This window comes from Lentzea sp. DG1S-22 (genome assembly GCF_036321065.1).
GTDB classification, from domain to species: domain Bacteria; phylum Actinomycetota; class Actinomycetes; order Mycobacteriales; family Pseudonocardiaceae; genus Lentzea; species Lentzea jiangxiensis.
On record NZ_CP143276.1, the window covers coordinates 6,596,692 to 6,826,780 of the forward strand.

Genomic DNA, 230,089 nt, shown 5'->3' on the forward strand with positions numbered 1-230,089 from the left:
CTGCGACAAGTGCAAGGTGATCCGCCGTCACGGCCGGGTCATGGTGATCTGCGAGAACCTGCGCCACAAGCAGCGCCAGGGCTGAGCAGTTCCACTCGCGCTCGTCGAGATCTTTCGATGACGCAGTAACGAGAAACTCCTCGCACCTACCGCACGCAGGGCTTCGAGCGTGCGGACACCCCCGGATTCCAGGCCGGGGCCGGGACACCGGCTGTGAGAGCAGCCGGACACGACAGACAGCGAGTCAGTCACCGGAACCGGGCGAGGAGCAGACCTGGAAGTAAACGACAGGAGTTAACCGCCACATGGCACGACTCGCTGGCGTCGACCTCCCCCGCGAGAAGCGGATGGAGATCGCGCTCACCTACATCTTCGGCATCGGTCGTACGCGCTCCAAGGAGCTGCTCGCCGCCACGGAGATCTCCCCGGACCTCCGGGTGAAGGATCTGACGGACGACGACCTCGCCAAGCTGCGGGACCACATCGAGACGAACTACAAGGTCGAGGGTGACCTTCGCCGTGAGGTCGCGGCCGACATCCGTCGCAAGATGGAGATCGGTTGCTACGCGGGTCTTCGGCACCGTCGCGGCCTGCCCGTTCGCGGACAGCGCACCAAGACGAACGCCCGTACCCGCAAGGGTCCGAAGAAGACCGTGGCCGGCAAGAAGAAGGCCGGCAAGAAGTAAGACCTCGCGTCTACTGCCCTCAACTTAGGAGCTCGTTTTGCCACCGAAGTCCCGCACGGGCGCCGGGGTCAAGAAGATCCGGCGCAAGGAAAAGAAGAACGTCTCGCACGGCCAGGCGCACATCAAGAGCACGTTCAACAACACCATCGTGTCCATCACGGACCCGATGGGCAACGTGATCAGCTGGGCGTCCGCCGGCCACGTGGGTTTCAAGGGCTCGCGCAAGTCCACGCCGTTCGCGGCGCAGATGGCTGCCGAGAACGCCGCCCGCAAGGCCGCCGAGCACGGCATGCGCAAGGTGGACGTGTTCGTGAAGGGTCCCGGCTCCGGCCGGGAGACCGCGATCCGTTCGCTGCAGGCCGCCGGTCTCGAGGTCGGCACCATCCAGGACGTGACCCCGCAGCCCCACAACGGCTGCCGCCCGCCCAAGCGGCGCCGGGTCTGAGGCACGGGGAGGAGTAAGAACTAATGGCTCGTTACACGGGACCCGCGACGCGCATCTCGCGCCGCCTGAAGGTCGACCTCGTTGGTGGGGACCAGGCGTTCGAGCGCCGTCCGTACCCGCCCGGCCAGCACGGCCGCGGCCGGGTGAAGGAGTCCGAGTACCTGCTGCAGCTCCAGGAGAAGCAGAAGGCTCGGTACACCTACGGCGTGCTCGAGAAGCAGTTCGTCCGTTACTACAAGGAAGCGGTTCGTCGCCCGGGCAAGACCGGTGAGAACCTGCTCCAGATCCTCGAGGCCCGCCTCGACAACGTGGTGTACCGCGCGGGCCTCGCCCGCACGCGTCGCCAGGCTCGTCAGCTGGTCAGCCACGGTCACTTCCTGGTCAACGGCCACAAGGTGAACATCCCGAGCTACCAGGTGTCGAAGTTCGACATCATCGACGTGAAGCCGAAGTCCATGCCGACGCTGCCCTTCGAGGCTGCTCGCGCGTCCTTCGGTGACCGCCCGATTCCCGCTTGGCTGCAGGTCGTCCCGTCGAACCTGCGCATCCTCGTGCACCAGCTGCCCGAGCGCGCGCAGATCGACACGCCTGTCACCGAGCAGCTCATCGTCGAGCTCTACTCGAAGTGATCCTCTCCGAGCCGCTGTCCTCTCCGGACGGTGGCTCGGGTCGGGTCCCGCATCGGCGCGAAGGGTGTGCCGAGTGCGTACGCCGGTCTCCGCGACTGGCTGTTGTTGACGGCGTCAAATAGCGGGCGTCGTTGTAGAAAGGTTGAACCCAGTGCTGATTTCCCAGCGCCCCTCGCTCGGCGAGGAAGCGGTCTCCGAGACCCGTTCCCGGTTCGTCATCGAACCGCTGGAGCCGGGCTTCGGTTACACGCTCGGCAACTCGATCCGCCGCACGCTGCTCTCGTCGATCCCCGGTGCTGCTGTCACGAGCATCCGCATCGACGGCGTGCTGCACGAGTTCACCACGGTTCCCGGGGTGAAGGAGGACGTCACCGACGTCATCCTGAACCTCAAGGAGCTCGTCGTCTCGTCCGAGGAGGACGAGCCGGTGACCATGTACCTGCGCAAGCAGGGCCCCGGTGTGGTGACCGCGGGCGACATCGTGCCTCCGGCCGGTGTAACCGTGCACAACCCCGACCTGCACATCGCGACCCTGAACGGCAAGGGGAAGCTGGAGATCGAGCTCGTCGTCGAGCGCGGTCGCGGCTACGTCCCGGCTGTCCAGAACAAGCAGGCGGGCGCCGAGATCGGCCGCATCCCCGTCGACTCGATCTACTCGCCGGTTCTCAAGGTGACGTACAAGGTCGAGGCGACTCGTGTCGAGCAGCGCACGGACTTCGACAAGCTGATCCTCGACGTGGAGACCAAGCCCTCGATCACCCCGAGGGACGCGGTCGCTTCCGCGGGCAAGACCCTGGTGGAGCTGTTCGGCCTCGCTCGCGAGCTGAACATCGACGCCGAGGGCATCGAGATCGGCCCGTCGCCGGCCGAAGCCGACACCATCGCCGCGTTCGCGATGCCGATCGAGGACCTCGACCTCACGGTCCGGTCCTACAACTGCTTGAAGCGGGAAGGCATCCACACCGTCGGCGAGCTCGTGTCGCGCAGCGAGGCGGACCTGCTGGACATCCGCAACTTCGGTGCGAAGTCGATCGACGAGGTCAAGATGAAGCTCGTCGGCCTCGGCCTCGCCCTGAAGGACTCGCCTCCTGGGTTCGACCCGTCCGCGGCTGCCGCCGACTACCACCCCGGTGACACGGGCTGGGGCACCGGTGCCGGCCTGGACCCGCACGACGACGGCCAGGACTACGCGGAGACCGAGCAGCTCTGACGCTCTGATTCAGAGCTAGAGGATCTCTTTCAGTTACAGGAGTAAGCGATGCCCACCCCTACCAAGGGCCCACGGCTCGGTGGGTCTCCGGCGCACGAGCGGCTGCTGCTCGCCAACCTGGCGACGGCGCTGTTCCAGCACGGCCGGATCAAGACCACTGAGGCCAAGGCGAAGCGGCTGCGTCCGTACGCCGAGAAGATCATCTCGAAGGCCAAGGCCGGCGACCTGCACAACCGTCGCGAGATCATGAAGCTGATCCGCGACAAGGACGTCGTCCACAAGCTGATCGCCGAGATCGGTCCGTTCTTCAGCGACCGTTCCGGTGGTTACACCCGCATCACCAAGACGCTGGCGCGCAAGGGCGACAACGCCCCCATGGCCATCATCGAGCTGGTGCAGCAGAAGCTCGTCTCCACCGAGGCCGAGGCTGCGCGCAAGACCAAGTTCGCCAAGGACGAGAAGCCGGCCGAGACCGCCGTCGTCGACCAGGACGCTGACGCGCCCGAGTCCGCGACGAAGGACGCTGCCGACGAGCCCGCCGAGGGTGCTGTCGAGGTCGACGGCGAGCCGTCGGCCGAGGACGTCAAGGCGGAAGAGGCCAAGGACGAGTCCAAGGACAAGTCCTGAGTCGTCTGATCGCTGACGAGCCCGTCGTTCCCGTTTCCGGGGGCGGCGGGCTCGTTCGTGTGCGGCTTGATCTCGGGTACGACGGGACGGAGTTCTCCGGCTGGGCCCGCCAGCCTTCCCGTCGGACCGTGTGCGGGGTGCTCGAGGACACCATGTCGATGGTGCTGCGGGAGGACGTGGTCCTGACCGTGGCCGGGCGCACGGACGCCGGCGTGCACGCGTCCGGACAGGTGGCTCACGTCGACCTGCCCTCGACCGTGGACGTCGCCGGCCTGCCGAAGCGGCTTGCTCGCGTGCTGCCCGCCGATGTGCGGGTCTTCTCGGCCCGTGTGGTGCCGTTCGCCTTCGACGCCCGGTTCTCGGCGTTGCGGCGGCACTACGAGTACCGGGTCGCGGATGCCGACTTCGGAGCGCATCCGCTGCGCCGGCTGGACACGCTGGCCTGGCCACGTCCGCTGGACGTCGAGGCCATGAACCGTGCGGCCGCGTTGTTGTTGGGGGAGCACGACTTCTGCGCCTTCTGCAAGCGGCGTGAAGGGGCCACGACGATTCGTGAGCTCCAGCGGTTGGAGTTGGTGCGGTCGTCGGCTGACGGGGTCGTGACGGCGTTCGTGTCCGCTGACGCGTTCTGCCACTCGATGGTCCGGTCGCTCATCGGGGCGTTGCTGGCTGTCGGGGAGGGGCGGAAGGCCGTCGAATGGCCTTCGTCCTTGCTGTCGCTGAGCGGGCGGGCCAGTGGGGTGGCTGTGGCTCCTGCTCACGGGTTGAGCCTGGTCCGGGTGGATTTTCCGGCGGATTCGGAGTTGGCGGCTCGGGCTGAGGTGACTCGGCGGGTTCGGACGTTGTCCTGACGCTTCATCGCGGCGAGCCTGCCTCGCTTCGCTCAGCCGCCTCCCCGCCCCCTGCATCGGCTGCAGCCGTCCTCCCAACCGTCCCGGAAAGGGAGGAGCCCCCGGCGGGGGGACCGGGGGCTCCTGGGAAGTGCCGGGTGGGGATCAGATGTCGAGCGTCCACGAGTCGATGTGGCCCGTGTCCTGGCTGTAGAGGTCGCGGACCCGCAGCTGCCAGGTGCCGTTGGCGTCCTCGGTCGAGACGTTCACGGCGTAGGTGGCGTTGACGTCGTCCGCGCTGTCGTTGCCGTTGTTGACCTTCAGCAGCTTCACGGCGCCGCTGGGCGCGATCAGGGCCAGTTCCAGGTCGCCCCGGTAGGTGTGCTTGATGGCCACCTTCACGGAGCCGGTGGCGCTGGCCTTGCCGTTGCAGTCGGCGATGGTGATGGAGGACGTCACGCTTGCGGCGTCCGGGATGGCCGTGTCGGTGTCGTTGGTGACCGCGGGGCACTGGCCGGGCGGGTTGCCGGGGGCCGTGCCGGTGATGTGCAGCAGCTTGTTCGGCGAGCCGGTGCCCGGGTTGGTGACCACGTCGGAGGTGGCGTTCTCGACGAGGGCGTCTCGGACCTGCTGCGGGGTCGCCGCGGGGGACGAGCTCAGGTAGACGGCTGCCGCGCCGACGACGTGCGGGGTGGCCATCGAGGTGCCGCTGATGGTGTTCGTGGCCTCGTCGCCGGTGTGCCAGGACGAGGTGATGTCGCGGCCCGGCGCGAAGATGTCGAGGCAGGTGCCGATGTTCGAGAACGACGAGCGGGCGTCGGTGCGGTCCGTGGAGCCGACGGTGATGGCTTCCGGCGTGCGGGCCGGGGAGGTGTTGCAGGCGTTGCCACCGTTGTCATTGCCCGCTGCGAGGCCGTAGGTGACGCCTGCCGCGATGGAGCGCTTCACGGCGTCGTCGACGGTCTGGTTGGCGCCGCCGCCGAGGGACATGTTGGCCACGGCCGGCTTGCGGGACGGGGTGGCCTGGACGTCGGCGGTGACCCAGTCGATGCCGGCGATGACGCCCGCGAAGGTGCCGGAGCCGGAGCAGTTGAGCACTCGGACCGCCACGAGGGTGACGTCCTTGGCGACGCCGTGCTTCGTGCCGCCCACGGTGCCCGCGACGTGGGTTCCGTGGCCGTTGCAGTCGGTGGCATCGTTGTCGTTGTCCACGGTGTCGCGGCCGTGGACGGCGCGGCCGCCGAAGTCGGCGTGCGAGGTGCGGATGCCGGTGTCGATGATGTACGCGGTGACGCCCGCGCCCCGGTTCGGGTAGGTGTAGCTGTTGTCCAGCGGGAGCGTGCGCTGGTCGATGCGGTCCAGGCCCCACGACGGGGTCGGGGTCTGCGTGTCCGAGAGGCGGACCTCGCCGTCCTGTTCGACGTAGGCGACCGACGGGTCAGCCGCGAGGCGTTTGGCCTGGGTCTCGGACATCTGCGCGGAGAAACCGCGCAAAGCGGACTTGTAAGTGTGCTTGACCTTCGCGCTGTACTTGGCGCTGAGGTTCTCGACGCTCGTCGTGCTGAAGTCCTTCAGCACCACGATGTAGTTGTCCTTGACCGAGTCGGGCGCACCGAGGTTGCGAATCTCCCCCTCGGGCGCAGCGGTGGCGGAGACGGACGACAGGACGAGCGCAGTGCCCGCCACCAGCCCGATTCCGGCCGCTCGTCTGGCCCACGATTCTCCCATAGCAGCAAGCTCCCTCGTCGCAGGGTTGTGCAGTGAGAGTTTTCTTAGTGGCGGGGACTGATTTGGCACAAGACGGTCCACGGATTTGCCTTCGAATGGCGAATCCACAGATTTGGCCGGTGATGTGAACCGGTTGGTGCGGCTGATCTCTTTACAAAACAATTGCGCCCCGAACGATGAACCGTTCGGGACGCATGTTTCGCCTATTCGTCCAGCACCTCAATCGCCGCGGCGGACCGCTCCGAGGATCTGCTGCTCGGCGGGCGTGGTGTACAGGCGCAGGTGCGCCCACATGTCCTGGCCCAGGGCGATCACCTGGTCGTCCTTGAGCTGCGTGAGCTGCTGGAACATCTGCGGGCGCAGGCGCCACATCTGGCCCGCCAGCTGCGCCTGGCCCATCGGGAGGCGCTGCAGCAGCACGAGGTCCGCGTTGTTCGCCGTGGACGACGCCTGCGGGTGCAGGTACGGCAGGACGTACATCGTGGTCTGCCACGGGGCGCGCGGCGGGAACAGCTCCTGCGGGACGTGGCCGCCGTCGTGGATCACCAGCAGCGGCATGTCCTCGGTCGGGCGCGGGAGGTCCGCCGGGGACAGCCGGCGCAGCTGCACCAGTTGAGACGGGCGGCCGTCCGGGCCCTGGCCCGCGGCGCGCACGACCGGTTGCCACGCCTGGGGGCGGCCGGTCGCGATGATGATCCACGCTCCGGTCGCCATGGCGCGCAACGCGATCTGGCGGGCCAGGTACAGGCCGCCGACGACCACCATGCGGGTCGGGGTCGGGCGCAGGACGGACACGCTCAGCGGTTCGCCCTTGGTGCCCTGGCCGAGCATCATGCCGCCGCGGTCGCCGCTCGGGCTGACCAGGTCGAGCATGGTCGGCGACACCAGGAACTCCGGTGCCACCGCGCCACGGCCGCGCGCGTCGAGCAAACGGGACGAGCTGCTCATGCCACACCTCCCAGCGGCAGCGTCGCGGCGAGGCCCGCGAGCTGCATGCCCCGCAACGGGGTCAGCGTGATGTCGAGCTTGTCGCCCAGCTTCGACAGCTGGTCCTCGGCGCGGTCGAGCTCGCTCGGCGTGCGGGCGCTCACCCGGACCAGGCCGCGCAGCGAGACCTGACCGTCCTCACGTGACGGTGAGATCGACATCGCGAGCGTCGACGAGAGCGCGCGCACACCGGTCAGCGCGTTCAGGTTGCCCTTGAGGCCCTTCGCGGGCCAGCCGGTGATCGCGTAGCTGGCGTGACCGACGCCACCCGCGGTGACGCCCTTCCACTTCTCCCGCAACGACACGGGGTTCGTGCCGCCGACGACGGCGGTCAGCTCGGCGGACGAGATCGCCGCGCGCAGCAGCTCGTCCGAGTCGAGCGGGCGGATCGTCACGCCGGCGGACTCCAGGGCGTTGCGGACGCGGGACAGCGCGCCGATCAGCGCGCGGTGGGCGCCGACGACGCCGCCGCCGCGCTCCCTGATCGCCTCGCCGCAGCGGCGCGGGTCGAGCCGCACCGTGATCCACGTGGTGCGCCGGGCCGCCGCGGGCAGCGGGCCGAGCACCTCCATGTACGAGCTGATGGCCGGCGAGTTCGGCGGGAGAGCCGCGCTGCCGGGGTAGCAGTGCCAGATCACGGTGATCGCGTCCAGCACGACACCGCGGTCCTCGAGGCACGGCGTGAGCGCTCCCAGGGGCAGCGAGGGGGCCGAGCCGACCGCGGAGATCAGCGGCGGCGTCGGGTCGACGAGCAGCACCGCCGTCCACACGCCGTCGTGCCAGGACAGCGCGAGCGGGCGGCGTTCGTGGTCGACGCCCTTGGCGATCACCAGGTCCGGGATCGCGAGGCGCAGCAACGCGACGCGGGGGTCCTCCGGGCCGAGCACCTGCATCTCGTCGTCACCGGGCTTGGACTCCTGCGGGTCCTGGCGCTTCGCGGTCCTGCTGTGCGACCGGAAGCTGTAGCGGAGCCGGACACCGATCCACTGGGTCAGCCAGCGGCCGCGCGAACGCGTGAAGGCGAGGACCAGTGCGACGAGGAGCACACCACCGGCGATCGAGGCGGAGACGACGTTCAGCGCGTCGCCGTCCTTCACGCCCATGATCGCGAGCACGAGGAGGGCGATGGCGAGACCGACCTCGATCGTGACTACGTTCGAGACGGGCAAAGAGCCGAGGCTGACGCCCGCGGCCCTGCGACGGACACGCCCGACCGGACGCGGAGGCGCGGGTGCCTGCTGGCCAGGACCCCCAGGTCCCTGCGGCCGTGCCATCCCTGGGTTGGGCCGGGGCGGATGTGGAGTGGTCACGGACATCCGTTGTGGTCTCTTTCCCCTCGACGGTCGGTGGGCTTGGCGAACCGGCCCACGAAGCAACCTGCGTCCGGCTATCCTGCCGAACCGTACCGCGACTGGGAGAGCAGCGAGCCGAGAATGGCATCAACACCCACCACCAAGTCACAGGTCCAGGCCTACCAATTCGTCCTGCGGCGGATGCAGTCCGCCCTGGTCCGCAGAGACGCAGTGATGTTGCACGACCCCATGCGCAACCACTCGCGTGCGACAGCGGTGGGTGTCGTCCTGGGCGTTGTCGGTCTGCTCGGCTTCCTCATCGTCGGGCTCTTCAGCCCCGCGCCGCGGTTGGACGACCAGACGCAGATCGCCATCAGCAAGGAGACCGGCCAGGTCTACGTCGTCGACAACGCCCCGCGGCGGTTGATCCCGATGACGAACCTCGCGTCGGCGCGGCTGCTCTGGTACTCCCGCAGCAACCCGGACCAGCAGCAGGGCCAGGGCGGCGGTGACGCGCCGGCCGGCACGACGGGAGCCCCGGTGGAGGCCGCGGGCGGCACCCCGAAGCTGGTGAGCGAGAAGGCGCTGGCGAACCTGCCGCGCGGCCGCCTCACCGGTCTGCCGGACGCGCCGGACGTGCTGCCGAAGCAGGACCTCCGCATCGACGCGCAGTGGTCGGTCTGCGACACCCTCGACCTGGACGAGTTCCGCGAGAACCAGGCGGCGGAGAACCAGATCAAGACCTCCGTCATCGGTGGTGTGAGCGGCGGCAACCCCGAGCTCGGCGACGAGGCCGTGCTGGTGCAGCAGCGCACCGGTGCCAAGAAGGCGTACCTGATCTACAAGAAGCCCGACCCGCTGAACGACATCTCGTCGTCGACGGTGCGCGCCGAGGTGGACCTCAGGAACGACAAGGTGCTCAACGCCCTCAACCTGAACGGCAAGCAGGCGCGCTCGATCAGCACGGCGCTGCTCAACACGATCCCCGAGGTGGCCCCGCTGGCCGCGCCGGTGATGAACAACCAGGGCAAGAAGGCCGCGTACGTCACCGAGACCACGGTCAACATCGGCGAGGTCGTCCAGGTCGAGCGGACCGGCGCCCCGGAGTTCCTGGTGGCGCTCGAGGACGGCTTCCAGACCGTCGGCGAGACGGTCGGCGACCTGCTGCGCTGGGCGTACTCGAACAACAAGCAGGCGATCAGGCTCTCGCCGAGCGCCGTCGCGGACCACAAGAACCCGAAGAACCCGCTGAAGCTCGACTCCTACCCGGCGAACATCCCGACCACGCTCGAGGCCAACCCGAACAACACGGTGCTGTGCCTGGGCTGGAAGGCCGAGAACTACACGGACACGACCAAGGCCGAGCACACCTCGGTCACGATCGGGTCCAAGCTCCCCGGCCCCAAGGAGATGACCCCGGTCGAGATGAACGCGGCCGGCGCGACGGGTGAGATCGTCGAGGAGTTCCTGATGCTGCCGGGCAAGGCCGCCGTCGTGCGGGCGAGCCAGGGCAAGGGCGACTTCGGCACCGGGCCGGTGCAGGTCGTCACGGGCCGCGGTGTCCGCTACGGCGTCCCGGACGCCGCCACGGCGGGCGCGCTGGGTCTCGACGGGACGTTCCCGCCGGCACCGAACCAGATCCTGAGCCTGCTGCCGATGGGGCCGCAGCTCAACAAGAACGAGGCCAACCGCAGCTACGACTCGATCCCGGCGCCGGGCGGCACCATCAAGGATCCGCAGGCCGTCCAGAAGTAGCGGAACCGCTCCGGGTGCAGGACCGTCGAACCGGACGAAAGCACCCGGAGCTGGTTTGGGGGAAGAGTCGTGGCCGGTCGCATCAGCGTCGATCCGCGGTGGCTGGAGTCCTACGCGGACAGGATCGACGGCACGACCGACGACCTGAGGCGGGTGCGGGACGCCATGAAGGCCTCACCGCTGCGCCCGCAGTCGTTCGGCGAGATCGGCAGGACCGCCGGCACCGACCGCGCCTACGCGCGGGCGGCCGACCTGCTCAACTCCCAGCTCGCCCGCGCCTGCGACACGCTCGACGCCGCCGCCAGGGGCCTGCACGCCGTCGCCCGGCAGCACGGGGCGGGCGAGGAGGAGAGCCTGCGGGCGATCAAGAAGGTCGACCGGCGGTAGGGGGAGCAGTGGTGGCCAAGGACGGCAGGCAGATCGCGGCCGAGGTCGGTCCCGAGCTCGACTACCTCTCGCGGGTCAGTCGCAAGCTCGGTGTCGTGGACCTCGTGCACGACTTCTTCGACCCGCTCGTGGGCGACTGGAACGACCTGCGCGACGAAGCCGAACGCTGGCGCAAGGCCGCGAAGGTGACCGAGGCGGCGAACGAGCACGTGGCGGCACCGCTGGGCGGTGTCGACGCGCGGTGGGAGGGCAGGGACGCCGACGCTTTCCTCGACCACATGCGCAAGGTGGGCCTCGCGGGAGGCGACCTCGCCGACGCGATGACCGCCATGGCGGACGCGCTGGAGGAGACCGCGGACGGCGTCCGGGACATCGTCCAGGACATGGCCCACGTGCTCGCGGACGCGGCGGACTCGGTGTCCGGCACGGCGTCGCTGCCGCAGGAGGGCGACCAGCGGGCCGTCAAGCACATCGAGGAGCTCGAGCACCCGGTCCGGGAGATGCACGAGTCCGCGCGGCAGGTGCTGGAGGCGTTCCTGCGGCTCTGCGACGGGGTGTCCGGTGAGGCGGGTGGCTTCGACTCGGTGCGGATGGAGCACACGTACCCGGACGAGGACTGGACCTACAGCGCGCCCGCCGAGCAGGAGAGCAAGGCGCCCGAGCCCGCCAAGGCCTCGGGCACGGCTCCCACGGGCACCGGCACCTCGCCGGGAGGCGGTGGCGGTGGTGTCGGTGGCGGTGTCGGCGCGGGCGTGGGAGGCGGTTCCCCTGCCACCGCGGCGCCGCAGCCGATGCAGTTCGGAGGCGCCACGGGCGTCGCTGAGCAGGTTCCGCCGGCGGAGGCGGGTTCCGGTGCCGCTCCGGCCGCGGCGGCCGCGAGCGGCCGCTCCGGGGGCGTTCCCGGTGGCGGCGCGATGATGGGCGGCATGGCGCCGATGATGGGTGCCATGGGTGGCCAGCAGGGCGGCGACAAGGAGCACAAGGCGAAGCAGCGCCTCACCGGCTCGATCGACGACCTGCTGGGCAAGCCCAAGAAGGCCGCGCCGAAGACGATCGGCGAGGACTAGCGGCTCCGGCTCACAACGCGAAAAGGCCCCCTCGGGCGAATTCGAGGGGTCGTTGCAACACAGGTGATCAACTGGCTTGGGCCAGGAGCTTGGTCAAGCGCTCGGCTGGGGTGTCCCAGCCGAGCGTTTTGCGTGGGCGGCGGTTGAGTTGTGCGGCGACGGCGGCGAGGTCCTCGGCGGTGTGAACCGAGAGGTCGCTGCCTTTGGGGAAGTACTGGCGCAGCAGGCCGTTGGTGTTCTCGTTGGAACCACGCTGCCAAGGCGAATGCGGATCGCAGAAGTAGACGGGCGTGCCAGTGGCGATGCTGAACTCGTGGTGACGGCCCATTTCCGAGCCTTGGTCCCAGGTCAATGACTGCCGCAGGTGTGCGGGCAGGGTGGAGATGGTGCGGATGAGGCCGTCGCGGACGGTTTCGGCGTCGTGGCGTTCGGGCAGGTGCACGAGCATGACGTAGCGGGTGGCGCGTTCGACCAGGGTGCCGATCGCGGAGGTGCCGCCGCCGCCGATGATCAGATCGCCTTCCCAGTGGCCTGGGACGGCGCGGTCCTCGGCCTCGGCGGGCCGCTCACTGATCATGATCATCGGATGGGTGAACCGGGGCTGGCGCCGCTCCGGTGCGCGGTGAGGCTTGCGGACGGTGCGGCCGGTGCGCAGCGCGCGGGCCAGCTCGCGACGTAGTTCGCCGCGGCCTTGCAGGTAGAGCGTCTGGTAGATCGTCTCGTGGGTCACGTGCAGCTCCGGCCGGTCGGGATGGTCGCGGCGCAGCCGGCGGCTGATCTGCTCGGGGCTGAACCGGTCGTCCAGCATGCCCTGCACCCGCTCCCGCAACTCGGGGCAGGCCGCGATCTTGCGCGTCTTCGGACGCGGCCGGCGCCGGTCGGCCCGGTCCTGGGCCGCGTGCGGCCGATAGTCACCCGAGCCGGGATGACGGTTACGCGTGATCTCCCGGCTGACCGTGGACGGCGGCCGTCCCAGCTCGGCCGCGATCGACCGCACCCCTCGCCCCGCCCGCAGCAGATCGGCGATCACGATCCGCTCATCGAGCGACAGGAACCGGCCCGAAGACGGCACAGGCCGGACGGCGGGCGGCTGGTCCGCCTTCCGTCCGGCCTGGCTCTTGCGTCCATACCGCCACCGATGCCCCGTCCGCCGGTTGATCCCGACCATCCGGCACGCCTGCGCGGTACCCACACCCTTCGCCACAAAATCAAGATATCGGCGGCGCTCAGCCACCAACTTCCTACGTCCCTGCGGCGACCGGTCCTCACGGATCTCGAACACTGCAACCCCTGAACAACTCAGGTGTTGCAACGACCCTTAGAACCCAAGCGAGGGGGCCTTTTCGCGCCGTTTTCCGAGGGAAACGGGTCAGACCGGCTGGCCGCGCCTGCGGTTCAGCGAGTTGCGCACGAACAGCGTCAGCAACAGCAGCCCGACGCCGATGCCGATGCCCGACAGCGCCACGATGATCGGCGGCCAGTCGAGACCCGGCGGCGGGGTGACGGCGGTGTTCATCTCCTTGGGCTGGGGCTTCTGGAACCCCTTGGCCTCGGCGGGCAGGACCGCGGTCAGCGCCGCGACCGGGTTGATCATGCCGAACCCGATCTTGTTGTCCTTTCCGGACACGTTGCCGGGGTGCAGCGCCGTCGCCTTGAGGCGGTTCATCACCTGGCGCGCGGTGAGGTCCGGGAACCTCTCGCGCACCAACGCCGTGATGCCCGCCACGTACGGGGACGCGAAGCTCGTGCCCTTGATGTCCTGCACGCCCTGCGCCGTCACGTTCGCGTTCGTCAGGCCGGTGCCCTTGGGGTCGACGGAGATGATCTCCTCGCCCGGTGCGGCGATGCTGACCCACGGGCCCCAGACGCTGAACGACGAGACCTCGCCGTTGCGGGCCAGCGACGCCACCGACAGCACGTCGTTGGCGAACCACGCGGGCGACGAGACCGAGTTGACCGTGTTCGGGTCGAGGTTGTTGTTCTGCGCGGCGCACCCCGTGCCCTGGTCGCTCAGGTTGCCGGCGGCCGTGACGATCACGACGTTCTTGACGTCGACGGCGTACCGGATCGCGGCCTGGAGCTTCTGGTCGTCCGCGCTGAAGCCCTTGGGGGCGCCGCAGTTCGTCAGCGAGATGTTGATGACCTTGGCGTCGGCGTTGGCCGCGCGCACGATGGCCTGCGCCAGCGTGCCGACCTTGCCGGCGGAGCCGCGCTTCTCGTTGTTCGCGTCGCCCTTGAACTCGAAGCGGTCGCTGGTCTGGCGGATGGCGAGGATCGTCGCCTCCGGTGCGGCGCCGACGAAGTCGCCCTCGGTCTTGGCCGCCGCGGCGACGCCCGCGACCTCGGTGCCGTGGCCGTCGCAGTCGTCCAGGCCGTTCTTGTTGCCGTCGACGTACTCGCCGGCACCGACGACCCTGTTGCCGAAGCGCGGGTTGCGCGGGTCGACGCCGGTGTCGATGATCGCGATCTTGACGCCCTTGCCCTTGGCGAACCGGTGCGCCTGCTCCAGGTTCAGCTGGACCTGGCCCCAGGGCATCGTCTTGATCAGTTCGCTCTTGGTGTCGGACTCGACGCAGCCCTTGTTGGTGCGCTCGTACTTCACGTCCGGCTTGCCCTCGTCCGCCGGGGGCGGCGTGTTCGGCGGCAGGTCCGGCGGCACCGAGTTCGGCCGTGCGGTCGCCGACGTCGACGACGGCTGAGCGGAGGCCTGCGGAAGGGTCCCCGTCAGCAGAAGCAGTCCGGCGGTCGCTGCCGCCGTGGTGCGCCTGATGCCGGTCCTCATAGCGTGATCAGACCCCGGAAGACGGCGTACATGTCCATGACGGCCAGCGCCAGCGGCAGCACGGAGGCGATGAGGATCGCCTCGATGATGTCGACGGTGCGGCGCAGCGGCGGCGAGAACTTCTGGCCGGGGAAGATCACGCCGAGCACCAGCGCGAGCGCGCCCAGCACGAGCAGCGTGCCGAAGACGAACGCGATGCGGTTGAACGAGCTGGTGGAGACCAGCCAGCCGAGCAGGATGCCCGCGCTCGCGAACATGCCGGTGGACAGCAGTGCCACGGCCTGCGCGCCGTTCGCGTACGCCCGGCCGCGCATCATCAGCACGATCGCGACGACGACGCCGTAGATCGGTCCCCACACCGAGTCGCCCGCGTTGCCCGCGGCGACGATGGCGGCCAGCGCGGCGACCGTGCCGGTGCCGATGATCATGCCGGTGAGGTACTCGTGGGCCACGGCCGTGCGGCGCTCGATGACCGCGTACTCCGGGAAGCCGCTGTCCTCCTTGAGGTCCTCGGCGTTCGTCGGCACGACGGGCGGCGGGATCTTGGCGAGCTGCAGCGTGAGCCTCGGCAGCATCGACAGCGCGGCGAGCGCCACGGCACCGGTCGCGGCGGCGACGCCGGCCAGCGGGTGCTCGACGAACGTCGCGACGAGGAACGCCAGCGCCACGAGCGTGCCGCCGGTGGCCGCGGCGATGAACACCGTGATGCCCTGGCCGATCAGCAGGATGCCGCCCCACGCGAAGATCATCATCAGCGCGGAGGCCAGCAGCATCTTCGGGTTGAACCCGACACCGGGCACGGCGTGGTAGCCCGCGACGAACGCCATCGGCAGCGATCCGCACGCGGCGATCAGCACACCGGTCGAGACGGCGCCGTAGGCCCGCGCGATGGTCGCGCCCGCCGCCAGCGCGGCGACCGCGGCGACACCGCCGGCGATGGCGGCCGCGAGACCGCTGCCGCTGCCGCCCGCCGTCACCGGGCCGGACAGGAACAGCGCCACCGCGGCGGCGATCAGCGCGAGCGCGCCGGCGATGTGGCCGAACCGCTGGGCGGTCTCCCTGGTCCACGGCCGGAAGGAGTCCGGGTCGGACTCGGCGATCGCGTCGACGACGTCGTCGTACAGCGGAGGAGGCGGGTTCTCGTTGCGGCGCCGCAACTGCAGCAGCTCGCCGTCGACCACGCCGAGCGAGGCCAGCGTGCGCGCGGGGTCGAGCGGGCTGTCGCCGAGCTTGGCGAGGCACCAGCCACCGTGTCGCACGCCACCGTCCGGGGTGGCCTCTCTCGCCATGTCGAGCAGCATCGGCAGGAGATCGGCCACCGCCACGTCGGCAGGCAGCGCGACGTCGATACGCGTTCGAGGTGCCACCACCGTGACACGGCTGAACACCGTCGTACCGGTCGCCACCAGGGCCCCCTAAAGTCATTCAGTCAGATCAGCGCTTGCACATCCGTCAACGGACCGACCTTATTGGTCCACCTGGGCCGTTGTCGGGCGGCCCTAGTATGGCCGCACCGGCGACTCTCGCACGTGTGGTTCGCAGAACACGTCCGACTGGGTTTTTTCCCGACCCACCTTCGTGACGCGCACGGATGCGCAATAGTGTCGGTTGCTACTGGTGGTGTGACGAGTCGAAGAGGTGCCTGTCAGTTGAGCACGCTGCAGTTCAAGCGAACGGCACGCCTTGCTGCTCCCCGGCCTCCTGGCGGTGAGGTCCACCTCGAACCGCCACCCGAGGTCCCCCGCATCATCCCCGGCAACATCATGATGAAGGCGATGCCCGTCGTCATGATCGTCGCGTCCGTGGGCATGATGGGCATGATGCTCGTCTTCATGCCGCGGCAGCCCGCGGCGATGATCATGCCGGGCATGATGATGATCTCGACCATCGGCATGATGGCGAGCGGCATGGGCTCGGGCAAGGGCCAGAAGAAAGCCGAGATGAACGAGGACCGCAAGGACTACCTGCGGTACCTCGGCCAGATGCGCGACCGCGCCCGCGAAGCCGCCGACGAGCAGCGCGCCGAACGCGAGTGGGTGCACCCGGACCCGCAGATGCTGTGGTCGCTCGCCACCACCAGGCGCATGTGGGAACGCCGCCAGAACGACCCGGACTTCTGCCACCTGCGCGCGGGCCGGGGTTCGCAGCGCCTCGCGACCCGTCTGGTGCCGCCGCAGACCGGTCCCGTCGAGGAGCTCGAACCGATCGCGACGCTGGCGCTGCGCCGCTTCGTGCGCGCCCACTCGCTCGTGCCCGACCTCCCGATCTCCATCGCGCTGCGCGGGTTCGCCGCCGTCGGCCTCCTCGGCGACATCGAGGACCGCCGCGACCTGGCGCGCGCCCTCATCGCCCAGCTCGTCACCTTCCACGCCCCGGACGACCTGCTGATCGCGGTCGTCAGCGCGGGCCGCACGAAGCAGCTGTGGGAGTGGGCGAAGTGGCTGCCGCACGTGCAGCACCCCACCGACATCGACGGCATCGGCCAGCGCCGCATGATGGCGAACTCGCTCGCCGAGGTCGAGGCGATGCTGGACGAGAACCTGCGCGACCGCCAGCGGTTCACCCGCAACGCCCCGCCGCCGCCCGACCAGCCGCACATCGTGATCGTCATCGACGACGGCGACATCAGCCGCGAAGAGATGATCATCCTCGAGGAGGGCCTGGTCGGCGTCACGCTGCTCGACCTGTCCGAGTGCCTGGGCAACCTGACGGCCCGGCGCGGTCTGCGCCTCGTCGTCGAGAACAACCAGCTGGGCGCCCGTTCCGCGAGCGGTGTCGAGTGGTTCGGTGCCCCGGACCGGCTGTCCGTCGTGGAGGCCGAGGCCCTCGCCCGCCGCCTCTCGCCCTACCGCATGGGCGCCGCCGGCGAGGCCGGTGGCGACTCGGGCGAGGACCCGCTGGCGATGAGCAACAACCCGCCGCTGCTCGAGTTCATGGGCATCCCCGGCGACCCGATCACGTTCGACGTGCAGCAGGCGTGGCGGCCCCGGCCCAAGCGCGACCGCTACCGCATCCCGTTCGGCATCGGCGAGCACGGCCAGCAGGTCGAGCTCGACATCAAGGAAGCGGCGGAAGACGGCATGGGCCCGCACGGCCTGTGCATCGGCGCCACCGGTTCCGGCAAGTCGGAGTTCCTCCGCACCCTGGTGCTGGGCCTGCTGGCCTCGCACTCGTCGACGGCGCTCAACATGATCCTCGTCGACTTCAAGGGTGGTGCGACGTTCCTCGGCCTGGACAAGGCGCCGCACGTCGCCGCGACGATCACCAACCTCGCGGGCGACCTCAGCCTGGTCGACCGCATGAAGGACGCCATCGCCGGTGAGGTGTCGCGTCGCCAGGAGGTCCTGGCGAAGGGCAACTACAAGAACGTCTGGGACTACGAGAAGGCCCGGGAGAACGGCGCCCAGCTCGACCCGCTGCCCGCGCTGTTCATCTGCATCGACGAGTTCTCCGAGATGCTGACGGCGAAGCCGGACTTCATCGACATCTTCCTCCAGATCGGTCGTGTCGGCCGGTCGCTGCAGATGCACATGCTCCTCGCGTCGCAGCGGCTCGAGGAGGGCAAGCTGCGCGGTCTGGACACGTTCCTCTCGTACCGGATCGGTCTGAAGACCTTCAACGCGGCCGAGTCCCGCGCGGCGATCGGTGTGCCGGACGCCTACGAGCTGCCGCCGATCCCGGGTTCGGGCTACCTCAGCGTGCAGGGCATGCCGCTCACGAGGTTCAAGGCGCTCTACGTCTCGGGCACCTACCGCCCGTCGGGCATGCAGTCCGCCGGCGAGTCGGTGGCGGTGCGCAGCGACAAGCGCCCGCGGTTCTTCGTGCCGGACTTCATCGAGATCCCGAAGGAGCCGGAGCGCCCCGCCGAGGCTGTGCCGGTCGCGGCCGCGCCGGTCAAGGAGGACGCGAACGAGCCGACGCAGCTCGAGCTCATCGTCGACCGCCTCGTCGGCCAGGGCCCGCCCGCGCACGAGGTGTGGCTGCCGCCGCTCAACGAGCCGCCGACGATGGACACGATGCTGCCGCCGCTCGACGTGACGCCGGACCGCGGTCTGACGTCGCCGGGCTACGGCGCCAACGGCACGCTGCAGATCCCGGTCGGCGTGGTCGACAAGCCGTTCGAGCAGCGCCGCGACCTGCTGTGGGCGGACTTCTCCGGTGCGGCCGGCCACGGCGCGGTCGTCGGTGGTCCGCAGTCGGGCAAGTCGACGCTGCTCAGGACGATCATCGCGTCGATGGCGCTCACGCACACGCCGCAGGAGGCGCAGTTCTACTGCATCGACCTCGGTGGTGGCACGCTCGCCTCGATGGAGGACCTGCCGCACGTCGGTGGCTTCGCGGGTCGTCTGGACGTCGACAAGGTCCGCCGCATGGTGGCCGAGCTCCAGACGCTCATCACCGAGCGCGAACTGCGGTGGCGCGACCAGCGCATCGACTCGATGGCCGAGTTCCGCAACCGCCGGCGCCGCGGTGAGATCAACGACGACGCCTTCGGCGACGCGTTCCTGATCGTCGACGGCTGGATGAACTTCCGCCAGGAGTTCGAGATGGTCGAGCCGCAGATCCAGGCGCTGGCGGCGCAGGGCCTGTCCTACGGCGTGCACGTGATCGTCGCCGCGAACCGGTGGGCGGAGATCCGGCCCGCGATGAAGGACCTCCTGGGCACGCGCTTCGAGCTGCGGCTCGGTGACCCGAGCGAGTCCGAGGTCGACCGCAAGGTCGCCGTCAACGTGCCGCCCGGCCGTCCCGGCCGCGGTCTCACCGGCGACAAGCTGCACTGCCTCACCGGTCTGCCGCGCATCGACACCCTGCAGGACCCGACCACGATCTCGCAGGGCGTGCAGGACCTCAGCAACAAGCTCAACCAGGCGTGGCAGGGCCCGCGGGCCCCCCAGGTCCGGATGCTGCCCGACCTGCTCGACCACGCGCAGTTCATGGCGCAGGTCCAGCAGATCAACCCGAACCGCGGCCACCTGGTCCCGGTCGGCGTCAACGAGGACGAGCTCGCGCCGGTCTACATGGACTTCGACGCGGAACCGCACTTCCTCGCGCTGGCCGACGGCGAGTCCGGCAAGACGAACATCCTGCGCACGATCGTCCGCGGCATCATGCAGAGCTACACCTCGACCGAGGCGCTGATCCTGCTCGCGGACTACCGCCGCACGATGCTCGGCTTCATCGACACCGACCACCTGCTCAGCTACGCCGTGTCGGGTCAGCAGTTCACGCAGAACATCCAGGAGGTGCGCGGTTCGCTCGCGAAGCGCATGCCCGGCCCGGACGTGACGCAGGAACAGCTCAAGAACCGGTCGTGGTGGACGGGTCCCGAGGTCTTCATCGTCGTCGACGACTACGACCTGGTGGCCCCGCAGGGCGGCGCGAACCCGATGCAGCCGCTGGCGGAGTTCATCCCGCAGGCGAAGGACGTCGGTCTGCACGTCGTCGTCGTCCGCCGCATGGGTGGTGCGTCCCGCGCGCTGTACGACCCGATCATCGGCAAGCTCAAGGAGATCGCGGCGCCGATCTTCATCGGGTCCGGTTCGAAGGAGGAGGGCAGCATCGTCGGCAACCTGAAGCCGTCGCCGCAGCCTCCCGGCCGGGGCACGCTGGTGACCCGCAAGCACGGTCAGCAGCGCATGCAGTTCGCCTGGATCCCGCCGGACTAGAGCCGGGTGCAACGTCCTCGTGGGTGGTCTCGCCGTTCGGCGGGGCCACCCACGAGTCGTTCCGGGCAACGGAAAAAGGCCCGCGACCGGAGCCGCGGGCCGTGAACGGACAGCAGGGGACTGTCCGGTTCCCCCATGACCGGTGTCCCGCCGGGCCGTCCTCACAGGGGAGACCGGCCGGGCAGGAGTTCGGCGGAGGCAGCCCCCCAGGTCTGCCTCCGCCGAACCGGCTGGTCAGAACTCTGCCGCAGACCGCTCTCGCGACGCTCACGCTTCGATGACACCGGTTTTCGGGCGAAGCAAAAGGGCCCGCAGCGCAAGCCGCGGGCCCTGACCGGACAGCAGGGGGCTGACCGGTTCCCCCATGACCGGACTCCCTCCGGGCCGCCCCACCGGGAGGGAAGGCCCGGCAGGAGATCGGCGAGCGTGACACCCCCCGAACTCGTTGTCACTCTCGTCGTTCCGGCTGAGCACCACTTTGCCCGGTGGCGCTCACACTTCGGTCACACCGGGTCCGCACCCCGGCACCGCGGGTCGGGTGGCCGGCCCCACCGCGGCGAAGAGGGAGGTGACCGCGGCGGGACCGGCCGGTCATCGGCGCCGCCGGGAGCGCTCACACCCGGTCACGTGCCGGTGGGCGGGTCACGGGGCCCTGGAAGTGATGAGCGGTGCTGGTGGCCCCCCAGGAACTTCGCCACCAGCACCGCTGAGGAGAACTCTGCCGGAGGCCGGTCACACTTCGCTCACACGGCGCTCACGCACCTCGTCACCCGCTCCGGAGGTCCACTGTGGAGGGGGAGCGGAGCCGCCACCGGACGACCGCTCGGCACCACCGGTTCCGATCCTGTGAGGTGTTCCATCACCCGGTCGAGCAGTCCCATGGACTGGTATCGCGCGCACCGCACGTGGGAGGGTTCCCACGCCGTTGTCGCAGATCCGCGGTCGTGCAGCTGCGCCGCGACCACCTGGACATCGGCACACCGATGAGCGATGGTCGGGGACGCGAGTCCGCCGGCTGGGGGTGGTGGTGATGAACGTCGAGTTCCGGGTGCTGGGCCCGCTGGAAGTCCTGCTCGACGGCGAACCCGTGTCCGTGCCCGCCGGTCGCGGGCGGGTGCTGCTGGCGACGTTGTTGTTGCGCCCCAACCAGTTCGTTTCGGTCGACGAGCTCGTGGACCGCCTGTGGGACGGCGACCCGCCCACCGCCGACCGTGCACACAAGACGTTGCAGACGACGGTGCTGCGGCTGCGCCAGGCGCTCGGGGCGGCCAACCGCGTGCGGACCACGTCCGGTGGCTACCTGGCCGAGGTGACGCCGGAGGAGCTCGACCTGCTGAGGTTCCGCGAGTTCGTGCGGGCCGGGGACTTCGCCTCGGCGACGGCGCTGTGGCGCGGTCCCGCGCTGGCCAACGTCGCCTCGGACGCGTTGCACCGCGACGAGGTGCCGCACCTCGAGGACGAGCACCTGGCCGCGGTCGAGCGCAGGATCGACGCCGACCTGGAGCGCGGTCTCGCCGGCGAGCTCGTCGCCGAGCTGGGCGCGCTCGTCGGGCAGCACCCGTTGCGGGAGCGGTTCTGGGGGCAGCGGATGACGGCGCTCGCCCGGTCGGGACGGCAGGCGGAGGCGCTCGAGAGCTACCGCGAGCTCACCGCGCTGCTGGCCGGCGAACTGGGCGTCGACCCGTCACCGGAGCTGAGCCGGCTGCACCTCGCCCTGCTCAACGGCGACGCGGAGCTCCCCGAGCGCAAGGTGATCTGCCAGCTGCCGCCGGACACGTCCGCGTTCGTCGGCCGCGAACAGCTGCTGCGCCAGGTCGAGGCCGAGCTGGCGCCGGACGCCGGTGTGCCGGTCGTCGTGCTGAGCGGAGCTCCCGGGGTGGGCAAGAGCGCGTTCACGACCAGGGCGGCGCACCGGCTGCGCGACCGCTTTCCCGACGGGCAGCTGTTCGTCCGGCTGAACGGTGCCGGCTCCGCACCGCGCGACCCCGCCGAGGTGCTCGGCGAGCTGCTGGTGGCGCTGGGCGTGTCGGTGACCGGCATGCCGGACGGCCTGGAGGCCCGCGCCGCCGCCTTCCGCGCCCAGCTCGCGGACCGGGCGGTGCTCGTGGTGCTCGACGACGCGGCGGGACCGGAGCAGGTCAGGCCGCTGCTGCCGGGCACGGCCGGGTGCGCGGTGCTGGTCAGCAGCAGGCAGCGGCTGGTCCAGATCGAGGGCGCGCAGAGCGTGCGGCTGCCGCCGCTGGGCGACGAGGACGCGGTGGCGCTGCTGGCGGACGTCATCGGCGAGGCCCGCGTGGCCACGGATCCGGCCGCCGCCCGTGCGATCACCGACGCGTGCGGGGGCCTGCCGCTCGCGCTGCGGGTCGTCGGTGCCCGGCTCGCCGCCCGCGAGTCGTTGCCGCTGAACGCGCTGGCCCCCAGGCTCTCCGACGAACGGCGCCGGCTCGACGAGCTCAGCACCGGTGACCTGGAGGTCCGCGCGACGTTCGGGCCGAGCTACGAGGCGCTGCCCGCCGACGCGGCGACGGCGTTCCGCAGGCTCGGGCTGCTCGGCGCCACCGACGTCGCCGCGTGGGCGGTGGGGGTGCTGGCGGGCGGGGACGGCGAGAGGCTGGTCGAACGGCTGGTGGAGGCGAACCTCGTCGACGAGGTCGGGCTCGACGTGACCGGCGAACCCCGCTACCGCATGCACGACCTGCTCGCCGTCTACGCCGCCGAGCTGGTCCGCGGCGAGGACCCCGCGACCGTGTCCGCGGCCCTGCGCGACTACGTCGAGGTGATGCTGACGCTCGTCGACCAGGCGGCGAGCGAGTGGTACACCCCGGACGACGCGCCGAAGCGCCCCGTCACGCGCTCGACGGCGCTGGAGGAGTCCGAGATCGAGCGGCTGACCGGCAGCAGGGAGAAGCTGCTGCTCGCCGAGATGCTCAACATCGACCGGGCGATTACGGTGTGCGTGGAACAGCGGTGGGTCGAGCTGGCCGAGAACCTCATGCACCGCGCGTTCGTCTTCCTCGACATCTACTACCCGCACGAGCGGTTCATGCAGCTGTGCGCGCTCGTCCGGGACGCGGCGGCCGCGGAGGGCAACGAGCTGACCGTCTGGCGGGTGCACTTCTCGATGACGAGCCACCAGGTGATGAAGGGCGTCACCGACGAGACGCTCGCCGAGTACTCCCGGTGCGTGGCCGGGTTCGAGGCCGTCGGCGCGCAGACCGAGCTCGCCGTGGCGCTGGGATCGCTGGCCTACTTCACGATGCTCCACACCGGACAGCCGCAGCTCGAGCTGGCCGAGCGCGCCGTGGCCGCCGCGAAGGCGGGCGGCGACGAGCGGACGTACGTGAGCGTCCTGCGCGAGCTGGGCACGATGCTCGCGAACGAGGGGCGTTACGACGAGTCGGTGCGCGCGCTGGACGAAGCCCTGGAGATCAGCCGCCGGCACGGCGAGCCCAGTGACATCGCCCAGCAGCTGAACCGGGTCGGGCAGGCCGCGCTGGCGCACGGCGACCTGGAACGGGCGAGCGCCGCGGCCGTCGAGGCCCTCGACCTGATGACCGGACTCGGCGAGGACAGGGGCGTCGCCTACTGCACGGTGCTCGTGTCCCAGATCGCCCTCGCGCAGGGCGACCCCGCCGCCGCCCTGACGGGGGCCGAGAAAGCCGTGAGCGTCTTCGAGTCGATGGGCGAACGGCGCGGGAGTGTGCGCGCCCTCGCCCTGATCGCGGAGGCGAACCTCGCGCTCGGCCTCGCGGGCAGGGCGGCCGAGGTGGCGAGCGCCGCGCTGGAGAGCCACGCCGACGCCGGTGACGCGAGCGCGGAGAGCCGGTTGCGGGCCGCGCTCGAGCAGGCGCGCCGGGAGGGCGGCCGGTGAGCGTCGAGTTCCGGGTGCTGGGACCGCTGGAGGTGCTGCTCGACGGCGAGCCGGTCCCGGTGCCCGCCGGGCGCGGCCGGGTGCTGCTGGCGGCGTTGTTGTTGCGCCCCAACCAGTTCGTCCCGGTCGACGAGCTGGTGCACCGGCTGTGGGACGGTGCGCCGCCCAGCGCGGGTCGAGCGCACAAGACGTTGCAGACAACGGTGCTGCGGCTGCGCCAGGCCCTCGGCGCGGCCAACCGGATCCGCACGGCCGCCGGCGGGTACGTCGCCGAGGTGCGGCCGGAGGAACTGGACCTGCTGCGCTTCCGGGACCTGGTACCGGCCGGCGACTTCGCCACGGCCCTGCGGCTGTGGCGCGGCCCCGCGCTGACCGACGTGCGGTCGGACTCGCTGCACCGCGACGAGGTCCCGCGCCTGGAGGAGGAACGGCTCTCCGCCCTGGAACGCCGGATCGACGCCGACCTGGACCGCGGGCTGGCCGCCGAGCTCGTCGCCGAACTGGACGTGCTCGTCGGGCAACACCCGCTGCGGGAACGCTTCCGGGCCCAGAAGATGACGGCGCTGGCCCGTTGCGGGCGCCAGGCCGAGGCGGTGGAGAGCTACCGGGAGATCGCCGCGCTGCTCGCCGACGAACTGGGCGTGGACCCGTCACCGGAGCTGCGGCGGCTGCACGCCGCCCTGCTCGGCGGTGCGACCGGGGTGCCCCGGCGCGAGGTCGTCCGCCAGCTGCCACCCGACACCACCGGCCTGGTCGGCAGGGCGCGGCTGCTCGACCGGATCAGCGCCGAGCTCACCGCCCCCGGAGTCCCGGTCGTCGTCCTGACCGGTGCTCCCGGCGTCGGCAAGAGCGCGCTCGCGGTCAAGGCGGCGCACCGGCTGAGCGGCCGGTTCCCCGACGGGCAGCTCTTCGTGCGGCTCAACGGCGCCGGCGGGGTTCCGCGGTCGCCGTCGGAGGTGCTCGCCGAGTTCCTCGTCGCCCTGGGCGTGCCCCGCGGCGGCATCCCGGACGGTGCCGAGGCGCGCGGCGCGACCTTCCGCGCCCGGCTCGCCGACCGCGCGGTGCTGGTGGTGCTGGACGACGCCGCCGGGCCGGAGCAGGTCAGGCCGCTGCTGCCGGGAACCGCCGGCTGCGCCGTGCTGATCAGCAGCAGGCACCAGCTCGTCCAGGTCGAGGGAGCGCGGAGCGTGCGGGTGCCCCCGCTCGACGCCGGGGACGGGGAGGAGCTGCTGGCGACCCTCCTCGGGCCCGGTGCGGACCCCTCGGCGGTCAGGGCGATCGCCGGGGCGTGCGGCGGTCTCCCGCTCGCGCTGAAGGTCGCCGGTGCCCGGCTCACCGCCCTCGGGTCGTCGCCCGCCTCGCTGGCCCGCCGGCTGTCCGACGAACGCCACCGCCTCGACGAGCTCACCAGCGGTGAGCTGGAGGTGCGCGCCACGTTCGGGCCGAGCTACGAGGCGTTGCCCGCCGACGCCGCCAGGGCGTTCCGCAGGCTCGGGCTGCTCGGCGCGACGGACGTGGCCTCGTGGACCGCCGGGGTCCTCGCGGGAGGGGACGGCGAGCGGCTGGTCGAACGGCTGGTGGAGGCGAACCTGCTCGACGAGGTCGGCCTGGACGCGGCCGGCGAGCCCCGGTACCGCCTGCACGACCTGCTCGCGGTGTACGCCGCCGAACTGGCCGCGGACGAGGGCGGCGAGGTCGTCACCGCGGCCCTGCGCGACTACGTCGGGCTCCTGCTCACGCTCGTCGACCTGGCTTCCGAGCGCTGGTCCGCCGGGGACGCGATGCCGCCGCGGCCGTTCGAGGCGTCCACCGCGCTCGAGCGCTCCGAGGTCGAACGGCTGGCCGGGGACGGCGAGCGCTTCCTGCTGGCGGAGAAGGTCAACATCGAGCGCGTGATCACGCTCTGCCTGCGGGAGAACTGGGTCGGCGAGGCCTCCGGTCTCATGGACCGCGCGTTCCACTACCTCGACGTCCACTACTCCCACGACCGCGTCGTGCAGCTGCGTGAGCTGGTGAGGGACGCGGCGTCCGCCGCCGGCGACGAGCTGGTCGCGTGGCGTTCGCAGGCGGACCTGCTGCACCACCGGATCACCCGCGGCATCACCGGGGAACTGCTGGCGGGGCTCTCGCGGTGCGCCGACGCCTTCGCGGAGATCAACGCCCACGCCGAGCTCGCCCAGGTGCTGGGGGCGTTGACCTACTTCACGACCGTGCGCACCGGGGAACCGCAGGTGGAGCTCGCGGAACGAGCGGTGGAGGCGGCGCGCGCGAGCGGTGTGCGCAACCTCTTCGTGAGCAACCTGCGCGAGCTGGGCAGCGCGCTGTCCGACGCGGGACGCCACGCGGAGTCGGTGCGGGTGCTGGACGAGGCGCTGGCGATCAGCCGCGAGACCGGGACGCGCAGCGAGATCGCGCTGGTGCTGAGCCGCATCGGGACGAGCGCGCTGGCGGGTGGTGATCTCGGACGGGCCCACGCGGCGATCGAGGAGGCGCTGGCCTTCGCGGTCGAGAGCGACGAGGTCCGGGGCGTCGCCTACTGCACGGCCCACCTGGCCCAGGTCGACCTCGCCCTCGGTGACGCGGACACCGCGCTCGCCAGGGCGGGGGAGGCGCTGGAGCTCTTCGATCAGCTCGGTGAGAGCCGCGGGGCGGTGCGCGCGCTGGCCGTCGCCGCCGAGGCGTCGCTGGTGCTCGGGCGCCACGCCGAGGTGATCGACTTGGCGACCGCCGCCCTGGAGAATCACGCCGACGCGGGGGACGCGGGCGCGGAGGAACGGTTGCGGGCCGCGCTGGAGGAGGCTCGGGGGAGGGCGTGACGGGGTGAGCGTCGAGTTCCGGGTGCTGGGACCGCTGGAGGTGCTGCTCGACGGCGAGCCGGTCGCGGTGCCGACCGGTCGCGGACAGGTCCTGCTGGCCACGTTGTTGTTGCGCCCCAACGAGTTCGTGCCGGTCGACGCGCTGATCGAGCGCATCTGGGACGGTGAACCGCCGACAGCCGACCGTGCGCGCAAGACGTTGCACATGGTGGTGGCACGGCTGAGGTCCGCGCTGGGCCCCGCGGACTGCGTGCGCACCCGGCCCGGCGGCTACCTCGCCGAGGTCGAGCCCGACCAGCTCGACCTGCTGCGGTTCCGCGCGCTGGCGGCGTCCGGCGACCACGGTGCCGCGTCGGCGTTGTGGCGCGGCCCGGTGCTCGGCAACGTCAGCTCCGACTCGCTGCACCGCGAGGACGTGCCGCGGCTCGCGGGCGAACGGCTCGACGCGCTGGAGTCGCGCCTCGAGGCCGACCTCGACCGCGGCCTCGGCCGCGAGCTCGTCGCCGAGCTGAAGTCGCTGGTCGCCGACCACCCGCTGCGGGAGTCGTTCTGGCGGTACCTGATGCTCGCGCTGTACCGGTCGGGACTGCAGGCCGAGGCGCTCGCCACCTACCAGAAGGTGCGCCGGACACTCGCGGACGAGCTCGGCGTCGACCCGGGACCGGCGCTGCGGGCACTGCACCAGCAGGTCCTGCGCGGCGAGGTGCCCGCCGGCGGGCGTCAGGTGCCGCGGCAGCTGCCCGCGGGCGTGCGGAACTTCGTCGGGCGCGACCACGAGCTGCGCCTGCTCGACAAGACGACCGGGGTCACCGTCGTGCACGGCGTCGGCGGCGTCGGGAAGACCGCGCTGGTGCTGCACTGGGCACGGCAGGCGCGCGAGGAGTTCCCGGACGGCGACCTCCACCTCGACCTGCGCGGGTTCGACCCGGAGGCGCAGCCCGTCGACCCGGTGGCCGCGGCGGAGACGCTGCTGGTGGGGCTGGGCGTGCAGAACGTCCCGGCGGCCGCGGACGCGCGGTTCGCGTTGCTGCGCACCACGCTCGTCGACCGGCGCCTGCTGCTGGTGCTCGACAACGCCGCCTCACCCCGCCAGGTGCTCCCGCTGCTGCCCGGTGCGGCCGGCGTGCGCGTGGTGATCACCAGCCGCAACCAGCTCCGCGCGCTGGTCCTGCAGCACGACGCCACCGCGATCGCCCTGGACGAACTGGACCTGGAGGCGGGGCGGACGCTGCTCGGTGCCGTCCTCGGCGAGGAGCGGATCGCCGCCGAACCCGAGGCCGCACGGGAGATCGTCGAGCGCTGCACCGGGCTGCCGCTGGCGCTGCGGGTGTTCGCCGAGCGGGTCTCCCGGTTCCCGGACGTGCCGCTGCGGGAGTTCGTCGCCGAGCTGGACGACGCGCGGCTCGACGCGCTGACCGACTTCGACGACGTCGACGTGCGCGCGGTGTTCTCGTGGTCGTACCGGGCGCTGGACGCGGAGTCGGCACGGATGTTCCGGCTGCTGTCGGTGCACCCCGGCGTGGACTTCGACGCCGGCGCCGCGGCAGCGCTCGCCGGCGTCCCCGTGGTCCGGGCCCGCCGTCTGCTGGAGCGGCTGGTCGCGGACCACCTCGTGCAGTCGTGCACGCCGGGGCGGTACAGCCTGCACGACCTGTTGCGGGCGTACTCGGCGGAGCTGTGCGGCGACGACGGGGAAGCGGCGCTGCGGCTGACCGAGTGGTACCTCCACACCCTGGAGAACGCGACCGCCCTCGACCCGTCGACGATTATGCTGCGTGCCGGCGCCGTGACGTCCGGCGTGACGCCCCAGGAATTCTCGTCGTGGTCAGAGGCGCTCAGGTGGCGGCGTCAGGAGTGGCCGAACCTGAAGGCGGTCACCTTCGCCGCGATCGCGAGGGGCTGGCAGCGGCAAGCCCTGATGATCCCGATCCACCTGCACAGCTACTTCGTCATCGATCAGACCCACCGGCACGACTCGATCGAGCTGTACGAGGCGGTGCGCGGATTCGGGTCTGTGGGAGAGCAGGGAGTCCTGCACTGCAAGCTCGCCTCGACCTACAAGGCCGAAGGTCGTTGGGACGACTCGCTGCGCAGTTTCGAAACCGGGCTGTCGCTCCTGCGGGCCGGGGGCGACCGCGCCTCCGTCGGGGGAGCGCTGGGCAACCTGTCCACGCTCTACAGCACCTTGGGCCGTCGGGAAGAAGCCGACGCCACCCTTCGTGAGGCCCTGGCCATCGCGGAGGAGTCGGGGAACGTCTACCAGGAGATCATCCAGCGAGGCAACCTGACCAGCCGGTTCAACCGCGACGGGCGCTGGGAGGAGGCGTTGCGGGAGATCGACGTCGTCGCTCCTCTCGCCGCCCGGCACGGGGACGAGTTCCTCATCACCCGTGTGCGCGGGTGGCGTGCCCAAGCGCTTGCGGGGCTCGGCCGGTTCGACGAGGCCGAGCCGGAGCTGCGCGCGGTCGTCGAGGTGCTGGAGAACGCCGGCGACTTCACGGGAGTTGCCGAGGGGTTGGTGCTCATCGGCGAGGTGCTGGTGGGGCAGGGCAGGTCCGGCGAAGCCTCCGTGGTGTGGCAGCAGGCGGTGGAGAGCTTCCGCGTGCTGAGGGACGCGCGGGCGGACGCACTGGCCGCGCGCGTGGAGGCCCTGCGCTGAACTCGTGGTGACGACCTTCGTCATCCGTGTCGTCCAGCTCAGTCCCATCGGGTAAGCATGTGCGCGGAAGAGGGGAAGGTGCATGAGCCTGCACGTCGCGGTCGACTTCGGCACGTCGAGCACCTGCGTGGCGATCTCCGCGCACGGCCGGGAGCCGCAGGTCGTCGTGTTCGACGGCCAGCCGCTGGTGCCGTCCGCGGTGTTCGCCGCGGCCGACGGGACGCTGTTCGTCGGGCAGGAGGCCGAGCGCCAGGCCGCGGTCGACCCCGCCCGGTACGAGCCGCACCCGAAGCGCCGGGTCGACGAGGGGGAGTTGCTGCTCGGCAGCACCGTGCTGCCCGTTGTGGACGTTGTGCGCGCGGTGCTGACACGGGCCGTCAACGAAGCACGGCGCGTTGGCGGTGGTGCGCCGGTCGACCTCCTCGTGCTGACGCATCCCGCCGACTGGGGCACGGTGCGCACGCGCGTCCTGCTGCAGGCGGCGCGCGGGCTCGGTCGCGAGGTCGTGCTGGTCCCCGAACCCGTCGCCGCCGCCGTCTTCCACTCCGCGAGCCACTCCATTCCGGACGGTGCCGCCCTCGCCGTGCTCGACCTCGGCGGTGGCACGGTCGACGCGAGCGTGGTGGCGCGTGCGGGCGGGAGCTTCCGGGTGCTGTCCGCCAAGGGCGACCCCGGCTTCGGTGGCGCCGACGTCGACCAGGCACTGCTGGACCACGTCGGCGGCCTGGTCTCGGCCAAGGACCCCGAGGCGTGGCGGCAGCTCGTCGAGGGCCGCGAGATGGCCGACCGGCGCAAGCGGCGGGTGCTGCGGCAGGACGTGCGGGGGGCCAAGGAGACGCTGTCCCGGCACGCCTACACCGACGTGCCGATGCCGCCGCCGTTCCCCGACGCGCACGTGACGAGGTCGGACCTGGAGCAGCTGATCACCGCACCGCTGAGCCGGGCGGCCGCGCTGGCCGGTGCCGCCGTGCGCGACGCGGGCCTCGCGCCGCAGCAGCTCGCCGGGGTGTTCCTGGTCGGCGGGTCCAGCCGGATCCCGCTCGTCGCGCGGCTGGTGCACGACCACCTCCGCGTCGTGCCGACGAGCATCGACCAGCCGGAGACCGTCGTGGCCCGCGGCGCGCTGCGGGCGGTGAGCCTCGACCCGGAGCGGACCGGGGGCGTGGCGCGGCAGAAGAAGCCGGTGCCGAGCGGTCCGTCCGGTGAGGTCACCCACAACCTCCGGGTCCGCGACGACACCACCCGCAAGATCACCCGCCGGATCACACCACCGCCCGCCGGGCAGTTCCCGCTGCCGTTCCCCGCCGCCGCACCGCAGCCGCCGCCGAAGAAGAGCAGGGCGCCGCTCTTCATCGCGATCGGCGTCGTGGTCGTGCTCGCGGCAGCCGGTGCCGGCGCCTACTACTGGTTCAAGCCCGAGAAGCCGCAGCCGACCCCGACCGGCGACCAGATCGCCGTGTACGACTACAGCTTCACGCGCCCGGACGGCTGGGAGCAGACCGGTGGCGCCGCCGCCGACCGGCAGGTGCTTTTGCAACCGGTCGAGCGCGAGAATTCCACTGGCAAACAGCCTCAGGCGCGCATTGCTGTGCAGGAGCAAACTCTCGAGTACAACAGCGATCAAGACAGAGTTCGCGCGTTGACGGAGTTGCGGCGCATGTTCGAAGAACGCGACCGCAAAGGTGACGAGGTTCTCAACTTCACCGAGAGCACCTCATTCGCCGGGAAGCCGGTTGTTCACTATCGCGAAGTCGTCGGCTCGACCGGTGTCGACTGGTACATCCAGTTCGCGGGCGACGTCCAGGTGAGCGTGGGCTGCCAGGCCGCCCCGAGCGCGCAGACCCAGGTCCGCACCGCCTGCGAGCAGGTCGTCCGCTCGCTCGTCATCAAGTCCTAGGGAGTTGCCGATGTCCTCCAGCGAGGTCCTCGCCCGGTTCCGGTCCGAGGTCTCGGCCGCCGTCACGCGTTCCCGCCGGGCCTCCGGTGAGATCGGTGAACGCAATGCCAAGCTGCGGGAACGCACCCGTGAACTGGCCTCGCGGGCCCGTGAGGGCAGGGTCGGGAGCGGTGCCGCGGCCACCCCGGCCGACGTCCGGGAGGCCGCCACGGGGTTCCGCGCGGACCGGGGTCTGGCCGTCGAACGGGTTCCGGAAGCCGCCGAACCGGTCGTCGCGGGTCCAGTTGAGACGGAGCCGGTGGCCACGCTGGGTTCCTCGGCCGTCGCCGGTCCGAGTGGTCAACTTCCCCGTGCGAGTGATGATGACGAGGACTTTTCGCAGTCGCGAATCCTCTACTGAGACGCGGTTTCCCCCTGAGCCGTTTACTAGCGCAACTACTTCGAAAGAAGTCGCGACAGGGCGGAACCGGCATGGCAAGGTTCCCGTCGTAAGAGGCGTACGAACCAAGAAGTGCGACCTGAAGTTCTCTGAAGGGGGATTCTCCCAATGGCCGGTTACCAGGCGTCCGCCGAAGAGCTCGCGACTCTGGCGAAGGACATCGTCAACGTCGACAACGACACCCAGGCCACCCTGCGCGGTGTCCGCAGCACCGTCGAGGGTCTGCAGGGCATGTGGAAGGGCGCTGCGGCGACCGCCTTCACGGCCCTGATGTCCCGTTTCGACGAGGACGCGCAGAAGCTGCAGGAGGCCCTGCGGGCGATCGCCGACCAGGTCGACGGCAGCGCCGCGGCCTACGCCCGCCAGGAAGAGGAAGCGACCCAGCTCTCCACGAGCATCTCGCAGCGCCTCTGATCCTGTTCGCTCCGCTCGACTTTCGTTCCGCAAACACAAACTTGCATCTAAGGGGAGATCACAATGGGTGACCAGGTCAAGGTCAGCTTCGGCGAGCTCGAGCACGCCTCCGGTTCCATCACCAGCGCCGCCGGCCAGATCCAGGGTCAGCTCGACGACCTGAAGGGCCGCGTTCAGAAGGTCATGGCCGCTTACGAGGGTGAAGCCGCCGCCGCGTACAACGAGGCGCAGGCCAAGTGGGACCGCAGCGCTGCCGACCTGCAGTCCGTCCTCTCGTCCATCGGTATCGCCGTCCGCGACGCCGCTTCCGCGTACGCCGCCGCCGAAGGCGCGAACGCCCGCCGCTGGTAAGCACCGCGGTACCGCAACACCTCTCGCGAGCCCCGGAACCACGTGGTCCGGGGCTCGCGTACGTCCGGAGGTGGTCGCTTCGGAGGGGCCGTTTTGGTCCCCGCAGCACCCATCCGGTATCTTCTTACGTTGTTGTGCGGTAGCTGGCGCCCGTGTGTGCCGCGCCTGTCTCGGAACCACCGCTTGGCCAGTCCAAGATCGGTCTGGGGCAACCGCCGCAGTGACCCCAGACGCAAGTGACGACGAGGTAGATCCGTGCGCACGTACAGCCCGAAGCCCGGTGAGGTGACCCGCACCTGGCACGTGATCGACGCCCAGGACGTGGTGCTCGGCCGGCTCGCCACCCAGGCCGCGACGCTGCTGCGCGGCAAGCACAAGCCGACCTATGCGCCTCACGTTGACACCGGTGACTTCGTGGTCATCATCAACGCTGACAAGGTCGCCCTGACCGGCTCGAAGCGGGACCAGGAGTTCCAGTACCGCCACTCCGGCTTCCCCGGTGGTCTGCGCAAGCAGTCCTTCGGCGAGGTCCTGGACACCCGTCCGGACCGCCTGGTGGAGAAGGCGATCAAGGGCATGCTGCCCAAGAACCGCCTGGGCCGTCAGATCGCGAACAAGCTGAAGGTCTACAGCGGACCGAACCACCCGCACGCCGCGCAGCAGCCGCAGGCGTTCGAGATCAAGAAGATCGCCCAGTGAGCGACGAGTACACCGAGGAAGTTCCTGTGACCACCCCTGAGAACGAGACCCCTGAGGTCGAGACCCCCGAGGTCGAGGCTGAGGTTGTCGAGGCCGAGGTCGTCGAGGCTCCTGAGGCCGAGGCCGACGAGGCCGAGGTCGAGGAGACCTCCGCACCGGTGGTCGCGCCCTCGCTGAACGGCGCCGCGCACCTCGCGCAGACCGTCGGTCGCCGCAAGGAGGCCGTCGTCCGCGTCCGCCTCGTGCCCGGCACCGGCAAGTTCACGCTGAACGGCAAGACCCTCGAGGCCTACTTCCCGAACAAGGTGCACCAGCAGCTCATCCGTGAGCCGCTCGTCACCACGGAGAAGCCCGAGACCTTCGACGTCATCGCGAACCTGCGTGGCGGCGGCATCACCGGCCAGGCCGGTGCGCTGCGCCTCGCCATCGCGCGTGCGCTGATCGCCGTCGACTCCGAGGACCGCCCGGTGCTGAAGAAGGCCGGCTTCCTCACCCGTGACCCGAGGGTCAAGGAGCGCAAGAAGTACGGTCTGAAGAAGGCCCGCAAGGCGCCTCAGTACTCCAAGCGTTGATGCTCCGTCACCGCGGGAGCTGTGTCTGCGTTCGTCAGACCACGGCTCCTCCGCGGTGACAGCGGGGACTCCCCGCACCCCGAGCGTCACCCAGCTGTACCTGCGGGAGCAGCAGTTCACTCCGAACTGCTGCTCCCGCAGTGTTTTCCGGGTCTTTTCCCACTGCCTCGAAGTGTCCAATCCGGAGGATTCATGGCCCGCCTGTTCGGCACCGACGGAGTGCGTGGTCTCGCCAACGCCGACCTCACCCCCGAGCTCGCGATGTCCGTCGCCGCCGCGGCGGCACGCGTGCTCGCCGAGCACGACCGCTCCCACCGCCCGGTCGCCGTCGTCGGTCGCGACCCCAGGGCGAGCAGCGAGATGCTCGACGCCGCCGTCACCGCAGGCCTCACCTCGGCAGGCGCGGACGTGCTGCGCGTCGGCGCCCTGCCCACCCCCGCCGTCGCCCACCTGGTCTCGGCCCTCGGCGCCGACATCGGTGTGATGATCTCCGCTTCGCACAACGCGATGCCGGACAACGGGATCAAGCTCTTCGCCGCCGGCGGCCACAAGCTGCCCGACGCGGTCGAGGACGAGATCGAGCAGCACATGGGCCAGGCGTTCGAGCGCCCGACCGGCGCCGCCATCGGCCGGGTGCGCGACGTCCCCGACGCCGAGACCCAGTACGTCGAGCACCTGATCAAGGTGACACCGCACCGCCTCGACGGCCTCAAGGTCGTGGTGGACTGCGCGAACGGTGCCGCGTCGGTGGCCGCACCGGACGCGTACCGCCGCGCCGGGGCCGAGGTGATCGCGATCAACGCGACCCCGGACGGCCTGAACATCAACGACGGCTGTGGTTCCACCCACATCGACGTCGTCGCCGCCGCGGTCCGCGAGCACGGCGCCGACCTCGGCATCGCGCACGACGGTGACGCCGACCGCTGCCTCGCCGTGGACGCCGACGGCAACGTGGTGGACGGCGACCAGATCCTCGTGGTCCTCGCGCTCGCCATGCGCGACGCGGGTGAGCTGTTCGAGGACACGCTCGTCGCGACCGTGATGAGCAACCTCGGCCTGCACATCGCCATGCGGGAGGCCGGCATCCGGCTGCGCACCACCGCCGTCGGCGACCGCTACGTGCTGCAGGAGCTCAAGGCGGGCGGCTACTCGCTCGGCGGCGAGCAGTCCGGCCACGTCGTGCTGCCCGCGCACGCCACCACCGGCGACGGCCTGCTCACCGCGCTGCGCCTGATGGCCCGCATGGCCGAGACCGGCAAGTCGCTCGCCGACCTCGCCTCGGTGATGCGCCGCCTGCCGCAGGTCCTGATCAACGTGAAGGTCTCCGACAAGGCGGCCGTGGCCAAGGCCGCGTCGGTCAGCGAGGCCGTCGCCGCCGTCGAGGCCGAGCTCGGCGAGACCGGCCGCGTGCTGCTGCGCCCGTCCGGCACCGAGCAGCTCGTGCGGGTGATGGTCGAGGCCACGAGCCACGAACAGGCCGAGTCGGCCGCGCAGCGCCTGGCGGGTGTGGTTTCCTCGGTGCACTGAGGACGGATGGGGGCTGGAGATGACCGTGCTGATGTTGCTCGTACTCCTGGTGCTGCTGGGAGGTGTGACAGCGGTCGTCGTCGCGGTCGTCGTGGCGTCGAAGCGCAAGACCGCCCAGCCCCCGTACCCGCCCGGCCACGGCCACCCGCAGCAGCCGTACCCGTCACAGGAAGTCCCGCAGCAGGGGTTCCCGCAGCAGGCCCACCCGCAGCCCGCGCCCGGCCGGCAGCCGCCCGCGCCGAACGGCTGGTGAGCCGTGTTCCACATCGGTCCTGTCCAGATCCTCGTGGCCCTGTTCCTGATCGCCGTCATCGTGACCGTGCTGCTCGTCGTGGCCGTCGCGGTGAACCGCAAGAAGAAGGTCCAGCACCCGCCCGCCCAGCACTGGCAGCAGGCTCCGCCGCCCGGCCAGTACGGCCCGCCGCCCGGCCACCAGGCGGGGCCCGGTCAACACGGCCCGCCGCCCGGTCAGTACGGCCCGCCACCCGGCCACCAAGCTCCTCCGCCCGGCGGGCAGTGGCCGCAGCAGCCCCCTGGCCCCCATCAGCCGCCACCCGGTCAGTGGTGATCGTCGGCGGCTTCGGCCGAACGGCTGTTTACTAAGGCAACCGACCTCGTGGAGCTCCGGTCACCGCATGACCCGAGCTGGCACTGTATGGCGGAACCCGATGAGGCCGAATTGCGTCGGATCGGGGACAAGGGGAGGCGGAGAATGGCTGGGTTCGGCGTACAGTCCGGCGATTTGACCAAGACGGCGGGGGTGTACGACGCCGAGGGGTCGCAACTGGTCCAGATGAAGGCTTCGGTCGTGCCGGGCGTGGGGGCCGGTCAGGTCGGGCGCAAGTTCCAGGGCGTCGCCGCCCAGTACAAGACCTTCTTCGACCAGTTCGGCACGAGTCTCGAGAAGTTCGGCAAAGAGGCGACCGGCATCGCCACGCGCCTGAAGGACGTCGCCAAGACGTACGAGTCGAACGAGGCGCAGACCTCGAGCCAGTTCAAGGGGTAACCAGCCGTGGCGGATCAGAACGAGATCAAGAAGCTCCTCGACGACCCGAACGTCACGCCGGAGACCAAGAAGCAGCTCGTCCGCGCCCTCGCCGGCGCCGGCGCTCCCCAGGAAGAGGTCGAGCGCTACGGCAAGGCGAACGGTGTCGACGTCCCCGACGACCCGAGCGTCGGCGACCACGTGGTGGGCGTGGTCCTCGCCCCGCTGACGCTGGGTATCAGCGAGGCCAACAACATCCGCAAAGAAGGCCAGCACGCCGCCTTCACGGTGGAGGGCTCCGAGGCGGACGCCCTCGTCAAGAAGGCGGGCGAGGAACGCGAGCTCGGCGCCACCCAGAAGGTGCTGAACGAGCAGGGTGACGTCCCGAACAGCAACACGCTGCTCGACGCCGGCGCTCCCGGCCTGCGGTTCTTCGAGAAGTTCATCCCGGTCTACGCCAAGGCCGCGCCGGCCTGCGGGCACCAGGGTGCCGCCCCGAACCTCCAGGGCGACATCTACCGCAAGTACGACGAGGTGCGCGACATCGACTTCGCGAAGTTCCGCGAGGACGCGCACAAGCTGACCGAGAACGTCAAGAAGGCGCAGGAGCACGACAACCAGCTCGGCGCCGCGTGGAACGGCCTCGGTTCGTGGGAGGGCTCGGCGGCCGATGCCGCGCGCGGCTACCACGACAAGTTCGCGTCGACCGCCAAGACGTTCGTGCAGCAGGCGGGCACGGGCCCCGGTGCGATCACCGGTGGCGTGACCAACATGCAGAAGCACGTCAAGGAGTTCGCGCAGCAGATCCACGACCAGTACTCGGAGACCTGCGGCGGCCTGACCGTCGAGAAGGCCGAGGAGGCCATCCGGCACGCGAACGGCGACGTCTTCCCGAACGACGGCGGCGTCCTCGACTGGGTCTACGGCGTCCAGAGCGACCTGAAGAACTCGGTGATCGGCGCGATCTGCGGCGGCCCGCTCGGCATCCTGTCCGGCCTCGGCTGGGGCGGCTGGATCGCCGACGTGCGCGACCGGATCATCAGCGACGCCAAGGAGAAGCTGAAGGCGCTCTGCGAGGAGTTCGACAACAAGAAGAAGGCCTTCGACGGCTACTGCGACGCCGTGCAGGCCGGTGTCGACGCCGACTACAGGACGATGTTCCAGGGCCTCACCACGGCGTTCGGCGGCGACCCGTTCCAGCAGGTCGGCGACCCGCCGTCGTTCACCGAGTCGAACCAGGGCCGCCAGAACGTCAACAACAACGGCGGCGGCACCCCGCCCGGCGGTGGCGGCACTCCGCCCGGCGGTGGCGGCACTCCGCCCGGCGGTGGCGGCACTCCGCCCGGCGGCGGTGGGGGCGGCACGCCCGAGATCCCGAAGCCGGAGAACCCGCTCGACAAGGACGGCGACGGCAAGCCGGACGTCCCCGGTGACACCGACGGTGACGGCAAGCCCGACGACCTGGACGGCGACGGCAAGCCCGACCAGCCGAAGCCCGAGGAGGAGCTCGAGACCGTCACGGTCACGGCGGGCGACAACACGATCAAGGTCACGGAGCCCGACGCCAACGGGCACGTGAAGATGACGATCGACACGCCCAAGGGCGAGCCGAAGACCTACGACCTCGACTTCAGCAAGAACCCCGAGGCCGCCAAGGCCCTCATGGGCCAGAACGGCGCCCAGGCCATCACCGCCATGGCCGGCACGCTCACCGGCTCGGCCCCGGCCCAGGCGGGGCAGGCGCCCGGTGCCGGCGCGACGGCCGGTGCCACCCCGGCACCCGGTGGCGCCGCCGCGCCCGGCGGCGGTCCGCTGGGCTCGGAGTCGAACCCGATCCCGGTCGAGGTCGGCGCCGACGGCAAGATCCACATCGAGCAGGACGGCGTGAACTTCACCGCCGAGGTCGACACCGAGACCGGTCAGATCAACCTGACCGCGGACAACGGCGACGGCACGCCGGACAAGATCGGCGTGGGCTTCGGCGAGGACGAGAACCCCGCCGCGCAGACGCCGGGCCCGGACTCGGGCTCGGGTGCCGGTGGCGGAGTGATGGACGGCGTGCGGCTCGAGGACGGTCTCCGCACGCCGGAGGCCGACTTCCCGCAGGTCGTGCCGGCCGAGGGCGGCGTCACCACGGTGCCCGCCGAGGCCGGGTTCCAGCCCGTGCCCGCACCGGCCGCCGAGGGCGGGTTCCAGACGATGCCCGCGCCGGCCGCGGAGCAGGTCTGGAGCGCGCCGGGCGAGCGCTTCGGGGAAGCCGTGGCCCGCGACCACGTCCAGGACAACGGCTTCATGCCGAGCGTCGGCGAGCCCAGGGTTCCCGCCGACGGTCCGGTCCTCGGCCGGGCCGCGGACAGCACCACGACCTCCGGCGTCTCGTTCACCGGCGGCGGTGGCGGCAGCGGCGAGTCGGTGCTCGGCGGCACGTCCGCCGACACCGCGTGGACCAGCCCGAACGCGGGCGACGGCAACGGCGGCTCGTTCAACACGAACACCTCCGAAGCCGGTCAGCCGGGTTCCGCGGCCCTGCCGTCCCTGCAGGACGCCCACGGCCAGCCGCCGTCGGGTGCCTCGTCCGGCGGCATGATGGGTGGCGGGATGATGGGCGGCGGCATGGCCGGCGCCGGAGCGGGCGGTCAGCAGGGCGGCGACTCCGAGCGGGGAGCCAGCCAGTGGCGCACCACGGGCACGTTGTTCGACGACGACAACAGCAACCCGTTGAGCGCCATGCAGACCGTGCTGGGCGATGAGCGAGGGGAGGCCGCGAGCCCGTGGCGATGATCGGTGACGTGGACCCGCGCCTGCAGGCGCAGTTCGACGACAACCTCGCCAAGACCCGACGCAGCACCACCGAGGTCTCGGCGGAGCTCAGGGCGGCCCAGGCCAAGCTCGCCGCGGACATCGCGGCCCGCGAGGACAAGCACAGGCGCGAGGTCTCCGAGGCTCGCGAGAGCGCGGAGAACATCAGCAAGCAGGGGGAGAAGCCGCAGCAGCGCAAGCCGCAGTGGGAGCGTCCCGAACGGGGCGCCGGCGAGATGGCGTTCGGCCCGGAGGACGACGACGGCGGCTTCGCGCCCCGCGCGACCACCCCGCCTCCTCCTCCGCCGCTCCCGCCCGTGCAGCCGGTGGCACCGCCGCCTCCGGTGCGCCCGCGTCGCCCGGCACCGGTGGACGATGACGACGACCTGAGCGGCCAGACCTGGCTGAGCTGATCGTGCACAGAAGGGACGCCCCGCGGGGCGTCCCTTTCGCGTGTCAGGTCAGCGCTGTGCGGCGCGTTGCGGCAGGGCTTCGCGCTGGAACACGAGGTTCGCGTTCTTGAGGTCGGCGTCCAGCAGTTCGTCGTAGGCGCGGTCGCCGGTGAGCACGCGCAGCAGGAACGCCGTGACGAACGCGCGCCCGAGCTTCTGCGAGCGGCGCTCGGCGTGGCCGTCCAGCACCAGCTCGCTCCAGTGCCTGCCCTCGGTGAACCCGAGGTGCGAGGACTTGGGCAGCAACCGCAGCTGCACGGGACCGCCCCACGCGGACGCGATGGCCTCGGCGTGGCCGACCGGCGGTGCGATGCGGTCCTCGCCCGCCGCGAGGTGCAGGCCGGGCACGCGGACCTCGCGCGCGGCGTCCAGTGCGGAGGGACGCGTCTCCGTTGCGGCCAAAGTCACAACGGCCCGGACGCGCTCGGCCTCCGCGGCGGCGAGCACCGCCGCGCCCCCGCCCATCGAGTGCCCTGCCAGGGCCACGCGGGACGGGTCGACGCTGATCTCGCCGGTGCCCAGGCGCACGCCGGTGCAGATGTCCAAAGTGGTCAGGAGGTTCGCCGCCAGCACCCGCGACGACAGCAAAGGGCCGCGTTCGACGGCGGGGGCCGCGGCGACCACTCCCCAGGAGGCCAGGTGCCGCAAAAGGCCGTGGTAACGGCGCACGGGCTGCATCCAGCCGTGTCCGAGCGCGAGGGCGGGCAGGCCGAGGCCCGACCGGGGCGTGAAGATCACGCCGGGAAGCCCCACGAGCGCGAGGTCGCCGCGCAGCACCGGGTGCGGACCGGGCCTGCTGAGCTGCTCGAGGGCCTGTTTCGCGGTCAGCGTGATCACGCGGCGAGCCATGGGAGAACCGTAGTCGATCCTGTCGCGCGGACCACACCTGAGATTGGTCTACACCACTCAGGCCTGTGACCTGCGCAAACGGAGCGCTCTCACTCATTAGGGTTAGCGGCGTGGTCTAGCTAGTCTGTTTCCCGTGTGCGGAATCGTGGGATACGTGGGTCACCAGTCGGCGCTCGACGTCGTGCTGGACGGGCTGAGGCGCCTCGAGTACCGGGGTTACGACTCGGCGGGCGTCGCGGTCGTGACGGGCGACGACCTCGCCGTCGAACGCAAGGCCGGACGGCTGCAGAACCTGGAGGGCAGGCTCGACGAGGTGGGCCGCGACAGCTTCGCGGGCACCGTCGGCATGGGCCACACCCGGTGGGCGACGCACGGCGCGCCGATCGACCGGAACTCGCACCCGCACCGCGACTCGACGAACCGGGTCGCCGTGGTGCACAACGGCATCATCGAGAACTTCCTCGCGCTGCGCGCCGAGCTCGAGGGCCTCGGCGTCGAGATGGCGTCCGACACGGACACCGAGACGGTCGCGCACCTCGTGGCGTTCGCCTACTCCGAGGGCGACACGAAGGGTGACCTGCCCGCCAGCGTGCGCAAGATCGCCCGCCGGCTCGAGGGCGCGTTCACCATCGTGGTCACGCACGCCGACGAGCCCGACCAGGTCGTCGCCGCGCGCCGCAACTCCCCGCTGGTCGTGGGCGTCGGCGAGGACGAGTACTTCGTCGCGAGCGACGTGGCCGCGTTCATCGCGCACACCAAGGAAGCCGTCGAGCTGGGCCAGGACCAGATGGTCGTGCTCACCCGCTCCGGCTACGAGGTCACCGACTTCGACGGTCAGCCCGCCGAGGCCAAGCCGTTCACGGTCAACTGGGACCTCAGCGCCGCCGAGAAGGGCGGCCACGAGTACTTCATGCTCAAGGAGATCGAGGAGCAGCCGGAGGCGCTGGCGAACACGCTGCGCGGCCACTTCGCGAACGGCCGGATCGTCCTCGACGAGCAGCGACTGTCCGACCAGGACCTCCGCGACGTCGACAAGGTCTTCGTCGTCGCCTGCGGCTCGGCCTACCACTCCGGCCTCGTCGCGAAGTACGCGATCGAGCACTGGACCCGCCTGCCCGTCGAGGTCGAGCTGGCCTCCGAGTTCCGCTACCGCGACCCGGTCCTCGACCGCGACACGCTCGTCGTCGCCGTGTCGCAGTCCGGCGAGACCGCGGACACGCTGGAGGCCGTGCGCCACGCCCGTGCGCAGAAGGCCCGCGTCCTGGCCGTCTGCAACACCAACGGCGCGCAGATCCCGCGCGAGTCCGACGCCGTGCTCTACACGCACGCCGGCCCGGAGATCGGTGTCGCGTCGACGAAGGCGTTCCTCGCCCAGATCGCCGCGAACTACCTCGTCGGCCTGGCCCTGGCGCAGGCCCGCGGCACCAAGTACCCGGACGAGGTCGCCCGCGAGTTCCACGAGCTGGAGGCCATGCCCGAGGCCGTGCGGCGCGTGCTCGGCACCATCGACCAGGTCAAGGCGCTCGGCCGGGAGCTCGCCGACTCGAAGGCGGTGCTGTTCCTCGGCCGCCACGTCGGCTACCCGGTCGCCCTGGAGGGCGCGCTCAAGCTCAAGGAGCTCGCCTACATGCACGCCGAGGGCTTCGCGGCGGGCGAGCTCAAGCACGGCCCGATCGCGCTGATCGAGGAGAACCTCCCGGTCGTCGTGGTGATGCCGTCGCCGAAGGGCCGCGCCGTCCTGCACTCGAAGCTGGTGTCGAACATCAGCGAGATCCAGGCCCGCGGCGCCCGCACGATCGTGATCGCGGAGGAGGGCGACGAGACGGTGCGCCCGTTCGCCGACCACCTGATCGAGATCCCGGCCGTCCCGACGCTGCTGCAGCCGCTGATCTCGACGATCCCGCTGCAGGTGCTCGCGGCCGAGATCGCGACGGCCCGCGGCTACGACGTCGACAAGCCTCGCAACCTCGCGAAGTCCGTTACCGTCGAATAGGTGAGAGGCGTCTGGCACACCGAACGCGTCAAGTCCGCTGAAGAGGAGCTCATGGCGGTCGTCCCGCCGGGGTCCCTGATGCGCAAGGCCGCGTTCGGTGTGGCCACCCACGCCCTGCGTCTGCTCGCCGGCCGTCGCCGCGTCACGCTGCTCGTCGGTGCGGGCAACAACGGTGGCGACGCCCTGTGGGCGGGCTACTTCCTGCGCCGCCGCGGTGTCGCGGTGTCCGCCGTGCTGCTGTCGCCGGAGAAGGCCCACGCCGAGGGGCTGGCCGCGTTCCGCCGCGCGGGCGGGCGGATCGTCGCGGAGGTCGGCGAGCCCGACCTCGTGGTCGACGGCATCGTCGGCCTGTCCGCACGGGGCCCGTTGCGCCCGGCCGCGGCCGAACTGGTCTCCTCGGTGCGCGCCCCGGTCCTGGCCGTGGACCTGCCGTCCGGCATCGACCCGGACACCGGCGAGATCTCCGGACCGCACGTGCGCGCCCACACGACCGTCACGTTCGGCTGCCTGAAGCCGGTGCACGCGCTGGCGGACTGCGGCGAGGTGCACCTGGTCGACATCGGCCTGCGGCCGGAGGACCCCGACTTCGTGCTGCTCGACCGGCAGGACATCAGCTGGCCGGTGCCGGGCCCGTCCGACGACAAGTACACCCAGGGCGTCACGGGCGTCGCCGCCGGCAGCGCGACCTACCCCGGCGCCGCGGTGCTGTCGACGGGTGCCGCGGTGCTGGCCACCTCGGGCATGGTCCGCTACGCCGGTCCCGCCGCCGACGCCATCCGCGCCCGCTGGCCCGAGGCGGTCTGCACGGGCTCGATCACCGACGCGGGCCGCGTGCAGGCCTGGGTCGTCGGCCCCGGCACGGGCACCGGCAGCTCGTCCGCCGACGTGCTGCGCTTCGTGCTGGACGCCGGCGTGCCGGTGATCGCCGACGCGGACGCCATCACGCTGCTCGCCTCGAACCCGTCGCTGTGGGACGCCCGCGACCCCGATGCGCCGCTGGTGCTGACCCCGCACGACCGCGAGTTCGAACGCCTGGCCGGTCCGGTCGGCCCTGACCGCGTCGCCGCCGCCCGCAAGGCCGCGCGGCGCTTCAACTCCGTGGTGCTGCTCAAGGGGCACCGGACCGTCGTCGCCGCACCGGACGGGCGGGCGCTGGTCAACTCGGCGACGTCGTCCTGGCCCGCCACGGCCGGATCGGGCGACGTGCTGTCGGGGATCATCGGCGCGCTGCTGGCGAGCGGCCTGGACCCGTTCCTGGCGGCGGGGTACGCGGCGTACGCGCACGTGCTGGCGGCGGAACTGGCCGCGGACGGGGCACCGGTGCCCGCGTCGGGGCTGATGAGCGCGATCCCGGACGCGATCAAGAGCCTCTGAGCGCTCGCTCACACCTGGTGAGCTGCGCTCCTGTGGAACGATGACCAGGTTATGGCCCGTTCAGAAGTTGTCGTCGACCTAGGCGCGCTGCGGCACAACGTCGCCCTGCTCGCAGGTCTCGCGCCGTCCTCCGAGACCATGGCCGTCGTCAAGGCGGACGGCTACGGCCACGGCGCGGCCGAGGTCGCCAGGGCCGCGCTCGAAGCGGGCGCCACCTGGCTCGGTTCGTGCAGCACGCAGGAAGCCCTCGCTCTGCGCGCGGCCGGCATCCAGGCGCCGATCCTCGCCTGGCTCGACGCGCCGGACGAGGACCTGGCCGCCGGGCTCGCCGCGGACGTCGACATGGGCGTCTCCTCGCTGTCGGACCTGCGCCGGATCGAGCAGGCCGCCGAGGAGGCCGACGCGCGGCCGCGGCTGCACCTGAAGATCGACACCGGCCTGAGCCGCAACGGCTGCCAGCCGCGGGACTGGCCCGCGCTCGTCGACGCCGCGAAGAAGCACGAGGTCGTGGCCATCTGGTCGCACCTCGCGTCCGCCGACGTGATCGGCGACCCGTCCATCGACCTGCAGGCCAAGCGGTTCGACGACGCCTACGAGGTGGCGAAGGCGGCGGGGCTCGACCCGTTGCGGCACATCGCGAACTCCGCGGCCCTGCTGACGAGGCCCGACCTGCACTTCGACCTGGTCAGGCCGGGTATCGCGATCTACGGGCTGAACCCCGTGCCGACGGACCACGACCTCCGGCCGGTCATGAGCTTCCGGTCGTACGTGGCGCTCACGAAACGTATCCCCGCGGGTGAGTCCGTGTCCTACGGGATGACGTGGACCGCGCGGAAGGACACGACGCTGGCACTGGTGCCCGCCGGGTACGCGGACGGTGTCCCGAGGGCGCTCTCCGGCCGGATGGAGGTGCTCCTGAACGGGAGGCGCCGTCCGGTGGTCGGCCGCGTCTGCATGGACCAGATCGTCGTGAGCTGCGAGGACGACGAGGTGCGGGAGGGTGCCGAGGTCGTCCTGTTCGGCGACGGGAGCCGGGGGGAACCGACGGCGACGGAGTGGGCGGAGCTGACCGGGACGATCGACTACGAGATCGTCTGCGGGATGTACCGGCCGCGGGTGCGGAGGACCTACACGTGAAGCCGGTGTGGAAGGTCGTCGGGTGGGTCGGTGGCGCGCTCGGCGCCGCCGTCGCCGGTGCGGCCGTGGCGCAGACGGCGAAGGTCTCGCACGAGCGCAAGACGGCGTCCGACAGCTACGCCGAGGAGCCGCTCGGGCAACTGCGGCCCGACCGCGAGTCGACCGTGGCCGCCGAGGACGGCGTGCCGATCTCCGTCGAGGAGGTCGACCCCGCGGACGGCGGCGAGCCGGACATCACCGTCGTGCTGGTGCACGGGTTCGCGCTGGACCGCCGCTGCTGGCACTTCCAGCGCCGCGACCTCGCCGAACTGCTCGACCCGCGGGTCCACCAGGTGCTCTACGACCAGCGCAGCCACGGCCGGTCCGGGCGGTCGTCGACCGAGAACAGCACGATCGACCAGCTCGCGCTCGACCTCGACTCGGTGATCAGGGCCATCGCGCCGGAGGGCCCGCTGGTGCTCGTCGGCCACTCCATGGGCGGCATGACGATCATGGCGCTGGCCGAGAAGCACCCGGAGCTCTTCGAGGAACGGGTGCGCGGCGTCGCGCTGGTCGGCACGGCCGCCGGTGCCGTCGGCGGCGTGGGGCTGCCGAAGTCCGTGCTGTCGCGGTACAACCCGGTGACGCTCGGCGTCGGCCGGCTCGCGAGCGTGCAGCCCGGACTCGTCGAGTGGGTGCGCAAGAGCGCGAAGAGCCTCACGTGGAGCGGCATCCGCCTGGGGGCGTTCGGCGACCGCGGGGTAGCACCGTCCCTGGTGGACCTGATGGAGCAGATGATCGGCGGGACCCCGGTGAAGGTGCTCACCGAGTTCCTCGAGACCCTCGGCACGCACGACCGCTACAAGGCGCTGGCGGGTCTGCGGCACTGCGAGGTGCTGATCCTGAGCGGCGACGCGGACAGGCTCACGCCGTTCTCGCACGCCGAGCGGATGGCCGAGGAGATGCCGCACGCCACGCTCGTCCGGGCCCCCGGTGCCGGGCACATGGTGATGATGGAGCAGGCTGACCTCGTCAACGACCACCTGGTCGCGCTCGTCGAACGCTGCGCGGCCGATCGCGGAGAGAGTCGGAAGAAGTGGTGGCGCCGAGCGTGAAGACCGTCGAACTGCCCTTGGTGGAGGACACCGAGGAGTTCGGCCGCAAGCTGGGTGAAGTCGTCCGCGCGGGCGACCTGTTGCTCCTCGCGGGGCCCTTGGGCGCGGGGAAGACGGCGTTCGTGCGCGGTCTGGCGCGCGGCATGGGCGTGCGGGGCCGGGTGTCCTCGCCGACGTTCGTCGTCGCCCGCGTGCACGAGCCGGAGCGGGAGGGCGGCGTGCGGCTGGTGCACGTCGACGCGTACCGGCTCGGGGGTCACCTGGACGAGCTGGACGACCTCGACCTCGACACCGAGCTGGTCGACGCCGTCGTCGCCGTCGAGTGGGGAGAGGGCGTCGCGGAACGCCTGAACGAAGATCATCTCCTGATCCGCCTCGAACGCGGGATCGACGACGTTCGCACAGCTCAGCTGGTGCCGCACGGCGAATGGGCGGACCGTACCCTTCCGGTGTGAAGCCGGTCGGCGGATGGGGTGAAGTCCGTTGAGGACGGAGCACTCCGAGCCGATGCGATCCGCATGACCAAGAAGACCCTCTTCGCGACCGCGGTCATCGGTGGCGCCCTGCTCGTGGTCGCCCCTGCTTCCGCCGGCGAGCACCACCGCGACGGTGGCGTCAGGGTTGCCGACGACTTCTGCGCCGCGCCGTGGCAGTGGAACGGCCCGCTCTCGCTGCTGCACGAGGGTCACGCGCCCGGCTACGCCGCGTGCGCCGACAACCGCGCCACCGGTGGTGCCGGCGTCGGCGTGCCGGACGACGCCTGCGTCACGCCGTGGCAGTGGAACGGCCCGCTGGAGATCTTCACGGTCGACCGCTCGCGGTCGTCCGCCGCCTGCGACGGGAACCTCTCCGGCCGATGAGCCCGGAGGGTCGCGGGGATGGCCGAACGAGCCCGTCGGCCATCCCCGGTGACGGGCTCGTTCGGCTGAGCGACGTGGCCGGCTGACGGTTCCGGCGTTTCACCCGGTCCGGTGAACCTGGAGCCGGGGTCGCACGCCTGCCTCGCGGACGCACGGCAAGTGCGGTTCGGCACACGTACTACCCTGGACAATCGTGCTAGTGCTCGCCGTCGACACGGCCACCCCCGCAGTCACCGCCGGTGTGGTCGAACTCGCGCCCGATTCGCCGCCGCGCCTGCTCGCGAAGCGGGTGACGCTCAACGCCAAGGCCCACGGCGAACTGCTCACCCCGCACATCAGCGACGCGCTCGCGGAAGCCGGCAAGAGCTACGCCGACCTCGACGCGATCGTCGTCGGCGCCGGTCCCGGCCCGTTCACCGGCCTGCGGGTGGGGCTCGCCACCGCCGCCGCGCTCGGCCAGGCGCTCAACCGCCCGGTCTACCCGGTCGCCACCCCCGACGCCATCGCGAGGGACGCCGCCAGCGGTCACCCGCTGCTCGTCGCGACCGACGCGCGGCGCAAGGAGGTCTACTGGGCCGCGTACGACGCCGCCGGCCGCCGCACGGACGGCCCGCACGTCGAGCGCCCGCAGGACCTGGCCGAGAAGCTGCCCGCGATGGGCGTGCGCCAGGCCACCGGTGAGGGTGCGGAGATCTACGCCGAGGTCCTCGGCCTGGAGCTGCTCCAGGCGAAGCACCCGAGCCCCGAGGGCCTGGTCGCGGCCGCGGCCGCCGAGGTGCTCGCGAAGGCCCGCCCGGCCGCGCTCACCCCGCTCTACCTGCGCCGCCCCGACGCCGTGGAGCCCACCGGGCGCAAGCGGGTGACCAGGGCATGACCACCGGCACCGTCACGCTCGCGCCGCTGCAGCACGCCGACGTGCCCGCGTGCCACGAGATCGAGCTGGCGTTGTTCCCCGGCGAGGACCCGTGGAGCGAGGACGCGTTCCACAGCGAGCTGAACAACGGCAACTACTACCGCGGTGCGTACGCGGGCGACGAGCTGATCGGCTACGCCGGGCTCGCCGCCGGCGCGTACGAGGCCAGCATCCACACGATCGCCGTGGCCGGGCACTGGCAGGGCAGGGGCGTCGGCAAGATGCTGCTGCGCGACCTGCTCGCCCGCGTCGACGAGATCGGCGTGCCGGTCTTCCTCGAGGTCCGCACGGACAACGAGCCCGCGATCGCCCTGTACATGGCGCACGGCTTCGAGCAACTCGGCCTGCGCCGCCGCTACTACCAGCCGTCGGGTGCCGACGCGTACACGATGGGAAGGCCTGCTCAAAGTGTCTGACCGCCTGATCCTCGGCATCGAGAGCTCGTGCGACGAGACGGGCTTCGGCATCGTCCGCCTCGGTCCGGACGGCTCGCTCGAACTGCTCGCCGACGAGGTCGCCTCCAGCGTCGAGGAGCACGCCCGCTTCGGCGGCGTCGTGCCCGAGGTCGCCTCCCGCGCCCACCTCGAAGCCCTCGTCCCGACCCTGCGCCGCGCACTCGACACGGCGGAGGTCGAGCTCTCCCAGATCCACTCGATCGCCGTCACCGCGGGCCCCGGTCTCGCCGGCGCGCTGCTGGTCGGCGTGTCCGCGGCGAAGGCGTACGCCGCCGCGCTCGGCAAGCCGCTCTACGGCGTGAACCACCTCGCGGGCCACGTGGCCGCGGACACGCTGCAGCACGGCCCGTTGCCGCAGCGCTGCCTCGCGCTGCTGGTCTCCGGCGGCCACTCGCAGCTGCTGCTCGTCGAGGGCGGTCTCGCGAACTCGATCACCGAGATCGGCTCGACCGTCGACGACGCCGCGGGTGAGGCGTACGACAAGGTCGCGCGGCTGCTCGACCTGCCCTACCCCGGCGGCCCGCCCATCGACAAGCTCGCCAAGCAGGGCAACGGGTGCGCGATCGCGTTCCCGCGCGGCCTGACGGGCCCGCGCGACGCGAAGTACGACTTCTCGTTCTCCGGCCTCAAGACCTCGGTCGCGCGCTGGGTCGAGCGCGCCGAACGGGCCGGTGAGGAGATCCCGCTGGCCGACGTCGCCGCGTCGTTCCAGGAGGCGGTCGCGGACGTGCTCACCGCGAAGGCGATCCGCGCCGCGAAGGACCTGGACGTCGGCACGCTCGTCATCTCCGGCGGCGTCGCGGCGAACTCGCGGCTGAGCGGTCTGGCCGCCGAGAGGTGCGCGGAGGCCGGCATCGAGCTGCGCGTGCCGAGGCCGCGGCTGTGCACCGACAACGGCGCCATGATCGCCGCGCTCGGTGCCCACCTCGTCGCGGCGGGCGCGAAGCCGTCGCCCCTGGACCTCTCCACGACGCCCGGTCTGCCCGTCGGCACGGTGCAGATACTCTGAGCCCATCCTGGGCGGACTTGAATCTTGGAGTAAGCGGTGAGCGCTGAACCCATGCGCACGATCACGTACCTGTTCCCGATCTACAACGAGGGCGGGAACATCGATCTGCTGCACAAGACGGTGTCCGAGGTCGTCAAGCCGCTCGAGGACCGGTACCGGGTCAACTTCATCTACGTCAACGACGGCAGCCGCGACAACTCGCTGGACCTGCTCAACGCCGTCGCCGACGCGGACGACCGGGTCACCGTCATCGACCTGGCGCGCAACTTCGGTCACCAGCTCGCCGTGACCGCGGGGCTCGACCTCGCGGACGCCGACGCCGTGATCATCATGGACAGCGACATGCAGGACCCGCCCGCGGTGAGCCTCGAGCTGATCGAGAAGTGGGAGCAGGGCTTCGACGTCGTCTACGCGCAGCGCCGCTCACGCCAGGACACGGCGTTCAAGAAGGCGACCGCGCGGGCGTTCTACTGGTTCCTGCGCAAGGTCGCCGAGATCGACATCCCGGAGAACACCGGCGACTTCCGCCTCGTCGACCGCAAGGTCGTCGAGGAGCTGCGCAAGTTCCGCGAGCACAACAGGTTCCTGCGCGGCCTGGTGAGCTTCATCGGCTTCAAGCAGACCGCCGTGCAGTTCGACCGCGACAAGCGCCACGCGGGCGTCACGGGCTACCCGTTGCGCAAGATGCTGCGGTTCGCCGCGGACGGCATCGTCGGCTTCTCCGCCGCCCCGCTGAAGCTGATCTCGAAGGTCGGCTACTTCATCTCGGCCCTCGCGTTCCTCGGCATCTGCTACGTCGTCGGCGTGAAGCTGTTCCTGCCGGCCGCCGCCGTGCCCGGCTGGGCGTTCATCACCAGCGCCGTCTTCTTCCTCGGCGGCATCCAGCTGATCATGCTCGGCGTGCTCGGCAGCTACATCGGCCGCATCTACACCGAGGTGCAGGCCCGCCCGCTCTACAGCGTGGCGTCGGTGCGCACCGCGACCCCGGTGCCGAACGACGCCAGGGCGCTCGCGTCGTGAAGAAGCTGCTGAACGCCCAGCAGCTCCGCTTCGGTCTGGTCGGCATCGGCAACACCCTGGTCGACCTGGTCGGCTACACGGTGCTGTTCGCGCTCGGCACCCCGCTCGTGATCGCGAACCTGATCTCGACCACGATGGGCATGGCGCTCAGCTTCACGCTCAACCGCAGCTTCACGTTCCGCGCGGCAGGCGGGGGAGCCGTCCGGCAGGTCGTGCTGTTCGTGCTGGTCACGGGCGTCGGCCTGTGGGTGATCCAGCCGCTGGTGATCATGGCGACGCGCGGTGTGTTCTCCGGTCTGCCCGAGACGCTCGCCATCGCGGGGCCCAAGCTCGCGGGCATCTGCGTCGCCCTCGTCTGGAACTACGTGCTGTACAGCCGGCTGGTGTTCCGGCCGGCGGCAGAGCCCGCAAAGGAACCCGTTCATGACTGACACCGCGATCCGCGAGCCGGAGGTCGTCGCCGACGGGGCGCCCCGACCCGCTCCCCGGTGGAAGGCCGCGCTGACGGGCGACTTCGCCAAGGTCTTCCTGCTGGTCTTCGCCTGGCAGGTCTTCATGACCGTGCTCGGGCGCGTGCTCGAACCGCTGCTGCCGATCTTCGAGGGCACGCCGCCCTCGTCCCGCTCGGTCGACACGCTGCTGTCGCACACGCACCGCTGGGACGCGGAGAACTTCACCGGCATCGCCGAGGGCACCGCGTACCGGAACGTCCCGACCTCGCAGGCGTTCTACCCGGTCTTCCCGCTGTTCGTGTGGCTCGTGAAGATGGCGTTCCTCGGCAAGATCGGCACGCTGGTCGCGGGCATCATCGTCAACACGGTCGCCACGTGGCTGGGTGCCGTGGCCCTGCTCAAGATCGCCAGGAACCTCCTGACGGGCGAGCGCGCGCCGTGGCTCGTCGTGATGGCGATGCTGACGTGGCCGTCGGCGTACTTCCTGCACGCGTTCTACAGCGAGGCCGTGTTCATCGCGCTCGGCCTGTGGGCGTACCTCTTCGCGCTGCGCGGGCAGTGGGTCTTCATGGGCCTGTGCCTGATGCCGCTGACCGGCGTGCGCATCACCGCGGTGCTGTTCGTCGGCCTGTGCTTCCTCGAGTTCTGGCGCAGCAAGGACTGGAAGCTCCGCGGCCTGCTGTCGTGGCACCTGCTGTGGTTCCCCGCGAGCGCCGTCGGCTTCCTGGGCTTCGCGCTGTACCTGAAGGTCCTGGTCGGCGACCCGCTCGGCATGACGTCGGCGTACGAGAAGGCCCCTGCCTGGTCGTACCACCAGTTCACGCCGAACATCCCCGGGACGCTCTGGAACGAGCTCCTGATGAGCATCAACACCCTGACGAAGCCGGCCGACCTGAACACGTGGAACCTCACGAACCACGTGGTGCCGCTGGCGGGCATCGTCCTGCTGATCGCCGGTTCGGCCTACCTGCTGGCGCAGCGCCGGGGTGACCTGGTGCCCGTGGGCCTCTTCGGCGTCGCGTCGCTGATCATGCTCACGCTGAACGGCAACCTGGTGTCGGTGCACCGCTACCTGCTGCCGTGCTTCGGCATCTACCTGGCGCTGGTGCTGCTCGGCCAGCGCGTCGCCGCGCTCAAGCCCGCGGTGTACGTGGTCATGTACACCGGCCTGGTCACCCAGACCCTGATGTACATGATGTTCGTGTCCGGCAACTGGTCCGGCTGAGACTCACAGCTCGTTGAGGCCCGGCCTCCCGTCCTCCACCGCGAAAGACGCCTTGGTGGAGACCGGGGAGCCGGGCCTCGTCACGTGGTCGAGGCCGCGGAAGTCCGTGCGCAGTTCGTCGGGCGTGAACCTGGTGAGCGTGTAACCGCGCCGGTTGTTGAAGTACTTCACGTGGGGGTTCTCGCGCAGCCACAGCGGTGTCTCGGCGTACTCCTCCGACCCGTCGCCACCGGCCGTGATCGACGTGGTGACGAGTTCCGTCGCGAGAGTCCTCGACGACGGGTCGCTCCAGCGCTCCTTGACCTCCGCGCCCCACGCCGCGTGCACGTCGCCGGTCAGCACGACCGGGTTCCGCACGTTCGCGAACTCCGCCACCACCCGGTCCCGGTCGGCGACGTAGCCGTCCCACGCGTCGAGCAGGAACTTGTCGACCTCGCCGGGGATGTAGTCGTACTGCGAGAAGAACACCTGCTGTCCGAGCACGTCCCAGCGCGCCCGCGAGCCCCGCAGGCCCTCGAACAGCCACTCCTCCTGTGCGGCCCCGAGCATCGTGCGCTCCGGCTCCAGCCGTTCGGGGCAGAGCTGCAGCCCGTCTCCGCAGGCCTGGTCGGTGCGGTACTGGCGGGTGTCGAGCATGTGGAACGTGGCCAGCGCGCCCCACCGGACCCGCCGGTACAGCCTTGATGACCTGCGCAAAGGCATGTTCTCGTAGTAGGCCTGGATCGCCGCGGCCCGGCGGGCGGGGAAGTCCGGCTGCGGCTTGTCGGGCAGCAGTCCCGCCCAGTTGTTGTCGATCTCGTGGTCGTCCCAGATGACCGCCCACGGCGCCACGGCGTGCGCGGCCTGCAGGTCCGGGTCGGTCTTGTACTGGGCCTGCCGGCGGCGGTAGCCCGCGAGCGTCGTGGTGGTCGGGCCCTCGACCTGGCGGACGTTGCCGCTCGGGGCGACGTGGATGCCGCTCTCGTACTCGTAGGTGTAGTCGCCGAGGTGCAGCACCAGGTCCGGCTCGTCCTCGGCCATGCGCTTGTACGCCGTGAAGTAGCCGTGCTCGTACTGCGCGCACGACGCGAAGGCCATCGTCAGCGGTATCCGCAGGGCGTTCGGCGGGGGCGTTGTGCGCGTACGGCCCGTCCGCGAGAGGTGGTTGAGGGCTTTGAAGCGGTAGAAGTACTCGCGGCCGGGCTCCAGCCCGACGAGTTCCACGTGGACGCTGTGCGCCTCCTCCGGTCGAGCCGTGGTGGAGCCGCGTTGCACGATCCGGGTGAATCGTTCGTCGTGGGCGACCTGCCACTCGACGTCGACCGGACGCGCCGGCATGCCTCCCAGGCCGTCGCCGGCGAGGGGCTCGGGGGCCAGCCGCGTCCACAGGACCACCCCATCGGGTGCCGGGTCGCCCGAGGCCACACCGAGTGTGAAAGGGTCGCCGGGACGCGCTGAGGCGGCGGCCGAGAAAGCTGTGACTCCTGCCACGCCTGCGAGCAGCAGCGTTCGGCGCGTCAACGGGGACATGCCCTGAATACGGCTCCCGGATGGTGATCGGTTCGGGGGGCTCGTTGAAGCCTTGGCACTCTCATGGGTAGAGTGCCAATTGCACGGCACCAGCACCGCCCCGACCCCCGCGACGGCGGGGTGGCAGGAGCCGTTAATTCGAACCTGCCAACGACCCGTGGAGGTCATCCCGGTGAGCGTGAACATCAAGCCGCTCGAGGACAAGATCGTCGTTCAGGCCTCCGAGGCCGAGACGACCACTGCCTCCGGCCTCGTGATCCCGGACACCGCGAAGGAGAAGCCCCAGGAGGGCAAGGTCCTCGCGGTGGGCCCCGGCCGCATCGACGACAAGGGCAACCGCGTCCCGCTGGACGTGGCCGTCGGTGACGTCGTCATCTACTCGAAGTACGGCGGCACCGAGGTCAAGTACAACGGCGAGGAGTACCTCATCCTCTCCGCTCGCGACGTGCTGGCCGTCGTCAACTAACTGACGACGCTCGGCTGTCATGCCTGACGCCCCGGCGCCCCACCCGGGGCTACCGGGGCGTTTCGCTACCCAGAGAGGCTTTTGAGTCACATGCCCAAGCAGATCAGCTTCGACGAGGACGCTCGTCGGGCGCTCGAGCGCGGCGTCAACAAGCTCGCGGACACGGTCAAGGTCACCCTCGGCCCGCGCGGTCGCCACGTCGTGCTCGACAAGAAGTTCGGTGGCCCCACGGTCACCAACGACGGTGTGACGATCGCGCGTGAGATCGAGCTGGACGACGCGTTCGAGAACCTCGGCGCGCAGCTCGCCAAGTCGGTCGCCACCAAGACCAACGACGTCGCGGGTGACGGCACCACCACCGCCACCGTGCTGGCGCAGGCGCTGGTCAAGGAAGGCCTGCGCAACATCGCCGCGGGCGCCAACCCCACCGCGCTCGGCCGGGGCATCCAGGCCGCCTCCGACGCCGTCGTGGACGCGCTCAAGGGCAAGGCCACCCCGGTCAAGGGCCGCGAGAACATCGCGCAGGTCGGCACGGTCTCGTCGCGTGACGAGTCCATCGGCGCCCTGCTCGGCGAGGCCATCGAGCGCGTCGGCGAGGACGGTGTCATCACCGTCGAGGAGTCGTCCACGCTCGCGACCGAGCTCGCGATCACCGAGGGCGTGCAGTTCGACAAGGGCTACGTGTCGACGCACTTCTCGACCGACCTCGAGGCGCAGGAGGCCGTCTACGAAGACGTCCGCATCCTGCTGCACCGCGAGAAGATCTCGGCCCTGGCCGACGTCCTCCCGATCCTCGAGAAGGTCGCGGAGTCCGGCAAGCCGCTGCTGATCATCGCCGAGGACGTCGAGGGCGAGGCCCTGTCCACGCTGGTGGTCAACGCCGTCCGCAAGACCCTGAAGGTCGTCGCCGTGAAGGCGCCGTTCTTCGGCGACCGCCGCAAGGCGTTCCTGGACGACCTCGCGGTCGTCACCGGCGGCGAGGTGATCTCCTCGGAGATCGGCCTCAAGCTGTCCGAGACCACGCTCGACCAGCTGGGCACCGCCCGCCGCGTCGTCGTGACCAAGGACGACACCACGATCGTCGACGGCGGCGGCACCAAGGCCGACATCGCCGGCCGCGCGGAGCAGCTGCGCCGCGAGATCGAGGCCACGGACTCCGACTGGGACCGCGAGAAGCTGCAGGAGCGCCTCGCGAAGCTCTCCGGCGGCATCGCCGTGATCAAGGTCGGCGCCGCCACCGAGACCGAGCTCAAGGAGCGCAAGCACCGCATCGAGGACGCGGTCGCCGCTACGAAGGCCGCGGTCGAGGAGGGCATCGTCCCCGGCGGTGGCTCCGCTCTCGTGCACGGCTCCAAGGTGCTCGACGGCGGCCTCGGCCTGTCCGGTGACGAGGCCACGGGTGTCGCGCTCGTCGCGAAGGCCCTGTCCGCGCCGCTGTTCTGGATCGCCGCGAACGCGGGCCTCGAGGGCGCCGTCGTGGTGAACAAGGTCCGCGAGGGCGAGTGGGGCTTCGGCCTCAACGCCGCCACGCTGGAGTTCGGTGACCTGCTCGAGCAGGGCATCATCGACCCGGTGAAGGTCACGCGGTCCGCCGTGGCGAACGCCGCCTCCATCGCGCGCATGGTGCTCACGACCGAGAGCGCCGTCGTCGAGAAGAAGGCGGAAGAGCCCACCTCCGCCGCGGCCGGTCACGGCCACGGCCACGGGCACGGCCACTGAGTTCCAGGCCGCTGCTCCGGACGTTCTGCGAGCGCAGCTTTTGAGAACGAACGAAACGGGCGGCACCTCCGGGTGCCGCCCGTTTGTTTTTAAACGATCGCCAATTGGCGCTTTCTCGCCTTGATGATGTGGTCGCGCTCCGATTCCGAGAGCCCGCCCCAGATTCCGTACGGTTCCTGCACCGCCAGCGCGTGTTGGCGGCACAACTCCAGAACCGGGCAGGCGAGGCAGACAGCCTTGGCGCGAGCTTCCCGCCGGGCTCTCGCCGGACCCCGTTCGCCGTCGGGGTGGAAGAAGAACGCACTGTCCATGCCCCGGCACGAACCGCGCATCTGCCAGTCCCAGAGATCTGCGTTGGGACCGGGGAGCCTTCGGGTGTCCGCCATCGAGACCGCCTCCGTGACGACTGCTCCATTCGGCTTAACGATGATCCACCGTAGAACCGCGTCAAAACTTGTTCAAGAGGCAGAAGACCCTTATCAACTGATGGGTGACAGCACGCGTGTTCGATCACGCACCGCCCGGAGTTGCCACCCGGATGAGGTGAACGGACGATGGCTCCCGTGATGACACCGCCGGAGCGCGCATCTGCCGGTGGTCCGACGGGCGAGCCCCTCCTGTCGGTGGCCGCCGTGGCCAGGCGGCTCGGCGTGGCTCCCGCCACCCTCCGCACGTGGGACCGCCGTTACGGGCTCGGCCCGAGCGGTCACACCGTCGGCCGCCATCGGAAATACGGGCCGCGCGACGTCGCCCGGCTCGAATTGATGCAGCGCGCACTTCTTCGTGGCGCGTCTTCCGCCGAGGCCGCGCGTTTCGCTCTCGACTCGAAATCGTCAATGACGCACGGCGAGGTTTTTGTCGCTGGATCGGGTGGTGGCGGACGCGTTCTGAAAATGCCCGGAGCGTCTCCGACGGCACGCGGACTGGGCAGGGCGGCGGTCGCCATGGATTCCATCGCCGTGCAGGGGATGCTCGCCGACTCGCTGGCGTCCGACGGGGTCGTCGCGACCTGGAACGAGGTCGTCCGCCCGGTCCTGACGGCCGTCGCGGCGCGGTGGCAGCTGTCCGGTGCAGGCGTGGAGGTGGAGCACCTTCTGAACGAGTGCGTGCTCGCGGCGTTCGTGCGCGCGACGCCTCTCGTCACTCTCGGGCGCAACCACCGGCCCGTGCTGCTGGCGTGCATGCCGGAGGAGAGGCACAACCTTCCTCTCTACCCCTTGGCGGCGGAACTGGCGCAGCGCGGAATCGTGGTCAGGCAGCTGGGGGCGGCGCTGCCGCTGGACGCGCTGTCCGCCGCCGTGCGCCGCACCGCTCCCTCCGCGGTGGTGCTGTGGGCGCAGTTGCCCCGGTACGCCGATCCGGGGGTGATCTCCGCGTTGCCGCGCACCCGGCAGCAGGTGCGGGTGTTCGTCGGCGGGCCGGGCTGGCGGCGCGGGGTGGTCACGCCGCCGGCCGAGCGGGTCGAGGACCTCGCCGCCGCCGTGGCCGCCGTCGAGGCCGCCGTCACCTGACAGACTCACCCCCCGTGGAAGAGGAGCTGCGCCGGGCCGCGTTCGGTGACTCGCCCGATCTCGCCGTCTGGTCCGCGCTCTCCGCCGGGAGCTCCCGGGTGAGGTGGCTCGCGGCCGTGGTCCTGGGCGGTCAAGGCCACTACGCGGCCGCGGCCACCGTGCTGGCGGCGCTCCGCCACGACCCCGACCCCGTGATCGCGTCCCTTTCCCTCTCGACTCGCGCGTCGCACCTGCGCCAGCTGGGGGCGCACCACCTCGCCCGGCCGCTCGACGGCGCGGCGCTCGCGCGGGTGCGCGGAACGGACGCCGGGGACCCGGACGGGATCGACGCCGCGGGGGCCCGGACGGACGCGCTGCTCGGTCTCGCGGCCGATTCGCTCGGTGCTCAACGCCTCGGGGAGGCCCGCGGGTTGCTCGCACGGGTCGAGACGCGGTCGTGGCGGGCCGAGGTCCGGCGGGGCTGGGTGAGCGCCGAGGTCGAGCTGGCGTCCGGGCGCGCGCAGGCCGCGGTGGCGCCCGCCGAGGAGGCGTACGGCGTGGCGACGAGGCGAAAGGCGCTCCGCCACGAGCTCAAGTCGGCACTCGTCCTGGGCACCTCGCTGGTCGTGCGGGGGACACCCGAAGGCCTGGAACGAGGGGGTGAGCTAGTCGGGTGTGAGCTAAATCACAGCGCCCGGAAAGGGCTTCATCCGTTGATCTGGCCGAGCGCACTCGTCCTGGTGGGTCATGCCCCCACGGTCGGCGCAGACGCCCTCGACCGGGCGACGGACGCTCTGAGCTGCGTGTTGCGCAGAGCTGATGTCCTCAGCCGACGGGCCGCCCTCGAGTCCCCCTGGGTGCCGACCGGGCTGCTCCGTTCCGGGGAACCCCCGAACGCAGACCCTCAGGCGAACTTCTTGACGGATTAAGCACCGGATCGTGTCAAGGTCTGGCCTCCAGCGTCCGATAGGGGAGATGGAACGTCACTCGGCTGCAGGAAAGGAGTCCCCGTGACCACGGTCCTTATTTGCGACGACCGGCGCAGTGTGCGGGAGGGTCTCACCCGCGTGATGTCGGCTGTCCCCGGGGTTAGCCGCATCGACTGCGTAGCGCACGGTGACGAGTTGTTGGCTCGCTTTTCAAGGCAGCCGGTCGACGTCGTCCTGGTGGGAACCCAGCGCGCCGTCCCGACCGGGGTGGAAGCAACCCGTCGGCTCGTCTCCGCGAACCCGCAGGCAAACGTCATCGTCTTCGGAGCACCCGACGACGCCGGGAGCATCGCCGCGGCGATCGCCGGCGGGGCCCGCGGCTACCTGAGGTGGGACGCGTCGCGCCCCGAGCTTGTGGCAGCCCTCGCGCACACGCTCGCCAGCACCTCGTCAGCCCTCCGACCCCGGCGTGCAGCTCACGGAGCGTGAGCTCCAGGTGCTGCGGGGCATGAGCCAGGGCAAGAGCAACGGCCAGATCGGCCGCGAGCTCTACCTGTCGGAGGACACGGTGAAGACGCACGCACGTCGTCTCTTCCGCAAGCTCGGTGTCCGTGACCGCGCCCAGGCGGTCGCGCACGGCTTCCGGCGAGGCCTCGTCCAGTAAGCCGCTCTCGCCGCACCGGCCCCGCGTCCTCATATGCCGCATGTGGGGAAGCGGGGCCGGTGGCGTGAGAGGGCTCACCCGTTCAACCGTGCCGTCCTCCGGTCGCGAACATGGCCCAGCCCGGTGACGATGTCGCCGGGCTGTGAGCTGTTCGGTGTGTCGGCTGGTCACTCGGGGTGTCCATAGCCCCTTGATGATCAGGGGCCCGAAGACCGGTACGGTGAAGCCGCTGCACCGAGTCGCTGTGAGTGACTCGTGATGCTTCCTGTCGGTACGCCAACAAGTAACACCAGGGCTGTTGTCTGCGATGACCAACTTGGGGGACGGACTGGACGCCGAAGTGGGCGCGGCCGTCGACGGCGACCGCCAGGCGATCGAACGCCTGCTGGCCTCCATACGTCCCCTCGTGGTGCGGTACTGCCGCGCCAGAGTTGGCAGGCAGGAGCGGAGCTTCGCTTCGGCGGACGATGTGGCCCAGGAGGTGTGTCTCGCGGTGCTCACGGCATTGCCCAGCTACCGCGACCAGGGTCGGCCCTTCCTCGCGTTCGTCTACGGGATCGCGGCGCACAAGGTTGCCGACGCACATCGGTCTGCCGCCAGGAACCGCTCCGAGCCCGTTCCCGAGGTTCCCGACGCGCCGGAGACCGGAGCTGGTCCGGAGCAGCGGGCGATGCAGGGCGAACTCTCCGACCGGATGGCCGTGCTGCTGCGGGTCCTGCCGGAGAAGCAGCGGGAGATCCTGCTGTTGAGGGTGGTGGTCGGACTCTCCGCCGAGGAAACTGCCGAGGCGGTCGGTTCGACGCCGGGTGCGGTCCGGGTGGCGCAACACCGTGCGCTCGCTCGGCTGCGCAAGTCGCTGGCAGCGGAGGAGGTGGTCTGAGTGGCCGACGAACACGGGAAGGACGACGGAGAAGTGCGCGGACAGGACGATAGAGCCCCGCACGAACACGTCGCAGATGATCTTTCGGCTGTACAGGCTGATGACAAGCTGCTGGACGCACTGGGGTCCGCGACACCAGGTGCGGCCGGCTCGTGGGGCGACGACGACCTGAACGCGTTGCTGCTCGCGTGGCGCAACGAGGTGGAGACCGAGCCGTTCGGCGAGCTCGTCGACACCGACACCGCCGTCGCGACGATCCAGGCCGCCCGCCCGCAGCCGGTCTCGAGGCACCGCTTCCTGATCCCGCTGGCGAGCGCCGCCGCGGTCCTGGCCATCGCCTTCACCGGCATGAGCCTCGTGGCCCGCGACGCCCAGCCGGGCGACGCGCTCTGGGGCCTCACGCGAGTCCTGTACTCCGAACACGCGAAGTCGATCGAAGCCGCCGCCATCATCAGCGGCGACCTCGACGCGGCCCGCCTGGCACTGCGCGAGGGCAAGGTCAACGAGGCCCGCGAGAAGCTGAACAAGGTCGAGGCCAGCCTGGGCTCCGTGTCGACCGCGGACGGCAAGGCGCAGCTCGAGGAGAAGCACAAGGAGCTCGAAAAGGAGCTCGACACCAACACCTCGACCACGCCACCGACCCTCACGACCACCCCGGCCACGCAGCCGACCCAGCCCACGCAGCCGTCGACGCCGTCCTCGACGCCGTCGAGCGAGCCGCCGGTCACCACGCAGCCGACGCCTTCGACCCCGTCGGAGACCCCGCCACCGCCGGTGTCCAACGGGGAGAACCCGCCTCCGCCTCCGCCGCCCCCTGTCGATCCCGCTCCGGGGTCGAGCGGGACGGCTGGGACCGCGGGGACCACCGCGGAGACCGCCGGGCAGTCGACTGGGACCAACTGAGGCCTTCTCGGCCATGTGGGACGTGATGTGAACGGCCCCTGATCTTTCGAGGTCAGGGGCCGTTCACATGCCCTGGGTGTCACACGTCGGGTGGAATGTGAACTGCCGGCCGGCCGGTGGTGTGGCTCGGGTCGGCTTGCGTGAGCTGGGTTCCGGTTCCAGCGGGGTGGGCATGTTCAGAGCCGTGTGGTTCGCACGGCTCGGCTTCGCCATCGCGGTTGGTGGGAGGTGGCTCGCCTTCGGCTTCGCGCCGGAAATGTCAGACCTGCTGAGTACGTTCGGTCGCGGGGGACTCGAAAACAGAGGGGACTCCTGCGTGAGCCTGCGTTCAACCTGGCCGGGCTCCGCTCGCCCTCATGCTGGGTCCGGCTTCGCGGCTGCTTGACGTTGCGGTGGGATGGCTTTGCGCTTGCCTGAGTCGCGGTGGGGCGGCTTTGCGCTTGCCTGAGTCGCGGTGGGGCGGCTTTGCGCTTGCCTGAGTCGCGGTGGGGCGGCTATGCGTTTGCCCGGCCTAAGCTGCCCGGCAGCCAGCCTCGCAAGGTCAGCCCTGCGGCTCGTCCGCCCGACCTGTCCCGGCTGGCTTGTAGCAATGTTGACATTCCTACAAGCGGCGGTCGCGCGTTTCAGCACTGAGCCGAACCTGGCGCTTCAGGCTGCTCAGCCGACTCGCAGCCGACCCAGGCCGCGCCTCTGACGCGGCCTGCGTTTCCGGAGCCGCGCTGTCACTGGTCGGCCTCTGGTCAGCGAACGTCCGCCCACCGCAGCCTGGTCCACCGCAGCCCGACTCGCCACAGCCCACCCCGCAGCTCGACACGGCGCACCGCACCGAAGCGGGAGACTCAGCGAGCCGACTCCGTGGCCGTCACGCCGTCCGCGTACCCCCGGCAGTACTCCCAGCTGACGTAGGCGCCGGGATCCGGGTCGAACGCGGGCTCGTGCGGGCGCATGTGGCCGTCGGCGAGGAGCTGTTCCAGTGAGGCTCGCAACAGCTCCCAGTCGTGGTAGTGCGGCTCCTGGCACTCGCCGCAGTCCACGACGATGCCCCGGACACCGCGGTGTTCCAGCAGCGCCTGGTAGACGGCGAGGTCGCTCAGGTCGCTGACCAGCTCTGTTCGCTCGTCCTCGTCCATCGGCGGGTGGTCGTGGTCGGGTTCGCCCAGGGACAGCGCGGGGTCCTCTGGGTCGCCCGCGAAGGGGTCCGGTGGCAACGCGTCGTGCGGCACGACCCCGCACGGTACCCCCCGTGGTGTTGTGGGCGTCCAGATACCATGGGGCGCACCGCCTCCGCCTGCGGAAACTGGACACGCAGGTCCCCAAAAGGGCAGGCAGAGCGCAGACCGCACCACGGAAGGCATGTCACCCGCTATGACCAGCGAGCTCAACGCTGACGGAGTCCCGGCCAAGTTCGCGATGCTGGGACTGACCTTCGACGACGTGCTCCTGCTGCCTGCCGAGTCGGACGTCGTGCCCAGCGGCGTCGACACGAGCACCAGGATCTCGCGCAACATCACCCTCAAGATCCCGCTGGCCAGCGCCGCGATGGACACGGTCACCGAGGGCCGGATGGCGATCTCGATGGCGCGCCAGGGCGGCATCGGCGTGCTGCACCGCAACCTGAGCATCGAGGACCAGGCCCGCCAGGCCGAGACCGTCAAGCGGTCCGAGGCCGGCATGGTCACCGACCCGGTCACGTGCTCGCCGGACGCCACGCTCGCCGAGGTCGACGCGCTGTGTGCGCGGTACCGCATCTCCGGTGTGCCGGTGACCGACGCGAACAACAAGCTCGTGGGCATCATCACGAACCGCGACATGCGCTTCGAGCTCGACCACAGCAAGCGCGTGAGCGAGGTCATGACCAACGGGCCGCTGGTCACCGCGCAGGTGGGCGTGTCGGCCGACGCCGCGCTCGGGCTGCTGCGCCGCCACAAGGTCGAGAAGCTGCCGATCGTCGACGGTGACGGCAAGCTCAAGGGTCTGATCACGGTCAAGGACTTCGTGAAGACCGAGCAGTACCCCAACGCCACCAAGGACCCGGACGGCCGCCTGCTGTGCGCCGCCGCCGTCGGCGTGGGCGAGGACTCGTTCGTGCGCGCGATGACGCTCGCCGAGGCGGGGGTCGACGTGCTGATGGTCGACACGGCCCACGGCCACTCGCGCGGTGTGCTGGAGATGGTCGCCCGCATCAAGAAGGAGCTCGGCGACTCGACGGACGTCGTCGGCGGCAACGTCGCGACGCGCGCCGGTGCCCAGGCGCTGATCGACGCGGGCGCGGACGGCGTCAAGGTCGGTGTCGGCCCCGGCTCCATCTGCACCACGCGCGTCGTCGCCGGTGTGGGTGTGCCGCAGATCACCGCGATCTACGAGGCCTCGCTCGCCTGCCGTGCGGCCGGTGTGCCGGTGATCGGTGACGGCGGCATCCAGTACTCCGGCGACATCGCCAAGGCCATCGCGGCCGGCGCGTCCGCCGTGATGCTCGGGTCGCTGCTCGCGGGCACCCAGGAGGCGCCCGGCGACCTGATCCTGGTCAACGGCAAGCAGTTCAAGACCTACCGCGGCATGGGCTCGCTGGCCGCGATGCAGTCGCGCGGCGAGAACAAGTCGTTCTCGAAGGACCGCTACTTCCAGGACGACGTGCTCAACGAGGACAAGCTCGTCCCCGAGGGCATCGAGGGCCGCACGCCGTTCCGCGGCCCGTTGTCGCAGGTCGTGCACCAGCTCAACGGCGGCCTTCGGGCGGCGATGGGCTACACGGGCTCCCGCACGATCGCCGAGCTGCAGAACCAGCAGCTCGTGCGCATCACGGCGGCGGGTCTGAAGGAGAGCCACCCGCACGACATCACGATGACCGTCGAGGCTCCGAACTACACCACCCGTTAGGGTGTTCTGGCTGCTTGAAGCCTTGTTCTAATGCTTTGGAGAGGAACAACAGGTGCGCGATCTGGTCGAGATCGGCATGGGCCGGACCGCGAGGCGGGCCTACGAGCTGGACGACATCGAGATCATCCCGTCGCGTCGGACGAGGTCGTCGAAGGACGTCTCCACGACGTGGCAGATCGATGCCTACCGCTTCGACATCCCGCTGATCACCCACCCCACCGACGCCATCGTGTCGCCGGGCACGGCGGTCGCGGTGGGCGAGCTCGGCGGCCTCGGCGTGCTGAACGCCGAGGGTCTCTGGGCGCGGCACGGTGACGTGGACGAGGCGTTGTTCCGCCTCGTGCAGGCCACCGAGGACAACGACGACCCCGCCGCCGCGGTGAAGGTGCTGCAGGAGCTGCACGCCGCCCCGCTGCGGATGGACCTGATCGCCGAGGCGGTCAAGCAGATCCGCGAGTCGGGCGTCACCGTCGCGGTCCGCGTCAGCCCGCAGCGCGCCGCCGAGCTCACGCCGGACCTGCTGGCCGCGGGCGTCGAGATCCTGGTCGTGCAGGGCACGATCATCTCGGCCGAGCACGTGACCCGCGGTGGCGAGCCGCTGAACCTGAAGTCGTTCATCGCGGACCTCGACATCCCGGTGATCGCCGGCGGTGTCGGCGACTACCGCACCGCGATGCACCTGATGCGCACCGGCGCGGCGGGCGTGATCGTCGGCTACGGCTACACGCCCGGCGTCACGACCACCGACTCGGTGCTCGGCATCGGCGTGCCGATGGCCACCGCGATCGCCGACGCCGCGGCCGCGCGCCGCGACTACCTCGACGAGACCGGTGGCCGCTACGTGCACGTCATCGCGGACGGCGGCGTCACGACCTCGGGCGACGTGGCGAAGTCCATCGCCTGCGGTGCCGACGCCGTGATGCTCGGCGAGCCCCTCGCGGCCGCGACCGAGGCACCGGGCCAGGGCCTGTACTGGACGGCCTCGTCCGCGCACCCGTCGGTGCCGCGCAGCCTCGTCGCCGAGGCGGTGGACCAGGAGCTCGACCTGCGCCAGCTGCTGTTCGGCCCGTCCGCCGACCCGCGTGGCGTGACGAACCTGTTCGGCGCGCTCAAGCGGGCCATGGCCAAGACCGGCTACTCCGACCTCAAGGAGTTCCAGAAGGTCGGCCTGACGATCCGCGGCTGAACCCGATCACCCGGAAGGGCGCGCACCGGCTGGTGCGCGCCCTTCTGCTTTGCCGCTCGCGGCCAATGGGTGTGCATCTCGGTCTGCCGATCGCCGCTTGGGCCCAAACCTGATGTTGCAACCGAACCACCACCCCGTGCGTCCCACTGTTCGTGGAATTGGATGCCTTGTTCGGCGACGGCAAGAACAGCGACGTGGACACGATCGACCCGGACGCCGAGGTCCAGGAGCGCGAGGTCGAGGAAGCGCCCGAGGAGGACGAGGGCGTCGGGGGCATCGGCTGGAAGGCCCTCGCGCTGTTCCTCTGCGGTGGGCTGGTGATCACCGCCCTGTGCGTGGCCTTCATGGTCTGGGTGATCGAAGGCCTGGTGCTCTGAGGCGGAGGGTGCGCCTGCCCGGGCACCCTCGTTCTTCTCTCCAGTTTTTATGCAGTTCCGTGCATGTCCACGCTGCGCGAGGCTCGCGAGTTGACCGTCACCGAGGCCACGAGACGTGGCGTCGCCGGGTTGGTCGCCGATGCCGAGCAGGACGGTCCGGTGGTGGTCACCAGGCACAGCCGGCCGGTGGCCGCCGTTGTGCCCGTGAGCCGCCTGGCGGAGATCGACGAAGCGACAGCGGACCTGAGGGACCTGGCGCTCGTGCTCGCGCGGTCGGCTGCGGACTCCGGGCGGCGCACGTCCTTCGACGAGGTGCTGACGGCGTTCGGGCACACCCGTGAGTCGCTGGCCGCGGTGGAGGACGACTCGCTCGATGGCTGACGTCCTGTTCACCGACGCGGCGGTCGACGACCTGCGTCGCCTCGGGCCGGATGTCGTGCCCAAGGTGCTCGAGAAGGTCCAGATCCTGTTCGACGACCCGGAGGCCGGGCATCCCCTCGGTGGCGAACTGACCGGCTTCCGAAAGCTCGTCGTCGGGCGGAACCACTGGCGGATCGTCTACCGCGTCACCGCGGAGGGCGCCGTCGAAGTCTGTGAAGTGTGGTGCGTCGGCGTCCGGTCGGACGCCGAGGTCTGCTCGGAGGCGGCGGCGAGGCTCGACGCCATCGCCGAGAAGGACTCCGCGCTGTCCCGGCCGGCTGACGTGATCGGCAGGCTGGGCCGCCTGGCCGGTGACGTGGTCGTCGACGAGCCCCGGCGCGCGAGCCGGTTCCCGACTGGCCGGCGAACCGGCTCGTCCACACGGCCGGTATTCCGTCGGAGCAGGTCGCGGCTCTGAGCCTGGAGCAGGCGGTGGACCGGTGGACGGCCTTCATGACCGCGTCGCGGCCGTCTGAACCGATCGGGGACTAGGCGTTACCGGAAGTAACGCCTACTCTCCGGTTCATGGGTGAACTCGCCGGTAACTTCGATGTCGTCATCGTCGGCTCCGGGTTCGGCGGAAGCGTGGCCGCGCTCCGCCTGACCGAGAAGGGCTACCGCGTCGCCGTCCTGGAGGCGGGGCGCCGGTTCGCCGACGACGAGTTCGCGAAGACCAGCTGGGACCTGCGCCGGTACCTGTGGGCGCCGCGGCTGAGGTGCTTCGGCATCCAGCGCATCCACACCCTGCGCAACGTCATGGTGCTCGCCGGCGCCGGTGTCGGCGGTGGCAGCCTCGTGTACGCGAACACGCTGTACCGGCCGCTCAAGCCGTTCTACGAGGACCGGCAGTGGGCGCACATCACCGACTGGCAGGACGAGCTGGACCCGTTCTACGACCAGGCGAGCCGGATGCTGGGGGTCGTCACGAACCCCACGACGACCCCGAGCGACGTCGTCATGCAGAAGGTCGCGAAGGACATGGGGGTCGAGGACAGCTACCACCCGACGCCCGTCGGGGTGTTCTTCGGCGAGCCCGGCAAGAAGGCCGCGGACCCGTACTTCGGTGGCGCCGGACCGGAGCGGACGGGGTGCACCGAGTGCGGCAGCTGCATGTCGGGCTGCCGGGTCGGGGCCAAGAACACGCTGGTCAAGAACTACCTCTACCTCGCGGAGAAGCTCGGCGCGCAGGTCTTCCCGCTGACCACGGTCACGAAGCTCCACGAGGGCGGCGGCAGGTGGACCATCGACACCAGGACGACCGGCGGACGCGCCACCAGGACGTTCACCGCCGACCAAGTCGTCATCGCCGCCGGCACGTGGGGCACGCAGCAGCTGCTGCACAAGGCCAAGGCGACGACGCTGCCCAGGATCTCGGACAGGCTGGGTGAGCTGACCCGGACCAACTCCGAGTCGATCATCGGGGCCGCGCGGTACGCGGTCGACCCGGACAACGACTTCACGCAGGGCGTGGCGATCACGAGCTCCATCCACCCCGACGAGATCACGCACATCGAGCCCGTCCGGTACGGCAAGGGCAGCAACGCCATGGGCATGCTGCAGACCCTCGCCACGGACGGTGCGCTGAGCACACCGCGGTGGGTGCAGTTCCTCAAGCAGGCCGCCCGGCACCCGCTGCGGCTGCTCCGGCTCCTCAGCGTGCACCGGTGGAGCGAGCGGACGGTGATCCTGCTGGTCATGCAGAGCCTCGACAACTCCATCACCACGTTCCTCAAGCGCGGCAAGCTCACCAGCAGGCAGGGCCACGGCGAGCCGAACCCGGCGTTCATCCCGGCGGGGCACGAGGCGAACCTGCTGGCCGCCAAGCACATCGACGGCATGGCGGGCGGCACGTGGGGCGAGCTGTTCAACATCCCGCTGACGGCGCACTTCATCGGTGGCTGCGCGATCGCGTCCGACGAGCGGCAGGGCGTGATCGACCCGTACCACCGGGTCTTCAACTACCCGGGTCTGTCCGTTGTGGACGGATCGGCGATCAGTGCGAACCTCGGCGTGAACCCGAGCCTCACGATCACCGCTCAGGCCGAGCGGGCGTTCTCGCTGTGGCCGAACAAGGGCGAGGAGGACCAGCGGCCCGCCCAGGACCAGCCCTACCGCAGGGTCAACCCGACGAAGCCGAAGAACCCGGCGGTGCCCGAGCAGGCCCCGGCCGCCTTGCGGTTGCCGATCGTGAAGGCCTCCTGAGCTGGATCACGTGGCTACGGTGGAGGCATGGCCAAGAAGCCGTTCGCCTCCAGCGCCGACCTCACCCCCAAGGACGAGGTCTTCGTCGAGCTCGCCGAGGGCGTCTACACCCTGACCGCCGAGGGCGACCCCAACGTCGCGGCCATCGAGGCCGAGGACTTCCTGATCTGCTTCGAGGCGCGGGCGACCCCCGCGGCGGCACGCAGGTGGCTCGCCCAGCTGCGCGAGCACACCCGCAAGCCGGTGCGGTACCTCGTGCTGAGCCACTACCACGCCGTGCGCACGCTCGGGGCCAGCGCGTTCGAGGCGCAGGAGATCGTCGCGCACGAGATGACGCGGGTGCTGATCGCCGAACGCGGGCAGCAGGACTGGGAGAGCGAGTTCGGCCGCATGCCGCGGCTGTTCGAGCAGCCGGGGGAGATCCCCGGCCTGACGTGGCCGACGCTCACGTTCTCCGACCGCATGACGATCCCGCTCGGGGACGAGCGCGGCGACCTGGTGCTGCAGTTCCTCGGGCGCGGGCACACCGCGGGCGACATCGTGGCGTGGCTGCCGCAGCAGCGGATCCTGTTCGCGGGCGACCTGGTCGAGTCGCAGGCCGCGCTCTACACCGGTGACGCGTTCCACGACGAGTGGGCCACGTCCACTTTGGACGAGATCGAGGACCTGGGCGCCGAGGTCCTGGTCGGCGGGCGGGGCAAGGTCGCCCGCGACCGCATCGAGGTCGAGGCCGCCATCAACCAGAGCAGGCACTTCCTGAACGAGCTGCGCCGCACGGTCGGTGGGGTGCACGCCGAGGGCGGCACGCTCAAGCAGGCCTTCGAGCTCGCGCACAGCACCCTGGTGGGCCGCTACGGGCGCTGGCCGATCTTCGAGCACTGCCTGCCGTTCGACGTGAAGCGCTACTGGGACGAGTGCGACGGCAAGGACTGGCCGGAGATCTGGACCGCCGAACGCGACCGCGCGGTGTGGGACGCCCTCCAATGACGGTCCTGGTGGTCGGTGCCGGGCCGGTGGGCCTCGCGTCCGCGCTGTTCCTCGCGCGGGCGGGCGTGCCGAGCACCGTGCTGGAGGCCGCCCCGGAACGGGCGAGGACCGGCAGCCGCTCGATCTGCGTGCAGCGCGACGTCCTGGAGGTCCTCGAACGGATCGGCGTCGGGCAGGCCGTCGCCGACGCGGGCGTCACCTGGTACACCGGCCGCACCTTCCACCGCGACCGCGAGGTGCTGACCCTGACCTTCCCGGAGGCCGAGGGCTTCCCGCCGTTCGTGAACACCCCGCAGACCGTCGTGGAACAGCTGCTGGAACAACGGGTCCGCGCCGAGCCGCTGATCGAGCTCCGCTACGGCCACGCCCTGGAAGGCCTCAGCCAGGACGACGAGGGAGTGTCCACATCGGACGGAACAAGGGCGAGTCACTGCATCGCCGCCGACGGCGCGCACTCGAAGGTCAGGCAGCTGCTGGACATCCCGTTCGAGGGCTTCTCGTTCGACGACAGGTTCATCATCGCCGACGTCCGCGTCGACCTCGGCTTCGAGACGCCCGAACGCCGCTTCTACTTCGACCCGCCCTGGAACCCGGGCCGCCAGGTCCTGCTGCACCCGCAACCGGGTGGCGTGTGGCGCATCGACTGGCAGGTCGCGGGGGACGTCCAGCTCACCGACGACCGCGTCCGCGCGATCGTGGGCGACAAGCCCTACGAGGTCGTCTGGCAGTCCACCTACCGCTTCCACCAGCGGCGCGCGAGGACGTTCCGCCGCGGCAGGGTCCTGCTCGCGGGCGACGCGGCGCACGTGATGAGCCCGTTCGGTGCGCGAGGCCTGAACTCCGGCCTCTGCGACGCCGACAACGCGGCGTGGAAGATCGCCGCCGACCGCGCCGGCGAGGCGGGCCCGCACCTCCTCGAGTCCTACGACGTCGAACGGGGTGCCGCCGCCGACGAGAACCTGCGCATCACGGGCGAGACCATGCGCTTCCTGGTCCCCGGCACGCCGGAGGAACGGGCGCACCGCGAGCACGCCCTCGAAACGGGCGAGGGCATCGACTCCGGCAAGCTCTTCACCCCGTTCTCCTACGAGAACTCCCCGCTCACCACGGACGGCGGTGAGCTCGTCCCGGGCTCCCGCACCGCGGGCCCCGGCTTCACGACGAGGGACGGCAGGCTGATCAGGCCGGACGGGCACGTCGCCGCCCACCGTTGCGACGAACAGGTGAAACGACGTGCCCTCGGCTGGTGAGGGGGCAACCCGGGAGCGCGGCCGGACGTGGTCACGCCATGGGGGTAACCAGACGAACTCTGTTGCAGGGGACCGCACTTGCTGCCGCGTGCTGGGGAACGGGCACCGCGACGGCCACGGCGGCCGACACGAACTGGGCGAAGCTGCGCAGGAGGCTGGGTGACCGGCTCGTGCTGCCGCAGGACGCGCGCTACGACGAGCTGCGCGTGCCGTGGAACACGCTCTACGCCGACCGCAGGCCGGCCGCGATCGCCCGGTGCGTCCGGGTCGAGGACGTGCAGGCGTGCCTGGAGTTCGCCGCGCACGAACGCATCCCGGTGGCCGCGCGCAGCGGCAAGCACAGCTACGCGGCCTACTCGCTGCCCGAGAACGGCCTGGTCGTCGACCTGGCCGCGCTGTCGGGGGTGGCGGTCGCCGGCAGCCGCGCGCGGGTCGGCGCCGGAGCTCAGCTGCTGCCCGTCTACGAGGTGATCGGCGCCGCGGGCCGGGCGTTGCCCGCGGGCACGTGCCGGTCGGTCGGCATCGGCGGGCTCACGCTCGGCGGCGGCATCAGCGTGCTCGGCCGCAAGTACGGCCTCACGAGCGACCACCTGGTCAGCGCGCGGGTCGTCACACCGGACGGCTGCCTGCGCACCGCGTCCGAGCACTCCGAACCAGACCTCCACTGGGCGTTGCGCGGCGGAGGCGGTGGCAACTTCGGCATCGTCACGGAGTTCACCTTCCGCACCGACCCCGCGCCCGATCTGACGGTGTTCCGGCTCGCCTACCCGGCAGGGGCGGCGGCGGACGCGTTCGACGCCTGGCAGGAGTGGATGGACGGGGCGCCGGACGAGCTCTGGTCGGGCTGCACGGTCGAGGCGAACCCGGACGCCGTGACGGGTGTCGGCGGTGTGTACGTGGGCCCGAAGAAGAACCTGGTGCCGCTGCTGGACAAGATGCCGCCCGCGACGCGCACCGTCGAGGAGATGAGCTACCTGGGGGCGATGCGCTACTACGCGGGCGGTCCCGGACCCGGCTTCCGGTTCGCGGCGTCCTCGCGCATGCTGCGCCACCACCTGTCCGGACAGCACGTCGCGGAACTCGTGCAGGAGCAGACCGACGGCGCTGTCCTCTTCGACTCCTTCGGCGGCGCGCTGGGCCGCGTCGCACCGGACGCCACGGCGTTCCCGCACCGCGACGCGAAGGCCAGCGCCCAGATCTTCTTCGGCGCCGAGGGCAGGACGGAGGCGGCGGCCCGGCGGGCGGTCGCGGAGGTGCGGGACGGGCTCGGCGCGGGCACCACCGGGTACGTGAACTACATCGACCCGGAGATGCCCGACTGGCCGACCGCCTACTACGGCCGCAACCTCGCGCGGCTCAGGAAGGTCGCGCGACGCTACGACCCGGACCGCGTGCTGGCGTTCCCGCAGGGGCTTTAAAGCTGGATGCCCGTCAGCACGGTGACGCGCTCCTCGGTGAAGTCCTCCATCGCCGACCGGACGCCCTCGCGCCCGGTGCCCGAGCCCTTCACGCCGCCGTAGGGCATCTGGTCGGCGCGGTAGGACGGCACGTCACCGATGATCACGCCACCGACCTCCAGCTCGGCCGCGGCCTCGAACGCCACCTGCACGTCACGGGTGAAGACCCCGGCCTGCAGCCCGTACTTCGAGTCGTTGGCCTGCGCGAACGCGTCCTCGACGCCGTCCGCGACCGACACCACGAGCACCGGTCCGAAGATCTCCTCGGTCCACACCTTGGCGGTCTTCGGCACGTCGGTGAGCACCGTCGGCTCGACCGTGGCCCCGGTCCGCTTGCCGCCGAGGAGCACCTTCGCACCGACGTCGGTGGCCATGTTGACCCACTCCTCGACGCGGCGGGCGTTGTCCTCGTCGATCAGCGGCCCGACCTCGACCTCGGGGTCGTGCGGGTCGCCGGTCTTCAACGCGCCCACGGCCTCCACGAGCTTCGGCACGAACTCGTCGGCCCGGGAGCGGTCCACGATCACCCGCTGCACGGCGATGCACGACTGCCCGGCCTGGTAGTTGCCGAACGTCGCGATGCGCCGCGCCGCGTGGTCCAGGTCCGTCCAGTCGGGACAGATGATCGCGGCCGCGTTGGAGCCCAGCTCCATCACGACGTGCTTGCGCGGCGCTGCGTCCATCAACGACCAGCCGACCTTCGTCGACCCGGTGAAGGAGATGACCGGCAGCCGTTCGTCCTTCACCAGAGCGTCCATGTCCTTGCCGCGCACGGGAAGGACCGAGAACGCGCCCTCGGGCAGGCCGGTCTCGGCCAGGACCTCGCCGAGCAGCAACGCCGACAGCGGCGTGGCGGAGGCGGGCTTCACGATCACCGGCGCACCCACCGCGAGCGCCGGCGCGACCTTGTGCGCCACCAGGTTCAGCGGGAAGTTGAACGGCGCCACCGCGAGCACCGGCCCGCGCGGCACGTGTCGGACGATCGCCATCCGCCCCACGCCGCCCGCGTCGGTGTCGAGCCGCTGCAGCCCGCCGGTGAACCGGCGCGCCTCCTCGGCGGCGAAGCGGAACGTGTTGACCGCGCGCTGCACCTCGATCTCGGCCCACTTGAGCGGTTTGCCGTTCTCGGCGGTGATCGTCTCGGCGATCTCCTCGGCGCGTTCGGCCAGCGTCCGCGAGACCTGCAGCAGCGCCTCGGCCCGCACGTGGGCGGGGGTTCGCCGGAACTCCCCGGCGACGGCCGCGGCCGCCGCCACCGCACGTTCCACCTGGTCTCTGCCCGGTACGGCGACCGAGGCGACCTCGGTGCCGTCGAACGGGTGGAGAACCTCCAGGGCCTGCTCGCCCTGCTCGGGGCGGCCGGCGACCCAGCACGGCCGGGGTTGTGGTGTGAACGCGTCCATGTGGCCACGTTAGGCCCTATTGGCCTGCACGTACCTGATGAGATCCAAGTAGTGGCCGACATGCCCTTCCCGGCGCTGGAGCACGAACGCGGGGTGCTCCCGGATCGTCCGGACCATGTCGTCGAGCCGGACCAGGACGTGCTCCGGCTCGTACTCGATGCCGTAGGTCTCGCAGAACAGCCTCGTACGCCGTTCGCGGTCGTGGGGCAGCCCCAGCACGAACTGGACCACCGCCCAGCTGACGTCCCACCAGCGCGGCCCCGGATGAGCCGAGTCGAAGTCGAAGACGCCCACCGGCAGGCCGTCCCGGTAGACGGTGTTGTACGGCGCGAAGTCACCGTGCAGCACCACCTCGACCGGCTCCCGCGCGGGGTGCTGCCACCCGTCGCGCACGTCCACCAGCCCTGCCGTCGCGTCGTGCAGCCGCCGCAGCATCCGCGCCGACTCGACCAGCGAGGCGTCGTCGGACGGGAACACGTGGCCAACGTCACCGGGCAGGTAGCTGAGCAACTCGTGCTCGCCGTCGAGTGAGAGCGGGACCGGCGCGATCCCCAGGGGTGCCAAGCGCCGCAACAGCTCGTGCACCCGAGGAGCCCACGGACCCGCCGGTCTGCGCACCGCGTCACCCACCCTGAACACCTGGTTCAGCCCGCCACCGGTCAGCAGCTCCTCGTCCACGCATGACATCCTTGGCGGCGTGTCCGACACCAGCAACCGCCCTGTTCTCGTCGTCGACTTCGGCGCCCAGTACGCGCAGCTGATCGCCCGCCGCGTGCGCGAGGCCCAGGTCTACTCCGAGGTGGTCCCGCACACCGCGGGCGTCAGCGAGATCCTCGACAAGAACCCCCTCGCCATCGTGCTGTCCGGTGGCCCGTCGAGCGTCTACGAGGAGGGCGCGCCGCAGGTCGACCCGACGCTGTTCGAGACCGGCGTCCCGGTCTTCGGCATCTGCTACGGCTTCCAGGCGATGGCGCGCGCACTCGGTGGCGAGGTCTCCCACACCGGCACCCGCGAGTACGGCCGCACCGACCTGAGCGTGCCCACCGAGGGCGGCGCGCTGCACCAGGAGCTCCCGGCGAGCCACCCGGTGTGGATGAGCCACGGCGACGCCGTCACCAAGGCGCCCGAGGGCTTCACCGTCACCGCGACCAGCGAGGGCGCGCCGGTCGCCGCGTTCGAGGACACCGAGCGCCGCTTCGCCGGTGTGCAGTACCACCCGGAGGTGCACCACTCGCCGCACGGCCAGGAGGTGCTGCGCCGGTTCCTGCACGACGTCGCGGGCATCCGTCCGCAGTGGACCACGTCGTCCATCGTGGACGAGCAGGTCGCGCGGATCCGCGAGCAGATCGGCGACGGCAAGGCGATCTGCGGCCTGTCCGGCGGCGTCGACTCCGCCGTGGCCGCAGCCCTGGTCCAGCGCGCCATCGGCGACCGCCTGACCTGCGTCTTCGTCGACCACGGCCTGCTGCGCGCCGGCGAGCGCGCCCAGGTCGAGCGCGACTACGTGGCCGCCACGGGCATCAACCTCGTGACCGTCGACGCCCGCGAGCGCTTCCTCGGCGCCCTGGCCGGCGTCACGGACCCGGAGGAGAAGCGCAAGATCATCGGCCGCGAGTTCATCCGCGTCTTCGAGCAGGCCGAGCGCGACCTCAAGGCCGAGGGCGACTACCGCTTCCTCGTCCAGGGCACGCTCTACCCGGACGTCGTCGAGTCCGGCGGCGGCGCGGGCACCGCGAACATCAAGTCGCACCACAACGTCGGCGGCCTGCCGGACGACCTGCAGTTCGAACTGGTCGAGCCGCTCCGCGCGCTGTTCAAGGACGAGGTCCGCCGCGTCGGCACCGAACTCGGCCTGCCCGAGACGATCGTGCAGCGCCAGCCGTTCCCCGGCCCGGGCCTCGGCATCCGCATCATCGGCGAGGTCACCCAGGACCGCCTCGACACCCTGCGCCAGGCCGACGCCATCGCGCGCGAGGAGCTGACGGCCGCAGGGCTGGACCGCTCCATCTGGCAGTGCCCGGTCGTGCTGCTCGCGGACGTCCGCAGCGTCGGCGTCCAGGGCGACGGCCGCACCTACGGCCACCCGATCGTGCTGCGCCCCGTCTCGTCCGAGGACGCGATGACCGCGGACTGGACCCGCCTGCCGTACGAGGTGCTGGAGCGGATCTCGACCCGGATCACCAACGAGGTGGCCGAGGTCAACCGCGTGGTGCTGGACGTGACGTCCAAGCCGCCGGGCACCATCGAGTGGGAGTAGGGACGTGAGAAGGCCCCCGGGACACCGGGGGCCTTCGCCTTTCAGCGCTGCTGGTGCCGCAGGAAGCTGGAGTCGACCGTCACCGGACCGGTCAGGCGCCAGGTGCCGCGTTCGAAGACCAGGTTGCCCGTGACCGTGAACGGCAGCTTGCTCCGGTGGGCGAAGATCGCCCAGTCGTAGTCCTCTCCGCCCAGCACGACGTGGATCTTCCGGGTTCGTCCGCGGACCTCGGCGCTCAGAACGATCGTGGTTTCGTCCTCGTCGTCCCCGCCGGACTCCTCACGGGTGAGCGACCGGACCTGGCCGACGACGGTTTCCGTGCGCGGTGGCTCTTCGCGCCGGACCAGGCGTTCTCGAACACGCGGCAGGCCGGCCATCGCGTCGCGGTCGACCACTATGCGCGAGGCGGGAACGTCCGGCCGAGGTTCACCGGCCGCCCAGTCGAAGGACAGGTCGAGCTCACGCAGCGAGTCCGACTCCGTCAGGTCTTGGAGCGACTCGACGAGGTTTGCGCTGAGGCCGCGTTCAGCAGCACGTTCGACGGCGAGAGCATTCCAGTTCAACGACAGGTCCCTGGCCGCGTGCAAACCTGTGGCCAGCGTTTCCATCACCTGCCGTGGGAACGGGGTCGCACGGGTGCCGTCGTCGCGATCAGGCGGGGGATCTCCGAGCCGCGTGACGACCGTGAAGACGAAGCTGCCGCGCTTCGTGTGCCCCAGGCGGATGTCCTCGTCGAGGAAGTCGGTCACCGTGCTGGAGCGGCGCCCACGATGCGAGTGCGTCGGATCGTCAGCCGAGGTCGCAGCGGCTTTCATCAACTTGAAGAGACCGTCCAGAACCTTCTCGGCCTGCTTGAACGGAAGGGTGCCGTCGACCATGACCTGGTCGAACCGGACGAAGAAGAGGTCGGCGCGGGTGGCGGTGATCTTCTCGGCCAGGCGTCCGGGGTCCCAGTCGTAAGCGGTGGCCAGGGTCCTGAGGGTGTCGCGGAAGCGCTGGGCGAAGTCGACGAAGTCGGTGGCCAGCGGGAGCATGACCCTTGCCTCGTCGTTCAGGCGCCAGATCTGCCGGACCTGCGGAACCTGCGTTTCGAGCTGCCAGTCGTTGGCGGCGAGGTACTGCTGGACGGCCAGCGGGTGGAGGCTGTCGGCGAGTTCGCGGTAGTCGTCGACCGATGGGCTGCTCACCAGACACCTCCTCCGCCGACCCTCTGCATGGTGCTCTGCAAGCTCGAAGAGGCCTGTTCTCGGCTTGCGGTCAGGAACCGTTCCTCGCTGAGGTTCACCAGAGCCAGTCATCGCGAGGAACAGGAGCACACCGAGAAACACCTCGTTGTAGCGCTTGGCGTTGCCGGGCTTCAGAAACGGGTCGCGCTCCACGTTCCGCGAGAAGTGCGTCCTTCGCAGTCAGCAGTGCCCTCCGTCGAGCGGAGTCACCGGTTCCGGATCGCCGTCTCCACCGACCATGGGCTCCCTCTTCGCAAACGGCGGACCGGCAGGACAGTAGGTGCCGCCGCGAAGGGCAAAAGGGGGATCCGCTCGACAGTCACCCGAAAGTGAGAAGGCCCCCGGGACACCGGGGGCCTTCGCCTTTCAGTTCTTGCGCCTCAACGAGTTCGTCAGCAGGACCACACCGACCACGATGGCCGTTCCCCCCAACGCCCACCTGAGGTCGAACCAGAAAGTGCCGTTGGTCAGCACGTAGGCCGCCATCAGCCCACCGCCGATCCCGAACACGAGGCCCAGCGGGTCGATCCGCCTGCGCATCACCGGCTGCTGGTCAGTCACGGAGCACCCGCACCTCTCCGACGTTCGCCCGAACGTCCAGGTCGATCTTCAGTCCACCCTCGCCGTCGCCGCCCAGGTCGACGCCCTCGACCTGCACGTTGCCGCCGTCGGCCGTCCTGCCGAGGCAGTCGAGGTCGCCGATGGAGGACGCCTCGCAGTGGAACGTCACGTCGGCGTTCTTCGCCACGTGCACGGTCATGTCGCCGAGATCCGACTCGACGGCGGTCTTCACCGAACCGGAGTCCGGCAGCTGCCGCAGGTCGATCATCACGCTGCCGACGCCGAGCTCGTACCTCTCCTTGATCTCGCCGATGTTCTGCGGGGTCACCTTGAGGTCGCCGACACCGGGCCGGCCGTCGAAGTCGACCGCCGTCAGGCCGAAGCCGACGACGGACAGCGGGACGAGCAGCCAGATCAGGCTGCGGCCGCCGCCTGCGAACGAGCCGACCAGCAGGCCCGCGGCCAGCACCGCGATCGCCAGGCCGATCACGTGCGCCACGGTGAACCACGGCACCCACGCCCCGGCGATCGCGGACGCGGCCACCACCAGCGTCGCCACGCCCAGCGTCACACCGGCCACGCGCGGCTTGCGCGGGCGGGGTGCCGGCGGCTGCGGCTTCGGTGCCGGTTCCGGCAGGTCCCACGCGAACGGCGCGGCGCCCAGCGGGTCCCAGGCCGGTGCGCCCGGCACCGGGGGTGTCAGCGGCGGTTCGGCGATCGTCGCGGCCGGCTGCAGGTGCCCGCGGTTCTTCTGCAGCAGGTAGATGCAGGCCACCGAGGCCGCGATCGTCGCGAAGACCTGGAACCCGCCGCTGCCGAACGTGAACGCGAGCGCGGGGAACATGAGGACCCCCAGCAGCACGGTCTGGCCCTGCGACACCGAGCTGTGGCCCTTGTTGACCAACGCCTCGAGCGGCGACACCTGGTCGCCCTCCTCCGGCAGCAGCAGCCAGCCCGCCAGGTACATCGGCAGACCGACACCACCGGACAACGCGAGCGCGACGAACGCGATCCGCACGATCACCGGGTCGATCCGGTAGCGCAGGGCGATGCCGGTGGCCACGCCGCCGAGCTTGCGTCCTGCGCGGGGCCGCACCGGACGGTGGGCCCAGAACTCCCTGAGCGTGTCCGCCACGCCCTGCATTGCCTTCTCAGTCCCGCTCACGACGTCAAGGTTGCGCTTCCCGCCCCGCCACCACATCAGGGACCAGCCCTGAATCAGGGAACCGGGGTCATCCCTGATGAACCGCGGACCGGGACGTGTGACGATCAGGTGGTGAGTGCACTGATCGAGCCGATGCGGCGTCGACGCACCGGCCGGGTGGTCGCGGGCGTGGCCGGTGGACTGGCGGACCACCTCGGCGCCCCCGTCTTCTGGGTGCGCGCGGTGTTCGCCGTCTTCGCCGCGTTCAGCGGGGTCGGCATCATCGCCTACGGGTTGCTCTGGATGTTCGTCCCGCAGTCGGCGGTGGCGGAGCCGGAGACCGACACCGACCGCAAGGAGTGGCAGCAGGCCGTCGGCCTCGCGGCTCTCGGCGTCGGCGTCGCGGTGTTCACCGGCCTGCTCGGGGGAGCGTGGAGCGGGTGGATCACCGGGCCGATCGCGGTGGCGCTCATCGGCGCCGCGGTCGTGTGGCGCGAGGCCGACGAGGCGCAGCGGCGCCGCTGGCGGGACGGTGCGTTCTCGCAGGGGAAGACGGGGATCGTGCGGACGGTGGCGGGAGGCGCGCTGGTCGTGGCGGGGGTCGCCGCGTTCCTCGTGGTGAACGACTCCGTCGCGAACCTCTCGACCGTCGTGCTCTCCGTGGTCGCCACGCTGGTCGGCGTCGCTGTGCTGACCGTGCCGCTGTGGATGCGCCTGGTGCGCGACCTCGACTCGGAGCGCCGGGCGCGCATCCGCACCGAGGAACGCGCCGAGATCGCCGCCCACCTGCACGACTCCGTGCTGCAGACCCTGGCCCTGATCCAGAAGCAGTCCGAGTCGTCGCGGGAGGTGAAGCGCCTGGCCCGCAGCCAGGAACGGGAGCTGCGCAGCTGGCTCTACGGCCGCGAGGTCGGCGAGCAGCCGCACTCCATCAGCGTCGCGATCGCCCAGGTGTGCGCGGAGGTGGAGGACGGCTTCGCCATCGCCGTCTCGCAGGTCGTGGTCGGGGACTGCGAGCTGGAGGACGGCATGTTCGCGCTGGTCCAGGCGTCGAAGGAGGCGATGGTCAACGCCGCCAAGCACGCGGGGGTGGGCGAGGTGAGCCTGTACGCCGAGGTCGAGCCGGAGAAGGTCACGGTGTTCGTGCGCGACCGGGGCAAGGGGTTCGACCCCGACACCGTCCCGGAGGACCGGCATGGCCTCGCGGGCAGCATCCGGGGGAGAATGACGAGGCACGGCGGGGAGGTGCGACTGCGCACGGCTCCGGGAGAGGGGACCGAGGTGCAGCTCGAGATGCCGAGGAAGCAGGAGGCCAGGACGTGAGCGTGAGGGTGTTCCTGGTGGACGACCACGCGTTGTTCCGCGCGGGGGTGCGGGCGGAGCTCGACTCGATCACCGCGGAGGTCGAGGTCGTCGGCGAGGCGGGCAGCGTCGGTGAGGCCGTGGCCGGCATCGCGCACCACAGGCCGGACGTCGTCCTGCTCGACGTGCACATGCCCGACGGCGGCGGTGCCGAGGTGCTGCGCCAGATCCGCACGAAGATCCCCGAGGTCACGTTCCTCGCGCTGTCGGTCTCCGACGCCGCCGAGGACGTCATCAACGTCATCCGCGCCGGTGCCAGGGGCTACGTGACGAAGACGATCTCCAGCCAGGAGCTGGTCAGGGCCGTCGTGCGGGTCGCGGAGGGCGACGCGGTGTTCTCGCCGCGACTGGCCGGGTTCGTGCTGGACGCGTTCGCCGACCGGCCGGGAGCCGCGCCGATCAGCGATCCCGAGCTCGACCTGCTGACGCCGCGCGAGCGGGACGTCCTGCGGCTGCTCGCCCGCGGCTACGCCTACAAGGAGATCGCGTCCGAGCTGTTCATCAGCGTGAAGACGGTCGAGACGCACGTGTCGAGCGTCCTGCGCAAGACGCAGCTCTCCAACCGCTACGAGCTCTCCCGCTGGGCCACCGACCGCAGACTGGTCTGAGGGACTTGATCGGGAAGGTCGCCCGCGGCGCCACCGAGGTGCTCGCGCCGTGGGTCTGGGTGGTCCTGCTGCCGTTCGTGGTGGCGGCCGCGACCGAGAGCTTCTGGAAGACGCTGCTGTGGGGGTGCGTGGTCGCCGTGACGGCGTCCATCATCCCGATGGCCGTCATCGTGCGTGGCGCCCGCAAGGGGAGGTGGGACGGCCACCACGTCACGAACCGCGAGGGCAGGGCGGTCCCGCTGATCACGGCCGGTGCGTCGCTGACGGCCGGCACGGTGGTCATGGTCCTGGGCGGTGCGCCCCGGTCGGTGCTGGCGCTCGCGGGCAGCATGGTCGTGTCGCTGGTCGTCACCATCGCGATCACGTTCGGGCTGCGGTGGAAGATCTCGCTGCACGCCGCCGTGGCGTGGGCGGCCGTGGTGACGCTGACGATCGTCCACGGACCGTGGTGGCTGCTGCTCGCGCTGCCCGCCGCGCTGGTGGCGTGGTCGCGGGTCGAGCTGGGTGACCACACGACGGCGCAGGTGCTGGCGGGGTCGGTGATGGGCGTGGTCGTGGGTGGCGGCAGCTTCTGGCTGCTCAGCTGACCCGCCGCGAGCTGACGATCTTCATCTCGTTGTTCACGTTGCCGACCTCGATGTCGTACGTGCCGTTCTCGGTGACGTTGTTCTTCGTGGTGATCAGGCCGATGCTGACCATCCAGTTCGCGCCCTCCGACCGGACGGTGCCGGGGCCCGCGAGGTCGACCTTCGAGTAGGCGCTCCACCGCTTCAGGTAGTCGCCCCTCGGCTCGGCCGCGTTGCCCCTCAGGTTCTCCCACGCCTTCTCGGCGTTCGCGGGCAGCAACCGGTAGTGGGCCTGCACGAAGTCGTTCGCCTGGTCGGCGGAGAAGACGACGTACCTGGTCTGCGCGCCGTCCGGGAAGTCCGCGTTGACCGGGCTCACGCCTCCGCCCGTGCCGCCCCAGTACGCGGCGGCCGCGCCACCGCCTACCGCGAGGACCCCGATGATCGCGAGGATGACCAGGATGCGCCGGTTCGGCGGCTTGAGCGCGCGTTCGGGCCGCGGGATCACCAGCGGCTGCGACGGCTGCGGCTCGGCGGCCAGCAGGTCGGCCGCCTCCTGCGCGGTGGGCCGGTCCCGCGGGTCCTGGGAGAGCAGCCGCATCAGCAACGGCGTCAGCTCGCCCGCGCTCTTGGGGTCGCGGAGCTGGCCGCTGGCGGCGCGGTAGAGGAGGCCGAAGCTGTTGTCGCTGGGCCCGAAGACGGACTCGCCCTCGATGGCCGTGTAGATCGTGGCGCCGAGCGAGAACACGTCGGAGGCCTCACCGGGCTGCTCACCGCGGGCCACCTCGGGTGCGAGGTACGCGGGCGTACCCGAGATCACGCCGGTGTCGGTCATCGTGCCGTCGCCGGTCGCCTTGGAGATGCCGAAGTCGGTGATCTTGACCGTGCCGTCGTGGCCGATCAGGACGTTGCCGGGCTTGATGTCGCGGTGGACCAGGCCGGCGGCGTGCGCCGCGGCCAGCGCGGAGGCGACCTTCGCGCCGATGCTCGCTGCCTGGGCCGGCTTGAGCGGCCCCCGCTCGGCGATCAGCGCCGACAGGCTCTGCGAGGCCAGGTACTCCATGACGATCCACGGCTCCTCGCCGTCGCTCGCCACGACGTCGAACACCGCGATCGCGTGCTGGTGGTGCAGCCGGGCGGCGTTGCGGGCCTCCCGCATCGCGCGCTGCTGGTCGCCCGTGACGAGCTGTTTGACCGCGACCTCGCGGGCCAGCACCTCGTCGCGTGCTCGCCAGACCACCCCCATCGCCCCGCTGCCGATGCGCTCGAGCAGCGTGTAGCGGCCCCCGATGGTTGTCACACCCTGAGACTAATCAATCGCACAGACGAGCATCCGCGGTTCCCCGTTCACGGGGTGGTGCGGACCGCACCGAGCCGGTCCACCGGTGGGGACCCTGTTCCGGGACTTCCTCGGTGATCTCGCCGTTCACCGGTGGTCTCCCGCGACGAGCTGGTCGGCCACGCTGCCCCGCGTGCCGGCACCTCGTCCCGCGCCCTTGCGACCACCGCGAACCCCTGCCGGTCCTAGTCGATCGTCGAGACCAGCTTCTGCAGCTCCCGGTCGAAGTCGATCCAGAGGTCCTCCTCGCCCGGCTGGACGACGTCGTAGGAGGCGTCCAGGAACTCCGCCACGTCCTCGGCGACGGCGCTGAGGATGGCGAACCCGGTCGGCGCGTTCAGCTCGACCAGGACGCGCTCCGGGTCGTCGGAGGCGGGCCGGACGAGGATGTCGCCCTCACCGGACGGCGTCAGCAGGCCGTCGGCCAGCAGGTCGCGGGCGAACATCCACTCCACGCGGCCGGAGCCGGTGAAGAAGAGGACGGCGACCGCGTAGGGGTCCTCCGGGTCGTAGACGAGCTCGGCCTCGACCGGGGCGGGAGCCGCTCCGGGTGCGAGGAGCTGAAAAGTCGTCCGCGTGGTGACCTTCAGGTTTCCGTTGTTCATGTCGATGTCCTTCTCGGGCTGTTCTCCAACTCCGCTTACAAAGAGGAGACGGCTGAGCAGCCCGATAAGGACGCGATTCGTCTCGGATCCATCCTATTGGGGGAGACGTGCGTCTCACCGGTCAGCGTTTGACCAGGTCGCGCGTCTCGTTTGGTGAGATGGCCTGGCCGGTCGAGACGGGCTTGCGGCGGGTCAGCGCGACGCCCACGAGCACCACCAGCATGCCGATGACGACCCTCGCGTTGAGCTGCTCGCCGAGGAAGACCGCTCCGAGGAGCACGGAGACGACGGGCAAGAGGTAACCGACGGTGGTCGCCGTCGTGGCGCCCTCGTCGGCGATGACGCGGTAGTTGAGGATGAACGCGACGCCGGTGCCCAGGACGCCCAGGACCGTGACGGCGACGATGCCCACCCAGTGCAGGTGCAGCGGCTGCAGGCCGCCGAACGGCAGGGCGAGCAGCAGCATCCCCATCGCGGTCGTCAGCTGCATGGCGGCGAGCTGGGTCGAGGTGGCGCCGGTGCCGACCAGGAAGCGGCCGGCGTAGGAGTAGCCGACGGCGTAGCTCGCGGCGCCGATGAGGCAGAGCACCGCGCCCCAGCTCGCGATGCTGTTGGCCGACTGCCACGGCGCGAAGATCAGCAGCACGCCGCCGAAACCGAGCACGAGACCGAGCAGGCGAACCAGGTTGCTGATCTTCTCGCTGCCGAGCACGAGGCCGATGGCCAGCGCGAAGAGCGGCGTCGTGGAGTTGAGCACCCCGGAGACGCCCGAGTCGACGGTCTGGCCGCCGAACGCGAAGAGCGTGAACGGCACGGCGCTGCCGAAGAAGGCCACGAACAGCATGTGCGCCCAGATCCCGCGCTCACGGGGCAGCGTCATCCTCGCCGTGGCGAGCACGGCGAACAGCACAACCGCTCCGAAGAACGTCCGCACGAGCGAGATCTGCAGGGGAGCCAGGCTGCCGAGCGCGAGCTTCATCCACAGGAAGCTGGATCCCCACAGCAGGGCGAGCACGCCCATCCTGATCAACGTTCCGCGTTGGTTCACGGGTCCACCTTGCGCCAGGGCACGTGTGAAAACAATTTAATTGTTGTGGGAAACCTTTAAGCGGCGCTGTACGGTCGAGGCATGTTGGACGTGCGACGCATGCAGGTTCTCCGAGCGGTCGTGACCACGGGTTCCATCACCGCGGCCGCGACCAACCTCGGCTACACGCCCTCCGCCATCTCGCAGCAGGTCGCGGGCCTGGAGAAGCAGGCGGGCCTGCCGCTGCTCGAACGCGTCGGCAGGGGCGTGCGGCCCACCGCCGCCGGTCGCCTGCTCACCGATCACGCCGGGCGGCTCGCCGAGCAGCTGGCCGAGGCCGAGAGCGCCCTCGCGGCGTTGCGCAACGGCTGCGCCGGCACGTTGCGCGTCCGCTACTTCGCGACGGCGGGAGCGGCGCTCGTGCCGCCCGCGGTGGCGACGTTCCGGGCGGAGCGGTCGGGCGTCGAGCTCGACCTGAAGCTCACCGAGCCCTACGACCCGTTCGAGGAGCTCGTCGCGGGCCGCGCCGACGTGGCGATCACCGTCCTGGAACCCAGCGACCCGGCGCCGGAGGGCGTGGTCGCCCGCCACCTGCTCGCGGACCCGTTCTACGCCGTGCTGCCACGAGGCCACGCCCTGGCCCGCAAGCGCGTGCTCGACCTCGGCGAACTGGCCGACGAGCCGTGGATCAACGCGGACTGCGGCGCCACCGGCCCGTGCGCGACCCTCGTCACGAACGCGTGCGCGGGAGCCGGGTTCGCGCCCAAGGTCGCCGTGGAGAGCAACGACTACGCCACCGCCCAGGGCTTCGTGGCGGCCGGGCTCGGCGTCACGATCATCCCGCGGCTCGGCCTCGGCTACGCGCATCCGGGCGTCGTGCTGCGCAAGGTGCGCAATCCCGAGCCGGTGCGGCACATCCACGTCGTCTACCGCGAGGACGCCGCGTGGAACCCCGCCGTGATCAGCCTGGCGGAAGCGCTCGAGAAGGCCGCGCGGGCCAGCTGACCCGCGACCCCTAGGCGCTGCCGAACGGCTTGTCGTAGCTCAGCAGGAAGTTCGGCGAGCGCCACTCCAGCGAGACCTGGCGCTGCATCGACGACTTCGAGCCGTCCTTCTTCTCGACTTCCAGCGTCACCACGAAGTAGTAGGGCTGGCGCTCCTCGACGCTGGTGACCTTGCTCTTCTTGATGCCGCCCCAGAACGTCCGGAAACCGTCCACGCCGCCGGGGTACTGGCCCTGGAAGTTGCCGTTGCCCATCGCCCAGGCCTCGTCCGGCTTCTTCGGGGCGAGCTCGAAGTAGTCCTCGAGCAGGGTCTTCTTGTCCCCGTCGGTCGGGGTCTCGGTCCACTGGCCGGCCTTGCCCGACGACTTGGGCGGCGTCGACTGCTCCGTCGGGTCGTTGCCCTGGGTCTGCTGGGTCGAGGTGCTCGCGCCCGCGTTGTTGTTCTGGCCGTTGCCGCCGCTGCCGTTCGAGATCATGCTCGCGAACATGATGCCGATGACGGCCGCCGCCACGATGGCGAGCGCGGTGTAGACGGTCGACTTCTTGCTCTTCGTCGCCGACGACGGCGTCGAGGGCCGTGCGGGCTTCGGGCGCTGCGAGTACTGGGGCGCGGCGGCCGGGCGGTGGTTCGACGGCTGCTGCTGCGTGGGAACGGCCCGCGGCGGCGCGTGCAGGTCCACCCGCGTCGCGTTGGGCGGCGGTGGGGTCGGCTGGGCGTGCTGCGGCGGGAGGGCCCGCGTGGCGGCCTGCTGCTGCGGCTGCTGCACCGGGGCACCGCGCCACGACGGCGGGTGGGTCGGCGCGACCACGGAGGGCGTGAAGGCGGGGGTGGCCTGGCCGTTCGCGACGGCGGCGAGCGCGTCGCGGGCCTCGGCCATGGTCGGCCGGTCCTCCGGCTCCGCTCTCAGCAGGCGCATCAGCAACGCCGTCAGCGGGCCGGCGTTGCGCGGCGGGTTCACCTTGCCGGACGCGACCTTGTGCAACAGCGCGATGGTGTTCTCGCTCAGGCCGAACGGCGGCTCGCCCTCGATCGCCGCGTACAGCGTGGAGCCGAGGGAGAACACGTCGGACGGCGAGCCGGGGTCGTAGCCCTTGGCCACCTCGGGGGCGAGGTAGGCCGGGGTGCCCGCGAGCATGCCCGTCGCGGTGACGGTGACGTCACCGGTCGCGCGGGAGATGCCGAAGTCGGTGATCTTGACGGTGCCGTCGTCGCCGAGGAGCACGTTGCCGGGCTTGATGTCCCGGTGCACGATGCCCGCGTTGTGCGCGGCGGCGAGCGCGGAGGCGACCTGCATGCCGATCGAGGCCACGTCGCGCGGCGGGAGCGTGCCGCGTTCGGACAGCACCGCCGAGAGGCTCTTGGACGGCAGGTACTCCATCACGAGCCACGGCTGGCTGTCGTCCTCGGCCACGTCGTACACGGCGACCGCGTGCGGGTGCTGAAGACGCGCGGCGATCCGCCCCTCGCGCATGGCCCGTCGCTTCGCCTCGTCCGTGTCGGATTCGGCGAGTCCGGGCTGCAGGAGGAGTTGCTTGACCGCGACGGTGCGGTGCAGGCGTTCGTCGTGTGCCGTCCAGACGACGCCCATGGCGCCGCTGCCGATCCGCTGGCTCAATCGGTAGCGACCAGCGACCAATCGGCCATCGTCGGTCACAGTTGCTCCCCGCTGTGCGGTCACTTGCTCTCTGTTCAACGGCTGGTCACACCTTCGGGTTCAGATCACCCATCGGTGCGGGTACCCACCTTACGAGATTTCTACGGCGCAACGACGTTCAGCCCGCCGGAGGCGGCGGGACGCTCGAACTCACCGGCGGCCTTGTCGTGGTCGTCGTCGTGGTCGTCGTCGTTGTTGTCGTAGTCGTCGTGGTCGTCGTCGTAGTGGTGGTCGTAGTAGTAGTCGTCCTCTGAGCAGACGTCGTTTCCTGCGTCGTGGTTGCCTGGGCCGTGGTGGTGGTCACCTCGGGCTGCAGGCCCTCCGTGGTCGTCGGCACCACCGAGGAAGAGCTCACCGGCGGTGCGGACGGCGTCCTGCCCTGCTCCTTGCTGAACACGCCCAGCGCGACCATCAGGCCACCGATCACCAGCAGCAGTGCCAGCACCACCGCGGCGATCATCAGCGGCCTGTTGTCCGGGCCCGGCCGGCCGACGGGAACCATCGGAGGGGCCGTGCGGGGCGGCGAGGTGCGCACCGACGCGGCCACCGGGCGGACCACCCGGGTCCGGTCCGGCTCCACGACCGTCGTCGGATCGGGACCGTCGACCGGCACGGGCAGACCGCTGAACGACGGTGCCATCCCGTGGGCGACGGCGTTGAGCAGCTCGCGCGCCTGCGACATCGTCGGCCGGTCGTCCGGCTCGAAGTTCAACAGGTACAGCAGCGTGTCGGCCAGCGGGTGGTCCACCGTCGGCGGGTTGATCCGCCCGGCCGCGACGGCGTGCAGAACACCGAGAGTGTTCTCGCTCACTCCGTAGGGCGGTTCGCCCTCCATCGCGGCGAACAGCGTCGAGCCGAGCGAGTAGACGTCCGAGGCCGGCGTCGGGTCCTGGCCCCGCGCGATCTCCGGCGCGAGGTACGCGGGCGTGCCGGCGATCAGGCCGGTCTTGGTGACCGTGATGTCGTCGGACGCGCGCGAGATGCCGAAGTCGGTGATCTTGACGACGCCGTTCTCGGCGATCAGCACGTTGCCGGGCTTCACGTCGCGGTGGACGATCCCGGCCGCGTGCGCCGCGGCCAGCGCCGCCGCGCACTGGGTGCCGATGCTCGCGACCTCGACCGGGTCCATCGGCCCGCCCTCGGCCAGCGCGTCGGCGAGGCTGTAGGACGGCAGGTACTCCATGACCAGGCACGGGACGCCGTCTTCCTCGACGACGTCGTACACGGCGATGGCGTTCGGGTGGTGCAGCTTCGCGGCGATGCGGCCCTCGCGCATGGCGCGCTGGATGGCCTCGTCCTGCTCGGTCTCGTCGAGACCGGGCGCCAGCAGCAGCTGCTTGATCGCCACCTCGCGGCCGAGGCGTTCGTCGTGGGCGCGCCAGACGATGCCCATCGCACCGGAACCGATGCGGTCGAGGAAGCGGTAGCGGTCGGCGATCAGGCGGCCGTCCGAGGTGTCGGACGTGGTCACGAGACCGCCAAGCCGGTGCTCGACAGCGTGAAGGCGGCTGCGGCAGCAGATCCCACGCTCGTGCTCCTCGTGCGGTAGTCAGCGGGTCGTCGCGAATGCCCGCACAGGGTACCTGCCGTGGGCCGACGCCGAGCTACCTGTTCGTACGTCAGTTCGCCGGGGCGAAGAAGTCGAATCCGCCAACGGTGTCGCCCACGGTGTTGAGGACCGGGTCGAGCAGGCCTAGGTCGACGCTCACGTCGACCGGGTTGGACGGGGTGGGCAGCGCGTCGGAGCTGGGCGGCGGCGCGGGCGTGCTGCTGCTCGGCGGGGTGGTGGAGGACGAGCTGGGCGGCGGCGCGGGCGTCTCGCTCGACGGCGGCGTGCTCGGCTGGCTGGTCTCCGTGGACGTCGACGGCGTCGTCGTGGCGGGCGGCGTCTGCGAGGTGGGCTGCGTCGGCTGCTGCGTCGGCTGCTGGGCCTGCGTCGGCGCCTGCTGCTGCGCCGGGCGCTGCGGCTGGGCCTGGACGTACGGCGCGACGCGCGTCGTCGGTTCGGCCGAGGCCGGGGCGGCCTGCTCGGTCTCGGTGGTGTCGGCCTGCTGGGTCTTGTTCGACGGCAGCTTCACGACGCCTTCGGTGCCGGAGCTCGCGCCACGGGCCTGGGCGCGCTCGTCGAACCGCACCTCGGCGAGCGGGCGCTCGTCGGGGGAGGACAGCCACGACGACGCGGCGAACGCGACGGAACCGCAGAGGACCACGCCACCGCTGGCCGCGGCGGCCAGCTTGCCGACGGTGAACCCGCCGCGCTGCGTGTCGTCGGCACGGCCCTCACGACGCAGCAGCTCGGTGATGTGCAGCTCCTTCATGGGCTGCTTCTTCGGCTTGCCGCCGGACGCCTTGACGGGCTTGAACTTGACCGTCGGCTCGAAGGCCTCGGGGGTGATGTCGTCGGTGATCACCGGGATCTCCACGGTTTCCGCCTCGCGGCGGGCGATCAGCTCGGCGACGGACAGCTGGCCGGTCGACTCCGCCGACCCGTTCAGCCGCCGACGATGGTCCTCAATCGACACCGCTCGTTCACCCTTCCAAGTTCGCGTTTGCGCACTGGCGGGAACATGGATACCGAATCGTGACCCGAGATGTAACCCCTATGGGGGAATTTTCACGGCCGGAACCCAGTTTCCGCGACGAGCGGTCACCGTTCGACTGCGAACGGCGGTCCCGCTTGGGCGCGACCTAACTCCGTTGCGCCGAAAGGACCTCGGTGCCGATGATCCGGGGCTGCGTCGTGTCGGTGAGCCAGAAGAGCTGTTCGAGGCGCAGCCAGCCGCCGTCGAGCTCCTGCATCGACACGACCGCGAGCACCGACCCGTCCGGCCGCAACGACGTCTGGTCGACGTTCACCAGCTTGATCATCCCCCAGGAGTCGACGAACTCCTCCGGGTTCGCGCCGACCAGGTCCGGGGACAGCAGCTTGGCCGCCGATTTGGGCTTCGTCGTGAGCAGCTCGTAGAACCGCTTCACCACGTCGACCTGCGGCTGGGGACCGACCGTGACCTCCGGCGTGGCCGGTTCGGACGTCTCCAGCAGCAGTGCGGACGGATCCGGCACCGGGGCCGCGACGGCCGCGCTGGGCTGCCTCGGCGCGCGCTCGTCCGGCAGCTGCGCGGACAGGACGTCGGGGCGCAGCGCGCTCGCACCGGACAGCGCGACGGGACGCTGGGCGACCGGGATGCCGTTGTTCGCCGGGCTCCTGCTCGCGAGGACCGCGGCACCGGCGATGGACGAGACCAGGACGACCGCGCCGGCGAGCAGGCCCGCGGCCCTGGCGGCGCGGCTGGACCTGGCGCGGCGGCGGCGGCGACCGGGCACGGCCGGGATCACCGCCGTGGTCGCCGTCATGTCCTCGGTCGGACCGAGCAGTGATGTGACGAGAGCATCGGTGGCGGCCTCCTCGGTGGAGAGGATGCGCATCGGGCCAGGCTGCTGCTTCATCAGCTCAGCCACGCTGATCGAGCCGGCGCGGGTGTGTCTCCGCCCGGTCGTCGCGGGACGCTGCACTGCTCAGGTCCTCCGTACTGTCCGTGGTCACCTGAAGACGTACCGTGGCTTCGCGTGACCGTGCCAGCGTGCGGCTGAACTTCATCCGTTCGTGGCGGTCAGCGGCCTCAGGATCCGCTCGAAGGTGCTACTTACTACATTCGGTCGCACCGGGTATGACCTTGAGCGGCTTCAGCCGCCGGTCTTCAACCGTTCACCGTTGATCAGCGGAAGGTCGCCGGCGGTGAAGCTGAGCTCGCGCTTCTCGGTGCTGACCGTGCCGTCCTTCTTGGTCACCCGCAGCAGGCTGACGGTGAGACCCCTGCCCGGGTCGACCACGATCTCCTTCACCTCGATCAGCGAGATGTCGGCGAGCCTGCCCTCCAGCAACACGCCCGCGTTCGACCTCACGGGGTCCGTCGTCAAGGCGAGCGCCGTGTCGGCGTTCGTCACCATCCCGCTGTAGAAGCTCTCGGTCTGCTCGGCGATCTTGCCGCCGTCGACGACGGGAGCCTCGGTGACCGGCACCGTCGTGATCACGGGCGGGAGCGTCCCGGACGGCGGGGTGACCGCGGTGGACGCGCGGCCGCTGGTGCCCGGTGCGCTGGACCCGCGTCCCGTGCCCGGCGCGGGCGCGACCCTGCCGGTGTTCGCGGCCGACGGACTGGTGCCGGTGGCCGAGGGGGTCGTGGTGCCGCCCGTGGGCAGCTGCGAGATCAGCGGCACGTCCGACGGGTAGCCGGGCAGGCCCACCGTCTCGACCTCGCCGCCACCGCCGACGAGCTTGGCCGCCGCGACGCTCAGCCCGACCAGGACGAGCACCGAGGAGACGACGGCGAACCAGGCCGCGCGCTTCCACGTCCGCGGCGGCGTGACCGAGGCGGGCACCAGGCCGATGTTGAACTTCCTCAGCCCGTCGGTGTCCTGCAGCGGGTCGGTCCGGTGGCGGCGCGGCAGCGGGATGCGGTCACCTCCGACGACGGGCCGCGGTGGTGCGAGCCCGTCGACGAGGCGATGTTTGCCCGGCAGTTCGTCCATCCCGACACCCCTCTGCGACGCAACCAGGGTAGGGCCGTTCGGAGGTGCCGAACCAACCGGAAGGGGGCGTTCAGGACGAGTGACACTCTTTTGTGTGAAGCCGCTAGCGGGGCGGGAGCTGCGCTTGACCGCTGTTCAGCTGCTTGTGAGTCTTCTGCACGCCGTTGAGCGCGACCAGGCCGCTGCCGCCCGCGATGGCCGCGCCGATCACGTCCGCGGCGAGCGCGTCGCCGTTGGTGATGAGCAGGCCGATCGCCGCGCCCGCGGTCGTGGCGATCGCGGTCTTCCAGCGGCTGCGGACGAACTGCGAGACAGGTGCTCCGGCGAGGCCCTTCTTGGTGGCGGCCGAGCCGAGCAAGCCCAGGTAAGCGTCGTGCGCCAAGGCGGCGAGGAGGCCGGCGATGGCGATCAGTGCGGCGATGAGGCCCATGACTCCAGTGTGCCCCTGGATTTTTTCGGTGGACCATCCGTGATCGCCCTGATATCCGATTCGCGTGGACATGTTCTGGCACGACGACTGCCTCGAGCACGACTCCGGCGAGGGCCTGTGGGAGATACCCGGCTCCTGGCCGTGGCTCGACGTGGCCGAGCCGCACCCGGAGAACGCGGCGCGGCTGCGGACGTTCCGGCACGCGCTGACGCACGGCCCTGTGGCGCCGCACCTGAAGTGGCACGAAGGCAGGCATGCGTCGGTGGACGAGCTTCTGCGCGTGCACACGGCGGGCTACTTGGACTCGTTGCGGGTGTCCGAACGTGTGGCGCTGGACGTGAACACGGTCGTGGGGCCGGAGACGTGGCGTGCGGCGTCAGCGGCGGCGGGCACGGCGTTGGCCGCACTGGAGTCAGGCGCACCGCTGGCGTACGCGCTCGTACGGCCGCCGGGGCACCACGCGCAGCCGGACATGGCGGACGGCTACTGCTTCGTGAACAACGCGGCGCTGGTCGCGGAAACCGCGCGACGCCAGGGGATGCGGGTCGCCGTGCTGGACTGGGACGTCCACCACGGCAACGGCACGCAGGAGGTCTTCTACGACCGCGCCGACGTGCTGACCATCTCCGTGCACATGCGGCACGGCTCGTGGGGCACGAACCACCCGCAGACGGGCGCGCCGTCGGAGGTCGGCGCCAACGGCAGAAACGTGAACATCGAGCTGTCACTCGGTGCGGGTGACACGGCCTACCTGCGCGCGCTCGACGAGATCGCCTTCCCGCTGCTGCGCGACTTCGAGCCGGACCTGCTGGTGTGCGCGTCCGGGTTCGACGGGTCGGCGTTCGACCCCAACGGACGCCACAACCTCACGGCGGACGGGTACCGCGAGATCGGCCGCAGGGTGGCGTCGTCCGGTCCGCGCGCGGTGCTCACCCAGGAGGGCGGCTACCTGCGCGGCTACTCGGCGCTGTGCCTGCACGCCCTGGTGGAGGGCCTGCTGCGCCTGCCGGAGCCGTTGCTCGAGGACCCGCTCGCCTACGTGCCGGACGACACCCGGCTCGTGGACGCGGACCTCGCGCACGTCAGGAAGGCTCTGGAGCCTTTTTGGCCCGGCGTCCTGTGACGCCGGGCCGGGCTCTTCCTACCTGCCGAGCGGGCCGCGGCCCATCTTGAGCAGGGTCAGCGCGAGGTCCTTGCCGTCGGGGCCGAGCGGCTTGTAGCGGTTGAGCACGTCGATCTCGCGGTTGTGCACGATCTTCGTGCCGCCGGCGGCCATCCGCGCGGCGCCGATGATCTTGGAGATCTCGACGCGCCGCTGCACGAGGCGCAGTATCTCCGCGTCCAGGTGGTCGATCTCCTCGCGCAGTTCGTTGATGTCCGGCTCGGTGGTGGTGTCCGTCATCGGTCGACCTCTCGACTCTGCGAGCCCTGGCCCGGAAGCAGCGAAGCCCCGGTGTCCGAGGACTCCGGGGCTTCGTGGTGGCTTTGTCGGCGCTAGACGACCACGGGAGCCGGAGTCCGGATCCCGTAGAAAAACTCGAAGAACGTCACGCGCACGAATCCAGTGTTGCACAGAACCTCGGGCGCCTGCCAAGTCCGCGCGGTGAGTGCGCTCACCAGGTGGGAAGCGCTGCCGGCCGTCGCCGCCGGTGCCGAGGCGCGCAGGATCACCTCATCGTGGACGGCGAGGCGTGGCCGGCGCTCGCGGCCCGCCGGGGCGGCGGGGGAGTACGCGCAGGACAGCCCGGAAGTCCAGGCGAGGCGAACGGTCACGGGGCCGTCCGCGCCGGTCGTCGGTTCGTGATCGACATCGGCACCTGATCGAACACGTGGTCGGGTGGTACCGGATTCGTCGGTGCCGCCCGGTACCGTGGATGGACGATGAGCGCCTTGTTCGACTTGCCCTCAAGTCCCCCCGTTTCCCGCGCGGGCCACCTGCTCGACGACCTGAACCCCGCGCAGCGCCGTGCCGTCGAGCACGCCGGCTCGCCGCTGCTCGTGGTGGCGGGCGCCGGCTCCGGCAAGACGCGCGTCCTCACCAGGCGGATCGCGTACCTGCTCGCGGCACGGGACGTGCACCCCGGCGAGATCATGGCCATCACGTTCACGAACAAGGCCGCCGCCGAGATGAAGGAGCGCGTCGCCGACATGGTGGGCGCCCGCGCCCGCTCGATGTGGGTGTCGACGTTCCACTCGATGTGCGTCCGCGTCATGCGCCGCGAGGCGAAGACCCTGGGCATGTCGTCGAACTTCTCGATCTACGACAGCGACGACACGCGGCGCCTCATCACGCTCGTGGCGCGCGATCTCGACCTGGACCCGAAGAAGTACGCGGCCCGCACCCTCGCCGTGCACATCTCGAACCTCAAGAACGAGCTCGTCGACCCCGAGACCGCCACCGCCCAGGCCACGAACGACCTGGAGCGCCGCGTGGCCGAGGTCTACGCGGTCTACCAGCGCCGCCTGAACGAGTCGAACTCGCTCGACTTCGACGACCTCATCATGAGGACCGTCGAGCTCCTGCAGACGTTCCCGGACGTGGCCGAGCACTACCGCCGCCGCTTCCGCCACGTCCTGGTCGACGAGTACCAGGACACGAACCACGCGCAGTACACGCTGGTGCGCGAGCTGGTCGGCAAGGCGGGCGGCGAGATCCCCCCGGCCGAGCTCTGCGTGGTCGGCGACGCGGACCAGTCCATCTACGCCTTCCGCGGCGCCACGATCCGCAACATCGTCGAGTTCGAGCGCGACTACCCGGACGCCACCACGATCCTGCTGGAGCAGAACTACCGCTCCACGCAGAACATCCTGACGGCGGCGAACGCGGTCATCTCCCGCAACCCGAACCGCCGCGACAAGTCGCTGTGGTCCGACCTCGGCGAGGGCGAGAAGATCGTCGGCTACGTCGCCGACAACGAGCACGACGAGGCGGCGTTCGTCGCGAACGAGATCGACCGCCTGGTCGACAGCGGCGAGGTCAACAACTCCGAGATCGCCGTCTTCTACCGCACGAACAACCAGTCGCGGGTCTTCGAGGAGATCTTCATCCGCCTCGGCCTCCCGTACCGGGTCGTCGGCGGCGTCCGCTTCTACGAGCGCCGCGAGGTCCGCGACGCCCTCGCCTACCTGCGCACCCTGGCGAACCCGGAGGACACGGTCTCCCTCCGGCGGATCCTGAACGTCCCGAAGCGGGGCATCGGCGAACGGGCGGAAGCCTGCGTCTCCGCCTACGCCGAACGCGAGCGCATCAGCTTCGCCGCGGCCCTGCGCGACCTCGACCGCGTCCCGATGCTGAACCCGCGCTCCCGCAACGCCATCGCGGGCTTCGTGGAGATGATGGACGAGCTCGGCGAGATGGTCGCCCGCGAGGACGACGTCGCCGACATCCTCGAAGCCGTCCTGGAGAAGACCGGGTACCGCACCGAGCTGGAGGCCAGCGAGGACCCCCAGGACCACACGAGGGTCGAGAACCTCAACGAACTGGTCACCGTCGCCCGCGAGTTCACCGAGCTGGAGCTCCCGGAAGGCGCGGAACCGGTCCCCTCGCTCCCGGCGTTCCTGGAACGCGTCTCCCTGGTGGCCGACGCCGACTCGATCCCGGACGCCGAGTCCGACGGCGTCGTCACCCTGATGACCATCCACACGGCCAAGGGCCTCGAGTACCCGGTCGTGTTCAGCACGGGCTGGGAAGACGGCGTCTTCCCGCACATGCGGGCCCTCGGCGACCCGGCGGAACTGGCGGAGGAACGCCGCCTCGCCTACGTGGGCATCACCCGCGCCCAACGCCGCCTCTACCTCTCCAGGGCCCTGGTCCGCTCGGCGTGGGGCCAGCCCTCGGCCAACCCGGCCTCCCGCTTCCTCGGCGAGATCCCCCAGGACCTCATCGACTGGCGCCGGGTGGAACCCTCCCGCTCGGCCCCGGCCGCCGCCACCACCTGGGGCCGCTCGGCCTCCGGCGGCATCGCCTCCCGAGGCCTCTCCCGCCCGGCCCCGGGCAAGGCGGGCTGGAAGGACGCCCCGGCGATGAAGCTGGAGGTGGGCGACCGGGTGACCCACGACAAGTACGGCCTCGGCCGAGTGGTGGCGGTGGACGGCGCGGGCCTGAGGGCCACGGCGACGATCGACTTCGGCGGCTCGGGCACGGTCCGCCTGATGCTGATCGGCAGCGTCCCCATGACCAAGCTCTAACGCTCCACCTCCACACCACGCAGCAGCCCGCCTGCCGTCGCGCCCCGGCTCGCATGCCGACCGCGACGCCGCACGCGGTCTGTTCGCCGTGTCGCGAGCCTCGGGAGGCGGGCCGTGCTCGGCGCGCCCGCTGGGCTTCCACGCCGGCGCGATCCGAGGATGGGCTGCGCCTGACGCACTCCCAGCCGCGAGTTCTCGGCTGGCATGCCAGAGGCGAGTCGCAGCCACCGCGAGCCGACAGACGAGCTCCCGGCTCGCTGCGACGCCGTAGGCGAGCCCACCGCAAGCGAGGCCGAAGACGAGCCGCAGTGGCTTTGAGCCAAGAAGAGGCTGCGTAGTCCCCGTCACGAGTCGTGTCTCAGCTCTTGCCGCGCGCAACTCGTGACGGGACTACGCAGCCGTCAGGCAACGCCCGCAACCGACCCCGCCCACGAACTCCCCACAGGCCCCCGCCAACCCATCCAGGGGAACGACTTACGAAACCGCCGCGCCTCCAAAAACCCGGACGAACAAACACCCCACCCCCATCCTGAGCAGCCAAGACCCCCCGATCGGATGAACCGAGAAATATCCGGAAAAACAGCGCAACGATCGCCGACCCCGTACGTCTATGTGGGTGTCGCAAGCAGCACAGCCGACGGAACGTTCGGGGCGGTCCGGGGCGCAGGAGGGCAGCGTGCGACCAAGGGGAGCGAAGGGACGGCGGGGGCCCAACTTCGCGGCGAGGTGTGGCCGGACCGAACGGGAGAGCGGTCCGGCCACACTGTCCGTCCGGACTCTCGAAGCACTTCCGCACCGAGCGCCGAGGCAAGGCGCACAACCGCATAAGCGCAGCTGAGGTCCCGCGGGAGAGCGACGCGGAAGGCGCTGCGGACCCGGCGAACCGAGCCGCCGGCCCCGGAGGGCCCGAAAATTGTCAGACCCCCGGAGCATCATCAACCGCATGAGGCCACGACCCCGGCGGGAGAGCTCACGATGGACCACGTACTGGCCGGCGCCCTGCACGAACGTGTGTTCGCAATTCTCGGCGAGTTGGAATGCCGCCAGGACTCCTCGGCGACCAGGACCCTGGCCGAAGCGTGGCGAGCCGTCCTCACCCACCACAGGCAGACCGAGAGCGGGTCCTGCGAGGGCTGCGGTCCGCGCTGGCGCAGGCACATGTGCTCGGTCTGGCGGGTGGCCGCGGCCTACTTCATCCGCTCAGCGCTGTAACGAACCGGCATCGCCGCGACGAAATCGGGGCATCGGCGAAATACAGCGCGACGGCGTGAAGTTGACCCGAAAGCGAGCCCCCGACCGCAACCGCACCACTAGCGCGCGACCCGAGCCGACACCGCCGCAACCGAACTGCAGCACCACCCGAGCCCGACCAGAACGCCACTGGAGCCGAACCGGAGCGGCACCACAGCGGTGCTGAAGTGGCTCCTGAGCCACGAGAGCCGCCTGAGGCGGTCGAACCACCCCGGGCCACCCCGCGAGGTGGCCGGGCAGCCGAAGACGCCTCACAAGGCGACTGAAGCCGTGTTTCAGAGAGCCGGAACCGGGAACAACTGGATCAGACGGTCACGCCGCGAGCGTTCAGCCAGGTCAGCGGGTTGATCTTCTGGCCGTCCGGGTTCCACACCTCGAAGTGCAGGTGGGGGCCGGTGGAGAAGCCGCGGTTGCCCATGCGGGCGATCTGCTGACCGGCCTTGACCTGCTGGCCTTCGCGGACACCGATGGTGTCCATGTGGCCGTAGACGGTGATGGTGCCGTCGGGGTGCTGCACGCGGACCCAGAGGCCGAAGCCGGAGGCGGGACCCGCCTCGATCACGACGCCGTCGGCGGCGGAGACGATCGGGGTGCCGATCGGGCCGGCGATGTCGATGCCGAGGTGCATGGTGCCCCAGCGGCCGCCGTAACCGGAGGTGAACTCGCCGGCGGCGGGGCGGAAGAACTTCGGGCGCTTCTTCTCGGCCTCGACGGCCTCGCGCTCGGTGGTGAGCTGCTGGCTGCGCAGCAGCTTGGCGGCCTCGGCGGAGCCCTCGGCCGTGGTCTTGGAGACCGCGAGGATCTGCGGGGCGGCGGCGGTGTCGCCACCCACGCCGTCGAACGTGGCGGCGCCGTCGGAGTGGTTCGCGAGCTGCACGTCCGTGCTGTCGCCGGCGGCTGCCTGGCCGATCTGGCCGGCGCCTGCTGCGGCGAAGGCACCTACTGCGACGGCGGCGACGACGATGCGTCCGCGAAGCGCCGACGGTGGCGGGGGGAGCCGGTGGGAGCCGACGGTGCGCGTCGAGGCGCGGTCGACTGCCTCTTCAAGCGCAGCACTGCGTTCATGGCCGCCGGGGGAGCGGTGGTGACTCAAAGCTTGCCCTTCCGCCTTCGGGGAGCCTGATCGGGGTGGACGCCGGGCGGGGGATTCCCGGTGAGTCAGGATTCGGGGTTCTGACTCGGTGTCCTTCTGTGATCAGACCGTGACAACGGACCGGGGGACAGTAACGGCGGGGAGCCTCGGAGGGCAAACCCCAGTTCGTTATGTCCTCCCAATGGGCGGCAACCAGCAAGTTTCAACTGTCAACTGTGACGATCGGTCGCAACGGGGGCGCGAAACGCCTCACCGCCAGCGGCGATGGGGTGAGGTGACAAGTCATCCGATCGGGTGATCGCCGTCACAACTACGTGAAGCGTCCTCGTGTCAACCGGCAAAGAAAGGTGACCTGAATCACGTATCTGGTGCTCCTCGACGACCAACGAGGAGTGCTCCAGGCGGGCGTTGCGCTGAGGCACGATGATCTGGTCCATCTCGGACCAGACGACGACGAACCGCGTGCGGCACGGCCGGCACGGCTCGGCGAGTTCCGACAGCAGTTCCGAACCCGGCCGGAGCTGCCGGGTCAGCGGAGTCGGCACCAGATAGGCGGAAAGGGTGCCGTTGTGCGGCGTTCCCAGTGTTACGAGTGTGCGAACGCGTGAGTCGCCATTCAGCCGTTGCACGTAGTACCTGGCGATGAGCCCGCCGAGTGAATGGCCGACGACGTGGACCTGGTCCGAGCCGGTTTCTTCGCAGATCCGCTCGATCTGCTCGCCGAGCAGGGCGGCCGAACGGCGGACGTCACCGGTCAACGCCGTCAGCACGCTGTAGTTGACGGCGTGCACCACCCCGAAGCCCCGCCTTCGCAGCGCCCCCGACAGCACCGCGAAGGCGGAGCGGTTGTCCCCGATGCCGTGCACCAGCACGATCGGGGTGCCCGCCGCGTCCATCGCCGAAACCACCAGCCCGCGCTGGCGGGGCGGCAGGCCGTCGGTGCGGTAGTGCCGGTACGGGCCGTCCGGGCGCAGCTGTTCGGCGACGGCGCCCCACGGGTACAGCACCGCGCGGGCCGTCAGCCAGGCCGCTTCCACCGCGACCCCGCGCACGCCGCCGGGCGAGGCCATCGCCCGGAGCGCGACCTTCACCTCTTCGGCGACGTCCCGCGCGGTGTGGACGCCCCAGCCGGCGCGCTCGAGGGCGGCGTCAGCCAGACGTGTGATCCACGACCGGCCGGTGTCGCCCATGTGAGCGACGGTAGGTGATGAAGTCACGAGCCGGGGGTACCCGCCGCGTCTTTTCCACATGCGAACGAAATTCACCTCAGCGGGACAGCACGGCGACCGAGCCCCCACCCCTCCTATTGCTAGGTTCGCCCGCGATGACTCGCACCGACCTCGAGAACCAGACCCCGGCGGCCGGCAGGCTGCGCACCTCGTGGGCCCTCGCCGCGGCAGGCTCCCTGCTGCTGGCCCTCGGCCCGCTGCTCGGCGTGGTCGACGGCGCGGAACCCGCCTTCACGTCGTGGCCGCTGCTCGCCCTGCTGGCGCTGGCGCCCCCGGCCGTCGCGGGGGTGCTGCTGATGCGCGGCCGCCCGTTCGTGGCGGCGGGGCTGATCGCCGCGGTCGGCGTCTTCGCGGTCGGCCGGCTGCTCGGCGACCTGCTGATCGCCTTCGAGCCGATGGACGTGGCGCGCCCCGAGCTCTTCCGGCCGACGACGCTGCTCGCGGTCACGCCCACCGCCGGCGTCTGGGTGCTGGTGGCCGGGCACCTGCTGGTGATCGCCGGTGGAGCGCTCGCGGCCGGGCGCGCCGGTCTGCCCGCGGACGAGACGGAGCCCCCGACCCTGGTGGGCCTGCCGGTGATGATCGCCGCGGTGGCCGCCATCGGGCTGCTGGGCAAGCCCTTCACCTCGACCGACGCCTTCCAGCTCGACCGCGGCCCGTGGGAGCTGCCCGTCCTGGGGCTGGTCGGCGGCCTGCTGGTCGCGATCGCCGTCCCGCTGGCCACCGCCTTGTCGGCCACCTCGCCCGACCCGGACACCCGCCAGGGCGGCAGCATCGGCGTGGCGCTGGCCGTGCTCGCCGTCGCGGCGCCGGGACTCGCGGCCGGCGCGCTGGCCCCGGGGCTCGGCGTCAGCCCGGGACCGGTGACCGCGCTGGTCGCCGCGATCGTCCTGCTCGGCGCCCCTCTCCACGGCCGCGCCCTGCGGCTGGCCCGCGGCGAGCGCGACGAGGTGCGCGACCCCGCCCTGCCGTCCCTGCGGCGCATGCACGTCATCGCGGGGGCCTTCGCCGTCGCCGCGGCGGTGGCGGTGCTGGTGGGCGCCCTGCTCCCGCAGCTCACGCTCACCACGGGCGGCCCGGCACCCGAGCTGGCGGCCGTGAGCCTGCTGCGGGTGGCCGGACTGGCTCTCGGCGTGGTCGGACTCCTCTTGTTCGTGCCCTCCACCGCTCCCGCGGTGCGCCCGGCACTCGTCGGTGTGTTCTTCGCCGTGCAGCTCGCGGCGGCGGGCACCACGGAGTCCGTGCTGGCGGCGAGTCAGGCGGGCGTCGCGCAGCCCGGCGCGGGCTTCTGGCTGATGGTCGTCGAACTGCCTCTCGGCCTGCTGGCCCTGGTCTGCGCGGGGATCGCCGCCGCGATCGAGCGGGAGAACGCCGGGGAGGTCAAGCGGGAGCAGACACCGGTGGCCGAGCTGGGCGCCGTGCTGCTCGCCGGGATCTTCGCGGTGGGCGCCTTCGCGCTGCCGACCACGCGCGGCGGCGGGTTCGAGTCGCCGGGCCTGCTGCCGGGCACCGACCCCGCGGTCTCCTGGACGCTGCTGATCTCCCTCACCGCACTGATCATCAACCTCGTGCTGGTGAACAGGTCGAGGCCCGCTCGCGGTGCCGCGGTCCTCGCGGGGTTCGCGGTCCTGGCCGGCGTGCGGGCGCTCGAACTGCCTCTGACGGGGGACAGGGTCGAGAACGCCGTCGCGGCGCCCGGGACGTGGCTCGCGCTGGCTTCGGTCGTGGCTCTGGTGCTCGCGGCGGGCTTGATGGGCGCTCGCGGGAACCGCTGAAAACGGCCTCCAGGCGTGGGTTTCCTTATAACGCGCGCGCACGCGTGATCGACCTCACCGCCGTTGAGACCGACCTCACCGGTGGTGGCGTGCGAGCGGTACCTGCAGCTCGATAGTGTCTGGGCCCAGCCGCGTCAAGTGGGTTCGCACGGCCCCTTGAGGACCACCCAGGCGCGGTGTTCCGACACCGACGTCGCAGGAGACCCGAGTGGACCTGTACGAGTACCAGGCGAAGGACCTCTTCGCCGCCCACGGCGTCCCGGTACTGCCGGGCGATGTGGCTACCAACCCCGCCGACGCCAAGGCCATCGCCGCGAAGTTCGGCCAGGCAGTCGTCGTCAAGGCCCAGGTGAAGACCGGTGGCCGCGGCAAGGCCGGTGGTGTGAAGCTCGCTTCCACCGCCGAGGAGACCGAGGAGAAGGCCAAGGCCATCCTCGGCCTCGACATCAAGGGGCACATCGTTCACCGCGTGCTGGTGACGCCCGCCTCCGACATCGCGGAGGAGTACTACTTCTCCTTCCTGCTCGACCGCGCCAACCGCACCTTCCTCGCCATGGCGAGCGTCGAGGGCGGCATGGACATCGAGGAGGTCGCGGCCACCAAGCCCGAGGCCCTCGCGAAGATCCACATCGACGCCATCAAGGGTGTCGACCAGGCCAAGGCCACCGAGATCGCCGACGCGGCGAACTTCCCGGCCGAGGTCAAGGACCAGGTCGTCGACGTCATCGTCAAGCTGTGGGAGACCTTCGTCGCGGAGGACGCCACGCTCGTCGAGGTCAACCCGCTGGTCCGCGACCCCGAGGGCAAGGTCATCGCCCTCGACGGCAAGGTCACGCTGGACGAGAACGCCGACTTCCGCCACCCGGCCCACGCCGAGCTGGTCGACAAGCAGGCCGAGAACCCCCTCGAGGCGAAGGCCAAGGAGAAGGGCCTCAACTACGTCAAGCTCGACGGCGAGGTCGGCATCATCGGCAACGGCGCGGGTCTCGTGATGTCCACCCTGGACGTCGTGGCGTACGCCGGTGAGCAGTACGGCGTGAAGCCCGCGAACTTCCTCGACATCGGTGGCGGCGCGTCGGCCGAGGTCATGGCCAACGGCCTGGACGTCATCCTCGGAGACGAGGCCGTCCGCTCAGTCTTCGTCAACGTCTTCGGCGGCATCACCGCGTGCGACGCCGTGGCCAACGGCATCGTGAAGGCGCTGGAGATCCTCGGCGACTCGGCCACCAAGCCGCTCGTCGTCCGCCTCGACGGCAACAACGTGGAGGAGGGCCGCGCGATCCTCGCCGAGGCCAACCACCCGCTGGTGACCGTTGTCGACACGATGGACAACGCGGCCGCCAAGGCCGCCGAACTCGCGGCTGCGGGGGTCTGAGAACGATGGCTATCTTCCTCAACGAGAACAGCAAGGTCATCGTCCAGGGCATGACCGGTGCCGAGGGCACCAAGCACACCAAGCGCATGCTCGCGTCCGGCACGAACATCGTCGGTGGCGTGAACCCGCGCAAGGCGGGCGAGAAGGTCGACTTCGACGGCACCGTCCTCCCGGTCTTCGGCACCGTCAAGGAGGCCATGGAGGCCACCGGCGCGAACGTGACCGTGATCTTCGTCCCGCCGGCCTTCTCCAAGGCCGCCGTCGTCGAGGCCATCGACGCCGAGATCGAGCTGGCCGTCGTCATCACCGAGGGCATCCCGGTGCACGACACCGCCTACTTCTGGGCGCACGCCGTCGCGACGGGCAACAAGACCCGCATCATCGGCCCGAACTGCCCCGGCATCATCAGCCCCGGCAAGTCGAACGCCGGCATCATCCCCGCGAACATCGCGGGCTCCGGCAAGATCGGTCTGGTGTCGAAGTCCGGCACGCTGACCTACCAGATGATGCACGAGCTGCGGGACTTCGGTTTCTCCACCGCGATCGGCATCGGTGGCGACCCGATCATCGGCACCACGCACATCGACGCCCTGGAGGCCTTCGAGGCCGACGAGGAAACCGTCGCGATCGTGATGATCGGTGAGATCGGTGGCGACGCCGAGGAGCGCGCGGCGGCGTACATCAAGGAGAACGTGACCAAGCCGGTCGTCGGCTACGTCGCGGGCTTCACCGCCCCCGAGGGCAAGACCATGGGCCACGCCGGCGCCATCGTCTCCGGCTCGGCGGGCACCGCGCAGGCGAAGAAGGAGGCCCTCGAGGCCGCCGGCGTCAAGGTCGGCAAGACGCCGTCCGAGACCGCCGCTCTGATGCGCGAGATCATGAACGCTCTCTGATCCGCACACTTCGAGCACCCCTGGGCCGGATTCCGAGTACTTTCGGAGTCCGGCCCTCGCTCATGTGGCGGAACCGAGCCGATCGGTCCACCGTCTGAGCAGCTGGCACGAATCCGCAGCCGCCTCCGCAGGAGCGGTGACGATCACTGCTAGCGTCTTGAGAATCACTCGGTTGGAGGAGGAGACCTCGACATGTCCGTGCCTTACGGCGCACCCCAGCAGCAGCCGCCGGGTCCGGCACAGCACCAGGCACCTCATCAGGCCCCTGGCGCCCCCGGCGCCAACAGCATCAACCTGGGGCTGATCCTCCCGCTGGTCGCGGCCGGCCTCGGCCTGGTCGCGTACCTCGTCGCGTTCGCGGATGACGTCAGCGGCAACGTGACCTACCTGATCGCCGCCGGTCTGCTCGCGGGGCTCTCGGTCCTGCCGAACGTCCCGAAGGGCTTCGTCCCGGTCGCCGCGGTCCTCGCGGCCGTCCAGACGATGCTGCAGTTGCAGGGCATCATCAAGTCGCCGTCCGTGCAGGGCCTCGACATCGTGCTGCTCATCGTGGCGTTGCTGGAGACGGCGGCCATCGTGCTCGCCTTCCTGCTCGCCGAGGGCATCGTGAAGTTCGAGCCGAAGCCCGCGAACCCGTACGCCGGTCACCCGCAGCAGCACCAGGGCCAGCCCGGTGGCTGGAACCCGCAGTCCGGCGCGTTCCCGCAGCAGCACCAGCAGCAGCACGCCGGGCCCCAGCAGGCGCCGCAGCAGTTCGGCCAGCAGCAGTTCGGCCAGCAGCCGCAGCAGCCCGCGCAGCAGCCGGGCCAGCCGCCGCAGCAGACCAGCTTCATGCCGCAGCCGGGCCAGTTCGGCTCGCCGGGCACGCCGCCCGGTGGCTTCGGCGGACCGCAGCAGTAACGGTCCGCACACCGTTCGTCCGCTGTGGTGATGTCCTTCAGGGGTGGTGCCGGATCTCCGGTGCCACCCCTGTCGCATACCCCGGCGTGCCTGCCCCGAACGGCCCAGCCCGCCTGACACAGTGGGGAAATGCCCGTGCTGCAACGCGACGTGACCCGCGAGGTCGACACCGTGCGCCCACCGGAGTTCTCGCGGTCCGAACGCGTGCGCGTGCTCGCCGCCGCCGCGGTCGGGTCGGTGGTCGTCGGGTACGCCGCGGTGGCCGCGGTCCTCGCGCTGGTCTCCGCGACGGCCACGTACGCCGAGTTCTCGACCTCCGGCGTGCTCAGCGCCGCCGCACCCGCGTGGCTGGCGGCGCACCACGTGCCGCTGCGCTTCGATTCGGGCCAGTTCGGGGTCCTGCCGCTGCTGCCCACCGCGCTGCTGATGCTGCTGGTCGGCCGCACCGCCGCGGGCACGGCGGACCGCCTCGGGCTCTACGAACCGCTGCAGGCGCGCGGCGTCGTGCTCAGCATCGCCGGCTCGCACGCCGTGGTGGGCGGCGCGATCGCGCTGGTCATGGGTGACGGCGTCGTGCGCGCCACCCCGGCCGTCGCGTTCTTCGGCTGCGCCGCCGTCTCGGGCCTCGCCGCCACGATCGGCGTGGCTCGCCGCTGCGGCCTGGTCGAGATGGTGTTCGACAAGCTCGACCCGGTGGCGCTGCACGGGTTGCGCGCCGGGTTCATGGCGTTGTTCGCACTGGTCAGCGTCGGTTCGCTGGCGGTGGCGGCCGGGCTCGCCGTCTCCTGGCCGACGACCAGCGGGCTCTTCGCCGAGGCCGGTCAGTCGGTCGGCGTCGGTCTCGGCGTGTGGCTGCTGTGCCTCGGCTACCTGCCGAACGCGATCATCGCCGGGTTCTCCTACGTCGCGGGCGCCGGGTTCTCGCTGGGCGGGGTCGAGGTGTCGCCGACGCGGTTCGTCGGCGGCCCGGTCCCGCCGGTGCCGCTGCTGGCGGCGCTGCCGGAGAACGCGCACGTGTGGACTCCCGCCGTGCTCGTGGGCGTCGCCGTGATCGGCGTGCTCGTCGGCTGGACCTGCCGCAAGGTGTCCGACCGGCCGGCCTCGCGGCTGCGCGCGGTGCTGGTCGCCGCGGTCACGGCCGGAGTCGGCAGCCTCGTGCTCGCCGCGACGGCCGGCGGACGGCTCGCGGGCGGCGCGTTCGACCCCGTGACGGTGCCGGCCGGTCTGCTCGGACTGCTGGTGGCGCTGTGGGTGCTCGTGCCGGGAGCGCTGGTCGCGTGGCTCGCCGGCACCCGCGCGAAGGCCGCGGTGGCGGTGAGCGGCGCCGAGTTCGTCGAGCCGGACTACGACGAGGACGCCGAAGCCGCCGACCAGGACGTCGTGTTCGAGGACGACGAGCTCACCGACCAGTTCGAGCAGCTCGAGGTCGTGGACGCCGACGAGTTCGAGGTCGAGGAGGACCTCGACGCCGACGACTACTACGACGAGGACGAGTACGACGACTACGCCGACGAGGAGGACGCGGCCGGGGACATCGCCGACGAGGAGCCCGAAGACGTTGCCGGCGAAGAGGAAGAACCCCTCGACGACGAGGAGGGGGAACCCGCCGCGGACGAGGAGGACCTCGACGCGGAGTTCGACGAGATGCTGGGCATGGAGCCCGAGGAGGACCTGGACGGCAAGGCCGGACGGTGACGTCCTAGGCTGCTCCTGAGCTGCTGCAACGACCAGGAGTAGACGCTGAGCACCGAACTTCGGCTTCCCACACCGGCGCGCGTCGTCGTACTCGTCTCCGGTTCCGGAACCCTCATGCAGGCCCTGCTGGACGCCGACCTCCCGATCGAGGTGGTGGCCGTCGGCGCCGACCGCGAGAACATCGAGGGCCTCGAGCGCGCCGAACGCGCCGGGGTGCCGCACTTCGTCGTGAAGCTGCGCGACCACGCCGACCGCACGGCCTGGGACGCCGCCCTCACCGAGGCCGTCGCGTCGCACGAGCCCGACCTGGTCGTGTCCGCCGGCTTCATGAAGATCATCGGCGAGCAGTTCCTCGCCCGCTTCGGCGGCCGGATGATCAACACCCACCCCGCGCTGCTGCCGGCCTTCCCCGGCGCGCACGGCGTGCGGGACGCCCTGGCCTACGGCGTGCACGTCACCGGCTCGACGGTGCACCTGGTCGACGCGGGCGTCGACACCGGGCCGATCCTCGCGCAGGAGGCCGTCGCCGTCGAACCCGGCGACACCGAGGAGACCCTGCACGAACGCATCAAGGTCGTCGAACGCCGGCTGCTCGTCGAGACAGTCGGCCGACTCGCCCGCGAGGGCTGCACCGTGAACGGACGAAAGGTGAGCATTCCGTGAGCACTCCTGCCGAGAGGCGACCGGTCCGCCGGGCCCTGATCGGGGTCTCCGACAAGGCCGGCCTGCTGGAACTGGCCACCGGCCTGCACGCGGCCGGGGTCGAGATCGTCTCCACCGGCGGCACCGCGAAGGTGCTGGCCGACGCGGGCGTCCCGGTGACGCCGGTCGAGCAGGTCACCGGGTTCCCCGAGTGCCTCGACGGCCGCGTCAAGACGCTGCACCCGCGCGTGCACGCCGGTCTGCTCGCGGACCTGCGCAAGGACTCGCACGTCGAGCAGCTGCGCGAGATGGACATCGCGCCGTTCGACCTGCTGGTCGTGAACCTGTACCCGTTCACGCAGACCGTCGCGTCCGGCGCGAGCCCCGACGAGTGCGTCGAGCAGATCGACATCGGCGGTCCCGCGATGGTCCGCGCGTCGGCGAAGAACCACGCCAACGTCGCCGTCGTCGTCGACCCCTCCCGCTACGGGTGGGTGCTGGAGAACGTCCGCGAGGGCGGCTTCACCCTGGCCGACCGGCAGAGGCTGGCCGCGGACGCGTTCCGGCACACCGCGACCTACGACGTCGCCGTGGCGTCGTGGATGGGCAACGCCCTGGCGCCGGACGACGAGGGCAGCGGCTTCCCCGGCTGGGTCGGCGCGACCTGGAACCGCTCGAACGTGCTGCGCTACGGCGAGAACCCGCACCAGAGCGCCGCGATCTACACGCAGGGCGACGGCAGCGTGGGCCTGGCGTCGGCGAAGCAGTTGCACGGCAAGGAGATGTCGTACAACAACTACCTCGACGGCGACGCCGCGTGGCGTGCCGCGTGGGACCACGAGCTGCCGTGCGTCGCGATCATCAAGCACGCCAACCCGTGCGGCATCGCGGTGTCCGAGCTGAGCATCGCGGACGCGCACCGCAAGGCGCACGAGTGCGACCCGCTCAGCGCGTTCGGCGGCGTCATCGCGGCGAACCGCGAGGTCACCGTCGAGATGGCCGAGTTCGTCTCGGAGATCTTCACCGAGGTCGTCATCGCTCCGTCCTACGAGGACGGTGCTGTCGAGGTGTTGCAGCGCAAGAAGAACGTGCGCCTCCTCGTGGCCGAGCCCCCGGCGCGCGGTGGCGCCGAGATGCGCCCGGTGTCCGGCGGCCTGCTGCTGCAGCAGCGCGACGCCGTCGACGCCTCCGGTGACTCGCCGGAGAACTGGACGCTGGCGGCCGGCGAGCCCGCGGACGAGAAGACGCTGGCGGACCTCGAGTTCGCGTGGCGCGCCATCCGCGCGGTGAAGTCGAACGCGATCCTGCTGGCGAACGACGGTGCCACCGTCGGCGTCGGCATGGGCCAGGTCAACCGGGTCGACTCGTCGCACCTCGCGGTGAAGCGCGCCGGTGCGCGGGCCGAGGGCGCGGTCGGGGCCTCCGACGCGTTCTTCCCGTTCCCGGACGGCCTCGAGGTGCTGCTGGAGGCCGGCGTGCGCGCGGTCGTGCAGCCCGGCGGGTCGGTGCGCGACCCCGAGGTGATCGCGAAGGCCGAGGAGGCGGGCGTCACGCTGTACCTGACGGGTACGCGCCACTTCGCCCACTGATCTTCTCCGACGAGCGGGGCCGCCTCCTGGTGGAGGCGGCCCCTTCGCGTCGCTACAGCTTCGCGACCAGCTCTTCGGCGATGCCCTTCGCGGCGGCCTCGAGCTCCGCCGGGTCGGGTTTGCTGTTGGTGAACAGGCCCGCGTCCCAGCCGGAGATGTCGACCTCCGCGACGGTGTCGCCCTTGCGCACGACGACCGAGAGCTCGGTGAACGCCGAGTTCGTCTCCGCCAGCACCGCCGTGGCCTCGTCCCCGAGCCCTTCCAGCGGCTTCTGCCGCGGGGTGCTCTGGGTGTTGGCCATGTTCTGCCCGACGATCCGGTCGAACTCGCTCTCCGCGTCCTCCTGTCCCTGGGAGACGAAGACCGTGGTGCTGCGCTGGCCCGAGCCGTCGACGCCCTTGGTCTGGTTCCACCCGCAGGTCGTGTGCGTGCCCCTCGCCAGCTTCGACTCGCGCGAGGCGAGGCCGTTCGGGTTCGTCGTGCGCGCCTTGGCCAGCGCGGCCTCGGAGACGTTGCCGCACGCCGCGGGCAGCTTGTCGGCGCGTTTGGGGCTGCCGCTGCTCCCGTTGACGTTGAGGTGGATCACCAGCGCGGTGATGACGCCGCCGAGCGCCAGGACGCCGAAGAGGATCCCGACGACCAGCGGTGCCTTGCTCTTCACGGGTGGTCGCGGTGGCCCCCAGCCGGGCTGGTGCGGGTGGCCCGGCTGCGGCTGCCAGCCCTGCTGCTGCTGTGGCTGCCAGCCCTGCGGTGGAGGCGGCGGTGGCTGCTGGTGCCAGCCGTGCGGAGGTGGTTGGTTCACGGTTTCCCCAGTTCCAGGTCCTGTTCGCGCCACGGTAGAGGACAGCCCGGACGTGTGTGGCCGTGTCCACCAAAAGGGTGACGCTCCGGCATTGACACGAGGGTGCGTCCACGCGCTACGATCATCACGTTCGTTCGAACAAGAGTTCGAATAAGCAAGTCGCCGAACTTCCCGCGGCGGCCGTGCACAGGGGTGCGCACGGTCCGAGACGGGAGGTGGGTGGGAGTGTCCAGGTCGGCAACGGCGTCGTTGGCCGCGCTCGGGGTGAACCCGGCCAGCGAGCTGACCAGCACCACCACCGACCAGACCACGGGGCGGGTGCTGCCGGTTCGCGGGGAACTGGCGGGCCTGCTGCCGTGGGGCGGCTTGCGGCGAGGCAGCACGGTGTCGGTGGGCGGATCGACATCGTTGCTGCTCGCCCTGCTCGCGGACGCGACCGCGGACGGCTGCTGGGCCGCCGTGGTCGGTCTGCCCGGGGTGGGGGTGCTGGCCGCGGCCGAACTGGGTGTCTCGGTGCAACGGCTGGCACTGGTCCCACAGCCCGGCTCCGACCCCGGTCCGGTGATCGCGGCCCTGCTGGACGGCATCGACCTGGTGGCCGTCGCCTGCCCACTGCCTCCCTCCCTCGCCCGGCGGCTCACGGCCCGAGCGAGACAGCGCCGTGCCGTGCTCATCGCCTTCGGGCCCTGGCCCTCGGCGGACGTGGAGCTGACCGCGGAGTCCGTGCGCTGGAACTCCCTCGACGACGGCGCGGAGACGTTGCGGCGTCAGGAGATCAGCGTGCGCAGCGGTGGCCGCGGCTCGGCGGGCAGGCCCCGGCGCGTGCTGCTGTCGTTCGGTGAAGAGGAAATCGAGCTCCCGCTGGTGGCCGGTGGACCGGCCGGATCCGACGAGCCGGCTGATGCCGGTCCGGACCGAGCCGACGAACTGGCCTCCAGGCGGGCTGCAACCCGGGGTCGTCCCGCGTGAAGGACACCCGTCTGATCGCGGTCTGGAGTCCCGACTGGCCCGTCGTCGCCGCCTGCACCGCCACCGGCACCGCCCCGCACGTGCCGGTGGCGGTCGTCGACGGCAACGAGGTCGTGTCCACCTCGGCCGTGGCGCGCAGGGAGGGCATCCGCCGGGCCATGCGCAAACGCGCGGCCGAGGCGATGTGCCCGGAGCTCGTCACGTTCGCGCACGACCCGCAGCGCGACGCGCGGTACTTCGAGCCGGTCGCGGAGGCCGTCGAGGAGCTCGCCCCCGGCATCGAGGTGGTGCAGCCGGGGCTGGTCGCGGTGCCGGCGCAGGGCCCGGTCACCTACTTCGGGTCCGCGGAGCAGGTGGCCGAACGCATCGTCGACCACGTCGCGGCGCGGACCGGCACCGAGGTCCAGGTGGGGCTGGCCGACAGCCTGTTCGCGGCGGCGAAAGCCGCGCACCGGGGCGTGGTCGTGCCGCAGGGCCGGACCGCGGAGTTCCTGGGACCGCTGGGAGTGCACGAGCTCGACGCGCCCGAACTGGTCGACCTGCTCAGGAGGCTCGGCCTGAAGACGCTCGGCGCGTTCGCGGAGATCCCGGAGAAGTCCGTGGCGACGCGGTTCGGCGGTCCGGCGACGAGGCAGCACCGCCTCGCCAGGGGACTGCCGGAACGGCCGCTCGACAAGCGCAGGCCCGCGCCCGAACTCGCCGTCGCGGAGACCTTCGACGAGCCGGTCGAGCGCATCGACTCGGCCGCGTTCGCCGCGAAGGTGCTGTCGGAACGGCTGCACGAGAACCTCTCCGCCCGCGGCCTCGCCTGCACGCGGCTCGGCATCCACGCCCGCACCGGGAACGGCGAGGAGCTGCACCGGGTGTGGCTGGCCGCGGAACCGTTGACGCCCCAGGGGATCGCGGACCGGGTGCGCTGGCAGCTCGACGGCTGGCTGACCCGCGAACGCCTCACCTCGGGCATCAGGACGCTCACCCTCGAACCGGCCGAGGTCGTCGACGGCACCGCGTTGCAGCTCGGGCTGTGGGGCCACGACGACGAACGCGCGGTGCGGGCGTTGCTGCACGTGCAGGGCCTGCTCGGGCCGGACGGCGTGCTCACCGGAGTGCTCGACGGCGGTCGCGGGCCGAAGGAGCGGGTGAGGCTCGTGCCGTGGGGCGACGAACGCACCCCGGCCAGGAACCCGGACCACCCGTGGCCGGGCCGGCTCACCAGGGCGCCCGCGACGCTCGCCGACGACCCGGCCGAGCTGGAGGACGAGAACGGCGGCGACGTCGGTGTGACCGGCCGGCTCGAGCTCACCGCGCGGCCGAAGAAGCTGGTCGTGAGGGGGAGGGCGCGGGAGGTCACGGCGTGGGCGGGGCCGTGGCCGGTCGACGAACGGTGGTGGGCGCCGGACCCGCACCGGGCCGCGCGCGTGCAGGTGCAGACGAACGAGCAGGCGTTCCTGCTGGTCCGCAGGGACCAGAGGTGGTTCCTGGAAGGGGTGTACGACTGATGCAGGACGAGTACTGGGACCTGGTGGAGAGCTCGGTCCCGTTGCCGCGCAAGGCAGCTGACCGAGAGCGCTGATGGGCTGGAACAACCCGCCGGTCCGCTGGAAGGGCCTCGAACGAGCCCTCTCCGGTACACCGGCCGACCAGAAACCCGATGGCGGCGACGGTCCCGCGTGGTCGCGCCGCCGCGACCGCTACACCGCCCCGCCGGGGTTCGAGCTGCGCGTCGACGAGCTCGCGGTCACCCGCAAGCGCGTGCCGTACGCGGAGCTGCACTGCCACAGCAACTTCAGCTGGCTCGACGGCGCGAGCCACCCCGAGGAGCTCGTCGAGGAGGCGCAACGGCTCAAGCTCGACGCGATCGCGATCACCGACCACGACGGCATGTACGGCGTGGTGCGGTTCGCCGAGGCAGCCAAGGAACTCGGCATGCACACGGTGTTCGGCGCCGAGCTGAGCATCGGCCTGAGCAGGCCCGCCAACGGCGAGCCGGACCCCGGGGGCGACCACCTGCTCCTCTTGGCGCGCAAGCAGGACGGCTACCACGCGTTGTGCCGCACGCTCACGACCGGCCACCTCGACGACGGCGCGGAGAAGGGCAAGCCCGTCTACGACCTCGACCAGATCGTCGCCGACACCAGGGACGAGGTCGTCGTGCTGACGGGGTGCCGCAAGGGAACCGTGCGCAGGGCGTTGGCCAGGGAGGGGCCGGAGGCGGCGTTCGAGGAGATCGTCAAGCTCACCGACATGTTCGGCAAGGGCCGCGTCTACGTCGAGCTGACCGACCACGGCCTGCCCGAGGACAGCAGGCGCAACGACATCCTCAACGCGATGGCGCAGAAGCTGTCACTTCCTGTCGTGGCAACGAATGCGGCGCACTACGCGACTCCGAGCCGTGGCAGGCTCGCGGCCGCGATGGCTGCCGTGCGCGCACGGAGCAGCCTCGACGAGATGGCCGGTTGGCTGCCGCCGTCGCCCGCCGCGTTCCTGCGCAGCGGTGAGGAGATGTGGCACCGGTTCCGCCGTTTTCCCGGCGCGGTGCACAACGCGGCGTTGCTCGGCATGCAGCTGGCGTTCGACCTGCGGCTGGTCGCGCCGAAGCTGCCGCCGTTCGACGTGCCGGACGGGCACACCGAGATCAGCTGGCTGCGTCAGCTCACCTACGAGGGCGCACGGCGCAGGTACCCCGGCGGGGACGAGAAGGCGTACCGGCAGATCGAGCACGAGCTGAGGATCATCGAGCAGCTCGGCTTCCCCGGCTACTTCCTCGTCGTGCACGACATCGTGGAGTTCTGCAAGCGCAACGACATCCTCTGCCAGGGCAGGGGCAGCGCCGCCAACTCCGCGGTGTGCTTCGCGCTCGGCATCACCAACGTCGACGCCGTCCGCTTCGACCTGCTCTTCGAACGCTTCCTCGCGCCCGCCCGCGACGGCCCTCCCGACATCGACGTCGACATCGAGTCCGACCGCCGCGAAGAGGTCATCCAGCACGTCTACCGCAGGTACGGCCGCCGGCACGCGGCGCAGGTCGCGAACGTCATCACCTACCGCGCCCGCTCCGCCGTGCGCGACATGGCCCGCGCGCTCGGCCACTCGCCGGGCCAGCAGGACGCGTGGAGCAAGCAGATCGACCGGTGGGGTCCGCTCGGTGCCACGACGGACGACTGCGACATCCCGCGCGACGTGCTGGAGCTGTCCGCGCAGCTGGAGAACTTCCCGCGCCACCTCGGCATCCACTCCGGCGGCATGGTGATCTGCGACCGCGCCGTCAGCGAGGTGTGCCCGGTCGAGAAGGCGCGCAAGGACCAGCGGACGGTCCTGCAGTGGGACAAGGACGACTGCGCGTCCATCGGCCTGGTGAAGTTCGACCTGCTCGGCCTCGGCATGCTCTCCGCGCTGCACTACGCCATCGACCTGGTCCGCGACCACGAGGGCGTCGAGGTGGACATGGGCCGCATCGACCTCAACGACCGGCGCGTCTACGAGATGCTGCAGAAAGCGGACTCGGTCGGCGTCTTCCAGGTGGAGAGCCGGGCGCAGATGGCGACGCTGCCGCGCCTGAAGCCGCAGGAGTTCTACGACCTGGTCGTCGAGGTCGCGCTGATCAGGCCGGGCCCGATCCAGGGCGGTTCGGTGCACCCGTACATCCGGCGCCGCAACAGGCAGGAGGAGTGGGACTACGACCACCCGTTGCTGGAGAACGCGCTGAAGAAGACCTACGGCGTGCCGTTGTTCCAGGAACAGCTCATGCAGATCGCGGTCGACGTCGGCGGCTTCACCGCCGCCGAGGCCGACGAACTGCGCCGGGCGATGGGCGCCAAGCGGTCGACCGCCCGCATGGAACGCCTGCGCGACCGCTTCTACGAGGGCTGCGCCGCCAGGGGAGTCGACGAGGACCTCGCCGGCCGCATCTACGCGAAGCTCCTGGCGTTCGCCAACTTCGGCTTCCCGGAGTCGCACGCGCTGTCGTTCGCGCACCTCGTCTTCGTGAGCGCGTGGTTCAAGCTCTACTACCCGGCGGCGTTCTGCGCGGCCCTGCTGCGCGCCCAGCCGATGGGCTTCTACTCCCCGCAGTCCCTGGTGATCGACGCCCGCCGCCACGGCGTGACGGTGCACGGCCCGTGCGTCAACCGGTCGCTCCCGTGGGCGGGCCTGGAACCGTTCGGGGGAGCCAACGCCGTCCGCATCGGCCTGTCCGCCGTGCGCGGCATCGGCGACGCGGACGCCGAGAAGATCGTCGCCGCCCGGCCGTTCCGCGACATGGAGGACTTCGGCACCCGCGTGCAGCTCACCGCAGCCCAGGTCGAAGCCCTCGCCACCGCGGGCGCCTTCGCGTGCTTCGGCCTGGAACGCCGCGAAGCCCTCTGGGCGGCCGGCGCCGTGGCCGCGATCCGCCCGGACCGCCTGCCCGGCACGACGGTCGGCGTCGACGCCCCCGCGCTGCCCGGCATGGACGACGTCGAACTGGCCGTCGCGGACGTCTGGGCCACGGGCCTGTCCCCGGACAGCTTCCCGACCCAGTTCGTCCGCTCCACCCTGGACTCGATGGGCGCGCTCCCGGTGACCGAGCTGGCATCCGTGCAGCCGGGAACACGGGTGCTGATCGGGGGAGCCGTGACCCACCGGCAACGCCCGGCGACCGCGGGCGGCGTCACGTTCCTCAACATCGAGGACGAGACGGGCATGGTGAACGTCGTGTGCTCGCCGGGGCTGTGGGCGCGGTACCGGCGGGTGGCGCGCAGCAGCGGCGCGATGCTCGTGCGGGGCGTCGTGGAGTCGGCCGAGGGGGTGGTCAGCGTGCTGGCGGACCGGTTGCAGCACTTGGACCTGCGGATCCCGTCGAAGTCGCGGGACTTCCGCTGACCCGGTGTCACGAGAGCCGGCCGGGCACACCGCAGGTGCGAGGCAGATCAGAACAGGTCAGTGCCTGTTGGTGAGTGCCGCTCTCCCCTCCTTGCGAGAGGAGGAAGCCTGCGGCCAGACCGATGATGAACGAGAGAAGCACCACCTGGATCACCTTCGAGACCTTGCACAGAACAACCATGAGCACGCTCCTGGGCTGGAATGGACCACTGCGCTTCGGACAGAACGGCGCGCGATCCAGGATGGCGTGCTGGAGCACACCTCACCGCGTCAGCCGACGCAGGGTCTCCGTGTCACCTGACGCACACCGGCCAGGAGTTGGAGCCGTCCGGTGGACGGCTCAACCGGGTGCCGGTCGGGCCGTTGTGCCTGAGGAGGACCGAACGTCGATAACCGTTCGGCGACGAACAATGACCGTACGTCGGAGTAACTGGATATTCGGCCTGAAATGAAGCAAGGTGTCTCGCGTTGCTTCGACGGCATCCGGGGGGATGAGTGCAAGCTGGTGGTGGATCGACGCCGGGTTCGTTCCGGGCGCGAATAGCGTCGGACGACTGGAAATGGCTCGTCGATCAAGGTGCGACGCGCGTCTACGGCGCAGGCGAGGCGTTGTTCCGGCACGGTGAACCCGCCGATCATGTGTTGCTGCTCGTCGAGGGCTGGGTCAAGATCACAATCGTCTCCCCGTCGGGATACGAGGCGATTCTCGCGATTCGGGGCAGTGGCGACGTGCTGGGAGAAGTCGCCGTTCTGGACGGTCGGGAACGGTCCGCGAACGTGTGGACGTTCGGTGAGACCAAGGCGGTCCTGCTCACCGCAGACCGGTTCGTCGCGGCTCTGCACGAACGACCCTCCATCGCGGTAGCGCTGATCGTGCACGTCGCTGACCGCCTGCGCAGAGCTGACAACCGGCGGCTGGAGCAGGCCGCACACAGCGCCACCGAGCGACTCGCCGCATTCCTGCTGAGGCTCGCGGGCCAGCACGGCGCTCCTGCGCCGGACGGTGTGGAAATCGCTGTGCAGCTGTCCCAGCAGGAGATGGCCGGAGCGATCGGCGCGTCGCGTGAGGCTGTCGCGCGAGGGCTGCGAACACTTCGCGACCGCGGAGTGGTGATCACCCGTCGCCGCAAATTGGTGGTCACCTCGCCGGCGACGTTGAGCGCAATGGCGTCGAGTGTGCCATTTGACGCAGAAGAACCGTGCTGAACGACATCGCGTGAGCTCCTGCTATTGGGCAGCCTTGGGGGCGTAGAACGCAAGTTTCCGAACCGCCTGGAATTTCGTGTGCGCGCTGCGCGCATTCGGAAAGGGGAGTCATGCGCGATGGGGGAAATTTCGGCACCCGGTTGTCCGTGCGCGAGTTGACCGCCCTGCTCGACCGAGGGCGGCCGGTCGAGTACCGGTCAGGTGACCACCTCATGCGTCAGGGCGAGGAAGGTGACTGCGTCATCGTCGTCCGCGCGGGAGTCGTCAAGGTCCTGAGCGACGACCATGCCGGTGGCACCCGGTTGCTCGCGGTGTGCGGCCCCGGCGAGCTGCTCGGCGAGATGGCTTGCCTGGACGAAGGTGTGCGGTCGGCGTCGGTGCTCGCCCGAGGACCGGTGTCCGGCGTGAAGATCGCGCGCAGCCGGTTCGTCGAGTACCTCGACGACCACCCCGCAGCGGCACGTGAGGTCACCAGGCAGGTCACGCGCCGGCTTCGTGCCGCGGAGAACCACGCCAGAGCCATGACGTTGGAGTGCGTGGACGTCCGGGTGTTGCAGGTGTTGGCCGACATGATCGGTTTCTTCTCCGAGGACGCTGCGCGGACCGGCGCCGAAGTGCCGTTGCGCCAGTGCGAGCTCGCACAGCTCGCTGCGGCGTCAGTCGTCGCCACGCACCGGTCGTTGCGGCGCTTGTGCGAACGGCGCCTCGTCGTGACGCGGTACGGCCGTGTGCGCGTCTACTGCACCAATTGTCTGAATCGAGCGATCCACTCGAAAACCATCACAGGATGTGGTGGCTCACCGGAGTGCGTCCCAGGGTGACCACCACACCACAGCAGCTTCTGAGGAGTCCCGTGACCTCGCTTGCCCTCTCCAAGACAGTGATCAGCTCCGACGTGGTCGGCTCGTCCGGTGGCAGACGGCGTCAGTCGCACCTCGACACTGCCCATGACCTGGTACTCGACAAGGCCTTCGCCGCGGCGGCCAAGGCAGACGGTGCCATGGGCTCGGCGTTTCGCCGGGTGGACGGCGACAGCGCGACGATCGTGATCGACGCCGCGGTCTCCCGCGCCTGGGTCCTCGCCGACTTCGTCCTGCGTGAGGTCGTCCTCGCCTTGGGAGAGGTGAACCAGACCGCCGGCGAGGAGTACCGCCTCCGGTTGCGCATGGCGGTCGACTTCGGCGAGGTTGTTTCCGACCCGCCGCACGTCCAGGGGGACGCCGTGGTGGGGGCGGCCCGGCTCAGGGACGCGAAGGCGCTGCGCGAAGCCATGTCCGGTTCTCCGCGGGCGCAGCTCGGCCTGATCGTCTCCGACCGCTTCCACCGCGAGGTGGTCGTGCACGGGGAGCGAGGGCTCGACGCCGACGTGTTCTGCCCGGTCGACGTCGACGTCAAGACCTATTCCGAGCGCGGGTGGGTGTACCTGCCCGGTACGGCCTCGGAATCCACTCCTGCTGTGAACCCCTTGCCCCACAACCAGTCAGCACTGTCCGCTTCAGACCGCCGAGCGGTCAACGCCGAGGTGTTCAACGTGTTCGAGGACAGGGTGTACGCACCTCATGGAGTGTTCGGAGTGGTGCGTGACCGCCGCGGCTGAGAACGAAGGCACACCCGGCGAGCACGAGGCCAGTCCTGAGGACGAACGGCTCGTCGCCGGCGTGAAGATCGATGTGCTGAACATGTTCCACAAAGGTGTCCACGCACCAGGTGGAGTGTTCGGATCGGTGGACTCCGGAGGGCGCGGCAGGCGCTTCGGCCCCGACACAGGCAAGATCGATTCGCAGGACCTGAGGCACGCGCTCGACCACTACGTGGTGCCACCGTGCCAGGCACTCGCGGAGAAGTGGCTGATCGACGACCACGTCGTGATCATCGGCGGCTTGCGCGGCTCGGGCAAGCGGGCGGCCGCGCTGTCGATGCTCCGCGGCCGCACCGCCGGTCCACTGATCGCACTCTCACCCGTCATCACTCCGGACGAACTCGCCACGCGGGCGTACGAACGTGATCACGGGTACCTGGTCGCCGACCAGGTCGACACCGCGAAGGAAGCGGACACGGACTTCAAGTGGGCGGCGGTCCGCGACGCCGTGAGGGAAGCGGGTGCCTACCTCGTGATCACCCGCACCGCTGACGCACCGGAGGCATCCGGCTCGGTGAAGCACGTGTTCTGGGAGCACCTCGGCGCAGAGGTCGTGCTCCGCGCACACCTCGCCGAGGACTCCGAGACCCTCCGCGAGCTGGTGGAACTCCTGCCGGCGGACTGCCCGATGAGCGACCTGGCCGATGTCGCCGCGCGGGTCAACGCCGGTGAGCCGTTGCGGGAAGCGTTGCGCTACCTGAACGTCGCGTCCGCGCAGAGCGTCCGCGAGTGGTTCGAGCAGTCGCGCACGCGCCGGGAAGGTCTGGAGATCGCCACGCTGGCGTTCATGACCGAGCTGAGCGAGCGCGAGTTCGAAGCACGCCTGGCGCTCCTCGAAGCACAACTCGACGCGTTCCTCCCGCTGCCGGAACAGGAACCCGTCGAGGGTGGCGGCGAGCCCGTCCTCGAGCAGTCCCGTGCCCGCCGGCTCGGGCCGGGCAGCCTGATGAAGACCGAGACGGTGATCCGGGAGCAGACCGCGGTTCGCGTCCTCGTCTTCAAGGATCCGGGCTACAGGGCTTGCGTGCTCGCCGAGCTGAGCAAGAGGTTGCCGACCCCGTTCTGGGACGCGATCAAAGCCTGGATTCACCAGCTCGTCGGGGAAGGGGCCCACTTCGACATCGCTCGCGGACTCGCGCTGCTGGCCGAGACCGACGCCGTGGAGGTCGAACAGTCCTACCTCGCACCGTGGTCGCGCGGCGAGCTGGGAGACGAAGGGCGCGACACCGCCGCGATCGTGCTCTGGCTGATGTGCTTCGACGAGGCCACGGCACCGGTGGCGTTGCGCATCGTGCGCGGCTGGGCGATGTTCGGGTCGAGGGAACAGCGCCTCACGGCCGCGCTGGCACTGAGCGGGGAACTGGCGGCGAGGTTCCCGACCGAGGCTGTGCGCAGGGTTTGGAAGCTGCTGGAGCAGGGTGCCGACGCCGACGCGGAGGCCTACGTGGAGGCGTTCGCGATGCTCTTCGCGACGCTCGTGCACGAGACCAACAACGGTGCGATTGTTCTGGGCCTGCTCGTTCGTGTGCTCGACGACTTCGAGGTCAGGCCACCTCCCCTCCGCAAGCGCGAGCTGGTGACAAAAGCGATTCTCTCGGTGCTCGACGTCCGGGGAGGACCGCACTACCAGCTGGGGATCTGCGAGTTCATCCGCGCACGGCCGGACCGGCTCGACCTGGTGGCCCGCGTGTGGGCCGCCGTGCTGCGCAGCCGGCCACATCGACGTGACGCGGTGCACGCGTTGCTCCGTTGTATCGACCCGCTCCAACCCGAACAGACGAGACGCCTCGGTGAGGCCTTGGCCGATGCCATGCCCGCCGCGGAGCTCGTTCCACTGCGCGAGTCGCTCGACGTTGTGCGCCAACGGCGCAAGCGGAGCGACCAGGACGCATTGATCGACGTGTTGCTCGAGACGTTGCAGAACCGAAGGAACACCGAGGGGCCGACACCATGACCCGTCCATATCCCATCGTCACGCACCGGCCACTGGCGCCCTCGCCGAAGCGAGGTCCCCTCGGACTGGGCAGGAAGTTCCGCGACGCCGACGAACTGCCGAAGCCCGCGGCGCACGAGATGCTCGTCTTCCGCGTCGACGGGGAGTACGTACCCGACTCCGGCAGGCTCGGCCTGCGAGACGACCAGATCATCAGGGCGTCGCACGTGAGCCTCGTGGACATGAGCCGCGAAGCTCCGGTGATGGTCGCCGTCACCATCCAAAGCGGTGAGGCGAGCGTCTTCACCGTTCACGTCACCTTCACCTGCACGGTGAACGACCCTGTCGTGGTGGTGAGGGACGGCGTCGACGCCGCGACCGTGCTGCACAGCTACCTGATGAGCCACCAGCGGCTGTTCGAACTCGGGTTGACCCGGAAGATGTCCGACATCAACATGGTTGTCCGGGACGTCTCCGCCCAGGTGCGCGCGTATTTCGAGATTCGACCGATCATCGTGCCGGGAATGACCATCAGGCTGGCAGGCGTCGAGGTGCTGACGCCGCAAGAGCTGATCGAGTTCCAGGCGACCGTCCGGGACAGGGAGCGCGAACACGTGTTGGCGCTCAACCGGCAGGCCCACACCACGCGGCTCGCGTACGAGTCCGAACGCGACGGCCAGAAGCTGGAGGGGGTCCGGCGGCGGCATCTGAACGAAGTCGAACTCGAACAGCGCGACCACGATCGGACCGTGCAGGTGGACGACCAGCGCCACCGGCACGATCTGGAAACCGTCGACCGCCTGCACGGCTACCGCATCAAGGCTGCTGATGAGCGGCACGAACTGGATCTGGAGGGTCAGCGCAGGCAGTTCGGACGCGACCAGTTCGAACGCGATCTCGAGCTCATCAACGGCGACACCCGCAATGCGTTGCTGTACGCGCTGGCGACCGGATCGCTCGACCAGAAGGAACTGGTGAACGAGCTTCGCGCGGAAGCCGACCGGGAAAGCGCTCTGCAGGACACCCGGCAGGCCCGCGACCGCGAGTACGAGCTGCTGATGCAAGACCGTGAACGCGATTTCCAGCGCCTCCAACTCGAGGAGGACAGGTACAACCGTGAAGCGACGCGCGCCGAGCGGTTGCGCCGCGAGACAGCCGACCGCGAGGACGAGCGGCGTCGGTTCGATGCCAACGTCCAGCTCGTGCAGACCCTTGCGGCACGCGGGTTCCTCGACACCCAGAACCTGCCCGTGGAGAAGATCCTCGCCGACGTGCTCGACATGACCCCGCCCGCCTTGGAACGGGAGGTCGTCGCAGGCGACAGGCCGAAGGAGATCGAGGACGAGCGAAGCGTCGCCGACGAGTTGAGGGAAGAGAATGCCGACTGAGACCTTGCCCGCGGACCTCACGGAGATCCCGGTCAGCCCGTACCGGCCGGCGTTCCCGGACCTCGGCTTCGGGCGCAGGTTGCGCGCCGTCATCGGAATCAAGGAAGACGTGCTCGACTGGGCTCCGGAGGAACGTCCGCGCTACACGAAGATGGGCGTGATCGTGCTGACCACGGGCGCGCTGAGCGGGTTGTCCATCCTCGTCGTCCTGACGCAGTTGCTCGACGGTGACGCGTGGTGGCGAGTGCTCGCGGTCGCACCGGTGGCCGCGTTCTGGGCGATCATGATCATCAACCTGGACAGCTGGCTGATCGCGAGCATGCACGGTGCGAGTGGTGCCAGGTTCGTCGTCTTCATACCCCGCCTCGTGATCTCCGTGCTGCTCGGGCTCACCATCGCCGAACCCCTGGTGGTGTGGGTCTTCAGCCCGGCCATCGAGAAACAGGTGGAAGACAGCCGCGCCGACGAGATCGCGCGGTACGCCAGCACGTGGAAGGCGTGCAACCCGTCGGACGGGGCAGCGGTGGAAACCGCCGAATGCGCGGACTACCGCTTGAACCTGTCGAGTTCCCTCGCCGCTCTGCGGGGTGAGCACGACACCCTCGTGGCCAAGCGTGACGACCTCAAGAAGGAGGTCGACGAATACCTGAAGCGCTGGAACGAGCTCGAGACGATCGCGCAGGCCGAGTGCAAGGGCCTCCCGGGCCCGCTGACGACGGGTGATGTCGGAGAGGGGCCCGAGTGCACGCGCAATCGCAACAGCGCCGACCAGTACCGCAGGGACACGCGCCTTGACGAACGGCAGGCCGATCTCGGTGCGCTCGACACCCAGATCGTGGGGCTCAAGACCAAGCTGCAGACCGCTGAGACGTCCTACGGTTCCGAGGTCAAGGACGCGATCGACAAGAAGGTCGAGGAGCGGAAGGCGAATCGGACCAAGACCGGCATCCTCGAGGAGTTCGAGGCGCTGGGCGAGCTCTCGAAGGACAGCGTCCCCGTCAACCTCGGGCATTGGGCGCTGCGGTTGTTGCTGGTCCTGTTCGACTGCCTGCCGGTGCTGGCCAAGTGGATGAACGGCTCCACGACCTACGACCGGCTGATCGCCCGGCAGATCGAGGCGGACAAGAAGTTGCACAGCAGCCACGTCAACCTGTTCGAGCGACGTGACTCCGCGATCATGGACGTGAAGCTGGAGCGGATCCAGCGGGAACGGCATGAGCGCCTGGAACGGCTTGACGTCGCTGACCGCCAGGCCAAGGCCCAACGCGAAAGTGAACTCGACGCAGAGATAGAACGCTTGGCAGCGCGGCTGCGAGGCGAACCGATCTGAGCGGAGACGAGGCTGGTGCGGACGTCCGCACCAGCCTCATCTCTCGTGTGGTTCCCCTGCCAGGACTCGAACCTGGTCCTCCCGCGTAACAGTCGGGCGTGCTGCCACCAGCACCTCAGAGGACACGGCAGAACGGGTGGAGCGGAGGATGCAGGATTCGAACCTGCGCAGCGCTCGTGCGCTGACCACTGTTTTCGAGACAGCTGCCTTACCGGGCTCGGCCAATCCTCCTCAGGACGCGGAGGGCGCGCGGATCGAACGCGCGCCGGGCGCGGTGCCCGGACCTCGGATCAGCAATCCGGTGCCTTGCCACTCGGCCGGCCCTCCTTCGTCTGCGTGGCTCCCCAGGGGGTCGAACCCTGACCACCGGATCTTCACCCCGGTGCTCTGCCTGTTGAGCTAAAGAGCCTTGGGCGTCCCGCGAGACGCTTTTTCCAGTCGGATGCCCGCGAGTCGAACGCGGTATTTCCTCAACCCGAATGAGGCGGGTTCCCGTCTCCCTCGCACCCGGAAGTACCCCTGCCAGGAGTCGAACCTGAATCTCGGCGTTCGTAGCGCCGCACTCTCTCCATTGAGCTACAAGGGCGAATTGAATGCACGGCAAACAAAGAGAGCCGCCCTGGTCGGTTTCCCGACGGGCGGCTCCCCGTGTGGCATCGGCTCATGCCACTACAAGGAGCTCACCTGCGAAAACAGGCGTGAGAAGCTGGGTCGCCGCGAGGAGCTCGGGCACGCGACGACGCTGGTGAAGCGCTCGCCTCGCATCTCCTGGCTGCTCATGACGTTCCCCTTCGGCTCGGTGTGTGGCACAAGTATTGCGGGCACGCTCGGCGCCCGTCAATCCTTTTCTTTAAATGCGTTCGTAGGTCATGAACGAAACTCCGCTCTTGAACAGGCGCGCATCGGTGCGCTGGAACTTCGTGATGTCGGCCTTCCCGTCGAACAGCGGGATGCCGCGCCCGAAGACCACCGGGTGGAACTTGAGCAGCAACACGTCGATCTCCGGCAGCAGCGCGGCGGCCAGTTTGCCGCCGCCGCACAGCCAGATGTCGAGGCCGTCCTCCTCCTTCAGCGCCCGCACGCGACCGGTGACGTCCGAGGAGATCAGTTCGACGTCGGACGGGACGTCGAGGTCCTGGGTCGTCACGACGAACTGGCGCAGGTGCGCGTACGGCGAGGCCAGGCCGTCGGGGACCTGGTAGGTGTTGCGGCCCATCAGCACCGTGTCGAAGTGCTGGTTCGCCGCGTCCTGCAGGCCGACCAGCTCACGGGCCTGGGTCGGCACCGTCTCCGGGTAGTGGGCGTTGATGCCGGCCATGTGGTCGCCTTCGAAGAGGAACCCGTCGTAGGTCCCGTCCTCGGCCGCGATGAACCCGTCGAGCGTGACGGCCACGTAGTAGACGAGCTTTCGCATAACTGAACCCCCTGGATCTCGTTCAACCACGACAACCGTAGTACTATGGATGTAGTGGTTGTCAAGGAGGAAACGTGGTCCGGAACGAGGCACGGCGAACTGCTCTGCTGGACGCGGCGATCGACGTCCTGGCCGAGGAGGGGGCACGGGGGCTGACCTACCGCGCGATCGACGCGAAGGCGGGGGTGCCGGCGGGCACGGCGTCGAACTACTTCGCGAACCGCGACGAGCTGATGGCGGCGGTGATGATGCGCGTGCACATCAGGCTGATGCCGTCCGACGAGTCCGTGGCGGAGTCGCTCGCCCGGCCGCGCGACAAGGCGCTGAGCGTGAAGTTCATGCACGACATCATCAAGCGGGCCGACGCTGACAAGGCGTGCTACCTCGCCATGATGGAGCTGCGGCTGGAGGCCACGAGGAGGCCCGACCTGCAGGCCTCGCTCACGAAGACGGTCGCCGAGGGCCTCGAGCTCAACGTCGAGTTCAACGAGGAGTCGGAGCTGCCCGGCGACCGGATGACCGTCATGATCATGTACTTCGCGATGACGGGGTTCATCTACGAACGGCTGACGCTGCCCGACGCGGCGGCGGCGGTGGACCTCGACGAGTTCGTCGAGGTCATGGTCACCCGCGCTATCGGCTGAGCGGGCCGCCGGTGATCGTCAGGGCGACGGCGATCACCACGACGCCCAGCGTCGAGTACAGGAACGCGTCCATGCCGCGGCCCCGGATCTTGATCAGGCCCGCCTGCTCGTCGGTCACGAGGACCCGCAGCACGGCCGCGACCAGCAGCGACACGCCGAGCAGCACCGCGCCCTGCCGCCAGTGGTACTGGAAGATCCGCACCAGCCCGAGCACGCCGACCCCGAGCACCAGCGCGAACGGCAGGTGCTTCGCGGGGCCCGAGCGCCAGCGCTGTTCCGGCATGAGCGCCTCGGCGTCAGACCGCCGCATGGGCGCGCTCGGCGGCTTCGACGGTGTTGGTCAGCAGCATCGCGACGGTCATCGGGCCGGCGCCGCCGGGGATCGGGGCGAGCCAGCCGGCGACCTCGCGGACCTCGGGGGCCACGTCGCCGACCAGACCGGCCTCGGTGCGGGTGATGCCGACGTCGACCACGGCCGCGCCCGGCTTCACCATGTCCGCGGTGATCAGGCCGGGGCTGCCCGCGCCCGCGATCACGATGTCCGCGCGGCGCACCTCGGCGGCGAGGTCCTTGGTGCCGGTGTGGCACAGCGTCACGGTGGCGTTCTCGCTGCGGCGGGTCAGCAGCAGGCCGATCGGGCGGCCGACGGTGACGCCGCGGCCGACGACGGTGACGTTCGCGCCCGCGAGCGGCACGTCGTAGCGGCGCAGCAGCTCCACGATGCCGCGCGGGGTGGCGGGCAGCGCCGCCTCCTCGCCGAGCACGAGCTTGCCGAGGTTCACCGGGTGCAGGCCGTCGCCGTCCTTGGCCGGGTCGATGCGCTCGAGGATCGCGTTCGCGTTGAGGTGCCTGGGCAGCGGGAGCTGCACGATGTACGCGGTGACCTCGGGGTTCGCGTTCAGCTCGTCGATGACGGCCTCGAGCTCCTCCTGCGTCGTCGACTCGGGCAGGTCGCGCCGGATCGAGGAGATGCCGACCTTCTCGCACGCGCGGTGCTTGCCCTTGACGTACGAGTGCGAGCCGGGGTCGTCGCCGACCAGAACGGTGGCCAGACCGACCGAGCCGGGCAGCGCGGCGACCCGCGCCTTGAGGTCCTCGAACAGCGCGTTCCGGGTTTCGTTGCCGTTGAGTAGCGTCGCAGTCACGTCCTCATCCTCCCATTGGGCAGCGCCGCGACGCCCACCGACACCAGCGTCAGCACCACGCCGATCACCGTCGTCAGCGCGAGGTGCCCGCTCACCGCGTCGAGCAGCACGGCCCCGATGAGCTGTCCGCACACGCCGCACAGCCCGACCATCAGCACGCCGATGAACCGCACGGACGTGATCGCGCCGCCCACGCCGACGATGCCCAGCAACCCGCCGAGGTAGAGCCACCACTGCGAGGTGGACGAGCCGGGCACGCCGTTCCAGGCGACGGCGTTCACCAGCGCCAACGCCGCCGTGCCGACGGTGAAGTTGACCAGGATCGTGGCCACCGAGTTCGCCGCGGCCTCGCGGACCAGCCCGTTCACCGCCTGCTGCCAGCCCATCAGCAGCCCCGCGACCAGCGGCAGCACCGCGAGCCACAACCCGCCGGGCGACGTGAACCGGTGCGACACCGCCACCGTGACGGCGACAACGCCGACGGCGGCTCCGATGACACGTGTCCTCGTGACCGGTTTCGACCCACCGGGACCGATGCCGAGGTTGTCCACGACCATGCTGCTCACGACCTGCCCGATGACGACCGCGACCGTGAACACCGCCACACCGACGGTCGCGACCGCGAGTCCCTGGGAGCCCACGAGCACGGCACCGCTGACGCCACCGACGCACTCCCACCACCGGATGCGCCGGTGCCGCAGCGCGTCGCGCAGCCGCAGGAGGCCGTCCCGCCCGGACTGTCGCGACAGGACCACCGCCAGCAGCACGAACCACCCTCCGGCGAAGGAGATCAACGCCGCCAGCAGCCCGTTGCCGAGCGACTGGGCGAGCGAGCCGTTGACCCGTGCCTGGACCGCGATGGCCACGCCACCCACCGTCGCCAGCAGACCACCGGTCACCTGCGCGGACCGCGCCACTAGCCCTCCATGCCCCGCGGGAGTGTTCTTGATCAGCTTTAACCTTGCACGTCGACCGCGTTATGGTCTGGCCTCCGCCGTTCGGCGCAGCGGCGGGGGACGTGTGCGATCCGGCGATGTGCAGGGGAAGATGTTGGCGTGTCCGAGCCGAAGCCGTTGAACCCTACAGAGCAGGATGCTCTGGTCAAGCAGATCGGCCTGACTCTCATGCGGGCCGCGCCGGAGGACTGGCGCAGCGTGATCGCGCAGTACCGCGCCACCGGCCGGTACTTCGAGCTGGAGGCCGAGCTCAAGCTCCAGGACGGCAGCAAGCGCGCGTGGCAGGTGCCGCAGGAGGCCGCCTCGCTGTTCGCGCGGCTGCGCGCCGGCATGCACCGCGAGGGCAGGGGCAGCTGGACCAACGCCCGCTACCAGCTCGACCACCCGTCGAGCTACAACCTCGACTTCGACCGCGCCGAGCCGAGCTGGCAGACGCCTCCTCCGCAGCAGGCGTACGTCGACGAGATGCGGTTCTTCCCGCGCGCGGAGGAGAACGTCCCCGACTGGCTGCGCCGCAGGCTGAACCCGCCGACGCCGGTGTTCCGCACGGCCCGCGTGTTCGACGGCGCCGGACCGAACGGCCGTCCGTCGGTCAACCGGCCGCCGGTGGCCGAGCCCGAGGTCGCGCCGCTGCTCGCGTACCTGTCGAACGCGCCGGTCGCCGTGGCCGGGCGCGGCTTCGACAACGACGTGCTGCACCCGGACTCGCCGCCGGTCGTGCCGTCCGGCTTCCAGACCGACGGCGTGTGGATCTGGCCCGCCGGCGTCGCGTTCTACCTGCGCCGCTACGGCGTGCCGCCCGAGCCCGAGCTGGTCGACCGCGCGCGGGCCGCGGGCTTCGCCCTGCCCGAGGTCTCCGAGGAGTCGAGGCTCGCCGCCGCGGCGAACCTCGGCGCTCCCGCCGCCCCTCCCGGCACCGTCGTGCCGTCGCCGCCCGAGCCGGAACCGGAGCCCGAGCCCGCCCCCTCGGCGGACGAGACGCAGTTCGTCGCGGCTCCGGAGTTCGCAGGCGGGGACGCGCCGGAGGAGGAGTACGACTTCGAGCCGATGTACCCCGAACCGCCGTCCGCCGCGGTCACCCCGGAGCAGCCGGAGCCCGAGCCGGCGCGCGACGACCTCGGCACCCCGATCCCGGTCGCGGTGCCGCCGATGACCGGGGACGGCCCGCCCTACCGGGTGGTCTTCGACTCCGACGGCATCCCCGACACGATCGACGACCGGACCCTGCGCGACACGTACGGCGCGGGCATGGACCTCTTCGCCCCGCACGCGCGCGAGGCGGAGGAGGCCGAGGCGCAGGAGATCGTCGTGGAGGAGCCGAACGAAATCGCGCCCGAGGACGAGCACGAAGACGTGGACGTCCCCGAGGAACGCGAGATCCCCACGGCCGGGCCGGACGAGCCCGAGCTGCTCACGCACCACCGCGACGAGGACGAGCCCGAGCTCCTGACGCACCACCGCGAGCCGGAGCTCCTCACGCACCAGCGCGACGAGGAGCTCACGGACCACCTCGACGCGCAGACCGAGGAACGCCCGCGCGACGCCATGCAGGACACGATGGCGTGGAGCCCGGTCCTCGACGAACCGCTGGAGAGCCCCGCCGAGGTGACCGAGCAACACCCGGTCGTCCCGGTCGAACCGGTCTCCGAGGAGGAGCCGGACCTCGCCGAGAACGAGGTGGAGTCGACCACGGCGTTCGAGCCGGGCACGTTCGAGCCCGCGACGTTCGAGCAGCAGCCCTTCGAGTCCCAGCTCGACGCCCACTTCGACGACGAGCCGGCCGACGACCCGGAACCCGAACCCGCGCCACTCCCGGTCCCCGTGCCCGCGCCCACCCGCGCGGAGGAGACGACCCAGTTCGACGCGGCGCTGTTCAACGAGCCCGCACCGGAACCCGAGCCGGAACCGGAGCCGGAGCCCGAGCCGGTGAAGCCGCCGAGGCAGGTCACGCCGGAGGAGGACCGCGAGCTGGCGGGCACCCGCCGCGCGCTGGACGACCTCAACGTGCCGCACGGCGTGTTCCGCATCGGCGAGCCGGCCGACCGCACCTGGACGCTGCGCCTCGACGGCGACAGCTGGGAGGTGTGCTGGTTCGACCACGGCCCGAAGAACCCCGTGCGGTTCGACAAGGTCGAGGACGCCTCGGCGTACCTGGTCGGCAAGCTCGTGCTGGGCAACTTCCGCACGGTCCCGCGGGCACCCCAGCCGCCGCGCCCGATGACGAACGGCTTCCGCGAGGAGCCGCGCCGTCCCGTCCCGCCGCAGCGCCCGCCGCTGCCCCCGCAGCCCCAGGCGGCGCCGACGCAGGTGCAGGTGCAGCACGCTCCGCCACCGGTGCAGCAGGCCCCGACGCAGGTGCAACCGGTCCCGCCGCTTCCCGCTCCGCCCCAGCAGCCGGTCCCGCCGCCCCAGCAGCCCCCGGCCCCCTCGCCGGTCGCCGCCATGGCGCAGGAGGAAGCTTCGAAGCGGAAGTTCCCGATCTCGCCGCTCGCGGGCGAGCCGCCGCTGACGTTGTTCCGCCACAAGCAGATGTTCGAGCTGCCGGCGGGCACCGAGGTCGACCGCTACGGCGACCAGAGCGGCAACCTGGTCTACGTGGCGGGCACGCCGTTCCCGGAACGCAGCCTCGTGCCGTCGTGGATCAACCGCCCGTACCGCGTGTACCGGCTGCGCCGCCCGCTCGAGGTGCTGACGGGTGTCGCGGTGCCGTGGTTCGAGCAGCCCGGTGGCGGCACGGCCTACCTGCTGCCGAAGGCGATCGAGGAGATGATCGCGGACGGCGTGCTGGTGGAGATCTCGGGACCGCCCGAGAACTGAGGTTCCGCTGAGCAGTGCTGTGGCCGGTGATCCCGTGATCACCGGCCACACGCGCATGGGGAGTTCCTGTTGCTACCGGCGGGTCACGACACGACCAGTCCGTAGGCGGCCGCGAAGGCGATCGCCTGGTCGACGTCGATCAGGGCTCCGGCGAGCTTGGCCTGCCGCAGCCCGTTCGCGTCCACCAGCGCCCCGCGCAGGTCGGCGCCCTCGAGCTTCGCGTCGAGCAGCCGGGCGCCCATCAGGTCCGCCCTGCCCAGGTCGGTGTTGCGCAGGTCCGCCTCGCTGAGGTTCGTCTCGCGGAACCGCTGGCCGCCCAGCTTCATGTCGTACAGCGGTGCCTTCACGAACGACGCCAGCGTGAAGTCGACCTCCGTGAAGGTGATGGGGCGCAGCACGCAGTCGACGAAGGTCGAGCCCATGAGGCTGCACGAGCTGAACGTCGAACGGGTGAGCACCGTGCGGTCGAAGGTGCATTGCCGGAAGGCCGTCGCCTGGTGCTCCGACTCGCCGAGGTCCGTCCGGGTGAAGTCGCACCGGGTGAACGTGCACCCCGTCGTGACGAGTTCGCGGAGATCGGCTTCGGTGAAGTCGCAGTCGGTGAAAGAGCGCTTCTCCCAGTGCTGTCCGTGCAGGTTGGCGTCGGAGTAGTCCTCCCCGACCTCTTCGAGCAGGTTGTCCACTCTCACACTCTGGCAGAGTCCACGTGTTGGTAACGTGCGGGACGCCGGGCGACCTGCCCGACGTCAACGAGGACCGTCATTCGGGAAGGCTCATGACCCGCACGCCCGTGAACGTCACTGTCACCGGTGCAGCCGGCCAGATCGGCTACGCACTGCTCTTCCGCATCGCCTCCGGTCACCTGCTCGGCCCGGACACCCCGGTCAACCTGCGGCTGCTGGAGATCACCCCGGCGCTGAAGGCCGCCGAGGGCACCGCGATGGAGCTCGACGACTGCGCCTTCCCGCTGCTCGAGGGCATCACGATCACCGACGACGCGAAGACCGCGTTCGACGGCGTGAACGTGGCCCTGCTCGTCGGCGCCCGCCCCCGCACCAAGGGCATGGAGCGCGGCGACCTGCTCGAGGCCAACGGCGGCATCTTCAAGCCGCAGGGCGAGGCGATCAACGCCGGTGCCGCGGACGACGTGAAGGTGCTCGTGGTCGGCAACCCGGCCAACACCAACGCCCTCATCGCCCAGCAGCACGCGCCGGACGTCCCGCGCGAGCGCTTCACCGCGATGACCCGCCTGGACCACAACCGCGCCCTGTCGCAGCTCGCCAAGAAGCTGGGCGTCGCGGTCACGGACATCCAGAAGATGACGATCTGGGGCAACCACTCGGCCACCCAGTACCCGGACCTGTTCCACGCCGAGGTGGGCGGCAAGACCGCCGCCGAGGCCGTGAACGACCAGGCGTGGCTCGAGAACGACTTCATCCCGACCGTCGCCAAGCGCGGTGCGGCGATCATCGAGGCCCGTGGCGCCTCGTCGGCCGCTTCGGCCGCGAACGCCGCCATCGACCACATCTACGACTGGGTCAACGGCACCGAGTGGACCTCGATGGCCGTCCCGTCGGACGGCTCGTACGGCGTGCCCGAGGGCATCATCTCGTCGTTCCCCGTGCGCACCTCGGGTGGTTCCTACGAGATCATCCAGGGCCTGGAGATCGACGAGTTCTCCCGCGCCCGCATCGACGCCTCGGTCGCCGAGCTGGTCGAGGAGCGCGACGCGGTGAAGGCTCTCGGCCTGATCTGAGTTCCACGTGGCAGGGTGGGAACGTGCTGATTCCTTGGGACGTTCCCCAGCCACAGCTCTCCGACGACGTGCACCCCGCGCTCGCTGACGCCGCCCGTGCGGCGTCGGCGGCGTACGGGCGTGCCCGATCCCTGCACACGCGCCTCCAACTCCGCGAGGAAGTCGCGGACGGCGCCGACGGAACACCGACGATGCGCGTGGACCGCATCGTCGAGGACGCGGTCCTGGAGTCCATCCACCGCAGTCGCGTGAACCTCCTGTCCGAGGAAGCCGGCTTCGTCGACAACGGCTCCTCGATCACCCTCGTGATCGATCCGGTCGACGGGTCCGCGAACGCCGCGTTCGGCGTCCCTCTCTCGTGCTTCGCCGGTGCGCTCGTGGAAGACGGCACGGCAAAAGAAGCCCTCACGACGTGGTTCGACACGGGCCGTGCGTGGCATGCGCGCGCAGGAGTGCCGACGTCGTTCCGCACCACCGGGCGCACGTCGCTCGACGGCGCGTCGGTGTGCCTGATGCGCCCCAAGACGGGCACCCAGGACGCGTGGCTGCGCGTCGCGAACCGCGCCGACCGCATCCGGGTGCTGTGCACGACCTGCCTGGAGACCATGCTCGTCGCGGAAGGCACCGTGGACGCCTTCATCGATCCGGGCAGCGACACGCACCGGATCATGGACCTCGCGACGGCGCTGGTCACCGTGCCCGCGGCGGGCGGGGTGCTGGTCGACCTGCGCGGGCGGCCGTTCACGTTCGAACCCGACCTGACCCACCGGTGGTCAGGCGTGGCGGCAGCGACTCCTCAGCTGGCCGAGGAGCTGATCGCGACCGTGCTCGGGGGTTAGACCGACCCTTTCGGCTCGACGATGCAGTCGGGGCCGGGGAAGACCAGGCCCTCGTGCCCGTCGTTGAAGCGGACGAGGTACGGCGGATGTCCGTCGTTCCCGCGCACTTCGAGGATCTCGCCGAGGCGCTCCTCGAGGCCGATGGAACGGCTGTGGACGTGGAGCCTGTCACCCACTGTTGCTTGCATGGTGCTGCAACACCTCCGGTGTGCGGCGTGAGGCATGGCGCTGGATGCGTTAAAGCCTAGGCCGACACCGGAGACGCGCAACAGGGCTCAAGTGCTCATCCGCCGCAGGCCGCGGAGACCTTCGCGACGAGGTCGGCCTTCTTCTGCACCCAGTCCGCCGCGGAGTTGACGTTCTGCATGCCGTTGGCCGCTTCCTGGAGAGCCTTCTTCACCTGCTCGTCCGGTGCGGAGTTCGCGAGGGTCTCGAGCTCCTTCGCCTTGGCCTGGGTGTCCTCCAGCGCCTTCTGCGGGTCGCTCAGGTCCGGCGAGAACCCCACCAGCTGGACCGCGTCGGCGCACAGCTTCACCTTGTCCGCGGTCTCGCTGACGCCCTGGAGCGTGTCGCAGGCCGTCAGGCTGCCCAACGCGATGACGGCTGCTGCCAGCGTTCCAACTAGGCGCATTCGCTCTCCTTCTGCCCGAAGTGTCCGTTTGTGTTACCGACGACTCTACCGATGTGCGTCTTGATCCAGTTGCCGTTGGTAGAGCTTCCGGATGACGTCGTCGATCTCCGGCTCCACGACGGCGAGGTCGTGGACCTCCACCTGCCGCACCACCTGGGTGATCAACTGCGCCGCCGTCGTCTCCGCTCTCCTGAACGTGAGGTGGTGTCGCAGTCCGCCCGCCTCGCTGCGCACCGCCGTCACTCCTGGGACGTCCGGCGCCGGTCCCGGTTCCCGGAGGTCGATGACGAGCTCGCGCTCCGGGGTCACCTCGGCGCGCAGCTCGTCGAGCGGGCCGTCGGCGAGCACCCGGCCGTGGTCGATCACCATCAGCCGCGGGCAGAGGCGTTCGATGTCGTCCAGGTCGTGCGTGGTGAGCAGGAGGGTGGTGCCGCGGCGGGTGTTGATGTCCGCCAGGAACTCCCGGAGGCGTTCCTTGGACTCGAGGTCGAGGCCGATCGTCGGCTCGTCGAGCACCAGCAGCTCGGGTGCGTGCAGGAGAGCCGCTGTGATCTCGCCCCGCATCCGCTGGCCCAGCGAGAGCTGCCGCACCGGGGTGAGCAGCGTCTCCTGCAGGCCGAGCAGCTCGACGCACTCGTCGAGCCGCGTCCGGTAGTCCTGCGCCGGCACCCGGTAGATGGACCTGAGCAGGTCGAAGCTGTCCTGCAGCGGCAGGTCCCACCACAGCTGGCTGCGCTGGCCGAACACGACGCCGATGCGGCGCGCGAGATCGCGCCGCTGCCTCGACGGGTCGACACCGCCGACCCTGAGGTGACCGCTGGTCGGCACGAGGATCCCGGTCAGCATCTTGATCGTCGTGGACTTGCCGGCGCCGTTCGGTCCGACGTACCCGACCGCCTCACCGGCCCGCACGCCGAACGTGACGCCGTCGACCGCCGTGACGGTCTTGTGGTTGCGCCGCAGGCCCTTCGACGTGGCGATCCTGAACTCCCTGCGGAGCTCCCTGACCTCGATCATGATCCCGTTCCCCGGTAGTGCCTGACCGCGAACCGCCACACCAGCGCGGCGACCCCCGCCGCCAGCGCCGCGACGAGCGGTGATGTCCAGCCGACCCAGCCCGGAAGGCCGAGCGGGTCCTGCTTCCCGAGCAGCGCGAGGCTCGGGTAGTACGCGACGAACGCCCCCGGCACGATGAACGCCATCACCCACCGCAGCGGGGCGGAGTAGACGTTGACCGGGTACGAGGTGAAGGCGCCGCTGCCGTAGGTGAAGGCGTTGGCGAACTCGCGGCCCTCCACGATCCAGAAGCACACCGAGCACGTCACCACCCAGATCGCGCTGAAGATCACCGCACCGGCCAGCGGCGTGGCGATGGTCAGCGCGACCTTCGCCGGTGTCCAGGTGACGCTGACGTGCGCCAGCGCGTAGACCATCACGGCGAGCGCGCCGACGATGCGCCCGACCCTGCGCAGGCGGACGTCCGACACCATGATCTGCGGCAACGTCCCGAGCGGCCTCAGCAGCAGCACGTCGAAGGTGCCGGCGCGGATGTACGTCGGCAGGTTGTCGAGCTGCCCGGCGAAGAGGTCGGCGATGCCGAACGCGATGCCCGCGAACGCGTACATCAGCAGCACTTCTTCTTCGGTGAACCCGCCGAGCGCGTCGACGTGGCTGAACAGCACGAGGATGACGACCAGCTCGACCCACTGCGCCAGCGCCTGCGTGGCGAGGTCGAGCGCGAACGACGCGCGGTAGGACATCTGGCTCCTCAGCCGCGCGCCGATGAGCCTCGGGTAGATGGTGTCAGCCACCCTGGACCACCACCTTGCGCACCGCGCGCTGCAGGACCAGGTGACCGGCCCCGAGCAGTGCCACGGCCCAGAACAGCTGGTGCAGAAGGGTTCCCGCCGCGTCGCCGTGCCCGAGGAACACGTCGATCGGCGCCTGCATCAACGCGGGGAACGGGGTCAGCCACAGCACGTCCCGAGCCCACCCCGGGAAGAACGAGACCGGCACGGTGAGCCCGCACAGCAGGCCGGACGTGACGTTCCAGAACCCGTACAGCCCCCGGTTGTCCAGCAGCCAGAACGCGCTGGCGTCGATCAGGAACCGGCACGCGAAGCTGACCACCAGCGCGAGCACCGCGCTGACCAGGAACAGCGGCCACTGCGCGGAGCTCGCCGGGAACTGGAACGGGAACAGCAGCATGCCGAACACCACCGGCGGCGCGAGCCTGGTCAGGAACGCGAAACCGCCGCGGCCGAGGTCCTGCGCGAGCATGGCGCTCTGCAGGTGCCAGGGCCGGTACAGGTCGACGACGACGTCACCGGATCGCACGCGCTCGGCGAGCTCGTTGGTCCCCCACAGCAGGACGAACCCGAGCAGCCCCTGCCCGATCCAGACGTACGTGTTGGTGGCAGCGATGTCGTAGTCGGCGATCTCGCCGTTCGCCGCCTCGAGCGCGGCGGCGAGGATGGCGACCCGCAGCAGGCCGAAGACCACGTTCGCGGTCATCCCGGCCAGCATCGCTTGTCGGTAGGTCGAGTACCTTCGGAAGCCGGCAATGATCAAATCGGCGTGAACACGCACGTCGGTCTACGTTAGCGACCGTCGCAAGTGGATTTCTCAGCTGCCGAACGCGCTGGTGACGACCTCGCCCGCACCCGGCTCCGCGCCGAGGCACAGGAAGTAGTTGCGGGTGCCGTCCTTGAACCCGACCGCGGCCATCTCCCAGCCGGTGGTGTCGACGGTCGGCCTCGTGCTCGCCTTCATCAACGCGGGCGTGCAGACGTCCTTGACCTCGGCCGAGGCCAGCAGCTCGTCGGAGTCGACCGCCGGGATGTCCCCGGACAGCCAGCCGCCGCCGAACGCCTCCCAGTAGTGCTCGTTCGCACAGCTGCCGACCTTGCGCGCGACGGCGGGCATGCCACCGATGGTGGTGATGCCGCGGAAGCAGGTCGACTGGTCCACGCAGAACCCGGCATCGCACTTCTTGAGGAACGGCGGGATGTCCTCCGCACCGCCCGGCTGCGTCGTCGACGGTCCGGCGCCCTGGGCGGTCCGCTGGTCCCGGCCCTCGAAGGGGTTCCAGACGAGCACGCCCGCCACGACCACGGCGACGAGCCCCGCGGCCGCCGCGACCAGGGGCCACGGCTTGCGCCCCGGCGGGGGAGGAACCGGCACGGTGGGCATCCGCATCGGGTCGACCAGTTCGTCGCGGAGCTGCGCCGCGCTCGGCGTGCGCAGGTTCGCGTCCGGGTGCAACGCCCGCGCCAGGGCCTCGTGCAGCGCGGCCGGCACCCCCGGCACCGCGGGCACCGGCCGGCGCAGGACCTCGCCGAGCTGGTCGAAGCTCGTGATCGGCCACGGCACCGGCCGCGGCGGCTTGCCCGCCAGCAGCGTGTAGAGCGTGGCGGCGAGCGAGTACACGTCGGCCTGCGGTGTCGGCTCGGCCATCGCGAACGCCTCGGGCGGCGCGTAGCTGGGGCTCAGGGCGTCCCGCGTGACCGTGCTGCCGCCCTGCGCGTCCAGCAGCGCCGCGAGCCCGAAGTCGGCCAGCTTCGGCGTGCCGTAGCGGTCGACGAGGATGTTGGCGGGCTTGATGTCCCGGTGCAGCACGCCTTCCGCGTGCGCCGCCGCCAGCGCGTCCGCGAGCTTGATGCCGAGGTCGCGGACCTGCTCGGGCGGCAACGGCCCGCGCGCGTCGAGCTGGTCGGCGAGCGACCCGCCGGTGCACAGCTCCATGACGATGTACGGCGAGCCGTGACCGGTGATGTTCGCGTCGTGCACCCCGACGACGTGCGGGTGGCCCGACAGCTTGGCCGCCGCCTGCGCCTCGCGCAGGAACCGCCTCCGGTCGCGCTCGTCGACGAGCACCCGGTTGTCGATCTTGACGGCGACGTCGCGACCGAGCTGCGCCTGGTGGGCCGTGTAGACGGTGGCGAAGCCGCCCGCGCCCAGAGGTCTCAGCTCCGTCAGGCCGGGGATGTGGGGTGCGGTCACGCGCGGCAGCCTAACTCCGCGCTCCGACAACCCCGGCGGTTAGACCGTGCAGCTCAACGCACCACTGCGCAGCGCGTGGCCGCCCGTGTTGTCGTCGTCCGCCCAGAGCACGACCTTCTTGCCGTTGACGCAGCTCGGCGAGACGGCGAAGCCTTCGAGGTTCACGTTCGGCAGCTTGAAAGGCCGGTCGTACGTCGCCGTCACCTCGAACCTGCCGTCGACGACCGCGAGAGTCGTGGCCCGGCCGCCGCAGTTGCTGTCGCACGTGGCCCAGAGCCGCGTTCCCTCCCACTCCAGGCCCATCACCCGCGCCTGCCCGCCGGCGAACTCCGCGACGAGCTCGGCGCCGCCGTCCCGCAGCGCGTACAGGAAGATCCCGCCGGTCGCCTCCAGCCCGACCGCGAACAACCCCGTCCCGTGCGACGGGTGGTCGGCCGGGTCGTAGAGCTTCCCGGTGTCGTCCCTGAACCCCTGCGCCGTCAGGTAGGAGTCCGGGATCCACGAGATCGCCTCGGGCCCGTCGTTGGGACCCACCGGCGGCATGCCCGGCAGCTCCCACTCGGCCACCGTGCCGCTGCCGACCTCCAACACCACCGGCGAGCTCACGTCACCGTTGTCGTTGTCCCGCTCCGCGACGACGAACAACCCGTCCGGCGTGCTGACGACACCCTCGGCATCGGGGTCGCCCCGCCCGTCCGCGAAGCGCAACGACCGCTCCCGGTCCACCTCCCACGCACCACCGCTGCCCGGCACGAGGCGGTAGAGCGTGGACGGCCCGTTCTTCACCGCCCACACCACCCCGGGGCTCTCGAACGACACCCCGCTGAGGTTCTCGCCGACCACGTCCCTGCCGTCAGCGGTCCTGGTCGCCGAGTCACCGGGCCACCTCGTGGCGGCCTCCACCGGACTGCTCGCCACAGCGAGCAGGACGACCGTGCACACGCCAATCGCCTTGATGCGCAACGCAAACGCCCCTTCTCCCACGGGGGTGGTACCCCGTATGAGCAGGCGGCGAGCATCCAGTGCACCAGAGCGCGACCGGCAGGGCTACTTCTTGGCGGCGGCCTTCGCGGCCTTCTTGAAGTCGCGCACCTCGAGCAGCGACTTCTGGTCCGTCACGTCAGCCACGCTGCGACGGCTTCCTTCCTCGCCGTAGTGGCCGGCCGCCTCCCGCCACCCGGCAGGCGTGACGCCGAACTGCTTGCCCAGAAGGGCGAGGAAGATCCTGGCCTTCTGGTCCCCGAACCCGGGCAGCGCCTTGAGCCGCCGGAGCACCGCGGCCCCGTCCCCGCCGGCCCAGATCCGCGTCACGTCCCCGTCGTAGGTCTCGACGACGAACCGCGACAGCGCCTGCACCCGCTTGGCCATGGAACCGGGGAACCGGTGCACGGCGGGCGGCGTGGCCATGACGGCGGCGAACTCCTCGGGGTCGGCCTCGGCGATGCGGTGCACGTCCAGGCCGCCCATGCGGTCGGCGAGGACCTTGGGGCCGGAGAACGCCTTCTCCATCGGGATCTGCTGGTCGAGCAGCATGCCGAGCAACAGCGCGAACCGGTCTTCGGCCAGCAGGGCGTCGGCTTCCGGGTTCTGCGCGAGGCACACCGTGCGGGTCATGGGCGAGAGCATCGCATAGAGGCGTGAAAGGGGCCGTCGTGCAGGTTCCGTGTTGCGATCGAGGATGACAGTTTGACCGTCGCTGGTACCAGAGTATCCTTGGGTACCGGAGGTGTGTGATGGCTGCTCAGTCCTCTCCTGTCAAAGTTGATCAAGAGACGCACGCTTTGATCGCGCATGGTGCGACTGCTCTGCACATGTCCCAGAAGGACTTGCTGGCTGCGGCTGTTCGTGAGTACCTGGGTGCGAGGCGAGAAGAGATCAACGCCGCGCTGCGCCGCACGATGGAGACGCTCGACGGCACTCGAACCAGTCAAGTCGCCGCTCTGACGGGCATGTCCAAGGAACGCCTCGATGAGCTTGGTGGGGTCCGCGAGTCCTGATGACCGTTCGTCCCACCATTCGGTGTCTTCGTGAAGATCTGGGTTTGGCTCTGCCGCCCATCGACGAGCCGCTCGACGAGATCGATCACCTGCTGATCAGGAAAGCCAACGAGCAGTTCGCTCAGCCGACGGGTCCGCGTGAGCGGATCCGTTCGATCGATGACGTGGTCATGTTCAAGGTCAAAGTCCAGCGTTGGCGCGGAGCCGTCGTCGAGGCGGGAGACCCCGGTTGGATGGTCACGGCTGGAGTCCGGGAAGCGGGAAGTCGTGACGACTTCTACGAAGCACTCGCGACTGCGGCCGTTGCCGCACGCGCCAGGTACAACGCTGAGCACAGTCCGCCCCTGAGATCGTCCACGTTCTGTGGCCAATGGCTCGCGAATAAGGACGACCTCGATCGGTACCAAGCTGAGGCAGCGGTCCGGATGCTGCGAGCCATGAACGAAACGGTGCGGCGTCTGGTGTGCGCATCGTTGCTCGACGGGCACGAGCACGTTGGTGAGGTCGCCGGCGCGGAGCTCGGCGTGCTCGTTCGAGGTGTGGAGGACAGGGGCACCTACGTAGCCGTCTGGATCACTGGCTCGGTGCCCGACAACTTCGTGGCCATCGCTCTGGACATGGTTCCCGGCTGCGACAGGGACGGCTGGTACCCGGAGTTCGCGATGCCGGATCGGGCGCTCCGTCCTGGCGAGCAGATCTACTCGAACATGATGGACCCACAAGCCGCTGCTCAGCTGCTCGAAGAGAGCAGCTAGCCATACGTCAGGCAGTGTGCTGGGCGAGCAACAGCGCGAACCGGTCCTGGGCTAGCAGGCCGTCGGCTTCGGTTCTGCGCGAGGCGAAATCCTCGCACGCGGCCCGGCGAGGTGCTCCGCCGAACCGGGAGCGGACGTCCGAAAGCCCGTCCGGTGAGAACTTCCGATCGCCGGACGGGCTCGCGTGGAAATGGCTGTGGCCGCCCGCGGAAATGCGCGGGCGGCCATTTCAGGTGTACTTCAGATGATTAGATCCACTTGTAGAGCGAGAACAGCTGGTTCGGGTTGCCGTGGCAGTCCCACTGCAGGAAACCGGTGCCGTTGGCGATGCCGCCGTTGTCCGTGTCGAGGCACTTGCCGGTGGCGCGGTTCTTGAACAGGATCGGGCCGTCGTAGGTGGCCGGGTCCGCGCCGGTGGGCAGGACGACCTCCCACTGCTGGTTCGGGCCGTTGTGGCAGTTCCACTGGATCACGTGGGCGCCGTTGGCCGCCGAGCCGCTGGCCAGGTCGAGGCACTTGCCGGAGTTGGCGTTGATGAACATCGCCGTGCCGTACTGGGTGCCCGTGCCGGCGACCCAGATTGGCGCCCACTTCTGGTTGTTCGTGCCGTAGCAGTCGAACAGGATGGCGCGGGCGCCGTTGTCCACGGAGTTCCACGCGATGTCGGCGCAGCGGTCGACGCTCGCGCCGTAGTTGATGTCCGTCGTCTTCGGGATGATGGCGGTCCAGATGGCCTCGCCGACGGCGGCGGCCTTGGCCTGCGCCTGCGTGCCCACGTTCGGCAGGTCGTACGGCTCGAACTTCGGCGCGGCCGAGGAGGGCGCGACCGTGATCGACATCAGGGCGGCGGCGGCCGCGACGGCAACAGAAACTCTGCGAATGACGTTCTTCACGTGAAGTCCCCCATGATTGCGCGACTGAAAAAGTCCATGGGAGGGCGTCCCCCGACGCTCAACTCTTGCTCCCCCAGGAACAACGACAATCTTTCAGGCCGCAAGTCGCCCGTCAAGAGCCTTTTCGACTCAATTCGACCGCAATTCGTGGGGGACGAAACGAGTCACGCGCCGGCCACGCGCACTTCGGAGACGACCTGGCGCACCAGGACGCGCAACGCCTCGCGGTCGACTGTTGCCGGGTCGTCGGCCAGCCAGTCGCCGATCTCGCGCACGAACTGCTCCGGTGTCATCGGCGGCACGTCGAAGTCGAGGTCGTCGTCGCACGTGACCTCGCCGGCGCGGCTCGGGTAGACGATCACGGCGCCGCGGATCTCGAGCCACGGCAGGAGCTCGGCGAAGCGGTCGACGCTGTCGAGGAGCTGGGAGGCGCCGCCGCGGAACGGGTGGCCGTTGCGCCAGAGCTCGCCGTCCTCGTCGCAGTAGTAGTGACCGGGCAGCCACGACTTCGACTCGATCAGGACCAGGCGGCGTCCGCACAGCAGGGCGTGGTCGACGTCGGCGAACACCGAGCCGGGCCAGGCGAGGCCGTGGAAGATGCGCACGCCCGGTAGTTGCGTCAAGTACTCCGTGAGCAGTCCGGCGGTCAGCCGTTCGCGTCTGTTTTCACCCGGACGGCCGAAAATGGTGTTCCCGTCGTACTCCCCGGCGAACGCCCGCTCGGCCCTTGCGAGGGCCAGGTAGCGGCGTACCAGCCGGAACGCCCCGTAACCGGCGGCCGCCACCAGGGGTAGCCAGATGGCCAGCAGGAGCGGTGACGGGGTCATCGTCAACGGGATCAGCAGGACGAGCCACCCGCTGATCGCGGCGGCCGCGGGGGCGTGCCCGAGGCCCGTGGCGGGCACGTAGCGGACCCGCTGGCCGAGGTCGATGCGGTGCCACCAGTCCATCGAACCGAGGTCGACGCGGGGGCGCGGGGGCATGAAGCTCGGGTCGTCGCCGAAGTCGCGCAGCCGGCCCGTGTGGCCTGTTCGGCGAGGTCGCGGGCGTGCGGGCGGGCGGACGACCGGGGGCGGTGGCGCGGCGGGGCGGTCGTAGTCGGCACGCCGGACCGGGTCCTTCAGCGTCTCGTAGGCCTCCTGGAGCAGGCGGAAGCCGCCGGACGTCCCACCCGCGTCGGGGTGCATGACCTTGGCGAGCGAGCGGTAAGCCGACTTGATCTCCGAGGCACTGGCGCCCCGGTTCACACCGAGCAACTCGTAGTAGTCGATCCCTGGCACGACACCGTCCAGTCCGAGGTTGGTCCGTGAACCTTATTGGGTCCAACACTTTCGCAGGGCATACGGTCCGCACTTCGGCGTCTAGTGTGGGTGTCGCGGTGGCGATGGGGCCTGTAGCGCAGTGGTCGACGCGCCCTCCGGGACGGAGGGAGAACGCCGGTTCGAATCCGGCCGGTCCCGCTCTCCGGGATGTCCCGCGTTCGCCCTGTCCGTCCTTTGTGGAGAGGACGCCTATCGGGTGATGGCCGCGAAGGCGCTGGTCGCGCGACTCGGCGCTCGAGTTGCCGACCCGGCGGACCTGCCGCAGTCTTCCGCGCATGGCGACCTGTGACGTCTGTGGCAACGAGTACTGGATGGCCTTCGAGGTGCGCACCGTCGGTGGCGGCGTGCACACGTTCGACAGCTTCGAGTGCGCGATCCAGCGCCTCGCGCCCCGCTGCGAGCACTGCGACTGCCGGGTGATCGGGCACGGAGTGGAGGTGGAGGGCAGGTTCTTCTGCTGCGCCCACTGCGCGCGGTCGGGCTCGGCCGACCTGGGGCCCAGATCCGCGACACCGTCGGCGCCCACCCCGGCTGACCCGGGACCGGGCTGAGCGGCACGAGCGGCGGCACCTCGGCGCCCCCGCTCGGATACGTTGGCGGGCATGAACTTCAAGAGTTTGGTCGTGGGCCGCGTCAACCGGCTGGTCGTGGGGCTCCGCGACGTGCCGGTCGTCGGGAAGCTTGTGCGCAGGGGCATCACCGTCGTGACCTACACGGGCCGCAAGTCGGGTCGGACGTTCAGCACGCCCGTTGGCTACCAACGCAAAGGCGACGTCGTCGACATCAGGGTGATGATGCCGGACGCCAAGACGTGGTGGCGCAACTTCAACGGCGAGGGCGGCCCGTTGACGCTGGAAATCGATGGCGCGCAACGGACCGGACATGCGACATCGCACCGTGACGACAAGGGTCGCGTCACGGTGCGAGTGCAGCTCTGAGGCCTCAGAAGGCCAAGGCGTTGAGGCGGCGCGGCTCCAGGAACGCGGCCAGCAGGTAGGCGGCGCCGCCCAGCACGGCCAGCACGCCGAAGAAACCGGCTCCCGGCACGAACAGCGCCGCGGCGGCGACCAGGGCGAGCCACGTGCCGAGGTTGTGGTGCAGGGCGTTGCCGCGGACGGCGCCCTCGGCGATGTAGATCAGGCCGACCACGATGGTCGAGCCGGCGGGCCAGAGCACGGTCTGCAGCTCTGGTTTCTCGAACACCGTGCTCAGGCCGGTGACCGCCAGGGCGAGCGCGGCGAACCCGGTGACCCAGGCCGTGCCGACCCGCTTCTCGGCGCGGCGCCGGGACGCCGGGGCGAACCGCTGGGCCCGCAGTGAGGCGGTCATGGCGAAGACCGTGCCGGCGACGAGGCCGGTGGCCAGCAACGCGATCGGCAGCCAGCCCGGCATCGTGACCAGCTCTGCCCTGGAGAGCAGGGCGGAGCCGTGGCCGAAGACGTAGGCGAACGCGAAGCCCAGGTAGGCGGCGCGGTTGTCGACCTCGGTGGACGGGACGGCGGCGGTGGCGGGCAGGGCGGTGGCGTTCACGGCGGGGCCTTTCGGAAGTCAGATGAGTGAGGCGATCAGTCGTGGTGCGAGAGCGGCGAAGGCGGGCGAGCGGCTGATCGAGGCGCGCTGGTCGGCGAGGCCGTGCAGGCCCAGCCACAACGCCATGGCGCGGCCTGGGTCGGTGAGGACCTGCGTGAACAGCCGCATCGCCTGGTCGGAGAGGTCGGCCGCACCGAACATCACGCGGTAGCGGCGGGGGTGCGCGACGGCGAAGTCGAGGTAGGCGAGGCCTGCCGAGCAGGCGTCGGTCGCGGCGAGGACGGCGGCTTCGAGTTCGACGAAGGCCTCGTGGCACACGGCCAGCAAGATCGCCGCGGCGTCGGGAACTGCGGGTGGATCGACGGGGTGGGGATGTTCGCCTCGCGGGACACGGCTCGCAGCGTCACGGCGAGCTCCGCGTCGACGAGGGCGGTCGCCGCCGCCAGGACCACCCGGCGGCAGCCGGGCCGGTTCACGGCTCGGGGACGATGACGACCTTGCCGAGGACGGTGCGCGACTCGGCGAGCGCGAGCGCCGAGGCGGCGTCCGGCAACGGGATGCGCGCGGCGATCTGCGGCGTGAGCACACCGGCCTCGACCAGGCGCAGCACCTGCGTGAGGTCCTCGGCCAGCCGGGCGCGGAACGTCGCGGTGCGGAAGCGCTTGCCGGCCCAGAAGTTGTAGAAGCCCGCGCGCTTGCCGTTGGGCAGCAGGTTCCACACCATCAGCTGCCCGAAGAGCTCGAGCACCGGCAGCATGCCGCTGCCCGGCTCGTCCTTGGTCGCGGCCGTCCCGTAGTTGACCAGCGCGCCGCCGCGGCGCACCAGCCGCCACGACTCGTGCAGGCCGGGGCCGCCGACGTGGTCGAACACGGCGTCCACGCCTTCGGGGGCCAGCTCGCGGATGCGGGCGTACATGTCCGGGTCGCGGTAGTCGACGGGCGCGGCGCCGAGCTCACGCACGGCGTCGTGGTGGCGCGGGGAGGCCGTGCCGATGACCTTGATGCCGGCGTGCCTCGCCAGCTGCACCAGCGTCGAGCCGACGCCGCCGTTCGCGCCCAGCACGACGATCGTGCCGCCGCGCTCGACCCTCGCGGTCCGGTGCAGCATCTGCCACGCCGTGACGCCGTTGACCGCCACGGCCTCGGCGGCGGCCGACTCGACGCCGTCCGGCACGGGCACCAGGTCGGCGGCCTCGACGACCAGGTGGCTCGCCCACGCGCCGACCTTCGTGACCGCGGCGAACCGGTGTCCCCGCAGGTCGCGGTCGACGCCCGGACCGGTGGCGACGACCGTGCCGACGAGGTCGTAGCCGGGGACGAACGGGAACGGCGGCTGGTCGTAGTACTTGCCCAGGCGCATCTGCTGCTCGGCGAAGCTGACGCCGGTGGCGTCCATGCGCAGGACGACCTGGCCCCGGGCCGGCGCGGGGAGGTCGCGGACCCGGACGTGCAGGCCGTCGGGCTCGACCACGCCCGGCAGGACGACCTCGGTGGCGCGGGTGGTGGCGGTCGTGGCGTTCATCGTGGCTCCTCAGCGGGGGTTCCGGCTGTGCTTACGAACATAAGCTAACGACCGTAAGCTGACGAGCGCAAGACCTAACGCTGATAAACTTTCAGGTGTATGGTTACGGCCGTGACGAACACGGAACCGCGCAGGCGCAACCGCCGCGGCGAGGGCGGGAAACTGCGCGACGAGATCATCGAGGCGGCTCTCGCGCTCCTCGACGAGGGCGGCGACGAACGCGCGGTCACGCTGCGCTCGGTCGCGCGCAAGGTGGGGATCGCGGCACCGTCGATCTACCCGCACTTCGCGGACCAGCCGTCGATCATGCTGGCGGTCGTGCAGGGGGAGATGGACAAGCTCACCACCGTCCTGCGCGAGGCGGACGACAGGGCGGACCGCGACGGGCGCTCACGGCTCTTCGCGGTGTGCAACGCCTACCTGGGCTTCGCCGAGGAGCACCCGCAGCGCTACCGGATCATGTTCGGCGGCCTGTGGACGCCGTCGGCGGAGGACACCTCGATCACCGACGACGACCTCGACTCGCTCGGCCTGGAGGCGTTCGGGCTGCTCGCCGAGGTCCTCGGCGTGTGCGTCGACGAGGGCGTCGCGCACCCCAGCGAGGACCTCCACGGCGACGCGGTGGCGTTGTGGCTCGGACTGCACGGCCTCGCCCACCAGCGGGCCGTGGTGCGCAAGATGCCGGGACCGGACGACGTCGGGGACCGCCTGATCACGGCACTCGCGCACCTCAGGTGACTACGGGGCCTCGAACAGCGTCGACACCGACTCGCCGACGTTGATCCGGCGCATGGCCTCGGCCATCGCCGGCGCGATCGACAGCACCCGCAGCTTCGGCACGGACTTCTCCGCCGGGATCGGCACGGTGTTCGTGGCGACGATCTCCAGCACGTCGTCGAACGCCTGCAGCCGTTCCAGCGCGCCCGACGAGAACAGCCCGTGCGTGCAGGCGACCCGGATCGACCCGGCGCCGCGCTCGCGCAGCTTGTCCAGCAGCTCGATGACGGTCGAGCCCTTGGCGATCTCGTCGTCCAGCACGATCACGTCGCGTCCGGTCACGTCGCCGATCACGGTCGAGATCTGCACCCTGTCGTCGGCGAACCGCTGCTTGGCGCCCGCCGCCACGGGCAGGCCGAGGATGCGCGCGAAGTGCGCCGCCTCCTTGGCGTTGCCCAGGTCCGGCGACACGACGACGGTGTTGGACAGGTCGTGCTGCGAGAAGTGCGCGGCGAGCTCGCGCAACGCGTGCAGGTGGTCGACGGGCACCGAGAAGAAGCCGTGCACCTGCGGTGAGTGCAACGTCATCGCCAGCACGCGCGACGCCCCGGCGGCCACCATCAGGTCGGCGACCAGGCGTCCGCCGATCGAGATCCGCGGCGCGTCTTTCTTGTCGGAACGCGCGTAGGCGTAGTGCGGCAGGACGACGGTCGTGCGCGCGGCGGAGGCGCCACGGGCAGCGTCCAGCATCAGCAGGAGCTCGACGAGGTGTTCCTGCACCGGCGGCACCAGCGGCTGGATCAGGAACACGTCCCGCTCACGGCAGTTCGCCTGCAGCTGCACCTCGAGGCAGTCGTTGGCGAACCGGGTCAGGCGGCTGGGCGACAGGTCGACGCCGAGATGGCCGCAGATCTCGGCGGCGAGTTCGGGATGGGCAGAACCACTGAAGACAGCGATGTCACGCACACCCCGAAACCTAGTCGACGACCAGCACCAGCTTGCCGTCGCGGAAAAAGGGCGTCAGGTTCCCGCGCGTGTCGACTGTGTGCGTGCCACGCGGCAGAACGGCCTCGATGGCCGTGAACGCGAGGATGTCCGAGACGCCGTGACGGCCGCGCAACGACCGTTGGCCCTGGAACCGCAGAGCGCGCCCCTCGCGGCGGTACTGGTGGGCCTCAGCAGCAGCGGAGGCGCCTGCTCGAAGCGCCTCCGGGCCCACCAGGCGTCCCGAGGACGCGCTGCGCACCGCGACACCGAACCCCTGGGCCACGAGTGAGCTCACCACCGCGTCGGACGGGGCAACGGGTACGAGGAAGGACATCGCGTGGTGGCCGTCGACCTCGTGCACGACGACCGTCCTGGCCGTCGTCAGCACGGTGTCGTGCAGCTCCAATGCGATCTTCTCCGCTTCCCAGCGGTTCTCGTGGCCGGCGTCGACGCCGACGAAGGTGCTGGTCACCTGACCTCCACGAAGATCGGGTTGGTGTAGCACCACAGGTCCTCCCACGGGTTCGCGGCTCCCGGTGCGTCCGCCTGCGGGTCGAACGCGCCGCGGTTGCCGTCGGTTCCGCGCAACCGGACGTAGAAGGGCTCCCGGACGTTGCGGAACGTGTGCGTGAAGACCGCATGGTGCCAGTGCGGCTCGTAGGATCGCTCGACCTTCGCATGTGGCGTGGCCAACGTTTCAGATGATGATCGTCCCGTGACGGCGCCCTTGATGAGGTCCAAACGGCGCAACCTGGGCACGAACCCCGCGCTGTTGGGCCGGGTCGCGAGACGTGCCTTGATCAGCACCGTCACGTCGGAACCACGCCGCACGCGCAAGCGCCCGCCCATCGTCTCCGCTCGCCCGGATGCGCGGACCTCGAACCGGAGATCGTCGACGAGGCCGCCGTGCGACACCCACGCGCGACCCGCCCTCAGACCTTCCATCACGGCGCCACGCGTCCGGCGGGTGGCGCCGACGACGGTCCGGGAGAACTCGCAGGGGAAGAAGTCGACGTAGGGCGGCAGCACCTGCGGCGAGGAGCCCTCGACCGGGTCGAGGTGCCTGCCGGTCAGGTCGAACTGGTTGCCCGGCTCGGGCACGCGGACGATCGTGTCGCGCGAGTTGAAGTGCGAGTCCGAGTTCGCCGTGATCCACCAGCCGAGGCCTTCGGCGAGCAGCGAGTCCCAGACGCCGCCGACCTTCGCCGTCATCCAGTCGAAGCCGCCGTGCGTGCGGTAGGCCTCGGGCGGGTAGGGCGCGTAGGAGTTCGAGCCGGGGCTGTTCGCGTACCCGCCGCGGTGGCCGCCGGGACCGCGCACCGGGTCACCGTCGCCCTGGGCGCCGGGCGCGCCCTCCATGCCGACAACGATGTCCGGGGCCAGGTCGCGCAGGGCCCGCAGCTCGTGGGGCGCCACCCTGCCGTTGCGCATCGGGTGGTTCACGAACACCAGCGCGGATTTCATCGTGCCGTTGCGGATCTTCATCTGGAGCCACCGCACCGCGTCGAGCGCCTTGAGCTCGTTGGCGGGGGTCGACGCCTCCTGGCCGTTCAGCCGCCAGTCGAACTGGCGCTCGAAGTCGCGCAGCACGCCGGCCTCGTCGCGGCAGTCCTCGAAGAACACCGTGGCGTGCTCGGCGCCGGGGACGTTCCACTCCATCCCGTGCCACAGCAGCAGGCGCGGGAACTTCCGCCGGGCACGCTCCAGGTCGGACGCCGTCGCCTCGACCGAGTGCGCCTCGTGCGAGGCGTGACCGTGGTCGGTGATCACGAGCCAGTCGGTGCCGTGCCGCAGGGCGCCGCTGATCTGCTGCTCGACGGTGTACATGCCGTCGTAGGAGTACTGCGTGTGCGCGTGGTGGTCGCCGGACAGCCACTGGTAGCGGGGTGAGGCAGAAGCGGAGCCGGTGCCCAGCGCTCCCGCCACCCCCAGCGCGCCCGCTCCCCGGAGGAAGCGTCTGCGGGCTACTTCGGACATGGCTGGACCTCCACACGCCGGGCCGGGGTCCGTGGAGGCTAGGCCGATCGGATGAGGCGCGGGTGGACGGCGGATTAACTAGATCGGAAGAAGGTCCACCCAGTCCAGGAACGGCAGCGCGCCCGTGCCCTGCAACGCCGCGAGCCCCAGCCAGATCGACAGGATCGTCACGATCGGCCCGACGATCGCCATCTCCACCACGCCACCGGTCTTCATCCGCATGATCTTGGGCGGCGCCACCGGGTACCAGGTCTTGCCCATGATCGGGATGGGCCACAGGATCGGGCAGCCCTGCTCGGTGATCGCGTCACCGACGTAGTGCGCGAAGCACCCGACGCCGACCGCGATCCCGCACGCCGCCGCGGAGGCGTTCGTCTGCGAGGTCCAGGCGATCATCGCCCACGTGATGCCCGCGGACACCACCGTGATCAGCAACGCGTCCTGCTTGGGGCACCAGTCGTTCATGATGCCGCGCACCGCCAGGCCGGCGAACACGAACATCAGCACCGGCAGCGCCCACTTCTGGCTGTTCTGCACGACCGCGGTGGTGAAGACGGCGGCGAACAGCGCGAAGACGAGCGTGTGGGTGAGCCCGCGGTGTCCGCCGTCCCGCTTGGAATCCCTCTTCAACCGCGTCGTGCGGTACACGAAGCTGCTCAACGCGTTGATGCCCGCGGAGAGCCCGCTGCTCAACGCTCCGAACGTGCGCGAGATGGTCGATCCGGGGTGGTCGAGATCGGGCAGGAGCGCCGCTCCGGTGGCGAGAACCGCCCCCACGGCCCAGCTCTGCGGCGTCAGCTGGCCGATCGGGTGAGCGGAAGCTAGTGCGGTGACGGCACTCCAGGCGAGCAGCCCGCTCATCGCATGTGTTGGCCCAGTTGACACTCGCGCCCCTCCTGATGATCACTCAACGGTGAACAGTAGTCGCTCGCACGTTCGAACCGGTCCGCTTCTCAACACGTCCGCCGGGACGGTTCTGTTGCACCCGGCGTGGTAGCCATGAGGCAGGCACCGCGTCCGCTGCTGGGCCGCGACGCGGGGGCTATGGTGCGCTGAATCGGTGTAACCAGGGTCGCAGGCACAGGCGGGCGTTCTACCAGTACGCTTGTCTTGCTTGCATCGTCGCGAGAGGAGCGCCCGGAGTTATGGGCAAGATCAAGGTTCAGGGCACCGTCGTCGAGCTCGACGGCGACGAGATGACCCGGATCATCTGGCAGTTCATCAAGGACAAGCTGATCCACCCGTACCTGGACGTCACCCTGGAGTACTACGACCTGGGCATCGAGCACCGGGACGCCACCGACGACCAGGTCACGATCGACGCCGCGAACGCCATCAAGAAGCACGGCGTCGGCGTCAAGTGCGCCACGATCACGCCGGACGAGGCGCGCGTCGAGGAGTTCGGCCTCAAGAAGATGTGGGTCTCGCCGAACGGCACGATCCGCAACATCCTCGGCGGTGTCGTCTTCCGCGAGCCGATCATCATCTCGAACGTCCCGCGCCTGGTCCCCGGCTGGACGAAGCCGATCATCATCGGCCGTCACGCGCACGGTGACCAGTACAAGGCCACCAACTTCAAGGTGCCCGGCGCCGGCAAGCTCACGATCACCTTCCAGCCGGAGGACGGCTCGGACCCGATCGAGCACGTCGTCACCGAGTTCCCGGCGGAGGGCGGTGTGGCGATGGGCATGTACAACTACAACAAGTCCATCGAGGACTTCGCCCGCGCCTCGTTCTCCTACGGCCTGCAGCGGGGCTACCCCGTCTACATGTCCACGAAGAACACGATCCTGAAGGCCTACGACGGCCAGTTCAAGGACATCTTCCAGCGCGTGTTCGACGAGGAGTTCAAGGCGGACTTCGACGCCAAGGGCCTCACCTACGAGCACCGCCTGATCGACGACATGGTCGCCGCCGCGATGAAGTGGGAGGGCGGCTACGTCTGGGCGTGCAAGAACTACGACGGTGACGTCCAGTCCGACACGGTCGCGCAGGGCTTCGGCTCGCTCGGCCTCATGACGTCGGTCCTGATGACGCCGGACGGCAAGACGGTCGAGGCGGAGGCCGCGCACGGCACCGTGACGCGCCACTACCGCCAGCACCAGGCCGGCAAGCCCACCTCCACGAACCCGATCGCCTCGATCTTCGCGTGGACCCGTGGCCTCATGCACCGCGGCAAGCTGGACGGCACCCCCGAGGTGATCCGCTTCGCCGAGGCGCTCGAGTCGGTCGTCATCGAGACGGTCGAGGCCGGTCAGATGACCAAGGACCTGGCCCTGCTGATCAGCAAGGACCAGGAGTGGCTGACCACCGAGGACTTCCTCGCCGCGCTCGACGAGAACCTCAAGAAGAAGATGGCGTCGTTCTGACGTCCGTCCTCTGGAAAAGGCCACCCCGGTCACACCGGGGTGGCCTTTTTCGTGGCACGTCACCCGGTCGGTTCCTCTTGCGGGTGGTTGCCGCGCCCCGGCGTCCCCCGGCGTCTTTTTGCCGCTATATCTGCTGCTGGAAGCGGTTCGCGGGTTCGGGAGGCGTCATGTTCGGTGTTCCGGTCAGGGGATTGATCGTGATCGGGGTGCTGGGCGTCGCCGGGGTGCTGTACGCGGTGAACGGCGGCAGTCCGATGGACAGCGCCAAGGCGGACGAGATCTGCAAGATCACGGTGACCGCGGACGTCCTCAACGTCCGCTCGGGCCCCGGCGACATGCAGCCGATCGTCTCCACCATGCCGCGCGACGCCGTGACCGAGGCCCGGTCCCGCGTCGAGAACGGCTACCGCATGCTGAGCGACCGCCGGTGGGTCAGCCAGCAGTTCGTGGCCCTGACCAGCGACTCCACCTGCAAGTAAACTCGCGCGCATGCTGCGCAACATGTTCCGGTGGGGCAGGGCCAAGAGCGTCACGCAGTGCTCCTGCGACCCCGAGTGGCAGGGCCTGTACACCAAGATCGACGGTGAGCGCCGGCTCGCGCTGCCCCGCGACGAGATGGCCACGATCGTCGGCTACCTCGACCTGACCGCGCACTGCGCCCGCTGCGACGCCGAGTACCCGAAGCCCTGGGGCCTGGCCTCCCAGTAGGCTCCGCGTTCGTGCTCACGGTCTCCACGGTCAACGTCAACGGCCTGCGCGCCGCCGCGAAGAAGGGCTACCTGGAGTGGCTCGCCGCTTCTCCCGCCGACGTGGTCTGCCTGCAGGAGGTGCGCGCCGAACCGTCGGAACTGAGCGCGGAACTGCACTCGCCTCCCGGGTGGCACGGCGTGTACGCGCCTTCTTCGCTGAAGGGCCGCGCGGGCGTCGGCATCGTGTCGCGCACCGAACCCACCTCGGTCCGCGTGGGCTTCGGCACCTCGGAGTTCGAGTCGAGCGGCCGCTACGTCGAGGTCGAACTGCCCGGCGTCGTCGTCGCCTCGCTGTACCTGCCGTCCGGTGACGTCGGCACCGAGAAGCAGGACGAGAAGGACCGGTTCATGGCGGCCTTCCTGCCGTACCTGGTGTCGCTGCGGGAGAAGGCGGCCGTGTCCGGGCGCGAGGTGCTCGTGTGCGGTGACTGGAACATCGCGCACCAGCAGGCCGACCTGAAGAACTGGAGGACGAACCAGAAGGAGTCCGGGTTCCTGCCCTACGAGCGGGAGTGGATGACCTCGGTGTTCGCCTCCGGGTACAACGACGTGGTGCGGTCGCTGCACCCCGATGTGGCAGGGCCCTACTCGTGGTGGTCGTACCGGGGGAAGGCCTTCGACAACGACTCCGGGTGGCGGATCGACTACCACGTCGCGACGGACGGGTTGGCCGGTCGGGCCACGTCGGCCGTGGTGGAGCGGGCGGCGACCTATGGGGAGCGCTGGTCGGACCACGCGCCCGTGACGGTCGTGTACTCGGACTGAGGCACCTGCGATCCGGCACAATCGTGACTTCGAGGAGGTGACGGGGTGCACGAGTTCGTGGCGGCGAAGGTGGCTGAGATCGAGGAGCTGTGCCGGGCACTGGGCGTTCGCAGGCTCGACCTGTTCGGGTCGGCGGCCGGCGATTCGTTCGACGTGGTGACCAGCGACGTGGACATCCTCGTCGACTTCGACACGGCGGACGACTTCGACCACTTCGGCAGCTACTTAGCCCTGAAAGAGGGGTTGGAGCGGATTCTGGCCAGGCCTGTCGACCTCGTGGTCAACGGCAGCATCCGCAACCCCTACTTCCGCGAGCAGGTCATGGAAACCAAGGAAAACCTGTATGCGGCGTGACCCTCGGGCGTATTTGTGGGACGCCCTGCGCGCTGCCGAGCTGCTGAGCGAGTTCAGCGCCGGCAAGTCGTTCACGGACTACCTCGCTGACGCGATGCTCCGGTCCGCCGTCGAGCGCCAGTTCGAGATCATCGGCGAGGCGCTCGCGTGGCAAGTGCTCACCGAGAAGAGGCCGCAGCTGGAGGAGCGGCTGCGCCAGCTGCTCGCCGGACTCGGCTGAGCAACGGCGGCTGCTCCGACTGATCCAGTCCGAGCAGCCTTTATCGCTCCCGTCACCCGCCTGACCCCTCGATTCCACCCACCCGCTCCCTGAACATGAACACGATTCACCATCCATGAATCGGGGGCGGTATGACAGGCTTCAACCGGCGTTCGTTCCTCCTGGCGATGGGCGTGGGCGCCGCGGGCGTTCCGCTCCTCGACCGCCAAGCGTTTGCGTCGACCGCGGGCACCACGCTCGAAACCACGGCCACACCCGTCGGCACCAGCGGTTACCGCAGGCTCCAGGCAGGGCCGGGGTGGCCCACGGTCGTGCGCGGCGACCTCGTCGCGGCCAAGCCGAACCGGGAAGCGCGCAGGCAGGCGCTCACGAGCTTCGTGCAGTTCAGCGACATGCACATCTGCGACGCCCAGAGCCCGCTGCGGTTCGAGTACCTGCACCCGATCATGGGTTCCAGCGCGCACCGGCCGCAGGAAGCGCTGACGACGCAGGGTTCGACGGCACTCGTCAAGCGGGTCAACGCCGTCAGGAACGGGCCGCTGACCGGCAGGCCCTTCGACTTCCTCATGACGACCGGCGACAACACCGACAACCACGAGAGCATCGAGCTCGACTGGTTCCTGGCGGTCCTCAACGGCGGCAGCATCACGCCCAACACCGGCGACCCGAGGTACGAGGGGGTGCAGAACGCGGGCATCAGCACGTTCTGGCAGCCGGACCTCAGCGGCGCGGACGACTACAAGGCGAAGGGCTTCCCGCAGCTCGACGGGTTGCTGGACGCGGCCGTGCGCACGTTCACCAGCCCCGGGCTGGACATCCCCTGGTACGCCACGATCGGCAACCACGACGACAGCGTGGTCGGCGCGCTGCCGGACGGGCTGCTCGACGGCTGGTACACCGGGCGCAAGAAGATCGTCGGGTTCGGCGACCCCGTGCAGGACGCGAAGGTCGCGCGGGCGTTCCACGACCCCGCGGCGATCCCGGAAGCGATGGCCATCCTCGCCACGAGCGGCGTCGTCCGCACCGTGACGCCCGATGACCGTCGCAGGCTGTTCGACACCGGTGAGTACGTGCGCAAGCATCTGCCGACGGGTGGGCACGGGTACACGGACGCCAACGCGGATGGCGTGGACGTCTTCTACACGTTCCGCATGGCGCCCGGAGTGACCGGCATCAGCATGGACACCACGAACCTGGCAGGGTTCTCCACGGGATCCATCGGGCTGCACCAGCTCAACTGGATCGAGAGGACGCTCAAGCGCAACAGCTCGCTCTACTACGACTGGCTCGGTCTGCCGCAACGGCAGAACGTCACCGACGAGCTGTTCGTGCTCTTCAGCCACCACACGAGCACGACGATGGGCAACGTCCTGCCGGACAAGCGCCGCCCTCTGGACCCGCGCATGAACGGCAACGCGCTGGTGAACCTGCTGCACCGGTTCCCGAACGTGCTGGCGTGGGTCAACGGGCACACGCACCGCAACGTGATCACGCCGCACCGGCACGCCACGCCGTCCAGGAGCTTCTGGGAGATCAACACGGCCGCGCACGTCGACTACCCGCAGCACGCCCGCGTCATCGAGGTCGCGGACAACGGGGACGGCACGTTGTCGCTGTTCACGACGCTGCTGGAGGCGGATGCGCCGTACCAGGTGGACTACGACGACCGCGGTGACGCGGCCCTCGCGAGCCTGTGCCGGGAGTTCACCTACAACGACATCCACTCGCGGACGAACCCGCTGGGCACCCCGCTCGACCGCAACACCGAGCTGCTCGTGGCGGTCCGCTGAGTGGGATGTCCCACAACGGGTGCGGGGTGATCAGGAATTTTGGCGGCCTAAGGTCGTTTACGTGGCAGTGGACATCTCGCTAACCCCACCGCAGCCCCGTCCGAGCGCGGCGGCCATGCGGCGTGCGCTGCGCAGGGCCGCCGACGGTGCCGTGCTCGACGCGACCGAGGCCGCCGTGCTGCTGCACGCGCGCGAGGACGACCTCGACGCGCTGCTCACCGCGGCCGGGAAGGTGCGGGACGCCCACCTGCTCGCGGAGGGGCGTCCCGGGGTCGTCACGTACAGCCGGTCGGTGTTCATCCCGCTGACCCGGTTGTGCCGGGACCGGTGCCACTACTGCACGTTCGCGACCGTGCCGCACAAGCTGCCCGCCGCGTTCCTCGAACGCGACGAGGTGCTGGCGATCGCGCGCGCGGGGGCAGAGCAGGGCTGCAAGGAAGCGCTCTTCACGCTGGGGGACCGGCCGGAGGACCGCTGGCCCGCCGCGAAGGAGTGGCTGGACGCGCGCGGCTACGAGTCCACATTGGACTACGTGCGGGCGAGCGCCATCGCGGTGCTCGAGGAGACGGGACTGCTGCCGCACCTGAACCCCGGCGTGCTGAGCTGGGAGGAGCTGACGCGGCTGCGTCCCGTCGCGTCGAGCATGGGGATGATGCTCGAGACCACGGCGGAGCGGCTGTGGAGCGAGAAGGGCGGCCCGCACCACGGCAGCCCGGACAAGGACCCCGCCGTCCGGCTGCGCGTCCTCACCGACGCCGGCCGCGTGAACGTCCCGTTCACCACCGGGATCCTCATCGGCATCGGCGAGAACCTCACCGAGCGCGCCGAGTCGCTGCTCGCGATGCGCCAGGTCGCGAAGCAGTACGGGCACATCCAGGAAGTCATCATCCAGAACTTCCGCGCCAAGCCGGACACGGCGATGCGCGGCATGCCCGACGCCGACCTGACCGAGCTCGCGGCCACCATCGCCGTGGCACGCCTGGTGATGCCGTCCACCGTGAGCGTGCAGGCACCGCCCAACCTTGTCGGCGGCGAGTTCGGCCTGATGCTGCGGGCGGGCGTCGACGACTGGGGCGGCGTCTCGCCGATCACGCCGGACCACGTCAACCCCGAGAAGCCGTGGCCGCAGGTCGACGAGCTCGCCGGCATCACGCGCGAAGCCGGTTTCTCCTTGCGGGAGCGGCTGAACGTCTACCCGCGGTACGTCCGCGCGGCGGCGGGGCAGTGGATCGACACGAGGCTCACCGCGCACGTTTCCGCGCTGGCGCTGGAAAGCGGGCTCGCGAACCCGGACGCCGAGGTCGTCGGCCGCGAGTGGCAGGAGCCGGACGGCGGGCTCGACACGTTCGGCCGCGCGGACCTCAACACCGCGATCGACACCGAGGGCCGCACTGGGGACCGCCGCGGCGACTTCGACGAGGTCTACGGCGACTGGGACGAGCTGAAGATCCCCGTTGCGCCGCAACGGCTTTCCGAGGACGTCCAACGTGGACTGAAGATCGCCGCGAACGACCCGGCGGCGTTGCTCGACGACACCGACGCCGCGATGGCGCTCCTCACCGCCGACGGTGACGCACTCGAAGAGATGACCCGTCTCGCCGACGACCTGAGGCGGGAGGTGGTGGGCGACGACGTCACCTACGTCGTCAACCGCAACATCAACTTCTCCAACGTCTGCTACGTCGGCTGCCGCTTCTGCGCCTTCGCGCAGCGCGAGCGCGACGCGGACGCGTTCCGGCTGAGCGCCGAGGAGGTCGCCGACCGCGCGCAGGAGGCGTGGGACGAAGGCGCCACCGAGGTCTGCATGCAGGGCGGCATCGACCCCAAGCTGCCGGTGACGTACTACGCCGACGTGGTGCGCGCCATCAAGAAGCGCCTGCCGGACATGCACGTCCACGCCTTCAGCCCGATGGAGATCGTCTCCGCCGCCGCGAAGGCCGGTGTGAGCGTCCGCGAGTGGCTGACCGAGCTCAAGGAAGCCGGCCTCGGCACCATCCCCGGCACGGCGGCCGAGATCCTCGACGACGACGTGCGCTGGGTGCTCACCAAGGGCAAGCTGCCCACCGCGACCTGGCTCGACGTCGTCGGCACCGCCCACGAGCTGGGCATCCGCTCGTCGAGCACGATGATGTACGGCCACGTCGACCACCCCGGCCACTGGCTCACGCACTTCCGCGTCCTCGCGCGGCTCCAGGACCGCACCGGCGGGCTCACCGAGTTCGTCGCGCTGCCGTTCGTGCACCGCAACGCCCCGATCTACCTGGCGGGAGTCGCCCGCCCCGGCCCGAGCCGCCGCGACAACCGCGCCGTGCACGCGTTCGCGCGGCTGGCGCTGCACGGGCGGATCGACAACATCCAGTGCTCCTGGGTCAAGCTCGGCGACGAGGGCACCGCGGAGATCCTCAACGGGGGTGCGAACGACATCGGCGGCACGTTGATGGAGGAGACCATCAGCCGCATGGCAGGGTCCGAGCACGGGTCCGCGCGCACTGTGCGTGAGCTGGAGACCCTGGCTTCGCTCGCAGGGCGTAACGCCCGTCAGCGGACTACGACATATGGGCGAGTGCGAACCGATCATCCGTGACCGATAGTCTGATTCGGCGCATCGACGCTACCGGCCTTCGGTAGCTTGGCGGCCAATCAGTCAGCAAGGTTCACCCTTCCGGGGTGGGTCTGCGCCTTGGGGAGGCTCGGCAAGTGCACGGCATGAGTCTGGTACTGAGCGCTGCGGTTGAGAGCAGCATGACCGGTACTGCTGCGGGTCCCGTGGGTCTGATCGCGGTCACCGCCGGCGTCGGCGGTCTGGTGTACGGCCTGGTGAGGCGCCGCAAGCCGGCCCCGGTCATCGCGGCGAACCAGCGCATCGACCTGGTGCAGCAGGACACCGCGCAGAACTGATCCACCCGGTCTGAGAAGATTTCGCCCGTGTCCACGGAGAACGCGCCCGCAGAAGGTGTCACCGCGCCCGCCAAGCGCCCCCGCGTCCTGTCCGGCATCCAGCCGACGGCCGGGTCGTTCCACCTCGGCAACTACCTGGGTGCGGTGCGGCAGTGGGTCGCCTTGCAGGAGGCGCACGACGCGTTCTACTGCGTCGTCGACCTGCACGCGATCACCGTGGAGCAGGACCCGAAGGTCCTGCGCCAGAACACGCGCGTCTCGGCCGCGCAGCTGCTCGCCCTGGGCATCGACCCGGACCGCGCGACGCTGTTCGTCCAGTCCCACGTCCCGGAGCACGCCCAGCTCGGCTGGGTCATGCAGTGCCTGACCGGGTTCGGCGAGGCGTCGCGGATGACGCAGTTCAAGGACAAGTCCGCGCGCCAGGAGCAGTCCGTCGGCGTGGGCCTGTTCACGTACCCGATCCTGCAGGCCGCGGACATCCTGCTGTACCAGGCGCACTACGTGCCGGTCGGCGAGGACCAGCGCCAGCACCTGGAGCTGACGCGCGACCTCGCGACGCGCTTCAACTCCCGCTACGGCAAGACGTTCCGCCTGCCCGAGCCGTACATCGTCAAGGACACGGCCAAGATCTTCGACCTGCAGGACCCGACCTCGAAGATGAGCAAGTCGGTGCCCGGTGGCGTCGTGGAGCTGCTCGAGGACCCGAAGCGCTCGGCCAAGAAGATCCGCTCCGCCGTCACCGACACGGGCCGCGAGGTCCTCTTCGACGCCGAGAACAAGCCGGGTGTGTCGAACCTGCTGACGATCTACTCGGCGCTGACCGGCCGCACGGTCGAGTCGCTGGTCGCCGACTACGACGGCAAGGGCTACGGCGACCTGAAGAAGGACCTCGGCGAGGTCTTCACCGAGTGGGTCACGCCGGTCCAGCAGCGCGTGAAGACGTACCTCGACGACGTGGCGTCGCTGGACAAGATCCTGGCCCGTGGTGCCGAACGCGCCCGCGAGGTCGCCGCCGGCACGTTGCGCCGCACGTACGACAAGATCGGCTTCGTTCTGCCCGAGTAGTGCGCTTGCACTAGCGTCTTCGCCGTGGACAAGTGGCGGCGGAAGTACGCGTGGTTCGACCACATCATTCGTGCGTACGAGCGCTACGACCAGAGGTACGGCGCGCAGCACGCCGCTGCGGTGACGTACTTCAGCGTGCTCTCGCTCGTGCCCATCCTGATGATCGGGTTCGCCGTCGCCGGTTTCGTGCTGCAGTCGCAGCCGGACCTGCTGGCGTCGCTGCGGCAGAGCATCGCCGAGGCGGTGCCGGACGCCCCGCTGCGCGAGCAGATCAACGAAGCCGTGGACACCGCCCTGGACTCCAAGGGCACCGTCGGCGTCATCGGTCTGCTCGGTGCCGCCTACTCCGGTCTCGGCTGGATGAGCAACCTCCGCGACGCCCTGACGGCGCAGTGGGGCCAGGCCAAGGGGGAGCTGCCGTTCCTCGGCACGCTCTGGCGCGACGTGCTGTCGCTGGTCGGCCTGGGCCTCGCGATCGTGCTGTCGTTCGGCATCACGGCCCTCGGCACCGGGTTCGCCGAGCTGGTCCTGCGCTGGATGGGGCTGCAGGACGCCGGCTGGGCGCACGTCCTGCTGCGGATCGGCACGATCGTCCTGTCGCTGCTCGCGAACTGGCTCGTGTTCCTGTGGGTGCTCTCCCGGCTGCCGCGCAAGCCCGTGGGGTGGCGCAGCGCGATCCGCGGGGCGTTCGCCGGCGCGGTCGGGTTCGAGGTCCTGAAGCAGACGGCGACGGTCTTCCTGTCGTTCACGACCAAGTCGCCGACCTCGGCCGCGTTCGGCTCGGTCATCGGTGTGCTGGTGTTCGCGAACCTGGTGGCCCAGTTCATCCTGTTCATCACGGCCTGGACGGCCACCGCGCGGGAGAACCAGGAGCCGGAGGTCGTGAAGGCGCCTCCGCCCGCGGTGATCCAGCCCGTGGTGTCGGTGCGGCAGGGGCCCTCCCCGTCGCTGATGCTCGGGGCGGGCGCGCTCGCGGGTGCGCTGCTCGGGTTCCGGTGGCGCCGCAAGTAGTCCCTGACGCTCCCCTGGACGAGAACGGCCCCGGCGCGTGTGCGCCGGGGCCGTTCTCGCGTGCCTCAGAAGCCCTGTGCCGCCTGCTGCTGGGCCTGGCGGCGTGCGCGCGCCGCCTTGGCCCGCTTGTTGCGGACGAAGAGGACCAGGCCGGCCAGGAGGCCGAGGCCCGCGGCCGCCGTGATCGGGAGGCCGACGGTGCCGAACGCGGTCGGCGTCGGGCGGCCCGTCTTCGCGTCGACGGCGGCCTCGTCGCCCGCGTCGGTGTTCTGCTGGGTCGGGACGACGTTCGGCTTCGGCTGCGGGGCACCGTCGACGAGCTTGCCGACACCGCCGGGGCCCATCGCGAAGCCGTAGTCGAGCAGCTTCGCGGCCTGGGCGTCGATGCGCGTGGGCGTCTGCTGCCCGCGCAGCAGGACCACGACGAGACGGCGGCCGTTGCGCTCCGCGGCACCCACGTAGGTGTGCTGCGAGTCGTCGGTGAAGCCGGTCTTGCCGCCGAGCGCGCCCTGGTAGCTCGTGAGCAGGCGGTTGTCGTTCTGCAACATGATCGTTCCGCCGTTGCGGCCGGGGAACTGCGACTGCTGCAGCTTGATCGCCTGCGCGAACTCCTCGTACTTCATCGCGCCGCGGAAGATCAGGGCGACGTCGTAGGCCGACGTGCTGGTGCCGGGGCCGTCGAGGCCGGACGGCGTCACGGCGCGCGTGTCGAGGGCGCCGAGCTCCTTGGCCATCGCGTTCATCTTGCGCAGGGCGTTCGGCACGCCGCCGAGCTGACGCGCCAGCGTGTGCGCCACGTCGTTGCCCGAGGTGAGCAACAGGCCGTGCAGCAGCTGGCGGACCGTGTACTGGCCGCCGTCGCGCAGGCCGATGCAGGTGCACTCCTGCTGGGTGTCCTCGGCGCTCGCGGTGACGACCAGGTCGCCCCGCAGCTCCTTGGCGACGACCATCGCGAGGAGCACCTTCATGATGCTCGCCGGGCGCTGACGGCCGTGCGGGTCGTACGCGGCGAGGACGGCACCGCTGTCCATGTCCGCGAGCAGCCACGTCGCCGCGGTGATGCCGCTGGGCGGCTGCGCCGAGTTCGGCGGCAGGATCAGTCCGCACTCGCCGAGGCGATCACCACCGATGGGCTTCTCCGGCACCTCGAGCGGCGTCGGGGCCTTCTGTCCGGGAGCCGGTTGCTCGGACGTGTCGACCGGGGGCGGCGGGGTCTCGCGGTTAGCGCACTGCGCCGTGCCGGCGGCCTGCTGTGCGGTGCCGGTCGGTGCGGCGAACGCGGCGGTGGCCGTTGCTAGGACCAGGGCGACGATGAGCCGTTGGGTGAAGGGCACGCCTCCAGGCTATCCACCCCCGTTTAGAGGCTTGCACGCACCACGTCCGATACTGGTCGCCGTGAAGCTCTCGCGCCCGATGTCACTCTTCCTGGTGGCTTTCGGAGTGTGGTCGTGGGTGATCTGGCCCACGTTCCTGAAGAACATCTGGAAGGACCCCCGTTCGTTCGGCGACGGACCTACCGCGTTCTTCACCGTGCACCTGGTGCTCGTGATCGCCTCGCTCGTCTTCGGCACCGTCATCGGTGTCCTGGGCGTGCGCGGTTACCTCGCCACCCGACGTCGATAAGGACAACGCTGTGGAGTTCGTACGCCTGCTGCTGGTGTTCCTGCACCTGCTGGGCATGGGCATGCTCGTCGCGATGATCATGTTGCAGGCCAGGGCCGGCAAGGGCGCGCCGGTCAACAAGGGCTGGCTGCACGGCGCCGCGCTGCAGCTGCTCACCGGCATCGCGCTGGTCGGCATCGACCCCCTGGTCGACTCGGTGGAGTACGACCACGTCAAGATCGGCGTGAAGCTGCTCGTCGTCGTCGCCATCGCCGCCGTCGTCGCGATCAACGTGAACAAGCCGAAGGCGCCGTCCTGGCTCCTGCCGACCGCCGCCTCGCTGGTCGTCCTCAACGTCGGTGTCGCCGTCTTCTGGACCTGATCGGGCGGTGTCGCCCGCACTGGCGGGTGACGTGGGCGTTCTTCCCGAGCGACTTGCTGTACCGGCGCGCAACCATCCGTGGCATGTCACGTATCGCCTATATCGGTGTGCTCACCGCCGGCGCGGTGTTGACGGTCGTCGCACTGCACGGTGCCACCCCGGAAGCCTCGGCCTCCGGGGACGGCCGGGTGTGCGCCGCTGCGTGGTGCCCGCAGGAACGCCCGGCATGGCGCGCGCCGTCGCCGCGAGGTGAGGAGCCTCCGACGTCGTCGACGACCACGCCCACGACGACGACTTCGAAGACCAAGCACACGAAGCCGTCCACGACCACGTCCACCACTACCACGACCACGTCGTCGACCAAGACCTCTTCGACGACCAGTCCGCCGACCTCGACGTCCACGACGACGTCCGGGTCGACGACCCCATCCACGACGACGTCCGGGTCGACGACCTCGTCCACGACGACGTCCGGGTCGACGACCTCGTCCACGACGACGCCGGTGACCACCACCACGTCCGGCACGAAGACGTCACCGGTGACGACGACCACCACGTCGCACACCACCCCGCACACGTCGACGACCAAGAACGTCGCGTCGCCTCCGGTGCACCACCAGGACAACCGCCTGGCCGACACCGGCGCCTCGACCACGTGGATGCTCCTGCTCGGCGTGCTGCTCCTCGTGGGCGGCGCGGCACTGCTGATGATCGAGCGCGCCAGGCGGCTCACCCGCCGCTGACTGTCGGTGTTCCTCGTCACACTGGTGACGTGCGAATCGAACACCTGCGTGAACGCAGCGATCTCGGCGTCATCAGTGCCGGCGCCGTGAAGTCCCTGGGCGTCTCGAACCCCTGGCGTCGATGCGCCGCGGGCGGGCCGTGGCAGCGCATGTACCCCGGTGTCGTGCTGCTGCACAACGGCCCGCCCACCCCGGAGCAGCACCTGACCGCGGCCCTGCTGCGCGCGGGCCCGGGGGCCGTGGTGACCGGCGCCGAAGCCTGTCGCCGCCACGGTCTCCCCGCCCGCGGCCAGGAGATCCACCTCCTGGTGCCGGGCTCCGTGCGCGGCAGCGGCCGCCTGATCCTCGAACGCGTGTGCCCGGTGCCCCCGGCCGCGGACGTGGGCGGCTTCCCCGTCGTGTCCTGCGCCCGAGCCGTGGTCGACGCCTGCCGCCGGCTCCGTTCCGCGGACGAGGCGACCGCGCTCGTGGCCGCCGCCATCCAGAAGGGCCGCTGCTCGCCGTCGGACCTGGCCGCCGAGGCCCGCGTCAACCGCTACGGCACCGCGCTGGTCCGCGCCGTCCTGGAGGAGCTGGGGCGTGCGGAATCGGTGGCGGAGCGGGACGCCCGCCGGTTGTCGCGCCGCATCCGGCTCCCCACCGCGCACTGGAACGTCACGCTCGCCGGCGCCGATGGCGTCATCATCGGCCGGCCGGACGCCTGGTACGACGACGTGGGCCTCGCCTGGGAGATCGACTCGCGGGCGTTCCACTACGGGCCGCGTGACTACGAACGCACCTTGGCGCGCAACAGCCGGTACGCCGCTGCCGGGATCCTGGTGGTGCAGACGTTGCCCACCCGGTTGCGGGACAACCCGGAGGCGGTGGCCGCGGAGTTGAGGAAGGCGCATCGGGCGGCGGCCGCTCGGCCTCGGCCCCCGGTGCGCATCGTGGAGGTGAGCTGACGGCGGCTTCCCGGTCCCGAGGACGCCAAGGCACGGTGCGCGCACAGGTCGCGTGCCACAACTGTGACACCCCGCACCACGCAGCGCCGAACCCCGCCACCCCGCACAAAGGCGAGGCGCCGCGCCCCCACCGGGAGCGCGGCGCCTCGAAGCACCCGAGAAGAACCTCAGACGCGCTTGAACAGCAGCGCCCGCTTCACTTCCTGGATCGCCTTCGTCACCTGGATGCCACGAGGGCAGGCGTCGGTGCAGTTGAACGTGGTGCGGCACCGCCACACGCCGTCGATGTCGTTGAGGATGTCGAGCCGCTCCTCAGCGCCCTCGTCGCGCGAGTCGAAGATGAACCGGTGCGCGTTCACGATCGCGGCGGGCCCGAAGTACGAGCCCTCGGTCCAGTAGACCGGGCACGACGTGGTGCAGCAGGCGCACAGGATGCACTTCGTCGTGTCGTCGAACCGCTCGCGGTCGGCGACGGACTGGATGCGCTCACGCGTCGGCTCGTTGCCGTAGGTCACGAGGTACGGCTTGACGGCGCGGAACGCCTCGAAGAACGGCTCCATGTCGACGAGCAGGTCCTTGTTCACCGGCAGGCCCTTGATGGGCTCGATGGTGATCGTGGTCTGCTTGTCGCCCTTGAGCAGCAGGTCCTTCAGCAGGACCTTGCAGGCCAGGCGGTTGACGCCGTTGATGCGCATGGCGTCGGAACCGCAGATGCCGTGGGCGCAGGAGCGGCGGAACGTCAGCGTGCCGTCCACGTACCACTTGATGTGGTGGAGGAGGTTCAGCACGCGGTCCGAGGGGAGCGCGGGGATGTCGAACGAGTCCCAGCGCGGCTCGTCGTCGACCTCCGGGTTGAACCGGCGGATCTTGACGGTGACCGTGACAGCGCCGTCCGGAACCGGCGGCTGGGAGCCGCGCGAGCCAGCAGTGGTTTCAGCGGTGGCGGTCATCAGTACTTGCGCTCCATCGGCTTGTACCGGGTAAAGGTCACGGGCTTGTAGTCGAGGCGGATGTCCGCCGAGAGACCCTCGCCCTGCTTGTAGAACATGCTGTGGCGCATGAAGTTCGTGTCGTCGCGGTTCGGGTAGTCCTCGCGGGCGTGGCCGCCGCGGGACTCCTTGCGCGCCAGGGCGCCGACGACCAGGACCTCGGCGAGCTCCAGCAGGAAGCCGAGCTCGACGGCCTCCAGCAGGTCCGTGTTGAAGCGCTTGCCCTTGTCCTGCACGGAGATGTGGGCGTAGCGCTCCTTCAGGGCCTGCACGTCGTGCAGGGCCTGCTTCAGCGTGTCCTCGGTGCGGTACACGGACGCGTTGGCGTCCATGGTGGCCTGCAGCTCGGTGCGGATGTCCGCCACGCGCTCCTGGCCGTGCTCCGACAGCGCCAGCGCGACCTGGGCCTCGACGGCCGCGGCCGGGTTCTCCGGCAGGTCCACGTGCGACTCGCGGGACAGCGCGTACTCCGCGGCGGCGATGCCGGCGCGGCGGCCGAAGACGTTGATGTCCAGCAGCGAGTTCGTGCCCAGGCGGTTCGCGCCGTGCACGGAGACGCAGGCGCACTCACCCGCGGCGTAGAGGCCGGGAACGACGTTGTCGTTGTCCCGCAGCACCTCGCCGTGGATGTTCGTCGGGATGCCGCCCATCGCGTAGTGCGCGGTCGGGTAGACCGGGACGGGCTCGTGCACCGGGTCGACGGCCAGGTACGTGCGCGCGAACTCGGTGATGTCCGGCAGCTTCGTCTCGAGGACCTCGGCACCGAGGTGCGTGCAGTCCAGGAGCACGTAGTCCTTGTTCGGGCCGGCGCCACGGCCCTCGAGCACCTCGAGGGCCATCGAGCGGGCCACGATGTCGCGCGGCGCCAGGTCCTTGATGGTCGGGGCGTAGCGCTCCATGAACCGCTCACCCGAGGCGTTGCGCAGGATCGCGCCCTCGCCTCGCGCGCCCTCGGTCAGCAGGATGCCGAGACCGGCGAGGCCGGTCGGGTGGAACTGGTAGAACTCCATGTCCTCCAGGGGCAGGCCCTTGCGGAAGACGATGCCCATGCCGTCGCCGGTCAGCGTGTGGGCGTTCGACGTGGTCTTGAAGACCTTGCCGAAACCACCCGTGGCGAACACGACGGACTTGGCCTGGAAGACGTGGATCTCGCCGGTCGCGAGCTCGTAGGCGACGGCGCCGGTGCAGACCGGGCCGTTCTCCGTCTCGGTCAGGCAGATGTCGAGCACGTAGAACTCGTTGAAGAACTCGATGCCGTGCTTGACGCAGTTCTGGTAGAGCGTCTGCAGGATCATGTGACCGGTGCGGTCCGCGGCGTAGCAGGCGCGGCGCACGGCGGCTTCACCGTGGTTGCGCGTGTGGCCGCCGAACCGGCGCTGGTCGATCTTGCCCTCGGGCGTGCGGTTGAACGGCAGGCCCATCTTCTCGAGGTCGAGGACCGCGTCGATGGCCTCCTTCGCCATGATCTCGGCGGCGTCCTGGTCGACCAGGTAGTCGCCGCCCTTGATCGTGTCGAAGGTGTGCCACTCCCAGTTGTCCTCCTCGACGTTGGCGAGGGCGGCGCACATGCCGCCCTGGGCCGCGCCGGTGTGCGAACGCGTGGGGTAGAGCTTGGTGAGCACCGCGGTGCGGGCGCGCTGGCCGGACTCGATCGCCGCGCGCATTCCGGCACCACCAGCGCCGATGATGACTACGTCGTACTTGTGGAACTGCATTGTGGTGGGCTCCCCGCGCGGGTCAGTTCGAGATGTTCGGGTCGAAGGTGAAGATCACGAACGTGCCGAGCGAGATGATCAGGACCATCGACACGTAGAGCAGCATCTTCAACCAGAACCGGGTGGAGTCCTTGCGGGCGTAGTCGTTGATGACCGTGCGCACGCCGTTGCCGCCGTGGATCTGCGCGAGCCAGAGCATCGCGAGGTCCCAGAACTGCCAGAACGGAGACGCCCAGCGGCCGGCGACGAAACCGAAGTTGATCTTGTGGACGCCGCCGTCCAGGATGTTCATGATGAACAGGTGGCCCAGGACCAGGACCACGAGCAGCAGGCCGGAGAGGCGCATGAAGAGCCAGCTGTAGAGCTCGCCGTTGCTGCGGCGCGCCGAGGGGCGCCGGGGCGAGCGGGGCTTGTCGAGTGCGAGGGACATGGCTCAGTGACCCCCAAGCAGGTCGGAGATCGTGCGCTCCATCATGAAGTAGAAGCCGGGGATCATCACGAGCACCCAGACGCCCAGCACGGTCCAGAGCATGGCCCGCTGGTACTTGGCGCCCTTCTCCCAGAAGTCCACCAGCATGACGCGGATGCCGTTGAGGGCGTGGTAGAGCACCGCGCCGACCAGGCCGACCTCGAAGAGGTTGACGACCGGGTTCTTGTAGGTCTCGATCACCGCGTCGTACGCGTTGGGGGACACCCGCACCAGGGCGGTGTCGAGCACGTGGGTGAAGAGGAAGAAGAACGTGAGGACACCGGTGATCCGGTGGGCGACCCAGGACCACATGCCCAGATCACCGCGGTAGAGCGTCCCACCCCCTCGGGTGGTGCCCGACCGCTCGGGTGCGCCTGCGCTGGTCATGCGCCGCGGCCTCCAACGTCAGTGGTGGTGTGGTCGGCGAACAAGTCCGTTCTCGTCCGACCATGACCGGAAAATCCTAGTCCCGCACGTTGGAACACTCACAGCAGGCACACCCGCTCTGTGATCGATGAGACACGCTGTCGATCCACCAAGCGGTCTTTATCGATCCGGAAATGCGGTGCACGCCACAGGGGGACGGCGGCCCGGTCTCCGCCGCGGACCAGGCCGCCGTCCTCGGCAAAGGCACTTGCCGCCTACTGCACGACGCGAATCCGGGCATTGGTTCAACGGCACCGCAACGTTTTGTCGATCATCCGAGCAGATCGGCGAGCGCCGTTGGGCCGTTTGGACGACGATTGGAGCCTAGAAGCGGCGGAAGTGGACTTTTCGCCACGGGGTGAACACGAGTGATCACCACTCGTGCGGCCAAAGCGTCGAATGCGTAACCGATAGGGGTCTTTGTAGGTGCTGGCGGCAACGGGGTTGGTTACTAAGAGGTACGGTGCCGCGTCTAGGACCCAACAACGTCGTTGGGGAGGAACCTCAGGGAGGAGACGAGCCGTGCGTCGTCGTATGCGTGGTGTCGCGGTCGCCGCGATCGCGTTGACCAGCGTGATGACTATGGCCGCCTGCGCGAAGGACTCGGGTGGCGGCAGCAACAACGGGAGTGCCGGTACCGGCGCCGCCTGCGAGTTCGCCGAGGCTCCGTCCGCGCCCGCCACCTCGAACACCAGCGCCGCCAACGGTGACAAGGTGGACGCGAGCGCGCTGAAGATCGGTCTGGCCTACGACATCGGTGGCCGTGGCGACGCGTCGTTCAACGACTCCGCCGCCGCCGGTCTCGACAAGGCCATCGCGGACATGGGCGTGAAGAAGGAGAACACCCGCGAGCTCTCCGCCGCCCCGAACGAGGACGAGTCCGCCAAGCAGACCCGCCTGCGCCAGCTGGCGTCCGAGGGCTTCAACCCGATCATCGGTGTCGGCTTCGCCTACGCCGAGTCGCTGAAGGTCGTCGCGCCGGAGTTCCCGAACGTCAAGTTCGGCCTGGTCGACTCGGCCGTCGAGGGCGCGACCAACGTCACGCCGCTGCTCTTCGCCGAGCAGGAGGGCTCCTTCCTGGCCGGCGTCATCGCCGCGTACCAGAGCAAGAAGTGCCACGTGGGCTTCGTCGGCGGCGTCGAGATCCCGCTGATCCAGAAGTTCGAGGCCGGCTACGTCCAGGGTGCGACGACCGCCGCCCCGAAGGTCAAGGTCGAGAAGAAGTACATCACCCCGGCCGGTGACTTCACGGGCTTCCAGGACGCGCCGAAGGGCCAGGAGGCCGCGAAGGGCCAGATCGACAAGGGCGCCGACGTGATCTACCAGGCCGCCGGTGCGTCGGGCAAGGGCATCTTCTCGGCCGCCAAGCAGGCGGGCGCGCTGGCGATCGGCGTCGACTCCGACCAGTACAACCAGGCGACCGTCGCCGACACCAAGGACGTCATCGTCTCGTCGATGCTCAAGCGCGTCGACGTCGCGGTCTTCGACTTCATCAAGGCCGTCGCGAAGAACGACCTCGCGTCGCTGCCGAAGGTCTTCGACCTGAAGGTCAACGGTGTCGGCTACTCCACGTCGGGTGGCAAGATCGACGCGAAGCTGCAGGGAATCCTCGAGGGCTACAAGGCCCAGATCATCGAGGGCAAGATTCAGGTCAAGGACAAGCCGTAGTCCGAAAGCCACACACCACCGGGCCCTGTGAGGATTTGCCCCTCACAGGGCCTGGTGCGTGGTAGGAGGAGCACTCGACGATGAGCAGTTCCACGTCCGCACGGACGGACGATCCCCCCGCTGTGGTGCTCACCGGCATCACCAAGCGGTTCCCCGGTGTGGTCGCCAACAGCGACGTCCACCTGACCGTCCGCCGTGGCGAGGTGCACGCGCTCTGCGGTGAGAACGGTGCCGGCAAGTCCACCCTGATGAAGATCCTCTACGGCATGCAGCCGCCGGACGAGGGCACCATCGAGGTGAACGGCGAGCAGGTGCGGTTCCGCACGCCGTCGGACGCCATCAAGGCCGGGATCGGCATGGTGCACCAGCACTTCATGCTCGCCGACAACCTCACCGTCCAGGAGAACGTCGTCCTGGGCGCGGAGGCGTTGCACGGCATCGGCCAGAAGGCCCGCAAGCGCATCATCGAGCTCTCCGGCAAGACCGGGCTGAACGTCGACCCCGGCGTGCTCGTCGAGCAGCTCGGTGTCGCCGACCGCCAGCGCGTCGAGATCCTCAAGGTGCTCTACCGCGGCGCCAAGGTGATCATCCTGGACGAGCCGACCGCCGTGCTCGTGCCGCAGGAGGTCAACGAGCTCTTCGACACCGTCCGCGGCATGCAGGAGCAGGGCTACACGTTCCTGTTCATCTCCCACAAGCTCGACGAGGTCCGCGCGATCGCGGACTCGGTCACGGTGATCCGCCGCGGCACGACCGTGGGCAGCGCGGACCCGAAGACCGTCTCGTCGCGGCAGCTGGCCGAGATGATGGTCGGCAGCGAGCTGCCCAGCCCGGAGACCCGCGAGTCCACCGTGACCGACGAGGTCGTGCTGGACGTCCGGGGCCTCAAGCTGATGACCCCCGACGGCTCGCGGCCGATCCTCGACGACGTCGACCTGGTGGTCCGCTCCGGCGAGGTCGTCGGCATCGCCGGTGTCGAGGGCAACGGCCAGACCGAGCTCGTCGAGACGATCATGGGCATGCGCAAGGCCGGCAGCGGCACGATCACGCTGCTCGACGCCGACCTCACGAAGCTGGGCACGCTCGCCCGGCGCGAGGCGGGCATCGGCTACGTGCCGGAGGACCGCCACCGCCACGGCCTGCTGCTCACGCAGCCCCTCTGGTACAACCGGATCCTCGGCTACCAGACCCGCAAGCCCACGTCCAAGGGCATCTGGCTCGACACCGACGGCGCGAAGAGGGACACCGAGCGGATCGTCGCGGACTTCGACGTCCGCACGCCCGGCATCGACGTGCCCGCCGCCGCCCTGTCCGGTGGCAACCAGCAGAAGCTGGTGGTCGGCCGCGAGCTGTCCGGTGACCCGAAGCTGCTGATCGCCTCCCACCCGACCCGCGGTGTGGACGTCGGCGCGCAGGCGCTGATCTGGGACGAGATCAAGCGCGCCCGCGCCGCCGGTCTCGCGGTCCTGCTGATCTCCGCCGACCTGGACGAGCTGATCGGCCTCTCGGACACGATCAAGGTCATGCTGCGCGGCCGCCTGGTGGCCGACGCCGACCCGAACACCGTCACGCCCGAGGACCTCGGCAGCGCGATGACCGGTGCGGGTGCGACGAGTGCTTCCGTGCAGGAGACCGGCACTGCGCACGGAACCGCGGTAGTTGAGGAAGGCGCGAACTGATGGGACACCTGCGCGGCAAACTCCTGCCGCCCGCGTTGGCGATCGTCTTCTCGATGCTGCTGTGCGGCGTGGCGCTCGTCATCTCCGGCGCGAACCCGCTCAGCGCGTTCGGTGCGATGGTGACGCAGGTCGGCAAGGGCTCGACGCTCGTCGACATCGTCAACTCGACGGGCATCTACTACATCGCGGCGCTCGCGGTGGCGATCGGGTTCCAGATGAACCTGTTCAACATCGGTGTCGAGGGCCAGTACCGCGTCGCGGCGGTCATCGCGGCCGTCGTCGGCGGCTCGATCGCGCTGCCCCCCGGCATCCACACGCTGGTGATCATTATCGTGGCGGCGCTCGCCGGTGCCGCCTGGGCCGCGATCCCCGCGATCCTCAAGGTGACCCGGGGCGTCAACGAGGTCATCTCGACGATCATGATGAACGGGCTGGCGATCGGCCTGTCCGCCTACCTGATCCGCCGGGACGTCTTCGGTGAGCTGCGGGGCAACAACATCCGCACCGCCGAGATCCCGGAGAGCGGCTGGATGCCCGGCATCAGCTTCGGTGGCGGCGGCACGATGTTCGGCTTCATCTTCGTGGCCATCGCCCTCGGCGTCGGCTACTGGGTGATGATGAACAAGACCCGGTTCGGCTTCGAGCTGCGGGCCTCGGGCGAGTCGTCCACCGCCGCCTCGGCCGGTGGCGTCAACGCCAAGAAGATGGTGCTCGTCTCGATGCTGCTCTCCGGGGCCATCGCGGGCCTCATCTCGCTGCCGGAGCTGCTCGGCCGCGACCACACGTTCAGCCTGAACTTCACCGCGGGTATCGGCTTCTCGGGCATCGCGATCGCGCTGCTCGGCCGCAACCACCCCGGTGGCATCGCTTTCGGCGCGCTGCTCTGGGCGTTCCTCGACAAGTCGGGCCTCGCGCTCGACAACGTCGGCGTCCCCAGGGAGATCGTCACCATCATGCAGGGCTCGATCGTCCTGTCGGTCGTCGTCGCCTACGAGGTGGTGCGCCGCTTCGAGCTCGCCGCCGAACAGCGCCGCGTCGGCCGCGAGCTCGGAACTGTCGGAGGTGCCGCGTGATCACGACGATGGAGGAGAAGCCCCACGTCCCGGCGGCGCCTCGCAAGCGCAAGATCCCCGGCTGGGCGGTCGGCATGCTGGGCGTCGCGGGCGCGATCGTGCTGCTGTCGACGACGTCGTACCTGACGGGCTTCCCGCAGCTCACGTCGTCCGGCACGACGCAGACGGCGGTCCGCCTCGCGCTGCCGATCCTGCTCGCCGGTCTCGGCGGTCTGTGGGCGGAACGCGCCGGCGTGGTCAACATCGGCCTCGAGGGCATGATGATCATGGGCACCTGGGGCGCGGCGTGGGCCGGCTACCAGTGGGGTCCGTGGGCCGCGGTCGTCGCCGCCGTCGTGTTCGGCGCGCTGGGCGGGCTGCTGCACGCGATCGCGACGGTCACGTTCGGCGTCAACCACATCGTCTCCGGTGTGGCGATCAACCTGCTCGGCGCCGGCCTGACGAAGTACCTGTCGACGCTGATCTTCCTGCCGCTGTCGAACAACCCGCGGCAGTCGCCGCCGGTCACGCCGTTCGACACGTACTCGGCGGCGGGCTTCGCCGACTGGCTGGGCGAGCTCGAGGCGGGCCAGCGCGTGTTCATCTCGGACGTCGCCGGCATCCTGCGCGGCCTCGTCACGGGTGTCTCGCCGCTGACGATGCTCGCGATCCTGCTGCTACCGCTGTCGTACTACCTGCTCTGGCGCACCCGCTTCGGCCTGCGCCTGCGCTCGGTCGGCGAGAACCCGCACGCGGCGGACTCGCTGGGCGTCAAGGTGTACTTCCACAAGTACGTGGCCGTGATCGTCTCCGGTGGTCTCGCCGGTCTGGGCGGCGCTGCGCTGGTGCTGAACCCCGGCCAGCTGTCCTACCTGGAGGGCCAGACCGGTGGCCGCGGCTACATCGGCCTCGCCGCGATGATCTTCGGCAACTGGCGGCCCGGTGGCCTGCTCGGCGGCGCGGCGCTGTTCGGCTACGCCGACGGCCTGCAGCTGCGCTCGGGCGGCGAGACCGTGCTCGGCCTCGTCTACGGCGTGGTGATCCTGCTCGGTGTGATCGTGGTGTGGCAGCTGGTCCGCCGGAAGTGGTTCTCCGCCGCTGCCGCGATCGTCGTCGCCGTGCTGCTGTACCTGCTGTACGTCAGCCTCGACGAGATCCCGAGCGAGTTCGTCTCGTACGCGCCGCACATGGTGACGTTGGCCGTGCTGGCCGTGGCGTCGCAACGGCTGCGGATGCCCGCGGCCGACGGCCTGGTGTACCGCCGTGGCTGAGGTCGACTGGGACCTGCTCCGGGCACGGGCGGTGGAGGCGGCGTCGTTCGCCCACTGCCCGTACTCGGGACTGCAGGTCGGCTCCGCGGCCCTGTGCGACGACGGCCGCATCGTGACCGGCTGCAACGTCGAGAACGCCTCCTACGGGGTCGGGCTCTGCGCCGAGTGCGCGATGGCGGGCCAGCTGCAGCTCACGGGCGGCGGCCGGTTCGTCGCCGTCGCCTGCCGGTCCGGTGCCGGTGAGCTGCTGATGCCGTGCGGGCGGTGCCGTCAGGTGCTGTACGAGCTGGGCGGTCGCGACTGCCTGGTGGACACCCCGTCCGGGATCCTGCCGATGTCGTCGGTGCTGCCGGACGCGTTCGGACCGGAGGACCTGCCGTGAGCCTTTCCGCAGTGGACGTCATCCGCGCCAAGCGCGACGGCCGTGCGCTGTCGGACGCCGAGATCGACTGGGTCGTCGACGCCTACACGCGCGGCGTCGTCGCGGACGAGCAGATGTCCGCGCTGGCGATGGCGATCTTCTTCAACGGGATGACCGCCGCCGAGACCGCGCGCTGGACGCAGGCGATGATCTCGTCGGGTGAGCGGCTGTCGTTGCACGTCGACCGCCCGACCGTGGACAAGCACTCGACGGGCGGCGTCGGCGACAAGATCACGCTGCCGCTGGCACCGCTCGTCGCCGCCTGCGGCGCCGCCGTGCCGCAGCTGTCCGGCCGCGGCCTCGGCCACACCGGCGGCACCCTGGACAAGCTGGAGTCGATCCCGGGGTGGCGGGCCGCGCTGTCCACCGGTGAGATCCTCGACCAGCTGTCCTCGGTCGGTGCGGTCGTGTGCGCCGCCACCGAAGGACTCGCTCCGGCGGACCGCAAGCTCTACGCGTTGCGGGACGTCACCGGGACCGTCGAGGCCATTCCGCTGATCGCCTCCTCGATCATGTCGAAGAAGATCGCCGAAGGTGCCGAGTCGCTGGTGCTGGACGTGAAGGTCGGCTCCGGCGCGTTCATGAAGGACCTGCCCTCCGCCCGTGCCCTCGCCGAGGCCCTGGTGGCCATCGGTGTCGAGCACGGTGTGCGGATCTCGGCCCTGCTGACGGACATGTCCGTGCCGCTGGGCCGTGCCGTCGGCAACGCGGTCGAGGTGGCCGAGTCCGTCGACGTGCTGCGCGGCGGTGGCCCCGCCGACGTCGTCGAGCTGACCGTGGCGCTCGCGTCGGAGATGCTGTCGCTGGCCGGGATCTCCGCCGACCCGGCCGCCGTGCTGGCCTCCGGCGAGGCGTACGAGGTGTGGGCGCGGATGATCCGGGCCCAGGGCGGCGATCCGGAAGCTCCGCTGCCGGTCGCCGCACACCGCCACGTCGTGGAGGCACCGGCCTCCGGTGTGCTGTCCACTTTGGACGCCTACCGCGTCGGGGTGGCGGCGTGGCGGCTCGGCGCCGGCCGGGCGCGCAAGGAGGACCCGGTGCAGGCCGGTGCCGGCGTGCTCTGCCTCGCCAAGCCCGGCGACGTCGTCGAGGCCGGGCAGCCGCTGCTGGAGCTGCGCACCGACACCCCGGACTCCGTCGCCGGCGCCCTGCAGGCGCTGGAAGGTGCCTACTTCGTCACGGACTCCGCGGCGGAGCGGTCGCCGCTGGTGATCGACACCATCCGGGGCTAATCCACGAGCGAGCCCGCCAGGGGCGACCTGTCCTGCTTCCACACCACGCACAGGACCTCCTGGCGGCCCGGCGCGGCGGCGTCGTTGTAGGCCTCCCACTCCTTCTGGGTGGGCACGAGGCCGGTGAAGCCGAGCGGCTCCTGGATCTTCGGCTCGATCACCTTGAACTGCTCGGTGCAGTAGTTCTCCGTGAAGTCCGCCAGCCACTTCAAGCCGGGGTAGGCGGTGTCCTTCGGCTTGTCCCACAACGGGGTCGCGGCCGAGAAGAGCTGGATGCCGTGCGGGCCGTCGCACGGCACGTCCGACCTCACCGGCGAACCCTGGATGAGGAAGTCCTTGGCGCACTGCGTGCCGGAGATGTTCCACTCGGGCACGTCCCCGCCGCGGCCGAACGTGGCGATGCGGCGGGACGGCAGCGGCGCGCCGACCGGGAGCTGCGAGGCCTCGGTCCACTCGGTGGAGTTCTGCTCGCCGGAGCCGGGGTTCGTGGTGCTCGGGCCCGCGTTGGTGGTGTCCTTCGGCTTGAAGGCCTGGTACCCGGCGAACGCCGCACCTGCGAGCACCACGGCGCCGATCGCGATCGCGCCGGCCACGACGAGCTTGTTCTTCTTGCGACCGCCGTTCTTCTGCTGCTGCGGCGGCGGAACCGGCGCCGTGCCCTGCACGATCGCGACCAGCATCTGACGTGCCTGGGGCGCGGTCAGGCGTTGCGCGGGGTCGACCGTGAGCAGCCCGTGGATGACCTGCGCCAGCGCGGGCGAGGCCAGCCGCAGCACCGGCGGCTCGTTCATGACGGCGTGCAGCGTCGACGCCGTGGACGTCCGCTCGAACGGGCTGATGCCCTCGACGGCGTTGGCGATCGTGACGCCGAGCGCCCACAGGTCCGACGCGGGCGAGGCCTCCCAGCCGCTCAGCCGGTCCGGCGACATGTACGCGGGTGACCCGACGATCCCGCCGTTGTGGGTGAGCCGCGGGTCGTCCATCGCCTGCGCGATGCCGAAGTCGGTGAGCTTCACCGCCCCGTCCGGCCGCACCATGACGTTGCTGGGCTTGACGTCCCGGTGCACGATCCCGGCCTGGTGCGCCGCCTCCAGCGCCCCCAGCACCTGCAACGCGACCCCGGCCATCCAGGTGGAGTCGCGCGGCCCGTGCCGCTGCACGAGGCTGGCGAGGTCGAGCGCGTCGACCAGTTCCATCGCGAGGTAGGTGCGCCCGTCCTCGCGGACGACGTCGTAGACGGTGACGACCGCCGGGTGGTTCAGCCTGCCCGCGGTCCGCGCCTCGCGGAGCATGCGCTCCTCCAGCACGGTGCGTTCCTCGGCGGCGATGCCCTGCGGCGGGTGCAGCTCCTTGAGCGCGACCGCGCGGTCCAGCAGCTGGTCCTGGGCGCGCCACACGACACCCATCGCACCTCTGCCGAGCTCGGCGAGCAGGGTGTAGCGGTTGGCGACGACTCGGTGTCGCTGCTGCACGGACTACTCCTTTCGGATGTCCCCCGATGCGGCGAGCATAGCTTCGGTCGTCTAAGCGCTCTCCCGGTAGTCACGTGCCGCGCGCCGCGGGTTCGACCGGAGCACGCGTCTCATCCGGCTTGCCGGTCGCCGGAAAGCGGAACGGTCCCGGAGCGACGCTGCTCCGGGACCGTTCCTCGTGGAGGGCTCAGGCGATCAGGCGCCCTCGGCCGCCAAGTCGTCGTCGTCCATGTCCTTGCCGCCGCCCGCGGGCTTCGGGCCGCCGTTCTTGCGGGTGCGGCGCTGCGGGCGGGGCAGGGCGGTGGGCGGCGGGGGAGGCGTGGGCGAGCCGCCGCCGAGGATGAGCTCGGCGAAGGTGGCCATGGCCTCGTCCAGCTGGCCGCCGATGCGCAGTTCCGACTCCTGGTTCGACTTGCGGACCAGGGACTGCAGCGCGTCGGTGTCCGGGCGGGCGCCGACGGTCTCGGCGACCTTCGAGAGGCTCGCGTCGACGCTGCCGCCGAGCTCGGAGATCCGGGCGGCGAAGCCGTCCTCGACCTTGTCCAGGCGGTTGGTCATGTTGTCGAGCTGCGAGGTGACGAGCTCCAGGCGGCGGGCCAGGGACTCGAGGCGGTCGGCGGCGTCGACCTGGTCGCGGGACTGCTCGATCGCCGCGTACAGGGCGGTGCGGGCCTCGTCCAGCTTGCCGTTGACGACGTCGCGCGTGTCGGCGACGGCGGAGGCGAGCTCGGTGCGGGTCTCGGCCAGCGACGACGCCAGGGCGTCGCGGGTCTCGGCGACCGTGCCGGCCAGCTCGCCGCGGGTCTCCGCCACGGCGCCGGACAGCTCGGTGCGGGTCTCGGCGAGCGCGCCCGCCAGCTGGTCGTGGCGGTCGGTCACCGCGGTCACCAGCTCGGCGCGGCTCTCGGCGACGGCGGCGGCCAGCTCGGCGCGCGCGGCGGCGAGGGCGTCGCGCTGCTCGTCGGCGCGGCCGTGGATGCCCGAGAACGACTCGGCGAGGATCTTCTGCAGCGCCTCGCGGGTGCCGTCGAGGTGCTCGTGCACGCCCTCGTCGACCTCGTCGAGACGGCCGCGCAGCGCGGCTTCGAGGGCCTCGACGCGCTCGCGCAGCGGGGTGGTGACCGCGCCGGGGATCGCGTCGACCTTGCCGTCCTGCTTGTCCAGGTGGCCGTCGAGGTCGTCGATGCGCTTGTGGATGCTGGCGAGCTTGTCCTCCAGCCCGTCCATGCGGCCCGCGACGCCCTCGAAGCGGCCGGCGACGCCGTCGAGGCGCCCGTCCAGCTGCGCGAACGGCTTGGCGAGCTTGTCCACCAGGGCGTCGACCGCGCGACCGATGCCGGCGACGGCGTTGTCCTGGGCCTCCAGCTTGGCGAGGGCCTCGTCCAGGCGCTCCGCGAGAACGCTGACCTCAGTGCGGTCCGGGAGCTCCGACAGGCGCTTGCGGACCGAACCCAGCGACTCCAGAGGCGACATCCGGGCGTGGATCTCGTCCAGCGCGTCGAAGATCTGCTGCTGCTCGCTCTCACGGATCTCCGCGGCGCGCGTGAGCATGTTGCGCATCCGATCGAAGCTCATCGTGGAGTTGTTGTTCTCTGTCACGGCTGAGTGCCTTCGTCCAAGGGGAGGGGAGACCACGGGAGCCTATCCGCGTCGCGGCACGACTCTGTACCACCCCCGACGGAAAAAGGCAGGGCGCGGACGGCGGACTAACCTGATCAGGCTACCTGACTACGCTGAACGCCAAGTCACCGGCCGAAAGCGCACAGTAGCCACTGGTGATGTTCCTACCTTGGGGTGACTCAAGCGCCGCCTTGGTTGCAGAAAGTTGCTGATCACGGATCTGCAACAACGGTGAACGAGCACATGATCATACCGCCGCGAAGATCGTTTCGGTCGACGCTGAAGCGGCGTGTCGCCTGGAGTAACGTGTAGTGATGTCCACGCCGCTTACCTTGGAGACCATCCGCAGCGCGCCGAAGGTGCTGCTGCACGACCACCTCGACGGTGGCCTCCGCCCGCAGACGGTGATCGAACTCGCCGATGCCTCCGGCTACCGGGGCCTGCCCACCACCGACGCGGGCGTCCTCGGCGACTGGTTCCGCGACAACGCGAACTCGGGTTCGCTCGTGCGCTACCTCGAAGGCTTCGCCCACACGTGCGGCGTCATGCAGGACGAGGCGTCCCTGGTCCGCGTCGCCGCCGAGGCGGTCGAGGACCTGGCGGCCGACGGCGTCGTCTACGCCGAGATCCGCTACGCCCCCGAGCTGAACACCGAGAAGGGCCTCTCCCTGGAGCAGGTCGTCGAGGCCGTCCAGGAGGGCTTCCGCGCCGGCACCGCCCGCGTCGCCGAGACCGGCCGCACGATCCGCGTCGGCACGCTGCTCTGCGCCATGCGCCAGAACGAGGGCTGGCTGCGCATCGCCGAACTGGCCGTCCGCTACCGCGACCTCGGCGTCGTCGGCTTCGACATCGCGGGTCCCGAGGCGGGCTTCCCTCCCACCAGGGGCCTCGACACGTTCGAGTACCTGCGTCAGCAGAACGCGCACTTCACCATCCACGCCGGCGAGGCGTTCGGCCTGCCGTCGATCTGGGAGGCGATCCAGCACTGCGGCGCCGAACGCCTCGGCCACGGCGTGCGGATCGTCGACGACATCAAGGCTTCCGACGATGACGGCACCGTCCAGCTGGGCCGCTTGGCCGCGTACGTCCGCGACCGCCGCATCCCGCTGGAGATGTGCCCGACCTCGAACCTGCAGACCGGTGCCGCCCGGACGCTCGCCGACCACCCGATCGGCCTGCTCGCCAAGCTGCGGTTCCGCGTCACCGTCAACACCGACAACCGCCTGATGAGCGACTGCACGCTGTCGAGCGAGTTCGCCGCGCTGGCCGAGACGTTCGGCTACGGGTGGGCGGACCTGCAGTGGTTCACGATCAACGCCATGAAGTCGGCGTTCATCGGGTTCGACGAGCGGCTCGCGATCATCAACGAGCTGGTCAAGCCGGGGTACGCGGCGCTGACCGCGCAGTCCTGAACGGCGAAGGGCCGCTCACGTGCGTGAGCGGCCCTTCGCGTCGGACGGGGATCAGTTGACGTTGAGCCGGTCCTCGAACTTCGCCTGCAACTCGCGGAACGCGGCCACCTCGGCGTCGTAGGGAGCGGACGGCGCGAGGCGCGTCGGGTCCGGGGACACGACGAACGACACGAGCCAGCCCAGCGACTCGGACGAGGCGAGCGCGTCCTTCACGGACTCGTCCTCGGCCCACTCCGCCGCGTCCTCGAACAGTTCGACGGCGAGGTCGAGCTGCTGCGGGTCGAGGGAGTCGGGGCCCTCCTCCATGTCCTCGGCGATGCCGGTCAGCACGTAGACGTTGTCGTCGTCCACCTCGACGTCGAGCTCGCCCGCGGTGGCCTTGACCTTGATGTCGTTCCAGGTCTCGACCTCGGCCAGGTCGTGCTCGTCGTTCTCGGCGACGAAGCGGCTCAGCGCGCGCGGCGAGCCGAAGACCTCGATCTTGCCCCGGCGGCCCAGGAACACCGGGTCGTCGCCGAGGTAGCAGCGCAGCGTGTAGAACTCGCCGGCGGACGTGATGATCTTGATGGGGTCGACGCCGACCTCGGCCCAGAAGCCGGTGGGCTCCTCGGTCTCGTCGTCGGAGTCCTCCGAGGGGGAGTCGACGGCGGCGGCGGCGGCCGTCTCGGCCTCGAGCGCGGCCAGCTCCTCCTGCGCGACGGCGAGCTCCTTGTCCGGGACGTCCGGCGTGTTCACCACGCCGTCGATCGCGTCGAGGACCTCGTCCCACTTCTCGGAGACGACCTCGGAGAGCTCGGCCCACAGCTTCGCGCCGTCACGGCCGCTGAACGGCAGCGTGCCCTGCGGCAGCAGCGAGAAGCCCTCGGCGCTGTCGAGCACCTCGTGGACCTTCTCCAGGTCGCAGACCTCCGCGAGCGAGCGCACGATCGCGATCACGTCGGCGAGCTCGCCGATGGTCCAGGTGTCCGGGTCCTCCGCGACGAGCTCGGGCACGCCGACGAGGTCGAACTGGTGGTTGTCGTCCGGGGACAGGTCCGCGACACCCAGCGACGGCACGACCGGCCACGCGGGGTGATCGGTCAGGTCGTGCTCCTCGGCGGTGCGCACGAAGGCGGCGAGGTGCGCGGCGTCGGGGAAGACGAACAGGTCTTCCTCGTCGCCGAGGAACGCCTCCCACTCCTCGCCCTTCTCGCGCCAGCGGGGTGCCCACAGCGTGACCACGTCACCCTGCGTCAGCCCCAGCTCGATGGGGACGATGTCCTGCGCCATCCTGACCTCCCGGTCACGCCTGCCTGATGCCGTCGACGAGCCTAACGGTGCTGATCACCGAAGCCACGAGGGGTTGTCGAAGAAAGCGTCGTCGTCGGTGTCCTCGACGCGCGGGGACCGCGGCCTGCGCTCCGGAGCTGCCTGCTCAGCAGGGGCTTTCGGCGTCACGACGGGGTTCCACGTCGACCGGAAGGGCGAGTCGCCCGCGATCGATTCGACGTCGATCGCCATCCCGTCGCCGAGGGCCAGCGCCGTCTTGTTGAAGCTCGTCTGCACGGCCGCGTTCGTCGCGAGCCGGACGGTCTCGGTGACGACCTGGCCGACGGCCTGCGCGCCCTGCCGCAGCAGCACCGGGTGCAGGTGCAGTGCCCTGATCTCGCCCGCCGGCGACGCCGTGACCGTGCACAGCCCGTTCGGGTGCTCGACCGTGGCGGTCAGGACGGCGAGATCGCGCCGGAGCTGCTCGGTGGCCCGCATGCGCTCCTCGTTCACCGGTGCCACCCGAAGTCGTCCTCGTCCTGCCCGCGTTCGATCCCCATCGCCGCCAGCTCGCGCGGGTCGACGACCCGGTCCAGCGCCTGGTGCAGCCGGGTGTTCGCGGTGCGCCGCGCCCTGTCCGCGATGCGCATGATCTCGGCGGCGAGACCCTGCGGGCCCATCCGCAACGCCGCCGGGCTCACCACGACCTGCTGCGGCGGGCCTCCCGGCGTGGCGACCACCGTCACCGCGCCGTCCGGAGAGGACGCACGACCCGTGATGGGTCCTGTGTGCGTGACGCGCTCCGACACGGCTTGCTCGACCTCGCGCACCTTCCGCGCGGCGCGCTCGACGTCGTCGTCCACCTTGATCACCCCCTGCTGCCGACAGTGTGCCCGAACCGGGCTCAGCCCGTCGGCCGGTAGAAGCCGTAGAACGACATGCCGCTGTTCGTCGTGCGGATCGGCTGCACCTGCACCGGGTCACCGGCCTCGACCATCTGGCCGTTGCCGATCACCATCGCCACGTGCCCGTCCCACACCACGAGGTCGCCGGGCAGCAGCTGGTCCGGCGGCACCGAGGCGCCCATCGCCTGCGACGAGGCCGGGCGCGGGATGTCGAAGCCCGCACCGGCGTACGCCCACTGCGTGAGGCCGGAGCAGTCGGTGCCCTGGGGCGGGTTCGCGCCGCCCCACACGTACGGGGTGCCGAGGGCGGACAGCGCGTTGCGCACGGCCATGGCGGCGATCTCGTTCGGCGCCTCGGCGCTGCTGCCGTCGGGCAGGTTCACGCCGACGCCGTCACCGGGCTGCGGCGGGATCGCGACGGGCAGGCGCGGGCCGGAGCCACCGCCCCCGCCTCCTCCACCGCCGCCTCCTCCGCCACCGCCACCGCCCGAACCGCCACCGCCGCCACCACCGGAGCCGCCGCCGTTGCCCGAGTTCGAACCGGGACCGGACTCCTGCCGGGGTGTGTCGGTGACGCCGGCCGCGACCGTGGAGCCCTCGTCACCGCCGAGCGGTTCGCCGAGCCTCTCCAGCGCGCCGGCGTCCGGCTTCTGCAGGCCGCCCAGCTGCCCGACGAGCTGCGTGAGCTGGTCGCGCACCTTCTGCAGCTCGGCGGAGGTCCTGCCCTGGTAGCCCGAGGCCATCCCGGCCAGGTCCGCCACGGCCGCCAGCACGACGCCGGGCCCCGCCACGACCGAGAGGGCCAGCGCGGCCGCGAGCTTCGGCGTCGCCTTGGCCGTGAACTCGTCGATCAGGCCCTGGATGGCGGTGCGGCCGCCGGTCACCGCGGCGACGCCGGTCGAGGCGACGGTCTTCACGGTGGAGGCGTTCGAGGCCAGCAGGGTCGCGGCCGAGGCGAAGGTCGAGACGCGGGAGGTGAAGGCGTTCGCCTTGTCGCCCGACCACGTGTTCAGCACCGCCGTCGAGGCCGAGCCGTGCCGCGAGCCCAGGTCCGTCAGCGCGGTCTGGGCGCGGCCGAACGCGTCACCGGCCCGCGTGGCGCCGCCGGTGTCGCCGTCGAGCTTGGCCAGGTCCTCCTTCATGGGAGCGATGAACTGGCTCAGGAGTCCCTCGACGCTCATGCCCGCGCCGCCTTGCCGAGCGCGGCCTTGTTCGCGTCTTCTTGAGCGATGTAGGCCTCGCGGGCCTTCGCGACCGCCGTGCCGAGACCGGCGAGGCCCGTCGACGCCGCCTTGAGCGCGTCGAGCTGGACCTGGGCCGCCGCCTGGAACGCGGCGTTGAGGCCCACCTCGTTGCCGATCTTGCCGAAGCAGTCGCCCGGCAATGCGGTGGTGCCGCTCAACGTGCCGGTGCCGACCGCGCCGATCTCGCTCGCCAGACCGCTCACCGCCGAGGCGTATCCCGTCAGGGCGTCGAGGTCGACCTCGAGACCTTGTTCCGCCATCTGAAAGCTCTTCCCCCAGTCGTGACCTGTTCGCCCCGATCCTGCCCCGATGAGCGGTACCTCGCCCGTCGTTCCGCCAAGATCATGGGGCGGTGGGTGTGATCGAGCACTGGAACCGGATCCTGGCATGGCTGGCGGAGCACGCTCCCGCCACCCGCGCCGTGCTGCGTCCGAGGTATGACGCACTGCCGGATCTTCGGGTTCCGATCGACCTGCAGCTGTGGTGGAGCGTCTTCGGCGGCACCGAGGACGGCCTGTACGCCGAGATCCTGCCGCCCTTCTACACGCCGCTGTGCGCCGACCGCGCGTTCGTGCTGAGGGACACCCACGCGAGCAAGCCGGTGGACTCGACCGAGGCGGGCGCGCCGACCTCGGGCTTCCACCCGGGCTGGCTGCCCATCGCGTTCGACGGCACGGGTGACGTGCTCGCGGTCGACCTGAGGCCCGGCGCGCTGCGCGGTTGCGTGGTCGAGTGGGACCAGGAGCGCAACGAGATGCTCAAGCCGGAGTGGATGTCGATCGTGGAGATGTTCGACCAGGTGGCGACGGCCCTGGAGACCCGCAGCACGGTCGGGCACTGCTTCCCCGAGGTCAACACCGCGGGCGAGCTGGGCTGGCGCACGAGCTAGGAACCTCGCTCGCGTCAGCGCACGCCGGCGAGCTCGCGCCGCGGCACCGAGGCGGCCTTCACGCGGGCGTGGACCTTCACGGCGGCCAGCGCGCCGAGCCAGCCGAGCGCGGTGCCGGTGGTGTTGGTGATCAGGTCGTCGACGTCGAAGATCCGGTTCGCCCACAGCAGCTGCGAGCCCTCGATGAGCAGCGAGACGCCGCAGCCGATCAGCGCGGCCTGCCCGATGGTGCGCTTGCCCCAGAACGCCAGCATCGCGCCGAGCGGCACGAACAGCAGCAGGTTCAGCGTCATCTGGTCGAACGCGATCTGCCCGTCGCGGAAGGTGTCGGCGATCCACTGGAACGGGACCAGCTGCACGGACTGGCGCGGCGGAACGGTCTGCACGGGCAGGAACGTCGCCGAGAAGAGCATGCTCGCGTAAACGGTGATCGCGGTGCCGCGCAACGTCAGCCGGCGGAACAACAGCTGCGGGAGCAGGAAGACGACGGAGAGGAAAACGCCCCATTGGATGCTCACGAGCTGTGCATTCGTCATGAATCCAAGGTAGGAAAATGGCCCTCCGCGCACATCGCGCTGAGGGCCAATTCCCGCCTCGTACTTCCGGCCGAGCACTACTCCGCCGCGTAATCCCGTGGGCTGATGCCGCGTAGTACCGGGCCGCACGCCAGGGCCGCCACCAGCGCGACCAGCACTCCGACGGCCACCGGGGCGACCACCCACGGCGTGAGCGGCAAATCCTCACCGCCCACCATGCCACGCGCCAAAGCGAGCAATCCGAGGCCCACGGCGATTCCCGCGCCGCACGCCGCAATTGTGACGGCGAACACGGGCAGCACCACTTCGCGGCGCAATGCGTGAGCCAGCACGCGAACGGGGGTTCCGGCCGCGATCAACGCGCCGAAAGTGCGCCGCCGGTCGATCACCGATCCCGCCGCCGCGACCGCCGCGCCGATGCCGCCGAGCACTGCCGCGAGGGAGAGGCCGATGACCGTGGCCCGCCGCAGGTCTTCGCTGAGCGTGTCGCCCCACAGGCCGGTGACCTCGCCGTCGGTCAGCGGTGCTCCGGGCAGCGCGCGGATGAACGCGGTGTGCACGGCCTCGCGGTTCTCGGGCGTGGTCGGCACCCCGACCAGGGACACCCTGCCCCGCACGGCGGGCAGGAGTTCGGGGTCGATCACCGCCTGGACCCTGCCGGTTCCCGGGAACGGCCGCGTCACGTGCTCCGCGGGCAGTTCCGCGGTGATCTCGTCGTCCTGCGAGCCGGCGCGGAAGTGGTCGTACCTCAGCTCCTCCGGCGCGTAGACGGCCGGGCCGTCCTGGCAGCGCAGGTCCTCGAGCACCCTGGCGACCTCGGTGCACCGGCCGACGAGCACGGAGTAGCCGTGGTGCTCGCGGTCGCCGTTGCCGACGTTGCCGGCGAGCATCGTGACGATCGGCGCCGAGGTCGCGAGCCGCAGCGGCGTGACGTCGAGGCCCACCTGCTCGGCGACGATCGCGTCCGCCCGCCACGTGCCGTCGCGGCTCGGCACCGTGGTTTCGAGGCCCGGCAGCATGGTCAGCGCCATCGAGCCGGTGAACACCGCGATCACCACGCCGGCCGAGCCGCGGAACGCCGCCACCGGGTCGCCGGCGAGCCTGCGCCCCGCGAGCAGCGTCGACGGCCTGCTCCACCGCCCGACGAAGAACCTGCCGACCCACGCCGTGACCACCGGACCGGTCAGCACCAGCGCGAGCGCCACCGCCCCGAGCCCGGTGAGCACGACGGTGAACCGGTTGTCGCCGCCGGCCTGCTGCGCGTACGCGATGCCGAGGAAGAACACGCCGATCGCGCCCGCGATCGTCAGCACCCGCCACGACCGGACCTCGCGCTTCTCCTCTGCCGCAAGGGGTCGCTGCACGACGCGGCGCAGCCCCGTGATCGCCGCGCCGACGACCAGGACCGGGGCGAGCACGGCCGCCGCCGCGATCACGAACGGATCGGGCACGAAGTCGCCGGGGTACCAGGTGCCGCCCTCCCAGGGGATCTTGGCGGTCAGGTGGCTGAACGGCTGGGCGAGCAGCACCCCGAGCACGCTGCCGACGACGGCGCCGACCGCGGTCTCGATCGCGGTCATCACGACGACCTGCCGCGGGGACGCGCCGGCGAGCCTCAGCGCGGCGAGCCGCCGTTCGCGCTTCGCCGCCGTCAGCCTGGCCGCCGACGCGACCAGCACGAGGCACGGCACGACGAGCACCACCAGGCCCACGCGGGTGAGCAGGTGGAGCAGACCCCTGTAGTCGTCGGTGTACGTCGCATGGGCGTTCGCGAGCCCGGTCGTCGGCAGGCCGTCGGCCACTGCCTCGTGACCGACGATCGCGACGAGCTCGCCCTCGTACTTCAGCGCTTCCCGGCCGAGCTCGGCGATCACCGCGCCGGGGAACCGGTTGCCGAGGTTCTCCGCCGGGGCCGCGCGCACGAGGTCCGCGAGGGCGGGGGACAGCAGCACCTCGCCCGCCTCCGGGAACCGCGCGATGCCCTTCGCGACGGGCACCTCGCCGGGCCGGTCGCGGGCGACGTCGTACCGCTCGATCAGCCTGCCCCGGTACGAGTCCCTGGTCGCCGCGACGGAGATGGTGCTCCTGCCGTCCGCGCCGGCGGAGATGTCGCGCCACGCCGTGCGCTCGGCACGCGCCTGGAGGCCGTTCGGTGCCGCGAGCAGCCACAGGACCAGCGACACCGCGATCATCACGCCGAGGGCGACCAGGCCGGTCGCGATCTGGCTGCGGCGGTCGCGGCGCAGCACCGCGAGAGCGATCCTCACGCCGACACCGCCCTGGCGGAGTCGGTGTTCGCGATCCTGCCGTCCTGGATCTCGACGACGCGCAGCGCGCGGTCCGCGATGGCCTTGTCGTGGGTGACGATCACGACGGCCGCGCCCGTCTCCTCCGCGGCCCGCAGCAGGGCGGTCATCATCTCCTGGCCGGTGCGCGTGTCGAGCGCGCCGGTCGGCTCGTCGGCGAAGATCACGCGCGGCCGGTGCGCGAGGGCCCGGGCGATCGCGACCCGTTGCGCCTGACCGCCGGAGAGCTGGCCCGGCAGCCGCTTCTCGAGCCCCCGCAGGCCGAGCCGCGACAGCCACAGCCTCGCCGCGCCGAGCGACTCCTCGCGCGAGCCGCCCGCGAGCAGCATCGGCAGGGCCGCGTTCTCCTCGGCCGTGAGCTCGGCGACGAGCATGCCCGACTGGAACACGAACCCGAACGCGGTGCGCCTGAGCGCGCTGCGCCCCGTCTCGTTCAGCTCGCCGATCGCGCGCCCGTCGAGGAACACCTCGCCCCCGTCGGCGCGCAGGATGCCGGACAGCACGTGCAGGAGCGTCGTCTTGCCGGACCCGGACGGGCCGACGACCGCCAGCACGTCCCCTGCGGAGATGTCGACGTCCACCCCGGCGAGCGCGTGCACGTCGCCGTAGGTCTTGACCAGGCCACGAGCGGCCAGAACCGGATTCATGGTCCTCAAGGTGCTCCTCGCGCGCGGCGAAAACCTCAGCCTTGACGACACTCCGGATCAGCCGGATGACCGAGGCCGCAGAGGTGTGGGGGTCCTACCGTTGTCCGCCGTGGACAGTCACCGGGGCCAATGGCCGATCGCCGCCGTGCTCGCCTTGCTGATGCTCGGCCAGCTGCTGCTGATGAGCGGGGGTGGCAGCCGCCAGGCGCTGGTGTGGCTGATGACCGTGCCCGTGTGCATCGTGGCGGTCACGTCGTTCAAGTCGCGCGCCTTCACCATCCCGGTGGCGGTGGTGTCGATCTTCCTGTCGTCGTTCGTGATCCGGGTCTTCCAGGTCTACGTGCCGACGATCCTGAGCCCGCTGACCGTCGCCGAGACCGCCGCCTGCCTGGTCATCACGGCCGTCGTGGTCCGCGAGGAACCGCGCCGCGCGGCCACGTGGTCGGTCGGCGCCCTGATGGCCGTGAGCTTCTTCGCCGCGATCGTCCGCGACAACTGGCTCTCCGGCGGCAACTACAACGAGATGCTCGGCTCGCTCGTCCTCGGCTTCGCCGCCGTCGGCACGGGCCTCTACTTCCGCGCCCGCGACACCGAGAGCGGCCGCCTGATCGCCGCTGCCGTCGTCGACGCGCAGAAGGAGGAGCGCATCGCCCTGGCCCGCGAGCTGCACGACGTGGTCGCCCACCACGTGACCGGCATGCTCGTGCAGGCCCAGGCGGCCCTGGAGGTCTCCGACGACGACCCGCGAGCCGCGCACCGCCTGCTCCCCGGCATCGTCCGGTCGGGCACGGAAGCCCTGGGCGCCATGCGCCGCCTCGTCGGCACCCTGCGCCAGGGCGTGAACGAGGCCGCCACCACCGACCTCGCCGCCGACGTCATCTCGGCGGTCGAACGCACCCGCGAACTCGGCTTCGACACCCGCCTGCGCATCGACCTCCCCGACGAGGTCGCGCCGGAGCTCGGCCGCTCGGTGCTGCGCCTGGTCCAGGAGTCCCTCACCAACGTGCACAAACACGCGGTCTCGCCCACGCTGATCGACGTGGAGATCTCCCGGACGCCCGCGGGGGCGTTGCGCGTGGTCGTGGCCGACGACGGTCAGCCGCACGAGCTGAACCAGGGTGGCTACGGTCTCGTGGGGATGCGTGAGAGGGTCGACCTGCTGGGCGGCCTGTTCTCCGCGGGTCCGCGTGAGACCGGCTGGCAGGTGCTCGCCGAGCTACCCCTGGAAGGGAAGAAGTGATCTCGGTCCTCATCGCCGACGACCAGGAGATGGTCCGCGTCGGGTTTCGGATGATCCTGGAGAAGCAGCCGGACATCACCGTGGTGGCTGATGTCGCCGACGGGGTCGCGGCTGTCACCGCGGCTCGCGAGCACAAGCCGGACGTCGCGTTGCTCGACATCCGGATGCCCGGCCTGGACGGGCTCGAGGTGACGAAGAAGTTGTCGCCGACCACGAAGGTCGTGGTGGTGACCACCTTCGACCTGGACGAGTACGTGCACACGGCCCTGGAGAACGGTGCGTCCGGGTTCCTGACCAAGGATGCCGGGCCCGCGTTGCTGGTCGAGGCCGTTCGCGCTGCCGCTGCCGGGAACGCCCTGATCTCGCCCCAGGTCACGGTGCGGATGCTGGAGCACTTCGCCCGGCCGGCGTCCCGGCCTGACCTGGGGTTGCTGACCGCTCGGGAGCAGGACGTGGTCCGGGAGGTGGCGCGGGGGTTGTCCAACCAGGAGATCGCTTCCGAGCTCTACCTCTCCTTGTCCACCGTCAAGACGCATCTGGCGTCGGTGCAGGCCAAGTTGAACGTCCGGAACCGGGTTGGGATCGCTTCTTGGGCTTGGCGGGCCGGGTTGGTCAACTCCTGATCGCCTGTTTGGTGGTTTCGTCGTGTGCGGCCTGGTTGTGTCCCTTGGTGGATGGCGGGGTCGCCTGAGAGCCAAGGGCAAGAGCAAAAGCGGCTCGCCTTCGGCAGCGCGTGGGCGTGTGGTGGACTTCCTGGCATGCCCGAGTCCGAGTTTCCGCGCACCATCGGCAAGGTCGCCAACCGTGAGCTGGTCGCGCACGGCTATGCGACGTTCGACTCGCTGACGAAGGTGTCGGCCAAGGCGCTGTTGGAGATCCACGGCGTGGGGCCGAAGGCGGTCAGGATCCTCGGTGAGGAGTTGGCGGCGCAGGGGAAGGCCTACGCCGCCGACTGAGGGTGTCAGACGCCCATGGGGTGCCAGACCGTCTTCGTTTCGAGGTAGGCGCGCAGGCGGGACATGTCCGGCGTCGCGGTGAAGTCCTCGTTCGGCTTGTTGCGCAGCACGCGCTTCACGGTGCCCGCAGCCGCGCGTTCCAGGTCGGCGCGCAGGGAGTCCGGGGCGCCGGTGAGGTCCAGGGCGTTGACGTCCGCGTGCGAGGCCAGCCACGGGGCGATCTCCGCCGTGCGGCCGGTGATGATGTTGACCACGCCGCCGGGGACGTCGCTCGTGGCCAGCACCTCGGACAGGGTGATGGCGGGGAGCGGGCGGTCCTGGGAGGTGATGACCACGCAGGTGTTGCCGGAGGCGACCACCGGGGCGATCACCGAGACCAGGCCCAGCAGTGAGGACTGCTGGGGGGCCAGCACCGCCACCACGCCCGTGGGTTCGGGGGTGGAGAACGAGAAGTACGGGCCCGCGACCGGGTTCGAGGAGCCCAGGACGGCCGCGATCTTGTCGGTCCAGCCCGCGTACCAGACCCAGCGGTCGATTGCCGTGTCCACCAGGGACTGGGCTTTCTTCGCCGGGACGCCTTCCGAGGTGGCGACCTCGGAGATGAACTGCTCGCGGCGGCCTTCGAGGACCTCGGCCACGCGGTACAGGACCTGGCCCCGGTTGTAGGCGGTGGCGCCGGACCAGGCGTCGAAGGCCTTGCGGGCGGCTGCCACGGCGTCGCGGGCGTCCTTGCGGGAACCCTGTGCGGCGTTGGCGAGGAAGGTGCCCCTGGTGTCGGTCACCGGGTAGCTGCGGCCGGACTCCGAGCGCGGGAACTTGCCGCCGATGTAGAGCTTGTAGGTCTTCGCGACCGTGAGTCGATCAGACATCGAGGTAGGCCTCCAGACCGGTGCGGCCGCCCTCACGGCCGAAGCCCGACTCCTGGTAACCGCCGAACGGCGCGGTCGGGTCGAAGCGGTTGAACGTGTTGGACCACACGACGCCGGCGCGCATGCGCTGTGCCATCCAGAGGATGCGCGAGCCCTTCTCGGTCCAGATGCCCGCGGACAGGCCGTACGGCGTGTTGTTCGCCTTGGCGACCGCCTCTTCCGGCGTGCGGAAGGTCAGGACGGACAGGACCGGGCCGAAGATCTCCTCGCGGGCGATGCGCATCGCCTGCGAGACACCGGAGAAGACGGTCGGGGCGAAGAAGAAACCCTTGTCCGGCAACGGGCAGGAGGACGTCCAGCGCTGGGCGCCCTCGGCCTCGCCGGACTCCGTCAGCTCCTTGATCTTGGTGAGCTGCTCGCGGGAGTTGATCGCGCCGACGTCGGTGTTCTTGTCGAGCGGGTCGCCGACGCGCAACGTGCTGACGCGCGCGTGCAGCTTCTCGACCAGCTCGTCGGCGATCGACTCCTGCACGAGGAGGCGGGAGCCGGCGCAGCAGACGTGGCCCTGGTTGAAGAAGATGCCGTTGACGATGCCCTCGACGGCCTGGTCGAGAGGGGCGTCGTCGAAGACGATGTTCGCCGCCTTGCCGCCCAGTTCGAGCGTCAGCTTCTTCGACGTGCCCGCCAGCCGGCCCTGGATGACCTTGCCGACGTCGGTCGAGCCGGTGAAGGCGACCTTGTTCACGTCCTCGTGGCCGACGAGCGCGGCGCCGACGTCACCGGCGCCCGGGATGATGTTCACGACGCCCGGCGGCAGGTCGCACTGCTGGATGATGTCCGCCAGCACCAGCGCCGTCAGCGGCGTGGTCTCGGCGGGCTTGAGCACGACCGTGTTGCCGCACGCGAGCGCGGGGGCGATCTTCCACGCCGCCATCAGCAGCGGGAAGTTCCACGGGATGACCTGGCCCGCGACGCCCAGCGGCTTCGGGTCCGGGCCGTAGCCCGCGTAGCCGAGCTTGTCCGCCCAGCCCGCGTGGTAGAAGAAGTGCGAGGCGGCCGTCGGGACGTCGACGTCGCGCGACTCCTTGATCGGCTTGCCGTTGTCGAGCGACTCCAGCACCGCGAGCTCACGGCCGCGCTCCTGGATCTGCCGCGCGATGCGGTAGATGTACTTGGCGCGCTCGCTGCCCGGCATCTTCGACCACACGCGGTCGTAGGCCTTGCGCGCGGCCTTGACCGCGGTGTCCACATCGGACTGCGACGCGGTCGAGACCTCCGCGAGCACCTCCTCGGTGGCCGGGTTGACGGTCTTGAGCGGCTCGCCGGTGCCCTCGACGAACTTGCCGTCGACGAACATCTTGTACGAGGGCTTGAGGTTCGCGATGTCCCGCGACTCGGGCGCGGGGGCGTATTCCCACATGTCTTCAGTCCACCGTCACGTAGTCCGGGCCGCTGTAGTGGCCGTCCAACTGGGTCCGACGCTGCATGAGCAGGTCGTTGAGCAACGTCGACGCGCCGAACCGGAAGAGGTTCGGGTCGAGCCACTCCGGACCGGCCACCTCGTGCACGGCCACCAGGTACTTGATCGCGTCCTTGGTCGCGCGGATGCCGCCGGCGGGCTTCACCCCGCGCAGCTCACCGGTCTGCGCCTTCCAGTCGCGCACGGCCTGCAGCATCACGTGCGTGACCGGCAGCGTCGCGGCGGGCTGCACCTTGCCGGTCGAGGTCTTGATGAAGTCGCCGCCGGCCAGCAGCGCGAGCCACGACGCGCGGCGCACGTTGTCGTACGTCACGAGCTCGCCGGTCTCGAGGATGACCTTGAGGTGCGCGTCCCCGCACGCCTCCTTGACCTTGACGATCTCCTCGAACACCTGCCCGTACCGGCCGCTCAGGAACGCGCCGCGGTCGATCACCATGTCGACCTCGCTCGCGCCCTCCTGGACGGCGAACCGGGTGTCGGCCAGCTTGATGTCGAGCGTGCTGCGCCCGCTGGGGAACGCCGTCGCGACGCTGGCGACGTTGATCCCGGTGCCCTGCAGCTCCTTCGCCGCCGTGGCGACCATGTCCGGGTAGACGCAGACCGCCGCGACCCGCGGCACGTCCGGCCGCTCGGGGTCGGGCCGCTTCGCCTTGGCGGCGAGGCCGCGCACCTTGCCGGGCGTGTCCGCGCCCTCGAGCGTGGTCAGGTCCACCATGCTGATCGCCAGGTCGATGGCGTGCAGCTTCGAGGCCTTCTTGATGCTCCGCGTGCCGAGGCCCGCGGCTCGTTGCTCGACGCCGACCTGGTCGACGCCGGGGAGCCCGTGCAGGAAACGCCGCAGCGACGAGTCGTCGCGCACGGCGTCAGCCAGGGCCGACGGCAGTGTCGTTGGAGCAGCCATGCCCAGGAGTCTAAGCGGAATGGGACGCCCGTCCTAAGTGAGCGTGTTCGCGCAGCTCAGAGGCCCTGTGCGGAGGTGTGACGAGCCTTGCTCGCCGCACCTGCGCGGGCACCGTCAGGGAGGCGGTTCAGCGGCACCGAGGGCTCGTCCGGTGCGGTGATCACGGACTGGATCACGACGAGGTGCAGGAGCTGCCGGTGGACGATCGGCCGCAGCGCCGGCGACCCCGGGGACGGCGTGCGGACGCCGGACGTCGACCGGCTCCACAGTGCGGCGGAACACCTGTTTCAGCGCAGCAGGTCAGGCCGGTCGATGAGGACCACCTCCCCGTCGTCACCCCGTTCCTCGTAGAACTCCGCGACCTCGTTCAGGTCCTCGACCGGTTCCCGCAACCACGACCAGTCGCCCGGCAGCCGCACCAGCTCGTCCCGCAGGATCTTGACCACGTGGTCGAGGCGGTTGACGTCACGCCGGTGGTGGAAGCCGGTGCCGGCGTGGGAGATGATCACCGTCCACCGGTGCGTGGCGCGTTGCCCGTCCATCTTGAGCCAGACGCGCGCACCGGTCATCTCCGCCAGCTCGACCAGGTCGGCCAGCCGCATCAGTCCAGCAGCTCGCGCAGGACCTGGGACTTCTTCCGCTTGGGTCCCTTCACCTCCACGCCGCCCATCAGCGCGAGCCCCGTGATCCGCACGGTCGGCGCGCCCGGGATGTGCCGGCGGGCGGGCGCGCGGTCCTCGAAGGCGCCCATGAAGCCGAAACCGTCGACGTGGACGTTGATGTCGTCGGGCACCCGGATCTCGACGCCGCCCCAGAACGCGAAGCAGCTGATGGTGACCTCCTGCTCGGCGAACCGGGCGTGGGTCAGGTCGATCTCGATGCCGCCCATCACGGCGACCGCGTTGTGCATGCGCGGGACGACCCACTGGCCCTTGCGGTGGACGCCCGACCAGAACGCCACCGACACCGCGCTGCCCGGTTCGCCGCCGATGCGGTCGCTCACCGCGGGCTGGTACTGCGGGATCGCCGGGTTCCGCGGCAGGCCGCTGACGACCAGGTCGGCCGTGATCGGGACGAGCTCGCCGTAGGTCTTCGCGGCGTAGACGGCCGCCAGGCGCTCGTCCAGCTCGTGGATGTCGAGGCGGCCTTCGGCGGTCGCCTTGTGCAGCACCTGCGCGATCTGTTCCCGGTCCGCGTCCGAGGCGCGCAGGTGACTCTGATCAGCGGGTACCAGCTCGTCGCTCACCCGATCGAGTCTAGAGCGCTCACTTGCGGTTCGGTGCGTACTTGACCGTGATCGCGAGGGCGAGCAGCAGGGCGGCGGCGAGCGCCGAGGCCAGGGCCGGGCTGTAGCCCCACGTCAGCGGCAGCACCCCGATCACCACGGCGATCGACACCGACACCCCCATGATGACCAGCGGGGATTCACACCACTGCTGGGCGGGCTTTTGTTCGATTCTCACTGTCACACCTCCGCGTCTCCACTAGCTACGAGACACATCGGTGCCGCCGGGGCGGTTCTGCATTCCCGGAACGGGTTGTAAAGCCCCCTGATCAGGTGGTTTTCGGTCGCGTCACGGTGTCGGCCTGCGCAGCGGCAGCCCGGCCGCGCGGTAGACGGCGTCGATCACGGTCATGGTGCGCACCGCGTCGTCGGCGGTCGTCGGGAACGGTCTGCCGTGCAGCACCGCCGCGGTGAACGCGTCGAGCTGGTACGCGTAGGTCGAGCGCCGCCCGAACGTCTCCGTGGACTTCCTGTCCTTGAGCCGCAACGACAACCGGTGCGCCAGCTGCGGGCCGAGCGGGTTGAGGACGTGCAGCACGCCGTTCTCGCCGATCGCCTTCATCGACAGCTTGAGCACCGTCGACGACCACAGCGACGCGTGCACCGATCCGGTGTGGCCGGACGGGAAGCTCAGCGTCGCGCGCATCGCCCGGTCGACGGAAGGCCCGTGCGGCAGCGCCTTCGCGGACCGCACCTCGGGTTCCTCGCCGCCGAGCAGGCGGACCATGTGCACCGCGTAGCAGCCGGCGTCCATCATCGCGCCGCCCGCCAGCGAGTAGTCGTAGCGGATGTCGGAGAACTTCGGCAGCGGGAAGCAGACCGACGCCTCGACGTGCCGCAGCGGTCCGAGCACACCGGACCGCACGATCTCGTCCACGCGCACGGCCAGCGGGTGGTAGCGGTAGTGGAACGCCTCCATCACCACGAGACCGGAGGCCTGCGCGGCCTTCGCCACCTCCGCCGCTTCGGCGGCGTTCGCGGTGAAGGGCTTCTCGCACAGGACGTGCTTGCCGGCCTCCAGGGCTGCGAGCGTCCACCTGCCGTGCAGGCCGTTGGGCAGCGGGTTGTAGACGGCGTCGACGGCCGGGTCGGCCAGCAGGTCCTCGTACGAGTCGTGCACGCGCGCGATGCCGTGCCTGTCGGCGAACGTCCGGGCGCGCTCGGCCGACCGCGCGGCGACGGCCACGACCTCGGCGACCGTCGAGGAACGGGCCGGGCGGACGACGGCGATGGGCGCGATCGCGGCCGCGCCGAGCACTCCGATGCGCACGTGGTCTGTCACCCGGCCGACGCTACACCGGCTCGTTAACGGCGTTCACTCCACCAGATCGGTGCCTCTGAACGGGAAGAACGGCAGCTGGTCGATCGGCGACGGATCCGACCAGCCCCACGCCCGCACCTGCCGCCGCGAGCGCCTGCCGAAGAACGCGCGCCACAGCTCGTAGCCGTCGGCCTCCAGCGTGATCGGGCCGTTGCCGAGCACCCCCAGCTCCGTCTTCACCGCCACGCCGGACAGCCGGCGGGGGGTGATCCAGACGAGCGTGGGCTGCCAGGCCGAGTCGGGGAGGCGTTCGCGGCGAAGCGCCGCCCGCAGGTCGGCCTCGTGCGTGAGCGCGTCGAGCGCCAGCTGGTAGGGGATGCGCGACATCTCGGCGATCCGGTCGCCGGAGGCGTTCCACTGCTCCAGCAGGTCGTCGGCGGGCACGTCCGCGCGCTCGGCCACGTGCCGCGCGGTCCACTCGTCCGACGGCGCTCCGTCCATGCGGCCGCCGGCGAGATCGGACGCCGCGCCGGACAGGTGCGCGAGGAGCTGGTGCACGGTCCACTCAGGACAGGCGGGGACGGTGCGCGACAGCTCCTCGGCGCTCAGCCCCATGGTCAGGCCGACGATCCGCTGACGTGCCTCGCGGTAGATCTCTTCGAACACCCCTCGCTCCTCCCAGCGGTTACGGTGTCGGGCATGGACGTTCTCGTCGTCGATCATCCACTCGCCAAGGCGAGACTCACAACCATGCGCGACGCGCGCACGGACAACGCCGCGTTCCGCGCCGCGTTGCACGAACTGACCATGATGCTGGTCTACGAAGCGATGCGCGAGGCACCGCTGAAGGAAGACCGCACGCACACGCCGGTTGCTCGTACCACCGGCTACAGGCTGGCAAACCCGCCGCTGCTCGTGCCGGTGCTGCGGGCCGGTCTGGGCATGGCCGACCAGGCGCACAAGCTGATCCCGGACGCCCAGATGGGGTTCGTCGGTCTCGCGCGCGACGAGGAGACGCTCCAGCCGACGCCGTACATGGAGTCGTTGCCGGAGGACCTCGCGGGACGGCCGGTGTTCGTGCTCGACCCGATGCTCGCGACCGGCGGGTCGATGGCCTACACGATCCGGCTGCTGACCCAGCGCGGCGCGACCGACGTGACGGCCGTGTGCGTGCTCGCGGCTCCCGAGGGGATCAACCACCTCGAGGACTCGAAGCTGCCGTGCCGCCTCGTCACGGCGTCGGTGGACGAGAGGCTCAACGACTCCGGCTTCATCGTGCCCGGCCTGGGCGACGCCGGTGACCGTCTGTACGGGGCGGTTTAGGACATACCCCGATCGGACGTAGCAGTGGTCTAGACCTTCGGCCTATCGTGCTGAGGACCACATCGCCGCTGCCGCGATCTGACTGAGGAGTCACATGTCCAGACGGAGATGGGGTGTCGCCGCGCTCGCGGTCGGCGCCCTGTCAGCGTCGCTGGCCTCCGCGCCCGCGCACGCCGACGTCGCGACCACCGGGCACCACGGTTTCTCGAAGACCCGCACCGTCGGGTACTTCATCCAGTGGGGCGTGTACGACCGGAACTTCCGGGTCAAGAACCTCGTGGACAGCGGGGCCGCCGCGCGGCTCACGCACCTGAACTACGCCTTCGGCTTCCTCGACGAGTCGGGCAAGTGCGTGAGCTCCGACCCGTGGGCCGACTGGCAGATGCCCCACACCGCGGAGCAGTCGGTGAGCGGCAGGGCCGACGAAGCGGGCCAGGCGCTGATGGGCAACCTGAACCAGCTCAAGCAGCTCAAGGCCAAGTACCCCAAGCTGAAGGTCAACATCTCGCTGGGCGGCTGGACGGGCTCGCGCTGGTTCTCCAACGCCGCGCTGACGCCCGAGTCGCGTGCCGCGCACGTCAAGTCGTGCACCGACATGTGGATCAAGGGCAACCTGCCCGGTCTGCCCGAGGGCGCCGCGAAGGGCGTCTTCGACGGCGTCGACCTCGACTGGGAGTGGCCCGGCAGCAACGGCAACATGACGCCGCCGAACGTCGTGCGTCCTGAGGACAAGCAGAACTTCACCAAGCTGCTGGCCGAGTACCGCAGGCAGATGGGCTGGAACCGCGACCTGACGGCGTTCCTGCCGGCCGACCCGAGGCAGGTCGACGCGGGCTTCGAGGTCAGGAAGGTGTTCTCCTACCTCACCTTCGGCACCCTGCAGGGCTACGACTACCACGGCGCGTGGGACGCGGCGGCGAACCAGCAGTCCGCGCTGCGCGTGCCCGAGGGCGACCCGTCGGAGTTCGAGTTCAGCTCCGAGGTGACGGTCAACGCGTGGCTCTCGCGCGGTGCGCCGCGGTCGAAGGCAGTGCTCGGTGTGCCGTTCTACGGCCGCGGCTGGGACGGCGTCGCCCCCGGCACGCGCAACGGCCTGTTCGGCACCGGCGTTCCCGCGCCCGCCAAGTACGAGGCGGGGTACGAGGACTTCCACCGCATCAAGGCGAAGCTCTCGGAGCCGGGCAACACGTACAAGATCTACCGCGACGAGCGCGCCGGCTTCGCGTGGATCTACGACGGCAAGACTTGGTGGACCTACGACGACGCGACGGAGATGAAGCGCAAGGCGCGCTACATCAACGACCGCAGGCTCGGCGGCGCGATGGTCTGGTCGCTCGACGGCGACACGCCGCAGGGTGAGCTGATCAAGGCGCTCGACGGCGCTCTCAGGTAGGCCGCACCGAAGACGGACTGTCCTAACCGGACAGTTCAGCGGGTCCGGGGAGGTTTCGCGGCGGCCGCCTCCCCGGATTCCGTGGTTCTACAGGGTTTTCCCGGCTTCCGCCCGCCAGCCCCTGCCGTGCGCGCGCAATGCCAGCTCGTAGGTGGCGGCCGCGTCCACGCCGGGCGGCAGGTTGCCGTTGAGCTCCAGGCTCACCAGACCGTGCGCGATGCCCCACATCGACATCGCGATCTGCTCCGGGTCCTCCGCGAGGTAGACGCCCTGCTCCACCGCGCGCCGCACCGCGTTGATCACCGGCGCGAACGTCCTGCCCGCCGCGCGGCTCATCTCCTTCGTCGGCGCGACGACCTTCGAGTAGAGCACCGAGTAGAACTGCGGGTCCTCCAACGCGCTGCGCCGGTACGCCAGCCCGATCCGCAGCAGGTCCTCCGCCGGGTCGTCCGTGACCGGCACCGCGGCGAGGTTGCGGCCGAACCGCGTGAACGCCTCGTCGTAGAGCGCCTCGAGCAGTGCCGGCTTCCCGCCGAAGAGGGAATAGACCGCCGTCGTCGAGGTGTTGACGTCGGTGGCGATCTTGCGCAGGCTCACCGCGGCGGGACCCTCGGTGCTGAGCAGCTCGCCCGCCCGCTCGAGCAGACGCCGCCGCAGCGCGTCGTCGTGGGTCTTGGGCCTGGGCACCAGCCGATCCTATCTGCCCCTGGTCGGAGTGGTATCAAGTTGATACCGTGCTGGGAATGGCGATGACCTTGCGGTTGACCGACGAGGAGAACCAGCGGCTCGCTGAACTGGCGCACGCCGAGGGCCGCTCCAAGCAGGAGGTCGTGCGGCTCGCGATCGCGGAGCGCTACCGGCGCATGCAGCAGGAGGAGAAGCTCGGCGAGGTGCTGGGGCGGGTGCTGCCCAAGTACCGAGGTCTTTTGGATAGGCTCGGTTCTTCCTGAAACTGTCAGACCTCTGTGATCAACTGGATGCCGTGATCTCCTACCTCGACGCCGGGGACCTGTTGGTGCTGGCCACAGCCGTGACCGGCGGCGATCTCGTCGTCAGGGACATCGGCCTGCTGGACACGGCGGCGTACCGTCCCCGCGCGACCGTTCTCGGCGTGGAGGCGTACGACACGCTGTGGCTCAAGTCCTCCGCCCTGCTCGACTCCATCGTCAGGACCCGCCCTCTCGTCGAGGGCAACTGGCGGCTCGCCTGGGTCGCCGCCGTCACGATGTGCGACATCAACGGCTACTGGATCGACGCCGACGAGGACGACGCGCTGGACCTCGTCCGCTCCCTCGGCCGCGACAAGATCGACGTGCCGGAGATGGCGGGTCATCTCGAAGCGTGGGGCATCTCGAAGGATTCCGCTTGACCTAGAGTGCACTCCAGGTCATAGCGTCGAGTCCGTGAGTTACTCGATAGCCCAAGCCGCGCAGCGCAGCGGGTTGTCCATCGACACCTTGCGCTACTACGAACGAATCGGGCTCGTCGACCCGCCCGCCCGGGACTCGGGCGGCCGTCGCAGCTACTCGGAGGAAGACCTCGGCTGGCTGGCTTTCGTGACGCGGCTGCGCACGACCGGCATGCCGATTCGCATGATGCGCGAGTTCGCGCAGCTCAGGCACAAGGGCGACCTGACGGCAGGCCGCCGCAAGCAGATCCTCGTCGAGCACCGCAGCGACGTCCGCGCCCGCATCGCGGAGCTGCAGACGTGCCTGGAGGTGCTCGACTACAAGATCGACCACTACGCGGTGGTCGAGCGGGACTGGGAGGCGACGGCGTGAGCCGTTCATTGGGATCGCTGCAGGTCGGGCCGCAGGGCCTCGGCTGCATGGGGATGTCGGAGTTCTACGGCGCCGGCGACGAGGGGGAATCGATCGCCGTCATCCACCGGGCCCTGGAGCTCGGCGTGACGCTGATCGACACGGCCGACATGTACGGCCCGCACGTGAACGAGGAACTGGTGGGCCGCGCGCTCGCCGGCCGCTCGGGCTACGTGCTCGCCACGAAGTTCGGCATCGTCCGCGAGGGCGGCGGCCGGTCGATCCGCGGCGACCGCGCCTACGTGCGCTCGTCGGTCGAGGGCTCGCTCAAGCGCCTCGGCGTGGAGACGATCGACCTGTACTACCTGCACCGCGTGCCGTCCGACACCCCGATCGAGGAGACCGTCGGCGCGATGGCCGAACTGGTCACCGAGGGCAAGGTGCGGCACCTCGGCCTGTCCGAGGCGGGCGCCGACACGCTGCGCCGCGCCCACGCCGTGCACCCCATCACCGCCCTGCAGAGCGAGTGGTCGCTGTGGTCGCGCGACATCGAGGCCGAGATCGTCCCGACCGCGCGTGAGCTGGGCATCGGCATCGTGCCGTACTCGCCGCTCGGCCGTGGCGTGCTGACCGGCCGTTTCGCGTCGTCGGCCGACTTCGGCGAGGGCGACTTCCGCGCCGTGAACCCGCGGTTCTCCGGCGAGAACCTCGACGCGAACCTGAAGATGGTCGCCGAGCTGAAGGCGCTGGCCGCCGAGCGCGGTGTGACCGCCGGTCAGCTCGCGCTGGCGTGGGTGCAGCACCGGGGCTCCGACGTCGTGCCGATCCCGGGCACCAAGCGGATCAAGTACCTGGAGGAGAACGTCGCGGCGGCGTCCCTGGAGCTCTCGGACGCCGACCTCGCCGCCGTCGAGGCCGCGGTGCCCGCGTCCGCCGTCGCCGGCGACCGGTACCCGGACATGAGCTCGATCGGGCGTTAGAACACACGTTCGAAAGCATCCCCAGGGTTGTCCACAGGGTGGGGACAACAAGCTGTGGACAACCCCGGGATCATGTGGACAACTGGGCCGCCACGGTGGCGCCGAGCTCCCAGCACGCCTGGAGGTCGGCCTTCCCCGGTTCACCCGTGACGAGCACGTGCTGAGCCGCCTTCTCCCAGCCCAGCCCGGTCGTGGCGGTCTCCACGCTGCGCACCGCCCCTGTCGTGTCGTTGTTGCCGTGCACATAAAGCCCGAACGGCCTGCCGCGCGTGGAGTCGAGGCACGGGTAGTAGACGGTGTCGAAGAAGTGCTTCAGCGCGCCGCTCATGTACCCGAGGTTGGCGGGCGTCCCGAGCAGGTAGCCGTCGGCTTCCAGGGTGTCCACAGCGGTTGTGGACAACGCGGCCCGGCGCACCACCTCGACGCCCTCGACCTCGGGGGTGGTGGCGCCGGCGAGCACGGCCTCGAACATCGCCTGGAGAGCGGGCGACGGGGTGTGGTGGACGATCAAGAGGCGCGGCATGGCCCCACGCTGACGTGCTGATCGCGGACGCGCAAGCCGCACGACCGGCGTTCGCCGGACAGCGGGGCCCTCGGTGCAGCAGCATGGACGACCATGACCCGCGCCTCCTACGACACCGTCGCCGCCGACTACGCCCGGCTCCTCCCGGACGCGCACGACGGCCGCCCCCTCGACGCCGCCGTCATGCGCGCGTTCGCCGAGATGACCGAGGGCCTGGTGGCGGACCTGGGCTGCGGCACCGGCCGGATCACCCAGCACCTGCACGAGCTGGGCCTCACCTCGTTCGGCATCGACCTCTCCGACGGCATGGTCGACCAGGCGCGGCGGGCGTACCCGCACCTGGCCTTCTCCCAGGGCGACATGAACGAGCTCGATCTCCAGGACAACATCCTCGGCGGCGCCGTCGTCTGGTACTCCACGGTCCACATGCCGGCGAGCGAGGTGCCGTGGGAGGAGTTCTGCCGGGTCCTGAAGCCCGGCGGGCACCTGTTGCACGCCTTCAAGCTGGGCGACCGGAAGCAGCACCTGCCCCACGCCTACGGCCACGACGTGGACCTGGAGGTGTACTGGCACGGCATCGAGGAAACCGTGGCCAACGCAACCGCGGCCGGGTTCGGCGAAGTGGCACGGCTGCAACGCCGCAGGGGCGTGGACGAAGGAGGACCGCAGGCGTTCCTGTTGCTGGGCAAACGGAACCCTGCGGCCGGAAGCACGTCCTAGAAGGTGTACACAGGAGGGACCATGAAGACCACCGCCCTAATGCACACCAGTCCTCGCCAGCGCCGCATCACCTGGGGTTTCGGCCTTGCCGTCGGCATCGGCATGATCGGGATCGGGCCCCTCTTCGCGTCCGTGTGGCCGGGGTTCGACCACAGCCCGTGGGACGTCAACACGATGCTGCTCGGGCTCGGCGTGGGGCTCTGCACGATCGCGTACATCTTCGGCCGGATCGCCGTCGCGGCGGTCACCGAGGGACGCCGCAACGCGGTGTCCCCGCCGACCAGGAGGGCCTACTTCGTGGCCGGCGGGGGTTTCGCCCTGGCTGCGCTGTGCCTCGCGATCGCGATCGCTAGCTGACGAGCGCCGTCACCCGTTCCCGCAGCTCCGCGAGCCTGGCCCTGCCCGCCGCACGGGCGGACTCCAGTCCGTCCGTGACCGGCTCGACGACCTCGAGGTACGCCTTGAGCTTCGGTTCGGTGCCGGAGGGCCGCACGATCACGCGCACGCCGTCCGCGGTCCAGCGCAGCACGTCCGCGCCGGGCAGCAGGTCCTCCGACGCGAAGTCCGGCGGTGGTTCGGCGCGCAGCCGCGCCATCGTCGCGCCGATCAGGCTCAGATCGGTGTAGCGCAACGAGACCTGGTCGGTCAGGTGCAGGCCGTGGTCCACCGCGAGCTGGTCGAGCGCGTCCAGCAGCGTGCGGCCCGAGGCCTTGAGCCCGGCGGCCAGGTCCGCGGCGACGACCGCGGCCGAGATGCCGTCCTTGTCGGCCACGTGTTCGGGGTCGACGCAGTTGCCGAGCGCCTCCTCGTAGGCGAACACCAGGCCCTCGCCCGCGCGCGCCAGCCACTTGAAGCCCGTCAGCGTCTCGGCGTAGCGGGCACCGTGCGCGGCCGCGATCGACTTGAGCAGCGACGACGACACGATCGTCGTCGCCACCAGCGGGTCCGCCGACTCGGTGGTGGACAGCACGAGCGAGCCGAGCAGCACGCCCGTCTCGTCACCGCGCAGCATCCGCCACGTGTCGCCGTCCTTCACGCCGAGGGCGCACCGGTCCGCGTCCGGGTCGAGCGCGATCGCCAGGTCGGCGTCCACCGACGCCGCGAGGGACAGCAGCTCGTCCGCCGCGCCGGGCTCCTCCGGGTTCGGGAACACCACGGTCGGGAAGTCCGGGTCCGGCACCGCCTGCGACCGCACCACGTGCACGTCGGTGAAACCCGCGCGCCGCAACGCTTCCACGGCGAACGCGCCGCCGACGCCGTGCATCGGCGTCAGCGCGATCTTCAGCTCACGCGAGTTCCCGCGCGGCAGCGACGCCACCCGTTCGAGGTACGCGTCCACCTCCGCGTCGGAAACCGTGGTGTACGAGGAGTTCCGGGGGACGGACACCGCGGCCGGAACGGCCTCGATCGCCTTCTCGATCTCGCCGTCGGACGGCGGGACGATCTGCGAACCACCGGCCAGGTAGAGCTTGTAGCCGTTGTCCGCGGGCGGGTTGTGCGACGCGGTGATCTGGATTCCCGCCACGGCGCCGTGCGCGCGCACCAGGTACGCCAGCACCGGCGTCGGCAACGGTCCGGGCAGCACCCGCACGTCGAAGCCCGCCGCCGCCATCACCTCGGCCGCCGCGGTGGCGAACTCCTCGGACCCGTGCCGCGCGTCACGACCCACGAACACCAGGCCGGACGTGCTGAGCCACGACGCCAGGCCGGCCGTCGCGCGGACCACGGTGGCCACGTTCATGCCGTTCGTGCCCGCCCGCACCGGCCCGCGCAGCCCGGCGGTGCCGAACGTCAGCGGACCGGCCATGCGGTCCCGCAGGTCCTCCAGGGCGGCGGGGTCGCCGCCCATCGCCCGGGCCAACACGCCCTGCAACTCGGTTCGAGTCGCGTCCGACGGGTCGTCGGCGATCCACCGGAACGTCGCGTCACGCAGTGCCGGCGTCAGACTCATGCCCGGTCCACCAGCTCGCGCAGCAGGGTGCCCATGCGCTGGGCCGCGGCGGCGCCGGCGTCCAGCACCTCCTGGTGGTTCAGCGGCTCGCCGGTGATGCCCGCCGCGAGGTTCGTGACCAGCGACAGGCCGAACACCTCGACGCCCTCGGCCCGTGCGGCGATGGCCTCGTGCACGGTCGACATGCCGACCAGGTCGGCGCCCAGGGTGCGCAGCATCCGGATCTCGGCGGGCGTCTCGAAGTGCGGTCCCGGCAGGCCCGCGTACACGCCCTCCTCCAGCGACGGGTCGATCTCCTGCGCGAGCTTGCGCAGCCGCGGCGAGTACAGGTCCGTGAGGTCGACGAACCGCGCGCCGACCAGCGGCGACAGCGAGGTGAGGTTGAGGTGGTCGGAGATCAGCACCGGCTGCCCGACGGTCATGCCCTGCCGCAGGCCACCGGCGGCGTTGGTCAGCACGACCGTCTTCACGCCCGCGGCCGCGACGGCACGCACGCCGTGCACGACCTTCTGCACGCCCTTGCCCTCGTAGCCGTGGGTGCGGCCGAGGACGACGAGGACCTTCTTGCCGCCGACCTCGACGGAACGGATGGTGCCGCCGTGGCCGAGCGCGGTCGGCGCCTCGAAGCCCGTCAGCTCGCCCACCCCGATCTCGACGACGGGCTCACCGATCACGTCGGCGGCGGGCCGCCAGCCGGAGCCCAGCACGATGGCGATGTCGTGCTCGTCGTTGCCGGTGCGGCTCTGGATCTCTTCCGCGGCCTTGCCGGCCAGCTCTTCTGGAGTCACCGCCAGATGTTAAACCGGGGCGAACGTCGAGGCGATCGCGTCGAAGAGGCGCACCCTGGCCTCGTCCTCCTGCTCGGTGGGCACCACGACCTCGACCACCCACAGGTCGTCGCCGTGGGGGAGCACTCGGGAGAGGTGCGACCGCCGCAGCGCGTTGGGCTCGTCACCCTCGACCGTGCGGTAGATGAACTGGGTGCTCGCCTCGGCGCGCGGCCCCGCGAGGTCCGGCGTCGGCACCCTCTCGCCGCCGAAGAACCGCCCGGGCCACCGCGCCTGCACACCCGAGATGTACGCCTTGATGTCGCGCTTCGGGTAGTAGTCCGGGAACCGCTGCACGGTCACCTCGTACGCGCCGCTGCCCGAGACGAAGTGCACGACCGCCGACACCGGGAACCGCGCGTCGGCGGCCCGCTGCTCGGCGTACGTCGCCCAGCTCTGGTCGACGCTCACGGTGAACTCGCCGCCCTGGTCGCCGATGGCCGTCACGGCGGACGCGGTGCGCGGCTGCAGCGTCGCCGACGTGGGCAGCGTCGGCAGGGTCTGCACCGTCTGCCGGGTCGGCGGCAGCAGCGTCGCGCCGGCCGCGAGCCTCGTCAGCGCGAACCCGCCGCCCGACCCCGCCAGGAACAGCAGGACGGCGGCGAGCAGCACGAACGCGGAGGCGAGGCGTCCTCGCGGCGCGGGCGGGAGCGGCGCGGTGAGCGGGAACGGCAGCGGACCGGGGTCGTCGGCCAGCGGCGCGTCCGGCTCGATCCTCGGCTTGGGCCGCACGACCACCGGCAGCGGCACCGTCTCGCGGACCTCGAACGCGTCCGTGCCGGGCTCGGGCAGCAGCGGGTAGACCTGCTTGCGCACGTCGACGAGCGACAGCCGTTCGGCCGGGTCCTTGCGCATCAGCCCGCTGATCACCGGCGCGAGCCGCCCGGCGCCCGCGGGCACCGGCACGTCGCCGTTGATCACCGCGTTGATCGTCTGCATGACGTTCTTGCCGACGTACGGCGGCTCGCCGGCCATCGCGGCCCACACCGTGGCGCCGAGCGACCACCGGTCCGCGGCCTCCGACACGTCACCACCCTGCGCCACCTCGGGCGCGATGTAGGCGGGCGTGCCCAGCGTGATGCCGCGCGCGGTCATCGTGGCCTCGGCGACGTTGCGCGCGATGCCGAAGTCGGTGAGCTTCACCCGGCCGTCGTCGGCGATCAGCACGTTGCCGGGCTTGACGTCCCGGTGCGTGATGCCCGCCCGGTGCGCCGCCGCGAGCGCCGCCGCGACCGCGTCCAGCACCGCCGCACCTTGCTTCTCGGTGAGACAGCCCTGTTCCTGCAACACCTCGCCGAGGCTGCGTGACGGCACGAGCTCCATCACGACGTACGGGTCGCCCTCGTGCTGCACGACGTCGTAGAGCGTCACGACGTTCGGGTGGGAGAGCGCGGCGACGGCGCGGGCCTCGCGCATGGTCCGCTCGCGCAGCTCCTCGGCGGCCACGTCGGGCATGCCGGGCGGCCTCAGGATCCCCTTGACCGCGACCTGCCTGCGCAGCACCTCGTCGTGAGCGGCCCAGACGGTGCCCATCGAGCCCTGGCCCAGCAGGTGCAGCAGCCGGTACCTAGCCGCGATCAAGCGATCCTGGTCACCGTTCTCCACGGCGTCATTCTCCCCGACACACCGTGGTCCGTTCCGGGGGCACCGCCCGCGGAGCGGAAAGCTCTGCCCCGTCAACGGCGGTGAACCTCACATAGCCGTGCCGGTACCGTTCGGCGACACTGCAACGCATGATGGAGTTGGCTTTGACCGCCGAATTCCGCCCGAACGAGTTCCCCGCCGCGTCGGGGGAGCAGTGGCGAGAGCTGGTCGACGCAGTTCTCCGCAAGACCGGCGCGAGCTTCGACTCGCTGGTCACGAAGACCTACGACGGCATCGAGCTCCAGCCGCTCTACACCCTCGACGACGCCCTCGAGCCGTACGCGCTCGCGCCGGTGAAGCAGGGCTGGGACGTTCGCCAGCGCCACTCGGTCCCCGACCCGGTCGCCCTGATGAACGACCTCGAGGGCGGCGTCACCTCCCTGTGGCTCGCGGTCCCCGCCTCCTCCCTGGAACGCCTGCTGGACGGCGTCTACCTCGACCTCGCGCCGATCGTGCTCGACGGCTCCGTCGACGCCGCCCGCGCGATGCTCCGGATCTACGACCAGGCACCGGTGCTGGCCACCGAGGTGCGCGGCAACCTCGCCCTGCGGCCTTCGGGTGAAGCCCTGGACGTCATCCGCGACGCCCGCTCGCGGTTCCCCGGCCTGCGGACCGTGGTGGTCGACGCGCTGCCGTTCCACGACGCCGGTGGCTCGGACTCCGAAGAGCTGGGCGCCTCTCTCGCGCTGGCCGTGTCGTACCTGCGTTCCCTGACCGGCGCGGGTTTCACCGCTTCGGAGGCGTTCGAGCAGCTGGAGTTCCGCTTCGCCGCCACCGCCGACCAGTTCACGACCATCGCCAAGCTCCGCGCCGCCCGCCGCCTCTGGGCCCGCGTCGCCGAGGTGTCGGGCGTCGAGGCCGTGCAGGTGCAGCACGCGGTGACCTCGTCGGCGATGATGACCCGCCGCGACCCGTGGGTGAACATGCTGCGCACCACCGTCGCCTGCCTGGCCGCCGGACTCGGCGGCGCGGACTCCGTGACGGTGCAGCCGTTCGACGCGGCGATCGGGCTGCCGGACGAGTTCGCGCGGCGGATCGCGCGGAACACGCAGAACCTGCTGCTGGAGGAGTCGCACCTCGGCGAGGTGATCGACCCCGCGGCCGGCTCCTGGTACGTGGAGCAGCTGACCGACGCGCTCGCGGTCGAGGCCTGGAAGTGGTTCCAGGAGGTCGAACGGGCGGGCGGGCTGCCGTCCGCGCACGGCCTGGTGGCCGCGCGGATCGCCTCGACCTGGGCGGCGCGGTCGGCTCGGCTGGCGGATCGGAGCGACCCGATCACCGGGGTGAGCGAGTTCCCGAACCTGGCGGAGAAGCCGGTGGTGCGCGACCAAGCCCCCGGAATCGATTCCGACTCGCAGGCCCCCAGGGGAGACGCGCTCCCCACCCCCAGTGCCTCAAGCGGGTCTGACACCTTCGGCCTCCCGAGGGTCCGCTACGCCCAGGCCTTCGAGGAGCTGCGCGACCTCGCCGACGCCCAGCCCGAACGCCCCGTGGTCTTCCTGGCCACCCTCGGACCGGTCGCGGCCCACACCGCGCGGGCCACCTTCGCCGCCAACCTCTTCAACGCGGGTGGCTTCGCCACCCCGGACGCGGGCGCGACCGGCTCGGCGGACGAGGTGGCCCGCAGGTTCGAGGAGTCCGGCGCCAGGATCGCCGTCCTGTGCGGCAGCGACAGCAGCTACGCCGACCAGGCCGTCGCCACCGTCGAGGCGCTGCGCGCCGCGGGCGCCGAACGGGTGCTCCTCGCGGGCAAGAAGACCGACGCCGAGGTCGACGGTTTCGTCCACCTCGGCTGCCCGGCGCTCGAAATCCTCACGAACACGTACAGGTTCCTCGGCATCGACAAGGGAGCGGAGCGATGATCCCCAACTTCGCGGACGTCGACCTCGGCCCTCTCCCGCGGGCGGAGTACAAGACCGACCTGCCGCCGTGGGAGACGCCGGAGGGCATCGCGGTCAAGCCGGTCTACGGTCCGTCCGATGTGGAGGGTCTCGACTTCCTGCGGACGTACCCCGGCATCGCGCCGTTCCTGCGCGGCCCGTACCCGACGATGTACGTCAACCAGCCGTGGACCGTGCGCCAGTACGCGGGTTTCTCGACGGCCGAGGAGTCGAACGCCTTCTACCGCCGCAACCTCGCGGCCGGGCAGAAGGGCCTGAGCGTGGCGTTCGACCTCGCCACGCACCGCGGCTACGACTCCGACCACCCGCGCGTCGCCGGTGACGTCGGCATGGCCGGGGTGGCGATCGACTCGATCTACGACATGCGCACGCTGTTCGACGGCATCCCGCTGGACAGGATGTCCGTGTCGATGACGATGAACGGCGCGGTGCTGCCCGTCCTCGCCCTGTTCGTCGTGGCGGCGGAGGAGCAGGGGGTGAAGCCGGAGCAGCTCATGGGGACGATCCAGAACGACATCCTCAAGGAGTTCATGGTCCGCAACACCTACATCTACCCGCCGCGGCCGTCGATGCGGATCATCTCCGACATCTTCAGCTACACCTCGCGGCACATGCCGAAGTTCAACTCCATCTCGATCTCCGGCTACCACATGCAGGAGGCCGGGGCGACGGCCGACCTGGAGCTGGCCTACACCCTCGCGGACGGCGTCGAGTACCTCCGCGCGGGCAGGGAGGCCGGGCTGGACGTGGACGCGTTCGCGCCGCGGCTCAGCTTCTTCTGGGCCATCGGCATGAACTTCTTCATGGAGATCGCCAAGATGCGGGCCGCGCGCCTGCTCTGGGCCAAGCTCGTCAACGAGTTCCAGCCGAAGTCGCCGAAGTCCCTCAGCCTGCGCACCCACTGCCAGACGTCCGGGTGGAGCCTCACCGCGCAGGACGTGTTCAACAACGTCGCCCGCACGTGCGTCGAGGCGATGGCCGCGACGCAGGGCCACACGCAGTCGTTGCACACCAACGCACTCGACGAGGCGCTCGCGCTGCCGACGGACTTCTCCGCGCGCATCGCCCGCAACACGCAGCTGCTGCTGCAGCAGGAGTCCGGCACGACCCGCGTGATCGACCCGTGGGGCGGCAGCGCGTACGTCGAGCGGCTCACCGCGGAGCTCGCGGCCAAGGCCTGGGAGCACATCACCGAGGTCGAGAAGGCGGGCGGCATGGCCCGCGCGATCGACGAGGGCATCCCCAAACTGCGCATCGAGGAGGCGGCGGCGCGGACCCAGGCGCGCATCGACTCCGGGCGCCAGCCCGTCATCGGCGTCAACAAGTACCTCGTGGACGCCGACGAGCAGATCGAGGTCCTCAAGGTCGACAACGCCGGCGTGCGCGCCCAGCAGCTCGAGAAGCTGCGCAGGCTCAGGCAGGAGCGCGACCAGTCCGCGGTGGACAGCGCGCTCGACGCCCTGACGAACGCGGCGGGCGGCGAGGGCAACCTGCTGGAGCTGGCGATCGGCGCCGCTCGCGCCAAGGCCACGGTCGGGGAGATCTCCGAGGCGCTCGGCAAGGTGTGGGGCCGCCACAGCGCGCAGATCCGCACCATTTCCGGCGTGTACCGGCAGGAGGTCGGTTCGGTGTCCAACGTGGACGGCTGCCGCGAGGTCGTCGAGGCGTTCGCGGAGCAGGAGGGCCGCCGCCCGCGCATCCTGGTCGCCAAGATGGGCCAGGACGGGCACGACCGCGGTCAGAAGGTGATCGCCACGGCGTTCGCGGACCTCGGCTTCGACGTCGACGTCGGCCCGCTGTTCCAGACGCCGGAGGAGGTCGCGCACCAGGCCGTCGAGGCCGACGTGCACATCGTCGGCGTCTCCTCCCTCGCCGCGGGCCACCTCACGCTCGTGCCCTCGCTGCGCGAAGAGCTCGCGAAGCTCGGCCGCGAGGACATCATGATCGTCGTCGGTGGCGTGATCCCGCCGCAGGACTTCGACGAGCTGCACGCGGCGGGCGCGGCGGCGATCTTCCCGCCCGGCACCGTCATCGCCGACGCGGCGAAGGACCTGCTCGTGAAGCTGGCCGGCCAGCTCGGGCACCATGCCTAGGGTCCTCGACGTCGCCGAGTACGCGAAGGGCGTCCTCGACGGCAACCGCGGTGTGCTGGCCAGGGCCATCACGCTCGTCGAGTCGACGCGCGCCGACCACCGGGCCAAGGCGCAGGAGCTGCTGGTCGAGCTGCTGCCGAAGTCCGGTGACGCGATCCGGGTCGGCATCACCGGCGTGCCCGGCGTGGGCAAGTCGACGTTCATCGACGCGCTGGGCACCATGCTGACCGAGCGGGGGCACCGGGTGGCGGTGCTCGCCGTCGACCCGTCCTCGACCCGCACGGGCGGCAGCATCCTGGGCGACAAGACGCGCATGCAGCGGCTGTCGGTCAACCGCGACGCGTTCATCAGGCCGTCGCCGACCAGCGGCACGCTCGGCGGCGTCGCGCAGGCCACCCGCGAGACGATCGTGCTGGTCGAGGCCGCGGGCTTCGACGTGGTGCTGGTGGAGACGGTCGGCGTCGGGCAGTCGGAGGTGGCCGTCGCGAACATGACGGACTGCTCGTTGTTCCTGACGCTCGCGCGCACGGGTGACCAGTTGCAGGGCATCAAGAAGGGCATCCTGGAGCTCGCGGACGTCATCGCGGTCAACAAGGCCGACGGCGAGCACGAGATGGACGCCCGCAAGGCCGCCCGCGAACTGGCCGGGGCGCTCAAGCTGCTGCGCCCGCCGGACGCGGTGTGGCACCCGCCGGTGCTCACCTGCTCGGGCCTCACCGGAACCGGTCTCGACGAGCTGTGGTCCCGAGTGCTGGAACACCGCCGCACCCTCGAGCAGGCGGGCGAACTGGACGAACGGCGGCGCCGCCAGCAGGTCGACTGGACCTGGATGATGGTCCGCGACGAGCTGTGGCGGCAGGTCCGCGAGAGCCCTGCGGTGCGATCCGCCGCCGGTGTCCTGGAGGAGAAGGTGCGGTCGGGAGAGATCACCGCGACGCTGGCCGCCGAGCAGCTCCTGCAGGCGTTCCAATCGGACTCCCAGTAGGCGCTTAACTAGTTTGGGTGACCTTCGATCGTGGTATTCGAGGTAGAGTTCAGGCCATGTCGAGGTTGCTGCTGGCCTGCGTGTTCTCGCTGATGAGCGTTCTCGGGATCGCCGGTGCGGCGTCCGCGCAAGAGGCGGCGGACACGCCTGTGGCGGCTGCGCAGCAGACCGCGGTCAACCCGGCTCCGGACGTGAACGCGCCGCAGGAGCCGTCGCCTGAAGCTCGTGAGGAGACCAAGCGCAAGCTGTGGATCGGCGGCATCGCCGTGGTGCTGTTCGCGCTGGTCTACTACCGCAACAAGAAGCGGTGGGCGAAGTGGCGCAAGGAGCGGGCGGCCAAGAAGGGGTAGCCGGGAGGCCGTCCCGGCCGTTCGACGCCGAGACACCGCGTTCCACCTGGTGGGACGTAATAGTGAAAGTTAAGCGTGTCTTACGGCCATCTGCGTCATCGTTGATCGGTCAGACCGAAACTCGCTCGCCGCTTGGCGCAGCGCTGCGACCGGCCGTCCGGTTGATCATCATCAGCGCACCGCGTCCCACGGGTGGTGATGCAGGATGGTGGCCAATGGGTACCGACTTGAAGACCAGCACACGTTCGGCCGTCGAGCGGTACTCCGACGCGCTGCTGGACCTGTCGCACTCGATCCACGCGGAACCCGAGCTGGCCTTCGAGGAGCACCGCAGCGCCGAGAAGATCACCACCCTGCTGGCCCGCGAGGGCTTCGAGGTCGACCGCGGGGTGGCCGGCCTGGACACCGCTTTCGTCGCGACGTACGGCGGCGGTGAGCTGGTGCTGGGCCTGTGCGCCGAGTACGACGCGTTGCCCGAGGTCGGGCACGCGTGCGGGCACAACGTCATCGCCGCGGCCTCGGTCGGAACGGCCCTTGCGCTGCGTGACGTCGCTGACCAGCTGGGCGTCACCGTGAAGGTGATCGGCACCCCGGCGGAAGAGGTCGGCGGCGGCAAGGTGCTCATGCTGGAACGGGGCGTGTTCGACGACGTCTCGTTCTCGATGATGGTGCACCCGGCGCCGTACGAGTCGTGTGCCGCGAAGTCGCTGGCCATCACCGATCTCGAGGTGCACTACCGGGGCAAGCCGTCGCACGCGGCCGCCGCCCCGCACCTCGGCATCAACGCCGCGGACGCGGTGACCGTCGCGCAGATCTCGATCAGCCTGCTGCGGCAGCACCTCGAGCCCGGCCAGATGGTGACCGGCATCGTCACCCACGGCGGTACCGTGCCGAACGTAATACCCGCCCACGCGTCGGCGATGTTCGACGTGAGGGCGGAAAACCTGGAATCGTTGCAGCGTCTGGAGAACCGGATCCGGGACTGCTTCACGGCCGGCGCGCTCGCGACCGGCTGCACCCATGAGGTCGTGCAGGTCTCACCGATCTACGCCGAGCTGACTCCTGACCCGTGGCTCGCGGACGCCTACCGGCGTGCTGCCACTGACCTGGGACGACGGCCGCTCTCGCGAGAGCAGGAGCAGCGCGAGAAGATCGGGAGCACCGACATGGGCAACGTCACCAGAGTGTTGCCCGCTATCCACCCGACCATCGCAATCGACTGCGGAGACGCGGTGAACCACCAACAAGAGTTCGCGACCGCCTGTGCCTCGGCGTCGGCCGACCGAGCGGTGCTCGAAGGAGCACTCGCCATGGCTTGGACGACGATCGCGACAGCCACCGATTCCCGGCAGCGTGAACGGCTGCTGGCCCGCGGAGGTGCGGCATGACGGTCCTGGACTCCCGACCTTCGGGTTCCTCAACTGTGAAGACGTCCCCTGAGATGCTCGTGGACCCCACCGGGGTGAGCATGTCTGTTGTGGATGATCTGGGTGAAGGCCGCGGCCCCGCGTGGCTCGACGACTGGTTGAAAGCGCACGCCGCGGACGTCATCGCGTGGCGGCGCCACATCCACTCCCACCCCGAGCTGTCCCGGCGCGAGTACAACACCACCGAGCTCGTGGCGAAGCTGCTGCGCGAGGTCGGCCTCAAGCCGCGGGTCCTCCCCGGCGGCACCGGCCTGATCTGCGACATCGGCAGCGGCCCGCGCTGCGTGGCCCTCCGCGCGGACATGGACGCCCTGCCGCTGCACGAGAACACCGGCCAGCCGTTCTCGTCCACTGTGGACGGTGTGTCGCACGCGTGCGGTCACGACGCCCACACCACGGTCCTGATCGGCACCGCGCTGGCCCTCGCGTCCGCGACGGAGCTGCCGGGCCGGGTGCGACTCGTCTTCCAGCCCGCCGAGGAGGTCATGCCCGGTGGCGCGCTCGACGTGCTCGCGGCCGGTGGCCTCGACGGCGTGGAGCGGATCTTCGGTCTGCACTGCGACCCGCGCCTGCAGGTCGGCCGCATCGGCACGCGCATCGGCGCCATCACGTCGGCCTCCGACCTGCTGGAGCTGCGCCTGTCCTCGCCGGGCGGCCACACCTCGCGCCCGCACCTGACGGCCGACCTGGTGCACGCGCTCGGCACGGTGATCACCGGCCTGCCGACGATGCTGTCGCGCCGCGTCGACCCCCGCTCCGGCACCGTCCTGGTGTGGGGCGCGGTGCACGCGGGCGAGGCGCCGAACGCCGTGCCGCAGGAAGGCCTGGTGCGCGGCACGCTGCGCACGGGTGACCGCGACATCTGGGCCGAGCTGGAGCCGCTGGTCAAGGACCTGGTGACGGGTCTGCTGGCGCCCACGGGCGTCGGTTTCGACCTGCACCACCGCCGAGGCGTGCCGCCGGTCGTGAACGAGCGCGAGTCGACGCAGATCCTGCGCGCCGGCATCGAGGCCGCTCTCGGCGACGACGCCCTGGCGGGCACCGAGCAGTCCTCCGGTGGCGAGGACTTCGGCTGGTACCTGGAGCACGTGCCCGGCTCGTTCGCGCGCCTCGGCGTGTGGAACGGCGTCGAGAAGCAGCGCGACCTGCACCAGCCGACGTTCGACCTGGACGAGCGCGCGCTGCTCGTCGGCGTCCGCGTCATGGTCCACACGGCGCTCGCCGCACTGGCCTGATCGATCCGCGAACGACTCCGGCGGGGCACCTGTGGTGCCCCGCCGGAGTCGTTTCACAGGCTCAGCTGACCGGTTCTTCCAGTTGCGGACGGGCCTCGGGCGCCGCCACCCGGACGGCGTCGGCCGCCTGGTCGTCCGCCTTCGTCTGGGACGCGCGCTCGGACTCGACGCGGGCGTTGTAGACCTCGACCTCGCGCTTGATCGCGTCCTCGTCCCAGCCGAGGACGGGGGCGATCAGCCGTGCCACCGCCTCGGACGAGTCGACGCCGCGGTGCGCGTACTCGATGGAGATGCGGGTGCGGCGCGTCAGCACGTCCTCGAGGTGCATCGCGCCCTCGTGCGAGGCCGCGTACACCGCCTCGACCTGGAGGTAGTCGGGGGAGGCCGGGATCGGCTTCAGCAGCTCCGGGTTGTCGGCGGCCAGCGACAGCACCTCGTGCACCAGCGAGCCGTAGCGGTCCAGCAGGTGCCGCACGCGGTACGGGTGCAGGCCGTGCTTGGCCGCGAGCTGGTCGGCCTGGTTGACCAGGGCGTGGTAGCCGTCGGCGCCGACCAGCGGCACCTTGTCCGTGATCGACGGCTGGATGCGGCCCGGAAGGTCGACGTGCGCCGCGTCGACGGCGTCCGCGCCCATCACCCGGTACGTCGTGTACTTGCCGCCCGCGATCGCCACCAGGCCGGGCGCCACCCGTGCCACGGCGTGTTCGCGCGAGAGCTTCGACGTCGAGTCCGACTCGCCCGCCAGCAACGGCCGCAGGCCCGCGTAGACACCCTCGATGTCGGCGTGCGTCAGCGGGGTCGCGAGCACCGAGTTGACGTGGTCGAGGATGTAGTCGATGTCGTGCTTGGTGGCCGCCGGGTGCGCCAGGTCGAGGTTCCAGTCGGTGTCGGTGGTGCCGACGATCCAGTGGTTGCGCCACGGGATCACGAACAGCACGGACTTCTCGGTGCGCAGGATCATCCCGGCCTCGGCGACGATCCGGTCCCGCGGGACGACGATGTGCACGCCCTTCGACGCCCGCACGCGGAACCGGCCGCGCGAGCCGGAGAGCCGTTGCAGCTCGTCGGTCCAGACGCCGGTCGCGTTGATCACCGCGTGCGCCCGCACGTCGACCTCGCGGCCGTCCTCGACGTCGCGCACCCGCACGCCGGACACGCGGTCCGCCTCGCGCAGGAAACCGACCACCTGGGTCGACGTCCGCACCACGGCGCCGTAGTGGGCGGCGGTGCGGCCGACCATCATCGTGTGCCGGGCGTCGTCTGCTTGGGCGTCGTAGTAGCGGATGCCGCCGATCAGCGCGTCGCGCTTGAGCGCGGGGACCAGCCGCAGCGCGCCGGCGCGGGTGAGGTGCTTCTGCCCCGGCACGGACCGGGCGCCGCCCATCGTGTCGTAGAGGAACAGGCCGGCCGCCGTGTACGGGCGCTCCCAGACGCGGTTCGCCAGCGGGTAGAGGAACGCGACGGGCTTCACCAGGTGCGGGGCGATGCGCGTCAGCATCAGCTCGCGCTCGCGCAGGGCCTCGCGGACCAGCCCGAACTCCAGCTGTTCCAGGTAGCGCAGGCCGCCGTGGAAGAGCTTGGAGGACCGGCTCGACGTCCCGGACGCCAGGTCGCGGGCCTCGACGAGGGCGACCCGCAGGCCGCGCGTGGCGGCGTCGAGTGCCGCGCCGACGCCGACGACACCGCCGCCGACCACGACGACGTCGAACGTCTCGGCTCCCAGCCGCTGCCAGGACTCCTCGCGTTCGGAAGGGCCGAGCCTGCCGGTGATCGGGGGTTCGGCATGGGTGTGCGGTGCTGCAGCTGCGTTCTTCGGCGTGGTCACGACAGGCGCCTCCCTGTGACGACTCGCGGATCACGTTACCTGCAGCAACGCCGCTCCGCCGCTGGGCGCGCGGCCCGGTGCCCAACGGCCTGAAAATGGCCCTTTCCCCGGCACCCGGCATGGACAACTGATCAGCTCGGTAATAGCGTCCGAGCACGTTGCAGGCGGGCGGCGCGGCCCTGACCTCGGGTTTGCGCGTCCTGTCCTGGCCGCAAACGAGTGGAGGCCGACGATGAGCGCAGGCTCGATCTTCGTCTGGGAGACGCTGGGGACCGCGGTCCTCATCCTCCTCGGCACCGGTGTCGTCGCGAACCAGGTGCTCAAGAACACGCTCGGCAACAGCACGGGCTTCCTGTTCGTCAACGTCGGCTGGGCCTTCGCGGTCTTCGCCGGCGCGAGCATCGCCAACCCCAGCGGGGCGCACCTCAACCCCGCCGTCACCCTCGGACTCGCGATCGCGGACAAGACTCCGTGGGGCGACGTTCCCGTCTACGTCCTCGGGCAGATGGTCGGTGCCGTTCTCGGCGCCATGCTCTGCTGGGCCACCTACAAGCTGCAGTTCGACACGCACGACGAGCCGCAGAACACGCTCGGCATCTTCTCCACCGGCCCGACCGTGCCGAGCGCGCCGTGGAACCTCGTCTCCGAGATCATCGGCACGTTCGTGCTCGTCCTCTGGATCCTGTTGTCCCCCGGCGCGAAGGAGTCGGTCGACGGGGTCCCGCAGTTCGGCAACTCGGCGCTCGGCTACGCGGGTGTCGCGTTCGTCGTCCTGGTGATCGGCACGTCGCTCGGTGGCCCCACCGGCTACGCGATCAACCCGGCGCGCGACCTCGGTCCGCGCATCGCCTACGCGTTCATGATGCCGATCCGCAACAAGGGCAACGCCAACTGGAGCTACTCGTGGGTCCCCGTCGTAGGACCCCTCGTGGGTGGCGCGCTCGCCGCGTTGCTCTTCCTGGTTCTCCCGGTCTGAAAGGACTTCTCGCATGACGCAGTACGTGGCCGCGATCGACCAGGGCACCACGTCGACCCGGTGCATGATCTTCGACCACTCGGGTCGGGTGGTGTCGGTCGACCAGAAGGAGCACGAGCAGATCTTCCCGAAGGCGGGCTGGGTCGAGCACGACCCGAAGGAGGTCTGGCAGAACACCCGCCAGGTCGCCGCGGGCGCGCTCGCCAAGGCCGACCTGACCACTTCGGACATCGCCGCCGTCGGCATCACCAACCAGCGCGAGACCGCGGTGGTCTGGGACCGCAACACCGGCGAGCCCGTCTACAACGCCATCGTCTGGCAGGACACCAGGACCGACAAGATCGTCACCCAGCTCGGCAACCTCGGCGGCGGGCAGGAGCGCTACCGGCAGAAGGTCGGGTTGCCGCTCGCGACGTACTTCTCCGGCCCCAAGGTCCGCTGGATCCTCGACAACGTCGAGGGCGCGCGGGAGAGGGCGGAGGCCGGTGACCTGGTGTTCGGCAACATGGACACCTGGGTGCTGTGGAACATGACCGGCGGGGTGAACGGCGGCGTGCACGTCACCGACCCGACGAACGCGTCGCGCACCATGCTGATGGACCTCGACACGCTGCAGTGGGACTCCTCGATCGCCGCCGACATGGGCATCCCGATGTCGATGCTGCCGGAGATCCGGTCCTCTTCGGAGGTCTACGGCCAGGTGCGCGAACGCGGCGCGCTGGCCGGGGTGCCGATCGCGGGCATCCTCGGCGACCAGCAGGCGGCCACGTTCGGCCAGGCCTGCCTGTCGCCCGGCGAGGCCAAGAACACCTACGGCACCGGCAACTTCATGCTGCTCAACACCGGCACCGAGAAGGTGATGAGCGAGAACGGGCTGCTCACCACCATCTGCTACAAGATCGGTGAGGCCGCCCCGGTCTACGCCCTGGAGGGCTCGATCGCGGTCACCGGCTCGCTGGTGCAGTGGCTGCGCGACAACCTCGGCATGATCAGCACCGCGGCCGAGATCGAGGAGCACGCGAAGACGGTGGAGGACAACGGCGGCGCGTACTTCGTGCCGGCGTTCTCCGGCCTCTTCGCGCCGTACTGGCGTTCCGACGCCCGTGGCGCGATCGTCGGCCTGACCCGGTTCGTCAACAAGGGCCACCTCGCGCGGGCCGTGCTGGAGGCGACCGCCTTCCAGACCCGCGAGGTGCTCGACGCGATGAACGCCGACTCGGGCGTCGACCTGACCGCGCTGAAGGTCGACGGCGGCATGGTCGTGAACGAGCTGCTGATGCAGTTCCAGGCCGACATCCTCGGCGTGCCGGTGATCAGGCCGGTGGTGAACGAGACCACCGCGCTGGGCGCCGCCTACGCCGCCGGTCTCGCGGTCGGGTTCTGGAAGACCGAGGACGACATCCGCGAGAACTGGGCGCAGGACAAGCAGTGGGAACCGCAGATGGACTCCGCGCGCCGCGACTCCGAGTACAAGAACTGGAAGAAGGCGGTGACGAAGACCTTCGACTGGGTCGAGGACTGAGTTCTCGCCGAGTGCGCCTCGGGCCGTTCAGGCGGCTTCGGGGCGCACCCGCGTCACTGGGCCGGGACGGCGTGCACGATCACGTTGTCGCGGGTGCCGCACGTGATCAGCCGCAGCCCCTGCTCGTCCCGGTCCCTGGCGACGGCCTCCGCGAAGAAGTCGTCGCGGATGATCCTCTCCGTGCGCGCCACGGTGAAGCGGGCGACCGAACCGTCCTTCTTGGACACTTCGACCAGGTCGCCCTGGAGCAGGTCGTTGAGCCGGTAGAAGACCCCTATGGCCTTGTTGCTCTCGATCCGGCCGACGATGATCCACTGCTGGGGTCGCGTCTGGTGCCAGCCGGCCTGCATGCCCTCGTTGACCGGCGGCATCTGGACGAGGCCCTGCGGGTCGAGCCCCAGTGCGATCAGCGAGGACCGCACGCCGATCCGTTCGATCCGCAGCTCCATCGGGTCGGAGTCGCCGAGCGGCGACACCACCGGCGCCGGAGCGCTGTCGCTCGCCGGCGCCGCCGACGGCTTCGGTGCCGGCGCCTGCGAGCAGGCCGTGGCGAGCGCCATGCTCAGCACCGCGATCAAGACACGAGTCCCCACGAACTCATTGACGCACATCCGGTGGGCTCGTTGCCCGTCAGGACGGGGAAGATCCGAAATGTGATCGTCACGACGCCGCCGGTATGGCGTTCGACGGCGGTTTCCGTCCACTTCGGACTTGGCTGGAGAAGCGGCAGTGCCCCGGACACGTCGTGTCCGGGGCACTGCTCGTCGTGCTGGTGTGGCTCAGTCGAGGTCGTCGTGCCGCATGAGCTGGCGGCCTGACTCGGTGATCGAGCCCGACAGCGACGGGTAGACCGAGAAGGTCGTCGCGAGGTGCTCGACGGTCAGCTGGTTCTGCACGGCGAGCGCGATCGGCAGGATCAGCTCGCTCGCGTTCGGGGCCACGACGACACCGCCGATGACCACCCCCGTCGCCGGGCGGCAGAACAGCTTCACGAAGCCGCGGCGCAGGCCCTCCATCTTCGCGCGGGGGTTCGTCGCGAGCGGCAGCATGATCGTGCGCGCGGGCACCTCGCCCGAGTCGATCGCCTGCTGGCTGATGCCGACGCTCGCGATCTCGGGGTTGGTGAAGACGTTCGCGGCGACGGTCTTGAGCTTGATCGGGCTGACGCCCTCGCCCAGCGCGTGCCACATCGCGATGCGGCCCTGCATGGCGGCCACCGACGCGAGCAGCAGCACACCGGTGCAGTCGCCCGCGGCGTAGACGCCGCTGACGTTCGTCCGACTGACCCGGTCGACCGGGATGTACCCGCCGCGCCCGAGCTCGATGCCGATCTTGTCGAGGCCGATGTCGTTCGTGTTGGGCACCGAGCCGACCGTCATCAGGGCGTGCGATGCCTCGATCGTGCGACCGTCTTCCAGGTGGATCAGAACGCCGTCGCCGGTGTTCTCGACCCGGTCGGCACGGGCGTGCTTGACGACGGCGGTGCCGCGCTCGGCGAACACGTCCTCGAGCACCACGGCCGCGTCGGCGTCCTCGTGGGGCAGCACCCGGTCGCGGCTGGAGACCATCGTCACCTTCACGCCCATCTCGGTGTAGGCGCTGGCGAACTCGACACCCGTGACGCCCGACCCGATCACCGCGAGGTGCTCGGGCAGCTCGGGGAGGTCGTAGATCTGCCGCCAGGTGAGGATCCGCTTGCCGTCGGGTTCCGCGCCCTGCAACACGCGCGGCGTCGCGCCCGTTGCGATGAGCACCACATCGGCGTCGAGGACCTCCTCCGACCCGTCCGCGCCCGTCGCGACGACCCGGTGCTGAGCGAGCCCGCGCGAGTCGTCGACGAACTTCGCGCGCCCGTTGATCAGCCGCACACCTTCGCGCTGAAGACGCGCCCGGACGTCCGCGGACTGCGCCAGGGCCAAGCCCTTCACCCGTCCGTGTACGACCGGAAGATCCACCGCGGCCTGCTCGTTGTGGGTCTGAATCCCCAGCTCACCGGCATTGCGGAAGGCGCTGCGAGCCCCCGCGGAAGCGATGAAGGTCTTGGACGGCACGCAGTCGTACAACACGCACGCGCCCCCCGCCCCGTCGTTCTCGACCACGGTCACGTCGGCGCCGTGCTGGGCCGCGACCAGGGCTGCCTCGTAACCTGCGGGTCCGCCGCCCATGATGACGATGCGGGTCACGATCAGTTCCCTTCTGCGTGCTTGCTGGCCGGCACAACCGTACGCGTTGGCCGAAACCAGCGTGTCGTCAGTACCGAAAGGTGATCGATGGGTCGCTACGCTGTCGGACGTGCCGCTCTATGCCGCGTACGGGTCGAACATGGATCCGAACCAGATGATGGAGCGAGCCCCGTACTCCCCGCTCGCGGGGACCGGCTGGCTCGTCGGTTGGCGCCTGACCTTCGGCGGCGAGGACCTCGGCTGGGAGGGTGCCCTCGCGACGATCGTCGAGGAGCCGGACCACCAGACGTTCTGCGTGCTCTACGACGTGTCCCCGCGCGACGAGTCGCGGCTGGACCGGTGGGAGGGCGCGCTCGGCCTGTACAAGAAGATCCGGTTGCGGGTGCAGACCCTCGAGGGGTCCGTGGTGGCCTGGCTCTACGTGCTGGACGCGTACGAGGGCGGGCTGCCGTCGGCTCGGTACATCGGGGTCGTGGCGGATGCGGCTGAGGCCGCCGGGGCGCCGGACGACTACGTGAACGACCTGCGGACCCGGCCTTGTCAGGGGATCGGGCCCTGACCGGTGACGGTCGGGGGTGACGCTCGGCTGGTGCGGGTCGGCTTGGGTTGGTGTGGGTCGGCCTGGGTTGGCTGGTGCCTGTTCCAGCGGGGTTGCTCAAGCCCATATCGCGCGTGGCTGAGTCATCGCCGCTTCGCGACGATTGCGATCGGGGCTTGACTTCGGGGCCCTTGCGAGATGCTGGGTCGGCCTGAAAAGCGAGCTGAAAGGCTCGGCCGATCCGGGCAACGGTAGCATCTCGCACCCGAAGTCAAGCCCCAATCGCCGTCGTGGTTGCGTCATTACCGCTGTTCAGAGCCTTGTAGTTCGGACGGCTCGGCTTCGCCATTGCGCTTGGTGGCATGGTGGCTCGCCTTCGGCTTCGCCCTGGGGGAATTCTCTTCACGGCTCGCCTGCGGCTTCGCATTGCTTCGCGCCGGAATTGTCAGACCCGCTGAGTACATTCGGTAGCGGGGACCCGAAATCAGAGGGGACCCCTGCGTCAGCCTGCGCTCCGACCTCACTTCGCTCGGGTTCGCCTACCGCGTTCGCCTACCGCGTTCGCCTGCTGCGCGGACCGCCTCGGCCGCCGTCGCGTCCAAGCGGATGCCGTCGTGTCCCCGAGCCCGTGCCTGCCGGGGACCGCCCGCAGCGACCGAGCCTCAGGCCCCGGTCGCCTCCGCCAGCAGCTCCACCAGGTGGTGGTGCAGGCGGCGGTAGTCCACCGGCGTGATGGTCGACCACGGCTCCTGGCCTTCGGAGGCACGACGCATCTGCAGGTAGCGGCCCTTCGGGGTGTCGTAGAAGGCGACCACGCGGTCCGGGCGCACTCGTTTGCCCCACTTGTCGCGGGCCGCGGCGCCGAACTGGCCCCGGTTCGAGGCGTCTCGGACCATTTCGGCCAGGGTGTGGGCGTCGTCCGCCCGGATTCGGCCCTGGAGGGCCTGTTCCAGGTCTTCCGGGGTGGTGGCGGAGGAGGCGGCCGCGTCCAGTTCCGCCGAGGGCAGGGTGATGGAGTGGCCTTCGCCCGCCGGGGCGGTGGGGAGGGTGGTCAGGGCTTCTCGTGGCAGGCCGTCGGCTTCCGCCGGGCGCAGGACCAGCTGGCCGCCGTCGAGGACGGCCAGCACGCCTGCCTGGCCCTTGCCCGCCGCCAGGACGCGGACGCTGCGTTCCTGGAGCCACATGCGGCCGTCGATCTCCTGCTGCGGGCGGTTCAGGACGTGCAGCAGGTCTTCGAGGGTCGGGTCCAGGGAGCGCGGGCCGCCCAGGCCTCGCGCTCCCAGCTGGAGCCAGACCTGGTCCTCGATGGCGCGGCGTTCCTCTGTGGTCTTGCCCGGTGAGGGGACCTTGAGGACCAGCGGCATCGTTTCCAGGCCCAGGTGCTCCCAGAGGACGTCGAACTCCAGCGCCGAGATGATCACCGGATCGCGCGTGTCGCTCATTCCGACGTCCAAGCCGAACAGAGTCATCAGTCCGTCGTGCTCTCCCCGATCACGGGCAGCGTGTAGCTGCCCACGCCGTAGATGTCGTCGCGCTCGCGGAGGTAGTCGGCGGCCTTGTGCTCGAGGTCCTCCTCTTCCTCACCCTTGCGCGGGCCCATGCCGCCGAACGGGTCGAACGCCTGCGGCATCGGCACGGCGCGGCGGTGGACCTGGTCGTTGTTGTTGGACGCGCCGACCGTGCCCATCGGGCCCATGGCCGAGCCCGAGACGTTGGCGACGCCGGCCGCGTGGCCCTGCTGCATGACCGTGCCGACGGCGGCGCTGGAGGCCGCGGTCGCGCCCTCCTCCATCTGCTTCACCTCGGAACCGGACTTCGACGAGTCGGAACGGCCGGAGGTGCGCTGGCCCGGCAGGCCGACGCCCGCGGTGCCGGTGCCGGTGCCGGTTCCGGTGCCGACGAGGCCCGTGCCCGTCGTCGACGACGACGAGACCGACGTGGAGCCCTTCGCGGCCGCGGCCGGGGTCACCGCGGTGCCCGAGGTGCGGGTCGTGGAGCCCGGCGTGGTGGTCGTGGTGGTGGGGCGCGGCGACGAGGTGACCGAGCCGCGCGAGCCCCAGCCGGTGCGGCCGCGGGTGGCGCTGCCGCCCGTGCCGTGCGGGCCGAAGCCCCAGACGGCCGCCGTGCCGATCTGGGTGCCGCCGCCGCTCACGGTGCCGGTGCCGCTGATCTGCAGCTGCGGGGGCTGGGTGAACTGGCCGAGGGTCGAGGTGTTCGCGGTCGTGGACGACGCGTAGGTGGACATGACCTCACGGGCGCGGCGCTCGGCCGCGTCCTGGGCCGCCTCCTGCTTCTCGTGGTCGGTCTGGCCGCCGAAGAGGTGCGTGAGACCCGTGACGAGGGCGCCCGGCTGCTCCGCGGTCACGGCGACCGGGGCCGGCATGTCCGCGCGGGCCTTCGAGATGTAGCCCGCCTGCAGTTCGGCGGAGTAGCGCATGACGTCCGAGCCGGTGCGCGCGGTGTCCGCCCAGGCGGCGACCGGGTTGAGGCCCGACTGCGCCATCTCGGCGGCCTTGCCGCTCCACTTCGCGCCGGACAGCGCGATGCCCTTGTGCAGGTCCTCGTTGATCTCGGTCAGCGCGGCCGACACGCCCGCCCAGCGCTCCATGGAGGCGAACGACGCGGAGGGACCGGGACCGGAGTGGATGCGTTCGTACAGCTCTTTGTGGCTGTAGCCCTGCCAGCGGTGATCAGCCATCGTCAGCACCCGCTCTTGTTCATCATGCCGGTGTTGTCGCCCTCGACCGTCCGGTACTGGCGCTCGATCTGGTTCAGGTTGTCCATCGCGGTCTTGAGCTGCCGCTGGTAGTTCAGCAGCGCCTGCAACGCCGAGTCGCCGTCGCTGATGGAGCGGTCGTTGAACTTGTCCGCGGCCTCGGCGCTGACCGGGTCACCCGCCCACGGGCGCACGCGGAACTCGGTGATCGCCATCTCGATCTGCTTGTCCAGCTTGATCAGGGCGGCCGAGAACGTGTTGCGCAACGCTGGGATCGCCTCCGGTTCCACGTTCAGCTGGTGCTGGACGGGCGGCGAGGAGTCTGCCCCGCTGCGTCCCCCTGGCGGCATGGTGGAACCTCCGGCGGTTGTACCTGCAAGCGCTTCGACACTCTAGCCACCCAAGGTAACGCTGTGGAGTGCGATCAGTGACATCCGCCCGTGTGGGTCAGCGCTTCTGGAGCAAACTGGCCATCACGGCCTCGGCCACGCGCTGGGCCCCGAGGCAGAGATGATCTTGTTGTACCGCAGTCGAATTGCCGCCGTCGCGGAACATCACGTCGACGAACTGCCCATCGGCAACGTCTATTTCCACATTGCAGACGTCGTGCACGTCGGGTGTGCGGACGGTGATCGCCGTGAAGCCCTCGATCGTGCCGAGCGTGTATTCCACCTGAGCGTTCTCCGACAGCCACACGTCGGCGCCCGAGACGACGACGAGTGCGATCCTCGCCACATTTCCACTCGTGGTGCTCCTGATGGTGCACGCACGCGCGTTGCCGAAGCTCGGTTCGACGTACGCGCCGGGCGGGTTGTCGAGGCTCAGCGACGTGCGTTGGTCAGCGGTGAGCAGAGCGCAGGGGTCCACCTCGTCGAGCGGCACCGAGCGCGGCCGCGGCGGGAGGTCGAGCGGCGTGGCGGAGGTGGTGGTCGGCGGGGGAGGGGGCGGCGGAGTGGTCAACGAGCTCTGCTGCGGCACCGCCGTGCAACCGGCCAGCGCCACCGCGACGATCAGGAGCGCCGGGGTCCGCATGGCCGGTCACCGTAGCTGCTCCGGGTAGGGGTCGGTGGCCAGTCGTGACCACAGCAACTGGTCTTCTCGCTGCTCATCGACGATCGTCTCCTCGCGAAGTCGACCCTCCAGGGTGAACCCGCACTTCTCCGCCACGCGCTGCGACGCCTTGTTCGAGGCGGCGTGCCGGTAGGCGATCCGGTGCAGCCCCGCTCCGCCGAACACCCAGCCCAGGATCGAGTTGAGCGCGGTCGGCAGCACGCCCTTGCCGCGGTGGCGGGGCTGCGACCAGCACATCACCTCGCCGACGCCCGTCTTGAGGTCGATGTCGCGGACGACGATCCCTGCCAGCAGCTCCGCCGTCGTCGCGTCGCACACCGCCCACGACCACCGGTGGTCGTGCTTCCAGCTGCTCGTCAGGAACTGCACGTAGATCTCCGCGGCCCCCGGGCTGGTGATCTCCAGGTTCCCCAGGTAGCGGTTGGTCTCCTCGTCGGCGAACGCCTCGACGATCGCGGGGACGTCGTCGACGCGGTCGTCGTGGCGGAAGGCGCGCAGGTAGTACTCACCCGCGTTGATCTCAACTGGCTCCACAGGCGTGGAGGCTAGTGGTCACCGGTGAAGCCGTCGTGCCGTTCCGCCAACTCGTCGAGCTCCGCGCGGTGCGCCGACGCGGGCAGGCCGTCCGGCGCGGTCGTCAGCTCGACGACCCAGTCCACGTCCTCGGCGTCGTCCTCGCCCGCCAGCATGTCGCGGTGCACCGCGCACGGGGCCCAGCCGGCCTCCAGCAGCTCGGCCGCGAGCTCCTCGGCGTCGTCGCGGTCCGGCAGGATCAGCAGCACGGTCGCGGGGACGAGCCCGCGCACCGCCAGCGCCTTCCGCAATGCCGCCGTGTCCGGCACGTGCACGCCGTCGAGCCCCGCCGCCGTCGCGGCGACCGCGTTCTCCTCGGTGTCGTCGCAGAAGACGCCGGTCGGGTACCCGAGCTCGTCCAGCACCCGCCGGTAGAGCGCGGGGTCGGGCTTCGCGAGACCGAGCCGCGCCGAGTTGAGGACCGCGTCGAACTCGGTGTCGAGGCCCAGCAGGGCCAGGTCGTCTTCCAGCCGCGTGGTGGCGTTGGACAGCAACGCGACGAAGCACCGCCGCCGGGCCAGCCGCACCAGCGCCAGCGCCTCGGTGATCACCTCGCCGGTGCCGGCCCAGGCCTCGACCTCGGCCCGCGGGACCTCCTGGGCGATCTCGTCGCGCCACTGCTCGTCGGTGATCTGCCCGGTGACGGCACGGCGCAGCAGCGAGGGTTCGAAGGCGACTTCGGCGATGTGCGGTGGCGTCGGCGGCCAGGAGCGCAGGACGCCGTCGAGGTCCAGCAGCAGCAGCGGTTTCAGCGCCGGCGTCCGTTCCACGCGCCCCACAGGATGGCGAAGGCGGGGATGAGCAGGAAGATCAGCGGGTTCCTCACGAGCACGAAGAACGCGATCGCGACGGCCACGCCCACGACGGGCACGACCGCGCCCTCCCAGCGGCGCGCGGGCGCCTTGGCCGGCTCGGCGAACATCGGCACCGGCGCGACGAACTGCGGCCGCGGGTCGGGCAGGTCGTGGAACAGCGCCATCAGCTCGCCGCGGGTCTTCGCGGTGGTGATCCTCGCGGACCGTTCGCCGTACTCCTCGACGTCGATGCGGCCGGCGCTCATGTGCTCGCCGAGCACCTGCAACGCCTGCTGGCGCTCGGTGTCACCTACGCGGATGTCCCTGGACGGGTCGCTCACGCACCCAATCGTAGGTGAGCGACCCGGCGGGTCAGTCCTTCAGCTCGCAGATCACGGTGCCCTGGGTGATCGGGTCGCCGGGCGCGGCCGCGAGCCCCGTCACGGTGCCGGCCTTGTGCGCCGTCACCGGGTTCTCCATCTTCATGGCCTCCAGCACCACGATCAGGTCGCCCGCCTCGACGGTCTGCCCGTCCTCGACCGCCACCTTCACGATCGTGCCCTGCATCGGCGCGGCCACCGCGTCACCGGACGCGGCGGCGCCACCACCACCGGCGCGCTTGGCCTTCGGCTTCTTCGCGGCACCACCGGCCGCGGCGGGCCGCGCACCCGCGGCGAGGTCGCCCGGCAGCGACACCTCCAGGCGGCGCCCGCCGACCTCGACGACCACGGTCTGGCGCGGCGTCTCGTCGGTGGACCCGGCACCGCCGCCGGTGAACGGCTCGATGCGGTTGTCGAACTCGGTCTCGATCCAGCGCGTGTGGACGGTGAAGCCCTCGGGCTTCTCGGCGGTGAACGCCGCGTCCCGCACGATCACGCGGTGGAACGGCAGCACCGTCGCCATGCCCTCGACGACCATCTCGTCGAGCGCCCGCCGCGACCTCGCCAGGGCCTCCTCGCGGGTCTCGCCCGTGACGATCAGCTTGGCCAGCAACGAGTCGAACTGCCCGCCGATCACCGAGCCGCTCTCGACACCGGCGTCCACGCGGACACCGGGACCGGACGGCGCGATGAACGTCGTCACCGTGCCCGGCGCGGGCAGGAAGCCGCGACCGGCGTCCTCGCCGTTGATCCGGAACTCGATGGAGTGCGCGCGCGGCGTCGGGTCCTCGGTGTAGCGCAGCCTCTCGCCCGCGGCGATGCGGAACTGCTCGCGCACGAGGTCGAGACCCGTCGTCTCCTCCGACACCGGGTGTTCGACCTGGAGACGGGTGTTGACCTCCAGGAACGAGATCGACCCGTCGAGGCCGACGAGGTACTCCACGGTGCCGGCGCCGTGGTAGCCCGCCTCCAGGCAGATCGCCTTGGCGGAGCTGTGGATCGTGGCGCGCTGCTCGTCGGTGAGGAACGGCGCGGGCGCCTCCTCGACCAGCTTCTGGTGGCGGCGCTGCAGCGAGCAGTCGCGGGTGCCGACGACGATCACGTTGCCGTGGGTGTCGGCGAGGACCTGCGCCTCGACGTGGCGCGGCTTGTCCAGGTAGCGCTCGACGAAGCACTCGCCGCGGCCGAACGCCGTGACGGCCTCGCGGACCGCGGAGTCGAACAGCTCCGGGATCTCCTCGAGGGTGCGGGCGACCTTCAGGCCGCGGCCGCCGCCGCCGAACGCCGCCTTGATCGCGACGGGCAGCCCGTGCTCCCGCGCGAAGGCGATGATCTCGTCCGGCCCGTTGACCGGGTCCTTGGTGCCGGGCACCAGCGGCGCTCCCGCGCGCATCGCGATGTGCCGCGCCGTCACCTTGTCACCGAGGTCGCGGATCGCCTGCGGCGTCGGGCCGATCCACACCAGACCGGCGTCGATCACGGCCTGCGCGAAGTCGGCGTTCTCGGACAGGAAGCCGTAGCCGGGGTGCACCGAGTCGGCACCGGACTGCGCGGCGGCGTTCAGCACCTTCTCGAACGACAGGTAGCTCTCGCCGGGCGTGTTGCCGCCGAGCGCGAACGCCTCGTCGGCGAGCCGGACGAACGGCGCGTCGCGGTCGGGATCGGCGTAGACGGCGACGCTCGTCAGACCGGCGTCACGGCAGGCGCGGATGACCCGGACGGCGATCTCACCGCGGTTGGCGATGAGGACCTTGCGCAGCGACACGGCGTCGTACCTCCTGCTGGACCGGTAATTACGGCTCGGGCTGGTGCCGCAGTCTACGGAAATCGGTGAACTCCGAGAGGGAGAGACGGCTCACTTCACATCCGTCGTGGGTGCATCGAGCACAATCTGCGACGTGGGTGGAACCAGGTCCGTGCAGGTGGTCGCCGTCGCCGCTGCCGCAATCGTCGTCGCGGGGATGGTGTTCGCCTATTTCCAACGCCCGAACAACACCGATTCAGGTCAGTACGGCACCGACCCCGGAATGCGCTGCGGCACCACCGTCTGCCAGGTCGTCATCGGCAGGTCGGTCGGCGGGGACCTCGTCGAGCTGCTCTCCGGCACCGGCGGCGGCCGCATCAGGGTGACCGGCGACTCGGGGCCGTTCATCTTCGAGATGACCATCGCCGAGTCCGGCGCGGTGGTGACCGACAAGTCGCTGCAGTGCGCGGAGGCGGCGGTCAGCGTGTGCCTCGTGCGCGGCGAGCACGGCGGCAAGGTGCTCGGCGAGGTGCTGCTCCGCAAGGACGGCACGTGGTCACGCGCCCAAGCGGCCTACCTGTCCAGTGCCGGGTACCTCGGGCTGCACGACGTCAACGAGGACGGCACCGCGGACATCGTCGCGGCCCAGCTCGCCTGCGACGGCCTGTGCAAGGACTCGTTCGTGCAGGTGTTCTCGGCGCTCGGGCCGAACGTGGGCTGCACGACGCCGACACCCGCGCGCGAACAGCTCCCCGGCTGGCCCACGCCGGTGCCGAAGCTGTCGCAGCTGCGGCCGTGCGCCGACTCCTAGCGACGTGCCGCGCCGAACCCCGGCCGAGAACGGAAGAGGGGACGGAGAGCGGCAGCTCTCCGTCCCCTCGAACCCCAGGAGCAGGCGTCAGGCGTTGACGAGGTCCTTCTCCGCCGGAGCGGCGGGCTCCTCGATCAGGCCCTCGCCGCGGGCGACGACCACCGGCACGGTGATCTGGCCGGCCACGTTGGTCGCGGTGCGCATCATGTCGAGGATCGGGTCGATCGCGTAGACCACGGCCACACCGGTCGCGATCACCTGCGGCGGCAGGCCGACGACGCTCAGGGTCAGCGTGAGCATCGTGTACCAGCCGGTCGTGCCGGCCGTGGCCAGCGCGCCGAAGACGGCGACACCGACGATGGCGACGTACTGCCACACCGAGAGCTGGATGCCGAACAGGTTCGCGATGAAGATCGTCGCGACGGCCGGGTAGACCGCGGCGCAGCCGTCCATCTTGGTCGTCGTGGCCAGCGGCACGGCGAAGTTCGCGTACTCGTCCGGGACGCCGAGGTCGGCGGCAGCCTTGCGGGACAGCGGGAGCGTGGCGCCCGAGGAGCGCGACACGAACGCGAACTGCAGCGCGGTGCCGGCCCTGCGGAAGAACTCGACCGGCGAGGTCTTGCCGACGAACTTCAGCAGCACCGGGTAGACGACGAACAGCACGAGCGCCGAGCCGAGGTACACGGTCAGGATCAGCGAGAACAGTGGCTTGACGAACGAGTTGCCGTAGGACGCCACGGCGTTGCCGATGAGGCCGAAGATGCCGATCGGGGCCAGCAGGATGATCCAGCCGACGACCTTCTGGACGATCTCGAAGAACGAGCGCACCAGGTTGGTGAACGGCGCGGCCTTGTCACCCAGCGCGTAGGCGGCGAAGCCGACCAGCACGGCGATGAACACGACCTGCAGCACGTCGCCCTCGGTGAACGCGCTGAAGATGTTGGTGGGCACCAGGTTGTCGAGCAGCGCCTGCCACGAGCCGGACGCGCGCTTGGCGAGCTTGTCGACGGCGCCGGCGGCGGGCTCGATCTGCAGGCCCGCGCCGGGCTTGACGATCGAGGCGACCGCGATGCCGATCAGCACCGCGATGAACGACGTGATGGCGAACCACAGGAACGTCTTGCCGCCGAGGCGGGCGGCGGTGCGGCCGCCGCCGAGGTTCCGCAGCGACGCGATGCCGACGACGATCGCGGTGAAGACGAGCGGGATGACCGTCAGCTGCAGCAGCGCGGTGAACGTGGAGCCGATCTTGGCGAGGACCGGCGCGAGCCACGTGCCCTTGCCGAGCCAGCCGGCCAGCGCTCCGAGCACGAGCGCGCCGAGGACGGTGAGTCCGAAGACCTTGGGTTTGCGGTACGTCTGGACGAACGACACGGGGACATCTCCTGGGCAGGGATGAGCTGAGCGGGGGTGGCGGAGGCGTTAGCTCCGACAACCCGTGCTCGTCCTGCGTGCCAGGTCGATGTGCCTGCGACGCGTCAAGTACATGTTCACCGCTAGGTCCCAACGCCGGCGTCGGGGCTGGGTCTTCCCTGATCGGGTGAACTGTGACCAGCGTCTACCAGAGTGTGGACACGGGAACGCCCAGCCGGCCGAGCAGCCTCCGGGTGAGGGGCAGGCTGATGCCGATGACGGACGTGTGGTCGCCCTCGATGCCGTCGATGAACCAGCCGCCGAGGCCGTCGATCGTGAAGCCGCCGGCGACGTGCAGCGGCTCCCCGGTAGCGAGGTAGGCCTCCAGCTCCTCGTCCGTCGGCGTGCCGAACCGCACGGTCGTCGACTCGGCGGCCGACGCGCGGTCCACGACCACCCCGCCGGAGACGCGCAGCACGGTGTGGCCGGTGATCAGCACACCGCTCTTGCCCGCCACCCGGCGCCACCGCTCGCGCGCGACCTCGGCCGTGCCGGGCTTGCCGACGAGCTCGCCCGCGAAGAGCAGCATCGAGTCGCAGCCGACGACGACGCACTCGTCGTCGTGCTCGACCGCCTCGGCCTTCGCCGCGGACAGCGCGACGACGGTCTCCTCGGGCGTGGGGTCGTCGAGCGACGCCACGAGCGCGTCCTCGTCGACACCGGAGACCCGGACGACGGGCTCGACGCCCGCGGACCGCA

223 protein-coding genes, 6 tRNA genes and 2 pseudogenes (2 of these 231 running past the window's edge) are annotated in these 230,089 nt (G+C 70.5%); 132 read left to right on the top strand and 99 right to left on the bottom strand.

The annotated features are described in order from the left end of the window. The 7 genes from rpmJ to truA all read left to right on the top strand — a co-directional run. Positions 1–85, top strand: partial view of a 50S ribosomal protein L36 gene (gene rpmJ, locus V1227_RS31215; protein WP_010148647.1) — the 3' portion only. The gene continues 29 nt to the left of window position 1, outside the view; 85 of the gene's 114 nt are visible here — the last part of the coding sequence; its start codon lies beyond the left edge, outside the window; it ends in the stop codon at positions 83–85. 220 nt (positions 86–305) lie between these two features. Further along, positions 306–686: a 30S ribosomal protein S13 gene (gene rpsM / locus V1227_RS31220; protein ID WP_089949064.1), complete on the top strand. Its 381-nt coding sequence runs from the start codon at positions 306–308 to the stop codon at positions 684–686. Positions 687–723: 37 nt separating this feature from the next. Then, positions 724–1,131 (top strand): 30S ribosomal protein S11, encoded by a 408-nt coding sequence (gene rpsK, locus V1227_RS31225; RefSeq protein ID WP_086669042.1) that lies wholly within the window; start codon positions 724–726, stop codon positions 1,129–1,131. A 23-nt stretch (positions 1,132–1,154) separates the two neighbouring features. Then, the gene (rpsD, locus tag V1227_RS31230) at positions 1,155–1,760 is read left to right on the top strand and encodes a 30S ribosomal protein S4 (RefSeq protein WP_030472035.1); all 606 of its coding nucleotides are present in this window, start codon (positions 1,155–1,157) and stop codon (positions 1,758–1,760) included. Between the two features lie 151 nt (positions 1,761–1,911). After that, entirely contained in the window at positions 1,912–2,970 is a 1,059-nt protein-coding gene (locus tag V1227_RS31235; protein ID WP_329788866.1) for a DNA-directed RNA polymerase subunit alpha, read from the top strand. 48 nt (positions 2,971–3,018) lie between these two features. Next, positions 3,019–3,597: a 50S ribosomal protein L17 gene (gene rplQ, locus V1227_RS31240; protein WP_329788867.1), complete on the top strand. Its 579-nt coding sequence runs from the start codon at positions 3,019–3,021 to the stop codon at positions 3,595–3,597. A gap of 59 nt (positions 3,598–3,656) precedes the next feature. Then, positions 3,657–4,448 (top strand): tRNA pseudouridine(38-40) synthase TruA, encoded by a 792-nt coding sequence (truA, locus tag V1227_RS31245; protein WP_329788868.1) that lies wholly within the window; start codon positions 3,657–3,659, stop codon positions 4,446–4,448. 144 nt (positions 4,449–4,592) lie between these two features. On the opposite strand, the gene V1227_RS31250 is transcribed toward truA, so the two are convergent. The 3 genes from V1227_RS31250 to eccE all read right to left on the bottom strand — a co-directional run bounded on the left by V1227_RS31250 (position 4,593) and on the right by eccE (position 8,416). Then, positions 4,593–6,155, bottom strand: a complete 1,563-nt coding sequence (locus V1227_RS31250; RefSeq protein ID WP_329788869.1) for a S8 family peptidase — start codon at positions 6,153–6,155, stop codon at positions 4,593–4,595. Positions 6,156–6,374: 219 nt separating this feature from the next. Further along, complete coding sequence (locus V1227_RS31255; RefSeq protein ID WP_236216114.1) at positions 6,375–7,103, bottom strand: hypothetical protein; 729 nt, start codon at positions 7,101–7,103, stop codon at positions 6,375–6,377. Further along, positions 7,100–8,416 carry a type VII secretion protein EccE gene (gene eccE / locus V1227_RS31260; RefSeq protein ID WP_442916392.1) on the bottom strand — a complete coding sequence of 439 codons (1,317 nt, stop codon included), beginning with the start codon at positions 8,414–8,416 and terminating at the stop codon, positions 7,100–7,102. The genes V1227_RS31255 and eccE overlap by 4 nt, the downstream gene beginning before the upstream one ends. A gap of 159 nt (positions 8,417–8,575) precedes the next feature. On the opposite strand from eccE, the gene eccB reads away from it, so the two are divergent. The 3 genes from eccB to V1227_RS31275 all read left to right on the top strand — a co-directional run bounded on the left by eccB (position 8,576) and on the right by V1227_RS31275 (position 11,643). Continuing rightward, the gene (gene eccB / locus V1227_RS31265; protein WP_329788871.1) at positions 8,576–10,189 is read left to right on the top strand and encodes a type VII secretion protein EccB; all 1,614 of its coding nucleotides are present in this window, start codon (positions 8,576–8,578) and stop codon (positions 10,187–10,189) included. Positions 10,190–10,258: 69 nt separating this feature from the next. Further along, the gene (locus tag V1227_RS31270; RefSeq protein ID WP_329788872.1) at positions 10,259–10,576 is read left to right on the top strand and encodes a hypothetical protein; all 318 of its coding nucleotides are present in this window, start codon (positions 10,259–10,261) and stop codon (positions 10,574–10,576) included. Between the two features lie 11 nt (positions 10,577–10,587). Next, positions 10,588–11,643 (top strand): WXG100 family type VII secretion target, encoded by a 1,056-nt coding sequence (locus V1227_RS31275; protein WP_329788873.1) that lies wholly within the window; start codon positions 10,588–10,590, stop codon positions 11,641–11,643. A 67-nt stretch (positions 11,644–11,710) separates the two neighbouring features. Here V1227_RS31275 and V1227_RS31280 read toward each other — a convergent pair whose 3' ends face one another. The 3 genes from V1227_RS31280 to eccD form a co-directional block, all read right to left on the bottom strand. Further along, entirely contained in the window at positions 11,711–12,811 is a 1,101-nt protein-coding gene (locus V1227_RS31280; RefSeq protein ID WP_442916558.1) for an IS30 family transposase, read from the bottom strand. A 201-nt stretch (positions 12,812–13,012) separates the two neighbouring features. Continuing rightward, on the bottom strand, positions 13,013–14,425 hold the full coding sequence (gene mycP / locus V1227_RS31285) for a type VII secretion-associated serine protease mycosin (protein WP_329788875.1): 1,413 nt from the start codon (positions 14,423–14,425) through the stop codon (positions 13,013–13,015). Then, positions 14,422–15,831 carry a type VII secretion integral membrane protein EccD gene (eccD, locus tag V1227_RS31290; RefSeq protein ID WP_329788876.1) on the bottom strand — a complete coding sequence of 470 codons (1,410 nt, stop codon included), beginning with the start codon at positions 15,829–15,831 and terminating at the stop codon, positions 14,422–14,424. The genes mycP and eccD overlap by 4 nt, the downstream gene beginning before the upstream one ends. Before the next feature lie 243 nt (positions 15,832–16,074). Here eccD and eccCa point away from each other — a divergent pair, with 243 nt between their 5' ends. From eccCa to V1227_RS31370, 16 genes are all read left to right on the top strand, one after another. After that, the gene (eccCa, locus tag V1227_RS31295) at positions 16,075–20,091 is read left to right on the top strand and encodes a type VII secretion protein EccCa (RefSeq protein ID WP_329788877.1); all 4,017 of its coding nucleotides are present in this window, start codon (positions 16,075–16,077) and stop codon (positions 20,089–20,091) included. A 1,030-nt stretch (positions 20,092–21,121) separates the two neighbouring features. Further along, positions 21,122–23,962 carry an AfsR/SARP family transcriptional regulator gene (locus tag V1227_RS31300; protein ID WP_329788878.1) on the top strand — a complete coding sequence of 947 codons (2,841 nt, stop codon included), beginning with the start codon at positions 21,122–21,124 and terminating at the stop codon, positions 23,960–23,962. Beyond that, a complete protein-coding gene (locus V1227_RS31305; protein WP_329788879.1) occupies positions 23,959–26,778 on the top strand; it encodes an AfsR/SARP family transcriptional regulator in 2,820 nt (939 codons plus the stop codon). The genes V1227_RS31300 and V1227_RS31305 overlap by 4 nt, the downstream gene beginning before the upstream one ends. Positions 26,779–26,782: 4 nt before the next feature. Further along, a complete protein-coding gene (locus tag V1227_RS31310; RefSeq protein ID WP_329788880.1) occupies positions 26,783–29,437 on the top strand; it encodes an AfsR/SARP family transcriptional regulator in 2,655 nt (884 codons plus the stop codon). Between the two features lie 82 nt (positions 29,438–29,519). After that, positions 29,520–31,334 (top strand): type VII secretion-associated protein, encoded by a 1,815-nt coding sequence (locus tag V1227_RS31315; RefSeq protein WP_329788881.1) that lies wholly within the window; start codon positions 29,520–29,522, stop codon positions 31,332–31,334. 10 nt (positions 31,335–31,344) lie between these two features. Further along, a complete protein-coding gene (locus tag V1227_RS31320; RefSeq protein WP_329788882.1) occupies positions 31,345–31,734 on the top strand; it encodes a hypothetical protein in 390 nt (129 codons plus the stop codon). A 147-nt stretch (positions 31,735–31,881) separates the two neighbouring features. Then, positions 31,882–32,187, top strand: coding sequence for a WXG100 family type VII secretion target (locus V1227_RS31325; RefSeq protein ID WP_329788883.1), 306 nt, complete (start codon positions 31,882–31,884; stop codon positions 32,185–32,187). A gap of 63 nt (positions 32,188–32,250) precedes the next feature. After that, positions 32,251–32,538, top strand: coding sequence for a WXG100 family type VII secretion target (locus tag V1227_RS31330; protein ID WP_329788884.1), 288 nt, complete (start codon positions 32,251–32,253; stop codon positions 32,536–32,538). A gap of 255 nt (positions 32,539–32,793) precedes the next feature. Beyond that, the gene (rplM, locus tag V1227_RS31335; RefSeq protein ID WP_030472013.1) at positions 32,794–33,237 is read left to right on the top strand and encodes a 50S ribosomal protein L13; all 444 of its coding nucleotides are present in this window, start codon (positions 32,794–32,796) and stop codon (positions 33,235–33,237) included. Between the two features lie 26 nt (positions 33,238–33,263). After that, entirely contained in the window at positions 33,264–33,809 is a 546-nt protein-coding gene (gene rpsI, locus V1227_RS31340) for a 30S ribosomal protein S9 (RefSeq protein WP_090095906.1), read from the top strand. Positions 33,810–34,001: 192 nt separating this feature from the next. Then, positions 34,002–35,336 carry a phosphoglucosamine mutase gene (gene glmM / locus V1227_RS31345; RefSeq protein ID WP_329788885.1) on the top strand — a complete coding sequence of 445 codons (1,335 nt, stop codon included), beginning with the start codon at positions 34,002–34,004 and terminating at the stop codon, positions 35,334–35,336. Positions 35,337–35,355: 19 nt separating this feature from the next. Beyond that, positions 35,356–35,589: a hypothetical protein gene (locus V1227_RS31350; RefSeq protein WP_329788886.1), complete on the top strand. Its 234-nt coding sequence runs from the start codon at positions 35,356–35,358 to the stop codon at positions 35,587–35,589. Between the two features lie 3 nt (positions 35,590–35,592). Beyond that, the gene (locus tag V1227_RS31355) at positions 35,593–35,904 is read left to right on the top strand and encodes a hypothetical protein (protein WP_329788887.1); all 312 of its coding nucleotides are present in this window, start codon (positions 35,593–35,595) and stop codon (positions 35,902–35,904) included. Between the two features lie 174 nt (positions 35,905–36,078). After that, on the top strand, positions 36,079–36,342 hold the full coding sequence (locus V1227_RS31360) for a hypothetical protein (protein ID WP_143022478.1): 264 nt from the start codon (positions 36,079–36,081) through the stop codon (positions 36,340–36,342). A gap of 6 nt (positions 36,343–36,348) precedes the next feature. Continuing rightward, positions 36,349–39,102: a hypothetical protein gene (locus V1227_RS31365; RefSeq protein WP_329788888.1), complete on the top strand. Its 2,754-nt coding sequence runs from the start codon at positions 36,349–36,351 to the stop codon at positions 39,100–39,102. Next, positions 39,093–39,533 (top strand): hypothetical protein, encoded by a 441-nt coding sequence (locus V1227_RS31370; RefSeq protein WP_329788889.1) that lies wholly within the window; start codon positions 39,093–39,095, stop codon positions 39,531–39,533. The genes V1227_RS31365 and V1227_RS31370 overlap by 10 nt, the downstream gene beginning before the upstream one ends. 48 nt (positions 39,534–39,581) lie before the next feature. Here V1227_RS31370 and V1227_RS31375 read toward each other — a convergent pair whose 3' ends face one another. Beyond that, positions 39,582–40,406: a dienelactone hydrolase family protein gene (locus V1227_RS31375; RefSeq protein WP_442916559.1), complete on the bottom strand. Its 825-nt coding sequence runs from the start codon at positions 40,404–40,406 to the stop codon at positions 39,582–39,584. 148 nt (positions 40,407–40,554) lie between these two features. On the opposite strand from V1227_RS31375, the gene glmS reads away from it, so the two are divergent. The 12 genes from glmS to V1227_RS31435 all read left to right on the top strand — a co-directional run bounded on the left by glmS (position 40,555) and on the right by V1227_RS31435 (position 51,953). Next, positions 40,555–42,414, top strand: a complete 1,860-nt coding sequence (gene glmS / locus V1227_RS31380; protein WP_329788891.1) for a glutamine--fructose-6-phosphate transaminase (isomerizing) — start codon at positions 40,555–40,557, stop codon at positions 42,412–42,414. Further along, entirely contained in the window at positions 42,415–43,788 is a 1,374-nt protein-coding gene (locus tag V1227_RS31385) for an NAD(P)H-hydrate dehydratase (RefSeq protein ID WP_329788892.1), read from the top strand. Between the two features lie 51 nt (positions 43,789–43,839). Next, on the top strand, positions 43,840–44,925 hold the full coding sequence (gene alr, locus V1227_RS31390; protein WP_329788893.1) for an alanine racemase: 1,086 nt from the start codon (positions 43,840–43,842) through the stop codon (positions 44,923–44,925). Further along, a complete protein-coding gene (locus tag V1227_RS31395; RefSeq protein ID WP_329788894.1) occupies positions 44,922–46,019 on the top strand; it encodes an alpha/beta fold hydrolase in 1,098 nt (365 codons plus the stop codon). The genes alr and V1227_RS31395 overlap by 4 nt, the downstream gene beginning before the upstream one ends. Then, positions 46,016–46,474: a tRNA (adenosine(37)-N6)-threonylcarbamoyltransferase complex ATPase subunit type 1 TsaE gene (gene tsaE, locus V1227_RS31400; protein ID WP_236216071.1), complete on the top strand. Its 459-nt coding sequence runs from the start codon at positions 46,016–46,018 to the stop codon at positions 46,472–46,474. The genes V1227_RS31395 and tsaE overlap by 4 nt, the downstream gene beginning before the upstream one ends. 63 nt (positions 46,475–46,537) lie before the next feature. Next, the gene (locus V1227_RS31405) at positions 46,538–46,879 is read left to right on the top strand and encodes a hypothetical protein (RefSeq protein ID WP_329788895.1); all 342 of its coding nucleotides are present in this window, start codon (positions 46,538–46,540) and stop codon (positions 46,877–46,879) included. A gap of 193 nt (positions 46,880–47,072) precedes the next feature. Beyond that, complete coding sequence (gene tsaB, locus V1227_RS31410; RefSeq protein ID WP_329788896.1) at positions 47,073–47,753, top strand: tRNA (adenosine(37)-N6)-threonylcarbamoyltransferase complex dimerization subunit type 1 TsaB; 681 nt, start codon at positions 47,073–47,075, stop codon at positions 47,751–47,753. Beyond that, positions 47,750–48,208, top strand: a complete 459-nt coding sequence (rimI, locus tag V1227_RS31415) for a ribosomal protein S18-alanine N-acetyltransferase (RefSeq protein WP_329788897.1) — start codon at positions 47,750–47,752, stop codon at positions 48,206–48,208. The genes tsaB and rimI overlap by 4 nt, the downstream gene beginning before the upstream one ends. Continuing rightward, positions 48,201–49,256, top strand: coding sequence for a tRNA (adenosine(37)-N6)-threonylcarbamoyltransferase complex transferase subunit TsaD (gene tsaD, locus V1227_RS31420; RefSeq protein WP_329788898.1), 1,056 nt, complete (start codon positions 48,201–48,203; stop codon positions 49,254–49,256). Before rimI ends, tsaD begins: the two co-directional genes overlap by 8 nt. Positions 49,257–49,292: 36 nt before the next feature. Next, complete coding sequence (locus tag V1227_RS31425; protein ID WP_329788899.1) at positions 49,293–50,276, top strand: glycosyltransferase family 2 protein; 984 nt, start codon at positions 49,293–49,295, stop codon at positions 50,274–50,276. Further along, the gene (locus V1227_RS31430; protein WP_329788900.1) at positions 50,273–50,707 is read left to right on the top strand and encodes a GtrA family protein; all 435 of its coding nucleotides are present in this window, start codon (positions 50,273–50,275) and stop codon (positions 50,705–50,707) included. Before V1227_RS31425 ends, V1227_RS31430 begins: the two co-directional genes overlap by 4 nt. Further along, positions 50,700–51,953 carry a hypothetical protein gene (locus V1227_RS31435; protein WP_329788901.1) on the top strand — a complete coding sequence of 418 codons (1,254 nt, stop codon included), beginning with the start codon at positions 50,700–50,702 and terminating at the stop codon, positions 51,951–51,953. The genes V1227_RS31430 and V1227_RS31435 overlap by 8 nt, the downstream gene beginning before the upstream one ends. 3 nt (positions 51,954–51,956) lie before the next feature. Here V1227_RS31435 and V1227_RS31440 read toward each other — a convergent pair whose 3' ends face one another. Further along, on the bottom strand, positions 51,957–53,462 hold the full coding sequence (locus V1227_RS31440; protein WP_329788902.1) for an alkaline phosphatase D family protein: 1,506 nt from the start codon (positions 53,460–53,462) through the stop codon (positions 51,957–51,959). A gap of 172 nt (positions 53,463–53,634) precedes the next feature. Here V1227_RS31440 and groES point away from each other — a divergent pair, with 172 nt between their 5' ends. Both groES and groL read left to right on the top strand, forming a co-directional pair. Then, positions 53,635–53,928, top strand: a complete 294-nt coding sequence (groES, locus tag V1227_RS31445) for a co-chaperone GroES (protein WP_030478362.1) — start codon at positions 53,635–53,637, stop codon at positions 53,926–53,928. A gap of 90 nt (positions 53,929–54,018) precedes the next feature. After that, on the top strand, positions 54,019–55,647 hold the full coding sequence (gene groL / locus V1227_RS31450; protein ID WP_236216053.1) for a chaperonin GroEL: 1,629 nt from the start codon (positions 54,019–54,021) through the stop codon (positions 55,645–55,647). An 89-nt stretch (positions 55,648–55,736) separates the two neighbouring features. Here the strand turns inward: groL and V1227_RS31455 are convergent, their stop codons facing one another. Next, a complete protein-coding gene (locus V1227_RS31455; protein WP_275675736.1) occupies positions 55,737–56,033 on the bottom strand; it encodes a WhiB family transcriptional regulator in 297 nt (98 codons plus the stop codon). 180 nt (positions 56,034–56,213) lie between these two features. Here V1227_RS31455 and V1227_RS40740 point away from each other — a divergent pair, with 180 nt between their 5' ends. The 5 genes and pseudogenes from V1227_RS40740 (at position 56,214) to V1227_RS31485 (ending at position 60,513) form a co-directional block, all read left to right on the top strand. Continuing rightward, positions 56,214–57,158, top strand: coding sequence for a MerR family transcriptional regulator (locus V1227_RS40740; protein WP_442916560.1), 945 nt, complete (start codon positions 56,214–56,216; stop codon positions 57,156–57,158). Positions 57,159–57,172: 14 nt separating this feature from the next. Next, entirely contained in the window at positions 57,173–58,066 is an 894-nt protein-coding gene (locus V1227_RS31470; protein WP_329788903.1) for a hypothetical protein, read from the top strand. A gap of 81 nt (positions 58,067–58,147) precedes the next feature. After that, positions 58,148–58,730: pseudogene (locus V1227_RS31475) on the top strand (response regulator transcription factor). Positions 58,731–59,037: 307 nt separating this feature from the next. Continuing rightward, a complete protein-coding gene (locus V1227_RS31480; protein WP_053737331.1) occupies positions 59,038–59,610 on the top strand; it encodes a sigma-70 family RNA polymerase sigma factor in 573 nt (190 codons plus the stop codon). Continuing rightward, complete coding sequence (locus V1227_RS31485; protein ID WP_329788904.1) at positions 59,611–60,513, top strand: anti-sigma-D factor RsdA; 903 nt, start codon at positions 59,611–59,613, stop codon at positions 60,511–60,513. Positions 60,514–61,352: 839 nt separating this feature from the next. Here the strand turns inward: V1227_RS31485 and V1227_RS31490 are convergent. Beyond that, entirely contained in the window at positions 61,353–61,736 is a 384-nt protein-coding gene (locus V1227_RS31490; protein ID WP_245732959.1) for a DUF5319 domain-containing protein, read from the bottom strand. Positions 61,737–61,878: 142 nt separating this feature from the next. Here V1227_RS31490 and guaB point away from each other — a divergent pair, with 142 nt between their 5' ends. From guaB to V1227_RS31535, 9 genes are all read left to right on the top strand, one after another. After that, positions 61,879–63,390 carry an IMP dehydrogenase gene (guaB, locus tag V1227_RS31495; RefSeq protein ID WP_329794155.1) on the top strand — a complete coding sequence of 504 codons (1,512 nt, stop codon included), beginning with the start codon at positions 61,879–61,881 and terminating at the stop codon, positions 63,388–63,390. Between the two features lie 52 nt (positions 63,391–63,442). Further along, positions 63,443–64,576 (top strand): GuaB3 family IMP dehydrogenase-related protein, encoded by a 1,134-nt coding sequence (locus V1227_RS31500; RefSeq protein WP_329788905.1) that lies wholly within the window; start codon positions 63,443–63,445, stop codon positions 64,574–64,576. A gap of 158 nt (positions 64,577–64,734) precedes the next feature. After that, positions 64,735–64,953, top strand: a complete 219-nt coding sequence (locus tag V1227_RS31505; protein WP_236216045.1) for a hypothetical protein — start codon at positions 64,735–64,737, stop codon at positions 64,951–64,953. Between the two features lie 63 nt (positions 64,954–65,016). Further along, on the top strand, positions 65,017–65,334 hold the full coding sequence (locus V1227_RS31510) for a type II toxin-antitoxin system prevent-host-death family antitoxin (protein ID WP_329788906.1): 318 nt from the start codon (positions 65,017–65,019) through the stop codon (positions 65,332–65,334). Next, positions 65,327–65,791, top strand: coding sequence for a type II toxin-antitoxin system RelE family toxin (locus tag V1227_RS31515; protein WP_329788907.1), 465 nt, complete (start codon positions 65,327–65,329; stop codon positions 65,789–65,791). Before V1227_RS31510 ends, V1227_RS31515 begins: the two co-directional genes overlap by 8 nt. 107 nt (positions 65,792–65,898) lie before the next feature. Then, positions 65,899–67,575, top strand: a complete 1,677-nt coding sequence (locus tag V1227_RS31520; protein WP_329788908.1) for a GMC family oxidoreductase — start codon at positions 65,899–65,901, stop codon at positions 67,573–67,575. A 27-nt stretch (positions 67,576–67,602) separates the two neighbouring features. Beyond that, on the top strand, positions 67,603–68,562 hold the full coding sequence (locus V1227_RS31525) for an MBL fold metallo-hydrolase (protein ID WP_329788909.1): 960 nt from the start codon (positions 67,603–67,605) through the stop codon (positions 68,560–68,562). After that, positions 68,559–69,812: an FAD-dependent monooxygenase gene (locus tag V1227_RS31530; protein ID WP_329788911.1), complete on the top strand. Its 1,254-nt coding sequence runs from the start codon at positions 68,559–68,561 to the stop codon at positions 69,810–69,812. The genes V1227_RS31525 and V1227_RS31530 overlap by 4 nt, the downstream gene beginning before the upstream one ends. Positions 69,813–69,874: 62 nt before the next feature. Next, the gene (locus tag V1227_RS31535) at positions 69,875–71,230 is read left to right on the top strand and encodes an FAD-dependent oxidoreductase (RefSeq protein ID WP_329788912.1); all 1,356 of its coding nucleotides are present in this window, start codon (positions 69,875–69,877) and stop codon (positions 71,228–71,230) included. On the opposite strand, the gene V1227_RS31540 is transcribed toward V1227_RS31535, so the two are convergent. Both V1227_RS31540 and V1227_RS31545 read right to left on the bottom strand, forming a co-directional pair. Then, entirely contained in the window at positions 71,227–72,672 is a 1,446-nt protein-coding gene (locus V1227_RS31540) for an aldehyde dehydrogenase family protein (RefSeq protein ID WP_329788913.1), read from the bottom strand. The two genes, V1227_RS31535 and V1227_RS31540, sit on opposite strands and share 4 nt — an antisense overlap. A gap of 9 nt (positions 72,673–72,681) precedes the next feature. Then, the gene (locus tag V1227_RS31545; protein ID WP_329788914.1) at positions 72,682–73,350 is read right to left on the bottom strand and encodes an aminoglycoside phosphotransferase family protein; all 669 of its coding nucleotides are present in this window, start codon (positions 73,348–73,350) and stop codon (positions 72,682–72,684) included. Between the two features lie 19 nt (positions 73,351–73,369). Between V1227_RS31545 and guaA the strand changes: the two genes are divergently transcribed. Further along, positions 73,370–74,929, top strand: coding sequence for a glutamine-hydrolyzing GMP synthase (guaA, locus tag V1227_RS31550; protein ID WP_329788915.1), 1,560 nt, complete (start codon positions 73,370–73,372; stop codon positions 74,927–74,929). 41 nt (positions 74,930–74,970) lie between these two features. On the opposite strand, the gene V1227_RS31555 is transcribed toward guaA, so the two are convergent. From V1227_RS31555 to V1227_RS31565, 3 genes are all read right to left on the bottom strand, one after another. Further along, the gene (locus V1227_RS31555; RefSeq protein ID WP_329788916.1) at positions 74,971–76,116 is read right to left on the bottom strand and encodes a hypothetical protein; all 1,146 of its coding nucleotides are present in this window, start codon (positions 76,114–76,116) and stop codon (positions 74,971–74,973) included. A 405-nt stretch (positions 76,117–76,521) separates the two neighbouring features. Next, entirely contained in the window at positions 76,522–76,716 is a 195-nt protein-coding gene (locus tag V1227_RS31560) for a hypothetical protein (RefSeq protein WP_236216025.1), read from the bottom strand. Beyond that, positions 76,709–77,881, bottom strand: coding sequence for a PspC domain-containing protein (locus V1227_RS31565; RefSeq protein WP_329788917.1), 1,173 nt, complete (start codon positions 77,879–77,881; stop codon positions 76,709–76,711). The genes V1227_RS31560 and V1227_RS31565 overlap by 8 nt, the downstream gene beginning before the upstream one ends. Positions 77,882–78,013: 132 nt before the next feature. Here V1227_RS31565 and V1227_RS31570 point away from each other — a divergent pair, with 132 nt between their 5' ends. The 3 genes from V1227_RS31570 to V1227_RS31580 are packed head-to-tail and all read left to right on the top strand — an operon-like array spanning position 78,014 to position 80,417. Then, positions 78,014–79,183, top strand: a complete 1,170-nt coding sequence (locus V1227_RS31570) for an ATP-binding protein (protein WP_090094767.1) — start codon at positions 78,014–78,016, stop codon at positions 79,181–79,183. Further along, positions 79,180–79,830, top strand: coding sequence for a response regulator transcription factor (locus V1227_RS31575; RefSeq protein WP_329788918.1), 651 nt, complete (start codon positions 79,180–79,182; stop codon positions 79,828–79,830). The genes V1227_RS31570 and V1227_RS31575 overlap by 4 nt, the downstream gene beginning before the upstream one ends. A gap of 5 nt (positions 79,831–79,835) precedes the next feature. Next, positions 79,836–80,417, top strand: coding sequence for a hypothetical protein (locus V1227_RS31580; protein WP_329788919.1), 582 nt, complete (start codon positions 79,836–79,838; stop codon positions 80,415–80,417). Here V1227_RS31580 and V1227_RS31585 read toward each other — a convergent pair. From V1227_RS31585 to V1227_RS31595, 3 genes are all read right to left on the bottom strand, one after another. After that, entirely contained in the window at positions 80,410–81,696 is a 1,287-nt protein-coding gene (locus tag V1227_RS31585) for a serine/threonine-protein kinase (protein WP_329788920.1), read from the bottom strand. The genes V1227_RS31580 and V1227_RS31585 overlap by 8 nt on opposite strands. A 224-nt stretch (positions 81,697–81,920) precedes the next feature. Next, on the bottom strand, positions 81,921–82,340 hold the full coding sequence (locus tag V1227_RS31590) for an SsgA family sporulation/cell division regulator (RefSeq protein ID WP_329788921.1): 420 nt from the start codon (positions 82,338–82,340) through the stop codon (positions 81,921–81,923). A gap of 121 nt (positions 82,341–82,461) precedes the next feature. Next, positions 82,462–83,388, bottom strand: a complete 927-nt coding sequence (locus V1227_RS31595; protein ID WP_329788922.1) for a DMT family transporter — start codon at positions 83,386–83,388, stop codon at positions 82,462–82,464. An 81-nt stretch (positions 83,389–83,469) separates the two neighbouring features. On the opposite strand from V1227_RS31595, the gene V1227_RS31600 reads away from it, so the two are divergent. Beyond that, positions 83,470–84,372, top strand: coding sequence for a LysR family transcriptional regulator (locus tag V1227_RS31600; RefSeq protein WP_329788923.1), 903 nt, complete (start codon positions 83,470–83,472; stop codon positions 84,370–84,372). Between the two features lie 10 nt (positions 84,373–84,382). On the opposite strand, the gene V1227_RS31605 is transcribed toward V1227_RS31600, so the two are convergent. The 6 genes from V1227_RS31605 to V1227_RS31630 form a co-directional block, all read right to left on the bottom strand. Beyond that, positions 84,383–86,026 carry a protein kinase domain-containing protein gene (locus V1227_RS31605; protein ID WP_442916393.1) on the bottom strand — a complete coding sequence of 548 codons (1,644 nt, stop codon included), beginning with the start codon at positions 86,024–86,026 and terminating at the stop codon, positions 84,383–84,385. A 118-nt stretch (positions 86,027–86,144) separates the two neighbouring features. Beyond that, positions 86,145–87,497 carry a serine/threonine-protein kinase gene (locus V1227_RS31610; RefSeq protein WP_329788925.1) on the bottom strand — a complete coding sequence of 451 codons (1,353 nt, stop codon included), beginning with the start codon at positions 87,495–87,497 and terminating at the stop codon, positions 86,145–86,147. Positions 87,498–87,645: 148 nt separating this feature from the next. After that, a complete protein-coding gene (locus V1227_RS31615) occupies positions 87,646–88,548 on the bottom strand; it encodes a hypothetical protein (RefSeq protein WP_236216009.1) in 903 nt (300 codons plus the stop codon). 166 nt (positions 88,549–88,714) lie between these two features. Continuing rightward, the gene (locus V1227_RS31620; RefSeq protein WP_329788926.1) at positions 88,715–89,473 is read right to left on the bottom strand and encodes a hypothetical protein; all 759 of its coding nucleotides are present in this window, start codon (positions 89,471–89,473) and stop codon (positions 88,715–88,717) included. Positions 89,474–89,710: 237 nt separating this feature from the next. Further along, a complete protein-coding gene (locus V1227_RS31625; RefSeq protein WP_329788927.1) occupies positions 89,711–90,556 on the bottom strand; it encodes a hypothetical protein in 846 nt (281 codons plus the stop codon). Positions 90,557–90,659: 103 nt separating this feature from the next. Beyond that, positions 90,660–90,986, bottom strand: a complete 327-nt coding sequence (locus V1227_RS31630; protein ID WP_236216003.1) for a hypothetical protein — start codon at positions 90,984–90,986, stop codon at positions 90,660–90,662. Positions 90,987–91,056: 70 nt separating this feature from the next. Between V1227_RS31630 and V1227_RS31635 the strand changes: the two genes are divergently transcribed. Continuing rightward, entirely contained in the window at positions 91,057–92,109 is a 1,053-nt protein-coding gene (locus V1227_RS31635) for a histone deacetylase (protein ID WP_329794156.1), read from the top strand. Positions 92,110–92,127: 18 nt separating this feature from the next. Here V1227_RS31635 and V1227_RS31640 read toward each other — a convergent pair whose 3' ends face one another. After that, positions 92,128–92,388: a chorismate mutase gene (locus tag V1227_RS31640; protein ID WP_329788928.1), complete on the bottom strand. Its 261-nt coding sequence runs from the start codon at positions 92,386–92,388 to the stop codon at positions 92,128–92,130. Between the two features lie 92 nt (positions 92,389–92,480). Continuing rightward, entirely contained in the window at positions 92,481–92,759 is a 279-nt protein-coding gene (locus V1227_RS31645) for a hypothetical protein (RefSeq protein WP_329788929.1), read from the bottom strand. Between the two features lie 108 nt (positions 92,760–92,867). On the opposite strand from V1227_RS31645, the gene pcrA reads away from it, so the two are divergent. Together pcrA and V1227_RS31655 are read left to right on the top strand one after the other, a co-directional pair. Beyond that, the gene (gene pcrA / locus V1227_RS31650; protein WP_329788930.1) at positions 92,868–95,174 is read left to right on the top strand and encodes a DNA helicase PcrA; all 2,307 of its coding nucleotides are present in this window, start codon (positions 92,868–92,870) and stop codon (positions 95,172–95,174) included. Between the two features lie 975 nt (positions 95,175–96,149). Next, positions 96,150–96,386: a hypothetical protein gene (locus V1227_RS31655; protein WP_329788931.1), complete on the top strand. Its 237-nt coding sequence runs from the start codon at positions 96,150–96,152 to the stop codon at positions 96,384–96,386. Between the two features lie 343 nt (positions 96,387–96,729). Here V1227_RS31655 and V1227_RS31660 read toward each other — a convergent pair whose 3' ends face one another. Both V1227_RS31660 and V1227_RS31665 read right to left on the bottom strand, forming a co-directional pair. Next, positions 96,730–97,518: a M23 family metallopeptidase gene (locus V1227_RS31660; protein ID WP_329788932.1), complete on the bottom strand. Its 789-nt coding sequence runs from the start codon at positions 97,516–97,518 to the stop codon at positions 96,730–96,732. Positions 97,519–97,727: 209 nt separating this feature from the next. Further along, positions 97,728–98,708: an esterase/lipase family protein gene (locus V1227_RS31665; protein ID WP_329788933.1), complete on the bottom strand. Its 981-nt coding sequence runs from the start codon at positions 98,706–98,708 to the stop codon at positions 97,728–97,730. Between the two features lie 134 nt (positions 98,709–98,842). On the opposite strand from V1227_RS31665, the gene V1227_RS31670 reads away from it, so the two are divergent. The 7 genes from V1227_RS31670 (at position 98,843) to purH (ending at position 107,616) form a co-directional block, all read left to right on the top strand. Beyond that, a complete protein-coding gene (locus V1227_RS31670) occupies positions 98,843–100,522 on the top strand; it encodes a hypothetical protein (RefSeq protein WP_329788934.1) in 1,680 nt (559 codons plus the stop codon). A 208-nt stretch (positions 100,523–100,730) separates the two neighbouring features. Further along, a complete protein-coding gene (gene sucC, locus V1227_RS31675) occupies positions 100,731–101,897 on the top strand; it encodes an ADP-forming succinate--CoA ligase subunit beta (RefSeq protein WP_329788935.1) in 1,167 nt (388 codons plus the stop codon). Positions 101,898–101,902: 5 nt separating this feature from the next. Then, entirely contained in the window at positions 101,903–102,790 is an 888-nt protein-coding gene (sucD, locus tag V1227_RS31680; protein ID WP_236215987.1) for a succinate--CoA ligase subunit alpha, read from the top strand. A gap of 192 nt (positions 102,791–102,982) precedes the next feature. Further along, positions 102,983–103,690 (top strand): DUF5336 domain-containing protein, encoded by a 708-nt coding sequence (locus tag V1227_RS31685; RefSeq protein ID WP_329788936.1) that lies wholly within the window; start codon positions 102,983–102,985, stop codon positions 103,688–103,690. 129 nt (positions 103,691–103,819) lie between these two features. Continuing rightward, entirely contained in the window at positions 103,820–105,385 is a 1,566-nt protein-coding gene (locus V1227_RS31690; protein ID WP_329788937.1) for a cell division protein PerM, read from the top strand. 45 nt (positions 105,386–105,430) lie between these two features. Continuing rightward, positions 105,431–106,048, top strand: a complete 618-nt coding sequence (gene purN / locus V1227_RS31695) for a phosphoribosylglycinamide formyltransferase (RefSeq protein WP_090094787.1) — start codon at positions 105,431–105,433, stop codon at positions 106,046–106,048. After that, positions 106,045–107,616, top strand: a complete 1,572-nt coding sequence (gene purH / locus V1227_RS31700; RefSeq protein ID WP_329788938.1) for a bifunctional phosphoribosylaminoimidazolecarboxamide formyltransferase/IMP cyclohydrolase — start codon at positions 106,045–106,047, stop codon at positions 107,614–107,616. Before purN ends, purH begins: the two co-directional genes overlap by 4 nt. A 52-nt stretch (positions 107,617–107,668) precedes the next feature. On the opposite strand, the gene V1227_RS31705 is transcribed toward purH, so the two are convergent. Beyond that, on the bottom strand, positions 107,669–108,418 hold the full coding sequence (locus V1227_RS31705; protein ID WP_329788939.1) for a hypothetical protein: 750 nt from the start codon (positions 108,416–108,418) through the stop codon (positions 107,669–107,671). Positions 108,419–108,643: 225 nt separating this feature from the next. On the opposite strand from V1227_RS31705, the gene V1227_RS31710 reads away from it, so the two are divergent. From V1227_RS31710 to V1227_RS31720, 3 genes are all read left to right on the top strand, one after another. Then, positions 108,644–109,387, top strand: coding sequence for a hypothetical protein (locus tag V1227_RS31710; RefSeq protein WP_329788940.1), 744 nt, complete (start codon positions 108,644–108,646; stop codon positions 109,385–109,387). Continuing rightward, entirely contained in the window at positions 109,384–110,886 is a 1,503-nt protein-coding gene (locus tag V1227_RS31715; RefSeq protein WP_329788941.1) for a DNA polymerase Y family protein, read from the top strand. The genes V1227_RS31710 and V1227_RS31715 overlap by 4 nt, the downstream gene beginning before the upstream one ends. Before the next feature lie 73 nt (positions 110,887–110,959). Further along, positions 110,960–114,247 (top strand): error-prone DNA polymerase, encoded by a 3,288-nt coding sequence (locus V1227_RS31720; RefSeq protein ID WP_329788942.1) that lies wholly within the window; start codon positions 110,960–110,962, stop codon positions 114,245–114,247. Between the two features lie 7 nt (positions 114,248–114,254). Here V1227_RS31720 and V1227_RS31725 read toward each other — a convergent pair whose 3' ends face one another. Further along, positions 114,255–114,401: a hypothetical protein gene (locus V1227_RS31725; protein ID WP_329788943.1), complete on the bottom strand. Its 147-nt coding sequence runs from the start codon at positions 114,399–114,401 to the stop codon at positions 114,255–114,257. 341 nt (positions 114,402–114,742) lie between these two features. Here V1227_RS31725 and V1227_RS31730 point away from each other — a divergent pair, with 341 nt between their 5' ends. The 6 genes from V1227_RS31730 to V1227_RS31755 all read left to right on the top strand — a co-directional run bounded on the left by V1227_RS31730 (position 114,743) and on the right by V1227_RS31755 (position 121,743). Further along, the gene (locus V1227_RS31730; RefSeq protein WP_329788944.1) at positions 114,743–115,453 is read left to right on the top strand and encodes a Crp/Fnr family transcriptional regulator; all 711 of its coding nucleotides are present in this window, start codon (positions 114,743–114,745) and stop codon (positions 115,451–115,453) included. A gap of 146 nt (positions 115,454–115,599) precedes the next feature. Beyond that, complete coding sequence (locus V1227_RS31735; protein ID WP_329788945.1) at positions 115,600–116,274, top strand: Crp/Fnr family transcriptional regulator; 675 nt, start codon at positions 115,600–115,602, stop codon at positions 116,272–116,274. A 32-nt stretch (positions 116,275–116,306) separates the two neighbouring features. Then, the gene (locus V1227_RS31740; RefSeq protein ID WP_329788946.1) at positions 116,307–117,050 is read left to right on the top strand and encodes a hypothetical protein; all 744 of its coding nucleotides are present in this window, start codon (positions 116,307–116,309) and stop codon (positions 117,048–117,050) included. Continuing rightward, the gene (locus V1227_RS31745; RefSeq protein ID WP_329788947.1) at positions 117,034–119,046 is read left to right on the top strand and encodes a hypothetical protein; all 2,013 of its coding nucleotides are present in this window, start codon (positions 117,034–117,036) and stop codon (positions 119,044–119,046) included. The genes V1227_RS31740 and V1227_RS31745 overlap by 17 nt, the downstream gene beginning before the upstream one ends. 119 nt (positions 119,047–119,165) lie before the next feature. Beyond that, positions 119,166–120,413: a hypothetical protein gene (locus V1227_RS31750; protein WP_329788948.1), complete on the top strand. Its 1,248-nt coding sequence runs from the start codon at positions 119,166–119,168 to the stop codon at positions 120,411–120,413. Continuing rightward, the gene (locus tag V1227_RS31755) at positions 120,403–121,743 is read left to right on the top strand and encodes a DUF4407 domain-containing protein (protein WP_329788949.1); all 1,341 of its coding nucleotides are present in this window, start codon (positions 120,403–120,405) and stop codon (positions 121,741–121,743) included. Before V1227_RS31750 ends, V1227_RS31755 begins: the two co-directional genes overlap by 11 nt. 48 nt (positions 121,744–121,791) lie before the next feature. Here the strand turns inward: V1227_RS31755 and V1227_RS31760 are convergent. The 6 genes from V1227_RS31760 to V1227_RS31785 form a co-directional block, all read right to left on the bottom strand. Further along, positions 121,792–121,866: transfer RNA gene (locus V1227_RS31760), tRNA-Asn, on the bottom strand. A gap of 19 nt (positions 121,867–121,885) precedes the next feature. Further along, positions 121,886–121,974 (bottom strand) — tRNA-Ser (locus V1227_RS31765). 8 nt (positions 121,975–121,982) lie between these two features. Then, positions 121,983–122,070: transfer RNA gene (locus V1227_RS31770), tRNA-Ser, on the bottom strand. 10 nt (positions 122,071–122,080) lie between these two features. Continuing rightward, a tRNA-Phe gene (locus tag V1227_RS31775) sits at positions 122,081–122,152 on the bottom strand. Between the two features lie 105 nt (positions 122,153–122,257). Further along, positions 122,258–122,329 (bottom strand) — tRNA-Arg (locus tag V1227_RS31780). A gap of 264 nt (positions 122,330–122,593) precedes the next feature. Then, on the bottom strand, positions 122,594–123,157 hold the full coding sequence (locus V1227_RS31785) for a dihydrofolate reductase family protein (protein ID WP_329788950.1): 564 nt from the start codon (positions 123,155–123,157) through the stop codon (positions 122,594–122,596). Between the two features lie 74 nt (positions 123,158–123,231). On the opposite strand from V1227_RS31785, the gene V1227_RS31790 reads away from it, so the two are divergent. After that, entirely contained in the window at positions 123,232–123,801 is a 570-nt protein-coding gene (locus V1227_RS31790; RefSeq protein ID WP_329788951.1) for a TetR/AcrR family transcriptional regulator, read from the top strand. On the opposite strand, the gene V1227_RS31795 is transcribed toward V1227_RS31790, so the two are convergent. From V1227_RS31795 to V1227_RS31805, 3 genes are read right to left on the bottom strand one after another with little or no spacing between them, the layout of a single operon-like run. Continuing rightward, positions 123,791–124,084, bottom strand: coding sequence for a DUF3017 domain-containing protein (locus tag V1227_RS31795; RefSeq protein ID WP_329794157.1), 294 nt, complete (start codon positions 124,082–124,084; stop codon positions 123,791–123,793). The two genes, V1227_RS31790 and V1227_RS31795, sit on opposite strands and share 11 nt — an antisense overlap. 13 nt (positions 124,085–124,097) lie before the next feature. Further along, complete coding sequence (locus V1227_RS31800) at positions 124,098–124,946, bottom strand: bifunctional methylenetetrahydrofolate dehydrogenase/methenyltetrahydrofolate cyclohydrolase (protein ID WP_329788952.1); 849 nt, start codon at positions 124,944–124,946, stop codon at positions 124,098–124,100. Continuing rightward, positions 124,943–125,863 carry a DMT family transporter gene (locus tag V1227_RS31805; protein WP_329788953.1) on the bottom strand — a complete coding sequence of 307 codons (921 nt, stop codon included), beginning with the start codon at positions 125,861–125,863 and terminating at the stop codon, positions 124,943–124,945. The genes V1227_RS31800 and V1227_RS31805 overlap by 4 nt, the downstream gene beginning before the upstream one ends. Positions 125,864–126,001: 138 nt before the next feature. On the opposite strand from V1227_RS31805, the gene V1227_RS31810 reads away from it, so the two are divergent. Beyond that, positions 126,002–128,719, top strand: a complete 2,718-nt coding sequence (locus V1227_RS31810; protein ID WP_329788954.1) for a TNT domain-containing protein — start codon at positions 126,002–126,004, stop codon at positions 128,717–128,719. A gap of 83 nt (positions 128,720–128,802) precedes the next feature. Here V1227_RS31810 and V1227_RS31815 read toward each other — a convergent pair whose 3' ends face one another. After that, complete coding sequence (locus V1227_RS31815; RefSeq protein ID WP_442916394.1) at positions 128,803–129,402, bottom strand: pentapeptide repeat-containing protein; 600 nt, start codon at positions 129,400–129,402, stop codon at positions 128,803–128,805. 92 nt (positions 129,403–129,494) lie between these two features. On the opposite strand from V1227_RS31815, the gene V1227_RS31820 reads away from it, so the two are divergent. Together V1227_RS31820 and V1227_RS31825 are read left to right on the top strand one after the other, a co-directional pair. Further along, on the top strand, positions 129,495–130,475 hold the full coding sequence (locus V1227_RS31820; RefSeq protein ID WP_329788955.1) for a malate dehydrogenase: 981 nt from the start codon (positions 129,495–129,497) through the stop codon (positions 130,473–130,475). A gap of 23 nt (positions 130,476–130,498) precedes the next feature. Next, positions 130,499–131,314 carry an inositol monophosphatase family protein gene (locus tag V1227_RS31825; protein WP_329788956.1) on the top strand — a complete coding sequence of 272 codons (816 nt, stop codon included), beginning with the start codon at positions 130,499–130,501 and terminating at the stop codon, positions 131,312–131,314. Here V1227_RS31825 and V1227_RS31830 read toward each other — a convergent pair. The 8 genes from V1227_RS31830 to V1227_RS31865 form a co-directional block, all read right to left on the bottom strand. Continuing rightward, on the bottom strand, positions 131,311–131,502 hold the full coding sequence (locus V1227_RS31830) for a DUF1918 domain-containing protein (protein ID WP_329788957.1): 192 nt from the start codon (positions 131,500–131,502) through the stop codon (positions 131,311–131,313). The genes V1227_RS31825 and V1227_RS31830 overlap by 4 nt on opposite strands. 95 nt (positions 131,503–131,597) lie before the next feature. Next, a complete protein-coding gene (locus V1227_RS31835; RefSeq protein WP_329788958.1) occupies positions 131,598–131,945 on the bottom strand; it encodes a hypothetical protein in 348 nt (115 codons plus the stop codon). A gap of 45 nt (positions 131,946–131,990) precedes the next feature. Beyond that, positions 131,991–132,962: an ABC transporter ATP-binding protein gene (locus V1227_RS31840; protein WP_329788959.1), complete on the bottom strand. Its 972-nt coding sequence runs from the start codon at positions 132,960–132,962 to the stop codon at positions 131,991–131,993. Beyond that, complete coding sequence (locus V1227_RS31845) at positions 132,959–133,756, bottom strand: ABC transporter permease (RefSeq protein ID WP_329788960.1); 798 nt, start codon at positions 133,754–133,756, stop codon at positions 132,959–132,961. The genes V1227_RS31840 and V1227_RS31845 overlap by 4 nt, the downstream gene beginning before the upstream one ends. Continuing rightward, positions 133,749–134,459 (bottom strand): ABC transporter permease, encoded by a 711-nt coding sequence (locus V1227_RS31850; protein WP_329788961.1) that lies wholly within the window; start codon positions 134,457–134,459, stop codon positions 133,749–133,751. Before V1227_RS31850 ends, V1227_RS31845 begins: the two co-directional genes overlap by 8 nt. A 111-nt stretch (positions 134,460–134,570) precedes the next feature. Continuing rightward, entirely contained in the window at positions 134,571–135,947 is a 1,377-nt protein-coding gene (locus tag V1227_RS31855; protein ID WP_329788962.1) for a serine/threonine-protein kinase, read from the bottom strand. Between the two features lie 39 nt (positions 135,948–135,986). Further along, positions 135,987–136,889: a hypothetical protein gene (locus tag V1227_RS31860; RefSeq protein WP_329788963.1), complete on the bottom strand. Its 903-nt coding sequence runs from the start codon at positions 136,887–136,889 to the stop codon at positions 135,987–135,989. Between the two features lie 105 nt (positions 136,890–136,994). Further along, on the bottom strand, positions 136,995–137,561 hold the full coding sequence (locus V1227_RS31865) for an HhH-GPD-type base excision DNA repair protein (protein WP_329788964.1): 567 nt from the start codon (positions 137,559–137,561) through the stop codon (positions 136,995–136,997). Between the two features lie 119 nt (positions 137,562–137,680). On the opposite strand from V1227_RS31865, the gene V1227_RS31870 reads away from it, so the two are divergent. Next, positions 137,681–137,944 (top strand): hypothetical protein, encoded by a 264-nt coding sequence (locus V1227_RS31870; RefSeq protein WP_329788965.1) that lies wholly within the window; start codon positions 137,681–137,683, stop codon positions 137,942–137,944. After that, positions 137,944–138,699: a hypothetical protein gene (locus V1227_RS31875; protein ID WP_329788966.1), complete on the top strand. Its 756-nt coding sequence runs from the start codon at positions 137,944–137,946 to the stop codon at positions 138,697–138,699. The genes V1227_RS31870 and V1227_RS31875 overlap by 1 nt, the downstream gene beginning before the upstream one ends. A 248-nt stretch (positions 138,700–138,947) precedes the next feature. Here the strand turns inward: V1227_RS31875 and V1227_RS31880 are convergent, their stop codons facing one another. Next, a complete protein-coding gene (locus V1227_RS31880; protein ID WP_236215939.1) occupies positions 138,948–139,592 on the bottom strand; it encodes an RICIN domain-containing protein in 645 nt (214 codons plus the stop codon). Between the two features lie 164 nt (positions 139,593–139,756). After that, positions 139,757–140,872 carry a J domain-containing protein gene (locus tag V1227_RS31885; protein WP_329788967.1) on the bottom strand — a complete coding sequence of 372 codons (1,116 nt, stop codon included), beginning with the start codon at positions 140,870–140,872 and terminating at the stop codon, positions 139,757–139,759. 106 nt (positions 140,873–140,978) lie between these two features. Between V1227_RS31885 and V1227_RS31890 the strand changes: the two genes are divergently transcribed. From V1227_RS31890 to V1227_RS31900, 3 genes and pseudogenes are all read left to right on the top strand, one after another. Continuing rightward, positions 140,979–141,052, top strand: a tRNA-Pro gene (locus V1227_RS31890). Positions 141,053–141,189: 137 nt separating this feature from the next. Next, positions 141,190–141,449: pseudogene (locus tag V1227_RS31895) on the top strand (Prokaryotic metallothionein). A 67-nt stretch (positions 141,450–141,516) separates the two neighbouring features. Continuing rightward, a complete protein-coding gene (locus V1227_RS31900; RefSeq protein ID WP_329788968.1) occupies positions 141,517–141,852 on the top strand; it encodes a hypothetical protein in 336 nt (111 codons plus the stop codon). Positions 141,853–141,856: 4 nt separating this feature from the next. Here V1227_RS31900 and V1227_RS31905 read toward each other — a convergent pair whose 3' ends face one another. From V1227_RS31905 to V1227_RS31915, 3 genes are all read right to left on the bottom strand, one after another. Continuing rightward, complete coding sequence (locus tag V1227_RS31905; RefSeq protein ID WP_329788969.1) at positions 141,857–142,444, bottom strand: ABC transporter permease; 588 nt, start codon at positions 142,442–142,444, stop codon at positions 141,857–141,859. Positions 142,445–142,462: 18 nt separating this feature from the next. Further along, the gene (locus V1227_RS31910; protein WP_329788970.1) at positions 142,463–142,762 is read right to left on the bottom strand and encodes a TetR-like C-terminal domain-containing protein; all 300 of its coding nucleotides are present in this window, start codon (positions 142,760–142,762) and stop codon (positions 142,463–142,465) included. A gap of 154 nt (positions 142,763–142,916) precedes the next feature. Then, entirely contained in the window at positions 142,917–143,966 is a 1,050-nt protein-coding gene (locus V1227_RS31915) for a medium chain dehydrogenase/reductase family protein (protein WP_329788971.1), read from the bottom strand. 111 nt (positions 143,967–144,077) lie between these two features. Between V1227_RS31915 and V1227_RS31920 the strand changes: the two genes are divergently transcribed. After that, entirely contained in the window at positions 144,078–144,704 is a 627-nt protein-coding gene (locus V1227_RS31920; RefSeq protein WP_329788972.1) for a TetR/AcrR family transcriptional regulator, read from the top strand. Here V1227_RS31920 and V1227_RS31925 read toward each other — a convergent pair whose 3' ends face one another. From V1227_RS31925 to V1227_RS31940, 4 genes are all read right to left on the bottom strand, one after another. Beyond that, complete coding sequence (locus V1227_RS31925) at positions 144,705–145,649, bottom strand: ribose-phosphate diphosphokinase (RefSeq protein WP_329788973.1); 945 nt, start codon at positions 145,647–145,649, stop codon at positions 144,705–144,707. It lies immediately after the preceding gene. Positions 145,650–145,659: 10 nt separating this feature from the next. Continuing rightward, positions 145,660–146,142 (bottom strand): hypothetical protein, encoded by a 483-nt coding sequence (locus V1227_RS31930; protein WP_329788974.1) that lies wholly within the window; start codon positions 146,140–146,142, stop codon positions 145,660–145,662. Continuing rightward, on the bottom strand, positions 146,139–147,647 hold the full coding sequence (locus tag V1227_RS31935) for a PHP domain-containing protein (RefSeq protein WP_329788975.1): 1,509 nt from the start codon (positions 147,645–147,647) through the stop codon (positions 146,139–146,141). Before V1227_RS31935 ends, V1227_RS31930 begins: the two co-directional genes overlap by 4 nt. A gap of 78 nt (positions 147,648–147,725) precedes the next feature. Further along, positions 147,726–148,532, bottom strand: a complete 807-nt coding sequence (locus V1227_RS31940; RefSeq protein ID WP_329788976.1) for a metal-dependent hydrolase — start codon at positions 148,530–148,532, stop codon at positions 147,726–147,728. Between the two features lie 260 nt (positions 148,533–148,792). On the opposite strand from V1227_RS31940, the gene V1227_RS31945 reads away from it, so the two are divergent. From V1227_RS31945 to yhjD, 11 genes are all read left to right on the top strand, one after another. After that, on the top strand, positions 148,793–150,016 hold the full coding sequence (locus V1227_RS31945) for an NADP-dependent isocitrate dehydrogenase (RefSeq protein WP_329788977.1): 1,224 nt from the start codon (positions 148,793–148,795) through the stop codon (positions 150,014–150,016). A 167-nt stretch (positions 150,017–150,183) separates the two neighbouring features. Next, positions 150,184–150,495 (top strand): SH3 domain-containing protein, encoded by a 312-nt coding sequence (locus tag V1227_RS31950; RefSeq protein WP_329788978.1) that lies wholly within the window; start codon positions 150,184–150,186, stop codon positions 150,493–150,495. Positions 150,496–150,505: 10 nt separating this feature from the next. Beyond that, on the top strand, positions 150,506–150,724 hold the full coding sequence (locus tag V1227_RS31955; RefSeq protein ID WP_329788979.1) for a hypothetical protein: 219 nt from the start codon (positions 150,506–150,508) through the stop codon (positions 150,722–150,724). An 11-nt stretch (positions 150,725–150,735) separates the two neighbouring features. Continuing rightward, positions 150,736–151,530, top strand: a complete 795-nt coding sequence (locus tag V1227_RS31960) for an exodeoxyribonuclease III (RefSeq protein ID WP_329788981.1) — start codon at positions 150,736–150,738, stop codon at positions 151,528–151,530. Positions 151,531–151,575: 45 nt separating this feature from the next. Beyond that, the gene (locus V1227_RS31965; RefSeq protein WP_329788982.1) at positions 151,576–151,884 is read left to right on the top strand and encodes a nucleotidyltransferase family protein; all 309 of its coding nucleotides are present in this window, start codon (positions 151,576–151,578) and stop codon (positions 151,882–151,884) included. Next, positions 151,874–152,104 carry a HepT-like ribonuclease domain-containing protein gene (locus tag V1227_RS31970; protein WP_329788983.1) on the top strand — a complete coding sequence of 77 codons (231 nt, stop codon included), beginning with the start codon at positions 151,874–151,876 and terminating at the stop codon, positions 152,102–152,104. Before V1227_RS31965 ends, V1227_RS31970 begins: the two co-directional genes overlap by 11 nt. A 131-nt stretch (positions 152,105–152,235) precedes the next feature. Beyond that, positions 152,236–153,894, top strand: coding sequence for a TIGR03767 family metallophosphoesterase (locus V1227_RS31975; RefSeq protein ID WP_329788984.1), 1,659 nt, complete (start codon positions 152,236–152,238; stop codon positions 153,892–153,894). Between the two features lie 61 nt (positions 153,895–153,955). Continuing rightward, the gene (locus V1227_RS31980; protein ID WP_329788985.1) at positions 153,956–156,478 is read left to right on the top strand and encodes a bifunctional FO biosynthesis protein CofGH; all 2,523 of its coding nucleotides are present in this window, start codon (positions 153,956–153,958) and stop codon (positions 156,476–156,478) included. Positions 156,479–156,636: 158 nt separating this feature from the next. Then, the gene (locus V1227_RS31985; RefSeq protein WP_329788986.1) at positions 156,637–156,792 is read left to right on the top strand and encodes a hypothetical protein; all 156 of its coding nucleotides are present in this window, start codon (positions 156,637–156,639) and stop codon (positions 156,790–156,792) included. Between the two features lie 27 nt (positions 156,793–156,819). Then, positions 156,820–157,857: a tryptophan--tRNA ligase gene (trpS, locus tag V1227_RS31990; protein ID WP_329788987.1), complete on the top strand. Its 1,038-nt coding sequence runs from the start codon at positions 156,820–156,822 to the stop codon at positions 157,855–157,857. 24 nt (positions 157,858–157,881) lie between these two features. Further along, positions 157,882–158,868 (top strand): inner membrane protein YhjD, encoded by a 987-nt coding sequence (gene yhjD, locus V1227_RS31995; RefSeq protein WP_329788988.1) that lies wholly within the window; start codon positions 157,882–157,884, stop codon positions 158,866–158,868. A gap of 65 nt (positions 158,869–158,933) precedes the next feature. Here the strand turns inward: yhjD and V1227_RS32000 are convergent, their stop codons facing one another. After that, the gene (locus tag V1227_RS32000) at positions 158,934–160,202 is read right to left on the bottom strand and encodes a D-alanyl-D-alanine carboxypeptidase family protein (RefSeq protein WP_329788989.1); all 1,269 of its coding nucleotides are present in this window, start codon (positions 160,200–160,202) and stop codon (positions 158,934–158,936) included. A 61-nt stretch (positions 160,203–160,263) separates the two neighbouring features. Between V1227_RS32000 and V1227_RS32005 the strand changes: the two genes are divergently transcribed. Then, complete coding sequence (locus V1227_RS32005; RefSeq protein WP_090094830.1) at positions 160,264–160,491, top strand: SCO4848 family membrane protein; 228 nt, start codon at positions 160,264–160,266, stop codon at positions 160,489–160,491. Positions 160,492–160,501: 10 nt separating this feature from the next. Beyond that, complete coding sequence (locus V1227_RS32010) at positions 160,502–160,852, top strand: hypothetical protein (protein ID WP_329788990.1); 351 nt, start codon at positions 160,502–160,504, stop codon at positions 160,850–160,852. A gap of 97 nt (positions 160,853–160,949) precedes the next feature. On the opposite strand, the gene V1227_RS32015 is transcribed toward V1227_RS32010, so the two are convergent. After that, positions 160,950–161,408 carry a hypothetical protein gene (locus V1227_RS32015; RefSeq protein WP_329788991.1) on the bottom strand — a complete coding sequence of 153 codons (459 nt, stop codon included), beginning with the start codon at positions 161,406–161,408 and terminating at the stop codon, positions 160,950–160,952. Between V1227_RS32015 and V1227_RS32020 the strand changes: the two genes are divergently transcribed. Both V1227_RS32020 and V1227_RS32025 read left to right on the top strand, forming a co-directional pair. Beyond that, positions 161,392–161,595, top strand: coding sequence for an LPXTG cell wall anchor domain-containing protein (locus V1227_RS32020; RefSeq protein ID WP_329788992.1), 204 nt, complete (start codon positions 161,392–161,394; stop codon positions 161,593–161,595). The genes V1227_RS32015 and V1227_RS32020 overlap by 17 nt on opposite strands. A gap of 29 nt (positions 161,596–161,624) precedes the next feature. After that, positions 161,625–162,539, top strand: a complete 915-nt coding sequence (locus V1227_RS32025) for a hypothetical protein (RefSeq protein WP_329788993.1) — start codon at positions 161,625–161,627, stop codon at positions 162,537–162,539. Between the two features lie 167 nt (positions 162,540–162,706). Here the strand turns inward: V1227_RS32025 and V1227_RS32030 are convergent, their stop codons facing one another. The 4 genes from V1227_RS32030 to sdhC are packed head-to-tail and all read right to left on the bottom strand — an operon-like array spanning position 162,707 to position 166,099. Next, positions 162,707–163,489 carry a succinate dehydrogenase iron-sulfur subunit gene (locus tag V1227_RS32030; RefSeq protein WP_090094833.1) on the bottom strand — a complete coding sequence of 261 codons (783 nt, stop codon included), beginning with the start codon at positions 163,487–163,489 and terminating at the stop codon, positions 162,707–162,709. After that, the gene (sdhA, locus tag V1227_RS32035; RefSeq protein ID WP_236215885.1) at positions 163,489–165,243 is read right to left on the bottom strand and encodes a succinate dehydrogenase flavoprotein subunit; all 1,755 of its coding nucleotides are present in this window, start codon (positions 165,241–165,243) and stop codon (positions 163,489–163,491) included. The genes V1227_RS32030 and sdhA overlap by 1 nt, the downstream gene beginning before the upstream one ends. 22 nt (positions 165,244–165,265) lie before the next feature. Then, positions 165,266–165,673, bottom strand: coding sequence for a succinate dehydrogenase hydrophobic membrane anchor subunit (locus tag V1227_RS32040; protein WP_090094835.1), 408 nt, complete (start codon positions 165,671–165,673; stop codon positions 165,266–165,268). Positions 165,674–165,676: 3 nt separating this feature from the next. Then, complete coding sequence (gene sdhC / locus V1227_RS32045) at positions 165,677–166,099, bottom strand: succinate dehydrogenase, cytochrome b556 subunit (RefSeq protein WP_090094836.1); 423 nt, start codon at positions 166,097–166,099, stop codon at positions 165,677–165,679. Between the two features lie 573 nt (positions 166,100–166,672). Here sdhC and V1227_RS32050 point away from each other — a divergent pair. From V1227_RS32050 to V1227_RS32075, 6 genes are all read left to right on the top strand, one after another. Further along, complete coding sequence (locus V1227_RS32050; protein ID WP_329794159.1) at positions 166,673–167,806, top strand: BMP family lipoprotein; 1,134 nt, start codon at positions 166,673–166,675, stop codon at positions 167,804–167,806. An 80-nt stretch (positions 167,807–167,886) separates the two neighbouring features. Next, positions 167,887–169,485, top strand: a complete 1,599-nt coding sequence (locus V1227_RS32055) for an ABC transporter ATP-binding protein (protein ID WP_329788994.1) — start codon at positions 167,887–167,889, stop codon at positions 169,483–169,485. Further along, a complete protein-coding gene (locus V1227_RS32060) occupies positions 169,485–170,558 on the top strand; it encodes an ABC transporter permease (protein WP_329788995.1) in 1,074 nt (357 codons plus the stop codon). The genes V1227_RS32055 and V1227_RS32060 overlap by 1 nt, the downstream gene beginning before the upstream one ends. An 8-nt stretch (positions 170,559–170,566) precedes the next feature. After that, the gene (locus V1227_RS32065) at positions 170,567–171,808 is read left to right on the top strand and encodes an ABC transporter permease (RefSeq protein WP_329794160.1); all 1,242 of its coding nucleotides are present in this window, start codon (positions 170,567–170,569) and stop codon (positions 171,806–171,808) included. Beyond that, positions 171,801–172,190 (top strand): cytidine deaminase, encoded by a 390-nt coding sequence (locus V1227_RS32070; RefSeq protein WP_090067213.1) that lies wholly within the window; start codon positions 171,801–171,803, stop codon positions 172,188–172,190. The genes V1227_RS32065 and V1227_RS32070 overlap by 8 nt, the downstream gene beginning before the upstream one ends. After that, complete coding sequence (locus tag V1227_RS32075) at positions 172,187–173,461, top strand: thymidine phosphorylase (protein WP_329788996.1); 1,275 nt, start codon at positions 172,187–172,189, stop codon at positions 173,459–173,461. Before V1227_RS32070 ends, V1227_RS32075 begins: the two co-directional genes overlap by 4 nt. Here V1227_RS32075 and V1227_RS32080 read toward each other — a convergent pair. Both V1227_RS32080 and V1227_RS32085 read right to left on the bottom strand, forming a co-directional pair. Next, entirely contained in the window at positions 173,458–174,933 is a 1,476-nt protein-coding gene (locus tag V1227_RS32080; protein WP_329788997.1) for a serine/threonine-protein kinase, read from the bottom strand. The two genes, V1227_RS32075 and V1227_RS32080, sit on opposite strands and share 4 nt — an antisense overlap. Positions 174,934–175,128: 195 nt before the next feature. Further along, entirely contained in the window at positions 175,129–176,508 is a 1,380-nt protein-coding gene (locus V1227_RS32085) for a hypothetical protein (protein WP_329788998.1), read from the bottom strand. A 359-nt stretch (positions 176,509–176,867) separates the two neighbouring features. Here V1227_RS32085 and V1227_RS32090 point away from each other — a divergent pair, with 359 nt between their 5' ends. Then, positions 176,868–177,965 carry an adenosine deaminase gene (locus V1227_RS32090; protein WP_329788999.1) on the top strand — a complete coding sequence of 366 codons (1,098 nt, stop codon included), beginning with the start codon at positions 176,868–176,870 and terminating at the stop codon, positions 177,963–177,965. 51 nt (positions 177,966–178,016) lie between these two features. Here the strand turns inward: V1227_RS32090 and V1227_RS32095 are convergent, their stop codons facing one another. From V1227_RS32095 to V1227_RS32115, 5 genes are read right to left on the bottom strand one after another with little or no spacing between them, the layout of a single operon-like run. After that, positions 178,017–179,234 (bottom strand): primosomal protein, encoded by a 1,218-nt coding sequence (locus tag V1227_RS32095; protein ID WP_329789000.1) that lies wholly within the window; start codon positions 179,232–179,234, stop codon positions 178,017–178,019. A 54-nt stretch (positions 179,235–179,288) separates the two neighbouring features. Continuing rightward, positions 179,289–179,735, bottom strand: a complete 447-nt coding sequence (locus V1227_RS32100) for a YbaB/EbfC family nucleoid-associated protein (RefSeq protein ID WP_329789001.1) — start codon at positions 179,733–179,735, stop codon at positions 179,289–179,291. Then, positions 179,723–180,076 (bottom strand): hypothetical protein, encoded by a 354-nt coding sequence (locus V1227_RS32105; protein WP_236215877.1) that lies wholly within the window; start codon positions 180,074–180,076, stop codon positions 179,723–179,725. Before V1227_RS32105 ends, V1227_RS32100 begins: the two co-directional genes overlap by 13 nt. A gap of 41 nt (positions 180,077–180,117) precedes the next feature. Next, positions 180,118–181,299 (bottom strand): C40 family peptidase, encoded by a 1,182-nt coding sequence (locus tag V1227_RS32110; RefSeq protein ID WP_329789002.1) that lies wholly within the window; start codon positions 181,297–181,299, stop codon positions 180,118–180,120. Next, positions 181,296–181,622 carry a type VII secretion target gene (locus tag V1227_RS32115; protein WP_329789003.1) on the bottom strand — a complete coding sequence of 109 codons (327 nt, stop codon included), beginning with the start codon at positions 181,620–181,622 and terminating at the stop codon, positions 181,296–181,298. Before V1227_RS32115 ends, V1227_RS32110 begins: the two co-directional genes overlap by 4 nt. Before the next feature lie 92 nt (positions 181,623–181,714). Between V1227_RS32115 and V1227_RS32120 the strand changes: the two genes are divergently transcribed. Beyond that, positions 181,715–182,251 carry an SMI1/KNR4 family protein gene (locus V1227_RS32120; protein WP_329789004.1) on the top strand — a complete coding sequence of 179 codons (537 nt, stop codon included), beginning with the start codon at positions 181,715–181,717 and terminating at the stop codon, positions 182,249–182,251. Positions 182,252–182,265: 14 nt separating this feature from the next. Here V1227_RS32120 and V1227_RS32125 read toward each other — a convergent pair whose 3' ends face one another. The 3 genes from V1227_RS32125 to V1227_RS32135 form a co-directional block, all read right to left on the bottom strand. Further along, entirely contained in the window at positions 182,266–182,787 is a 522-nt protein-coding gene (locus V1227_RS32125; protein WP_329789005.1) for a VanZ family protein, read from the bottom strand. Between the two features lie 77 nt (positions 182,788–182,864). Beyond that, a complete protein-coding gene (locus V1227_RS32130; RefSeq protein ID WP_329789006.1) occupies positions 182,865–185,054 on the bottom strand; it encodes an FtsX-like permease family protein in 2,190 nt (729 codons plus the stop codon). Next, positions 185,051–185,740: an ABC transporter ATP-binding protein gene (locus tag V1227_RS32135; protein WP_329789007.1), complete on the bottom strand. Its 690-nt coding sequence runs from the start codon at positions 185,738–185,740 to the stop codon at positions 185,051–185,053. The genes V1227_RS32130 and V1227_RS32135 overlap by 4 nt, the downstream gene beginning before the upstream one ends. Positions 185,741–185,849: 109 nt before the next feature. On the opposite strand from V1227_RS32135, the gene V1227_RS32140 reads away from it, so the two are divergent. From V1227_RS32140 to V1227_RS32150, 3 genes are all read left to right on the top strand, one after another. Then, on the top strand, positions 185,850–186,980 hold the full coding sequence (locus V1227_RS32140) for a sensor histidine kinase (protein WP_329789008.1): 1,131 nt from the start codon (positions 185,850–185,852) through the stop codon (positions 186,978–186,980). Further along, positions 186,977–187,603: a response regulator transcription factor gene (locus V1227_RS32145; protein ID WP_236215869.1), complete on the top strand. Its 627-nt coding sequence runs from the start codon at positions 186,977–186,979 to the stop codon at positions 187,601–187,603. Before V1227_RS32140 ends, V1227_RS32145 begins: the two co-directional genes overlap by 4 nt. A gap of 135 nt (positions 187,604–187,738) precedes the next feature. Next, complete coding sequence (locus tag V1227_RS32150) at positions 187,739–187,936, top strand: hypothetical protein (RefSeq protein ID WP_329789009.1); 198 nt, start codon at positions 187,739–187,741, stop codon at positions 187,934–187,936. A gap of 5 nt (positions 187,937–187,941) precedes the next feature. Here V1227_RS32150 and V1227_RS32155 read toward each other — a convergent pair whose 3' ends face one another. The 8 genes from V1227_RS32155 to V1227_RS32190 form a co-directional block, all read right to left on the bottom strand. Continuing rightward, positions 187,942–188,805 carry an aldehyde dehydrogenase family protein gene (locus V1227_RS32155; RefSeq protein WP_329789010.1) on the bottom strand — a complete coding sequence of 288 codons (864 nt, stop codon included), beginning with the start codon at positions 188,803–188,805 and terminating at the stop codon, positions 187,942–187,944. Then, positions 188,798–190,225, bottom strand: coding sequence for an aldehyde dehydrogenase family protein (locus V1227_RS32160; RefSeq protein ID WP_329789011.1), 1,428 nt, complete (start codon positions 190,223–190,225; stop codon positions 188,798–188,800). Before V1227_RS32160 ends, V1227_RS32155 begins: the two co-directional genes overlap by 8 nt. A 4-nt stretch (positions 190,226–190,229) precedes the next feature. After that, positions 190,230–191,186 (bottom strand): deoxyribose-phosphate aldolase, encoded by a 957-nt coding sequence (gene deoC / locus V1227_RS32165; protein ID WP_236215865.1) that lies wholly within the window; start codon positions 191,184–191,186, stop codon positions 190,230–190,232. A 287-nt stretch (positions 191,187–191,473) separates the two neighbouring features. Continuing rightward, entirely contained in the window at positions 191,474–191,788 is a 315-nt protein-coding gene (locus V1227_RS32170; RefSeq protein ID WP_329789012.1) for a hypothetical protein, read from the bottom strand. Beyond that, positions 191,788–192,432, bottom strand: a complete 645-nt coding sequence (locus V1227_RS32175; RefSeq protein ID WP_329789013.1) for a DUF1707 SHOCT-like domain-containing protein — start codon at positions 192,430–192,432, stop codon at positions 191,788–191,790. The genes V1227_RS32170 and V1227_RS32175 overlap by 1 nt, the downstream gene beginning before the upstream one ends. A gap of 19 nt (positions 192,433–192,451) precedes the next feature. Next, the gene (locus V1227_RS32180; RefSeq protein ID WP_090094856.1) at positions 192,452–192,649 is read right to left on the bottom strand and encodes a hypothetical protein; all 198 of its coding nucleotides are present in this window, start codon (positions 192,647–192,649) and stop codon (positions 192,452–192,454) included. 111 nt (positions 192,650–192,760) lie between these two features. Next, positions 192,761–193,753 carry a Gfo/Idh/MocA family protein gene (locus tag V1227_RS32185; RefSeq protein WP_329789014.1) on the bottom strand — a complete coding sequence of 331 codons (993 nt, stop codon included), beginning with the start codon at positions 193,751–193,753 and terminating at the stop codon, positions 192,761–192,763. A 33-nt stretch (positions 193,754–193,786) separates the two neighbouring features. Beyond that, positions 193,787–194,398: a maleylpyruvate isomerase N-terminal domain-containing protein gene (locus V1227_RS32190; RefSeq protein WP_329789015.1), complete on the bottom strand. Its 612-nt coding sequence runs from the start codon at positions 194,396–194,398 to the stop codon at positions 193,787–193,789. A gap of 33 nt (positions 194,399–194,431) precedes the next feature. Here V1227_RS32190 and upp point away from each other — a divergent pair, with 33 nt between their 5' ends. Continuing rightward, a complete protein-coding gene (gene upp / locus V1227_RS32195) occupies positions 194,432–195,055 on the top strand; it encodes a uracil phosphoribosyltransferase (RefSeq protein WP_329789016.1) in 624 nt (207 codons plus the stop codon). 94 nt (positions 195,056–195,149) lie between these two features. Further along, positions 195,150–196,448 (top strand): glycoside hydrolase family 18 protein, encoded by a 1,299-nt coding sequence (locus V1227_RS32200; RefSeq protein ID WP_329789017.1) that lies wholly within the window; start codon positions 195,150–195,152, stop codon positions 196,446–196,448. Between the two features lie 87 nt (positions 196,449–196,535). Here V1227_RS32200 and V1227_RS32205 read toward each other — a convergent pair whose 3' ends face one another. Then, positions 196,536–197,135 (bottom strand): TetR/AcrR family transcriptional regulator, encoded by a 600-nt coding sequence (locus V1227_RS32205; protein ID WP_090094861.1) that lies wholly within the window; start codon positions 197,133–197,135, stop codon positions 196,536–196,538. 56 nt (positions 197,136–197,191) lie between these two features. Between V1227_RS32205 and V1227_RS32210 the strand changes: the two genes are divergently transcribed. From V1227_RS32210 to V1227_RS32225, 4 genes are read left to right on the top strand one after another with little or no spacing between them, the layout of a single operon-like run. After that, entirely contained in the window at positions 197,192–197,398 is a 207-nt protein-coding gene (locus V1227_RS32210; protein ID WP_090094862.1) for a type II toxin-antitoxin system VapB family antitoxin, read from the top strand. A 32-nt stretch (positions 197,399–197,430) separates the two neighbouring features. Further along, complete coding sequence (locus V1227_RS32215; RefSeq protein ID WP_090094863.1) at positions 197,431–197,817, top strand: type II toxin-antitoxin system death-on-curing family toxin; 387 nt, start codon at positions 197,431–197,433, stop codon at positions 197,815–197,817. Between the two features lie 34 nt (positions 197,818–197,851). Further along, positions 197,852–198,229, top strand: a complete 378-nt coding sequence (locus V1227_RS32220; RefSeq protein ID WP_329789018.1) for a MerR family transcriptional regulator — start codon at positions 197,852–197,854, stop codon at positions 198,227–198,229. A gap of 47 nt (positions 198,230–198,276) precedes the next feature. Continuing rightward, positions 198,277–199,188: an aldo/keto reductase gene (locus tag V1227_RS32225; protein WP_329794161.1), complete on the top strand. Its 912-nt coding sequence runs from the start codon at positions 198,277–198,279 to the stop codon at positions 199,186–199,188. Between the two features lie 70 nt (positions 199,189–199,258). On the opposite strand, the gene V1227_RS32230 is transcribed toward V1227_RS32225, so the two are convergent. Continuing rightward, entirely contained in the window at positions 199,259–199,711 is a 453-nt protein-coding gene (locus V1227_RS32230) for a flavodoxin family protein (RefSeq protein WP_090094865.1), read from the bottom strand. Between the two features lie 93 nt (positions 199,712–199,804). Here V1227_RS32230 and V1227_RS32235 point away from each other — a divergent pair, with 93 nt between their 5' ends. Next, a complete protein-coding gene (locus V1227_RS32235) occupies positions 199,805–200,431 on the top strand; it encodes a class I SAM-dependent methyltransferase (RefSeq protein WP_329789019.1) in 627 nt (208 codons plus the stop codon). Between the two features lie 21 nt (positions 200,432–200,452). Then, the gene (locus V1227_RS32240) at positions 200,453–200,788 is read left to right on the top strand and encodes a hypothetical protein (protein ID WP_329789020.1); all 336 of its coding nucleotides are present in this window, start codon (positions 200,453–200,455) and stop codon (positions 200,786–200,788) included. On the opposite strand, the gene V1227_RS32245 is transcribed toward V1227_RS32240, so the two are convergent. Genes V1227_RS32245 through V1227_RS32255 form a run of 3 tightly spaced genes read right to left on the bottom strand, consistent with a single transcriptional unit; the run spans position 200,781 to position 204,790 of the window. Then, positions 200,781–202,382 carry a phospho-sugar mutase gene (locus V1227_RS32245; protein ID WP_329789021.1) on the bottom strand — a complete coding sequence of 534 codons (1,602 nt, stop codon included), beginning with the start codon at positions 202,380–202,382 and terminating at the stop codon, positions 200,781–200,783. The two genes, V1227_RS32240 and V1227_RS32245, sit on opposite strands and share 8 nt — an antisense overlap. After that, a complete protein-coding gene (locus tag V1227_RS32250) occupies positions 202,379–203,170 on the bottom strand; it encodes a purine-nucleoside phosphorylase (RefSeq protein WP_374235448.1) in 792 nt (263 codons plus the stop codon). Before V1227_RS32250 ends, V1227_RS32245 begins: the two co-directional genes overlap by 4 nt. Before the next feature lie 9 nt (positions 203,171–203,179). After that, complete coding sequence (locus V1227_RS32255) at positions 203,180–204,790, bottom strand: serine/threonine-protein kinase (protein ID WP_329789022.1); 1,611 nt, start codon at positions 204,788–204,790, stop codon at positions 203,180–203,182. Positions 204,791–204,942: 152 nt separating this feature from the next. Between V1227_RS32255 and V1227_RS32260 the strand changes: the two genes are divergently transcribed. From V1227_RS32260 to V1227_RS32285, 6 genes are all read left to right on the top strand, one after another. After that, a complete protein-coding gene (locus V1227_RS32260) occupies positions 204,943–206,715 on the top strand; it encodes a methylmalonyl-CoA mutase family protein (RefSeq protein WP_329789023.1) in 1,773 nt (590 codons plus the stop codon). Beyond that, positions 206,712–208,847, top strand: coding sequence for a methylmalonyl-CoA mutase (gene scpA, locus V1227_RS32265; protein WP_329789024.1), 2,136 nt, complete (start codon positions 206,712–206,714; stop codon positions 208,845–208,847). The genes V1227_RS32260 and scpA overlap by 4 nt, the downstream gene beginning before the upstream one ends. Further along, on the top strand, positions 208,840–209,832 hold the full coding sequence (meaB, locus tag V1227_RS32270; protein WP_329789025.1) for a methylmalonyl Co-A mutase-associated GTPase MeaB: 993 nt from the start codon (positions 208,840–208,842) through the stop codon (positions 209,830–209,832). The genes scpA and meaB overlap by 8 nt, the downstream gene beginning before the upstream one ends. 56 nt (positions 209,833–209,888) lie before the next feature. Further along, positions 209,889–210,182: a hypothetical protein gene (locus V1227_RS32275; protein WP_329789026.1), complete on the top strand. Its 294-nt coding sequence runs from the start codon at positions 209,889–209,891 to the stop codon at positions 210,180–210,182. A 215-nt stretch (positions 210,183–210,397) separates the two neighbouring features. After that, positions 210,398–211,570, top strand: a complete 1,173-nt coding sequence (locus V1227_RS32280; protein ID WP_329789027.1) for a M20 family metallopeptidase — start codon at positions 210,398–210,400, stop codon at positions 211,568–211,570. 53 nt (positions 211,571–211,623) lie between these two features. Continuing rightward, entirely contained in the window at positions 211,624–212,844 is a 1,221-nt protein-coding gene (locus tag V1227_RS32285) for a M20 family metallopeptidase (protein WP_374235533.1), read from the top strand. Positions 212,845–212,905: 61 nt separating this feature from the next. Here V1227_RS32285 and V1227_RS32290 read toward each other — a convergent pair whose 3' ends face one another. Next, positions 212,906–214,615: a glycerol-3-phosphate dehydrogenase/oxidase gene (locus V1227_RS32290; RefSeq protein ID WP_329794162.1), complete on the bottom strand. Its 1,710-nt coding sequence runs from the start codon at positions 214,613–214,615 to the stop codon at positions 212,906–212,908. A gap of 286 nt (positions 214,616–214,901) precedes the next feature. Between V1227_RS32290 and V1227_RS32295 the strand changes: the two genes are divergently transcribed. Together V1227_RS32295 and glpK are read left to right on the top strand one after the other, a co-directional pair. Beyond that, the gene (locus tag V1227_RS32295) at positions 214,902–215,645 is read left to right on the top strand and encodes an MIP/aquaporin family protein (protein WP_329789028.1); all 744 of its coding nucleotides are present in this window, start codon (positions 214,902–214,904) and stop codon (positions 215,643–215,645) included. A gap of 13 nt (positions 215,646–215,658) precedes the next feature. After that, positions 215,659–217,167 carry a glycerol kinase GlpK gene (gene glpK, locus V1227_RS32300; protein WP_329789029.1) on the top strand — a complete coding sequence of 503 codons (1,509 nt, stop codon included), beginning with the start codon at positions 215,659–215,661 and terminating at the stop codon, positions 217,165–217,167. A 53-nt stretch (positions 217,168–217,220) separates the two neighbouring features. Here the strand turns inward: glpK and V1227_RS32305 are convergent, their stop codons facing one another. Together V1227_RS32305 and V1227_RS32310 are read right to left on the bottom strand one after the other, a co-directional pair. Next, entirely contained in the window at positions 217,221–217,760 is a 540-nt protein-coding gene (locus tag V1227_RS32305; protein ID WP_329789030.1) for a sortase domain-containing protein, read from the bottom strand. Positions 217,761–217,946: 186 nt separating this feature from the next. Further along, the gene (locus V1227_RS32310; RefSeq protein WP_329789031.1) at positions 217,947–219,350 is read right to left on the bottom strand and encodes an NAD(P)H-quinone dehydrogenase; all 1,404 of its coding nucleotides are present in this window, start codon (positions 219,348–219,350) and stop codon (positions 217,947–217,949) included. Between the two features lie 109 nt (positions 219,351–219,459). Between V1227_RS32310 and V1227_RS32315 the strand changes: the two genes are divergently transcribed. Further along, positions 219,460–219,909: a gamma-glutamylcyclotransferase family protein gene (locus V1227_RS32315; protein WP_090048059.1), complete on the top strand. Its 450-nt coding sequence runs from the start codon at positions 219,460–219,462 to the stop codon at positions 219,907–219,909. Positions 219,910–220,550: 641 nt separating this feature from the next. On the opposite strand, the gene V1227_RS32320 is transcribed toward V1227_RS32315, so the two are convergent. The 8 genes from V1227_RS32320 to V1227_RS32355 form a co-directional block, all read right to left on the bottom strand. Next, positions 220,551–221,330, bottom strand: a complete 780-nt coding sequence (locus tag V1227_RS32320; RefSeq protein WP_329789032.1) for an ESX secretion-associated protein EspG — start codon at positions 221,328–221,330, stop codon at positions 220,551–220,553. 26 nt (positions 221,331–221,356) lie between these two features. Then, positions 221,357–222,586, bottom strand: coding sequence for a PPE domain-containing protein (locus V1227_RS32325; RefSeq protein WP_329789033.1), 1,230 nt, complete (start codon positions 222,584–222,586; stop codon positions 221,357–221,359). Positions 222,587–222,588: 2 nt separating this feature from the next. After that, positions 222,589–222,954 carry a transcriptional regulator gene (locus V1227_RS32330; protein ID WP_236215839.1) on the bottom strand — a complete coding sequence of 122 codons (366 nt, stop codon included), beginning with the start codon at positions 222,952–222,954 and terminating at the stop codon, positions 222,589–222,591. Positions 222,955–223,051: 97 nt separating this feature from the next. Beyond that, positions 223,052–223,636: a DUF3558 domain-containing protein gene (locus V1227_RS32335; RefSeq protein WP_329789034.1), complete on the bottom strand. Its 585-nt coding sequence runs from the start codon at positions 223,634–223,636 to the stop codon at positions 223,052–223,054. A gap of 6 nt (positions 223,637–223,642) precedes the next feature. Next, positions 223,643–224,209 carry a GNAT family N-acetyltransferase gene (locus V1227_RS32340; protein WP_329789035.1) on the bottom strand — a complete coding sequence of 189 codons (567 nt, stop codon included), beginning with the start codon at positions 224,207–224,209 and terminating at the stop codon, positions 223,643–223,645. Positions 224,210–224,220: 11 nt separating this feature from the next. Beyond that, a complete protein-coding gene (locus V1227_RS32345; protein ID WP_329789036.1) occupies positions 224,221–225,018 on the bottom strand; it encodes an HAD-IA family hydrolase in 798 nt (265 codons plus the stop codon). Next, positions 224,997–225,383, bottom strand: a complete 387-nt coding sequence (locus V1227_RS32350) for a DUF1707 SHOCT-like domain-containing protein (protein WP_090094886.1) — start codon at positions 225,381–225,383, stop codon at positions 224,997–224,999. The genes V1227_RS32345 and V1227_RS32350 overlap by 22 nt, the downstream gene beginning before the upstream one ends. A 31-nt stretch (positions 225,384–225,414) precedes the next feature. Continuing rightward, the gene (locus tag V1227_RS32355; protein ID WP_329789037.1) at positions 225,415–227,187 is read right to left on the bottom strand and encodes an acetyl/propionyl/methylcrotonyl-CoA carboxylase subunit alpha; all 1,773 of its coding nucleotides are present in this window, start codon (positions 227,185–227,187) and stop codon (positions 225,415–225,417) included. A 133-nt stretch (positions 227,188–227,320) separates the two neighbouring features. Between V1227_RS32355 and V1227_RS32360 the strand changes: the two genes are divergently transcribed. Further along, positions 227,321–227,977 (top strand): hypothetical protein, encoded by a 657-nt coding sequence (locus V1227_RS32360; RefSeq protein WP_329789038.1) that lies wholly within the window; start codon positions 227,321–227,323, stop codon positions 227,975–227,977. A gap of 87 nt (positions 227,978–228,064) precedes the next feature. Here V1227_RS32360 and V1227_RS32365 read toward each other — a convergent pair whose 3' ends face one another. Both V1227_RS32365 and V1227_RS32370 read right to left on the bottom strand, forming a co-directional pair. Then, positions 228,065–229,351, bottom strand: coding sequence for a dicarboxylate/amino acid:cation symporter (locus V1227_RS32365; protein WP_236215833.1), 1,287 nt, complete (start codon positions 229,349–229,351; stop codon positions 228,065–228,067). A gap of 184 nt (positions 229,352–229,535) precedes the next feature. Further along, positions 229,536–230,089, bottom strand: partial view of a Maf family protein gene (locus V1227_RS32370; RefSeq protein WP_329789039.1) — the 3' portion only. It continues 46 nt past the right edge of the window; the window shows 554 of its 600 coding nt (coding positions 47–600); the start codon falls outside the window, past its right edge; the stop codon is at positions 229,536–229,538.

Excerpts from the sequence above, each read along its gene's own strand:
- V1227_RS31525 (WP_329788909.1), top strand. The coding sequence starts at position 67,603 with ATGGCCAAGAAGCCGTTCGCCTCCAGCGCCGACCTCACCCCCAAGGAC.
- V1227_RS31870 (WP_329788965.1), top strand. The coding sequence starts at position 137,681 with ATGGCTGCTCAGTCCTCTCCTGTCAAAGTTGATCAAGAGACGCACGCT.
- V1227_RS32280 (WP_329789027.1), top strand. The coding sequence starts at position 210,398 with ATGGGTACCGACTTGAAGACCAGCACACGTTCGGCCGTCGAGCGGTAC.
- alr (WP_329788893.1), top strand. The coding sequence starts at position 43,840 with ATGGCCCGTTCAGAAGTTGTCGTCGACCTAGGCGCGCTGCGGCACAAC.
- V1227_RS31945 (WP_329788977.1), top strand. The coding sequence starts at position 148,793 with ATGGGCAAGATCAAGGTTCAGGGCACCGTCGTCGAGCTCGACGGCGAC.
- V1227_RS32235 (WP_329789019.1), top strand. The coding sequence starts at position 199,805 with ATGACCCGCGCCTCCTACGACACCGTCGCCGCCGACTACGCCCGGCTC.
- V1227_RS31480 (WP_053737331.1), top strand. The coding sequence starts at position 59,038 with ATGACCAACTTGGGGGACGGACTGGACGCCGAAGTGGGCGCGGCCGTC.
- sdhA (WP_236215885.1), bottom strand. The coding sequence starts at position 165,243 with ATGCAGTTCCACAAGTACGACGTAGTCATCATCGGCGCTGGTGGTGCC.
- V1227_RS32240 (WP_329789020.1), top strand. The coding sequence starts at position 200,453 with ATGAAGACCACCGCCCTAATGCACACCAGTCCTCGCCAGCGCCGCATC.
- V1227_RS32115 (WP_329789003.1), bottom strand. The coding sequence starts at position 181,622 with ATGGCGGAACAAGGTCTCGAGGTCGACCTCGACGCCCTGACGGGATAC.
- V1227_RS31950 (WP_329788978.1), top strand. The coding sequence starts at position 150,184 with ATGTTCGGTGTTCCGGTCAGGGGATTGATCGTGATCGGGGTGCTGGGC.
- V1227_RS32135 (WP_329789007.1), bottom strand. The coding sequence starts at position 185,740 with ATGAATCCGGTTCTGGCCGCTCGTGGCCTGGTCAAGACCTACGGCGAC.
- V1227_RS31570 (WP_090094767.1), top strand. The coding sequence starts at position 78,014 with ATGCGGCGTCGACGCACCGGCCGGGTGGTCGCGGGCGTGGCCGGTGGA.
- rpsM (WP_089949064.1), top strand. The coding sequence starts at position 306 with ATGGCACGACTCGCTGGCGTCGACCTCCCCCGCGAGAAGCGGATGGAG.
- V1227_RS32055 (WP_329788994.1), top strand. The coding sequence starts at position 167,887 with ATGAGCAGTTCCACGTCCGCACGGACGGACGATCCCCCCGCTGTGGTG.
- V1227_RS31830 (WP_329788957.1), bottom strand. The coding sequence starts at position 131,502 with ATGCAAGCAACAGTGGGTGACAGGCTCCACGTCCACAGCCGTTCCATC.
- rimI (WP_329788897.1), top strand. The coding sequence starts at position 47,750 with ATGACCACCGGCACCGTCACGCTCGCGCCGCTGCAGCACGCCGACGTG.
- V1227_RS31520 (WP_329788908.1), top strand. The coding sequence starts at position 65,899 with ATGGGTGAACTCGCCGGTAACTTCGATGTCGTCATCGTCGGCTCCGGG.
- V1227_RS32200 (WP_329789017.1), top strand. The coding sequence starts at position 195,150 with ATGTCCAGACGGAGATGGGGTGTCGCCGCGCTCGCGGTCGGCGCCCTG.
- V1227_RS31350 (WP_329788886.1), top strand. The coding sequence starts at position 35,356 with ATGACCGTGCTGATGTTGCTCGTACTCCTGGTGCTGCTGGGAGGTGTG.
- guaB (WP_329794155.1), top strand. The coding sequence starts at position 61,879 with ATGACCAGCGAGCTCAACGCTGACGGAGTCCCGGCCAAGTTCGCGATG.
- V1227_RS31440 (WP_329788902.1), bottom strand. The coding sequence starts at position 53,462 with ATGTCCCCGTTGACGCGCCGAACGCTGCTGCTCGCAGGCGTGGCAGGA.
- V1227_RS32325 (WP_329789033.1), bottom strand. The coding sequence starts at position 222,586 with ATGGCTGATCACCGCTGGCAGGGCTACAGCCACAAAGAGCTGTACGAA.
- V1227_RS32030 (WP_090094833.1), bottom strand. The coding sequence starts at position 163,489 with ATGACCGCCACCGCTGAAACCACTGCTGGCTCGCGCGGCTCCCAGCCG.
- V1227_RS32060 (WP_329788995.1), top strand. The coding sequence starts at position 169,485 with ATGGGACACCTGCGCGGCAAACTCCTGCCGCCCGCGTTGGCGATCGTC.
- V1227_RS32125 (WP_329789005.1), bottom strand. The coding sequence starts at position 182,787 with ATGACGAATGCACAGCTCGTGAGCATCCAATGGGGCGTTTTCCTCTCC.
- V1227_RS32230 (WP_090094865.1), bottom strand. The coding sequence starts at position 199,711 with ATGCCGCGCCTCTTGATCGTCCACCACACCCCGTCGCCCGCTCTCCAG.
- eccB (WP_329788871.1), top strand. The coding sequence starts at position 8,576 with ATGGCATCAACACCCACCACCAAGTCACAGGTCCAGGCCTACCAATTC.
- V1227_RS31865 (WP_329788964.1), bottom strand. The coding sequence starts at position 137,561 with ATGACCCGCACGGTGTGCCTCGCGCAGAACCCGGAAGCCGACGCCCTG.
- V1227_RS32275 (WP_329789026.1), top strand. The coding sequence starts at position 209,889 with ATGTCGAGGTTGCTGCTGGCCTGCGTGTTCTCGCTGATGAGCGTTCTC.
- V1227_RS31915 (WP_329788971.1), bottom strand. The coding sequence starts at position 143,966 with ATGAACGCCACGACCGCCACCACCCGCGCCACCGAGGTCGTCCTGCCG.
- V1227_RS32150 (WP_329789009.1), top strand. The coding sequence starts at position 187,739 with ATGCCCGAGTCCGAGTTTCCGCGCACCATCGGCAAGGTCGCCAACCGT.
- V1227_RS32260 (WP_329789023.1), top strand. The coding sequence starts at position 204,943 with ATGATGGAGTTGGCTTTGACCGCCGAATTCCGCCCGAACGAGTTCCCC.
- V1227_RS32245 (WP_329789021.1), bottom strand. The coding sequence starts at position 202,382 with ATGAGTCTGACGCCGGCACTGCGTGACGCGACGTTCCGGTGGATCGCC.
- pcrA (WP_329788930.1), top strand. The coding sequence starts at position 92,868 with ATGAGCGCCTTGTTCGACTTGCCCTCAAGTCCCCCCGTTTCCCGCGCG.
- V1227_RS31620 (WP_329788926.1), bottom strand. The coding sequence starts at position 89,473 with ATGAAGCAGCAGCCTGGCCCGATGCGCATCCTCTCCACCGAGGAGGCC.
- V1227_RS32095 (WP_329789000.1), bottom strand. The coding sequence starts at position 179,234 with ATGGCGCAGGACATCGTCCCCATCGAGCTGGGGCTGACGCAGGGTGAC.
- V1227_RS31300 (WP_329788878.1), top strand. The coding sequence starts at position 21,122 with ATGAACGTCGAGTTCCGGGTGCTGGGCCCGCTGGAAGTCCTGCTCGAC.
- V1227_RS31690 (WP_329788937.1), top strand. The coding sequence starts at position 103,820 with ATGCCCGTGCTGCAACGCGACGTGACCCGCGAGGTCGACACCGTGCGC.
- V1227_RS31590 (WP_329788921.1), bottom strand. The coding sequence starts at position 82,340 with ATGAACAACGGAAACCTGAAGGTCACCACGCGGACGACTTTTCAGCTC.
- V1227_RS32210 (WP_090094862.1), top strand. The coding sequence starts at position 197,192 with ATGGCGATGACCTTGCGGTTGACCGACGAGGAGAACCAGCGGCTCGCT.
- V1227_RS31320 (WP_329788882.1), top strand. The coding sequence starts at position 31,345 with ATGTCCTCCAGCGAGGTCCTCGCCCGGTTCCGGTCCGAGGTCTCGGCC.
- V1227_RS32285 (WP_374235533.1), top strand. The coding sequence starts at position 211,624 with ATGCTCGTGGACCCCACCGGGGTGAGCATGTCTGTTGTGGATGATCTG.
- V1227_RS31435 (WP_329788901.1), top strand. The coding sequence starts at position 50,700 with ATGACTGACACCGCGATCCGCGAGCCGGAGGTCGTCGCCGACGGGGCG.
- V1227_RS31720 (WP_329788942.1), top strand. The coding sequence starts at position 110,960 with ATGGGCTGGAACAACCCGCCGGTCCGCTGGAAGGGCCTCGAACGAGCC.
- V1227_RS32335 (WP_329789034.1), bottom strand. The coding sequence starts at position 223,636 with ATGCGGACCCCGGCGCTCCTGATCGTCGCGGTGGCGCTGGCCGGTTGC.
- V1227_RS31530 (WP_329788911.1), top strand. The coding sequence starts at position 68,559 with ATGACGGTCCTGGTGGTCGGTGCCGGGCCGGTGGGCCTCGCGTCCGCG.
- V1227_RS31840 (WP_329788959.1), bottom strand. The coding sequence starts at position 132,962 with ATGATCGAGGTCAGGGAGCTCCGCAGGGAGTTCAGGATCGCCACGTCG.
- glmM (WP_329788885.1), top strand. The coding sequence starts at position 34,002 with ATGGCCCGCCTGTTCGGCACCGACGGAGTGCGTGGTCTCGCCAACGCC.
- V1227_RS31850 (WP_329788961.1), bottom strand. The coding sequence starts at position 134,459 with ATGACCGCGAACGTGGTCTTCGGCCTGCTGCGGGTCGCCATCCTCGCC.
- scpA (WP_329789024.1), top strand. The coding sequence starts at position 206,712 with ATGATCCCCAACTTCGCGGACGTCGACCTCGGCCCTCTCCCGCGGGCG.
- V1227_RS31835 (WP_329788958.1), bottom strand. The coding sequence starts at position 131,945 with ATGCGCCTAGTTGGAACGCTGGCAGCAGCCGTCATCGCGTTGGGCAGC.
- V1227_RS32050 (WP_329794159.1), top strand. The coding sequence starts at position 166,673 with ATGCGTGGTGTCGCGGTCGCCGCGATCGCGTTGACCAGCGTGATGACT.
- V1227_RS31685 (WP_329788936.1), top strand. The coding sequence starts at position 102,983 with ATGTCCGTGCCTTACGGCGCACCCCAGCAGCAGCCGCCGGGTCCGGCA.
- eccE (WP_442916392.1), bottom strand. The coding sequence starts at position 8,416 with ATGGCACGGCCGCAGGGACCTGGGGGTCCTGGCCAGCAGGCACCCGCG.
- V1227_RS31665 (WP_329788933.1), bottom strand. The coding sequence starts at position 98,708 with ATGGGCGACACCGGCCGGTCGTGGATCACACGTCTGGCTGACGCCGCC.
- V1227_RS31330 (WP_329788884.1), top strand. The coding sequence starts at position 32,251 with ATGGGTGACCAGGTCAAGGTCAGCTTCGGCGAGCTCGAGCACGCCTCC.
- V1227_RS31600 (WP_329788923.1), top strand. The coding sequence starts at position 83,470 with ATGTTGGACGTGCGACGCATGCAGGTTCTCCGAGCGGTCGTGACCACG.
- V1227_RS31985 (WP_329788986.1), top strand. The coding sequence starts at position 156,637 with ATGACCGGTACTGCTGCGGGTCCCGTGGGTCTGATCGCGGTCACCGCC.
- V1227_RS31655 (WP_329788931.1), top strand. The coding sequence starts at position 96,150 with ATGGACCACGTACTGGCCGGCGCCCTGCACGAACGTGTGTTCGCAATT.
- V1227_RS31785 (WP_329788950.1), bottom strand. The coding sequence starts at position 123,157 with ATGCGAAAGCTCGTCTACTACGTGGCCGTCACGCTCGACGGGTTCATC.
- V1227_RS32225 (WP_329794161.1), top strand. The coding sequence starts at position 198,277 with ATGGGGATGTCGGAGTTCTACGGCGCCGGCGACGAGGGGGAATCGATC.
- V1227_RS31750 (WP_329788948.1), top strand. The coding sequence starts at position 119,166 with ATGCTCGTCTTCCGCGTCGACGGGGAGTACGTACCCGACTCCGGCAGG.
- V1227_RS32320 (WP_329789032.1), bottom strand. The coding sequence starts at position 221,330 with ATGAGCGACACGCGCGATCCGGTGATCATCTCGGCGCTGGAGTTCGAC.
- V1227_RS31755 (WP_329788949.1), top strand. The coding sequence starts at position 120,403 with ATGCCGACTGAGACCTTGCCCGCGGACCTCACGGAGATCCCGGTCAGC.
- V1227_RS31970 (WP_329788983.1), top strand. The coding sequence starts at position 151,874 with ATGCGGCGTGACCCTCGGGCGTATTTGTGGGACGCCCTGCGCGCTGCC.
- V1227_RS32170 (WP_329789012.1), bottom strand. The coding sequence starts at position 191,788 with ATGCGGCTGGCCGACCTGGTCGAGCTGGCGGAGATGACCGGTGCGCGC.
- V1227_RS31455 (WP_275675736.1), bottom strand. The coding sequence starts at position 56,033 with ATGGCGGACACCCGAAGGCTCCCCGGTCCCAACGCAGATCTCTGGGAC.
- V1227_RS31625 (WP_329788927.1), bottom strand. The coding sequence starts at position 90,556 with ATGGACGAACTGCCGGGCAAACATCGCCTCGTCGACGGGCTCGCACCA.
- V1227_RS31820 (WP_329788955.1), top strand. The coding sequence starts at position 129,495 with ATGACCCGCACGCCCGTGAACGTCACTGTCACCGGTGCAGCCGGCCAG.
- V1227_RS31630 (WP_236216003.1), bottom strand. The coding sequence starts at position 90,986 with ATGGGCCTCATCGCCGCACTGATCGCCATCGCCGGCCTCCTCGCCGCC.
- V1227_RS31635 (WP_329794156.1), top strand. The coding sequence starts at position 91,057 with ATGTTCTGGCACGACGACTGCCTCGAGCACGACTCCGGCGAGGGCCTG.
- mycP (WP_329788875.1), bottom strand. The coding sequence starts at position 14,425 with ATGAGGACCGGCATCAGGCGCACCACGGCGGCAGCGACCGCCGGACTG.
- V1227_RS31315 (WP_329788881.1), top strand. The coding sequence starts at position 29,520 with ATGAGCCTGCACGTCGCGGTCGACTTCGGCACGTCGAGCACCTGCGTG.
- deoC (WP_236215865.1), bottom strand. The coding sequence starts at position 191,186 with ATGGCTGCTCCAACGACACTGCCGTCGGCCCTGGCTGACGCCGTGCGC.
- V1227_RS32040 (WP_090094835.1), bottom strand. The coding sequence starts at position 165,673 with ATGTCCCTCGCACTCGACAAGCCCCGCTCGCCCCGGCGCCCCTCGGCG.
- V1227_RS31255 (WP_236216114.1), bottom strand. The coding sequence starts at position 7,103 with ATGAGCAGCTCGTCCCGTTTGCTCGACGCGCGCGGCCGTGGCGCGGTG.
- V1227_RS31670 (WP_329788934.1), top strand. The coding sequence starts at position 98,843 with ATGACTCGCACCGACCTCGAGAACCAGACCCCGGCGGCCGGCAGGCTG.
- V1227_RS31875 (WP_329788966.1), top strand. The coding sequence starts at position 137,944 with ATGACCGTTCGTCCCACCATTCGGTGTCTTCGTGAAGATCTGGGTTTG.
- V1227_RS32160 (WP_329789011.1), bottom strand. The coding sequence starts at position 190,225 with ATGTGGGAATACGCCCCCGCGCCCGAGTCGCGGGACATCGCGAACCTC.
- V1227_RS32110 (WP_329789002.1), bottom strand. The coding sequence starts at position 181,299 with ATGAGCGTCGAGGGACTCCTGAGCCAGTTCATCGCTCCCATGAAGGAG.
- V1227_RS31280 (WP_442916558.1), bottom strand. The coding sequence starts at position 12,811 with ATGGTCGGGATCAACCGGCGGACGGGGCATCGGTGGCGGTATGGACGC.
- sdhC (WP_090094836.1), bottom strand. The coding sequence starts at position 166,099 with ATGACCAGCGCAGGCGCACCCGAGCGGTCGGGCACCACCCGAGGGGGT.
- V1227_RS31955 (WP_329788979.1), top strand. The coding sequence starts at position 150,506 with ATGCTGCGCAACATGTTCCGGTGGGGCAGGGCCAAGAGCGTCACGCAG.
- sucD (WP_236215987.1), top strand. The coding sequence starts at position 101,903 with ATGGCTATCTTCCTCAACGAGAACAGCAAGGTCATCGTCCAGGGCATG.
- V1227_RS31900 (WP_329788968.1), top strand. The coding sequence starts at position 141,517 with ATGAACTTCAAGAGTTTGGTCGTGGGCCGCGTCAACCGGCTGGTCGTG.
- groL (WP_236216053.1), top strand. The coding sequence starts at position 54,019 with ATGCCCAAGCAGATCAGCTTCGACGAGGACGCTCGTCGGGCGCTCGAG.
- rpsD (WP_030472035.1), top strand. The coding sequence starts at position 1,155 with ATGGCTCGTTACACGGGACCCGCGACGCGCATCTCGCGCCGCCTGAAG.
- V1227_RS31515 (WP_329788907.1), top strand. The coding sequence starts at position 65,327 with ATGGCTGACGTCCTGTTCACCGACGCGGCGGTCGACGACCTGCGTCGC.
- V1227_RS31405 (WP_329788895.1), top strand. The coding sequence starts at position 46,538 with ATGACCAAGAAGACCCTCTTCGCGACCGCGGTCATCGGTGGCGCCCTG.
- V1227_RS32295 (WP_329789028.1), top strand. The coding sequence starts at position 214,902 with ATGAGCGCAGGCTCGATCTTCGTCTGGGAGACGCTGGGGACCGCGGTC.
- glpK (WP_329789029.1), top strand. The coding sequence starts at position 215,659 with ATGACGCAGTACGTGGCCGCGATCGACCAGGGCACCACGTCGACCCGG.
- upp (WP_329789016.1), top strand. The coding sequence starts at position 194,432 with ATGGACGTTCTCGTCGTCGATCATCCACTCGCCAAGGCGAGACTCACA.
- V1227_RS31795 (WP_329794157.1), bottom strand. The coding sequence starts at position 124,084 with ATGCCGGAACAGCGCTGGCGCTCGGGCCCCGCGAAGCACCTGCCGTTC.
- meaB (WP_329789025.1), top strand. The coding sequence starts at position 208,840 with ATGCCTAGGGTCCTCGACGTCGCCGAGTACGCGAAGGGCGTCCTCGAC.
- V1227_RS31325 (WP_329788883.1), top strand. The coding sequence starts at position 31,882 with ATGGCCGGTTACCAGGCGTCCGCCGAAGAGCTCGCGACTCTGGCGAAG.
- V1227_RS31510 (WP_329788906.1), top strand. The coding sequence starts at position 65,017 with ATGTCCACGCTGCGCGAGGCTCGCGAGTTGACCGTCACCGAGGCCACG.
- V1227_RS32155 (WP_329789010.1), bottom strand. The coding sequence starts at position 188,805 with ATGTCTGATCGACTCACGGTCGCGAAGACCTACAAGCTCTACATCGGC.
- V1227_RS31640 (WP_329788928.1), bottom strand. The coding sequence starts at position 92,388 with ATGACGGACACCACCACCGAGCCGGACATCAACGAACTGCGCGAGGAG.
- V1227_RS31935 (WP_329788975.1), bottom strand. The coding sequence starts at position 147,647 with ATGTCCGAAGTAGCCCGCAGACGCTTCCTCCGGGGAGCGGGCGCGCTG.
- V1227_RS40740 (WP_442916560.1), top strand. The coding sequence starts at position 56,214 with ATGACACCGCCGGAGCGCGCATCTGCCGGTGGTCCGACGGGCGAGCCC.
- V1227_RS31975 (WP_329788984.1), top strand. The coding sequence starts at position 152,236 with ATGACAGGCTTCAACCGGCGTTCGTTCCTCCTGGCGATGGGCGTGGGC.
- V1227_RS32065 (WP_329794160.1), top strand. The coding sequence starts at position 170,567 with ATGGAGGAGAAGCCCCACGTCCCGGCGGCGCCTCGCAAGCGCAAGATC.
- V1227_RS32090 (WP_329788999.1), top strand. The coding sequence starts at position 176,868 with ATGTCCACGCCGCTTACCTTGGAGACCATCCGCAGCGCGCCGAAGGTG.
- V1227_RS32330 (WP_236215839.1), bottom strand. The coding sequence starts at position 222,954 with ATGCCGCCAGGGGGACGCAGCGGGGCAGACTCCTCGCCGCCCGTCCAG.
- rplQ (WP_329788867.1), top strand. The coding sequence starts at position 3,019 with ATGCCCACCCCTACCAAGGGCCCACGGCTCGGTGGGTCTCCGGCGCAC.
- V1227_RS31540 (WP_329788913.1), bottom strand. The coding sequence starts at position 72,672 with ATGGACGCGTTCACACCACAACCCCGGCCGTGCTGGGTCGCCGGCCGC.
- V1227_RS32085 (WP_329788998.1), bottom strand. The coding sequence starts at position 176,508 with ATGAGCTTCGATCGGATGCGCAACATGCTCACGCGCGCCGCGGAGATC.
- V1227_RS31250 (WP_329788869.1), bottom strand. The coding sequence starts at position 6,155 with ATGGGAGAATCGTGGGCCAGACGAGCGGCCGGAATCGGGCTGGTGGCG.